Annotated in this window: 145 protein-coding genes, 2 tRNA genes, 1 pseudogene and 2 other annotated features (1 of these 150 cut by a window edge); of the genes and pseudogenes, 39 read left to right on the top strand and 109 right to left on the bottom strand. The window is 50.9% G+C overall.

Annotated elements, in window-relative coordinates:
- The 33 genes from pheA to yihA all read right to left on the bottom strand — a co-directional run bounded on the left by pheA (position 1) and on the right by yihA (position 33,754).
- Positions 1-882, bottom strand: coding sequence for a prephenate dehydratase (pheA, locus tag M1D61_RS05405; RefSeq protein ID WP_458121467.1), 882 nt, complete (start codon positions 880-882; stop codon positions 1-3).
- A complete protein-coding gene (gene thrB, locus M1D61_RS05400) occupies positions 879-1,874 on the bottom strand; it encodes a homoserine kinase (RefSeq protein ID WP_458121466.1) in 996 nt (331 codons plus the stop codon). The genes pheA and thrB overlap by 4 nt, the downstream gene beginning before the upstream one ends.
- A 15-nt stretch (positions 1,875-1,889) precedes the next feature.
- On the bottom strand, positions 1,890-3,179 hold the full coding sequence (locus tag M1D61_RS05395; protein ID WP_458121465.1) for a homoserine dehydrogenase: 1,290 nt from the start codon (positions 3,177-3,179) through the stop codon (positions 1,890-1,892).
- Between the two features lie 106 nt (positions 3,180-3,285).
- Positions 3,286-3,723, bottom strand: coding sequence for an ACT domain-containing protein (locus M1D61_RS05390; protein ID WP_458121464.1), 438 nt, complete (start codon positions 3,721-3,723; stop codon positions 3,286-3,288).
- A gap of 303 nt (positions 3,724-4,026) precedes the next feature.
- Positions 4,027-5,337, bottom strand: coding sequence for a GTPase ObgE (gene obgE, locus M1D61_RS05385; protein ID WP_458121463.1), 1,311 nt, complete (start codon positions 5,335-5,337; stop codon positions 4,027-4,029).
- Positions 5,338-5,402: 65 nt separating this feature from the next.
- A complete protein-coding gene (locus tag M1D61_RS05380; protein ID WP_458121462.1) occupies positions 5,403-6,263 on the bottom strand; it encodes a Spo0B domain-containing protein in 861 nt (286 codons plus the stop codon).
- Positions 6,264-6,479: 216 nt separating this feature from the next.
- Positions 6,480-6,791: a 50S ribosomal protein L27 gene (rpmA, locus tag M1D61_RS05375; protein ID WP_017814064.1), complete on the bottom strand. Its 312-nt coding sequence runs from the start codon at positions 6,789-6,791 to the stop codon at positions 6,480-6,482.
- A gap of 16 nt (positions 6,792-6,807) precedes the next feature.
- Positions 6,808-7,143 (bottom strand): ribosomal-processing cysteine protease Prp, encoded by a 336-nt coding sequence (locus tag M1D61_RS05370; RefSeq protein WP_458121461.1) that lies wholly within the window; start codon positions 7,141-7,143, stop codon positions 6,808-6,810.
- Positions 7,144-7,156: 13 nt separating this feature from the next.
- Positions 7,157-7,468, bottom strand: coding sequence for a 50S ribosomal protein L21 (gene rplU / locus M1D61_RS05365; protein WP_017814066.1), 312 nt, complete (start codon positions 7,466-7,468; stop codon positions 7,157-7,159).
- Between the two features lie 14 nt (positions 7,469-7,482).
- Positions 7,483-7,564 (bottom strand) — a sequence feature (ribosomal protein L21 leader region).
- Positions 7,565-7,619: 55 nt separating this feature from the next.
- The gene (locus tag M1D61_RS05360; RefSeq protein WP_458121460.1) at positions 7,620-8,867 is read right to left on the bottom strand and encodes an Rne/Rng family ribonuclease; all 1,248 of its coding nucleotides are present in this window, start codon (positions 8,865-8,867) and stop codon (positions 7,620-7,622) included.
- 227 nt (positions 8,868-9,094) lie between these two features.
- Positions 9,095-10,237, bottom strand: a complete 1,143-nt coding sequence (locus M1D61_RS05355) for an FtsW/RodA/SpoVE family cell cycle protein (RefSeq protein WP_458121459.1) — start codon at positions 10,235-10,237, stop codon at positions 9,095-9,097.
- Positions 10,238-10,243: 6 nt separating this feature from the next.
- Positions 10,244-11,038, bottom strand: a complete 795-nt coding sequence (gene minD / locus M1D61_RS05350; RefSeq protein WP_046215705.1) for a septum site-determining protein MinD — start codon at positions 11,036-11,038, stop codon at positions 10,244-10,246.
- 3 nt (positions 11,039-11,041) lie between these two features.
- Positions 11,042-11,710 (bottom strand): septum site-determining protein MinC, encoded by a 669-nt coding sequence (locus M1D61_RS05345; protein WP_458121458.1) that lies wholly within the window; start codon positions 11,708-11,710, stop codon positions 11,042-11,044.
- A 104-nt stretch (positions 11,711-11,814) separates the two neighbouring features.
- Positions 11,815-12,345, bottom strand: coding sequence for a rod shape-determining protein MreD (locus M1D61_RS05340; RefSeq protein ID WP_458121457.1), 531 nt, complete (start codon positions 12,343-12,345; stop codon positions 11,815-11,817).
- Complete coding sequence (mreC, locus tag M1D61_RS05335; protein WP_458121456.1) at positions 12,345-13,217, bottom strand: rod shape-determining protein MreC; 873 nt, start codon at positions 13,215-13,217, stop codon at positions 12,345-12,347. Before mreC ends, M1D61_RS05340 begins: the two co-directional genes overlap by 1 nt.
- A gap of 59 nt (positions 13,218-13,276) precedes the next feature.
- On the bottom strand, positions 13,277-14,311 hold the full coding sequence (locus M1D61_RS05330; protein WP_458121455.1) for a rod shape-determining protein: 1,035 nt from the start codon (positions 14,309-14,311) through the stop codon (positions 13,277-13,279).
- A 39-nt stretch (positions 14,312-14,350) separates the two neighbouring features.
- A complete protein-coding gene (gene radC / locus M1D61_RS05325) occupies positions 14,351-15,040 on the bottom strand; it encodes a RadC family protein (RefSeq protein ID WP_458121454.1) in 690 nt (229 codons plus the stop codon).
- Positions 15,041-15,066: 26 nt separating this feature from the next.
- A complete protein-coding gene (locus M1D61_RS05320; RefSeq protein ID WP_458121453.1) occupies positions 15,067-15,675 on the bottom strand; it encodes a Maf family protein in 609 nt (202 codons plus the stop codon).
- A 40-nt stretch (positions 15,676-15,715) separates the two neighbouring features.
- Positions 15,716-15,958 carry a DUF4321 domain-containing protein gene (locus M1D61_RS05315; protein WP_046215712.1) on the bottom strand — a complete coding sequence of 81 codons (243 nt, stop codon included), beginning with the start codon at positions 15,956-15,958 and terminating at the stop codon, positions 15,716-15,718.
- 172 nt (positions 15,959-16,130) lie between these two features.
- The gene (gene murC, locus M1D61_RS05310) at positions 16,131-17,516 is read right to left on the bottom strand and encodes a UDP-N-acetylmuramate--L-alanine ligase (protein WP_458121452.1); all 1,386 of its coding nucleotides are present in this window, start codon (positions 17,514-17,516) and stop codon (positions 16,131-16,133) included.
- Between the two features lie 6 nt (positions 17,517-17,522).
- The gene (locus M1D61_RS05305) at positions 17,523-18,899 is read right to left on the bottom strand and encodes a bifunctional folylpolyglutamate synthase/dihydrofolate synthase (protein ID WP_458121451.1); all 1,377 of its coding nucleotides are present in this window, start codon (positions 18,897-18,899) and stop codon (positions 17,523-17,525) included.
- A 10-nt stretch (positions 18,900-18,909) separates the two neighbouring features.
- Entirely contained in the window at positions 18,910-21,579 is a 2,670-nt protein-coding gene (locus M1D61_RS05300) for a valine--tRNA ligase (protein WP_458121450.1), read from the bottom strand.
- A 165-nt stretch (positions 21,580-21,744) separates the two neighbouring features.
- Positions 21,745-22,037 (bottom strand) — a binding site (T-box leader).
- Between the two features lie 141 nt (positions 22,038-22,178).
- Positions 22,179-23,051, bottom strand: a complete 873-nt coding sequence (locus M1D61_RS05295) for an RluA family pseudouridine synthase (protein ID WP_458122414.1) — start codon at positions 23,049-23,051, stop codon at positions 22,179-22,181.
- Positions 23,052-23,155: 104 nt separating this feature from the next.
- Positions 23,156-24,457: a glutamate-1-semialdehyde 2,1-aminomutase gene (gene hemL, locus M1D61_RS05290; RefSeq protein ID WP_458121449.1), complete on the bottom strand. Its 1,302-nt coding sequence runs from the start codon at positions 24,455-24,457 to the stop codon at positions 23,156-23,158.
- Between the two features lie 156 nt (positions 24,458-24,613).
- A complete protein-coding gene (hemB, locus tag M1D61_RS05285) occupies positions 24,614-25,615 on the bottom strand; it encodes a porphobilinogen synthase (protein WP_046215717.1) in 1,002 nt (333 codons plus the stop codon).
- 79 nt (positions 25,616-25,694) lie between these two features.
- On the bottom strand, positions 25,695-27,251 hold the full coding sequence (gene cobA / locus M1D61_RS05280) for a uroporphyrinogen-III C-methyltransferase (protein WP_458122413.1): 1,557 nt from the start codon (positions 27,249-27,251) through the stop codon (positions 25,695-25,697).
- 5 nt (positions 27,252-27,256) lie between these two features.
- Positions 27,257-28,213, bottom strand: a complete 957-nt coding sequence (gene hemC / locus M1D61_RS05275) for a hydroxymethylbilane synthase (protein ID WP_458121448.1) — start codon at positions 28,211-28,213, stop codon at positions 27,257-27,259.
- Positions 28,213-28,908, bottom strand: coding sequence for a precorrin-2 dehydrogenase/sirohydrochlorin ferrochelatase family protein (locus M1D61_RS05270; RefSeq protein WP_458121447.1), 696 nt, complete (start codon positions 28,906-28,908; stop codon positions 28,213-28,215). Before M1D61_RS05270 ends, hemC begins: the two co-directional genes overlap by 1 nt.
- Positions 28,905-29,732, bottom strand: coding sequence for a cytochrome C assembly family protein (locus M1D61_RS05265; RefSeq protein ID WP_046215721.1), 828 nt, complete (start codon positions 29,730-29,732; stop codon positions 28,905-28,907). The genes M1D61_RS05270 and M1D61_RS05265 overlap by 4 nt, the downstream gene beginning before the upstream one ends.
- A 14-nt stretch (positions 29,733-29,746) precedes the next feature.
- Positions 29,747-31,132, bottom strand: a complete 1,386-nt coding sequence (hemA, locus tag M1D61_RS05260; protein WP_458121446.1) for a glutamyl-tRNA reductase — start codon at positions 31,130-31,132, stop codon at positions 29,747-29,749.
- A 367-nt stretch (positions 31,133-31,499) separates the two neighbouring features.
- Positions 31,500-31,904: an adenosylmethionine decarboxylase gene (gene speD / locus M1D61_RS05255; protein WP_017814088.1), complete on the bottom strand. Its 405-nt coding sequence runs from the start codon at positions 31,902-31,904 to the stop codon at positions 31,500-31,502.
- Positions 31,905-32,272: 368 nt separating this feature from the next.
- Positions 32,273-32,854, bottom strand: coding sequence for a non-ribosomal peptide synthetase module (locus M1D61_RS05250; protein WP_458121445.1), 582 nt, complete (start codon positions 32,852-32,854; stop codon positions 32,273-32,275).
- Between the two features lie 207 nt (positions 32,855-33,061).
- Complete coding sequence (yihA, locus tag M1D61_RS05245; RefSeq protein ID WP_458121444.1) at positions 33,062-33,754, bottom strand: ribosome biogenesis GTP-binding protein YihA/YsxC; 693 nt, start codon at positions 33,752-33,754, stop codon at positions 33,062-33,064.
- A gap of 180 nt (positions 33,755-33,934) precedes the next feature.
- On the opposite strand from yihA, the gene M1D61_RS05240 reads away from it, so the two are divergent.
- Positions 33,935-34,057, top strand: coding sequence for a hypothetical protein (locus tag M1D61_RS05240; protein WP_458121443.1), 123 nt, complete (start codon positions 33,935-33,937; stop codon positions 34,055-34,057).
- Between the two features lie 189 nt (positions 34,058-34,246).
- On the opposite strand, the gene lon is transcribed toward M1D61_RS05240, so the two are convergent.
- From lon to M1D61_RS05210, 6 genes are all read right to left on the bottom strand, one after another.
- Positions 34,247-36,583, bottom strand: coding sequence for an endopeptidase La (gene lon, locus M1D61_RS05235; RefSeq protein WP_458121442.1), 2,337 nt, complete (start codon positions 36,581-36,583; stop codon positions 34,247-34,249).
- 310 nt (positions 36,584-36,893) lie between these two features.
- On the bottom strand, positions 36,894-38,015 hold the full coding sequence (gene ispG / locus M1D61_RS05230; protein WP_458121441.1) for a flavodoxin-dependent (E)-4-hydroxy-3-methylbut-2-enyl-diphosphate synthase: 1,122 nt from the start codon (positions 38,013-38,015) through the stop codon (positions 36,894-36,896).
- A gap of 150 nt (positions 38,016-38,165) precedes the next feature.
- Entirely contained in the window at positions 38,166-39,422 is a 1,257-nt protein-coding gene (gene clpX, locus M1D61_RS05225; RefSeq protein WP_046215728.1) for an ATP-dependent protease ATP-binding subunit ClpX, read from the bottom strand.
- 14 nt (positions 39,423-39,436) lie between these two features.
- The gene (clpP, locus tag M1D61_RS05220; RefSeq protein WP_046215729.1) at positions 39,437-40,027 is read right to left on the bottom strand and encodes an ATP-dependent Clp endopeptidase proteolytic subunit ClpP; all 591 of its coding nucleotides are present in this window, start codon (positions 40,025-40,027) and stop codon (positions 39,437-39,439) included.
- Positions 40,028-40,439: 412 nt separating this feature from the next.
- Entirely contained in the window at positions 40,440-41,750 is a 1,311-nt protein-coding gene (gene tig / locus M1D61_RS05215) for a trigger factor (protein WP_458121440.1), read from the bottom strand.
- A 152-nt stretch (positions 41,751-41,902) separates the two neighbouring features.
- Positions 41,903-42,865, bottom strand: coding sequence for a hypothetical protein (locus M1D61_RS05210; protein ID WP_458122412.1), 963 nt, complete (start codon positions 42,863-42,865; stop codon positions 41,903-41,905).
- Between the two features lie 275 nt (positions 42,866-43,140).
- On the opposite strand from M1D61_RS05210, the gene M1D61_RS05205 reads away from it, so the two are divergent.
- Positions 43,141-43,214 (top strand) — tRNA-Arg (locus tag M1D61_RS05205).
- Between the two features lie 111 nt (positions 43,215-43,325).
- On the opposite strand, the gene M1D61_RS05200 is transcribed toward M1D61_RS05205, so the two are convergent.
- Complete coding sequence (locus M1D61_RS05200; protein ID WP_458121439.1) at positions 43,326-44,330, bottom strand: Gfo/Idh/MocA family protein; 1,005 nt, start codon at positions 44,328-44,330, stop codon at positions 43,326-43,328.
- A 149-nt stretch (positions 44,331-44,479) separates the two neighbouring features.
- Positions 44,480-45,823 carry a Gfo/Idh/MocA family protein gene (locus tag M1D61_RS05195; protein WP_458121438.1) on the bottom strand — a complete coding sequence of 448 codons (1,344 nt, stop codon included), beginning with the start codon at positions 45,821-45,823 and terminating at the stop codon, positions 44,480-44,482.
- Between the two features lie 162 nt (positions 45,824-45,985).
- Here M1D61_RS05195 and M1D61_RS05190 point away from each other — a divergent pair, with 162 nt between their 5' ends.
- Positions 45,986-46,861, top strand: a complete 876-nt coding sequence (locus M1D61_RS05190; RefSeq protein WP_458121437.1) for an AraC family transcriptional regulator — start codon at positions 45,986-45,988, stop codon at positions 46,859-46,861.
- Between the two features lie 85 nt (positions 46,862-46,946).
- Here M1D61_RS05190 and M1D61_RS05185 read toward each other — a convergent pair whose 3' ends face one another.
- From M1D61_RS05185 to M1D61_RS05175, 3 genes are all read right to left on the bottom strand, one after another.
- Positions 46,947-47,408, bottom strand: coding sequence for a hypothetical protein (locus M1D61_RS05185; RefSeq protein ID WP_458121436.1), 462 nt, complete (start codon positions 47,406-47,408; stop codon positions 46,947-46,949).
- A 72-nt stretch (positions 47,409-47,480) separates the two neighbouring features.
- A complete protein-coding gene (gene psiE / locus M1D61_RS05180; RefSeq protein WP_458121435.1) occupies positions 47,481-47,897 on the bottom strand; it encodes a phosphate-starvation-inducible protein PsiE in 417 nt (138 codons plus the stop codon).
- A 245-nt stretch (positions 47,898-48,142) separates the two neighbouring features.
- Positions 48,143-48,216 (bottom strand) — tRNA-Arg (locus M1D61_RS05175).
- Positions 48,217-48,539: 323 nt separating this feature from the next.
- Between M1D61_RS05175 and M1D61_RS05170 the strand changes: the two genes are divergently transcribed.
- Positions 48,540-50,414 carry a DUF342 domain-containing protein gene (locus tag M1D61_RS05170; RefSeq protein ID WP_458121434.1) on the top strand — a complete coding sequence of 625 codons (1,875 nt, stop codon included), beginning with the start codon at positions 48,540-48,542 and terminating at the stop codon, positions 50,412-50,414.
- A gap of 271 nt (positions 50,415-50,685) precedes the next feature.
- On the opposite strand, the gene M1D61_RS05165 is transcribed toward M1D61_RS05170, so the two are convergent.
- The 16 genes from M1D61_RS05165 to rph all read right to left on the bottom strand — a co-directional run bounded on the left by M1D61_RS05165 (position 50,686) and on the right by rph (position 74,077).
- Entirely contained in the window at positions 50,686-50,901 is a 216-nt protein-coding gene (locus tag M1D61_RS05165; protein ID WP_458121433.1) for an MbtH family protein, read from the bottom strand.
- Positions 50,898-58,124, bottom strand: a complete 7,227-nt coding sequence (locus tag M1D61_RS05160; protein WP_458122411.1) for an amino acid adenylation domain-containing protein — start codon at positions 58,122-58,124, stop codon at positions 50,898-50,900. Before M1D61_RS05160 ends, M1D61_RS05165 begins: the two co-directional genes overlap by 4 nt.
- 25 nt (positions 58,125-58,149) lie before the next feature.
- Positions 58,150-59,196 (bottom strand): isochorismatase family protein, encoded by a 1,047-nt coding sequence (locus M1D61_RS05155; RefSeq protein WP_458122410.1) that lies wholly within the window; start codon positions 59,194-59,196, stop codon positions 58,150-58,152.
- A 201-nt stretch (positions 59,197-59,397) separates the two neighbouring features.
- The gene (locus M1D61_RS05150; RefSeq protein WP_458121432.1) at positions 59,398-61,041 is read right to left on the bottom strand and encodes a (2,3-dihydroxybenzoyl)adenylate synthase; all 1,644 of its coding nucleotides are present in this window, start codon (positions 61,039-61,041) and stop codon (positions 59,398-59,400) included.
- On the bottom strand, positions 61,038-62,294 hold the full coding sequence (gene dhbC, locus M1D61_RS05145; RefSeq protein ID WP_458121431.1) for an isochorismate synthase DhbC: 1,257 nt from the start codon (positions 62,292-62,294) through the stop codon (positions 61,038-61,040). Before dhbC ends, M1D61_RS05150 begins: the two co-directional genes overlap by 4 nt.
- A 78-nt stretch (positions 62,295-62,372) precedes the next feature.
- Positions 62,373-63,155, bottom strand: a complete 783-nt coding sequence (locus M1D61_RS05140; protein WP_458121430.1) for a 2,3-dihydro-2,3-dihydroxybenzoate dehydrogenase — start codon at positions 63,153-63,155, stop codon at positions 62,373-62,375.
- 155 nt (positions 63,156-63,310) lie between these two features.
- The gene (locus M1D61_RS05135) at positions 63,311-64,165 is read right to left on the bottom strand and encodes an alpha/beta hydrolase (RefSeq protein ID WP_458121429.1); all 855 of its coding nucleotides are present in this window, start codon (positions 64,163-64,165) and stop codon (positions 63,311-63,313) included.
- A 240-nt stretch (positions 64,166-64,405) separates the two neighbouring features.
- On the bottom strand, positions 64,406-65,443 hold the full coding sequence (locus M1D61_RS05130) for an ABC transporter substrate-binding protein (RefSeq protein ID WP_458121428.1): 1,038 nt from the start codon (positions 65,441-65,443) through the stop codon (positions 64,406-64,408).
- A gap of 48 nt (positions 65,444-65,491) precedes the next feature.
- The gene (locus tag M1D61_RS05125) at positions 65,492-66,709 is read right to left on the bottom strand and encodes a helix-turn-helix domain-containing protein (protein WP_458121427.1); all 1,218 of its coding nucleotides are present in this window, start codon (positions 66,707-66,709) and stop codon (positions 65,492-65,494) included.
- Between the two features lie 340 nt (positions 66,710-67,049).
- On the bottom strand, positions 67,050-67,955 hold the full coding sequence (locus M1D61_RS05120) for an STM4011 family radical SAM protein (RefSeq protein WP_458121426.1): 906 nt from the start codon (positions 67,953-67,955) through the stop codon (positions 67,050-67,052).
- A 14-nt stretch (positions 67,956-67,969) separates the two neighbouring features.
- Positions 67,970-69,427, bottom strand: a complete 1,458-nt coding sequence (locus tag M1D61_RS05115) for an STM4012 family radical SAM protein (RefSeq protein WP_458121425.1) — start codon at positions 69,425-69,427, stop codon at positions 67,970-67,972.
- A gap of 45 nt (positions 69,428-69,472) precedes the next feature.
- Positions 69,473-70,258: an STM4013/SEN3800 family hydrolase gene (locus tag M1D61_RS05110; RefSeq protein ID WP_458121424.1), complete on the bottom strand. Its 786-nt coding sequence runs from the start codon at positions 70,256-70,258 to the stop codon at positions 69,473-69,475.
- Positions 70,259-70,264: 6 nt separating this feature from the next.
- On the bottom strand, positions 70,265-71,560 hold the full coding sequence (locus M1D61_RS05105) for an STM4014 family protein (RefSeq protein WP_458121423.1): 1,296 nt from the start codon (positions 71,558-71,560) through the stop codon (positions 70,265-70,267).
- Positions 71,533-72,375 carry an STM4015 family protein gene (locus M1D61_RS05100; protein WP_458121422.1) on the bottom strand — a complete coding sequence of 281 codons (843 nt, stop codon included), beginning with the start codon at positions 72,373-72,375 and terminating at the stop codon, positions 71,533-71,535. The genes M1D61_RS05105 and M1D61_RS05100 overlap by 28 nt, the downstream gene beginning before the upstream one ends.
- Before the next feature lie 320 nt (positions 72,376-72,695).
- The gene (locus M1D61_RS05095; protein ID WP_458121421.1) at positions 72,696-73,322 is read right to left on the bottom strand and encodes an XTP/dITP diphosphatase; all 627 of its coding nucleotides are present in this window, start codon (positions 73,320-73,322) and stop codon (positions 72,696-72,698) included.
- Positions 73,319-74,077, bottom strand: a complete 759-nt coding sequence (gene rph / locus M1D61_RS05090; RefSeq protein WP_046215749.1) for a ribonuclease PH — start codon at positions 74,075-74,077, stop codon at positions 73,319-73,321. The genes M1D61_RS05095 and rph overlap by 4 nt, the downstream gene beginning before the upstream one ends.
- Before the next feature lie 281 nt (positions 74,078-74,358).
- On the opposite strand from rph, the gene M1D61_RS05085 reads away from it, so the two are divergent.
- Complete coding sequence (locus M1D61_RS05085) at positions 74,359-74,946, top strand: phosphatidylglycerophosphatase A family protein (protein ID WP_458121420.1); 588 nt, start codon at positions 74,359-74,361, stop codon at positions 74,944-74,946.
- Between the two features lie 240 nt (positions 74,947-75,186).
- Here the strand turns inward: M1D61_RS05085 and M1D61_RS05080 are convergent, their stop codons facing one another.
- Entirely contained in the window at positions 75,187-75,834 is a 648-nt protein-coding gene (locus tag M1D61_RS05080; RefSeq protein ID WP_458121419.1) for a hypothetical protein, read from the bottom strand.
- A gap of 161 nt (positions 75,835-75,995) precedes the next feature.
- On the opposite strand from M1D61_RS05080, the gene M1D61_RS05075 reads away from it, so the two are divergent.
- The 3 genes from M1D61_RS05075 to M1D61_RS05065 all read left to right on the top strand — a co-directional run bounded on the left by M1D61_RS05075 (position 75,996) and on the right by M1D61_RS05065 (position 78,200).
- Positions 75,996-76,994, top strand: coding sequence for an arsenic resistance protein (locus M1D61_RS05075; protein ID WP_458121418.1), 999 nt, complete (start codon positions 75,996-75,998; stop codon positions 76,992-76,994).
- A gap of 73 nt (positions 76,995-77,067) precedes the next feature.
- Positions 77,068-77,493: a hypothetical protein gene (locus M1D61_RS05070; protein ID WP_458121417.1), complete on the top strand. Its 426-nt coding sequence runs from the start codon at positions 77,068-77,070 to the stop codon at positions 77,491-77,493.
- A 38-nt stretch (positions 77,494-77,531) separates the two neighbouring features.
- Positions 77,532-78,200: a DUF2306 domain-containing protein gene (locus tag M1D61_RS05065; protein WP_458121416.1), complete on the top strand. Its 669-nt coding sequence runs from the start codon at positions 77,532-77,534 to the stop codon at positions 78,198-78,200.
- Positions 78,201-78,538: 338 nt separating this feature from the next.
- On the opposite strand, the gene M1D61_RS05060 is transcribed toward M1D61_RS05065, so the two are convergent.
- From M1D61_RS05060 to M1D61_RS05050, 3 genes are all read right to left on the bottom strand, one after another.
- Positions 78,539-79,516: an MBL fold metallo-hydrolase gene (locus M1D61_RS05060; RefSeq protein ID WP_458121415.1), complete on the bottom strand. Its 978-nt coding sequence runs from the start codon at positions 79,514-79,516 to the stop codon at positions 78,539-78,541.
- 322 nt (positions 79,517-79,838) lie between these two features.
- Positions 79,839-80,270 (bottom strand): hypothetical protein, encoded by a 432-nt coding sequence (locus M1D61_RS05055; protein ID WP_458121414.1) that lies wholly within the window; start codon positions 80,268-80,270, stop codon positions 79,839-79,841.
- 969 nt (positions 80,271-81,239) lie between these two features.
- Positions 81,240-82,604 (bottom strand): Nramp family divalent metal transporter, encoded by a 1,365-nt coding sequence (locus M1D61_RS05050; RefSeq protein ID WP_458121413.1) that lies wholly within the window; start codon positions 82,602-82,604, stop codon positions 81,240-81,242.
- Between the two features lie 650 nt (positions 82,605-83,254).
- Here M1D61_RS05050 and M1D61_RS05045 point away from each other — a divergent pair.
- Positions 83,255-84,610 (top strand): dipeptidase, encoded by a 1,356-nt coding sequence (locus tag M1D61_RS05045; RefSeq protein ID WP_458121412.1) that lies wholly within the window; start codon positions 83,255-83,257, stop codon positions 84,608-84,610.
- A 115-nt stretch (positions 84,611-84,725) separates the two neighbouring features.
- On the opposite strand, the gene M1D61_RS05040 is transcribed toward M1D61_RS05045, so the two are convergent.
- From M1D61_RS05040 to pgmB, 3 genes are all read right to left on the bottom strand, one after another.
- Positions 84,726-85,292 carry a hypothetical protein gene (locus M1D61_RS05040; RefSeq protein WP_458121411.1) on the bottom strand — a complete coding sequence of 189 codons (567 nt, stop codon included), beginning with the start codon at positions 85,290-85,292 and terminating at the stop codon, positions 84,726-84,728.
- 284 nt (positions 85,293-85,576) lie between these two features.
- Positions 85,577-86,809, bottom strand: coding sequence for a MalY/PatB family protein (locus tag M1D61_RS05035; RefSeq protein WP_458121410.1), 1,233 nt, complete (start codon positions 86,807-86,809; stop codon positions 85,577-85,579).
- Between the two features lie 249 nt (positions 86,810-87,058).
- Positions 87,059-87,697 (bottom strand): beta-phosphoglucomutase, encoded by a 639-nt coding sequence (pgmB, locus tag M1D61_RS05030; protein WP_458121409.1) that lies wholly within the window; start codon positions 87,695-87,697, stop codon positions 87,059-87,061.
- 355 nt (positions 87,698-88,052) lie between these two features.
- On the opposite strand from pgmB, the gene efeO reads away from it, so the two are divergent.
- From efeO to M1D61_RS04995, 7 genes are all read left to right on the top strand, one after another.
- Positions 88,053-88,955 (top strand): iron uptake system protein EfeO, encoded by a 903-nt coding sequence (gene efeO, locus M1D61_RS05025; RefSeq protein ID WP_458121408.1) that lies wholly within the window; start codon positions 88,053-88,055, stop codon positions 88,953-88,955.
- Between the two features lie 3 nt (positions 88,956-88,958).
- Positions 88,959-90,317 (top strand): iron uptake transporter deferrochelatase/peroxidase subunit, encoded by a 1,359-nt coding sequence (gene efeB / locus M1D61_RS05020; RefSeq protein WP_458121407.1) that lies wholly within the window; start codon positions 88,959-88,961, stop codon positions 90,315-90,317.
- A 37-nt stretch (positions 90,318-90,354) separates the two neighbouring features.
- The gene (locus tag M1D61_RS05015; protein WP_458121406.1) at positions 90,355-92,211 is read left to right on the top strand and encodes an FTR1 family iron permease; all 1,857 of its coding nucleotides are present in this window, start codon (positions 90,355-90,357) and stop codon (positions 92,209-92,211) included.
- Between the two features lie 437 nt (positions 92,212-92,648).
- Entirely contained in the window at positions 92,649-93,509 is an 861-nt protein-coding gene (locus tag M1D61_RS05010) for a MurR/RpiR family transcriptional regulator (protein ID WP_046215765.1), read from the top strand.
- 3 nt (positions 93,510-93,512) lie between these two features.
- Positions 93,513-94,241: a glucosamine-6-phosphate deaminase gene (nagB, locus tag M1D61_RS05005; protein ID WP_046215766.1), complete on the top strand. Its 729-nt coding sequence runs from the start codon at positions 93,513-93,515 to the stop codon at positions 94,239-94,241.
- Positions 94,241-95,503 (top strand): N-acetylglucosamine-6-phosphate deacetylase, encoded by a 1,263-nt coding sequence (gene nagA / locus M1D61_RS05000; protein ID WP_458121405.1) that lies wholly within the window; start codon positions 94,241-94,243, stop codon positions 95,501-95,503. The genes nagB and nagA overlap by 1 nt, the downstream gene beginning before the upstream one ends.
- Before the next feature lie 237 nt (positions 95,504-95,740).
- Positions 95,741-96,310, top strand: a complete 570-nt coding sequence (locus M1D61_RS04995) for a DUF2569 family protein (RefSeq protein WP_458121404.1) — start codon at positions 95,741-95,743, stop codon at positions 96,308-96,310.
- Between the two features lie 188 nt (positions 96,311-96,498).
- Here the strand turns inward: M1D61_RS04995 and M1D61_RS04990 are convergent, their stop codons facing one another.
- From M1D61_RS04990 to M1D61_RS04970, 5 genes are all read right to left on the bottom strand, one after another.
- On the bottom strand, positions 96,499-97,515 hold the full coding sequence (locus M1D61_RS04990; RefSeq protein ID WP_458121403.1) for a DUF4340 domain-containing protein: 1,017 nt from the start codon (positions 97,513-97,515) through the stop codon (positions 96,499-96,501).
- Positions 97,516-97,530: 15 nt separating this feature from the next.
- Positions 97,531-98,940, bottom strand: coding sequence for a GldG family protein (locus M1D61_RS04985; RefSeq protein ID WP_458121402.1), 1,410 nt, complete (start codon positions 98,938-98,940; stop codon positions 97,531-97,533).
- Positions 98,941-98,945: 5 nt separating this feature from the next.
- On the bottom strand, positions 98,946-99,665 hold the full coding sequence (locus tag M1D61_RS04980; RefSeq protein ID WP_046215771.1) for an ABC transporter permease: 720 nt from the start codon (positions 99,663-99,665) through the stop codon (positions 98,946-98,948).
- Positions 99,662-100,786 carry an ABC transporter ATP-binding protein gene (locus M1D61_RS04975; protein WP_458121401.1) on the bottom strand — a complete coding sequence of 375 codons (1,125 nt, stop codon included), beginning with the start codon at positions 100,784-100,786 and terminating at the stop codon, positions 99,662-99,664. Before M1D61_RS04975 ends, M1D61_RS04980 begins: the two co-directional genes overlap by 4 nt.
- Positions 100,787-101,396: 610 nt before the next feature.
- A complete protein-coding gene (locus M1D61_RS04970; RefSeq protein ID WP_458122409.1) occupies positions 101,397-102,323 on the bottom strand; it encodes a DMT family transporter in 927 nt (308 codons plus the stop codon).
- Positions 102,324-102,554: 231 nt separating this feature from the next.
- Here M1D61_RS04970 and M1D61_RS04965 point away from each other — a divergent pair, with 231 nt between their 5' ends.
- Positions 102,555-103,454, top strand: coding sequence for a LysR family transcriptional regulator (locus tag M1D61_RS04965; protein WP_458121400.1), 900 nt, complete (start codon positions 102,555-102,557; stop codon positions 103,452-103,454).
- A gap of 160 nt (positions 103,455-103,614) precedes the next feature.
- Here the strand turns inward: M1D61_RS04965 and clpB are convergent, their stop codons facing one another.
- The 5 genes from clpB to M1D61_RS04940 form a co-directional block, all read right to left on the bottom strand.
- Positions 103,615-106,266 (bottom strand): ATP-dependent chaperone ClpB, encoded by a 2,652-nt coding sequence (gene clpB, locus M1D61_RS04960; protein WP_458121399.1) that lies wholly within the window; start codon positions 106,264-106,266, stop codon positions 103,615-103,617.
- A 166-nt stretch (positions 106,267-106,432) separates the two neighbouring features.
- Entirely contained in the window at positions 106,433-107,413 is a 981-nt protein-coding gene (locus M1D61_RS04955; protein WP_458121398.1) for a DnaJ C-terminal domain-containing protein, read from the bottom strand.
- A 238-nt stretch (positions 107,414-107,651) separates the two neighbouring features.
- A complete protein-coding gene (locus M1D61_RS04950; protein WP_046215778.1) occupies positions 107,652-108,101 on the bottom strand; it encodes an Hsp20/alpha crystallin family protein in 450 nt (149 codons plus the stop codon).
- Between the two features lie 1,003 nt (positions 108,102-109,104).
- On the bottom strand, positions 109,105-110,061 hold the full coding sequence (locus M1D61_RS04945; RefSeq protein ID WP_458121397.1) for an acetylxylan esterase: 957 nt from the start codon (positions 110,059-110,061) through the stop codon (positions 109,105-109,107).
- Between the two features lie 15 nt (positions 110,062-110,076).
- On the bottom strand, positions 110,077-110,292 hold the full coding sequence (locus M1D61_RS04940; RefSeq protein WP_458121396.1) for a hypothetical protein: 216 nt from the start codon (positions 110,290-110,292) through the stop codon (positions 110,077-110,079).
- 326 nt (positions 110,293-110,618) lie between these two features.
- On the opposite strand from M1D61_RS04940, the gene M1D61_RS04935 reads away from it, so the two are divergent.
- Complete coding sequence (locus tag M1D61_RS04935; RefSeq protein ID WP_458121395.1) at positions 110,619-111,833, top strand: DUF418 domain-containing protein; 1,215 nt, start codon at positions 110,619-110,621, stop codon at positions 111,831-111,833.
- 247 nt (positions 111,834-112,080) lie between these two features.
- On the opposite strand, the gene M1D61_RS04930 is transcribed toward M1D61_RS04935, so the two are convergent.
- Entirely contained in the window at positions 112,081-112,524 is a 444-nt protein-coding gene (locus M1D61_RS04930) for a GNAT family N-acetyltransferase (RefSeq protein ID WP_458121394.1), read from the bottom strand.
- Between the two features lie 481 nt (positions 112,525-113,005).
- Between M1D61_RS04930 and M1D61_RS04925 the strand changes: the two genes are divergently transcribed.
- From M1D61_RS04925 to M1D61_RS04915, 3 genes are all read left to right on the top strand, one after another.
- Positions 113,006-114,214, top strand: a complete 1,209-nt coding sequence (locus M1D61_RS04925) for a cytochrome P450 (RefSeq protein ID WP_458121393.1) — start codon at positions 113,006-113,008, stop codon at positions 114,212-114,214.
- Positions 114,215-114,414: 200 nt separating this feature from the next.
- Positions 114,415-114,582: a hypothetical protein gene (locus M1D61_RS04920; protein WP_458121392.1), complete on the top strand. Its 168-nt coding sequence runs from the start codon at positions 114,415-114,417 to the stop codon at positions 114,580-114,582.
- Positions 114,583-114,826: 244 nt separating this feature from the next.
- A complete protein-coding gene (locus M1D61_RS04915) occupies positions 114,827-115,762 on the top strand; it encodes an AEC family transporter (protein WP_458121391.1) in 936 nt (311 codons plus the stop codon).
- A 20-nt stretch (positions 115,763-115,782) separates the two neighbouring features.
- Here M1D61_RS04915 and M1D61_RS04910 read toward each other — a convergent pair whose 3' ends face one another.
- Together M1D61_RS04910 and M1D61_RS04905 are read right to left on the bottom strand one after the other, a co-directional pair.
- Positions 115,783-116,403 carry an NUDIX hydrolase gene (locus M1D61_RS04910; protein ID WP_458121390.1) on the bottom strand — a complete coding sequence of 207 codons (621 nt, stop codon included), beginning with the start codon at positions 116,401-116,403 and terminating at the stop codon, positions 115,783-115,785.
- A gap of 35 nt (positions 116,404-116,438) precedes the next feature.
- The gene (locus M1D61_RS04905; RefSeq protein WP_458121389.1) at positions 116,439-117,038 is read right to left on the bottom strand and encodes a histidine phosphatase family protein; all 600 of its coding nucleotides are present in this window, start codon (positions 117,036-117,038) and stop codon (positions 116,439-116,441) included.
- Between the two features lie 349 nt (positions 117,039-117,387).
- Here M1D61_RS04905 and asd point away from each other — a divergent pair, with 349 nt between their 5' ends.
- Complete coding sequence (asd, locus tag M1D61_RS04900; RefSeq protein ID WP_458121388.1) at positions 117,388-118,215, top strand: archaetidylserine decarboxylase; 828 nt, start codon at positions 117,388-117,390, stop codon at positions 118,213-118,215.
- Between the two features lie 480 nt (positions 118,216-118,695).
- Here the strand turns inward: asd and M1D61_RS04895 are convergent, their stop codons facing one another.
- Both M1D61_RS04895 and pdxR read right to left on the bottom strand, forming a co-directional pair.
- Entirely contained in the window at positions 118,696-119,481 is a 786-nt protein-coding gene (locus tag M1D61_RS04895; RefSeq protein ID WP_458121387.1) for a helix-turn-helix domain-containing protein, read from the bottom strand.
- Positions 119,482-119,612: 131 nt separating this feature from the next.
- Positions 119,613-121,157: a MocR-like pyridoxine biosynthesis transcription factor PdxR gene (gene pdxR, locus M1D61_RS04890; protein WP_458121386.1), complete on the bottom strand. Its 1,545-nt coding sequence runs from the start codon at positions 121,155-121,157 to the stop codon at positions 119,613-119,615.
- Between the two features lie 224 nt (positions 121,158-121,381).
- Here pdxR and M1D61_RS04885 point away from each other — a divergent pair, with 224 nt between their 5' ends.
- The 3 genes from M1D61_RS04885 to M1D61_RS04875 all read left to right on the top strand — a co-directional run bounded on the left by M1D61_RS04885 (position 121,382) and on the right by M1D61_RS04875 (position 126,846).
- Entirely contained in the window at positions 121,382-122,008 is a 627-nt protein-coding gene (locus tag M1D61_RS04885; protein ID WP_458121385.1) for a pyridoxamine 5'-phosphate oxidase family protein, read from the top strand.
- 251 nt (positions 122,009-122,259) lie between these two features.
- Entirely contained in the window at positions 122,260-123,558 is a 1,299-nt protein-coding gene (locus M1D61_RS04880; protein WP_458121384.1) for an aminotransferase class I/II-fold pyridoxal phosphate-dependent enzyme, read from the top strand.
- A 276-nt stretch (positions 123,559-123,834) separates the two neighbouring features.
- Positions 123,835-126,846 (top strand): S-layer homology domain-containing protein, encoded by a 3,012-nt coding sequence (locus M1D61_RS04875; protein ID WP_458121383.1) that lies wholly within the window; start codon positions 123,835-123,837, stop codon positions 126,844-126,846.
- A 92-nt stretch (positions 126,847-126,938) separates the two neighbouring features.
- Here the strand turns inward: M1D61_RS04875 and M1D61_RS04870 are convergent.
- The 7 genes and pseudogenes from M1D61_RS04870 to M1D61_RS04840 form a co-directional block, all read right to left on the bottom strand.
- Positions 126,939-127,172, bottom strand: a pseudogene (locus M1D61_RS04870) (ABC transporter ATP-binding protein); the annotation flags it as partial.
- A gap of 167 nt (positions 127,173-127,339) precedes the next feature.
- Positions 127,340-128,476, bottom strand: coding sequence for an alanine dehydrogenase (gene ald, locus M1D61_RS04865; protein WP_458121382.1), 1,137 nt, complete (start codon positions 128,474-128,476; stop codon positions 127,340-127,342).
- Between the two features lie 202 nt (positions 128,477-128,678).
- On the bottom strand, positions 128,679-129,896 hold the full coding sequence (locus tag M1D61_RS04860; RefSeq protein ID WP_458121381.1) for a PucR family transcriptional regulator: 1,218 nt from the start codon (positions 129,894-129,896) through the stop codon (positions 128,679-128,681).
- A 148-nt stretch (positions 129,897-130,044) separates the two neighbouring features.
- Positions 130,045-131,268 (bottom strand): ABC transporter permease, encoded by a 1,224-nt coding sequence (locus M1D61_RS04855; RefSeq protein WP_458121380.1) that lies wholly within the window; start codon positions 131,266-131,268, stop codon positions 130,045-130,047.
- Positions 131,261-132,025 carry an ABC transporter ATP-binding protein gene (locus M1D61_RS04850; protein ID WP_458121379.1) on the bottom strand — a complete coding sequence of 255 codons (765 nt, stop codon included), beginning with the start codon at positions 132,023-132,025 and terminating at the stop codon, positions 131,261-131,263. The genes M1D61_RS04855 and M1D61_RS04850 overlap by 8 nt, the downstream gene beginning before the upstream one ends.
- 10 nt (positions 132,026-132,035) lie before the next feature.
- Positions 132,036-133,460, bottom strand: coding sequence for a DEAD/DEAH box helicase (locus tag M1D61_RS04845; RefSeq protein ID WP_458121378.1), 1,425 nt, complete (start codon positions 133,458-133,460; stop codon positions 132,036-132,038).
- A 140-nt stretch (positions 133,461-133,600) separates the two neighbouring features.
- A complete protein-coding gene (locus M1D61_RS04840) occupies positions 133,601-134,377 on the bottom strand; it encodes an SDR family NAD(P)-dependent oxidoreductase (RefSeq protein WP_458121377.1) in 777 nt (258 codons plus the stop codon).
- A 213-nt stretch (positions 134,378-134,590) separates the two neighbouring features.
- Here M1D61_RS04840 and M1D61_RS04835 point away from each other — a divergent pair, with 213 nt between their 5' ends.
- Positions 134,591-135,907: an FxLYD domain-containing protein gene (locus M1D61_RS04835; protein ID WP_458121376.1), complete on the top strand. Its 1,317-nt coding sequence runs from the start codon at positions 134,591-134,593 to the stop codon at positions 135,905-135,907.
- Entirely contained in the window at positions 135,900-137,024 is a 1,125-nt protein-coding gene (locus M1D61_RS04830; RefSeq protein WP_458121375.1) for a S1C family serine protease, read from the top strand. Before M1D61_RS04835 ends, M1D61_RS04830 begins: the two co-directional genes overlap by 8 nt.
- A gap of 153 nt (positions 137,025-137,177) precedes the next feature.
- Here M1D61_RS04830 and M1D61_RS04825 read toward each other — a convergent pair whose 3' ends face one another.
- Entirely contained in the window at positions 137,178-137,633 is a 456-nt protein-coding gene (locus M1D61_RS04825; RefSeq protein WP_458121374.1) for a chemotaxis protein CheX, read from the bottom strand.
- 419 nt (positions 137,634-138,052) lie between these two features.
- Between M1D61_RS04825 and M1D61_RS04820 the strand changes: the two genes are divergently transcribed.
- Together M1D61_RS04820 and M1D61_RS04815 are read left to right on the top strand one after the other, a co-directional pair.
- Complete coding sequence (locus tag M1D61_RS04820) at positions 138,053-138,955, top strand: LysR family transcriptional regulator (protein WP_458121373.1); 903 nt, start codon at positions 138,053-138,055, stop codon at positions 138,953-138,955.
- A gap of 23 nt (positions 138,956-138,978) precedes the next feature.
- Complete coding sequence (locus M1D61_RS04815) at positions 138,979-139,788, top strand: histidinol-phosphatase (protein WP_458121372.1); 810 nt, start codon at positions 138,979-138,981, stop codon at positions 139,786-139,788.
- A gap of 159 nt (positions 139,789-139,947) precedes the next feature.
- Here M1D61_RS04815 and M1D61_RS04810 read toward each other — a convergent pair whose 3' ends face one another.
- The 9 genes from M1D61_RS04810 to M1D61_RS04770 all read right to left on the bottom strand — a co-directional run bounded on the left by M1D61_RS04810 (position 139,948) and on the right by M1D61_RS04770 (position 148,563).
- Positions 139,948-140,889, bottom strand: coding sequence for a DMT family transporter (locus tag M1D61_RS04810; protein ID WP_458121371.1), 942 nt, complete (start codon positions 140,887-140,889; stop codon positions 139,948-139,950).
- Positions 140,886-141,530 carry a GNAT family N-acetyltransferase gene (locus M1D61_RS04805; RefSeq protein ID WP_458121370.1) on the bottom strand — a complete coding sequence of 215 codons (645 nt, stop codon included), beginning with the start codon at positions 141,528-141,530 and terminating at the stop codon, positions 140,886-140,888. Before M1D61_RS04805 ends, M1D61_RS04810 begins: the two co-directional genes overlap by 4 nt.
- A gap of 19 nt (positions 141,531-141,549) precedes the next feature.
- Complete coding sequence (locus M1D61_RS04800; protein ID WP_458121369.1) at positions 141,550-142,290, bottom strand: metallophosphoesterase family protein; 741 nt, start codon at positions 142,288-142,290, stop codon at positions 141,550-141,552.
- 25 nt (positions 142,291-142,315) lie between these two features.
- A complete protein-coding gene (locus M1D61_RS04795; RefSeq protein ID WP_458121368.1) occupies positions 142,316-143,257 on the bottom strand; it encodes a metallophosphoesterase in 942 nt (313 codons plus the stop codon).
- A gap of 126 nt (positions 143,258-143,383) precedes the next feature.
- Positions 143,384-144,163 carry a DUF3891 family protein gene (locus tag M1D61_RS04790; protein ID WP_458121367.1) on the bottom strand — a complete coding sequence of 260 codons (780 nt, stop codon included), beginning with the start codon at positions 144,161-144,163 and terminating at the stop codon, positions 143,384-143,386.
- A gap of 56 nt (positions 144,164-144,219) precedes the next feature.
- The gene (locus M1D61_RS04785; RefSeq protein ID WP_458121366.1) at positions 144,220-145,017 is read right to left on the bottom strand and encodes an aminoglycoside N(3)-acetyltransferase; all 798 of its coding nucleotides are present in this window, start codon (positions 145,015-145,017) and stop codon (positions 144,220-144,222) included.
- A 117-nt stretch (positions 145,018-145,134) separates the two neighbouring features.
- The gene (gene sdhB / locus M1D61_RS04780) at positions 145,135-145,923 is read right to left on the bottom strand and encodes a succinate dehydrogenase iron-sulfur subunit (protein ID WP_458121365.1); all 789 of its coding nucleotides are present in this window, start codon (positions 145,921-145,923) and stop codon (positions 145,135-145,137) included.
- A 99-nt stretch (positions 145,924-146,022) separates the two neighbouring features.
- Positions 146,023-147,765, bottom strand: coding sequence for a succinate dehydrogenase flavoprotein subunit (sdhA, locus tag M1D61_RS04775; RefSeq protein WP_046215811.1), 1,743 nt, complete (start codon positions 147,763-147,765; stop codon positions 146,023-146,025).
- A gap of 129 nt (positions 147,766-147,894) precedes the next feature.
- Positions 147,895-148,563: a succinate dehydrogenase cytochrome b558 subunit gene (locus M1D61_RS04770; RefSeq protein WP_046215812.1), complete on the bottom strand. Its 669-nt coding sequence runs from the start codon at positions 148,561-148,563 to the stop codon at positions 147,895-147,897.
- A 332-nt stretch (positions 148,564-148,895) separates the two neighbouring features.
- On the opposite strand from M1D61_RS04770, the gene M1D61_RS04765 reads away from it, so the two are divergent.
- Positions 148,896-149,864 (top strand): LysR family transcriptional regulator, encoded by a 969-nt coding sequence (locus M1D61_RS04765; protein ID WP_458121364.1) that lies wholly within the window; start codon positions 148,896-148,898, stop codon positions 149,862-149,864.
- A 66-nt stretch (positions 149,865-149,930) separates the two neighbouring features.
- Here M1D61_RS04765 and M1D61_RS04760 read toward each other — a convergent pair whose 3' ends face one another.
- A complete protein-coding gene (locus M1D61_RS04760; protein WP_458122408.1) occupies positions 149,931-151,277 on the bottom strand; it encodes a TrkH family potassium uptake protein in 1,347 nt (448 codons plus the stop codon).
- Between the two features lie 305 nt (positions 151,278-151,582).
- Between M1D61_RS04760 and M1D61_RS04755 the strand changes: the two genes are divergently transcribed.
- Entirely contained in the window at positions 151,583-153,706 is a 2,124-nt protein-coding gene (locus M1D61_RS04755; RefSeq protein ID WP_458121363.1) for a CPBP family intramembrane glutamate endopeptidase, read from the top strand.
- An 89-nt stretch (positions 153,707-153,795) separates the two neighbouring features.
- Here the strand turns inward: M1D61_RS04755 and uvrC are convergent, their stop codons facing one another.
- From uvrC to M1D61_RS04735, 4 genes are all read right to left on the bottom strand, one after another.
- Positions 153,796-155,874 (bottom strand): excinuclease ABC subunit UvrC, encoded by a 2,079-nt coding sequence (uvrC, locus tag M1D61_RS04750; protein ID WP_458121362.1) that lies wholly within the window; start codon positions 155,872-155,874, stop codon positions 153,796-153,798.
- A 543-nt stretch (positions 155,875-156,417) separates the two neighbouring features.
- On the bottom strand, positions 156,418-156,735 hold the full coding sequence (gene trxA / locus M1D61_RS04745; protein ID WP_046215815.1) for a thioredoxin: 318 nt from the start codon (positions 156,733-156,735) through the stop codon (positions 156,418-156,420).
- A gap of 183 nt (positions 156,736-156,918) precedes the next feature.
- The gene (gene dnaI / locus M1D61_RS04740) at positions 156,919-157,881 is read right to left on the bottom strand and encodes a primosomal protein DnaI (protein ID WP_046215816.1); all 963 of its coding nucleotides are present in this window, start codon (positions 157,879-157,881) and stop codon (positions 156,919-156,921) included.
- 105 nt (positions 157,882-157,986) lie between these two features.
- The gene (locus M1D61_RS04735) at positions 157,987-159,546 is read right to left on the bottom strand and encodes a helicase DnaB (protein ID WP_458121361.1); all 1,560 of its coding nucleotides are present in this window, start codon (positions 159,544-159,546) and stop codon (positions 157,987-157,989) included.
- Positions 159,547-159,878: 332 nt separating this feature from the next.
- On the opposite strand from M1D61_RS04735, the gene hemQ reads away from it, so the two are divergent.
- Both hemQ and M1D61_RS04725 read left to right on the top strand, forming a co-directional pair.
- On the top strand, positions 159,879-160,628 hold the full coding sequence (gene hemQ, locus M1D61_RS04730; protein ID WP_458121360.1) for a hydrogen peroxide-dependent heme synthase: 750 nt from the start codon (positions 159,879-159,881) through the stop codon (positions 160,626-160,628).
- Between the two features lie 326 nt (positions 160,629-160,954).
- Positions 160,955-162,958: a methyl-accepting chemotaxis protein gene (locus M1D61_RS04725; RefSeq protein ID WP_458121359.1), complete on the top strand. Its 2,004-nt coding sequence runs from the start codon at positions 160,955-160,957 to the stop codon at positions 162,956-162,958.
- Positions 162,959-163,195: 237 nt separating this feature from the next.
- On the opposite strand, the gene M1D61_RS04720 is transcribed toward M1D61_RS04725, so the two are convergent.
- Positions 163,196-163,444 (bottom strand): hypothetical protein, encoded by a 249-nt coding sequence (locus tag M1D61_RS04720; RefSeq protein ID WP_458121358.1) that lies wholly within the window; start codon positions 163,442-163,444, stop codon positions 163,196-163,198.
- 1 nt (position 163,445) lies between these two features.
- On the bottom strand, positions 163,446-164,639 hold the full coding sequence (locus M1D61_RS04715) for an NAD(P)/FAD-dependent oxidoreductase (protein WP_458121357.1): 1,194 nt from the start codon (positions 164,637-164,639) through the stop codon (positions 163,446-163,448).
- Positions 164,640-165,288: 649 nt separating this feature from the next.
- On the opposite strand from M1D61_RS04715, the gene M1D61_RS04710 reads away from it, so the two are divergent.
- The 4 genes from M1D61_RS04710 to M1D61_RS04695 all read left to right on the top strand — a co-directional run bounded on the left by M1D61_RS04710 (position 165,289) and on the right by M1D61_RS04695 (position 168,002).
- A complete protein-coding gene (locus M1D61_RS04710; RefSeq protein ID WP_458121356.1) occupies positions 165,289-166,287 on the top strand; it encodes an NAD(P)/FAD-dependent oxidoreductase in 999 nt (332 codons plus the stop codon).
- Between the two features lie 384 nt (positions 166,288-166,671).
- Positions 166,672-166,860, top strand: a complete 189-nt coding sequence (locus M1D61_RS04705; RefSeq protein WP_458121355.1) for a hypothetical protein — start codon at positions 166,672-166,674, stop codon at positions 166,858-166,860.
- Positions 166,861-166,906: 46 nt separating this feature from the next.
- Positions 166,907-167,560 (top strand): TraX family protein, encoded by a 654-nt coding sequence (locus M1D61_RS04700; protein ID WP_458121354.1) that lies wholly within the window; start codon positions 166,907-166,909, stop codon positions 167,558-167,560.
- A 214-nt stretch (positions 167,561-167,774) separates the two neighbouring features.
- Positions 167,775-168,002 (top strand): hypothetical protein, encoded by a 228-nt coding sequence (locus tag M1D61_RS04695; protein ID WP_017815708.1) that lies wholly within the window; start codon positions 167,775-167,777, stop codon positions 168,000-168,002.
- Positions 168,003-168,315: 313 nt separating this feature from the next.
- Here M1D61_RS04695 and M1D61_RS04690 read toward each other — a convergent pair whose 3' ends face one another.
- From M1D61_RS04690 to M1D61_RS04680, 3 genes are all read right to left on the bottom strand, one after another.
- Positions 168,316-168,888 (bottom strand): TetR/AcrR family transcriptional regulator, encoded by a 573-nt coding sequence (locus M1D61_RS04690; protein ID WP_458121353.1) that lies wholly within the window; start codon positions 168,886-168,888, stop codon positions 168,316-168,318.
- Positions 168,889-168,963: 75 nt separating this feature from the next.
- Positions 168,964-169,719 carry an SDR family NAD(P)-dependent oxidoreductase gene (locus M1D61_RS04685; RefSeq protein WP_458121352.1) on the bottom strand — a complete coding sequence of 252 codons (756 nt, stop codon included), beginning with the start codon at positions 169,717-169,719 and terminating at the stop codon, positions 168,964-168,966.
- Between the two features lie 54 nt (positions 169,720-169,773).
- Entirely contained in the window at positions 169,774-170,055 is a 282-nt protein-coding gene (locus M1D61_RS04680; protein WP_458121351.1) for an SDR family NAD(P)-dependent oxidoreductase, read from the bottom strand.
- 410 nt (positions 170,056-170,465) lie between these two features.
- On the opposite strand from M1D61_RS04680, the gene M1D61_RS04675 reads away from it, so the two are divergent.
- The gene (locus M1D61_RS04675; RefSeq protein ID WP_458121350.1) at positions 170,466-171,047 is read left to right on the top strand and encodes a hypothetical protein; all 582 of its coding nucleotides are present in this window, start codon (positions 170,466-170,468) and stop codon (positions 171,045-171,047) included.
- Positions 171,048-172,082: 1,035 nt separating this feature from the next.
- Positions 172,083-172,329, top strand: the 5' portion of a protein-coding gene (locus M1D61_RS04670) for a metallophosphoesterase (RefSeq protein WP_458122407.1). 470 nt of this gene lie beyond the right edge of the window; 247 of the gene's 717 nt are visible here — the first part of the coding sequence; it begins with the start codon at positions 172,083-172,085; the stop codon falls past the right edge of the window.

Genomic DNA, 172,329 nt, shown 5'->3' with positions numbered 1-172,329 from the left:
TTATCTCTTATCTGCCAAATTATACTCATAGCATGGATAAGAACCAAGTATTCTTACCTGGCAGCCAAGTGCACCGATTTCTTCTATGGCTGCTTTGAGGAGTACCGAGTTGCGATTATCTAATACATCAATATAGAAATAGTAGGTGCCCAGCTTTTTCTTCGTAGGCCGGGATTCGATGCGGGACAGATTCAGTTTGCGCCAGGAGAATGCGGCGAGCACCTGATGAAGCGCCCCTGCAAAGTCTTCATTTAGGGTAACCAGGATACTGGTTTTCTGGTGATCGGCATCTTTGGATACGGTTATCGGGTTGTTGCCAATCAGAACGAACCTTGTATGGTTATTATCATGATCGGTGACACGACTCGCCAGTATATCCAGATTATACTTTTGGGCACCAAGTGTAGTACCAATCGCTGCCCATCCCTTATCCGGATTTTGGCTGACCATTTGTACCGCTTCTGCTGTACTGCCTACGTGCTCCAGTTCGGCCTGCGGCATCTCGGCACGGATGAATTGAAGACACTGGGCCATCGCTACAGGATGAGACAAAACTTTAGTGACTTTGGAATAATCCAGTTCACCGCTTGCGGATACAAATTCAGCACGGCTGCCAATCAGGTTCTGAATGGACGGATATACCCATTCCAGCTGCATCGGAATATCGACTTCATGTACAAGCCAGTCCATATGAAGGGATACCGATCCTTCTATCGTATTTTCAATAGGGATTACACTATAATCCGTTTTCCCCTGAGCTGTAGACATAAAGACATCAGCAATCATTTTGTGATGGGTGATCTCAAGCGGCTGTTGTCCCATAATATGCAGCAATGCTTCATGAGAGACCGAGCCGGAAGGTAAGGCTGCTATACGGATCATAGACGTACTTCTCCTTTGACGGTGTCCATAAATGAACTTGATTCGGTATCGTAGTAATATATAACTCCCCCGGTCACCGGTTCAAGCCATAATGCCTGCGCCGTAATACCATGCGACTGCATGGTATTCAGCAAATAATTCTCCAGCTGCTGCTTTTGCCCGGAATGGCGATCTACCAGAGCAATCATGGTAGGACCAGCTCCACTCAGTGCAATACCAAGCGCTCCGTGATCAGATGCATGCGCCAGAATTGGCTCCATCCCTGGTATAAGCGCCGCGCGATAAGGCTGGTGCAGACGATCCTGCATCGCTTCCCTGATCATGTCCAGCTTGCCCGAGGTCAGTGCTGCAACCAGCAAGGAACTGCGACTGATATTATACACTGCATCTGCCATGGAGAGCTCGGTTGGCAGTACTGCGCGCGCTGCAGCTGTAGACAGCTGGAACTCCGGTATAACGACCAGTGCCTGCAGCGCTTCGGGCGGTTGAATCCCAATACATCTCGCCTGTTCTCCATCCCATGTCGCGGCTACAATTCCTCCATAGAGAGAGGCACCCACATTATCCGGATGCTTCTCAAAGGCGGTTGCCATATTAAGCAGCTCTTCATCGGACAGAAGATGGCCTGTCAGGGCATTCGCTGCTGCAAGGGCACCGATCAGAGCCGAAGCACTGCTGCCAAGTCCTCTCGTCAGCGGGATATCCGAATACATGGTAATTTCCAGTTCAGGGATGGAAATTCCGGTCTTCTCGAATACAGCCTGTGCCATTTTGTAAATGAGGTTGGTCTTGTCTGTCGGGATTCCGTCCAGCTGGTCACCAAGCAGCGTAATCGAAGTATGATCCGCTTCTCTCATTTCGATCCAGGAATACAGACTGAGCGCCATGCCAAGCGTGTCGAACCCGGGGCCCAGATTGGCAGTGCTCGCAGGTACCGCTACACGCACGGAGTTTCTCCGGTTATATACTTTTTCAGAACCCTGATTGCTCATGATCGCATTGCTCCTTTAGATATCTTCTACCCGGTATACACTCTTGATCCGCTGGATCACATCAAGCTGCTCCAGATGCTGAAGCACTCTGTCAAAGTTCGCTTTGCTGGCGCGGTGAGTAATGATCACAATCTCCGCATCCGGATTATGCTCATTCGGCTGCTGCACCACCGAAGCCAGGCTGACATCATACTGGGCAAATACCTGGGTAATCTGAGCAAGTACGCCCGCTTTGTCATCCACATGCAGCAGGATAAAGTTTTTATAGAATACCTGATCGTCACTTTGCAATTTTTTAGTCTTGTAAGGAACGATAGCTTTCAGTCCGTTTACACCGAGCTTCAGGTTTTTAACGACAGCAACCAGGTCAGCTACTACCGAAGTGGCAGTGGGCATTTCCCCTGCTCCGGCTCCATAGAACATCGTCTCACCTACGGCTTCGCCATGAACATAGACTGCATTAAATACACCATTTACAGAAGCCAGCGGATGGCTCTGCTTGATCATGGTTGGCTGTACGCTGATCGTAATATGGTCATTGGCACTCATTGCAATCCCGAGCAGTTTCATTTCATAGCCAAGATTTCTGGCATAAGTAATGTCTTCTTTGGTTACGGAAGAGATCCCCTGTACAGCCACATCATCCAATTCGACATTCGTACGGAAACCGAGTGTACCCAAAATAGCCATTTTACGGGCTGCATCCAGTCCCTCCACATCACTGGTCGGATCGGATTCGGCATAACCGAGATCTTGGGCTTCTTTCAATACATCCTCATAAGAAGCACCTTCCTGACTCATCTTGGTCAGTATGTAGTTGGTCGTTCCATTGACAATCCCCATAATTTTTACAATACGGTCGGAAGAGAAGCCTTCGATCAGGGTGCGGATGATTGGAATACCCCCGGCCACACTGGCTTCGTAAAAGACATCACACTGCTTTTCCTGGGCTTTGGCGAGAATCTCGGAGCCGTGCAGTGCCATTAGATCCTTGTTGGCCGTTACTACATGCTTGCCGCGTTCCAGCGCTTCCAGGATATACTCCTTGGTCTGATCAATGCCGCCCATTACTTCTACAATAACGTCGATCTCCGGATCGCGGATAACTTCCCATGGATCAATCGTCAGCTTGGCAGCGTCGATCTCCACGTTGCGGACTTTGTCAGCGCTGCGTACAGCGATTTTCTCAATTACAATCGAAGATCCTACCTGACTGTTCAAGTCCTGCTGGTTGCCTTCAACGATTCTCACAACCCCTGTACCTACAGTTCCTAGTCCTAATAATCCTACTTTTACCGGTTTCATACGTTGCTTCCCCTCCTGGGCTAATTTAGGTTGCAGTATATATTGCTACTCATTGTACGGATTGACTGTTACCTGTAAAGCATTGTAAACAGCATAAACTGTTAAATTAACCCTGTCCAATAATGTGAATATGACGGACACCGGTCACATTTTGCATCGCTTCTACCATTGTATCCAGGTCCTGTGTCAGACGGGATGTCTCTACCGAAAGTACAACATTGGCTCTTCCCTGCAATGGTATACTTTGATGGATCGTCAGTACATTCCCACCATATTCAGCCATTAAACCAAGCACATGGGATAAAATGCCGGAACGATGATCCAGATCAAAGGAGACGGTAATAATCTTATCCCTTTCCAGCTTGTTGAGCGGGTGTATGCCGTCCTTGTATTTATAAAAGGCGCTGCGGCTGAGTCCAACCTTCTCGACAGCTTCATTGATAGTGCGACTCTCGCCTGCAGCCAGCAGTTCTTTAACACGCATCGTTTTTAGTACGGCATCGGGCAGTATATCTTCCCGCACCAAATAATATCGTTCTTTCACAACGTCCTCTCCTCAAAGACTCATGTATTCATATAGTGGACATTATAAAGTAACTCTTTCGGTCAGGCAACCCTTTTTAATTGAAGAAGGGGGATATCCCATTAAGTACTGCGCAAAAATCCTTCATTCATCATTAATGGAGAAGGATGAATACAGCGATATCCAGATGGATGGCATTGATATAGTTGCAGCGCTGCCGGATGTTGCATTTATAAAAAAAGCCGAAAACCATAAAGGTTTCCGGCTGATTCTGTATCTGATTATAAAACAATCGCTGCTATACAAATGATAATGGCGTACAGCTTAGAAGTAGCTGCTGCCTTCAACAAATTCGAACTCGAAATCACCAATACGCACAATCGTGCCGTCTTTGGCACCACGTTTGCGAAGCTCTGCATCGACACCCATATGTCTCATGGTACGCCCCAGCTTCATGATCGCGTCTTCTGAAGTAAGCTGCATACGCTTCATTAGATTCTCGATTTTCTTGCTCTCGACTACGAACATATCGTTCTCACGATGCACGGTGAAGCCGTCGTCTTCCTTCTTCTCCAGCTTATACACTTTACGTTCGGCTACCTGCTCGACTTCTTCTACGGTCACGATCTCAGGCATCTGATCGAGCATATCGGCTGCTTTGTAGAGTAGTTCCTGAATACCCTGGCGTGTCAGTGAGGAGATTGGTACGATCTGGATATCCGGGTTCACTTCACGAATTTTCTTTGTGAATTCTTCCAGGTTTTCCTGAGCTTCAGCCATATCCATTTTGTTCGCGGCTACGATTTGAGGACGGCTTTCCAGTTCAATGTTGTAGAGCTTGAGCTCTTCATTGATTTTTTGCCAGTCTTCAAAAGGATCTCGGCCTTCTGATCCGGATACATCCACGACATGGATGATTACGCGCGTACGCTCAACGTGACGGAGAAACTCGTGCCCCAGTCCGATCCCTTCGTGAGCGCCTTCGATCAGTCCAGGCAAATCGGCCATAACAAAGCTGCGATCGTCGCCGACAGCAACTACACCAAGGTTAGGTGTGATAGTTGTGAAATGATAGGCACCAATCTTCGGTTCCGCTGCAGATACAACAGACAGCAACGTGGATTTACCAACACTCGGGAAACCAACTAGACCTACATCTGCCATAACTTTCAATTCCAGAACAATATTGCGTTCCTGACCTTCTTCGCCATTCTCCGCAAGATAAGGAGCCGGGTTGTTCGGCGTTGAGAAGCGTGTATTTCCTCGTCCGCCTCGTCCGCCTTTGGCTACAACAATCTCCTGATTATGACGGGTCAGATCTGCGAGGATTTCACCGTTATCTTCATCGATAATTACAGTACCTGGTGGAATCCGTACAATCGTATCTTCCGCACCTGCTCCGTGCTGGTTCTTGGTACGGCCTTTTTCGCCACGCTGGCCTTTAAAATGGCGCTGGTAACGAAAGTCCATTAGTGTACGCAGACCTTCATCTACACGGAAAATAACGTCGCCACCGCGTCCGCCATCGCCGCCTGCAGGTCCGCCATTCGGTACATACTTCTCACGGCGGAAAGAGATGGTACCATTACCGCCGTCGCCGCCTTTTACAAAAATCTTCGCTTTATCTACAAACATTAGTTGCACCTCAACTTTTATAGTACTCTGACCCATGATTGCTTCATGAGTATGCATCCGTTCTTTTATACGGATGTCTTTGTCTGAACCGGATAGATATGCAGTGAAATAGAAGCAGGATCATCTTCCGGGCGGGTCGCAGTAATCGTCGTTCCTTCAATCAGCTGATTGACCACTGCCCAGATTTGATCCGGTCCGGGATAGACTTCTTCGGGTTCAAATATAAACTGAACCTGATCATTGTCATTCCGGATAATAATTGATAAGGTGGGGCACTCACCCCAGGACGATCCTCCGCTCGTTTGGTAAGCAGAGATCGTCTCTTGAATGACTCGGGTCAATTCCTCACTCTGTTCCGTTCCCAGCCGGCCTTCAAGTGTGATCCCATCTTCTATCTCTACTTCTAACTGAATATCACGGTTTACCGCCTTGAAGGACTGCAAATAAAAGATGAGGGAAGGAATACCCAGTTTGGATACCCGACTGTCCGTCATCATTTGCTCTTTGATTCGCTCTATATTCTCAATAAGCTTATCTCTGTTACCCAGCTGAATATACCCATATAGCAGCTGCAGATCGTTCATCCAATCATGACGATGATGACTGAATGCCTCGATCGCTGTCACATGCGTAGCCTCATTCTGCTGCTTCATCAATGTGCGCTTTTGTTCATGGATCAGGTTTGCCCGCTTCAGGCGTTCATTCTGCTCACGCACCTCGTCTATCTGCCTCTGCAGTTCTTCATTGCGACGGGTAAGCTCCTCCTGCATACTGCTCCGTATGCTTCGAATTCCAAGCCAGTATGCGGCACCAATCCAGATTGCCAGCACAACATAAGCCACTATCGAATGAAACCGATAGGCTGCGATTAAAGGTATGATGATTGTTCCGCCCACCAGGACTGGAACACGGCTAAAATAATTCATGGTTTCTCCCCAATCTTCCGACGGCTTTTTAACCAAGAACAAGTATATCACAATTGTCCAGAAGCTAATCCATGAAAGCAAAGATTATTCTGGAAAATATTGTGTATAACCGTATTATACTTAAAAACGAAGCTATTATTCAACGATAGATAAATATAATAAGCCTCCGGCACCAACATGTACCGGAGGCTTATTGATCCTAGTCCGTAGACCGGATTATTGTTCGATTGCTGCTGCTACTGGAGCAACGTCAACCGGGTAGACGCTCACTTTTTTGCGGTCACGGCCCCAACGTTCGAATTTCACGACGCCGTCAACTTTTGCAAACAGTGTATCGTCTTTACCGATGCCCACGTTTGTTCCTGGGTGAATTTTAGTACCGCGTTGACGGAACAAAATGTTACCACCAGTTACGAACTGACCATCTGCACGTTTTGCACCAAGACGTTTGGAGTGGGAATCACGTCCGTTCTTTGTGGAACCTACACCCTTCTTGGAAGCGAACAATTGCAAATTAAGCTTCAACATGTTGTCTACCTCCTTTTTACGTTAATGTAACTTGCTTTATCTTGATATACTCTCCGTAAGACTCTTCGATACTAGCCAGCATAACCTGCATCGATTCCAACAACAATTGAATCTGATCCTTCGGGCTGTCTTCCGGCAGAACCGGCAAGCGAGCACTCAGGAAACCATCCTTCATCTTGGCCTTCATTTCTACACCGGTCAGAGCTTCAACGGAGTTCACCGTACCTACCGTAATGGCAGAAACGGCCGCACACACAATATCTTCTCCACGGTCGGCATATCCTGCATGTCCACGGGATGAAAAACCACCAATTGTACCGTCTTCATGACGCTCAATGCGTACGATAATCAATTACCGCACCTTCTTATGCTTGGATTTTCTCAATAGTCACTTTAGTATATGGTTGACGATGACCTTGTTTTACGTGGTAGTTCTTTTTAGGCTTGTATTTGTAAACTACAACCTTTTGGCCCTTAACGTGTTTTTCAACTTTCGCTGTTACACTAGCGCCTTCTACCAGCGGCAAACCAGTTACCAGACCGTCTTCTTTGGATACAGCCAGAACGCGGTCAAAAGTTACGCTGTCGCCATCAGTAGCGTCCAGCTTCTCGATGAACAATACGTCGCCCTCTTGCACTTTGTATTGCTTACCACCTGTTTCGATAATTGCGTACATTCTCCTTGCACCTCCTCATGTCTCAGACTCGCCTGATCCAGGTGCCATAGGGAATACCCATGAACTTATACCCGATCGGAGCGGTTGCAGCATGTGAAAGGAGTAATACCCGACACATACCAAATTATTGTAGCATAGCCAAATCAATAAATCAATCCTTTATCCGGGAAGCAATTTTGCCGGTTCCGTGACAAACACTGCAGGTTTTGTAGCTCATGCTGCCGGTCTCTTCACGCGCCTTTTTGCGGGTCAATTCCAACATGCCGAGCCTTGTCCAGCCCACAATATGTGTTTTGGTGCGGTCTTTGTACAGCACGTTCTCCATGACTTCCACGACCGCTTCTCGTCCCGACTCGCTGTCCATATCGATAAAGTCGATAATTATAATTCCCCCGGTATCACGCAAACGAAGCAATCTGGCAATCTCTTCCCCTGCCTGAATGTTCGTACGGGTTACCGTCTCTTCCAGTGTGGCTCCACCTGTGAATTTGCCGGTGTTCACATCAATGACAGTGAGCGCCTCGGTCTGGTCCCAGATAATATGGCTGCCATTTTCCAGCCAGATCTTGCGCTGAAAATCACGGTAGAGGCGTTCCTGCACACCCATATGCTGAAAAAGCGGCTCCTGCCCGCTATATAATTCTACAGGAACGGGGGTACCCGGCAGGACCAGTGTACGGATAAATTCCGAGGCCTGCTGGGCACTTTCAGTATGATCGGTAATAAAACGGTCTTCCTCCGGATTAAATACGTCTCGGATCATCCGCTCCACAATTCCCAGATCACGATGCAGCTCGATCGGCGGTGCAGATTGACCTGCCCGGCTGATGATCCGTTTCCAGGTCTCACGCAGCTGCCGGATATCGGCAGCAATCGCTTCAGTCGACTCGCCCTCGGACACGGTGCGCAGAATGAGTCCTTCTTCCCCTTTACGCAGCTCTTCACCGAGCCTTCTCAACCGCAGACGCTCTTCGTCGGTGCTGATTTTTTTGGAGACCGCGATATAATCCGCTTCGGGCATGTAGACGACCCAGCGGCCCGGCAGTGAATAATGGGTCGTCAGTTTGGCTCCCTTGGTACCGACAGGTTCCTTGGCTACCTGGACGATGATTTCCTGTCCTGCGCTGATCAGAGCTGCGATATTGGGTTTGATGGAAGGCTGCTTGTCCATATGAGGATGCAGCACATCATCGATATATAAAAAGCCGTTCTTTTTCTGGCCAATATCGACAAATGCAGCCTGTATACCCGGCAGTACATTCATGACTTTGCCTTTGTAAAAGTTACCGGCGATGCCTTTACCAGATGAACGTTCTGAAGCAAATTCAACCAGCTGGCCCCGATCCAGAAGTGCCATCTGTATTTCTTTGGACGAATAACTTACTATCATCTGCTTCATTATTATGTTCCACCTCTATTTTTTGAAAAAGCTATCGTCATAAATGCTTGCTTCCATATCCATTCCTCTTTTTTAGACGACATATGGTAATAAAAGGTTTCAGTTCTCTGCAAAGGCAAGGCTATCGGATACGGACACGACTATCTCACGGACCGTTATTCATTCCGATATCGGCTGGTCACTTATAGAGATAAAGAAAAATGAAAAAACCGGTACAAAGGTACCGGTTAATCGACTTCGTATTTTTCCTGATAAATCTTGATGCTAAGTACAAGGCCGATACTGAGCATATTCAGTATCAGGGACGTGCCTCCATAGCTGATAAATGGAAGTGTAATCCCCGTTATTGGCATCAGACCAATCATCATGCCCACATTCTCAAAAATCTGGAATACGAACATACTGACAATACCAACAATAATATAGGAACCCCGCCTGTCATAACACTGCAAGGCGATGAGTATCATTCGATAGATCAGTAGGAAATATACTACAAGCAGGATAGAAGATCCGACAAAACCAAATTCCTCTCCAATAACGACAAAGATTGAATCCGAGTATGGATAAGGAACAAATTTATTGTTTTTCAGTTGGCCCTGCATATATCCGTCACCGAATAATCCGCCTGAGCCTACTGCAATCTTGGCATAGCTGGATTGATGTTTGGCATCATCCGAAGCCTTATCCGGATCAATAAAGGTATTAATCCGCTCATACCAGTGAGCCTTGTTGTTCTCGTACAAATAATCATGAATCTGCTGATTAAAGGTTGTAAATAATACGACCACCAGTATCAGCCCACCGATAATTGTTGTTAGTCCCACAATGACATGTGTATATCGGGTATTGCCAATCCAGAGCATACCTACCAGGATGATCAAGTAAATGATGGCATTTCCCAGATCGGGCTGAATCAAAACAATGAAAAACGGTATACAAACGATCAGTGCGGTCGGCAGCAAATCCGAACGAAACCGAAGCGGATCACCATCCCTTTTGCCAAGTAGATAAGCGGTTGTTAAAACAACAACAATCTTGACCATCTCTGCAGGCTGGAACTGGAATCCCGGCAGGTTGTACCAGCTTTTAGCACCATTGATCTCGGAACCAAACGGGTACAGCAGCAGCAAAGATAAAATTCCGATACCATACAGATACCAATGCTTGCGCAGTAAAATCCGATAATCGAAAATGCTGACTGCAAACATGATCACAAAGCCAATACCATAAAAAAGGAGCGCACGAATGTCATAGCCTTGGAATTTGGGATCCGGAGCAATGGCACTGCGCACGAGCAATGTACTGAACACCATAAATATGCCGAGCAGGGTAATAATTCCCCAGTCCAGCTTTTTAAACTTATTAAGCAAAATCCATCAACCCATTCCAAAAAACTTCTTAAAGCGAGAAAATGCACTCTTTTTCTGATCCATCTGCATTAATGGAACCGTGTCCCCCAAAATTCTGCGAGCAATGTTCCGGTAAGCAATTGCAGCTTTGGAATCCGGGTTCATAACCGTTGGCTCTCCGGAGTTGGCTGCCTTGATCACCATTTCATCATCGGGCACGACTCCCAGCAGGTCAATATTCAGCACCTGCAGTACTTCATCAATATCCAGCATATCTCCTGATTTCACCATGCTATGGCGAATCCGGTTCACGATCAGCTTGGGCGAACTAATATGCGAGCTCTCCAGCAGACCGATTACGCGGTCAGCGTCACGAACAGAAGCATTTTCAGGTGTAGTCATCACAATGGCCTGGTCTGCTCCGGCAATCGCATTTTTGAATCCCTGCTCAATTCCGGCAGGACAATCAATCAGGACATACTCAAAATCTTTTTTCAGTTCCTCGATGATTTCTTTTACCTGTTCCGGTGAGACCGCATTCTTGTCTTTGGTCTGTGCGGCAGGCAGCATATACAGTTCGTCAAAACGTTTATCTTTGACCAGCGCCTGATTCAGACGACAGCGGCCATCGGCGACATCACACAGATCATAGATGATCCGGTTTTCCAGTCCCATCACGACATCCAGATTACGTAAACCAATATCCGTATCCACCAGACAGACTTTTTTGCCGAGGAGCGCGAGCGCGGTACCGATATTTGCGGAAGTGGTTGTCTTTCCTACTCCGCCTTTGCCTGAAGTGATGACAATAGCCTCTCCCATGTACTACACCCCTTTAAACACGTTAAAATCCCGGCCAAGCCGGGCCATATTTGCCATTTTATCAATCTTCATAATCCCACCCTGCAGATAGGCGAATTCCATATGGGATTCCCGGTTCTCCCCATCATCCGGCGGCCGGCTGATCCGGTCTGCAATTCTCAGTTGTGTCGGGGAAAAGAACGAAGCGGCAATAACAGCATCTTCGTTACCATCAATACCGGCATGCGCCATTCCGCGCAGTGCACCCAGTATATAAATATCATCTGTACTCGTCACTGTTCCGCCCGCATTCACATCCCCCAGAAACAACAGCGGACCCTCATGATGGAGCACCTGCCCCGAGCGGATCATGCCCGTGAGGATTTTCACAGCATTCCGGTCGATGACTTCAGGTTCCGGTACAGGCGGCTCTTCAAAAGAGCGGACGAGCAGGTTACCCTTCTGGCTCAGTATATCCAGCAGGGTATCCTTTTGCTCCTCCGTCATCTCTCGCTCACCTGTCCGGATATCCACATGTACCAATGGACCGGTCAGAATGTTTTGATGGGTATGTTCCAACTTAAACCGCAAATCGTTTACGAGATCTTCAAAATCACATTTATCATCAAACTGAAAGGTTAATCCGTCCTTGATTCCTTTGATCGTTACATATCTTGAGGCTCTTACAGCCATTCTTCGGTCACCCCCACCTTACTATACAGTTCGCGCCGGTGGCGGGAATTCCTGCCTGGACCGCAAATTAAGCGGCTTTTTCCACAATGACATTTTGCTCGGCTCTACTCTTCCTCTGCTGCCCGTCTGCGCAGCTTGGCGACCTTCTCCAACTGCTGGCGTACCGGCACAAATATGATCAGTGCAAAGATAAAATGCAGCAGCAGATTGGGGAACATGTAATGTCCCAGAGCCCAGGCGTAAGGTTCACGCGTCAGGCCGAAAACCAGATACAGTCCATACAGCAGATGATCCAGCAGCAGACTGCCGATCAGTACAACGGTCATCATCAGCGGATAAGGTGCACGCGGCGACTGGAAAAGCAGCCCCAGCACATACGCTGACAATCCCATTGCAAAAGCATAGGCGCCTATCATATCTCCATAAAAGACGACATCATGCAGCAGACCAAAAATCAGACCAAGTGCCAGTGCCGTATGACGATGATAATAAATGGCTACAAACAGTATTAAAATATAGGCTAGATGAGGAACAAGCCTCGTATTCAGAAAGTCCGGTATTAACCAGGGAATAATCGTACCTTCCCAAATAAAGACCAGAAATAGCAGCAGCAGCAAAATCACCCGACGCGCCATTATTCTAGAGTCTCCTTGGTATATACCACAAATACTTCTTTCCAGTTTTTAAAATCAGCGGACGGATCGATGGTAGCTGTATTGGTCAGACCAAAGTCTCCCACCTGACGGCTAACCACTGTACCAATAATCATGCCTCTCGGGAACAGACCGCCGCTGCCGGAAGATACAATCGTATCGCCTTTTTTCAGCGGATCATCTTCCTTGATCTGTGTCATGGTAAGCATGCCTGTCGCCCTGTCATAGCTTTCCACCATACCAAAAGACTGATTTTCCTTACCGACAGCCGTGGCTGCAATAGCTTTGGAATTCGGGTCCAGAGGATCAAGTGTCGTAAGCAGCTTGACTGTCGCATGGTAATTGCTCGTCTGGCTGACGATCCCGACCATTCCATCCAGGGAAATAACCGGCATATCCTTGCGGACGCCATCCTTGCTGCCGAGGTCAATTACGACGGTTCCGGTGTCCTCATCGTTATCGACACTTGTTACATTGGCTACGTGTAGATCAAACTGGTTCTGAGCCAACTGATTGGTTGTAAATTTGAGTTCTTTCTTAAGCAGCTTGTTATCCTGCACTAATTGATTATAGTTTGCCTGCTGCATCATGTACTGTGCAGCAATTAATTTAAGTTCCTGATTTTCCTCATGTAATTCACTGAGGTTACTGATATCTTCAAAGAAGCCCGCTATGTAAGAAGCGGGCTTGTAAAATACACCTTGTACAAAACCGACCGTATCCCGGGCCACTTTCTCGGGCCAGGATAACGAAGTTCGGTTGGTCAATGTATATCCCATTAATGCGATGAATAAAATCAGTCCTACCAGCAGGATAAACAGTTTCTTGTTACCCAGCAGCTTAAACAGTTTCAACACCCTCTTAATTAACGGTTATTCTTCCCTGATGGGGGTTGACCATAGATGGCCGTAAATTAACGCTTCGAACGAACGGCCGAGCTGCTGCGCGATTTGAACAGATGGATATTTTCCAGAGCTTTTCCTGTTCCGATGGCTACGCAATCCAGCGGATTTTCCGCTACGATTACCGGCATGCCTGTCTCACCAGCCAGCAGTTTGTCCAGATTACGAAGCAGTGCTCCGCCGCCTGTCAGAACGATACCGCGGTCCATAATATCCGCTGCCAGTTCAGGTGGACATTTCTCCAGCGTCACTTTGACAGCTTCTACAATTGAAGCTACCGTATCGGATAGTGCTTCAGCGATTTCGTCAGAAGTAATAGTCAGTGTTTTTGGCAGACCGGATACGAGGTCACGACCACGAATTTCCATTGTTTCGACTTTTTCGAAAGGAATCGCAGAACCGATATCCATTTTGAGCTGCTCGGATGTACGCTCACCAATCATCAGATTGTACTGACGCTTGATGTACTGGATGATCGCTTCATCCATTTCATCACCGGCTACACGCACGGAACGGCTCGTTACGATACCACCAAGAGAGATAACGGCAACTTCTGTTGTACCCCCGCCGATATCGACAACCATGCTGCCTGTTGGTTCCCATACTGGCAGATCAGCACCAATCGCTGCTGCGAATGGTTCTTCGATCGTGTAGGCTTCACGTGCCCCAGCCTGTTTGGTCGCGTCTTCAACCGCACGCTGCTCGACTGCAGTGATGCCGGAAGGTACACATACCATTACATTCGGATGCTGCGGGAACATCGAACGCTGTTTTTGTGCCTGGCGGATAAAGTATTTGATCATTGTCGCTGTAGTATCAAAATCAGCGATAACGCCATCTTTCATCGGACGGATGGCACGGATGTTGCCCGGTGTACGACCAATCATTTTTTTGGCGGATTCGCCAACAGCCTCGATCGTATTCGTATCCGTACGGATCGCGACTACGGAAGGTTCTCTAACTGCAATTCCTTTACCTCTTACATATACCAGTGTATTTGCTGTCCCAAGGTCAATCCCCAAATCTTTCGTAAAACCACCAAACATAACTTTTAACTCCCTTTCCTCTGAATCTCGACTATTATATTACATGAAGCCCTGTTCCTTCAAACTTACGAATTTCATATCTCCAATGACCAGGTGATCCAGCACTTCAATTCCGATAATTTGCCCTGCTTCGACGAGTCTCCGTGTAAGTGAAATATCCTCCGGACTTGGCGTAGGATCACCGCTCGGATGATTATGCGCACAGATGACCGATGCACTGCTGCATTTGATCGCTGCACGGAATATTTCACGCGGATGTACGATCGAAGCATTGAGGCTGCCCATCGATAACGTTTCCTGGGAAATAATATGATTCTTGGTGTTCAGAAACAAACATACAAAATGTTCTTTTTGCAAATAGCGCATCTGTTCGATCAATAAGTCAGCGGCATCGCGCGGACTGCGGATCACCATGGCATCTTCCTTGCCGGTACGGCTAATTCGTCTGCCCAGCTCGATTCCAGCCTTGATCTGGATCGCTTTGGCTGTCCCGATTCCCTTGATCTCCGTCAGTTCCTCGATACTGAGATCCACCAGCTGACGAATAGTGCCCACCTGCTGCAAAATCCGTGCTGCCAGATGAATGGCAGACTCGTCTCTTGTGCCGGTACGGAGCAAAATAGCCAGCAGTTCGGCATGACTGAGCGCCTCGGCTCCATAACTGATCATCCGCTCACGCGGACGATCTTCAAGAGGAATATCACGCAAACGATATTGTGGCGCCTCCATCAGTATTCCTCTTCTCTACGACAGAATTAAGAACCAAGAACGGATATGTCAAACTCCTCCAGCATATCGCTTAGCAGTGAAACAGGCAGACCCACTACGGTAAAATAGCAGCCTTCAATACGGTCAACCAGTGTGGAACCCAATCCCTGAATGGCATAGGCTCCGGCCTTGTCGGCAGGTTCACCGCTGCGTACGTAAGCTTGAATCCGCTCTGATGTGAGAGGCTTCATATGTACAAGCGTTTGCCGGTAATCCGTGCGGGTGCGGCCAGTTGCCGTATCGGTGCAGGTGATTCCGGTATACACGTAATGACTCCGTCCCTGTAAAGACTGCAGCATGGCTGCGGCCTCCTCCTCATTCTCCGGCTTGCCAAATACACGGTCGTCCAACACGACAATTGTGTCGCTGCTGACAATAACCGCACCGGCTACTTTGGAAGGGTACTGCTCACATACAGCATTTGCTTTACGAAGGGCCAGTTCAGTAACGATACGTTCCGGAGACCAGTCCCCGGGTACGGATTCGTCGGCTTCACTGGGCATAATTTCAAATTCCAGCTGTAAAGAGGCCATCAATTCTTTCCTCCGTGGAGAAGCGGACGCCAGTATGATACGACGCTGAGATTCTCTACTCATAAGAAAGGCCCTCTCCTTTTACATGTTATCATTGAATGATTCAGAGTCTGCGGTACAGCCATATCGCGGCCACTACCCCGAGCAGACTGAGCAGGCTCAATTTGAGATGAAGCTCAATGTTGTAGCGTATAATGTTCAAATTGGCACTGGGAGACCAGTCAATGGTCGTCGACTTGGTCAGAAAAGATAAAATTGCTACAGGCTCCAGCAGTGTAGCGATCCATTCGCCAATCAGCCAGCCCAGCAGCAAAAATAAAATTAATGTTCCTGCATTTTTTTTCATGCTGTCTTTCCCCTGCCTTTGATTTGACACCACATTATTATACGTTGATTCTTACGGCAATACAAACAAAAAAGAAAAGAGGTTTGTTTTGCTGAAAATCCCGTCAAAAAAGACTGTCCGAAGACAGTCTTTGGATAGAACTCTATCTGTCCGATATCCGGCAGCAGGCAGATCAATTGGTTTCTGGTGTCGATTCCAGCTGTTCCGCCAGCGCTTTGGATACTTTCCAGATGTCGCCTGCACCCATTGTAATGATCAGTGTACCCGGTTCCAGGCGCGAAGTCAGCATGGTAACAACTTCTTCCTTTTCCGCAATATAGCGGGCATTGCTGTTACTGTTCTCACAAATGAGCTCCACAAGTCTAGACGAGTGAACGCCTTCGATCTGCTGCTCGCCAGCCGGTGCATAAATATCCGTAATGATCACTTCATCCGCTTCAGTGAAGGCACGGCTGAATTCATCCAACAGGAAGAAAGTACGTGAATACCGCTGCGGCTGGAAGATCGCAATGATCTTTTTGCCGGTTGCGCGTGCAGCCTGCAGGGTCGCTTCGATCTCGGTCGGATGATGGGCATAATCGTCCACAACCAGCACATTATTCGCTTCACCGATCACCTGGAAGCGGCGCTTGGCTCCCTGGAAACGTACAATTGCTGCCGCTACAGCGGTAAAGGAAAGTCCCGCTTCCAGACAGGAAATGATCGTTGCCATTGCATTATAGACATTATGGATACCCGGTACGGACAGCTGGACAGTTCCCAGCTTCTCGCCCCGGTATTTCATCACGAATGAGATTTTGCGGTCATCCGGCTGAATGTCTTCTGCCGTATAGTCTGCATCCTGTTGAATACCAAAGGTAACCGTATCCCCTTTAATATTAGGCAGAAGCTCACGGACATTCTCGTCATCCGCATTGACAATCGCTTTGCCGCCGGGACGCAGCTGGCTGAGGAATTGTACATAAGCTGCTTTGATATTGGCAAAATCACCGTCATAGTTTTCCAGATGATCCGCTTCGATATTGGTTACGACTGCAATCGTCGGATGGTACTGCAGGAACGTGCCGTCGCTTTCATCGGCTTCGGCGACTACATAGTCCCCTTTGCCTGCCTTGGCATTGGTGCCGAGATTCACGATCTCTCCGCCGATAATATATGTTGGATCAGCGTCACATTCTTCCATCACCAGTGCGATCATAGAAGATGTGGTTGTCTTGCCATGTGCTCCTGCTACCGCTACCCCTTTACGTTCGTTCAGCAGACGTGCCAGCATCTCGGAGCGATGCAGGACAGGAATCTCCAGACGTCTTGCTTCTACAAGCTCCACGTCATCAGTCGCTACTGCCGAAGAATAGACGAGCAGATCGGCGCCGTGTACTTTTTGTGCATCGTGTCCGATGTGTATTTCTGCGCCCTGCTGCTGCAGTTTGGCTGCCAGTGCACTCATCGCCACATCCGAACCGGTCACCTTATAGCCCATTTCGAGTAATACTTTGGCGATGGCGCTCATGCCGTAACCGCCAATGCCTATAAAATGTATATGTTCTGTCTTATTCATTATGTCTCACCAGCCCTTTTCAGAATCGGATTGATGCAAAAGAGTCGCTCTTACATCTGAAATTAAATAGAGTGTTCCGGTAACGACCCCAAGATCTTCCCGTTCTGTACGTGACTTCAGCAGCTCCAATGCCTGCTTCCAGTCACTTTCCACTATAATCTCAACTTCCGTTTTGTTCATGTCGTGTTGTAGTTGACGAACAAGCTCGTACAGTCTGTCCGCATCCATTTTACGTCTAAAATCCGGTTCGGTCAGAATCAATGTGTCCGCAATGGACAGCAGATGACGGAATACCGGTTCATGCTGCTTGTTCTCCAGCATGCCTGCCAGCATATGAAGTTTATTGTACGTATACGTCTGCGGGATGCTCTTCACGAGTGAAGCGGCTCCCTCCGGATTATGCGCGCCATCCAGTACAATCGGCGGGTGATCCGACACCTTTTCCAGGCGTCCTGCCCAGAATGTATGACGGAAGCCGGACAGCAGCGGCTCATCATCCAGCACAAAGGCCATATACTGACGCAGCACTTCCAGCGTCATCATCGCAAGGCCGGCGTTGGCGCACTGATGCTCGCCCTGCATGCCGATCTCAATATCCATTTCACGGAAAGGTCCATGAAAATGAAAAGACTGGCTGTCCTCGTCTCCGCTCAGACGTTCTGCCGTATAATCCCGGCCTGCCAGATACATGGTCGTACGGCACTGCTCCGCTTTGCGGGCAAGTACTTCGATTACTTCCGGTTGATCAACACTGGTCACTACCGGCACGCCCGGCTTGATAATGCCTGCTTTTTCCCCAGCGATCTGCTCCAGTGTATCTCCCAGAATATCCGTATGATCATAACCCACATTCGTAATCACCGACACAATCGGATGCACGATATTGGTCACATCCATCCGTCCTCCAAGACCGGTCTCCCATACGACCACATCGGGATAGCACTCTTCGGCATAATATACAATAGCCAGTGCAGTCGATACTTCGAACATGGTAGGAGAACCCAGTTCGGTCGCTGCCATCTCCGCAACGAGCGGATACAGTCGATTGGCGACATGAAGCAGTGTCTCTTCGGGGATATCCTGACCGTTATATTGAAAACGGTTGGTGAACTTGGTGATATACGGCGAAGTAAATGTACCTACATCATAGCCCGATTCAATCAGTACCCGTGTCAGAAAGGCACATGTACTGCCTTTGCCGTTGGTGCCTGCCACATGAATGAACTTCAGCCTGCGGTGCGGATTGCCGAGCAGCTGCATCAGCTGCTCGATCCGCTCCAATCCCGGACGAATGCCAAAAGGAATCAGATTATTAATCCATTCCACAGCCTGTTCGTACGTATGTAGAGGGGCTGGCTGCCCCTCCGCAGTTTCGTATTCCATAATGTCCACCTTAACCTTTCAGTTCGGCAATACGGGCAAGAACCTTGTCGCGTTTGTCGGAATAATCAGCCTGTTTGGCACGTTCTTCCTCGATCACTTTCGCTGGCGCCTTGGATACAAAGCCCTGGTTGGACAGCTTCTTCTCCACACGTTCCACTTCGGAGTTGAGTGTAGCCACTTCTTTTTCCAGACGGGCAATTTCCTGGCTGATATCGAGCAGTCCTGCCAGCGGCAGGTACAGTTCCGCACCGGTTACGACAGCGGACATCGCCTTATCCGGCGCATTCAGTTCCAGACCTGCCTGATACTCGGAAGTATTACAGAAGCGCTGGATATAATGGGCATTGGATTCGATGATATCGAGAGATTGCCGATCATTGGCTTTAACGAGCAGTTCGATTTTTTTGCTCATCGGTACGTTTACTTCCGCACGGATATTACGTACGGAGCGGATCATATCGATCAGCAGGCTCATCTCTTCTTCAGCCGCTTTATTTTCCAGTGCAGGATCGAATTCCGGCCATGCCGCCAGTGTAATGGTCTGTCCTTCATGCGGCAGATGCTGCCAGATCTCTTCGGAAATGAACGGCATAAACGGATGAATCATCCGCATCGTGCGGTCCAGTACATAAGCGAGTACGGATTGGGTCGTCTTCTTGGCAGCTGCATCTTCTCCATACAGGGACAGCTTGGCAATCTCGATATACCAGTCACACAGATCATCCCAGATAAAGTTGTACAGCAAGCGTCCGGTTTCCCCAAATTCATAGGAATCGATCAGGCGTGTAATATCGCGCGCCGTTTCGTTCATGCGATGCAGAATCCAGCGGTCCGCTGTGCTCAGCTGGCCGGTCAGATCGATATCTTCAAAAGTGAATCCTTCCATATTCATCAGTGCAAAACGGGAAGCATTCCAGATTTTATTGGCAAAGTTGCGGGACTGCTCTACGCGCTCCCAGCGGAAACGTAAATCCTGACCCGGCGTACTGCCGGTAGAGATCATATAACGCATCGCGTCCGCGCCATATTGTTCGATAACTTCAAGCGGGTCAACCCCGTTGCCGAGCGATTTGGACATTTTCTGTCCATCCGACGCACGTACAAGACCATGCATCAGCACATCCTTGAACGGAATCTGATCGGTAAACTCAATTGCGGTGAAGATCATGCGCGCTACCCAGAAATAGATAATGTCATAGCCGGTTACAAGCAGATCGGTTGGATAATAGCGTTTGAGATCTTCTGTCTCATCCGGCCAGCCGAGTGTGGAGAACGGCCACAGCGCCGAGCTGAACCAGGTGTCCAGTACATCTTCATCCTGACGCAGCGTTTTGCCCGCGTGCTCAGGCAGATTGCTTGGATCTTCGGCGGATACGATAATCTCGCCAGTCTCTTCGCAGTACCAGGCCGGGATGCGATGACCCCACCACAGCTGACGGGAAATACACCAGTCACGTACATTTTCGATCCAGTTCAGGTATGTTTTCTCAAAACGGTCCGGTACAAAATTCGTACCTTTGCCATTACGCTGTGCTTCGATGGCTGCATCAGCCAGCGGCTTCATTTTAACGAACCACTGGGTAGACAGATACGGCTCAACTACAGCTCCGGAACGCTCACTGTGTCCTACCTGGTGAACATGATCCTCAATACGAATCAGTACACCGGCATCCTGCAGATCCTTGACGATCTGTTTGCGTGCATCACTGCGGTCCATTCCCTGGTATTTGTCGGCATTTTCATTCATAATGCCGCCTTCGTCCATCACTACGATCTGCGGCAGATCATGGCGCTGACCCATTTCAAAGTCATTCGGATCATGGGCAGGTGTGATTTTCACAGCACCGCTGCCGAATTCACGATCTACATAATCGTCTGCAATCACGGGAATTTCGCGACCGATGATTGGCAGTACGAGCATTTTGCCGATCATATCTTTGTAGCGTTCGTCTTTGGGATGAACAGCTACTGCAGTATCGCCCAACATGGTTTCCGGACGGGTTGTGGCTACAGTGATCGAGCCGCTTCCATCCTTCAGCGGATACTCCAGATGATACAGATGACCGTTTACTTCTTTGTATTCCACTTCGATATCGGACAGGGCTGTACGTGCCTGAGGGTCCCAGTTGATGATGCGTTTGCCGCGATAGATCAGGTCTTTTTCATACAATTTTACGAATACCTGGCGTACTGCCTTGGACAGTCCTTCATCCAGTGTAAAACGCTCACGGGAGTAATCGAGAGAGAAGCCCATTTTGGCCCACTGCTCGTGAATGGTCTGTGCGTATTTGTCCTTCCATTCCCACACTTTCTCCACGAACTTCTCGCGTCCCAGATCATGACGGGTAATGCCTTCGGCGCGCAGATTCTGCTCTACCTTGGTCTGGGTAGCAATACCGGCATGGTCGGAACCCGGCAGCCAGAGTGCATCATATCCCTGCATCCGTTTGGTACGAATCATAATATCCTGTAGGGTAAAGTCGAGCGCATGGCCGATATGCAGCATACCGGTTACGTTCGGCGGTGGAATAACAATCGTATATGGCTGTGCATCCGGACGCTGGCCTGCACGGAAGAAATCATTTTCCATCCAGTAGTCATACCATTTGCGCTCGGCGGATTTGGGGTCATACGTTGTCGGCATGGATGTTGATGCCGGATTAGTGTTTGGTTCTGTCATACAGATCCCTCCATCATTATCATATAAGTAAAAGTGTACACCTGATGCATGCACGGGACAGCGGATGCCATGAATACCCGTTCCTGCGTATTAAACCGTGTATGATCGTTGTTCGGCAGTTATTATCCACCAGTAAGGCCAAACCAACAAAAAAAGCCCTTCGTCTCAAAGGACGAAAGGCCTGGCTCTCGTGGTACCACCTTTGTTTCGCTACCTGTACTTCCTTGCGATTATATTGAAAATACGCATCAGATAACGACACTCTAAGACAGATAACGGCTGCTACCGGTCCATTCTATACCTGTTACCGCTGCCGATCTCAAGGATCGGACAAACCAGGTCTCAAATGAACAACTCCCGGACGACTTCGACGTATCGCATCCTACAGAACCTCTCAGCGCAGCAGTTCCGCTCTCTAAAGGCCGATCATGTCTACTATTTCCGTTCACAGTTTTTGAACTAATTTTCACTCAACATCATAACTTGTAGACGTAGCAAAGTCAATAAAAAAGCTGACATCCGGCGTATGCCTGCCGAATGCCAGCCTGTCTGTATTTACTTTAAATTAAAAGCAGCCCGCCTGTAACTGCAAGGCGTCATTACTCCTGTCCAATCAGCTTGAGGCTCTCGGCCAGCTGCAGCATATCCGATGGCCAGGGATCATCCACGACCGTCTCTTCGCCTGTCCACGGATGGACAAAAGCAAGCTGTTCGCCATGCAGTGCCTGGCGATCCAGCAGATCACTGCGTCCACCGTACAATGCATCACCGATTAGCGGATGCCCCATATAGCTCATATGGACACGAATTTGGTGCGTTCGGCCGGTTTCCAGCTTCAGCTTGACCAGACTGGCGGCTTTGGTACCGGCTACCTTTTCCACAAAAGTAACGGCAGACTGTCCACCCGGTGATACCCGGCGGCGTTGCTTGTGATGGCGATCCTTGCCAATCGGCTCATCGATTATCGTCAACTGATCACTGACATTGCCCTGCACGAGTGCAGCATAACGTCTATCGATGAGCTTCTCCCGCATCTGCTCATCCATCAGGGAAAGGGCAAATTCGTTCTTGGCGTATAGTACCGGTCCGGTTGTGTCCTCATCCAGACGATGGACATGGCGTACGGCACAATCCTGGCCGGTACTCTCATAATGCGCAGCTACAGCATGGGCCAGCGTCACCCGTGTATCCTGCTGATCCGCAGGGTGTACGGCCATACCAGCCGGCTTGTGCACCACCAGGATGTAATCATCTTCATACAGAACTTCCAGCGGATGATCATAACGCGGCTCAAAGCCGTACTCGGCCGCCGGAAACAAACGCAGTCTGATGCGGTCGCCGGTTATTTTGATTTCTCCTTTGGAATGAAGTCTGCCCAGCAGTTTGACCGGGAAAGACTGGCTTTCCAGCCACTGCATCATCCGGGTATGACGCTGCTCGGTCTGCTGCAGATCAAGCTCGCGGCCGGGCATGAGCTCCAGCCATTCACCGCGGCGCTCCGCAGCGGCTCGAATCGATTTGAAAGAAGGATTCCCGGTATTGGAACGGTTGTGGTCGTCCATGGCAGGTGTCATCATTATAGCGACTTCATGACATCGCGGTGAACTGCGATCGTCTGCTCGATATCCTCATCGCTGTGCACACCGGATACGAACATGCCTTCAAATGGAGACGGTGCCACGCTGATGCCGCGATCCAGCATCGCGCCAAAATAGCGTTTGAACATATCCATATCGCTCACTTTGGCAGTATCGTAATTGGTTACCGGTCCTTCTGTCAGGAACGGGCAGACCATGGAGCCAACACGGTTAATTGTAAGCGGAATGCCTGCTTCGCGAGCGTTGACTTCGAACCCTTCCTGCAGACGGGCAGAGATCTGCTCCAGACGTGTATACACTTCCGGCGTCAGCAGGCTCAGTGTGGTATAACCGGCTGTCATCGCGAGTGGATTACCGCTGAGTGTGCCTGCCTGATAAATAGGGCCTGTCGGCGCAATCTGCTCCATAATCTCGCGCTTGCCTCCATAAGCTCCAACCGGCAAACCGCCACCGATTACTTTACCAAGACAGGTCAGATCCGGAGTCACTCCATAACGTCCCTGGGCACAGTTCATATGCACGCGGAATCCGGTCATGACTTCATCAAAGATCAGCAGACTGCCATACTGCGATGTCACTTCACGCAGACCTTCGAGGAATCCGGCTGCCGGAGGAACTACCCCCATATTGCCGGCTACCGGCTCAACGATAATACAGGCGATATCCTCGCCAAAACGTTCAAATGCCAGACGGACCGATTCCAGATCGTTGTAAGGAACCGTTACGGTATTGGAAGCGACCGCTTCCGGTACCCCGGGGCTGTCCGGCAATCCCAGCGTAGCCACACCGGAACCGGCTTTGATCAGCAGGCTATCGCCATGTCCATGGTAGGAGCCTTCAAATTTCAGAATTTTATCGCGCTTGGTGTAACCGCGTGCCAGGCGGATCGCGCTCATCGTCGCTTCCGTACCGGAGCTTACCATACGTACAATATCAATCGACGGTACACGCTCGGCGACCAGCTTGGCCATACGCGTCTCAATCTCGGTCGGTGCGCCAAAGCTGGTGCCTTTTACCGTGGCTTCCTGCAGTGCACGAACGACGTCGGGATGCGCATGTCCCATAATGAGCGGACCCCAGGAGCCGACATAATCGATAAATACATTGCCATCGATATCATACAGACGGGAGCCTTCTCCACGATCTACATACACGGGCGTCAGACCTACCGTTTTAAAAGCGCGAACCGGACTGTTCACCCCGCCCGGAATATACTGTTTGGCTTCTTCAAAAGCTGTGCGCGAGCGTTCATCACGGCGCACGGAGTTCATATTGTTCATTGATCAAGCACCTCCATAAATGGTATCCAAATGATACAGACCGGGAGTACACCGGACAGACCGGTGCACCGCTTCAGACTGTATTCATTTTCCCTGTCCCGTATATTTACCCGTCCTGTTCATGTGCAATCCGAATGGACGGATGAAATCGTCATTCTATTCTTCGCGCAGCCAACGTGCAACATCTTTGGAGAAATAAGTGATGATCATGTCCGCGCCGGCACGTTTGAAGCCCAGCATCATCTCGGTTACAATGCCGCGCTCATCAATCCAGCCCTGCTGTGCAGCAGCTTTGACCATAGCATATTCCCCACTGACATTATAAGCTACCAGCGGCAGGTCAAAGTTCTCGCGGACCGCACGCAGTACGTCCATATATGCCAGCGACGGTTTGACCATCAGCATATCGGCGCCTTCCTGTACGTCGCTCTCCGCTTCGCGCAGCGCTTCACGTACATTGGCAGGGTCCATCTGATACGATTTGCGGTCACCGAACTGAGGAGCCGACTGGGCAGCTTCACGGAATGGACCGTAGAATGCGGAAGCATATTTCACCGCATAGGACATAATCGGAATGTCCTGGAATCCCGCATCATCCAGAGCAGCACGGATTGCATAGACGAATCCATCCATCATATTGGAAGGGGCAATAATATCCGCTCCTGCCTGTGCCTGGGAGACAGCCGTCTGGGCGAGCAATACCAGCGACTCATCATTATCCACATCCGCATGGATATGACCGTCAATCTCATGACTGTGAACTACACCACAGTGTCCGTGGTCAGTAAATTCACACAGACAGGTATCGGCAATGACAACCAGCTGCGGATAGTTTTCCTTGATATAACGGATCGCCTGCTGTACAATGCCCTGTTCCGAATAAGCACCTGTACCGACGCTGTCCTTGGTCTCAGGCACACCGAATACCATAACTGCCGGAATACCCAGCTCGACGATCTCCTGAATCTCTTCACCGATGCGGTCCATGGAGAAGTTGTACACACCCGGCATGGAAGAGATTTCCTGCTTTACATTGGTACCGTAGGTTACAAATACCGGCTGGATAAAGTCGGTTTTATGCAGACGGGTTTCGCGGACCATGCTGCGGATAGCAGCAGTTTTGCGCAGACGACGGTGACGTGTAAAAGCTTGACTCATGATTATACTTCCTCTCTTGTTTATAAAATAAAGCCGACCTGCTCAAGCGGTGGTCGGCATACGCTATGTCGATCATCAATTAGTGAGATTGAAGCGGGACATTGCCCGCATTCCAGCGGCATAAAATATCAATTAATCCATCCAGTGTGGACTGCTCCGCCATCAAGCCTACAGACAAGCCTGCCTTTTCGGCAGTCAGTGCGGTCTGCGGTCCGATGCAGGCAATGACCGAATGCTGCAACGTCTCCACCGGATTGTCAAAGCCCAGTTTGCGCATCGCTGCCAACAGATTCGTGACGGTCGATGAACTGGTAAAAGTAACCGCATGGATCGCCTGTTCTTCAAACAGCTTGCGCAGCTCGATATCGTCTTCGCCAGTCATGACCGTCTCGTACGTATCGACCTCTGTCACATCCAGCTGCATCTGTCTCAGCGTATCCGGCAGCCAGGCGCGTGCCAGATCGCCGCGAGGTAGCAGAACGCATTGTCCGGCCTCCAGCTGGCCTTCCAGGCTCTCCAGCATGCCTTCGGCGTGGAATTTCTCCGGCAGGATAACAGCAGTCAGACCACGGCTACGTAGAGCCTCCAGCGTCGCTGGACCTACGGCTGCCAGGCGGGCATGATGCAGCGAGCGGATATCCTGCTCCTGCTCTTCCAGATGACGGAAAAAGTACTCCACCCCATTTACACTCGTGAAGAACACCCAGTCATACCGCTCCAGCTGTGAAAAGGCATGCGCAATCTGCTGACGAGCCGATTCGGAGGAAGGCATGACCGTCTCGATGACCGGGTACTCATAAGGCTCCCCGCCCAGTTCATCAATCCGGTCGACCAGTTCACTCGCCTGGCTGCGTGCACGTGTAACGAGAATACGCTTGCCGAATAAAGGCAGCCGTTCAGCCCACTGCATCCGCTCTCGTTGATTCACCACTTCGCCTACAACAATAACAGCCGGCGGTTTGAAATTGGCCTCTTCCACTTTGGCTGCGATATCTTTGAGCGTACCGACAAGCGTATCCTGCTCTGCCCGTGTTCCCCAGCGAACGAGCGCTACCGGTGTATCTTCAGGTCGTCCATGGCGGATCAGCTGCTCACTGATATAACTGATTTTGGCAACACCCATCATAAAGACAAGTGTTCCCGTAGCGTTAGTCACCTTATCCCAGTGGATACTCTGATCCAGCTTATCCGGACTCTCGTGTCCGGTAATGATCGATACGGAAGAAGCATAATCCCGGTGTGTCACTGGAATCCCCGCGTAAGCCGGAACAGCGATAGAAGAACTGATGCCCGGTACAATCTCGTACTCAATTCCATGCTGACGCAGCAGATCCGCTTCCTCGGCTACTCTGCCGAAGATCGTCGGATCTCCACCTTTCAGGCGCACAACCGTTTTGCCCTGCAGTGCCAGATCGACGAGCAGCTGATTGATCTCTTCCTGCTTCATGGTATGACGATCAGGCAGCTTGCCTACATAGATCTTTTCCGCGCCCGGTTTGGCCTGCTTGAGCAGCCTCGGGCTTGCCAGTCGGTCATAGACGACCGCATCCGCCAAACCAATACATTCCCAGCCCCGAAGCGTAATCAGCTTTAGAGCTCCAGGACCTGCACCTACCAGATACACCTTGCCGGTCATTCTCTTCATCCCCCAACTTCTGCCAGAATCTTGTCCGCTCCACGAAGAATCAACTGATCTGCCACTGCAAGCCCCAGCTCTACAGGATGAGTACCCTGCAGCGTTTCTTTCAGTATTGTACTGCCATCGGGTGAAGCTACCATTCCTGTTAATGACAATTGTATAATGTTTTGGTCTGCTTGAGAATCCGATGTCAGCACACGAACCGCATAGGCACCGATCGGTACCTGACAACCGCCATTCAGCTTGGCAAGAAACGTACGCTCTGCAGCTACCGTAAAGGCGGTCAGCTCATCATTATACAGGGAGAGCAGCTGCAGCATATGCTCATCATCTGCACGGCACTCGATGCCCAGCGCCCCCTGCCCTACAGCAGGAAGACATATATCGGCAGGCAAATAAGCACTAATCCTGTCGGACCAGCCCATTCGTTCCAATCCGGCTGCTGCCAGCATGATCGCATCGAATCCTTCACTCTCCAGCTTGCGCAGCCGTGAATCGATATTGCCACGAATGGATTCAATCTGCAGGTCAGGACGGTACGCCTTGAGCTGGCTCGCCCGGCGCAGACTGCTCGTACCCAGTTTGGCACCCAGCGGCAGCTCATCCAATCCTCCACCATTGCGGGTGATCAGACAGTCACGCGGGTCTACCCGCTTCGGAATGGCTCCATTGACCAGACCATCCGGCAGCACAGACGGCATATCCTTCATACTGTGTACCGCCATATCGATCTCGCCATTCAGCAGAGCCTGTTCGATTTCTTTGACGAACAATCCTTTGCCGCCCACTTTGGAGAGGGTAACATCCAGGATCTGATCGCCTTTGGTAACAATTTTTTTAATTTCAAATTCGACTTCTATTTCATGCTGTCTGCCCAGCTCTGTCAAAGCATCAATTACATGTCCTGTCTGGGTCAGTGCAAGCGCACTCTGCCGACTGCCTACGATTATTTTGCGCATTAGGTTATCTCTCCCCGATGTTGTGCGATCCACTGTTCAATTCGGGATTCATCCCACCAGACAAACCGACCCTGCCGGATCTCTTCCAATATACTTAGATCGGAAGCCTGCTCCAGCAAATGTCTGCGTTGTTCGTGGTCCTGAATCATCTCCTTGATCCGGTGACGCAAATAATAAAGAAATTCAATATAAGTCTCATATTCCTGACCAAAATGCCGGTCCAGTTCCCCTGCCAGTCGGCGTCCTACAACAGGTCCTGCTCCCGAGGTCGTAACCGAAGCGATCAGCCGTCCCCGTCGAATAACCATCGGATTGATAAATGTGCTGGCTTCATGATGATCCGCCACATTGACCGGAATACCTTCACAGCGTGCTTCATCCGCTACCTGGCGGTTAATCTCCGTCTGCGTAGTCGCCGCGTGAACGAGAAAATAACGCCTTTTCCCATTCTCGCTGGACTCTGCACCGCAGGAGACATCTCCCCGCTCATAATCACGGGCGATCCAGCGGATTCGATCCGATTGTGCCTGCTCCTGCAATTCGAGAGTCAGCTGCGGACTAATCAAAGTAATGATCGCTCCGCCTTGCAGCAGATTACGCGCTTTGCGCTCTGCTACCTTGCCACCGCCGACGATCAGGCAGTGCTGATTTCTACAGTCCAGCATTACAGGAACGTAGGGAATAATATCACTCATACGCCCACCCACTGGTGAAATGCCGACCATGTATTGGCCACAAAATTAAGAATAAATACGATATAACCGGCAATCGCCCATCTAGCCATAACGACCGCCGAGTAATTGCGCATATGCCGAGTGGCAAAATAGGCAATATACACACACAGGGCAAGCAGGGTAAATACGACTTTCAGGTCCAGCAGCAGCACATATCGTCCTTCTGCAAAAATAGACATTAATGCCACGATCAGTGATACGATCAGCAGTGGTGTACCGATAAGCATCGAAGTGTATGTATACCGCTCCATACTCTCCAGACTCGGCAGCCGGCGTACGGTGTTATCCCATTTCTTTTGCTTGAGCTTGCGGTGTAAAAATAAATACATCGCCGCAAATACCGCAGCCACCGTATAAAAGGCAAAACTCAAATTCGCCAGTGCTACGTGCAGAATCAGCAAACCATGCACCGTGTCCCAGCCCGAGGGCAGGGCCCCTTCACCGGGAGAATGCAGACGGTTCTGAACCATAGCACAAAAGCCGATTACATTTAACAGCAATACGGCATAATCTGTCTTGAGCACCCTCTCTATAAAGAAGGAGATCAATATTAAAATAAAAGTCAGGAAAAAGAAAAAATCATACGTTGAGAACAGCGGCAGCGTCTTCTCTTCGATCGTACGAATCGTAATGCTGGCCAGCTGAATAATAAACACGAAAACAAGAAACCCTGTGCCCGTCCGCTTCGCCCTCGGATTGCGACGTATGCAATCCGAGAAATAAAACAGAAGGCTCAGGGCGTATAAATAAATGATAATATCGTATAACAGGTTAAACAGCGTCAAAGCAAATCACCTGCCTATAGAATTGCGGGAGCAAAGGATGCCATGTTTCCTTCAGCAACCGGTGAATGGGATGGCACAGACGCCCGTTCTGGAGCAGACTTGATCTCTTTGACCGGTCCTGCCAGAGATTGAGCCTGTTCTTCCAGTGCAAAAAGACGAGTAAACAGTTCGACTGTCTCTGCGCCATTTTTCTCGGCGGCCATTTCCTTAACCCGGTTAATCGGCTCGTGATTCATCTGATTGACGATACTCTTGGTCAGACGGCTAATCACTTTGCGCTGTCTTTCATCCAGCTCCGGCAGCTTGTTAAACAGGCTTTCCAGTGTCTCCTCATGAATGCGGGCACCACGCTCCTGAAGGGCGCGGATAACCGGTTTGACACCGAGTGTTTTCAGCCATTGCTGGAACACTTCCATCTCTTCTCGAATCATGCGTTCGATCTTGATCGCTTCGGCACGGCGCATTGCCATATTGCTTTCCACAATGCCTTCCAGATCATCAATATCATACAGGAACACATTGCTGATTTCACCAATCGCAGGGTCCAAGTCGCGCGGAACCGCAATATCAATCATAAAGAGCGGACGCGACTTGCGCTGTTTCATGCTCTCTTTGATTGTACCCGGGTCCAGGACGTAACCCTGTGCGCCCGTGGAACTGATCAGAATATCCACTTCATGCAGACGATGAACCGCTTCTTCCATCGTACACGGTGTACCGTTAAATTTGTGAGCCAGCTCCTGAGCCCGCCCCAGTGTGCGGTTCGCCACGATCACTTCTGCCGCCCCATTCGCATACAGATGCTTGACCGTCAGCTCACTCATTTTACCTGCGCCCAGAATCATAATTACCTTGTTATGGAAAGCACCAAAAATGCGTTTGCCCAGCTCTACGGCAGCATAGCTGACCGATACGGCACTTTCACCGATCATGGTCTCCGAATGCGCACGTTTGCCGAGCGTAACAGCTTGCTTAAACAACATATTGAACCATGTGCCCGTCGCCTTGTTTTCCTGAGCCAGCTGGAATGACCGTTTGACCTGTCCCAGAATCTGAGTCTCTCCCAGTACCATGGAATCCAATCCACAGGTTACCCGGAACAGATGGTCAATCGCCTGCTCATCTTCATATATATATAAATGCTGCGTAAATTCCTGACGGGAAATACCAAACCACTGCTCCATAAAGCTGCGGATAAAATGTCCACACATATGCAGACGGTCCAGTACAACATAGATTTCTGTACGGTTGCAAGTTGCTACAATGGTGCCTTCCAATACACTTTTGGTATCCTTAAGCTGCCGGAGAGCTTCCGGTAATTCTTCATCCGCAATGGCAAACCGTTCTCTTACTTCAACCGGTGCTGTGCGGTAGTTGAGTCCGACAACAATAATGTGCATTGCAAGTTCACCCACCTAGTCTAAAAGTTGTAACTTATCACTTTTCGTTCTTCACAATACGTTAATTATATCACAGCAAAAAGGGCAATTTCGCCGTCTTTATGAAATGTTTATGAAATCCCGACACATCTTCATGCATTATTAATCCAATATATTACCCGATCACAGTCATTCAAATAAAAGGGTTCCTACTGTACTATGTCGGCGGCGTTCTTTTATTTCTTTAACCAATTCTGCATGCCGATATACCTGAATACAGCAGATAAAGCCGCATGCATATAAAAAGGCATCCGATACACAGTACCAGATGCCTTTCTTTTAAGCGGTATTCAATTTCATTCTTTGCCCGTTTAAAGCAAAGCCTTAATTATCGATTAATCAGTTCGCTGGATTGCATCACTGGAGTCTCGACTTGCAGTTCTCCAAGACCACGAACCAGTTTTTTGGCATACGTTTTTTCAGGCTTTAGAACGGACACCAGGTAGTCGATCGCCAATTGTGGATCTACGGTCTCTCCGCAGGTATAACAGTCAATAGCCGCGAATCCTCTCTCAGGATACGTGTGAATCGAGAGGTGACTCTCCGACAACAAAACAAGCACTGTCGCCCCTTGTGGTTCAAATTGTTTGGATTGAACAGACATTACAGTTGCACCGCAAGCCTCAGCTGCTTCAACCATCTGAGCCTGCAAATATTCTGCACTGTTCAGCAAATCAAAATCTACACCCCAAGTATCAACAGCAACGTGTCTTCCGAAAGTTGAGTATTCCATCTTCCGGTTCCCCCTTCCTAGGAATAAAATGTTTGGAAATTTCATCCGCTAGGACCTACGTCATTCACTTCCCGAGGGAATAATCTCTCGCAACATTACCATGTCCTGAGTGAATCCTGGTTCCTATGTTATTTTCAACGAGATTAAAAATAACATCTATCGACACGAATTGCAAGCTTTTTTCGAATATTTTTGTGGGATGAGTAAGTCCATGAAAAAGCCCGGCTTTATGCGGTTTTACCCAATACGGCAGCCTGCCAACCACTACCGTTTTCTTATGCACTATCATGCATAAATATAACAAAAAAAAGACCATTCATCGGCATGATGAATGGTCTTTACATATGATTGGACACACAGGCAGTTAATCAGGCTTCCAGGCTAAACAACCGTTTCGCCTGAATCTGCAGCTCCCGGTCAATCTCCTCGTGAGGACCTGGGGAAGCGTTCCGCTGATCCAGCAGCTGATCCACAATCCGGCGGACCAGTTCGATGTCCGTCTCAATGGATGTGGACTGCAGTCGGGCAGTAAGCTCCAGCGACGCATTCTTCTGCCGATAGATCACTTTCTCGCCTTCTGCCGTATGCTCGGTGATCCTCTGCACAACACCCTGATCATAATCATATATCATTGTGAATCCTTTATAAATACGGTTCACAATGCCTGAGCCTTGGAAGGCGACAAACAATTTACGAATCATACTTGTTAAATGCGGGTTTACCAAGCGGAAAGACAACTCACAGACATAGCTTCCTTCTTTGAGGTCAAAAGGTAAATGAACTTCCTCACCATTTCGGGTACCGAACACCACTTCCTGACTGCCATTATCGAGTACTTTTACCCGGTGATGGACATGGGGATCTTCGGCATAGTGTATAAACTGGGACATTTGATCTTTCGACAACTGTAAACTGGCTTTGATATACTCTGTGGCTAACCGCTGAGCCATAAAAATCTCCTCAATTCTATTGGCATTCCAATATATTCATTATTATACATCAATCCTGAACAGTATTGCTTGCCGCCCGGGTCAACAATTTTCAGCATATTTTAGAGAAAAACGGATTAATTGCTCTAAAGAACGGAAAAATGCCCTTGATGCTCCATTTTTCTCGCTAAATACCTTGTTTTGCGGGTTGACCTATGAGTTTATGGCTTACTTGGAAGGAATATCATCTTCTTCGTGTTCGTAGTGGTTGTCGCTATTCTCTTCGCTCGCAGGCAGAGATTCCATCTCTTCCTCTTCCATCTCATCTTCATCGGCGGCAAAGGCATGACGTTCAATGACGGACCATAATTCTTCCTTACCCAGCCCTGTCTCCGATGAAAACATAACAAAATCGTCCTCCGGTACGAATCCCAGATCTTGCTTAACGATCTTCACATGCTTGTCCCACTTGCTGCGCGGGATTTTGTCGGCTTTGGTTGCTACGATGCAAATGTTGCAGTCATAGTACTTGAGCCAGTCATACATCATGATATCGTCTTTGGATGGCGCGTGACGCAAATCGATGACAAGCAATACCAGCTTGAGCGGTTCGCGTTCCAGCAGGTAGCGTTCAATCATTTTGCCCCAGGCTTCACGCTGGCTTTTGGATACTTTGGCATATCCGTAACCGGGGAAATCGACGAAATACAACATCTCATTGATCAGATAGTAGTTGAGATGCTGGGTCTTGCCGGGAGTGGCACTGGTACGTGCCAGATTTTTGCGGTTAATCAAACGGTTGGTCATGGAGGATTTGCCGACATTGGAACGTCCGGCCAGAGCTACCTCCGGCAGACCATCTTCCGGATACTGATCCGGACGTACGGCACTGATAATAAATTCTGCATTATTTACTTTCATAGGTTAGAAATCCCTTTCGTATATAAAATAAAATGAACGACGTGTGATGAAGCTCTGTTAGCGTTCGCTGACGGCCGTAATCACAAATGTGCCCGTTACCTTCATATCTTGCAACTTGCCTACCGAACTGATTCGCTTCTAGCCTAGTATATCATCTTTTGCCTTATTGCAGGCTTTCTTGTGCACAGTTATGGAGAGCGCCTGTGCGAACTCGGACGATATCTGGCTCAAATGGCTCCATCCAATACAAAAAGCGGCACCGCCCGCCGCTGTCTGGTGAGCGATGCCGCTATGATGAGATGATCCTGATCATCCCGCTGTATCACACATTTGCGTTGATTACCTGTCCTATCGATAGCATCCGCCCTGTGGATCGGCAGCATTTTTCGGTATCGATCCAATGATGGATCCCATTATCGATCCGGGCATACAGGTGTACAATTGCCGTTAAGCAGATACCGGCCCAGAGTACTTGTAGAGTAAGCACGCTTATTAATGCAGCGTCGTCTCGCGTACGAGCGCATGCTCCAGAACCTGATCCATCGTGGAGACCGGGACAAAGGTCAGCTCATCCTTGATGCTGTCCGGGATATCCTTAAGGTCACGTTCATTGTCCTGCGGCAGCAGAATCTTTTTGTAGCCGGCACGATGTGCGGCCAGCGTCTTTTCCTTGAGTCCGCCAATCGGCAGGACCCGACCGCGCAGGGTAATCTCGCCGGTCATGGCGACTTCCTTGGACACATAGCGTCCAGTCAGCGCAGAGATCAGTGCGGTGGCAATCGTAATACCTGCAGAAGGGCCGTCTTTGGGGATAGCTCCTTCCGGGATATGAATATGAATATCATTTTTCTCATAAAAGTCTGCCGGAATATCCAGTTCACCCGCTTTGGAGCGAGTATAGCTAAATGCCGCCTGGGCGGATTCCTTCATCACATCACCGAGCTTACCGGTGAGCATTAGCTTGCCGCTGCCGGGCACGACAGTCACTTCAATCGTCAGCGTCTCACCGCCGACTTCGGTCCAGGCCAGTCCGGTTACGCTGCCGATCTGGTCTTCTTTCTCAACCAGTCCGTAACGGAACTTCGGTACACCGAGATAATCCTTGATATCCTCCGGTGTAATCGTTACCTTTTCGAGCTTATCGGAGACGATCGCCCGGGCTGCCTTACGGCATAATGCGGCAATCTGCTGTTCCAGATTACGCACGCCTGATTCACGGGTATATTCACGAACCACTTTAAGAAGGGTATCTTCGCCGACTTCCAACTGCTCTGTGGTCAGACCATGCTCTCCGGTCTGCTTGGGCAGCAGGTACTGTCTGCCGATTTGCAGTTTCTCCAGCTCGGTATAACCCGGAATATACAGCATCTCCATACGATCCAGCAGCGGACGCGGTATGCTCTGTACACTATTGGCTGTCGTCACGAACATGACATTCGACAGATCGAACGGCACCTCGACAAAATGGTCGCTAAACGTATTGTTCTGTTCGGGATCCAGCACTTCCAGCAGCGCCGCCGACGGATCGCCGCGGAAATCGGATGCCATCTTGTCGATCTCATCCAGCAGGAATACTGGATTCATGCTGCCGGCATTGCGCATACCCTGGATAATACGGCCCGGCATCGCACCCACATACGTACGACGGTGACCGCGGATCTCCGCTTCATCACGTACACCGCCCAGCGAGATGCGTACAAACTCGCGTCCCAGTGACTTGGCGATAGAGCGTGCCAGTGAAGTTTTACCCACCCCTGGCGGACCGACGAGGCAGAGGATGGGCCCTTTGAGCTTTTTGACCAGCTTCTGCACAGCCAGATATTCCAGCACCCGTTCTTTGGGCTTATCGAGACCGTAATGGTCTTCATTCAGAATTCGCTCGGCATGATGCAGATCCAGATCATCGGTGGTACGTTTATCCCATGGCAGGCTGAGCAGCCAATCCAGATAATTGCGAATAATGCCACCTTCTGCAGAGTTGGCCGGTGTTTTTTCCAGTCGGTCGATCTCTTTCTCGATCTTCTCCTGTATTTTCTCCGGTACAGTCAGTTCAGCCAGCTGCTGACGCAGCTCTTCGGCTTCACCTGCTCGGCCTTCCTTTTCACCCAATTCCTTCTGGATCGCCTTCATTTGTTCACGCAGATAATATTCACGCTGCGTTTTTTCCATTTGCTTTTTGACACGCTGGTTGATTTTGCGTTCCAGTTCCAGCACTTCACGTTCATTATGCAAAATATCCAGCAGACGTTCCAGACGTACATGTACATCGATCGCTTCCAGGATATGCTGCTTGTCTTTGATTTTGATCACCAGATGGCTCGTAATGACGTCAGCCAGACGACCTGGTTCCTCAATATCCGACACAGCTGCCATAGTCTCCGGAGTGACTTTTTTGGACAGATTAATATAGTGTTCAAATTCGGTCAGTACCGTGCGCATGAGTGCATGAACTTCAGGATCGTTGTTCTCTTCCTCGGGCAGTTCCCTTGCCTGTACTTCGTAGTACTCTTCGTTGTCCGTATATTCAATCACTTCAGCACGTTCCAGACCTTCCACCAGCACACGCATGGTGCCGTTGGGCAGCTTGAGCATCTGCCGTACCTTGGCAATCGTACCTATTTTGAAAATCTCATCCTGACTTGGTTCTTCAATATTAACCTCCGATTGGGAGCAGAGAAGAATCAGGTTATCATCGACCATCGCCTTTTCTAAGGCCTTCACGGATTTATCCCGCCCTACATCCAGATGGAGTACCATACTTGGATATACGAGCAGTCCTCTTAAAGGCAGCAAAGGAAAACGACGTGCCTTATGTTTATGTGGTCCCATCGCTTTCATACCTCCTATAATTAGTGCGTATCATACTGCCTATATCATTCCTAAGTTTAACAAATATCCTGTCGAAACACCAATGACAGCCATCCAAACTAAAAAAAGATACTGACAGAAGCAACTCACTTCTATCAGTATCTTTACAGGACTCTGCTGACCCTATGATCAGCAGTCATCCTTTTATACATCTATCTTTGTAACATTTAAAATTGCAGATAATATACAGCTATGAACAGCATTATAGCCTCATACACCAGGTGGCCTGGAGCATTTCACTGCTGCATGATGCCAGCCTTCTTGCGGATAATTACGGCTGGACTACAGGCGCATGACGTTCTTCGCGTCCCGGAATCTTGCCTGTCGCTTCAAAAGCTTCCACGATAGCATCGATTTCCTTCTTCAATTCAACGACCATATCGGCCTCAGGCACTTTACGGATCATTTTGCCGTAACGGAACAGCAGTCCTTCACCACGGGCGCCGGCAATACCGATATCCGCTTCCTTGGCTTCACCAGGCCCGTTAACCGCGCAGCCCAGTACAGATACTTTGATCGGCACTTTGAGCTTGGAGATATACTCTTCCACTTCATTGGCAATGGAGAACAAGTCAATATCCAGACGACCACAGGTCGGGCAGGATACGAGTGTAGCTGCATTGGAAATCAGGCCGAATGTCTTCAGCAGCTCACGGGCTACTTTAACTTCCTCTACCGGGTCTGCACTCAGAGAGATACGTACTGTTGATCCGATCCCCATGGCCAGCAGTGCACCAATACCCGCCGAGCTCTTGATCGTACCGGAATGCAGTGTACCGGCTTCCGTGATCCCCAGATGCAGCGGATAAGGGATGACTTCTGCAGCTTTGGTATAGGCTGCAATTGCCATTGGCACATCCGAAGCTTTGAGGGATACGATAATATCATGGAAATCAAGCTCTTCCAGAATACCGATATGGAACAGTGCGCTCTCTACCATGGCTTCCGGTGTCGGGTAACCGTATTTCTCCAGCAGATGGTTTTCCAGTGAACCGGCATTCACGCCGATACGAATAGGTATATTTTTTTCTTTGCAGGCACGAACAACCGCTTCGACTTTTTCACGTTTACCGATATTACCCGGATTGATCCGCACTTTGTCGATGCCGTTCTCAATCGCCAGCAGAGCAAGCTTGTAGTTGAAATGGATATCGGCAACAAGTGGAATATGGATGCGCTTTTTGATCTCTTTAATCGCGGCAGCCGCTTCTTCGTTGTTAACCGTTACGCGAACCAGCTGACAGCCGGCTTCTTCCAGGCGCAGAATCTCAGCAACAGTCGCTTCCACATCTGCGGTCTTGGTCGTGCACATACTCTGGATCAGAACTTCATTGTTGCCTCCAATAGTCAGGTCGCCAACTTTGACAGGTCTAGTGTTTTCTCTCAAAAACATGGTTTCTTCTCCCTTGCATTTGGGCTTAACCGCAAACCAGCCTTTATCCTGCAAAAAAGGAAAAAGGCCGGCGCGATATGATTTATACATAATGGAAGTCAGCCGGGCAGGGTGGCATCAGACAGTTACTGATGCCATCCGCTCCCTTGATCAGGCGCTTTCTTCCTGCTTTTTATCTTTACCGGTCTGGAGCTCAGGTACAACTTTGCTCTCTACCACTTGTTCTGTAATGACGCATTTGGTCACATCGTCACGGGACGGTACTTCATACATCACATCAAGCATAATGCCTTCGATGATGGCACGCAGACCACGGGCACCTGTGTTGCGTTTGATCGCTTCACGAGCAATGGCTTGCAGGGCATCCGGTTCGAATACGAGTTCCACATTGTCCATTTCCAGCATTTTGGAATACTGTTTGATCAATGCGTTCTTCGGTTCGGACAGAATACGTACCAGTGTCTCTTCGTCCAGAGGTTCCAGAGCGGAGATAACCGGCAGACGTCCTACAAATTCCGGGATCAGACCGAATTTGAGCAGATCCTCAGGCAGTACCATACGCAGGTATTCGCCTGCTTTCAGGTCTTTTTGTCCCTGATTCTCGGAATTGAAACCAATCACTTTTTTACCGATCCGGCGTTTGATGTATTGTTCCAGACCATCAAAGGCACCACCGACGATAAACAGGATGTTGGTTGTATCGATTTGGATAAACTCCTGATGAGGATGCTTACGGCCACCCTGTGGTGGAACGGAAGCTACAGTACCTTCCAGGATTTTGAGCAGTGCCTGCTGTACGCCTTCACCGGATACGTCGCGAGTGATGGAAGGATTCTCGGATTTGCGGGCTACTTTATCGATCTCATCGATATAGATAATGCCGCGTTCCGCTTTCTCTACATCATAGTCGGCAGCCTGGATCAGTTTGAGCAGAATGTTCTCAACGTCTTCACCGACATAACCTGCTTCGGTCAGGGACGTTGCATCTGCAATCGCAAACGGCACGTTCAAAATGCGGGCCATTGTTTGCGCCAGCAGTGTTTTACCGGAACCTGTCGGTCCTACGAGCATGATGTTACTTTTTTGAAGTTCAACGTCTTCAATTTTGCTCTGCGAATTTACGCGTTTGTAGTGGTTGTATACCGCTACGGAAAGGGATTTCTTAGCTTGATCCTGACCGATTACATACTGGTCAAGAATAGAACGAATCTCCTGTGGTTTCGGGATATCCTTGAGATCCAGCTCTTCTTCGTGACCGAGCTCCTCCTCAACAATCTCCGTGCACAGTTCGATACATTCATCACATATATATACACCAGGACCTGCTACAAGTTTGCGGACCTGATCCTGTGATTTGCCGCAAAAAGAACATTTAAGCTGTCCTTTTTCATCGTTAAATTTAAACATGTCTACACCCCTTCTTAGCTTGTGAGCGGACGAGTAATAACCTGATCGATCAATCCGTATGCCTTGGCTTCCTCAGCCTCCAGGAAATAGTCACGGTCCGTATCACGCTCAATTTTATCCAGCGTCTGGCCGGTACGCTCTACATAAATCTGATTTAACTTCTGACGCGTCTTGATGATCCATTCCGCGTGAATTTTCATATCCGATGCCTGTCCGCTGATCCCGCCAAGAGGCTGGTGAATCATAACCTCACTGTTAGGCAGGGCGAAGCGTTTGCCGGGAGCACCTGCTGTTAGCAGCAGGGAGCCCATGCTGGCTGCCATACCCATACAGATCGTGGACACATCAGGCTTAACGAATTGCATTGTATCGTATATACCCATCCCTGCTGTGACAGAACCACCGGGAGAATTGATATACAAATGGATATCTTTTTCCGGATCTTCTGCAGCGAGGAATAATAATTGTGCAATAACAAGATTGGCTACGTGGTCATCAATCGCCGTATTTAAAAATATGATACGGTCCTTGAGCAATCTTGAGTAAATATCATAAGATCTTTCGCCTCTACTGGTTTGTTCAACAACCATAGGTACCAGACTCATAGAACCAACCTCTTTCTTTTCAGGGAATATGACGACAGATATATATATTAGTACGAAAATACGAATACAGATTCTATTTTAACATGTACACTGCGTCATGTCATTTTTTCAAAGATGAATATTTGGAAAACATGCATCATATAATAATACCCTGCGTTTATGGTGCCAAACACTGATGGTAAGATATTTTGCTGAAGCAAAAATCACTTTTCTATTGGAAGCAGGGTCGCGTTTATGATGCCAAACGCTGAATGTAAGATATTTTGCTAAAGCAAAAATCACTTTTTTATTGGAAGCAGGGTCGCGTTTATGGTACCAAACGCTTTAGATAAGGAAAAATAAGGCACGTCATTAATACGTGCCTTATTTGAAATGGTTGCAAAAAATGCAACGCGGTTATGAAATTGTGGAATTATGCCTGTTCAGCTGCTGCTTCTACTTCTTTACTGCCATCTACCAGCAGTTCGATTGTTTTGCGCAGTTTGATTTCTTCGGACAGACTAGCCAGAGAACCATTCGCGGACAGGATGCTGCGAACTTCTTCAGCGCTGCGTTGGAACTGAGAAGCCATTTTCTTCAGTTCAGCTGTTACTTCGTCTTCGGAAACTTCAATGTTCTCTTCTTTGGCGATTTGCTCCAGAACAAGGTTGTTACGAACACGTTTTGCAGCTTCTTCTTTCATTTGCTCTTTGAGGTCGTCTGTTGTCTGGCCGGAGAAGCTGGAGTACATGTCCAGATTCATGCCCTGTTGACGAAGACGGTTATCGAAGTCGCGAACCATGTTATCGGTCTCGGCACTAACCATAGCATCCGGGATTTCAATTTCAGCGTTTTCAGCTGCTTTTTCTACAACTGCTGCTTCTTTGGCTGCTTTTACTTCGTTTTCCTTGCGGGAAGCGATTTGTCCTTTGAGATCTGCTTTGAATTCGTCCAGTGTATCGAATTCACTAACATCTTTCGCGAACTCATCATCCAGCTCAGGCAGGTTTTTGCGTTTGATTTCATGCAGTTTTACTTTGAACACAGCTTCTTTGCCAGCCAGTTCAGTTGCATGGTAGTTCTCAGGGAAAGTAACTGTTACATCTTTGAAGTCGCCAGTCGCCATACCCACTACCTGCTCTTCAAAGCCAGGGATGAAGGAGTTGGAACCCAGCTCCAGGGAGTAACGCTCTGCTTGTCCGCCTTCAAATGGAGTACCGTCTACAGATCCTTCGAAGTCGATGGATACCGTATCGCCATTCTCGGCAGCACCTTCTTCAACTACAGACAGTTCAGCATGACGCTGTTGCAGACGCTCCAGTTCGCTGTTGATGTCTTCGTCTGTTACTTCTACTTTGGATACCGGAACTTCCAGTCCTTTGTAGTCGCCCAGTTTTACTTCTGGTTTTACAGTAACTTTGGCTTTGAATTTGAATGGTTGGCCTTTTTCGAACTGCTCGATTTCGATTTCAGGACGGTCAACCGGGAAGATGTCAGTCTCATCGATTGCTTCGGAGTATGCTTCCGGCAGCAGGATGTCGATTGCATCATTGTACAGGCTCTCTACGCCAAAACGCGCTTCGAAGATGGACCGTGGTACTTTACCTTTACGGAAACCTGGTACACTTACAGTTTTGCCTACTTTATTAAAAGCTTTATCGATTGCTGCGCTTACACGTTCAGCAGATACTTCTACTTCAAGAACGCCAAGGTTCTTTTCTGTTTTTTCCCATTTTGCTGTCATTTCAAGAATTCCCCTCCAAAAAATATTAACATGAATTGATTATTGAAATTATATACATTTCACGTGCAGAATAACCACTATAGTATATACAACAATTCATGTTTTATCAAGTTTGTTTCTGCACTGTGTTTAGATGTTCGGCCCCTGCCTGTTCAGCGGGGCATCTGGCTGGATACAAACTGGTGAATCGCGCGGTAAGCCTGTTCATAACGGAAGCGGATGCTGTCCGTTACTCCGTACATGCTGCGCGTCTCTTCTTCATTGCTGCTGCCTTCAAGTGTCTCTGCTACGGTATGATGCAGCGCAGCCGCCCAGATATCAATCTCCGCATCATCACCGCGTGTGATCCAGATATAATTCTGCGTTCCATAGATGCTCATAATGAACTGGGTCCAGAGCTCCTGGGCAAAGTAAAACAGATTCGGTGCGCTGATCTCGGCCTTGTCGGATACGCGCTCCAGAATCTGGATGATGGTCAGCGGAAACTCTGTCGGGTCCAGCGGGACAGTCTCCACCTCGATATCCACCCGTTCATGCTGATGCATAAAGGACACCGTCCCACGATAACCGCGGCGGCGCAGCGTCTGCAAAATACGGAACTGGATCAGCGGATGAATCTGGTGATCGTCTCGCAGCCATTCGATCAGGCGCTGTTCGATATCCGGCTGTTCCAGATAGGACAGTTGTTCGAGCGCCAGCAGTGTGCGTTCCGATACCGGACGCTCCATCGCTGTCTTGAGCAGCTTTTCTTCATATAAACGGTCTTCGGATTGCCTCAGACGGATGCGCTCGCGCATAATCTGCTCATTATTGGCAGCAGAATCTTCATCCTCGCCGGACACCTGACCTTCGAAATGGCCATGTGAAGACTCCGGGAACGTCGTGCGCAGCCATCCGAGCAGCGACTCCCATTCTTCCAGCTGGCGCTGATCCTGCCCCTGGCACTGCAGCAAAAACTCCAGCAGGCCCATGGCTTCATGATAGCGCTCCGTTTCAAGCATATTGGTCAATTCAACCTGATAATAGTCGAGTGTCTTGGGAAACAGGACTACATTCCGATTGCTGTCTGTATGTGAATTCGTTGAATCAGTGATAACGGCACCTCCTACATTCATCACATGGTCTGTGACTTTATGATTATAGCACAGCTTGTGCATGGCTCAAAAACGCTGCTTCCTACTATAATGTATATAAACCATATCGGCCGATACGACCAGAGAGAAGCATAATTCTTATATAAACGATCCTTTAGTGGACAAGCACACCGAGGTTTATTTCTCTCCGGCATACTGAAGATACAGGCAGGCAAGCAGCCGCTCATTAATTTTGCTTGCCTTCCAGCTTGGTTCATGATATTATATTTTTGTTGCGCTTGAAATATTGAATATTTGTCCCAGTAGCTCAGCCGGATAGAGCAACGGCCTTCTAAGCCGTCGGTCGGGGGTTCGAATCCCTCCTGGGACGTACTAAAATGAAAAGAAGCCTTTCACCTGCCTATGGTGATTGGCTTCTTTTTTAGTTTACGGGTGCGTTCGATTGTTGAAGTCATTTTCGCCATGACAGATATCCCGTAATTTACATAATCTCTTCCTGACTGGAAGATGTCGTATTTTTCTCAAGCGGGTAATACATATCCCATTTGTCCCGGATGCGGGTCATGAGCTCCATCACATCGGTAGTCAGTCTCATCGTATGCTCTTCCTGCTCTCCGCGTACACACCGGTTCATGTATTCCACTTCATAAGCAAGTGCCTGACTGGACGATCCGGCCTTAATGGTCTCTGTCCGGCCATCGGTATAATGGACAATCGCCTGATCCGCACGAGAGAATTCTTTTACCTCAATATACCCCTTTTCACAACCAATCATGCCCGATCGGGGAATAGAAGCATTCAACGCGAGCGAGACAGCAGCCAGTTCACGTTGACTCGTTTTGAGAATAGTAGTGGACTGAGTATCCACGCCGGTCGGTGCCTTTTCCACACTCGTCAAAATCTGCTCCAGTTCACCTGCCAAAAAGCAGCGTACAAATGACAGGGCATATACTCCCATATCCAATAATGCACCTCCGGCTAACTCGGGATTGTAGAAACGGTTGCCGGGATCGTACTTCTTGGGACTGCCCATGGAGACATTGATCATTTTGATGGCACCGAGACGGCCGCTTTCCATAAATCTACGTAGCTCCTGATAGAGCGGCATATGATAAATGGTCATTGCTTCCGCAAGCACCAGCTTTTTCTCCTCTGCCAGTGTCCGGATCTCCTGCAGTTCCCTGCTGTTCACTGTAATCGCTTTCTCACAAAAAACATGCTTGTTGGCATGAAGACATTTCATCACGTAGCTGTGATGGTTGCTGTGAGGAGTAGCTATATATATGATATCGATTGCCGGTTCGAGCAGCATCTGTTCAAAATCGTCATAAGCATGTTGTGCACCGCATTCGGTCGCAAATTCTCTGGCCCGTTCCATATCACGTGAGCAGACGGCGAAGACATTGCCGTTTACCTGGCGAATCGCTGCCGCAAAATCATGTGCAATTTCTCCTGTGCCGACGACCGCCCAATTTAAACTGTTCATAGGCTTGCCTCCTTGTTGCTTCAGTCTTCCTTATTATTACCCGTTCCGACAGCTCTCTTACCAGCAAACGCAAAAAGACGATCGCTCACCCTCCCGGGCAAGCGTACCGTCTATGCAAATAGAGAAATAGATGATAAATAGGCTTTTCTCTAACGGGTTATCTGGTCTGCCGCTAACCGCGCCTTTGCCGCGGAGAGTATCTCTGACGGAATATGGATAAGGCTGTCTACCTGAACAGGAAGTCCGGTGCGGATCGACTGATTGGCAGCGATGCCTGTCAGAATGGAACGTGCTCCGTCGATATGGTTGGCAGCCCGGTGGAACGGATCTTCGGCAGGCTCGCCGAACAGATCGTTCAGCAGCTCCGGGTCGCCGCCGCCATGACCGCCTGCTTTCTCCTCTACCTCCACCTCGTAAGGCTCGGCGAACATGGGGAATACAGTGATCTGTTTGCCCTCCAGTGCCCCTTCGTCGGCTTTGTCTCCGCCGGCATTGACGTAGGATTTCTCGATCACCTGCATTTCGATCCGTCCGCGGGTGCCGTTGAAGGCAATCCGGTAGCCTTCCCATGGCATATACGCATTCAGGGAATAAGTGAGCATCGCTCTGTTCTTGTAGCGGACAATGACGCTCATCGTATCTTCAATGCTGATGCCGTCGCCAAACACACTCTGGTCGCGCTGGTAGCCGTCTTCATGCTCGGCATCCAGATACATTGCTTTGAGATTGGGATTGTCGTCCAACGTAAGCGCGAACGGATCGCCCTCTGCTGCCGGATTGCCGGTTGCCCGATTATAAAAGGAAGTAATGCCGCGCTGCTCTGCATTTTCCCGGCCATAAAACAGCAAATCGCCAAAAGCAAATACCGTCTCCGGCTGGGAGCCGATCCAGAAGTTGACCAGATCAAAATGGTGGGTCGACTTGTGTACGAGCAGTCCGCCGCTGTTACGCTTGTCCCGGTGCCATCGGCGGAAATAATCCGCGCCATGCTGGGTATTGAGCAGCCATTCAAAGTGCACGGAAGTGACTTCGCCGATCGCTCCGTCACGGATCAGTTCGCGCGCCCGGGTATGATGAGGCGCATACCGATAGTTGAAAGTCACTCGCACATTACGTCCGGTACGTGCAACAGCATCCATAATCTCCTGGCATTTATGCTCGTCAACGGTCATCGGCTTCTCGGTAATAACATCACAGCCCAGTTCCATCGCCCGGATGATATAACGGTGATGGGTACGATCCACACTGGTCACGATGACGATATTGGGCTGCTTTTCCCTGATCATCTCGTCAAAGCGGTCGGCAGTATACAAATCGACCGGGGGATAATCATATTTTTGCTCCAGCAGCGTATTGGCATAGCGGGCCCGCGTCTGATTAATATCACAAAAAGCAACCAGTTCGGCCGTGTCACGAAAATCACGGGCAATCGCCCCATAAAAAAATTCCGCACGTCCACCTGTTCCTACAAGTGCGTATTTCTTTGGCTTCATCGGTGTATTCCTCCTCAGAATCGGATAAGGCTGTCTGAGACCAGATTAGCAAAGAAAGCGGTACTGTTCGCCGCAAATGATGCTTTCTTTTGGTAATACCGCTTATTTTGTTATGCTATACTTTATATGGTTAGCGCTTACAATAGAAAGGAGAAATACACGATGTTTTCGGATATGCAAAGCAATCTGACCAGTCCGCACGCGTTGGTCGCTGAATATACGGTACGCAGCGATTATTTTGCCATGGCGACCGAGCATGTACATCCTCATTATGAAATGTATATTTTGCTGTCGGGGGAACGGACTTATTTTATCCGTGATCAGATCTATGAGGTGCGTACTGGAGATATTGTATTTATAGGGAAAAATGAGCTGCATCGGACCCTCCCCGGAGAGCTGCCGGAGCACAAACGGATTGTGGTGTATTTTAATGACCGGTTTGTAGAGCAGCATTTTGGGGAACATGAACAGTGGCTGCTGCAGCCTTTTCAGCGTGATTATCCAGTCTTCCATGCCGCTGTTCGTGATCAGGCGCTGATCCAGCCGGTCATTCAGCAGCTCGTACGCGAACTGACCATGCAGGCGGAAGGATACGAGCTGCTGATCCATCATCTGGTGATGGAACTGCTCATTCACTGCGCCCGCAGCCCATTCACAATTGCAGCTGAACCCATAACCAGCCGCACCGCCGTGCAGCAGCAGATGTCGGATATTGCCCAGTACATCAAGCAGAATCATCAGCAACCGCTGTCCCTACAGGGTATTGCGAATCAATTTCATCTGAGTCCCTCGCATCTGAGCCGGATATTCAAACGGACGACCGGATTTCATCTGACCGAATATATGAATACGGTACGCATCCAGACGGCCCAGCAGCTGCTGAGAGAATCGGATCTCAAAATTATCGATATTGCGGAAACGTCAGGGTTTGGCAACTTCTCCCACTTTGGAAAAATCTTCAAGCAGATGTGCCAGGTCAGTCCCCGGGAATACCGTGCAGCTGCACGTAAAGAGAGCCGCCTGTCGGCACATCAGTAAAGATGGCTAAACCCGGCGATTGTGATGCTAAGCGCCGTTAAGTCACGTTTACGATACCAAACGCTGGTTGATTGGCATCGTTAGCCTAGAGCTGCGGAGGGGCCGATGATGTCAGAAGTGCACGCAGCAGCAGTGAGGCGGTGCCGTCTTCATGCTCCAGCAGCACCCAGTTAACTGCAATGGTGTCCTTGAGCTGCTGCGCCTGCTCCAATGTGAGTTGCAGACCGTCCAGCCGTCCTTCTTCCCCCTCGGTATAATCACGTCCCGCCTTCATATCCAGCGCGTACTTGAGCCAATTTTTCATGCCCGGTACGGTAGTAAAGGTCATACGGTATCCGTTACGTACTGCCTGCACCAGATGTTCACCATGCTCGGCGGCATAATCCATCCACTCGGCAAAATCAATATCACTGCTGCTGGCTGCCCGCAGTGTGGCATCTTCCTGCTGATCCAGTGACTGGATCAGCACTTCTTCGGCTATTCCATCCGAACGCAGACGCTCAATAAGAATGGCACTGCGCTGAGAGATTCTTACCTGTTCTGTCATCTGTTTGTCCTCCATTGCTTCATTATTAATTGTACCACTATCGTATCATATTTCTGACGGCATATGCCTCTGTCAGTTGTCACGGCGAATTGGACGGGTATTGGCGAGCAGCAGCGCACCAAGCAGTGCCAGAATCGCCAGCGACCACAGCAGTGTGTTCATCGCATCCTCATAATCGACAATGATGAGACGGATAATAGCAGTGATGCCAATATAGATGAAGTAACGCAGCGGGAAATGAAATCCGCTTTTGAAATATTTGACGATCAGCGCGATAAACTCAAAGTACAAAAAGAACACAAGCAGCTTGTCCATAAACTCATACGCGTTCATCCCTGAATTGCCGCTTATAAAGATAAAGCTGAAAATGTACCAGGTTTCTTTTAACAGGAAAAAGCATAATGTAAAAGCGATCAATCCGAGTGTAATATTCAGTACAGCCTGCAGAATAGTCGGAACTTGCTGTACATGCCGCATCCAATTCTTCATATCTGGATCCTCCTGTCTGTGATGTTATTTTATGGTATAGACTGTTTACATCCAGGAACGCTGCCAATCGGTAAGAGATGAATTGAGTATACAATTTGCCCTGATCAGCTGCAATAAATGGATGATATGCGAATTTCAATATTTGATTGTTGGTCTGTATTTCCTTAAATAGAAAAAGCCAACTCCTGTATACAAATACACGAAAAAAGCTCTCTTCATTCCAATGAATGAAGAGAGCTTTTTTACGTCCCAGGAGGGATTCGAACCCCCGACCGACGGCTTAGAAGGCCGTTGCTCTATCCAGCTGAGCTACTAGGACAAATGGTATGTAGAATTAAGCGACAAATGATATTATACCGTAATTTATAATTTTTTCAAATATATTTTTTAATCGTCATTCGCCAGCCCTTTCTATCTGGTATATACTGGCTAAACAGGTTGATATTCAATAGTGGAAACATATATTTAAAATTTTGCTGAAAATCTTAGTCCTTATTATCCGAAAATAAGTTTTAATTGGGAAAATGTGTATTATAATATAACTAGAACTATTTAACTACTACGTAAACGTTATGATTTCCCCATATATTGCAATCGTTATCATATCGGCTGATATGCAATTGAACTGAAATGGAGGTATCCATGATGTCTAACTCCCTATCCGGTCAGGAATCAGGGCATCCCATGCAGAATTCATCAAATGAACCTACCGACTCCATTGCTTCCATTACATGGGACGAAGATATTCCAGACAGCGGCAAGCACGGATGGGTCAAGATCAAAGATAATCGGATTCATGTATTCCCCCCGCGTCAGGGTGGACGTCCTGCTTCGATCCGCGGGATCGCTCCGGTCACACTTATCGTAAACAAAAATATTATCGCCGGCACCGCTCCGATCGGTGAGGAAGATATCGTCACTTGGGAACTGCAGCATGATCCGCTGTTCGAGATCAAAGTCGCTCCGAATAAAATGGAAGCCTACCTGATCCTGCATGACCGGGTCCGGTATGAATGGAATCTCGTGGATACTCCGGCAGCTGCCCAAGTTACGGCCCAGGCTGTACCCAATCATGAACGCGTGACCGAGACGCTGGAGTTCACCCATATTATGGATGCACTGGAGAGCCGCCATATCATCAAAAATATCGATAAAGCAGCCATTTTGCAGGAATTGGAATTTCCTTCTGGCAAACCGATCGTTGTCGCACGCGGACAGGAATCCATACCGGGAACCGATGCCCGGTTGGAACTATTTTTCCCGGAGCAGATCGAATCTGTCTTCCACGAAGCCGGCGGCATCATTGATCATCGCAGCTATCGCCGTATTCCTTCGGTACATGAAGGCGAAGTCATTGCCACCAAACACGCCCCGGTCACCGGAATGCCCGGTTATGATGTGTTCGGTAATGAACTGCCTCCACGGCCTGCACAGGATCTGGAAATCACTCCTGGCGAATTTACCGAAATGAATGCAGCGGGCGAGATTATTGCTCTGCGTCCGGGTCGTCCACGAATGACGGGTCGCGGTAACCGCCGGCAGGTGGACATTTCCATTGCCTTTGTCGTAAGCGGCGATGTGGATCTGCGTACCGGTAATATCGTATTTGCCGGAGACGTGATTGTCCATGGCAATGTGACCGACCACATGATTATCGAATCGCTGGGCAATGTATATATTCACGGCAATGTATACAATTCCACGATTACAGCAACCGGCAGTATTTCCATTCAGGGTACGGTGATTGGTGGACGGGTTTATTCGGGCTATTTTGGCGTCATGTTCAACCGGATGTATGCCACGTCGAAGCAGCTGAGTCACGAAATGCGCCAGCTCGGTATGGCTGCCCAGGTGCTCGCCGACGAACTGCGTACACGTAATCAACCAGTGCGATACAGTCAGATGGTCATGCTGCTGATCGAACGCAAATTCCGGAATATTCCTGAATTTGGGCGCGAACTGCTACAGGTTTTTTCCAGCATTCAATATATTCAGACCAAGGATACCGAGCAGCTCAAGCTGATGCTCGCCGATCTGATGAGCTCTGCCAGCATTCTGAAAAAGGTGGATGAGCAGACGGTCCTGAGCATGCGCGGGTATCTGGATCGGCTGTATGCCAGTGTATCCAGCATGCAGGAGATTCAGGTCAATATCGAGTTGTCCCGCTGCCAGTCCAGTGAAATCAAATCCAACGGTGATATTCTGATTACCCGTGAAGGGGTGTTGCAGAGCAATCTTTACTCCGCGGGCAGCATTGCCTTTATGAAAGATCAGTCGGTATGCCGCGGCTCTCGGCTGGAGGCCGAAGAACGCATTATTGCCGGTACGGTCGGCAGCGATGCCAATGCCCGCTGTGTGCTTCAGGCCAAGCAGCATGTATATGTGAAGCGGCTCTATAACGGCTATATTATCGTGGATCAGCATCGCTGGAATGTGATCGATATGATGCATGATCAGCTGTTCGATGCGGAATATATGCAGCTCCATGCTCCGATTCATTCCACCACCACAGTGTAGGGAATGGTTGGACGAAGATCGTATAATTGTGCAAACAGGTAAATAGATAAGTACGACAACACCAAAAAAGGCTGATGCCAGGTCAGAGGAAATGACCGGGATCAGCCTTTTTGCTGTTATTTGGTATAGGTTATCTGTCAGCAGAAATCGGCAGCTTGAGTAGACTGCTGTCTGAAAGAGAAGCTCGTTGCTTAAGCGAAAACTGCCTGAATCAGAAGCTCATCGCTTGGTCGTTTGAGCGAACTGCTGTCTAATTCAGAATCTGCTCTTTTTAGCGAACGGCTGCCTGCTGCTGACGAATACTTTGCGGTCTCAGATCCTGCCAGTGGGCAGCAATGTAAGTCATGCACGTCTGGCGATCTGATGATGACAGGGCGACAGACCAGCCTGCCGGAATGTTCATCGCTGCCGGCCAGAGTGAATGCTGGCCCTCTTCATTGATCAGAACGATATACTGCCCGTCCGTCTGCTCAAATGGATTATTCATTGTTCATCCCTCCTGCTGTTCATCTCTATCATTCGTTGATGGGACTGCTCCAGATGTCCGGACAGCACGCTGCTGATGATTTCCAGCGGTCCGGGCTGACACAGGTCCTTGTGGCGGCAGGCAATATCATGCCGCTCCAGACCGGATGCCACATAAGGCTCCCACATCTCCGGCTCAATCGGGTCAAACCAGTCCGGAATAATCGTCGACCGGAAAAACAGCATTCTGCCGTCAAAGGATTCCGGTACATAATGACTGAGCAGCCGGACCGAGTTCTCGTAGGTGGTACGCAGCTTCATAATCGTCTCTTCATCCAAACTGGCCAGTGCGCTCGTATCACTGCGCAGAATCTCCATTGCCCGCGCCATATCCAGCGGACCATCACCGATGCTATCCGGGTCATATCCGCCCAGGGCCAGCAGTGCAGTCAGCGCTTCTTCTTCCTCCTGCTCTTCACGGATCGGCAGATAATGGCTCGGGTATGCATCCAGCACAGCCAGCAGGGCGACCTGCTGTCCTTCGCGCTGCAGCTGCACCGCCATCGCCTGAGCGACATTGCCACCGAGTGACCAGCCCAGCAAATGATAAGGGCCTTCCGGTTGAACCGTACGAATATGAGCCACATAATCGGCGGTCATCTCTTCCAGGGAGGCAGGCAGGCCTTCTGCCTCACCGATCCCGCGGGCCTGCAGTCCGTAAATCGGCCGCTCTGTCTCCAGATGCTTCATGAGTCCGGCATAACACCAGCTCAGACCGCCAGCCGGGTGAATACAGAATAACGGTGCCTTGCTTCCATTGGGACGCAGCGGCAGCAGTACCTGCAGTGCATTGCTGCCTGTATCTCCATCAAGCCGGGCTGCCAGTTCGGCAACACTTGGAGCTTCGAACAGAATGCCGATTCCGGGTTCATAGCCCATCGCTTCCCTGATCCGGCTCATCAGCCGAACTGCCAGCAGCGAATGACCACCCAGTTCGAAGAAGCTGTCTTCAATCCCGACACGCTCCAGTCCAAGTACCTCGGCAAATAAATCACAGAGCATCTCTTCCTGCGGATTGCGCGGTGCCTGACTGCCTGCAGCGGCAGATCGATCCGGCGCCGGCAGCGCTTTGCGATCCAGCTTGCCATTTGGCGTGAGCGGCAGTTCATCCAGTACAACGAATGCTGCCGGAACCATATAATCCGGTAAAAATGCCGAGGCATGCTGCCGCCATGATGAAGAGGAAGCTTCCGAACCGGCTGATGGAACGATATACGCGGTCAGACGCTGATCCCCGGGCTGATCCTCCCTGACGATCACAGCGACCTGCGCAATCTCCGGATGACGCGACAGGGCAGATTCAATCTCGCCCAGCTCAATACGGAAGCCGCGGATCTTCACCTGGTGATCGACTCGTCCCAGATAATCCAGTGAACCATCCGCCAGTCGGCGTGCCAGATCACCGGTCCGGTACATCCGGCTGCCTGCCGGCCCGAACGGATCAGCCACAAACCGCTCTGCCGTGAGTTCGGGACGACGCCAGTATCCGCGCGCAAGGCCAGCTCCGGCTACATACATCTCACCCGCAACGCCAGATGGCGTATGCTGTAAATATTCATCCAGTACATATACCTGCAGATCGGGAATAGGCACACCGATCAGACTGCTGCCGCCCGATACTGCCGACTCACGGCCAAGTTCATTGTAGCTGACATGGACGGTCGTCTCGGTAATCCCGTACATGTTGATCAGACGCGGAGCATCCTCGGCATGACGTTCATACCAGTCTGTCAGTCGGCCAAGCTCCAGCGCTTCCCCGCCGAAAACAACGTATCGCAGCGTGAGCTGTTGTCCGAGTTCCTTATTTTCCAGATCGGCCTGCATCAACTGGTAAAAAGCCGATGGGGTCTGGTTCAGCACCGTTACCCGCTCTGCTGCCAGCAGCTGCAAAAACCGGTCCGGTGAACGGCTGATATCATGAGGCACAATCACCAGACGGCCTCCATACAGCAGCGCTCCCCATAGCTCCCAGACAGAAAAGTCGAACGCATAGGAATGGAACAGCGTCCATGTATCCTCCGGACCGAATCCATACCAGTGTTCGGTAGCAGTGAACAGCCGGATGACATTTTGATGCGGAATAACGACACCTTTGGGGCGTCCGGTCGAACCGGAGGTATAGATCATGTAGGCAGACCGGTTGGCATTTGTTGCTGCCGGATGGTCTGCGGCAGGACTTTTCTGTGCATCCTGTGTAGAGAGCCGGATGGCTGTGTCTGCATCGTCCAGTATGATAGCCGTCTGGGCTGCAGAGAGATCCAGCTTGTCACAGGTATCCCTGTTCATGATGACGATACCCGGCTCCGCATCTTCCAGCATATAGGCCAGACGCTCAGCCGGATAAGCCGGGTCCAGCGGCAGATAGGCAGCGCCGGATTTGAGCACGGCCAGAATACCGATCACCAGCTCTACCGAACGCGGCAGAGCAAGCGCGACAAACTGCTCCGGTCCGGCTCCATGCCCGATCAGCAGATGGGCCAGCTGATTGGCACGATCATTCAGCTGTGCATAGGTCAAGCAGTCTTCACCATAGCTGACCGCTGTCTTGTGCGGATGCAGTATACACTGCTGCTCAAACCGACCGATCAGATCCAGCAGGGGCACGGATTCATCGATAGACGTGGACAAAGAGACAGGGGCAGCTGTCAGCTCATAACGCTCTTCGTCCAGCAAAATGTCCAGCTGCCCTACCGGATAGTCCGGTAAGCTCACTACCGAAGCAAGTACCTTCTGGAAACGGCGGGCCATACGCTCGGCAGTCTCCCTGCGGAACAAATCGCGGCTGTATTCCAGAATAACGTCCAGCCCCTGCGGACGACCATCCGGTCCGTAACGCTCTGTCAGTTCAAAAGTCATATCAAATTTGGAAGTGCCGGCACCACGGATTTCCATTTGCGCCTGTATGCCTGGAAGCTCCAAGCGGACATCCGGCGTATTTTGCAGGACGAGCATGATTTGGAATAAGGGGTGTCTCGACCGGGAACGAGGCGGATTCAGCACTTCCACCAGCCGTTCAAACGGCATATCCTGATGCTCGTACGCTTCCAGATTGCGCTCACGCACCCTGGACAGCAGTTCCACAAAGCTTGGATTGCCCGATGTATCCGTACGCAGAACGAGCGTATTGATAAACATGCCGACCAGTTCGCCGACGGCATCGTCATTGCGTCCGGCAATCGGGCTGCCTATTGGAATATCATTGCCAGCTCCAAGGCGGGTCAGCATGATTGCCAGACCGGCCTGCAGCACCATGAACAGACTGGCTCCATGCGTCCTAGCCAGCTGAAGCAGCTCCTCGTGCAGCTCTGCCGTCAGAGAAAAGTGTACGCTGTCTCCCTCATAGCTGGACACCAATGGTCTTGCATGATCCATTGGAATCTCCAACTGTTCCGGAAGACGGTGCAGCGTACGTGTCCAGTATTCCAGCTGTCTGTGCATCAGGCTGTCCGGCTCACTTTCGCTGCCCAATAGACGACTCTGCCAGATCGCGTAATCGGCATACTGTACGGCAAGAGGCTTCCAGGCAAGAGCCTGCTGCTGGCAGCGGGCGGTATAGGCAGCACTCAGATCGCGGGCCAGCGGATGAAGCGACCAGCCATCTCCGGCGATATGATGCAGCAGCAGCAGCAGTGTATGCTGCTCGGGTGCTGTACGGAACAGCTGCACACGCAGCGAAGGCTCCTCGGCCAGACGGAAACTGTAACGCACAGCTTCCGACAGCAGACCAGGCAGCTGCTGAGGCTGAACATCATGGACAGTCAGTAATGAACCTGCGGACAGCCGCTCCAGAATCTGCTGATAGGAAGAACCATCCACCTGCGGGAAAATGGTCCGCAGCGTCTCATGCCGCTGGATCACATCCTGCACAGCGGCAGCCAGCGCTTCGGTATCCAGTGCTCCCTGCAAATGAAGAACCAGTGGAATATTGTACGTCGGATTCGGTCCGTCCAGACAGTACTGGAACCACAGGCGCTGCTGGGCAAAAGACAGCGGCAGCCGCTCCGGCCGGACTTCGGCACGGATCGCCGGTCTGACACTATGCGCCCGATCCAGCTGACGGGCCAATCCTGCGACAGTAGGCGACTGGAACAGACTGGAGATATTCATCTCCACTCCAAATACTTCACGTATCCGGATCATCAGATGCCCTGCCAATAGGGAATGCCCACCCAGCCGGAAAAAGTCACTGTCGACGCCTGCATGGGGCAGCTGCAATACTTCGGCAAATAAAGTGCACAGCAGTTCCTCCTGCGGTGTTCGTGGCTCGCGCACAGAGGCGGCAAGCTTCAGATCCGGGGCCGGAAGCGCGCGACGGTCAATCTTTTTGTTGGGCGTCAGAGGCAGCTGCGGCAGCTGGACAAATGCTGCCGGAACCATATACTCCGGCAGTTCTTCGGCCGCATAATCACGCAGCCGCTCCAGATCCAGCGGAGCGGCGGCTTCGGTATGGGCGACGACATAGGCGACCAGCTGCTGCATTCCCGGCTGATCTTCACGGGCAATAACCGTCACCTGGCCCATGCCCGGATAGCGGGAGATCACATGTTCAATCTCACCAAGCTCCATGCGGAACCCGCGAATCTTGACCTGGTGATCGGCACGGCCCAGGTAATCCACTTCGCCGTCGAGGGTCCATTTGGCCAGATCGCCAGTACGGTACATCCGGCTGCCCGGCGCACCAAACGGATTGGCTACGAATCGCTCTGCCGTCAGATCCGGTCTGCCCAGATATCCACGGGCGAGTCCATTGCCGGCAATATACAGCTCTCCGGCCACTCCTGGGGGTACCAATTGCAGGGAGTCGTCCAGAATATACAGCTGGGTTCCCCGAACCGGTCCCCCGATCAGCGGCTTGTCGGTATCCGAATGATTCAGCCGGGCAGCCGTGGAATAAATGGTCGTCTCTGTCGGCCCATACTGATTGTGCACCTCGCAGCCCAGCTGCTGCAGTGCAAGCTTCAGACGCAGCGAAAGCGCCTCGCCACCGGTAATAATGCGCAGTCCCCGCAGAGAGTCCTCTGGCGGATTCACCGATACAATCGACTGCCACAGCGTAGGCGTCGCCTGCATGATCGTAATGCCCTGTTCATGAATGCGCTGCAGCAGCGCTTCCGGGTTCAGAATTGTCTCCCGGCGGGCAATGTCCATCATTGCTCCCATGGTGAGCGGCAGATAGATTTCCAGAATGGATATGTCAAAAGCAATCGTCGTTACTGCCAGCAGCCGGTCATGAGATTCCAACCGAAATCGCTCCTGCATTCCGGCCAGCAGATTATCCAGTCCGCCGCGGGTAACCGCGACTCCTTTGGGCCTGCCTGTGGAACCGGAGGTATACAGAATGTATGCCGGATGCAGCGGCGAGAAGCTGTCCATTCGTTCCTGCGGCCGTATATTTTCACAGGACAATACCGACAGCCGGGAGGCCACAGCATCCTCATCCGCGATAATAACCGGCAACGAAGAATCAACAGGAATACGCGGCACTAATTCGGCCGTTGTCAGCAGACAGGCCGGTCGGGCATCTTCCAGCATGTACTCCAGGCGATCCGCCGGATAGTCGGCATCAAGCGGTACATAGGCTGCACCGGTCTTGTGTACCGCCAGAATCCCGGTGACCATGGTGATGCTTCTTGGCAGAGCAACCGCGATAATCCGGTCAGGCCCTGCTCCATGTTCCATCAGCAGTCGGGCCAGTTGATTGGCCTGTCGGTTCAGCTCGCCATAAGTAATGGTTGCCTCTTCACAGCTGACCGCGATCCGATCAGGCGTACGTGCCGCCTGCTGCTCAAACTGTTCTGCCACCGGTAGACCGGACTCCTGAAGGAAAGGCTGATTCCATTGTTCACGTACAAGCTTGGCTTCTTCCGGCAGCAGCAGGTCCATCTCTGCCACAAGCTGATCGCTGTCGGACTGTAATGCTCCGGTCAGCAGATGCATCATCCGCTGCCGGTGAGTATCCAGTTCCAACTGGGTGTACACCTGTGGATTGGCATCCAGATCCAGAGCCAGTCCTTCATCCGCACGGCGGTAAATATGAATGGACAGATCATCGACAGGTCCTGTGCCCAGATTATGTACGATCCCCGGATAACCGCCAAAGTTCAGTCTATCGTCAAACGGCTTGATATTGACCATCGGCCCGAACAGACGATTACTCTCGCCGAGCAGCCGCAGATCCCGGCGCAGATCCTGATGCCGGTAATGCTGATGACGCCGTACCTGGCGGCTCTCTTCGCTGATCTGGCGTACCAGTTCCCGCATACTTATGCCGGCACTCACTTCGCAGCGCAGCGGCAGCAGATTCATGACCATTCCCGGCACACGCATAGCCGATGTACCCAATCGGCACATGACCGGCATACCCAGTATGATATCTGCCGAGCCGGTCATACGGCTCGTATATGCTGCGATCAGCGCCATCAAGACATCGGTCCAGCTGCAGTCCATCCGGTCTGCATACTGCTGCAGATGCTCCATTTGGTCCGGTGTCCATACGGCGGACGAGCGAAGGAATGAGGAAGTGGTTCGCTGCGCCCAGCTGCCCAGACTGACCACATCCGGCTGATCCTGCCAGCGCTGCTGCCAGAACTCCCGGTCCAGACTGCGCTGTTCCGACTGCTGATAGGCAGCGTCTTCTTGCAGTACCTGTTGCAGACTCCCAAAGGAAGAAGCTGCCGGAACATTGCCGGCAGCCAGCGAAGTGTACAGCTGAGCAGTACGCCTCGCCAGCAATGAGAACCCGTAACCGTCGATGACCAGATGATGAATCCGCTGATACCAGTAAAATCGCTCCGGTGCCAGCTGAAGCAGCGCCTGAGTAAACAGCGGTCCTTCCGTCAGGTTCACCGGGCACTGCATATCCGCTGTCATCCAGTCCATTGCAGCTTGATGTGGGTCATTCTTGGCCCGCATATCGATCCAATGCATGATTTGTTCGGGTATAGGGCCGGGCATTTGCCAGATTCCTTCCCGATCTTCGCTGAATCTCATCCGCAGCGTGTCCGCTTCGGTAATCATCTGACGCAGTGCCTGTTCGAACAGCGGCGGATGAAGCGATCCTTGAATTTCGATATATTCACCGGTATTAAAAATAGGGTTGGCCGGGTCCAGCTGCTGGGCGAACCAGATGCCGGACTGGGCCGCAGACAACGGCCAGCGCTGTTGTACAAGTACGGATTCGGGCATCATTTCAAGCCTCCTCTAGTCCACGTCAAAAGTAATCTCCGTTGGGCAGCACCTGCGGGTTGCGGGAACACAGCAGTCTGGCCCATGCCGACAATACCGGCTGCTCCGCCAGTTCCATAAAGCTGACTTCCATTCCTTCCCGACGCCACTGCTCGGACAGCGTCATGATGCGTATGGAATCCAGTCCCCATAGCTGCACCAGATCGTCTTCGTCCGTCAGACGTTCCGGCCGTTCACCGAGCATGGCAGCAACCTTGTCCCGAATGCGGTTCAATTGGGCTGTATACTCCTGCTCGTGAACAGACCCGGACTGCTGCCCGGATGGATCGGATGGTTGGGATTCGGCTGATAAAGCTGCTGCTGCGGATTGCGCTGCCGTCCCGTCCGCCACTGCGGCTGTGTCGGCGGATGCAGCTGTATTCCGGCTTCCCGCCGTATCCAATTGTTCCAGCAGCTGCCCGGTCGTGATCGTAACCGCACAGCGTTCCGCTGCATATTGAAGAGCCATCCGGTGCTGCTCCTGCGAGAAATCCGCCACTGCATCACCGATCAGAAATGCCTGAATATCCTGCATAAAAGCTTCACATGACGTCATCAGACAGCCGATATGGGCATAGATGCCGCAGATCATCAGCTGATCACGTCCATGGCAACTCATCATATCCGCCAGCTCCGTTTTCTGAAAAGCGCTGTAGCGCCACTTGGTCATCAGAATATCGCGTTCATCCGGCTCCAGCTCGGGAACGATCCGCTTCTGGTCCGGTCCGCCGTCGATACCGTTGCCCCAGAAATCCAGCTGCAGTCCGCGCTGTTCCGGCGTCTGTCCGCCAGGCTGAGCCGAATAAATGACCGGAATTCCGTGCTCATGACAGTACTCGCGCAGCTGCTGAATATGACTCAGCAGCTCGGATACCGGTGACTGGTCACGACCGGCAAATGCATGGACAAAATACTGCTGCATATCATGAATAAGCAGTACGGCACGCTGCGGATCAGCCGTCCAATTTACTTTATTAACAGGAAATTCCGCCTTCACAGGCATCGGGTAGGATTGTATTTTGGGAAGAGCCATCATGTATCACTCTCTTTCATCATCAGGTTGGTAAAACGAATTGCATCGGGTATTTCAGTGTTAGCGAATAATTAGCGGGTACTGCCACCGTAGCGAATGCCGCCGCACGATAAGTTTGTTCATACGATTTTGTTCGTACGTATCAAGTTCTGCCTCAGACGATGCAGCAAATGATTTTTTTCAAGGTGTACAGTTTGCTGCTCATCTTATAACAGACTGCTGCCGAGCAATCCGCTCGCGCAGCGCTTTTTTGCTGACTTTGCCTACTCCGGTCTGGGGAAAGCTGTCCACGAATTCGATTCGATCCGGGATTTTGTAGACAGCCAGTCCGCGTTCACGCAAAAAGGCTTTGATTTCCATCGCCGAAAGCAGGGCATCCGCCGTATTCCCTGCCATGCCGGACTGGGCAATAATAAAAGCGCACGAGCGCTCACCCAGATATTCATCCGGCATGGAGACGAGCGCAGCATCAAATATCCCCGGATGGGCGAGCAGATGATTCTCCACTTCTTCGGCAGCCACCTTGTCTCCGCCGCGGTTGATCTGGTCTTTGGCACGGCCTTCGACGATCAGATAACCGCCAGGCGTCAGACGCGCCAGATCGCCGGTACGGTAAAATCCGTCGCTGGTAAAAGAGCGGGCATTATGCTCTTCCGCCTTGTAATAGCCCTGGATCGTATACGGTCCCCGTGCCAGCAGATGACCGGCCATGCCGGGCTGCACTTCGTTATCTTCATCATCGACAATCTTGATCTCGTCATAGACGGACATCGGCTTGCCCTGGGTCTCCACAATAATTTCCTCGGGATCATCCAGACGGGTATAATTGACCAATCCTTCGGCCATCCCGAATACCTGCTGCAGCTGGCATCCCAGTACGGGCTTCACCCGGCGTGCCGCTTCGGCGCCCAGCTTGGCTCCGCCGACCTGCAGCACCTGCAGGGAATCCAGCTTCACCTGCCGCGACGAGGCGGCATCCAGCCATACCAGCGCAAGCGGCGGTACAAGCGCCGTAATCGTCACCTTTTCCTGTTCAATCAGGGCAAAGGCTTCATCCGGACTGCCGCTGCGAGACAGTACAATCCGCCCTCCCGCATAAATCGTGCCGAGTACGCCCGGCGAGCTAAGCGGATAATTATGTGCAACCGGCAGTACCGCCAGATAAATGCTCTGTTCATCCAGCTCGCACACATCGACGCTGGCCTTAAGGCTGTACATATAATCATCATGTGTCCGAGGAATCAGCTTGGGCAATCCTGTACTGCCACCAGACAGCTGCAAAAAGGCCACATCACTCGCCAGCGGCCCTTCCGGCAGCTCCACCGAATCGGCATACAATTCTTCCAGCGCCATATAGTCTCCCGGTTCACCTGCGACAATAACATGCTGCAATCCCGGTGCTTCGGCCTTCACTTCGGCAGCCAGTGTGCGGTAATCATAGCCGGCTTCGATATCGGGAATAATATAAGCGACCGCTTCGCTGTAATTGGCAAAATAAATCACTTCCTGTCTGCGATGCAGCGGCAGGGAAAAGACCGGCAGCGCGCCGATCCGAAACAGCGCAAAAACAACTTCAAAAAAAGCCGTTATATTCGGCAGCTGGACGATAACCCGGTCACCGGCAGCAATACCGAGCCGATGCAGCCCGGAAGCCAGCCGATCCACCCGCTGATCCAGCTGGGCATAAGTGATACGCTGCTCTCCACTGACCACTACAATCTGCTCTCCATGCGACTGCGCCTGTCTGCGCAGCAGCTGACCGAACGTCTCGCCGCTCCAACATCCGGTCTCCCGGTAGTAACGGGCCATCTCTTCCGGCCATGGCGTAAATCCGGGCAGTCTCATGCCTGATCCCTCCCTGCCGGCTGTGCAGCCGTCTCATCGATGCGCATCGCCCGCAGCATCGTACGCAATTTGGCACTTGTCTCCGCCAGTTCGGCTTCCGCCGTCGATGCTTCCACTACACCTGCCCCGGCGTAGAGACGCAGCGTGGAGCCGCGTACTTCGGCACAGCGGATCGTAACCGCCCATTCTCCGTCTCCCTCTGCATTGCACCAGCCCACCATGCCGGTGAACAATCCCCGGTCAAATGGTTCCACCTGCCGGATCAGATCACGTGCCATCCCGGTCGGTGTACCGCAAATCGCCGGAGTCGGATGCAATGCTGCCGCCAGTTCCAGCGAAGTCACCGATGGATCATCCAGCAGTCCGGAGATTTCGGTCGACAGATGCCACATCGTCTCGGTCTGTACGAGAGAAGGCTGCTTCGGCACTTCCAGCTGGCTGCAGTAAGGGCGCAGCGCTGCAGCTACCGCTTCGATCACGACCGCGTGCTCGTGCAAATCCTTGGTCGAGACAAGCAGGGCTTCCGCCCGTCTGCGATCTTCCTGTGGATCTGCACTGCGCGCCGCCGAGCCAGCCAGCGGATTGGCGGTAAAACGAAGTCCCTGCTTGCGAATCAGCAGCTCCGGACTGGCCCCGATCCAGATCGGAATTTCCCCGGCTGCCGATGAGGAATCGGAATGCTGTTCATGAGACAACGGGATATGAACGGCAAATGTATAACCATGCGTATTGGGCACTGCCAGATTGTGCAGCAGCGCCGCTACCGGAATTTTCGCAGAGCTGGTCAGCTCCAGCGATCGGGACAGAACGACTTTTTTCAGATCGCCCTGACGCAGATGCACGAGCGCTTCCTCCACGCCCTGCTTGTAAATGTCTGCCGAAGGTACTTCTCGCAGCTCGTAACTGGACAATATCGTTTGTGCAGGACCGGACCATTCTCCGGCTGTACGCGCAGACGCCCACTGTACCTGCTGAGGAATCACCAAGCGGGCTGGAGACAGCTCCGGGTCAAAAGGAATCGCTCCGACCAGCACCGGCTGTTCCTGTCCATCTTGACGAGCCTGCTGCAGCAGTGCGGCAGCACGACGGGATAGCGAAGGCAGATCTTCCTGCTCCACCTCCGTCAGCTGCAGAGCACTTCCTTCCGCCAGCATCGTATACTGCGGGGAAGACCAGAAAAAACAATGGGTATCCGTATATTGTTCCAAAAGCTGATGGGCTGTAACTCTCGCCTCCTGCTTGGTTGTTACCATGATGTTCATCCTCTCCTTCTTGCTGTATGGGTTGTGCTATATTGATTGCGTTGTACGGAGCCAGTATGGGCTGCCTGGTTACACGCCCATCGTGGCGCCGCCGTCCACACATAATTCCTGCATCGTAATATGACCGGCCTGATCGGAAGCGAGGAACAGGACGGCATTGGCCACATCCTGTGCCACCGCTATTTTCCCCAGCGGAATGCCGAGACGGAAATGATCCGGTGATCCCTGAATGACCGCTTCGGCATTATTGCCATTAGTCCACAGCATTCGCTGCATCTCCGTATCGGTCGATCCGGGAGCCACTATATTGCAGCGGATATGCTGCCTTGCATATTCCAGCCCAAGGCATTTGGTAAACATGGTTGCCGCCGCTTTGGAAGCCGCATAGGCGGACATCTGGGCACGCGGTACACCGGCTGCATTGGAGCTGACTGTAATAATGGTGCCGGATTCCCGCGCTGCCATCGATCCGATCACCGCCCGGCACATATGGAATACACCGGATGTATTGACGGCAAAGATCGTATGCCAGTCTTCATCACTCAGTGCATCCACCGTCCCCATCCGCAGTACACCGGCCACATTGACCAAAATATCGATCGGTCCCATCTTCTGCTCGACCGTCTGTACTATCCGGCCTGCTTCCGTACTTTTACTCACATCCAGCGCATACGCACGGATGCGACCGGGATCTTTGCACTCCGCAGCCAGCGCCTGTACACCGGCTTCGTTACGATCTGTCGCTGCCACGATGGCTCCATGGTGGAGCAGTGAGCGTACGACAGCTTCTCCAATTCCCTGGGCGGCTCCGGTGACCAGAGCGACTTTACCTTCTATTCCTGTAAATGTCATCGTTATGCTCCTTACCTGTATGATGATGAACGGAATAACGCCGTTTCATAGTGAATATCCCTGATATGAGTTCTTTATCTGTATATAGATAATCTGTATCTGTATAGTCTGATCATTTACTGCCGACTGCTCATGTACCTGTTATCTGCTGTCGCTTACGGATGCAGCGCAAACCGCAGCGCCCGGCTGATCAGGATAGGGACTACGGACAGATGGTTCTCATCGGGGTACTCCCGGTACTCCATCTGCATCCCCGTCTCCCTCAGTTCCGACAGTCGCTCGATCAGCTGCTCGGAGCGGTCGTTGTTGCGGGCAGTATGCGTACGTTCCAGCTCGCCCATGCCGATCAGCAGACGTAGAGGTTCCGCTGTGACCGTACCGCTCCGGCAGTCTGCAATAAAACGCTCTGTCTCTTCATCCAGCAGCTGATGGTTCCAGTGAATCGATGGACTGCCAGCGATATAATATTGAAAGGCCTGCGGCCGAGTAAACAGCGTATGCAAAACGAACAGCCCGCCAAGAGAGTGGCCGAACACGGCCTGCCGCTTACGATTGATCGGCAGCTTGGCTTCGATAACCGGCTTCAGCTCCTTTTCCAGAAAGTGCAGGAACAGATCCGCGCCTCCCTGTTCCGGGATAGGCGTCCCATCCGGACGACGTTTGTATTCACTGGTTGCCTGCGGGGTATAGTCGTAATAGCGGCGGGCGGCAAAAGGCTCGCTCGTCTCATATCCGATTCCCACGATGACAGCCGGGATAACGCCGGTCTTGTCCGGACGACGGCTCTGCATCCGCAGCGCATCGACCATCGTGGCGAACACCGAATTGCCATCCAGCAAATAGATGACCGGATAGCCTCCGGATGGTGGAGCACCTGCAGGTGTATAGATCATAATTTTATAATTGCAGTCACCGGCTGCTGAGGGCATCCGCCACTGTCTGGCCTGCGGCACTTCGATCCTGTGATCGGCAGCTTCGGCGATCTGCTGCTTCCTGTTCTCGAGGTTCATACAGCGCCTTCTTCCTTATGCATTAATTGATATTGATTATCATTACCAATTATATAGAACGAGACCATGATCACCATGGACCAAATCCAGAATCTCTTTGTCATATATCCAGATGATAAACAAAGCCCGGCACACACCAAAAACCCCTGCAGATCGTACAGTGTCCTGGTTGGGTACCAGACCTGTAGATGATCTGCAGGGGGTAAGAATACGATATGAGTACTCTTATTTACAGCCCTCTTACTGGCCGACTGCTGCCACCACATCGTCGATCACTTTACCAAAAGCAATCAATCCGCTGCCGAGCCAGTAGGAGGAATCCGCTTCGTAGACATGACCTGCTCGAACTGCAGGCATCGATTTCCATACCTCGCTTGATGTCATCTCCTGCATGCTGTTCGTTCCGCGGCTGGATACATCCACCGTGAAAATATAATCCGCATCGATATCCGCCAGCGACTCGGTCGCGATCATTGCCGTGCTCTTCTGCTGTACGAGCGCCGGTTGGCCGAGACCCAGCTGCTTGTACACCACATAGCCGCTAAAGTAATCCGGGCTCATTAGCGTGACCCCGCGCGGAGCAAAGCGGATAATAGCTGCCTTTTTCCCTGCCTCGGTAACGGACTGGATTTTGGATTTGGCATCGGTCAGTTTGGCTTTATACTGCTGGATTGCCTGCTCTGCCTGCTGCTGTTTGCCAAGCAGTCCGGCGATAGTCTGCAGGGATTTTTCCGGATCACCGGAGGCATTGTTGAACACATACACCGGCGCTATTTTGGAATAGCTCTCGTAAACGCCTTTCTCCGCATAATGGGACGTATGTAAAATGATCAGATCCGGCTTGTAGTTCATGACCAGTTCCGGCGACGGCAGACCCGAGGAAAAGTCCAGCTTGGGCACGTCCTTGAGCTGGTCTTCCAGGTATGGCTGTCCCTCCTGTCCGCTCGACCACTGGGCGACAGGCGTTACGCCGAGTGTGAGCAGCGAATCTTCCAGATAAGGGGCAAATACGCGCTGCGGGGCAGCCGGAATCTGAAGCTGATGTCCCTGCTCGTCGGTTACCGTCTGCTCACTGCCGACTGCCGATACCGGCTGGGCAGCAGCTGCCTGATCCTTGCCCGCGTCGGCAGCCTGATTCGAATCTGCTGCCGGAGACCCGCATCCTGCCAGCATCCCTACCAGACATACTGCCAGCACCAGCATCACCAGCGAGCGTATGCTCCGGCTGTTATTTTTCTTTTCTTTTGCAGATTGTGCTGCTTTATTATAGGCGTTCATTATCGATAACCACTCCTATGATAATAGTTCTCATTTAGCAAAGTATAGTTACTTCACCTGCCCGTGACCATGGACTGTATCCTGCAGCGAGTTTGGACAATTTCCGGTAAACAGCAGTTCGGCTTCGTCCAGCATCCGCATAATCGCCAGTGCCGAATACTCACACCAGGGGTCCGAAGAGATCGACGATACCTGCAGATTGCGTACTGCATTCAGCCGTTTCCAGTCTTCGGAATGCTGAAGTGCCAGCCAGCTGGCCCGTGAATGGGCTTCCGGACAGACGGTTACGAGCATCCGCTCCGGGTTCATAACTGCCAGCTCCTGCAAAGTGATCGGCAGATGCCGGATGCCGGCTTGCGGGCAGGCAGGCTGCAGATTCAGATTTTCATACAGCACCTCATCCAGTCCGCGATTGCTGTACATGTACATATGCTCTCCATAAATACGCAGCACGAGCAGCCGGTCGCTGCCGACCTTTGAGCCGATACGCTGGCGGGCCAGGTGTACCCGTTCCTCATAGCGGCTGATCCACTGCCGGGCCTGCTCTTCCCGGCCGAGGAAGCTGCCAATCTCCAGCAGCTGCTCCCGCCAGTTCCTATTTTCAGCCGCGACGAACAGGGACGGCGCAATCTGCTGCAGACACTGCCGGTCCGCCTGATCCAGCCGGTCGGTCCCGATAATCACATCCGGACGCGTTCGTACCAATCGTTCTACATTGGCTTCAAATGACAGTGATGTATATGGATCGCACAACTTGAGCGGAGTACGGATGCCGCTGCGATATGCATTATAGTAGTAGGCTGTCCACTTCGGATCAAGCGGTGCGGCAGCCGGGATGATCCCGAGCGCCAGCAGATAGCCGGTGACCGGTGCACAGCAGGCTGCTACGGCTTTGCGTGTATGTTTGGCATATTCGGACGGGGACACACCGACTTCCTTTTTGAATTTGCGGCTGAAATAAAATTCATCGCTGTAGCCCACCTTGACTGCGATATCCCGAAGCCTTTGCCCGGTCTCCGTCAGATAGCGCTTGGCATGGGCGATTCGGATATCGGTCAGATATTCCATCGCACTTTGCTGAAATGTTTTTTTGAACAGATCGACAAAATACTTTGGACTGAGCTTCGCCATATCGGCGAGCTGTTGAATCGAGAGCGGCTCATTATAATGCAGCTCCATAAAAGAGCGAATCTCTGTTAGCGTTTTTTTGGCCGTACCTCCCTGTAGAGAATGGGAGGGGCTGCTGTGTACTTTGGCTTTGGTCATGTGTTGAACTCTCCTTTCTTCTTGGGGACGATCAATTATGCAGGACAGTCGCACACCAGGGTAGAGCGACACCGAATTCATGATAATCTGAAAATGATAATCATTATCACTAAGCTATCATACTTTTTTTCCTAAGTAAATCAAGATATGTAAATAAAAAAGCACTCCCTATCACCAGTCAGTCATCGGATAAGCGATAGCTGCTGGATACAGGAAATGCCTTTGATCAAAAATGATGTGGATTCGGACGATATGACCGTAATCTGCAGGATGCGATACAGATATGACCATAATTTGCAGTATGAAAGGCAGATATTCTACGGACTATGTTGATCTGCGGTTATCCCCGACTGCCGGATAATGCATAACCGGCAGGAATGCGTTCCAGTGTACGCTGGCCGTAAATATCCGCAAACGGCTGATCCGGCATATGGATGTAGCCAATATAACAGCCGCATATTTTCATGCCGCAGGGACGGATGCCGGAGATCTCGCGCAGGCTGCGCCGGTAAATATTGCCCAGCACCCGCTTGTCCTGATAGCAGCGCTTCACCATGCCGTTACCCTGCACATAAAATACATTTTGCCCGGCCAGGCAGGATTGTCCCAGACTGTCATAGTCGCGCAGATTGTACTCGAAATACGGATCGATCCGCTGCAGCTCGGCTATCTCTTCCGGCTGGTAATACGCCGGACGATCCTTGAACGCATTGATCCACAGATAGACATTTTCCGGCAGACGTGCACGCAGCGAGCGGATCGCCGGGAATGCTTCACGCAACCCGACGACACCCGCACTGAAGGCAATGCTTTGTTCATACAGCTGCATCCCCTGCCTGACAAAAAATTCCTCACTCGTCTGCCCGGGATGATACGTTGCCCAGAACGCCGCCTTGCTGCGGTCCAGCTCAGCGGTCCAGTCCAGCTTGACCGACAGATTTGTCTGAATCGCCACCTTGTCGATATGCGGCAGATGGGACAGCTCAATCATCGCCCGCCGGTACCAGCCATGAATCAGTCCCTCTCCATAAGGGTTGAAAAAGATGGACAACCGGTGTCCCTCCTGCTCCTGTTCACGCACCCAACCGACAAACCGCTCCAATTGCTGGCGATCCTGCTGCAGCGTCTCCCGGCTGTCTACCGTCTTGCTGAACGGACAATAGGGACAGGCATAATTGCACGAAGACAGGCTGCCCCGATAATAAAGGGAAAAGGATAGCTCCTGCTGCTCTGCATGTCTGTCCATTTCTACTGCCCCTTTCATCGTCCGACATATCCTTCCATCAGTTCGTAGACTTCCGGCGAGATCAACCAGTCGCCGATGCTGTCCGAATAAGCCAGACCTTCACGCGTCAGACGCAGCACAGCATTCACTGCATTCGCCCCGTATGGATGCTTGACATGATCTGCCTGTGCATTTACATCGATATCGGCCGAAGACGAAGAGTTGTTCATTTCAGCGAGTCCGGTCCAGATTAGATTGCGCAGCTCCGGCAGATCATCCATCGGTGAAGTGCCAAAGCGCTCGCGATAGGCTAACAGTTCCAGACCTTCGCGGTGCAGGATTGCCTTGAGTACAAAGCGGCGCTTGCGCTCCTGCTCACTCAGCACAAATCCGTAATCTGCCGTATCATACCACTCGGCATTCACATAATCAGCGATAATGCTGCGCGTCGCTGCTGTGCTCACCCCATAGCGTGAAGCATAATGTACATTTTGCGTATACGAGCGTGCGCCGCAGCCGAGTCCGGCCATGCCTTCTTCCTGGCAGCTGTAGGGCAGCAGCTCTTTGGCTGAATGGAAATCCCGGGCAAATCGGCGCATCGAATACTGGGTATATCCTGCCGCTTCCAGACGATCTACCGCCGCCCGGTACAGCTGCAGACGGATATCCTGCTCCAATCCGGTTTGCCCCGGCTTAAGAATTGTATTCTCGCGTACATACAATGGATAAATAAAGATCTCGCCCGGTTCATAGGACAGTGCCTGCTCTACCGAATACAGCCATGATTCCACCGTCTGCCCCGGCAGTCCGTAGATCAGATCCACATTCAGCAGCGGAAAGTCATGCTCGGTCAGCATATCCAGCGCTTCACGTACAAGTGCCGGCTTTTGCGGACGGTAGATCGCCGCGCTCTCGGCTTCGATAAAGCTCTGAATGCCCATACTGACCCGGTCCGTTCCGCGGCGCTTCAGAATATCGAGCCGCTCCGGAGTGACCGTATCCGGCGATGTCTCCACCGAGATGGACGCCTGCGCCGGATTCAGCCCCATCACATGCTCGGCAATATCAAATAGCCGTTCCAACTGCTCCGGCGCCAGCAACGTTGGCGTCCCTCCGCCGATCGCAAACCGCGAAAACGGCCGTCCCGACATGATCGGTGCCCACTGCCGGGCCTGGCGCTCCAGCGCATCCACATACTCCTTATGTACATCTGCCCGCTTGTCCGGCAGGGTGAACAAATTGCAGAATCCGCATCGCGCCGCACAAAACGGAATATGCATATACAGGAAATAGCTGTCCAGCTCTTCTTTTGACCATAATTGTTGGAGTGAATAAGGAGGGTCCAGTTCACGGTATGCCGTCTTGTGCGGGTAGGAATACAGATACGAGCGATAAGGTGCTTCGGTAATCTGGCGGTTCCATTTCTGCAGTTCAGGTGTCCATTCCAGAGGGGATAAGGCATGAAGCGGTAATTCGGTATGCTCCTGATTCATGATGTAACACTCCTTTTTGTACATTCTAGATCGCTGCCGTTCCTGTTACAGGAAAAATTCACGGTACGGCACATTCCAGACAACCTCATGGGCGAGCCGATGGCCTTCATATCCATCTTCACCATAGGCGGTGCCATGATCGGAGAAGACGAGGCAGAATACCGGACGCTCCCGCTGACGCAGCGCGGCAAACAGTCGACCCAGTTCACCATCCACATAACGCAGCGCCGCACGCTGGCTGTCCACCGAATCATAATGGCTGCCCGGGATAAAGTAATGATTGGGTCCATGGATCGCGGACACATTCATAAATAAAAACAGCTTTTGCTGCTCATCCGCACCATCCAGCAGCTTGAGCGCGTGATTCACCTGATTTTCCGTCGAGCGCGGATTGGTTACGCCAAAGTTCATGCGCCAGTAGCTTTCCTGGAAATAGCCCGGCAGCACTTTGGATAATTTGTTTTTCTTTGTAAAAAAGATTACCCCGCCGATACAGATTGTCCGGTAGCCCTCCTGGGCGAGACCGGATACGATATCCGGCGCATCAAACAGCCAGGTGTTCGGATTCGTGCGCAGGCCGCTGTTTTTGCCGTGAAACAGCCGGATATGTGAGGACTTGTCCGTATTCGCCGGTGTCGGCAGGAAGCCGCCAAAAAAGGCATGATGCGCCGCATAAGTAAAGCTGCCCGGCGTATGCCGCTTCTCCCATGAGCCTGTTCCGCACAGATGGGGACAGTTCGCCTCTTCCAGCTTGGCCACATCGTAACGCAGCGTATCCAGGGTAATCATCACGATATCGTGACTGCCTACCACTTCGTTCATATTGATCATGTTGTCTTACTTCCTTTCCAGCCAGCGGGCCAGCTCCCATTCATAGGCGCCCAGCCCTTCATGCTGCACATAATAGAGCAGATCGCCAAACGGATTCACATCCGCGATCAGCGGATCTCCGCCGCCCGCAGGCACCAGCACATCCATCCCGGCGCAAAAGGAACCGGGAAAGGCTACGAGTCCATCCATCGCGGTCATACGGATACTTTCCCTGACCGCTGCAGACAGATCCGTCTGCTCCAGCAGCATCCGTTTATTGCGCAGATGCAGATTCGTAATCGGTGTCCGGCTCAGTCGTACAACCGCATGACCGGCCTGCTCTCCGCAGACGAGCTGGCGTACATCATAGGCCATATCACCGATCATGTCCTTGCTGATCCAGCGCTCCACATGCATGCCTTCCTGCCCAACCCAGTCGATCATCCGGCGGATTACCTCATGATCGGTATACCGGCGCAGCCTGCCGGAATTGTAAATGATCTGCTCTCCGTTCCACTGCTCCATCCCGATCGTCGTCGAGGCAATCTCGGCTCCAGTACGCGGATGATACTGATAAGCGATGACCCCGGAAGCACCGGAGCCGCAAAATAATTTGACGAACACGCGGTACACCCGCTGCTGCTCCATCAGCTGTCGCAGTGAATCATAGCTGCCCGGCATATCCTCATACGCTGCTGCCAGCACACCGGGTACCCGGATTCCCGCCTGATCCAGCCAGCGTGAACAGCGCCGCTTGTCGAACATGATCGCCGCTTCTGCCGGATCATTCATCCAGCGTCCGTGAGACAGATCACGCTGCACCTCCAGTCGCAGCCAGGACAGCAGCCGGCAGTAGCCGCGAAACCACTGGGCCGGATAGAATACCCGCCCGTGATGAGGTTCCAGTCGTCTCGCCATGGCAGCGGTAATAGTGCTGCCATGCGTATATTCGGGCAGCGGCAGCAGATCGTCGGATATTAGACCTTCCGCATCGTCAGCACCGAGCGCGATCAATCCGCGCTCCACCGCTGTATTCTCACCCGGGGCATCCAGCCGCAGGGTCAGCGGCTGTGCCAGCAGATCGGATGGATAATGGTGTACAGCATGCTGATTGTAATGGCGCCGGATCAGACTGTCCAACAGATCGATCAGACGGTCGCCTGCGCGAATCGCCTGCAGCAGCCGGATATAAGGCACTTCCAGCGCAGCAGGCTGTTCATGATGCTCCAGTGCCTGCTGCCAGCCCGTCGTTCGTTTGTTGCCCGGATTGCCGAACAGGATGGTATGTGGCTGCATTACTCCGTCAGCGACGGATACCGCCACTCATCATCCAGATCCTGCTGTTCATCGAGGCTAACATTTACTCCACTGCTGCGCCATTGGAGCACCATTGCATCCGACATATAGTGGTAGTTCAGGTTGAGATGCTTCAGTCCGCGTACCGCTTCGCTGTTCAGCAGCGCTTCTGCACCCTTGTCCGACAGCGTACCTTCCGACAGATCCAGCTCTTCCAGCTGCTGCAGTATCGGCGCACTCGCTGCAGCGATCGCAATCTCGTCCTGCAGTTCGCTGTCCTTGAGTCCGAGGGAAGTTAACTTGGGAAATGGATTATTGTAAAGGAACGGCAAAATATCCTGTTCCAGATCACCGTCGAATCCGTAATTTTCCACACCGAGATACAGTTCCAGCTTGCGCAGTTCGGGCAGCTTGGCCTTATGAATCGATTGCAGCACCGTCGACGGCAATCCGCCGCAGATAATAATCAGCTTCTGCAACCGTGCACGCTCCAGCGGTTCCAGTTCCAGACCGGTACTGCCTTTGATCGTAAACGATTCCAATTGTGGATAGGCTGCCAGCAGCGGACCCAGATTGGTCTGATTGATCCATGACACTTCGCATTCTTCGTAGCTCATATCGCCGATAAACAGCTTGCGGAGATTTGGGAACCTTCCGCTCGCCTCAATTAGCGCCGGCAGAAATCCATCCGGTGATTCCTCATATGCTCCGCCCCAGTCACCGATCACCAGACTGGTAAGCGCCTGGCTTTTCTCCGGGTCCTGTGCCAGTTGTTCAATCAAGGGAGTGAGGGTGGCTCCATCTTCGTAAGCGTCAAAGTCCAGACTCAATTTGATCTCCATTATGTATTTCCTCCATTTCGTATACTGATCTGTCAGTAAGGCGCTGATAACAACTATTTTACATGAATACCCGGCTATAAATCAAAGACTCCGTACCGCTTGAAGCCATTTATTTTGTATGGATGAAGACCGTGCTTACGATAAAATTGCCCACCATATGGCACGAGTATTGCCTGTATTTTCCGGCTGTAAGCCGCTATGTCGTATGTATACAAAAAGCTGCACAGCCACAGGGCTGTACAGCTTAAGCTTACGATGAGGTCGGCTGCCGAAATACGAACAGACCGCCCATTTTTCTTTGCTTGAAACCGGTCATTTCCTTATTGCTCCAGCTGGGCAACCAGGCTGCGAAGGGCGGCACCACGGTGACTGATGCGGTGTTTCTGTTCCATCGTCAGATCCGCCATTGTCTTGCCTTCGGTTGGCACATAGAACAGCGGATCATAGCCAAATCCCTTGCTGCCGGAAGGCTCCGAGGTAATCCAGCCTTCGACCGTTCCTTCGGCTGTCAGCTTCTCGCCGGTCGTCGGATCATATAGCACCAGGCTGCATACGAAGCGCGCCGTGCTCAGCAGCGGCTGCTCGGTATCTTCACCCAATTGCAGCTCTTCGAGCACATTCAGCAGCTTGGCATTATTATCGGCATCGGTCGCCTGCTCCCCTGCATAGCGAGCAGAATACACACCCGGCGCTCCATCGAGACGGTCTACGCAGAGACCGGAATCGTCTGCCAGTACCGGTACGCCCAGCGCATCGGCGACGGTTTTGGCTTTTTTGAATGCATTCTCGGCAAAAGTACTGCCGTCTTCCACGATCTCCGGCAGATCCGGATAGTCGTACATACTGCGCACTTCCAGCCCATAAGGGGCGAGAGCATGCGTAAATTCCAACACTTTGCCTTTATTCCGGGTCGCAACAATAACTGTATTGCCGCTGACCTTTCTCATACCTGTGCGCCTGCCTGTCCGCTCGTAATTTTGAGAGCGATTGGGCCGAGGATTTCTTTTTGCAGCTCGATCATCTGCCGAATACCCTCTTCACCCAGTTCCAGCATCTGATCCAGTTCCTTGCGGGTAAATGGACGATCTTCACCGGTTCCCTGCAGCTCTACAAATTCACCGGTTCCGGTCATAACCACATTCATATCAACCTTGGCTTTGGAATCCTCTTCATAGTTCAGATCCAGTACGGCGCGGTCGCCCACGATGCCTACGCTGACCGAAGCCAGGTAATCGGTAATCGGGAAGCGTGCCAGCTTGTGCTGTACCGCCAGTTTGTCCATAGCCATAGCCAGGGCAACGAATGCTCCGGTAATCGAAGTGGTGCGTGTACCGCCATCCGCCTGGATGACATCACAGTCGATCGTAATGGTGCGCTCACCGAGCGCCTGCAGATCCACGATGGAGCGCAGCGCGCGTCCGATCAGACGCTGGATTTCCATCGTACGCCCGCCCAGCTTGCCTTTCGCCGCTTCACGCTGATTGCGTGTCTGTGTAGCCCGCGGCAGCATGGAGTACTCGGCGGTAACCCATCCTCTGCCCTGCCCTTTCATGAAATGCGGAACCCGTTCTTCGACCGATGCTGTGCACAGCACTTTGGTATCGCCGACCTCGATGTACACGGAACCTTCCGCATATTTATTGACATTGGGTGTTATTTTCAAAGGGCGCAATTCGTTCTGCTGCCGTCCGTTGATTCTCATGGTTGTCTGCCTCCTGCTTCTTATTTCGCATCCTTATTCTAACAAACATGTCCTCTAAAAGCACCCTTAACCGACAATTGCCCCCAATACGCCAAAAACAGACAGCACGAACAGCCTGTTTCCACAGTGCTTGGACGATCTGGTTAGCAGCAGGCATACCCAGGTTAATATACAAAATATACACGGCTGCATCCTGCCCGGCACCTGCAATTACCCTGACGGACAGGATTCATCTGGCTCCATGCAGCCGGTTACAGTTCTGTAGAGAGAGGTGTCTATCCATGGAAAATAACGAATCCGGCAAAATGCCGTACAGTCTGAACAGCCTGAATGTCGAACAGGCGACCCGGGAGTGGCTGTCCAAGCGAGGCGTCACCATACGCGAAATCGCCGAGCTGGTGCTCTTTCTCCAGCAGAGCTATTATCCTGATCTGACCATTGAGGAATGCGAACGAAGCGTCAACAAGGTACTGATGAAGCGTGAAGTGCAAAATGCACTGCTGACCGGTGTACAGCTGGACATTCTCGCCGAGAAAGGGCAGCTAATCTCGCCGCTGCAGGAAATGATCGAGAACGACGAAGGATTGTATGGCGTCGATGAGATTCTCGCCTTTGCCATCGTGAACGTATACGGCAGTATCGGCTTCACCAACTATGGTTATATCGACAAGCTGAAGCCCGGCGTACTCGGACGACTGAACGACAAAAGTCTGGGGCCGATCCATACGTTCTTTGATGATATTGTCGGTGCCATTGCCGCCGCCGCCAGCAGCCGAATCGCCCATGGCCGGCAGATGGATGATGAGCAGCACAATATCGACACGGCGAAGATGGACCTGCCAGAAGATGATGAGGCGACCGAACATTGAGCGAAAATAGACAGCGATAGCAGCAGTACACACGCTGTACCTGTCAATCCGCCTATTTGAAAAGATAACTGTGCAGTAAACTATCCTTTGATATAATCCCTGTGCACGTACAGACAACAAAATACACCTGCCTGCCGCCATAGCATGACCATAGCAGCAGACAGGTGTATTTCTGATTTTTTTGCTTTTTCATTTATTGTATAAATCATTCCCAAGGACTGAGGATATCCATTCGGACATCTAGCGGGGCAGCGGCGGGGAGTCTTCCTCGTGATCATGCTCTTCCGCCGCACGATGGGTGAGCTTGATATCCGGACTGCGCCAGCGATAGCGCTGTTCTTCGCGTTCCTTGCCTTCACTGGATATCCATTTGAGTACGAACAGCCAGATCAGACAGACGGCGGTAAATACATAAATTAGACGCATTGACAGCAGACCGGCGTAGTTGCGGGTCAGCATGCCGGACAGCAGGAGCAGTTCCAATACCGGAAACAGCAGTACGGAGAGAAAACGGGAAGGCAGCTGCTGTCCGTGACGCTTGCGGACCATCAGCGTAGGAATGATATAAGCCAGTGTAATATAAAAGGCAATCAGGGCAAATCCGTTACTGAGCCGTCCTCCATAGGTGGTGAACGGAATAAAAGCAGCCGACCAGCCCTGACGGATACCGATATTGAGCAGACTAGTGATTCCCTGCACGACGGTTACGGCAAGGCCCGTATAGACGAGTGCAGAACGCCAGCGGTACCACAGGGAACGTTTGCCGTCAGACAGCATCGACATGCTGCCAAATATTCCGATCATAGCGGCGATCAGCAGTGATAAATAAGCGAATAAGCGTAATCCCTGTACAATCAGATCGATGGCTGAGCTGTCTGCATTGTTCATGATGTATGTGCCCCTTTCGTAGCCTGGGCTATAAGAATGTATTCATTGTAAGAGCGCTAGCTTAAGATACGATGAAAAAGCAATTAATTCCAGTTAAATCCTGCCTTTGCGGCAAAACGTTGTATGATATAATCGAACAAAAACAAAAGGAGCCTACACGCTTGATCACAAAAGAAGCTCTGGAACACCGGCAAACTGGGATCTATCTGCTGCTGCTTGTACTCGGTGTCGCTATCGGGACATGGATGCCTTCCGGCGGTGCAGCTCTGGATATCCTGCTCTCTCCTTTACTGGCGGTATTATTATACAGCATGTTTGTACAGATTCCTTTTATACATATCAGAAAAAGCATGGGCAATGCAATATTTACCACTGCTCTTCTGCTCACCAATTTTGTACTGGTACCTCTGGTCGTATGGCTGCTGATCACGCTGTTCCCGCAGCCCACGCCGGCACTCATTGGCATCTGCCTCGTTCTGCTGACCCCCTGTATTGACTATGTCATCGTCTTTACCGGACTGGGACGCGGCAATGAAAAGCTGATGCTTGCCGCGACACCATTGCTCCTTATTGTACAGCTGATTGTGCTGCCATTCTACCTTCGGTTGTTTATCGGCGCTCCGGCGGCGGAATGGATGCAGGCCAGGCCTTTTATTGTTACGTTTATTATACTGATCGCCGTTCCTTTGCTGCTCGCCATGGCTACCCAGATATGGGCCCAGCGGCAGGCGGCTGGCAGGCGATGGCAGGATGGAACGGCCTGGCTGCCGGTTCCACTGATGGGACTGGTGCTCCTGGTTATTACGGCTTCACAGATGCACCGGGTCTATGAAGATGCCCGGACGGTTATCGGTGTGCTGCCGGTCTATGCAGGTTTTGCGCTGATCATGCCTGTCGCAGCGAGCCTTGTCGCACGGCTTTGTCGGCTGGATACCGGCGCAGGACGAACGCTGATCTTCAGCGCCAGCACACGCAATTCCCTCGTCGTCCTGCCGCTGGCGCTCGCGCTGCCTGCACCGTGGGCGGTCACTGCCGCAGCGGTCATCGTCGCCCAGACGATGGTGGAACTGATTGCAGAACTTATCTATATTCGGATCGTCCCTTCCCTGCTGCTGCGTTCAACGATACTTGAGCGAAACAGGCGGTCTGCGGGTAATTAAATGAAGAGAGTACGTACGGAAATACTGCATATCCCAATCATCTTAACTCATCTCAACGATAGGAGTGGCCTGCATGTCGGATGAAGTTCACCGGATACACAAGATTCCTTTCAGCAAGATTAGCGGTCTGCTGAATATCAGGCAAAAAATTGCCAACGTCTATCCCGATCATGTCAACAAAATGGTCGTCGTCGAGACGGAAAAGCTGTCCCGCAAAATGGATACTGTCGTGATCGAGGTCAGAAATAATTATCTCGATATTCGCAAAATGACGGCTGCCGAATACAACCAGCGTCCCTACGAACCCCATGTGGCGGACAAGCTCAAAGCGCTGCTCGATGATGCCGAACGTGACGCACTGCTGCACAGTCTTCAGCATACGATCCGGCATACCGAGATTCAGCTGGATCATGAATTGTCTCCGCAAGTTCGCGAACAAAGCGAGCAATTTCTGAGCCACGCACGCCGGGCGCTGTCTAAACTGACAGATGGGGTCTGAAGCACACTATACCGAATAATGACCAAACGAGGTTAACGATGAACAAATCTATCCGGCAGCTGCTGTATGTGCTGCTGCTTGCCTTTGCACTGATCTATACGCTGTATACACTATACCTGAATCTGCTGCTGGACCCTACTGCAGCTGACTTTCTGGTTCATAAAACAGAGCTGAAACGCCCTCTCAATGTCCCACTGTGGCTCAATATGATGTATATTCACGTGATCGCCGCCTGCTGGGCCATGGTGGGCGGCGCACTCAATTTTTCCCCGTATCTGCTGCGGCGCTATCGCCGCTGGCACCGAATCAACGGCTATCTGTATATTGTAGCGGTGCTGGTCGTCGATTTGACGTCCGGCTATCTCGCTCCCTATGCGACAGGCGGTAAGATTACCAGCATTCCCTTTAATCTGGTCAATATCGCCTGGCTGTGGGTAACGATTACTGCGCTGATACAGATCAAGCGGGGCAATCTGTTTCGTCACCGCCGCTGGATGGTGCGCAGTTATGTGTTCTGCTTTACGAATATATTTATCCATGGCATCAGCCTGATCGGACAGCATCTGTTCGGACTGGAATTCACACTGAGCTATATTATTGGAGTGTACGCAGCCATTGGGGTCAATATTGTATTGGCCGAGCTGATTAACCGGACCATATTCCGTCATCCGGTCGATATGGATAGACTGAACGTCCGGCACAGATGAGCGAGCAAACTGCTGGGGATACAGATATATTCAAGCGGATGTAACGCATTTGACCAGCTGGAAAGGCAGGCTGCAGCCGAGAATTTCCATTCTTGTATTTTTGCGAATATAAATATTAGGATAAATACGTGTACCTCGCTGCAACTATCCAATGGTAATGATAAAAAAAGCTCCCGGATAGGGAGCCTTTTTGTTATGTCGATAGGTTGTTGTGTCTATAGGATGTTCCTCACCAAGGATTCGGTCATCTGCAGTGTCATACGTACATCCTATATGTAATAAGCATACAGGCATTTGCCAACATGCCTAACAGGAAGACAGCCATTCCCAAACGTATTCTATGAGGAAAAGGTGATCAAACCGTCCTGTTCCTGCCGATGCGCTCGACCCAGACGTTCCAGCTCGACCAGGTGAGCGAGCGTCTCGGACATGGCGAACCGCAGCTGATGCAGGGTAAGTTCGCTGTTGAACAGACTGCTGCACACTTCGTAGCCGGTGCAGGGCGTCTCACGGATGCGATTCTCCATCGCCTGCAGCCGCTCTTCATGATGCAGCAGCAGTTTCTCCGTCCGTTCACGGAAATGGGTAAACGGACGACGATGACCCGGATAAGCCAGATCCACCTCATACTGACCAAGCTGACGCAGTCCGATCAGATAGGATTCCAGCGGGGAAGGATCACTTCCCGGCACCAGGCTAATATTGGGCGAGATCTGCGGCAGTACCGCATCGCCACACAGCATCAGGCGCTGTTCCGGCTGGTAAAAGGACATATGTCCAGCCGCATGGCCTGACGTCTCGATCGTCTTCCATGGACGACCGCCCATCTCCAACGGCTGTCCCGGCTGAATCAATGTCACGTCCGGCTGCGGGATCACCTGCGGCACAAAGCTGTCCAGATGAGCCGGCAGCCGGGAAGTGATTTCCTCCGGCATGCCATGACTGGCAAACAGATGAACCAGATCGCGGGCTGCCGTGTTGCCGGCAGCCCACGAGCGATTGGCTTCAGCCAGCGCACGTTCGGAGATCCAGACCGGCATGCCGCCCTGCTGCTGGAACCATCCGGATAATCCGTAATGATCCGGGTGATGATGGGTCAGCACAATTGAAGAGATCGATGAGAGCGGTATATCCAGCGTCTGCAGCACCTGCTGCCAGGCCTGCTCATTGTCTGCCGAGCGTGGTCCCGGGTCCACAATACTCCAGCCTGCACTACCGCCGATGAGATAACTGTTGACCCAGCGCAGCGGATAGGACATCGCTATTTTCACCTGGATAATCTCATGTTCTCCCCCGGTGATTTCAGGTAATTGCATGATGTGATAAGCCTCCATCCGGATAATAATGCAGAAACTTGTTCTGCCAAGATATTTTCATCTTAGCATAGTTGTATGGTTATTTTTCATTTTCATCATTTGTTTATCTTTTCCTTTTTTACTGATCGACCAGAATAAATCATTCGTGGCAGGATTTATCATTCTTCTCGTAGTGTAAAGGTTATGCTGCGGTATTTCGTAAGGATTGGTTAAAATGCCGGATTATCGGCCCTGAACGCACGAAAACCCTCCTGTTTTACCTGTATATATCTTCATCAGGTAAATGTCAGAAGGGTTTTTCCCGTAATCGTACTACCATTGCTCAATAGCTTTCTTCCCAAGGATTAAACATTTCGTGCTTGAAGTACGTTGTGTCTGCTGCTTTTTCTTCCCAGTTCCACATTTTTTGACTGGCTTTTTCGATCTCTTCATTTTTGATTTCACGGATTTGATCCAGGATGGTGTAGTCTTTGCCCAACTCGGTTTGATGCTCCCAGATTACGAACATGATGCTGTCCAGGCTGTCACCATAGCCAACGATGTTTACTTTGCCTGCATGATCGTTCAGTCCTACGTTGAAGAAATCATTGGTTACGATGTATTTATCGTTTTCCACGTGGTAGATCGCTGCCCATTGTTCTACTTCGTTAGCGCCTTTTGTTGTTTCTGTGTTTTCTACGAAACGGAACCAACCTCCGGATACCGGTTTTGCTTTCTCCATAATTTTCACGTCAGTCAATTGATTGTAATTCATAGGTTAGTCCCCCTTAGTTTATGGTCATCATTTAATTTGGTAGTTGAGTACGTATTAGGTAAGTCATTGCGTGTTTGTGCTTGTTAATTAGTTTATCGGAAAATTTTACAAATTATTTATAGCGTATTCCTCTAATTCGTGCTTTTACGACAATTTATTTAATGTTTTGCATTTTTATTTGTGTCTTAAGTATGCCTCAAGTACCATTAATCCTACAATAGGAAATGGTTCTTAATACTTAATAGTAATTGCTTGTGCATATCCTACCATTTTCCAGTACAGGCGCGATTGCGTGATTACTATATCTTTAACCACCCGATATCGTATAAATCCGAAAACCCTGATTTAATCAAATTTGATACAAATTTACCAGAAATAAGCTCGGTATCATGACTGCTAGACGGCTATCCATAACAATTATTCGTTAACACGACGTGTTTGGTTTACCATAAACACCAGACTATTTAAAAATAATGTAAAAAATCAAAGGCTTCCTACTTACTATTTTCCAGCCCGCTTCATTCCCATGGTCACGTAAAAACGCATTATTCTCTTAGTTCTAAAGGAAGCTGAAGCCTGTTTATTGTATTGTTTTCTGCAGTATTATGCCATCAATCCCGCTATTACTCCCTTTTTTCCTACCCATTCAGGCTAAAATGCTCTATTCCAGGCTAATTCCTACCTTAAATCGACGTTCTGCTCCTATAGACTAGGAAATCGTCCCGACAGCCAATCAAATACAGTTCGGAATTCTATACAACAGTGGGCAATTGCCGATCCATAAACATTTCATCAAAAAAAGTCTCAGCCGGAAGAAAACACTTCCAGCAGAGACTTATATTCGGGAATGCAGCGTGGATCACTACCCTCCACTTCGCTGCAGTCTGTATATATAGAAGAAAAACATGAATTGATCGTTAAAATGGTATCAAGGTTACAGCTGTGTACCATACATTATCCAATGCTCGATCATCCGAATGCATGACCGGTTACAATAATATAACCGAGCAGGAATACATTAAGTACCACGATCAGACCGGTCGCCAGCCAGGCAATACTTTGAACCAGCTTGCCATTGGCGAAATTGCCCATCTTGCGGCGGTCACTGGTGAACTTGACCAGCGGGATAACTGCAAATGGCAGCTGCAGACTGAGCACGACCTGACTCCACAGCAGCAGATCTCCGGTTCCACTTGACCCATACAGCCAGGTCACGATAAATGCCGGGATCACCGCCAGCAGGCGGGTAATAATCCGGCGCAGTACCGGCGAGATCCGCAGCCGGACGAATCCTTCCATAACGATCTGACCGGCGAGTGTACCGGTAATGGTCGAGTTCTGGCCGGAGGCCAGCAGGGCAACCGCGAACAGGGTGCTGGCAATACCTACGCCAAGTGTCGGACTGAGCAGCTCATACGCTCCTTCAATCTCGGACACCTGCAGACCATTGCCGTAGAATGCTGCCGCTCCGAGGATCAGAATCGCCGAGTTGATAACAAAGGCGATCGTCAGTGAAAATACCGAATCCAGACGGGCATAACGTACCGCTTCACGGCGTCCGGCTTCATCCCGCTTGTACTGGCGGGACTGGATAATCGAAGAGTGCAAATACAGATTATGCGGCATTACTGTAGCGCCCAGAATACCAAGCGCTACGAACAGCATGCCGGAGTTGGTCACCACTTCCAGCTTCGGCACGTAACCGCCGAATATCGCAGCCACATCCGGACGCGCAGCGATCATTTCAAATACAAACACGACAAAGATCGTCGCGATCAATACGATAACAATCGATTCGATAATGCGGAACCCCTTTTTCTGCAGCAGCAGAAGCAGCAGTACATCCAGCGTCGTAATCACAATGCCCCACAGCAGCGGGATGCCGAACAGCAGATTCAGCGCTATCGCCGAACCGATAACCTCGGCCAGATCGGTGGCGATAATCGCCAGCTCGGTCAGAATCCACAGGAACACCGCCATCTTCTTGCCGGTGGCATCCCGGGTCGCCTGAGCCAGATCCTTGCCGGTCACAATGCCCAGCTTGGCGGCCAAAGTCTGCAGCAGCATCGCAACCAGACTCGACAGCAGGACGACCGACAGCAGGGTGTATCCGAATCGCGAACCACCGGCGATCGAGGTCGCCCAGTTGCCGGGGTCCATATAACCAACCGCTACCAGCGCTCCCGGTCCGGCAAAAGCAAAAAACTTGCGCCAGAAACCGGCATTTTGCGGGATAGCGACTGTATTGTTCACTTCCTCCAGACTGATCGAGGAACTGCTGCGCAGCCAGCTCGGTTTGGCCGCGGGTTGATTTACTTCAGTATTGGTGTCCATTCTCTCTCCCTCACTTCTCTTGCGCCGTCTCCGGCTTTGTCTCTGAATATTCTTGTAAATGCTCTATGTTCGTCTTGCCAGATGTACAGTTGCAATTTATACATATGCTTTAGAATATATTTTGCACTCGTGCAAATTATTTGTCAATAGGTAAACTTTATGGGTGAGAGCAATTTAAATTCAAACCTAGCCTCTCTCTGTTTCAGCACATCCACTCTCCTGTAACTCCACTATTACATTTAACCAATCAATCCTGTATTGGTTCACTCTCTTTACGGAGGATGCGGATTTTGACCTTGAGCCGTCTCATACTCAGAAAAGATGTTCGATAACTTAACAGGCATGGTATCTACGGATACCATGCCTGTTTTATTACATCACGTTTAAAGTTGAAAAATAGGTGTTATAGGGTAATGAAGTCACAAGCACAGCTCCTGGCAGCATGTCCTTCCATCCCGCATTTCACTTTCCAACTTCTCGGCCACTTTATTACGCCGGGCAAGCACCCATGATGCCTGCTGCCTTCCAAAGTAAAATGGCAGTTTTATTGCCGCTGCCAAAAGTAGTACAATAGAACACATAACGCTTTTTAACCACTGGTTAATCGTGTATAGCAAAAGTTCCAACTATTAAAAGGAGGTTATTATCTTATGAATTATGCTACATATTTTCAGGAAAACCGCGAACAGCATCTCGCTGAACTCAAAGAGTGGTTGTCCATTCCAAGTATCTCTGCCCTGTCCGAGCACAAGCCGGATATGCTGCGTGCTGCCGAGTGGCTGGCCGCTACACTGACCCGTGCCGGTCTGGAAAACGTCAAAGTAAACGAAACTGCCGGTCACCCGATTGTAACGGCAGATCATCTGCATGCTCCGGGCAAGCCGACGATTCTGGTGTATGGTCACTATGATGTACAGCCGGTCGATCCGCTGAATCTGTGGGAGACGCCTCCATTTGAACCGACCATCCGTGGTGACAAGCTGTTCGCCCGCGGTGCTACCGATGACAAGGGTCAGGTATTCCTGCATATCAAGGCGGTAGAAGCGATTCTCAAACAGCAGGGCTCCCTGCCGGTTAATATCAAATTCTGCATCGAAGGCGAAGAGGAAATCTCCAGCGCCCATCTGCCGGGCTTCCTGGAAGCCAACAGCGAAGCACTCGCTGCCGATGCGGTACTGATCTCCGACACTTCCCTGCTGGAGCGCGGCAAGCCGGCGATCAGCACAGGTCTGCGCGGATTGTGCTCACTGGAGATTGCGATCAACACTGCCAATACGGATCTGCACTCCGGTTCCTTTGGCGGCGGCGTGCCGAATGCGCTGCATGCAATGGTCGAACTGCTCGCTACGCTGCATGACCGCGATGGCAAAGTGCTCGTAGACGGATTCTATGACGATGTACTGCCTCTCTCCGAGGAGATGCGTGCCGAGTTCGTAAAGCAGGATTTCAACGAACTGCAGCTGCAGACCGATCTGGGACTGGAAGCGCTGCATGGTGAAGAAGGTTATTCCTTTGTCGAGCGTGTAGGCGCCCGTCCGACACTGGAGCTGAACGGCGTATACGGCGGCTTCCAGGGCGAAGGCACCAAGACCGTTATCCCTAAAGAAGCCCATGCCAAAATCACCTGCCGCCTGGTCGCTGACCAGAACCCGCAGGATGTACTGGATAAAATCATCACCCACCTGGAAGCAGTGAAGCCAAACGGTGCCAAACTGACCATCACTCCGGGCGAGAAAGCGCGCGCCTTTAACATCGATCCATCCGGCGAAATGCTGCAAAAAGCAGCTGATGCATATGCAGCCGTCTATGGCACACGCGCCCTCTTCACCAAGGATGGCGGTTCGATCCCGATCGTGGAAGAATTCTCCCGCGTGATCGCGCCGACCGTTGTGCTGATGGGCTTTGGTCTGCCGGACGAGAATCTGCACGCACCGAACGAGCATTTCAACCTGGAGAACTTTGATAAAGGCATGCTGACGATCGTCGAGTTCCTGAGCAATTTGTAATCTTTATACATCAAAACACCTTCAATCGTACCGCTTTCCAATCGGAAAATGGATACTTTTGAAGGTGTTTTTTAATTTTCTACATGGCTTGTCCGTCTACTGCATATACTATAATTCAGTTGATAAAGTTAATATCAATTTCACCCTTCAGCATTCGGATAAGATACTCCACATAGAAATTTTCCCGATCCCATTTAAACAGCTCCATTACTACTTCTGCTTCCCTGACGAGCAGTGATTCGTGACTATTGGAACCTTCACGCTTCTTCACAAATAGTGCCGGCCCCGGAATTCTATGCGTCATCCCGTTCAGATAGAGATTAAAATTAAATTCATCGGTATCTGCAGGTGTGAACCCTGTGACGATACAAATATCCTGATAGCCAAGCTCAATTATATTAACTTCATACTCGCTGAATAATTGCGGGTAATAGTGATCAGAGCGGCCGATCGGTCGATATTCGGGCATATTCCAGGGCTCCGCAACAATAGCCAGAGTTGCTTCCTGTCCACGATCGGCCAAAGACGATGGAGAAACCACTCCCTGACCGATCTCTTCAATAAATTGGCAGTCAAAACAAATATAAAACCGGGCATGTTGTTCATTCTGATCATGCAGTACCTGAACCGGCTGATGACATAAAGGGCATTTTTCTTCGTTTGGCGGGAACAGCTGATACATATTTATCGCCTCTTTCTTCAAATATATGCAGACACCTGCCTGAATAAGACGGAAGAAATCCTTTTAAAGTATCCTGTGATGCCAATATATGCAAACAAGCCTTCATATCCTAAACTTCCCTGCCTGCTAAAGGAAAAGAAGTATCGAATAGTGAAGACTTGTTGGATGTATCATAAGGTAATATATTCAGCGATCAAACTTTATATCATTACAATGGTAATACTTTTTTAATGCTTCGGAGATCTGTTACTGTTCTTCATGAACTCATCTCGACAAAATGAACTCTACTGTTGCAAGGAATTTTCCCGTTCGGCTGTCTGTTGTGGAGCTTGCCGCCAATCACGGATAGCGAGTGCAAGACGATCCATCGCCTCTTCCAGCATCTTGCGGGAGCAAGCTACATTCAGTCGCATATACCCTTCTCCGGCTGTACCGAAGGCGCGGCCGTCGTTCAGGGCGATCCGTGCCTTGTGCAGCAGGAAGGAGACCAGATCAGCCTGCTCCAGACCGAGTTTACGGAAATCCAGCCACATCAGGTAGGTCGCTTCCGGCAGATACACCGATACTTCCGGTAGATGCTCGGCAATATACTGCTGTACATATTCCATATTGGCGCGCATATACCGCATGCACTGCTCCAGCCATTCTTCGCCATGCGTATACGCTGCCTCGGTCGCTACCGCACCGAACTGGCTGATATGACCGACGCCAAAATTGTTGATCTTTAGTGCGAACGCATCGCGCAGCTCCTGGTTCGGAATAATCACATTGGATGTATTCAGCCCTGCGATATTAAATGTCTTGCTCGGCGCTGTACAGATAATGCTGCGATTTTTCGCCTGCTCGGACAGCATCGGATACGGAATATGCCGATTCGGTTCAAACACCAGATCGCCGTGAATCTCGTCGGATACCACGATAATATTGTGCTTGGCACAAAGTTCGTCCACCCGTTCCAGCTCTTCGCGTGTCCATACCCGGCCGACCGGATTATGCGGGCTGCACAGAATAAGCATTTTTACATTTTCTTCGCTCAGTGCCTGTCCCAGCTGCTCCAGATCCATCACATATTCACCGTTCTCCTGCTGCTTGAGCGGATTCTCCACCACCTCGCGGCCATGACCGGTGACTACACTATAAAAAGGAGGATATACCGGCGTCTGAATGACTACCTTGTCCCCATGATCGGTAAATGTCTGCACCGCAAAATTAAGTGCGGTTACCACACCCGGCGTGAATACGACCCACTCGTCTTCAATTTCCCAGCCGTGTCTGTTTTTCATCCATTCCCGGAGTGCCCGGTAGTAGGCTTCGGACTGGAAAGAATAGCCGACAACACCGTGCTCTGCACTTTTCTTCAGTGCTTCCTGCACCGGCTGCGGTGCGGCAAAATCCATATCCGCTACCCACAGGGGCAGTACATCTTCTGTGCCAAATAACTTTTGCAGCTGATCCCATTTGGCCGAATTCGTATTCAGCCTCTCCGGGGGATTGTCAAAATGCTGTGTATAGTCCATCCGTAAACCTCCGCTTCGGCGTGTATGCAGCTTGCTGGCATACATATACGCTCGCTAATGTGATACAGGAATATCCGGGAGAGCATATATTACTTCCCCGCTTTATCCCAAAACGAATTTAAGATTACAATTATCATAACATGTTTGCAGGCAAGGGCAAACACGATCCATCGGACGGCGATCAACAAAAATAAAAGCAAAAAACCGGGCTGCTGGAAACAACCCGGTCTTATCATTTTTCACTTACAATCAAATCAATTCCAGAATCTCGTCCACACTTTCCATCCGGTAATCGGCATCCTGGGAATGCAGGCCTGCATCTCCTACAGCAGCGACATTCATACCGCCTGCAATAGCGGCCTGTACACCGGCTTCCGCATCTTCCACGACAAGGCATTCTTCCGGAGGTACACCAAGACGCTCGGCTGCCAGCAGAAATACTTCGGGATCGGGCTTGCTGCGGGTAATATCATTGCCGTCCGCCACCGCATCAAACGCATCCGCCAGGCCGATCTGCTTGAGAATGGTCGGAGTATTTTTGCTGGAGGAGCCGATAGCAATTTTGACGCCGCGCTTTTTCAGTTCCTCAATCGTATGTTTGGCTCCCGGCAGCATGTCTTCCGGTTTTACCTCATTCAGTGATTCCCTGTAGTAGGTATTTTTGCGTTCCGCGAGTGCCTGCTTTTCCTCCGGTGTGTAGGTACGCTCGGCTTTTTCCAGAATAATCTCCAGACTTTCCATCCGGCTCACGCCGCGCAGACGGTTGTTGATCGTCTCGTTGAACTTGATGCCTTCTTCATCGCTCATCTTTTTCCATGCCTGGTAGTGGTATTGGTCTGTGGATACGATAACCCCATCCAGATCGAATATTACAGCTTTGATCGTCATAATTGCATCCTCCTCTGATTCGCTTTCTGTTCGTCAGCTCATTAAATCACGGTAAATGTGTGATCCTACTGATATATGGAATATAAACAGATTCGCTGAAAAACAAGCTATCCTTTTTGTTAAATCTATTTTATCGATGATCTTCTGTGCCGATTTGCTTATCCTATATTGAATATCAGACCTCTATATTCTTTCCAATCCTGATACATTCGTCAGAGATAGATTAAGAGATTTACACAGAGGCAGGAATACATCCTGTCGTATTTTACATAAAAATATTGACGTTGCAGGGTTTCCACACTATGATATATACATTATTGAGAACGATTATCATTATTGAGGAGTGTTTGAATTTATGAAAGCACGCTATACCCTGCCTATAGTTCTGCTGTTATCGTCTGTACTGTTTGCAGCCTGCGGCAATAAAGAAGAAACAAAACCGGCTGCAAACAATGCACAGACAAGCTCATCTGCTGCCGGTACTGCTGACAGCACAGCAGCGGGTACAACTGCATCGGCTGCTTCTACAGTAGATTTCAAAGATGCGACAGAACAATACCGTACGTATGCAATCAGCGAGATCGATGCTTTTGTGACAGAGACCGAGAAATTTACGGAAGCGGTCAAAGCCGGCAAGCTGGAAGAAGCGAAAAAACGGTATGCTCCAGCCCGTATGCACTATGAACGGATCGAGCCGATCGCTGAAGCACTCGGCAATCTGGACCCGGATATTGATGCCCGTCAGGGAGATGTCGATGACAAGGACTGGCGCGGATTCCATAAGATCGAACAGGCGCTGTGGGAGCAGAAAACAACAGACGGCATGAACGAGTATGCAGACCGTCTGCTGCAGGATGCCCAGCTGCTGCGTGCCAAAGTCGAAACGGTGGATATTGATGCCGGACTGCTCGTTACTGGTGCAGTCGAGCTGCTGAACGAAGTCTCTTCCTCCAAAGTAACCGGTGAAGAGGAACGCTATTCCCACACCGATCTGTATGACTTTGTCGCCAACGTGGAAGGGGCCGAGAAAATCTATGAGATTTTGAAGCCGAATCTGGCGAAAAAAGACCCTGCCCTGGAGAAACAAATCGGTGAGAAGTTCGAAGCACTGAACAAGGAGCTGGCTCCATTTGCTACCAAAGACGGCGGTTATGTCACCTATGACAAGCTGAGCAAGCAGGATGTACGTACGCTGAGCCAGAACCTCGATGCACTGGCTGAACCACTATCCCAAATGGGAACGATTCTGGGAGTGTAAGACATGAGCAAGAACAAAAACGATAACAACCTACAACAACCGAACACCACCCCTGATGCCGGACAGGAGTCTTCCTCCCTGTTCCGCAAGCCTGTGAGCCGCCGCGATATGCTGCGGCTTGCTGGCGCTTCCGGTGTCGGACTGCTGCTCGGCGGATCGGGCGCTTACGGCATTATGGCTGCGACGGGAGCGACCAAGCAGCCGGCTTCCGACAAGCCGGGCAGTTCGGACAATGTGACGACCGGCATACCCGATGCGAACCGGTACGACTTTTACGGACAGCATCAGGCGGGGATTACAACGCCAAGCCAGAACTTTATGTGCTTTGCTTCCCTCGATCTGACGGTAAGCGATGCTGACGGATTGAAACGTTTGCTGCAAGCGTGGACCCGGGCTTCCGCTTCTCTGATGGCTGGGGAACTGCTGGACGGGCAAAATGAGAACCTGAATCTTCCACCTGCCGATACTGGTGAAGCGGCAGGTCTGACTCCTTCGCGGCTCACCGTTACATTCGGTGCAGGACCGAGTCTGTTTGATCACCGGTTTGGACTGGCGGGTAAAAAGCCTGCCGGTTTCGGCGATCTGCCTCCTTTTAATGGAGATAATCTAATGCCGGAATGGTGCGGTGGCGATCTTGGTGTGCAGATCTGCGCGGATGATATGCAGGTTGCCTTTCACGGGATGCGCAATCTGATCCGGATCGCCAGAGGCTCGGCGGTACTGCGCTGGAGTCAGGAAGGCTTCCAGCGTTCGACCGAATCCGATCCGAACAAAGCCACTCCGCGCAACCTGATGGGCTTCAAAGATGGCACAGCCAACCCGAGCGTTCAGGATGGAGCGATGATGAATGAAGTGGTCTGGGTACAGCCGGAAGACGGTGCAGGCTGGATGACCGGCGGCTCCTATATGGCCGTACGGCGCATCCGGATGCGGATCGAGGTCTGGGATCGCTCCAGTCTGGCTGATCAGGAGAATACATTTGGACGCTACCGGGTCAGCGGCGCACCGCTTGGTTCGCAGCACGAATTTGATCGCGGGGATATGGAAGCCAAAGATGCCTCCGGCAAGCCGGTGATTCCGATGAATGCCCATATGCGCGTCGCCCGCGGAGACGGCAAAATGCAGATTCTGCGTCGTCCCTACTCGTATTCAAGCGGTATGGACAATACGACCGGCCAGCTGGATGCAGGGCTCTTTTTCATCAGCTATCAGCGCAGTCTGGACAAGCAGTTCATCCCCATGCAGCAGCGGCTGGCCCAGAATGATGCGCTGAACGAATATATCCAGCATATCGGCAGTGCCGTATTTGCCTGCTTCCCCGGTGTTCGCCAGGGCGGTTATATCGGCGATACCCTGCTGTAACAGGCTTGATTTTTACGAGGAAATGAGGAATACGGTTATGCGCAATACCGCCTGGTTTATACGTTTTATCAGCTGCACCTGTCTCCTTGTGCTCATGATTGGGCTCAGTCCGGCAGCTTCCCGGCCATTCGTCTATAACTGGCTGACTGCAGCGCCGGTCATGCATATGGCCGCCGCCGATGAAGCACCCACGCCGGACACGCTGCTGCCTGTCGTTGGCAGTGCCCTCGTCGATGCCGGCCAGCAGAAGTGGACGGATGCCTCACAGGAACTGGACACATTCGCCGCCTGCTGGAAGTCGCTGGACACTTCGGCAGCCCCCCAGCAGGCGGCTGAAGTAAATACCGCACTGCAGGCAGCACAGAATGCACTGCAAAATGCCCAGTCCGACCCGGATGCCGCGGTATCGGCACTCGGTACACTCGCCCGTGCGGTCAACAGCTATGCCGAAGCGGGCACGGCTGGCAGCAAAGATGCCGCCCAGGGCAAGGGCCCTTCTGCAAAAGGAACCCAGGCTGTCCAGGTGATCCTGCCGCTCGCCGATCAGACGATTCAGCATATCAAGCAGCAGGATTGGCCTGCCGCCCAGACCAGCTACAAGCAGATCGTCGATGCCTGGCCGGATGTGGAGAGTGCCATTCGTGCAGATAACTTTACCGTCTACAGCCAGCTGGAGACGCGCATGAGCATGATCCGCGTCTCCCTGCAGGCCGATCCGCCGCGCGAGGAGCAGGCGCAGACCGAGACGCAGGCGCTGATCGATCTGCTGAATCATTATCTGTCCGGCGAAGTGGCCGATACGGCACCGGCCAGCGGCAGTATGCGTCTGACCGATGCGGTCGCGTTGCTCCAGCAGGTACAGACCGCGGCAGGCCAGCAGGATGCTGCGACCGCCACAGACCGGATGCAGCAGTTTATTACGATGTGGCCGCTCGTCGAGGGCGAAGTGCAGATTTCCTCGTCCTCCACGTACACATCCATTGAAAATGAAATGTCAGAGGTGCAGGGCTACCTCATCTCCACCCCGCCTGCCTGGGACAAAGCCAATACCGTACTGAATACGATGCTGAATGAGCTGGCACCGATCACGTCCAAATCTGCCTATACGGCATGGGATGCAGCGATTATCCTGCTGCGTGAAGGTCTGGAAGCGATCCTCGTACTCGCCGCTCTGCTCGCCTATGCCAAACGCAGCGGCAGCCGTCAGGCTGGCCGATGGATCTGGTCGGGCGCACTGTCCGGTCTGGTGCTCAGCGGTGTAATGGCTGCCATCTTTGTTTATGCCTTTGCCCAGATGGCCACCAGCGGCAGTACTCGTGAGATGATCGAAGGGATTACCGGACTCGTCGCTGTCGTACTGATGCTCGGTGTCGGCAGCTGGCTGCACCAGAAAGCCAATCTGCAAAACTGGAACAGCTATATCGCCAGCCAGGTCAGCGGCGCACTCCAGCGCGGCAGTCTCTGGTCACTGGCTGCGGTATCCGGACTCGCTATTTTGCGTGAAGGTGCGGAGACAGCGATCTTCTATATTGGAATGGCGCCGTCAATCGCCCTTTCCCAGCTGCTGCTCGGTATCGGGATGGCGATGGTCATTCTGATTATCGTCGCTGTGCTGATTATCCGCTTCAGTGTGAAACTGCCGGTTCGCCCGTTCTTCCTGACCGCGACTGTGCTAATCTATTATCTGGTGTTCCGCTTCCTCGGGGAAAGTATTCACTCGCTTCAGGTAGCCGGACAATTCCCGGCACATCATGCAGCCGGACTGCCATCGATCGGCTGGATCGGTATGTATCCGACCTGGGAGACCTTTATCCCGCAGATGATCGTGCTGATCTTCATGCTGTGGAAGCTGCTCCTGCCGGAATACCGGAACCGTCGTCAAGCGACGAACTGAACGACAGCCTGAACTATCTGCTTCTCTGCAGGATAAGCGTTATACAGAAGCATTCAGGCAGAGCAAGCCCACTATGTATTTCGTCAAAAAGCTGTTCATGCGATTGCGGCAGATAGAATTTCTGCCCTGATTGGCAGGAACAGCTTTTTTGATATGTTGGAACCGGAAAGCGGCGTTTAATATACCTTATGAACGTTGAATTCGTTCATTTTTCCTGCCCCGTATTAATCTGCTGCAAATCTATTGCAATCCCTTGACGGCTCCGCTATGATGGACTCAAAGAAAATTATTTTCTTCATTTTTATTAATATATAAAAATTATTTTCACAAATCATCGCATTTGTTTTTACATTTCATCGCTGTTTCATCATCCGAAGTATACCTTTCCATTTACAGGTTCACACAGTATCGCACCTCATCTGAAAGGAGGGATAGATATGTCTCCCATTCTGCATGTTCTGGAGCAGGGGCTGAATAAGCTGTCCCCGCAGGAACGGCGGCTGGCGCATTATATTTTGCAGCAGCCTTCCTCGGTTATTCGGCTGGGCATTACCCAGCTGGCCAACCAGTGCGGCATCAGTCCGGCGACCGTCACGCGCTTTTGCAAAACGTTCAATTTCGAGGGATTTCCCGATTTCAAAATGAAGCTGGCCGGCGAGCTGGCCCAGCAGTCGGTGCCCAGCTCCTACCAGGATATTATCGCCGGCAATCCGCTGGCCGAGATTGTCAAAGCGATCGAATCGAATCATGTCACCTCGATCAACGATACGACCCGGCTGCTCAATCTGCCCAAGCTGGAGCAGGCGATCGGTTATTTGACCCGGGCGCGCCGGATTGATCTGTATGGTATCGCTACCTCTTCCATCGTGGCACAGGACTTTTACCAGAAGCTGATCCGCATCGGCAAGAACTGTACCGCCTTTGCCGATTCGCATATGCAGATCACTTCCGCTTCCACGCTCTCGTCCGAGGATGTAGCGCTGGCCATCTCCTATTCCGGCGAGACGCGGGAGACGATTGATGCGCTCACCTGCGCCCGCGAGAACGGCGCTACCGTCATGTCGCTGACCCAGTACAGCTCCAATCCGCTGGCAGCGATGGCGGATATCTCGCTGTTCTCCTCTTCCCTGGAAAAAGGCGTCCGCCGCGGCGATATGGCTTCACGTATTGCCCAGCTTCATATTATCGATATTCTGTTCACCGGTATGATTAGTGCCCAGTTCAACGACTCCGTCAACAAACTGGAGCTGTCTTATAAAAATGTGCGGCGTTACCGCAAAGACTCAGGAGGGTTATGATCCATGGTTAATCTGGTCAAAGTAAGCAAGCAAGAAGATTTCGGTAAAGTAGCAGCGTATATCGTATCCAGTCTTGTACAGACGTCCCCGCGTGCTGTGCTCGGTCTCGCTACCGGCGGTACACCTGTCGATCTGTACAAGGAACTGATCAACATTTTCAATCAAGGGGTTATCAGCTTCTCCAAGGTAAAAACGTTCAACCTCGATGAATATGTGGGACTGCCTGCCGATCATCCGGCTTCGTACCGCGCCTTTATGAACAAGCATCTATTCGATCATATTGATATCGATATGAACAATACCCATGTGCCGAATGGCATGGCAGCCGATCCGGACAAGGAATGCAGCCGCTACGATGCCATGCTGTCCGAATCGACAATTGACCTGCAGGTGCTCGGCATCGGGCATAACGGACATATTGGCTTCAACGAACCGGCAGATCAGCTGCTGCCCGGCACCCATGTAGTCGATCTGCTGCCGGAGACCCGTGAAGCCAATGCTCGTTATTTCCAATCGATCGATGAAGTGCCTGCGCAGGCGATTACGATGGGTGTAGGTACGATTATGAAATCCCGCCAGATTCTACTGATGGTGCGCGGCGCTGACAAAGCCGAGATTATCCACCGTGCGCTCACCGGACCAATCACCACTCTCTGCCCTGCTTCACTGTTACAGCTGCATCCGAATGTAACGGTGCTGATGGACGGTGAAGCCGGGAGGTTGTTCGGATAATGTCCATACCTACATCAGGTTCAACATCAGCGACGTATCAGATTGTAAATGGACGGATTGTAACGCCGACGCAGGTCATCGATAATGGTGTGATCCAGGTGGAGAACGGCATCATCCGTTATGCCGGAGCAGCTGCAGAAGCACCGGCATTTTCTCCTGCTGTCGGCAGCGATACCCTGCAGGCAGATCATGCACAACAAGGTACAGACGCTGCAGCGACAATTACGACTTATGATGCGGCAGGCGGACTCGTTGTACCGGGATTTGTCGATATTCATGTGCATGGCGGGATGGGACAGGACTTTATGGATTCGAGTCCCGAAGTGCTGGATACCATTACTTCATTTCATGCCAGCCAGGGAACGACAGCAATTCTCGCCACGACGATGACTGCTCCTCATGAAGATATCGCCAGGGTGCTGGAGCAGGTACATGCCTACGTACAGGCTGACCGTATGCCCGGTGCACAGGTGGAAGGTGTTCATCTGGAAGGTCCTTTTATTAGTCCAAAGTGGCCGGGCGCCCAGAATCCGGGCCATATCGTACTTCCGAACGTAGAATGGCTGGAAGAGTGGCATGCCGCCTATCCCGGTCTGATCAAGCAGCTCACCCTGGCGCCCGAACGTGAAGACGCGCTGGAGCTGATCCGCTGGCTGCGTGAGCACCAGATCACTGCTGCCGCCGGTCATACCGACGCCACCTATGAACAGATTATGGATGCGGTCGATGCCGGGCTGAATCATGCCGTGCATACGTTCAATGCGATGACCCCTCTGCATCACCGCAAGCCGGGTGTTGCCGGAGCCGTACTCGGGACACCTGCTATTCATGCCGAGATTATCGCAGACGGTATTCACGTACACCCTGCTGCTGTCTCCCTGCTCGCCCAGCTCAAGCAGGATCATAACCTGATCCTGATCACCGATGCCATGTCGGCAGCCGGCCTGGGCGATGGCGACTATATGCTCGGCGATCAGCCGGTCAAAGTGATCAACGGCGTCGCTACTCTGCCGGAAGACAGCGGCACACTCGCCGGCAGCCGACTGACCATGATCGAAGGCTTCCGCTTCCTGATCGAAAAAGCAGGATTATCGATCCTTCGTGCCTCCGAAGCCGCCAGCGGCAACCCGGCACGCCAGCTCGGCATCTATGACCAGACCGGCAGCCTCGAAGCCGGCAAGCGCGCCGATATGCTGATATTGGACGAGCAGATGGAATTGAAGCACATCTTTATCAAAGGAAATGAATTCGTCTACAATTGACCACATTCATTTTCCGAAAAAGCTGTAAAAATGCGCTGCGTCTTAACCATAAAAACAAACCACTGCTGATTCTCCAAAGGGATTTTTGCTATTTTTCCAAATCCGGTTCAGCAGTTATCCGTTCCTTGCCTTCTATCTGATTTCAAATGGCAGGGAACACCTACATATCTTCCAAATCCGGGCATCGTCTGCTATTGTACATTAGAGTCATAAACCCAATGAGAAAGGAATTTGTGCATGAGTAATTACCAACCCCCGGGTCCACCGCAGGAACCGGCACAACCACCGATGCAGCCCCCTTATCCACCGATGGGAGGATCTGCCGGAGGAATGAACGGCGGATATTATACACCGCCACCGTTAACCGGTTTTGGCGGCTGGCTGGTATTGTTCCAGATCTGCATGTATTATTATTTGTTCGCCTCCCTGATTGCTACGGCAGGCGGAGCGATTCTGCTGGCTATGTCCTATGCCAAAGTGGACATTTATGACCAGCTCACCAGCATGATGCAGGTCAGCAGCGCAACCTATCAGGGGCTGCTCGTATTTACCCTGATCTATACGATCATCGCATCCATTTATCTAATCGTGATTCTGATATGGTTCTACAAAAGAAAACGTACACTGCCGAAGCTGGTGATCGGATTCTGTATACTGGATGCAGTTGCGATTCTGGCTACCTATTTCCTATCCCCGCCAGAGATCGAAGCAGGCATTATCAGCACCATTATCCATCTGCTCGTGCTGGCCGGGTGGGTCGCTTACTTCCTGCGTTCCCGTAGAGTGGAGAACACTTTCGTTCGTTAAACGGCTGTATGTCCATGGCTTCATGGACAAGAGTTTTTCCTGGACTGCTGGGCTGTACATCATTTGCTTAACCTTCATTAAAAAAGCTCCGATCACTCCTTTTTCTAAAAAGGGTGATCGGAGCTTTTGCATTTCCGGAATCGCGTCATGATCCAGATGGTACATAATGCTGATGATATTTTATTGTGTTATGGGGAGGACTTGTCTTTATCCGCCGCGTTCACTGCAGACTGTCCCGCCGATGCCAGGGCCTCCGCCGGCATATGGTATGCCCACCTGTTCTGCGGATCGGTGAGCCAGACATACTGCTTGTCATCCGGGTCCTGCCAGCCTTGATAGCGTTCGGTCGCTGCTTTACCGTCCTCTGTCAGGGATACGCTGAACGTGAGCACTTTGCGGTATGACTGAACCTGTGATGCAGGTACAGGCAGACGGTCAGTCGGCATATTTTTCACCGCGTCCGTGATGCCTGTGCCCTGATCCAGGGCAATCGACTTGCCGTTCAGTGTCCATGTATCCTGCGCCGGATCAGCCAGATTGGCCTTATGATCAAGTGTCCAGCTGACTGCCGGATCGGTGCTGCTCCATTTCAGCTGGGTCAGCTGATTATCGTCCCAGCCGACCGGTGTCGTATCGATAAAATGAAAGGCATCGGCCTGCAGATCGGTGACCGTCTGCTGGGCCAGCTGAACGATGGTGCTGCCATTAAGCTGAGCGTAAAAGTAGCCCTTGGTCGGCAGCTCGTCTCCGATTGCGACAGTCAGTTTGCTGCCCTCCTGACTGTGTACCGTGATCGCCTGCGTATCCGCACGGATGCCGTATTTGGACGTATCTGCCGGCTGCTCTTCGACCGTACCATGGACAGCAGCAGACTGCAGCGCAGTCAGCCAGTCGTCTATCGCATAAGGATTGACCGGATACGCCGCTGGTGCGGTCATCGTCCAGGTCTGTCCTTTTTTGTCCAGTTGTACCGCTTCCGGCGCAGCGGACGGAGCTGCAGCATTCTGCACAGCAGCGGTGTTTCCGCCGCCGGAAGAGGCTGGATGAATCTGAATGCTGTCGATATCCGATACATTCATCGTCAGCAGCTTCGGATCATCTGCCGGTGTATCATCCTTTTGAAAAAAGTTCTGGGAATAGGCGTAACCCACACCTGCCACCAGAATAATCAGCAAAATGATGGAAGGCATCAATTTTCGAATCATGGCATTATCCCTCCTCTATCCCCGGCGGCGTCTCCACCAGAGGAATACACCAATCGCGACAAACAGCAGCGGCAGCACGATGACGGTTACGATAAAAATGGTCCGTGCCTGTGAAAATGTCAGATTAGCCGTCTTGTACTGCTCTTCCACTCTCGGACGGATCGTCACCTGATTCTCATTGCCGATCAGATCATTCACACTGTTCAGCACAAAGTCCAGATTGCCCTGCTGACTGATCGACTGATCCATCATAAAGGTAGAACCGCCGAGAATGATCGCTTTCGGCTCGCCCTTGGTATCAGCCACGGCATAACCCAGATCAAATGGTCCCTCCAGATCATTGCTGCCGCGTTCGGTACGGGATTCCAGCAGGCCGGCTAGATCGGTCTCGCCATAGCTGTTGGAAGAAGAAGTCAGCAGCGGCGTCACCGTTAGGCCTTCCTTGCCTTCCTGCTTGAGTGCTATGGACAGCGACATGATCGTATACAGATTGCTGGCGGCCAGTTTGTCGGTAATCTCATGATTGCCATACTCCGGTACAATCGTCAGTGGATCGTACAGGGAAGTGTCTTTCGGTTCGACCGCGACGGCATGGGTATCGGTAATGCCGTACATGCTCATCAGCGAATCGATATTGGTCCAGCTGCTTTTGGCTTTTTCGTTAAATCCGAGGGACAGGAACAGCTTGCCTCCTCCATCCAGATACTTGCGAATGACCTTGGTCTCTGCGTCGCTCAAATCCGTCTGCGGCGCAACGATCATCAGTACGCTCGCATCCTTGGGTACAGCGCCCTCCTGAACCAGGGATAGCTCCGAGACTTCGATATTCTCGTTGGCCAGTTCACCGGCCAGTACGCTGATGGTGCTTGTGTTGAATTCATTGTGTCCATTCAGCAGATAGGCCTTGTACTTGTTGGACGATGTCAGTGATAGCAGGCCGGAAGTGAGCTTCTGCTCACCGCTGAATTCATAGGAGGTGCTCGCGGCTTCCTGTTCGGTTGATCCGTCAGCATTGCCAAAGGTGAACATGCTCGCTATAGGTACCAGCTTGGTCTGCTCTCCATGCTTGAACACCACCGTACTGCCAGTTACGCCGTACTGGCGGGCCAGTTCGGGATTTTGCAGAAGTCCATACTCTTTGACCTCCAGCTTGCTGTTGATTTTGTGATATTCATTCAATAGGTCGGTCACCTGGCGCGTATAGACCTGCGCATCCGAAGGATCGGTGAATATGATAGCTTCCACCGGGTCTTTGACATTTTGCAGTGTGGTTATCGTCTGATCGGACAGCGTATTCTGCTTGTCCCGGGTCAGATCCAGCTGGAACGTGCCCAGCGAATTCAGGAACAATGTCAACACGATAAAGATCCCGATCGCCGCGACTGAAATAACAATAGCATTGGTGCGATATATCCAGTTTCTCATTTTCATTACCTCCACCGCTTCCGCTCAACAACCTGAATGCTGAGGACAAGGAATAGGGCTGCTAGGGTGATGTAATACAGAATATCGGGTCCGTGCAGCACCCCTTTGACCAGATTGACGATCCGGCCGGACAGGGAGAATGGAGCCAGCCACTGCTGCAGATTGGAAGACGGTGCACCTGACAGGAATGAATCCATCAGCCACAGGACGAGCAGCAGCACAAATCCGATCACTGCCGCTACCATCTGGTGCTGGGACAGACTCGAAGCGAACAATCCGACCGCCATCATCGCCGCGCCCATCAGGAATACGCCGAGCGCAGACAGCCACAGCAGCGTCATATTGAGCGGTCCAAAAAAGGACATGACCAGCGGATAGATCAGATTGCAAAGCACAAGTACGATCAGCAGTCCCAGCGAAGCCAGGTACTTGCCGAGCACGATCTCGGTCGCTGTCACCGGTGAAGTGAGCAGCAGCTCATCCGTTCCCTGCCGCAACTCCTCGGACATGAGCCGCATCGTCAGCAGCGGAATCACGATCAGCAGCATGAACAGCGTATCACCAAGGATGAGCCGGTAATCGAGAATACTCGGCTGATACACGACAAAGCTAACGTAAAACATAACACTCGACAGCAGTACATAGACCGCTATCGCAAAATAGGAGGTCGGACTGAAAAAGTAGGATTGTAATTCTTTGGAGCAGATCGCCCACATTCGTCTCATCTGGCGTCATCCTCCTCGTTCGCTGGTGCTGCGGACTTTTCTGTATTTTTTTTACCGGCAGCGCCTGATTTTGATGTGCTGCCAGCTGCGGAGACGCTTTGGGATGCTGCTGGTTTGACCGATACGGTTTGGTCGGCTGCAGCCGACGGCATATCGCTTTCATTGGCTGCTGCCGGGTCGGCATCTCTGGTCAGTTTGACAAATACATCTTCCAGCGTGAGGCGTTCCTTGCGCAGCTCCAGAATCGGAATGCGTGCATCGGCGAGCAGCAGTGACAGCTGTTCACGAAAATCGGTCTCATCCGTTCCTTTCAGCCGCAGCTGAATAGGTTGCACATGCTGCTCTTCCTCTGTACTGCTCAAATATTCGGCTTCCGCACCCTGCCATCGTTCCAACAGCTGATGCAGTGCCGCCGGCGTGGTCTTCACTTCCAGCAGCACCTGGAATTTCTCATTCAGCGACTGATCCAGCTGATTGGCGTTACCATCCATGACGATGCGGCCATCGTTGATGATCAACACCCGGCTGCACAGTGTGCTCACCTCCGGCAGGATATGAGTGCTGAGCAGTACGGTATGCTGCTCGCCCAGCTCACGGATGAGCTGCCGGATCTCCAGAATCTGATTCGGATCAAGGCCGGAGGTCGGCTCATCGAGGATGAGCAGATCGGGCTGGTGAATAATCGCCTGGGCAAGTCCGAGGCGCTGTTTGTAACCTTTGGACAGAGAGCGGATAATTTGCCGCTCTCTGCCATGCAGACCAAGCCGGTCGATCATCTCGCTAATGCGCAGCTTCTGCTGTCTGGCCGGGACGTCCCGCAGATCAGCGACAAAGCGCAAATAAGAGTTCACCGTCATATCCGGGTAGAGCGGCGGTGTCTCCGGTAAATAGCCAATTTTGGTTCGTGCCCGGCGGGATGGCTCATGCATCGGCAGACCGTCGATCCAGATCTGACCGGATGTCGGTCTCAGATAGCCGGTGATCATGCGCATTGTCGTCGTCTTCCCGGCACCATTGGGCCCGAGGAATCCGACGATCTCTCCCCGCTGCATTTCAAAATCAATCCCGTCCACACTCCGTCGCTGGTCAAAATACTTGCTGACTTGTTGGACCTGAAGCATTGTATCATTCCCTCCTGCGTGATCATAGGCAGCGCTGCCCAGAGACAGTCCCATGGGTGCTCTGCATATACCTGTCTATGCAAAAATCCTTCTTACTATAAAGGATAAAGTATAAAATCAGCTTAAAAAAGCCTAAATGGCAGCTTAAAAAGCCATTATTCTGTGGAAATAGCATTGTAGCATGAAGGAACTGAACACAAAAGATGCATGCTGCTTCGTAATCTATGACGGAGATGCATTCATCACTCCGGAAAGGAATAAGGGCACGGGCTCCAAAGGTCGTCCTTTGCCCTTATTTCCTTTCTTGCGTTCCGTAGTTGGGACAGCATCATAACCGAGAACATAATAATAAAATTTATCCATAAAATTTTGGCATGATCCTGATCTTTCATTGCTCTAACTTTATTCAATAAGTTATAGAATAGGTGCATTCGCCCTTATTCACCTCCTGTTATGTATAAATAAATATGCTAAGCTGGATGATCTGCAATCCGAACATAACTATATTACAAAAAGAGCATATTCTGCAAATAGGCAAAATAGGCTCTTTTCTGATGATTTAACTATTCTTAGCCGTCGTGAATAAAAAGCATTACGATCACAAAAACAATCAAGAACGGTGGTCACAGGCTTGCTGCTGTTTGATCGGAACCGGAACCGGGCGCTTTCTGTTTACCAGACCAATACCAGCGGCAATCATCAAGAGGCCGATCAGCAATGGAATCGTGACGGATTCACCCAGCAGGAAAACGCTGAAAATGTTGGCGAGTACCGGAATTGCAAAGGTGTAGGAGCCTACCGTACTTGCTTCTCCGCTGTCCATCAGTTTGAAATACACCAGCCAGCCGGCGGCGATAACGAATACGGAGATGAACAGCAGAATAACAATAAATGAAGGTGTCCAGTGGATATCGCTCCAGCTCTCTGTTCCCGATCCCATCACGCTGAGTACCACGCCGCCGATCAGCAGCTGGATCGTTACCGTCCAGAGCGAGTCGAGCTGGGCACTCTTTTTCTTCATATAAATGGTGCCGATCGCCCAGCAGAGAGCGGAAGCAACTGCGAGGATAATACCGAGTGGAGACAGACTGCCTTCCAGTCCGCCCGAGCTGATTACGGCCACCCCGGCAAAGCCGAAGACCAGACCGATTACTTTGAGCAGCGACATCTGTTCGCCCAGCCATAACCAGGCAAACAGGCTGAGCAGTACCGGCTGCAGGAAGACAATGGTCGAGAACAGCCCGGCAGGCAGGTAGCCGATACCGATCGTCTGCAGTCCATAGTATCCGATAATATTAAATATAGCCAATACTACATAGACCGGCCAGTTGTGCTTCCACTGCAGCTTTTCCTTGTAGCGCATCGCGAGGACGAGCAGCAGCAGTCCTCCGATCAGTGTACGCAGTCCGGAAAACAGGATTGGCGGCACTTCCGGCAGTGCCAGCTTGGTCAGCGGCCAGTTAATGCCCCATACCGTCACGAGAAACAGTATCAGCAGCAGTGTCTTTTGGGGTGTCAGCCCTTTTGGCTTGTTCATTTTATACGATACGCTTGCTGCTGCACCCACTATTTTTTTGATATCATGCAGCGGCTGATTATGTTCCGAATGAGCCGGGTGGCTGCCTGCACCCCCGCCTGATGAATATTCATCCATCCTCTTCCTCTCCTATCCATATGTTAAAATTCATATATCTTATGTTTTTAGCTTATACCGTCTGTTATGATAAATAAAATGAATCTTTTGAATAAAGGAGATAACTGTTCTGTTATGACAATTACACAGATCATGGTCTTTGTCCGTGTCGCCGAGACGCTTAATTTTACCCAGGCTGCCCAGGAGATGCATATGACCCAGCCGGCAGTCAGTCATGCCATCGCCAGTATTGAAAATGAACTGGATGCCCAGCTGCTGCTTCGGGACCGCAAAAAAGGCGTGCTGCTCACCGAGCTGGGACAGCGGGTGCTGCTGGAATTCCGCTCCATCTTGCAAAGTATGCAAAAGGTACAGCAGCAGGTGGCTGCCGAAAAAGGACTGGATATCGGGACGGTCACCATCGGTGCTTTTCCTTCGGCATCGGCTTATTTCCTGCCGCCGATTATTCATCAGATCCGGCAGAACTATCCCAATCTGGTGTTCGATCTACAGGAAGGATCGACCAATGAAGTGAGAGACTGGGTGCACACCCGTCAGATCGAAGCGGGTATTATCCTGCTGCCCGATCCGTCGGTCGATACGATTCCACTTTATTCGGACCAGATGATTGTGCTGCTGCCGGAGCAGCATCCGCTGCAGTCCCAGGAGCGGATCTCGATCCGCCATCTGGATGGACAGGATGTGATCCTTTGCAAAGGTGGTCATGAAGTGGCGATTATGGAAGCTTTTCAGCGGGAGAAAAGCCATCTGCAGATCAAGTTCACCACCCATAATGTAAGCACGCTCGTCAATATGGTTCGGCAGGGACTGGGCATCGGTATCGTCTCGGAACTTGCGTTATCGATGTTCCCTCATGAGTTAACGGTCAAGGAAGTATCTCCGCGGATTACCCGCCAGATCGGTATTGCGGTGCCTTCGCTTGGTAATGCTTCGCTTGCGGTGCAGCTGTTTGTACGGACAGCGAAGGAGCTTTTCACAAAAGAAGTCCCAGAAATGGTGCCAGATGGTACTTAACCTCAAGAATCACCTGATTCATGGAAATCAACCGGGATTCACGGGAGCGTGCTGTCCGGACATTTCCGGGAAGTCTGAATTCATGCCAAAAAGGACTGCTGGAGATCAGCAGTCCAAAAGTTTGTTTGACCGGATACAGAGAAAAGCATCTGCAGGTCGCTTAGTTAACAACGGTAGGCTCATCCTTGGTAAGAGGTATGGCCTCCGCTTCCCGGATTACAACGGTCAGTTCTCCATTCACCGCATCGACCTGTACGACAGAACCCGGCAGGGCTTCACCGGCGATCAGTGCCCGGGCTACCCGGGTCTCCAGGGCACGCTGGATAAACCGTCTCAGCGGACGGGCGCCGTATGCCGGATCATAGCCCTCATCTGCGATCATCTGGGCGGCGGCATCGGTCAGCTCCAGCCCGATCTGACGGTCAGCCAGACGAGCACGCAGACTGTCAGCCAGTTTGAAGACGATCTGGCGAATTTCTGTACGGCTGAGCGGCTTGAAGAGTACAATATCATCTACCCGGTTCAGGAACTCCGGACGGAAGTGCATATTCAGCTCTCGCATCACAGTCGCACGTACCGACTCGCTGATTTGTCCTTCCTGCTCCATACCGCTCAGCAGATGCACCGATCCGATATTGGAGGTCATGATAATAATCGTATTTTTAAAATCAACCATACGGCCCTGGGAATCGGTCAATCGGCCGTCATCCAGCAGCTGGAGCAGCAGGTTGAACACATCCGGATGCGCCTTCTCCACTTCATCCAGCAAAATGACAGAGTATGGCTGGCGGCGTACAGCTTCGGTCAGCTGGCCGCCTTCCTCATAGCCCACATAGCCCGGAGGTGCACCGACAAGACGGGATACGCTGTGCTTTTCCATATATTCGGACATATCGATCCGGATCATATTCTCTTCCCGGTCGAACAGGGAGGCGGCAATCGCTTTGGCCAGTTCGGTCTTGCCGACACCAGTCGGGCCGAGGAACAGGAAGGAACCAATCGGACGGTTCGGGTCCTTGATGCCTGCCCGTGAACGGATGACTGCGTCCGCTACGAGCTGCACGGCTTCATCCTGTCCGACGACGCGTTCATGCAGCACTTCTTCCAGACGGAGCAGCTTTTCCCGCTCCCCTTCGACCAGGCGGCTGACCGGCACGCCGGTCCAGCGGGAGACGATATCGGCGATCTCTTCATCGGTCACCGCTTCACGCAATAGCCGTCCTTCCTGATCCTGATGAGCCGCTTCTTCCGCTTCCTTCAGTTCACGTTCCAGTCCCGGAATAATACCGTAACTCAGCTCGGCGGATTTGTTGAGGTCATATTCTTCCTGGGCTTTTTCCAGATCAAGACGGGCCTGTTCCAGTCGCTTTTTAAGCGTATTTACATTTTCGATGACTTCTTTTTCCTTTTCCCAGCGGGCACGCATCTCCAGCTGCTTTTCTTTGAGATCGGCCAGTTCGCGCTGCAATACGCCGAGACGACTGTGGCTCAGTTCATCGGTTTCTTTTTTGAGTGCGGCTTCTTCAATCTCCAGCTTCATGATGCGGCGGGTAACCTCGTCCAGTTCGCCGGGCATAGAGTCAATCTCGGTACGGATCATCGCACAGGCTTCATCAATCAGATCAATCGCTTTATCCGGCAAAAATCGGTCGGAGATGTAGCGGTCCGACAACACACCTGCCGCGACGATGGCACTGTCATGAATTTTCACCCCGTGATGCACTTCGAACCGTTCCTTGAGTCCGCGCAGGATCGCAATCGTATCCTCGACATCCGGCTCGCTCACCAGCACCTGCTGGAAACGGCGTTCCAGTGCAGGATCTTTCTCGATATAATTGCGGTATTCGTCCAGCGTCGTCGCTCCGATACAGTGCAGCTCGCCTCTGGCCAGCATCGGCTTGAGCATATTGCCCGCATCCATCGAGCCTTCCGTTTTGCCGGCGCCGACGATTGTATGCAGTTCGTCGATGAACAGGATAATCTGTCCATTGCTCTGCCGTACTTCCTTCAATACCGCCTGCAGACGTTCCTCGAATTCGCCGCGGTATTTCGCTCCGGCGACCAGTGCACTCATATCGAGAGAGAAAATTATTTTGTCCTTGAGCCCTTCCGGTACGTCTTTGCGCACGATCCGATGGGCGAGTCCTTCGACGATAGCCGTCTTGCCGACGCCCGGCTCACCGATCAGTACGGGGTTATTTTTGGTTTTTCGGGATAAAATACGGATCACCCGGCGAATCTCATCATCACGCCCGATGACCGGATCGACTTTGCCGGAACGCACTTCAGCGACCAGATCGCGGCCGTATTTCTCCAACACTTCATAGGTCGCTTCCGGGTCCTGACTCGTAATGCGCTGGTGGCCGCGAATGTCCGCCAGCACCGCCATGACCGCATCCCGCTTCAATCCATGCCGGTGCAGCAGATCGCGTACTTCACGGTTGCCGGGATCATCCACGGAAATGAGTGCCAGTACGGCATGCTCGACAGCGACAAATTCGTCTTTCATCTCCGCCGCTTCCTTTTCCGCCTGATTGAGCACCTGCAGTAGTCCTGCCGAGGCATAGCGGCTGACCGCTGCCGAACCGCTGATACTGGACTTGCGACGCAGCAGTTCATCGCTCTGCTGAATGATCATGGCTGTCGGCAGATTCATTTTGTGCAGCAGCCGCGGCAGCAGACCTTCCGGCTGTTCCAGCAGCGCCTTGATCAGATGGGCGGGAGTAATCTCCTGATGTCCCATCGAGGTGGCGAGCGACTGGGCGCTGGCAATGGCCTGCTGTAATTTATGGGTTAATCGGTTGTAATCCACAATAGGTCCCTCCTGTTGTTTGGAAATGATAGTCTGTATTTCTATGGATATAATCATCCTGCTGACATAGAGCCTCTGCTCCAGCCAGACATCGATTATCCGAAAGTAAAGCAGAGCCGGACATCAGCTGCTCCGGCCCTTGCATTGTATTTTGCTACAGCTGTATTTAACGGCGCCGTCTCATCTGCGCCTGATATCGGCTCAGCGAAGCCATCTGGCGATACAACTCACGCTCCTGTTCGCTGGTACCCGGTGGAACAACAATCTCCACATCGAGCAGCACATCCCCATAGCTGCCATCATCCCGTTTGAGACCGCGTCCCAGAATGCGGAGAATACGGCCGTTTTGAATACCGGTCGGTACTTTGACCCGGACTCTGGACTGATCCGGTAGCTGTACATGGGCATCTGTGCCGAGTGCCGCTTCCCATGGAGCGACCTCCAGTACTCCCTGCAGATTGCTGCCCTCCAGTACATACACCGCGTGAGGAAGAATGCGCAGTGTGATCAGCAGCTCCTCATCGGCATCAATGCCATTACTACCGGTGCCGCGGATACGGATCGTGCTGCCCTGCGGGATGCGCTCCGGAATCTTGACCTGTATGCGTCTGCCTCCCAGCCGGATCGGCACATGGTCACCGCGGTAAGCTTGTTCCAGCGTAATATCGAGTTTGGCCCTGGTTGTACGCTGCGGACCTGCCCCCGCCCGGCTGTCATTGCTGAAGCTGGCATTACCAGCCGTATTGGAGAAGAAATCATAATCCTTCATTCGGTCACCGAAAAACATATCAAAAAAATCTTCATCCACTCCACCTGTACCTGTGCGATATTCATAGCTGGTACGGTCCGATGTACTGTCGGCCTCAGGTCCAGGACGATTGCCCGATGGACGGCTGGAACTTCCGGAGTTGGATTGATACGTCTGGCGGGCAGATTCATACTTGAGCTGATCATCATAGCGCTGCCGCTTGGTCTCACTTCCCAGCACTTCATACGCTTCGGTGATTTCCTTGAATTTATCCTCAGCCTCCGGTGCCTTGTTAACATCCGGGTGCCATTTTTTGGCCAGCTTCTGATATGATTTCTTGATCTCCTGTCTGGAAGCACTACGTTCCACTTCCAGCGTCCGATAATAATCCCGAGGCATGCATTCTCCCTCCTTTCCCTATCGATCCAGCGAGCGGTATCGAATACAGAAAAGGTGCATTATAGCGGTTGGGAACTACAATGCACCTTTGTTATGATCGCCTGTGCAGGCGGTTGATTATCCTGTTGTCTTCATCATTCAGCCAATTTACATATCACTGTTATTCTACCTATTTTTAATCCAATTTACCAGTAGGTTAAACAGTTACACTGTCATGGATACATGCTGTCTGCAGGCTTTATTCACCCGACTGGATCTCAATCCGCCGTCCTTCGGGACGCTGCCGTTTTGGAATATCCAGCTTCAGCAGACCATCCTTGAGCGAAGCCTGGATATGATCGGCATCGATATCTTCCACATAGAAACGTCTTACATACTCACCATGACGACGCTCCTGACGCACGATCTGACCTTTGCTCTCATCCTCTGTGCTGCTTTCTTCATGATGAACCGCTTTGATGGTCAGATATGGAGCGGCATAGTCGATATTAATATTTTCTTTGGTAAAACCAGGCAGTTCGGCTTCCACCAGATACGCATTGTCGGTCTCACGAATATCGGTTTTAAAAGACAGAGTCGATGATTTCAGTGGTGCAAAAAAGTCATCATTCCACACATCATTGAAGGACTTCATCAGCTGACCCCAGGCATCTTCACGACGTTTACCAAAAGGAACCAAATCAAACATAAAGCATCCTCCTCCGTGATTATTCTTTTAATTGGTTAGTTTGGAGATGAAGCTTATTACACGAACCATAAAAACTTCATCCCGGTCAGTGAAGTGCTTGCACTTGGTGTTGTGATGTACGTCCTGCATTTGAAGTCAGGTTGTACATTTTTCATTTGACCTTCACTGACCTTATGGCATTATTATAGCTTGGGCTTTTGCTAGCTTCAAAATGGATTACAGGCGATTTGGGACGGTTATTGGTAATTATGGCGGATTAGGCGGAGTTATTTTTTGTTTTCTAAATTTTTGACCTTTTTTGACCTTTGTTTGATGTTTGAGCTTTTTTGTGGCGGATAGAGCGGAGAGTTCTATGGAGGTACCTATTCTGGGAAGACATACCCCACTTCGGAAAGGAATACTGCATTCTATAGATAAGTTTCTATCCATTCAGCTAATGTTTACTGCTGTTTCTTTTCCCTTTAGTTTATGAAGGCAACTCCAAGCAATATGAATTTCCAAACAATCACCGTAACAAGGATAATAAAATAATTCTGCACTACGTATTACCGCATATCGCTACATATTACTGCATATTTCTTCACATGATCGCACATCCATTAACCCGTTCGTCAATGCCTGCTTACAACCTGCTGCATCTCCTGCTAAGCGTCTGTAAACATGTAACTGCGAGCATCCCCGCACCTCCCTGCACGGAGCGGAGAAAAGAGAATTCTGCCAACGACCGACATTTAAGAATGGAGATCGACCGCTGCAAGCGGTTGTTCAAGATCTCCATTCTTAACCGGAGAGAGTGGCAGAATCTCTTTTCGCAGCGGCTGTTCATACGGCATGTCACGCAGCACGACAGCATGGCAGCATGACAACACAGCAGCACACGAGCATCCACAGTTCATGAACGAGGGTCGACCAGCCGCGTATGCTCATAAAAAAACAGCAGTATGCTGCACGCATACCACTGCCAAATTAATGTATTCCATGTTCCATCAGTGCAGCACAAATGTCAGCCAAAATGCTGCTGAATAAACTCCATCGTTCGGCGGTTGTGATGGGGGCTGACGTAGTGGCCGTCGAATGGATAGACGGCGATGTCCTTTTCCGAACGAATTCGGTTGTAGGCGGCGAAGATTGTTTCCGGCAGGCAGACCATGTCCTTGAGTCCGCAGGAGACGAGCACCGGGATCTTGATGCGATCCGCCAGGTTGATCATGTCAAAGTAGCTCAGCGTCTCCAGCACCTGGTTGAAATGCTGGGGATGACGGCTGACGAACTGGGCGGCTTCCTTAAGCGAACTCTCGGAATTCAAGATGCCAAAGTCCATATGACACATATTCGGAATATTCGCTACCGCGACAGTCGGGATCTCGCTGAGTGCGGCGGTGATCAGCACGAGTCCGCCGCCCTGGCTGCCGCCATAGGTGGCGATGCGGCTGGCATCGATGCCCGGCTGGGCAGCTGCCCATTCGATCGCTTTGAGCGCATCCACCGTGATCGCACGATAGTAGAAGGTGTTCTTGTCCAAAATCCCCTGTGACATCCATCCGGAGCTCATACCGAATTCGGAAGGCATACGGCTGCCGGTCTCGCCGCCTTGTCCGCGTACATCCATGGCAAATACGGCATAACCCATGGCCGCCCACTGGGCGTAATCTTCAGGATAGCCCTTGCTGCCGGCATACCCGTGGAAAATGACGACGCATGGTAATTTTTGCTCACCGGCATCGGCCGGGCGGATATACCAGCCGGACAGTGGAGTATCGTCAAATCCTTCATACGTGACACGGTAGGACTGCACCGCCTTCATCGGAGTCGGACATTCCTCCATATGGGCAGAAAGGGGTTTGTGATGGAACTGCTGCAGTGTCTGTTCCCAGAATTCATCCAGATCTACAGGCGAAGTCAGCATGGGTGCATACTGCTCCAATTCGCGGACTCTTCTGGCGATAGCGTGACTAATCATAGGACATAGACTCCTTTATTTATTCAGATTAACGATCCAGCCGGTGATCATCCGGAAGCAAAAACTGAAAATAGCTGCCGGAATAATGGCCGTAATCAGCGTAATCAATATGCTCAATACACCAACCGAATCCGGATTATTCCGGAACTCCAGAATCACCAGCAGGATCGCCAGAATAATGTACCAGGCGATAAAATCAGACTTTCTAAAATTGGATTTGATCCAGTTCATTCTCATACCCTCTTCACATGTAATAAGCCTGCATCATTCCGGCATGCCGTACAGAAGGGCTCAATACGTAAATGCTAACAATAATAGCGCTTAATTACAACCTGTTCCGCTGTTTGCCATACCACATTTTGCAAGGATATCGGCGCAAACCCAGCGATCTTTTATCCAGAATATGCAACATCTGGTAGGCCTGTACGTATACGTACCTTGAACCGGTTAGATCCAACAGCCCGAACGTTATCCCTGCATGATCGGATACCGGTACCGCACCCATGCCGTTTTGGTATTACCGACAGATTCTGATCCTACATATAAGGAGGTTGATTATGTACATATCCCAACGAAGATTGAAAATGATCGATGCCATGCGCGGCTTTTCCCTGCTCGGTATTATTCTCGCCAATATGCTGATTTTCCAGTATGGTGCCTGGGGCGCCATTGATCTAAAGGAACCCGGTTTCTCCACCGCTGATCATGTGGTGAACGGACTGCTGGAAGTGCTGGTGGTCGGCAGTTTTATGCCGATTTTTGCCTTCTTATTCGGATTCGGCATTATCAAGATGAAAGAAAGTCTGGAAAGCAGGCAGCTCTCGCCCTATCCGTATCTGAGCCGACGCTTTCTGCTGCTCATGCTGATCGGTATGGTGCATGGCTTTTTTATCTGGGAAGGTGACATTCTCACGTATTACGGCCTGTACGGGTTTGGCCTGCTGCTGTTCCTGCGCTGCCGCCCCAGAACGCTGCTGGTCTGGACGATGATCGGCTTTGGCATGATGCTGCTGTTTGGTCTGTTCGGTCTTTTCACAGGTTCCGAGGATGCCATGATCGCTATGGAGCGCAGCTATCATCTGGAGACGCTGCATGTATACAGCACCGGCAGCTATCTGGATATTCTGGTGCAGCGCAATATGACGACGCCTTTTCTGGATTTCCCGCTTGCTTTTGTGCTGATGTTTATCCTGTACGGCATGACATCGCTGCTGTATATCCCGCTGTTCTGGCTGGGCATGTATATGGCCAAAAAAGGTATCTTTAACGATCCGCAGAGCAAGTCCGCACTGTACCGCAAAGGGATGCTCATTTTCCTCCCGCTCGGTCTAATCAGCAAATTAATGATAGTCATGATGCCTGTACTGGACTGGGAGACATTCTCGCTGCTGTTCGGCGGTCCGGTGCTGGCGATCGGTTATATCTTTACATTCGCCTGGCTGTATCTCAAATGGCAGTCTGCATCGTGGATGAACGGATTCATCGCGATCGGCAAGCTGTCGCTGAGCAACTATCTGCTGCAGAGCATTCTCTGCACAACGATCTATTACGGCTACGGGCTGGGACTGTTCGGACAGCTGGGCATCGCGGTCGGTACGCTGGTTGCCCTGCTCATCTATGCGCTGCAGTTCATACTCAGCCCGCTCTATCTGCGCAAATACAATTATGGACCGGTGGAAAAATTGCTGCGGATGTGGACCAACCGGTCGCGCAGCGGCAAGCTCCCATCGAACCCTGTTTCGCCGGATCAGCCTCAGCCTGCTGTACGGTAAATATGTTTATTTCAGATAGTCCGGGATGGCAGCACCAACAAACCTGTGCAGAAAACAGGACAATAGACAGGACAAAAAAGGAAGCCCTCTATGGAGCTTCCTTTTTTGATGTGTTGATCTGCGCGAACAGCCGACTCTACTGAAGAATAATCTGCCGGAAGTATCGCTTTCTCTGCAGGGTGACACATATGCTAATCTGAAATCGCTATTTCCAAGTACAGGAACATCCATGCTGTCCTTTAATTGTTTATACAATCCGTTTTACAAATCCGGTTGACGTCGCTTCATAGCCGAGATGGCGGTAAAAGTCATGTGCACCCGTCCGCTCTTCCCGGTTGCCGCTGTTAAGCGCCACCGCCCGTGCGCCTGCACTGCCTGCCCAGCCTTCTGCTGCCAGCAGCAGCGCTTTGCCGATTCCGCCGCCTCTATGCTGTTCGCTAACAACGAGTGAACCGATCCGTACATGGACCCCGTCCCGCTCAAACCGAAGTTCCTTGATCAATCCGATCATACCGATTACTTGACCATCTGCTTCAGCGACATAGCACTGATAATCCGGATGCTCCTGCAGTGCCAGAAAGCGTGTATGCATATCCTCCTCTGATACCGGATAACCCAGCTCCTCCATAAGTACGGCCAGTGCCGCTACATCCTCCTGATGCGCTTCCCGAATAACCAGTGTCTGCTCCATTCGACTGCCTCCCTTTTCTTCGTTCGTTTCCGGCTGTGCCGGTGCAGCAGCGTATATCCTGTCCGGCTCTCTCATTAGAAAGGGCAAGTATAAGCTGCCTTTTACAATATGTATCGTACGTCTGTCTTGTATATCTGCTGATACAGCATACTTTGATGCCGGGCCCATAACTCTCTACCCATGACTTGCTCAAAGTATACCCAATCTCCCGACAGCTCGCCATGAGTGTAAAATGATGTTTTTATCAGATTTGCACATCGTTTCTTGCATAGCATGAACCTCGTGCCATATATCTGTTTCATTTCCCCATTTCACAAGCCGGTTAATCACTATGAGAATAAGGAAATCTGATTAAGCCGCGGCAAAAAGGGGAAATAAATGATGGACGAAAAATTACAAAATTTGTATATATCAAACATTCTGTTATATAATGAACAAAACTCAATATGTAAATAATGATATAATTACCAAGGAGGAACTTATGAAGAACACCAGTAATAAGTACGCCAACTACATTCCGATGCGTGAATTGAATACGGTGGAACGCCAATTGTTCCCATTTGATGCCTATAATGAACTACTGGAGCAGTCCCCTGTCCGCTACGATAAAAATCGCAGCTGCTGGGATGTATTCCGGTATGAAGACGTCCAGTATGTACTAAAAAATCCCAAGCTGTTCTCTTCCCGGCGCAATCGTGCCAACCGCGAGAGCATGCTGACCCAGGATCCGCCCAAGCACAAGCAGCTGCGCGATCTGGTGAACCAGGCTTTTACCCCGAAAAAGATCGAGGAGCTGGCGCCGCATATCCAGAATATCGCCGACGATCTGCTAGCACCCCATCTGCAGCAGGGACAGCTGCGCATGGTGCATGATCTGGCAACGCCACTGCCAGTCATCGTGATCGCCGAACTGCTCGGCGTACCTTCCTCCGACCGGGATCGGTTCAAGGAATGGTCGGATATTCTCGTCAAAGGCGCCCGTGATGACAGCGATGAAGCTTTCCAGGAGCTGATGGAAGAGAAAGACCGTACCAATACAGAGCTGGGTGCTTACTTTGGCCATATTATCCAGCAGCGTCGTCAGGAAGCGCAGGAGGATCTGATCTCTCTGCTCATCGCTGCCGAGATCGAAGGGCAGCATCTGACCGAGGATGAGATTATCAGCTTCTGCATCCTGCTGCTGGCAGCCGGTAATGAGACAACGACCAATCTGATCACCAATGCCGTACGCATTCTGGCTGAGCAGCCGGAGCTGCAGCAGCGACTGCGTGAACATCCCGAGATGGTCCCGACTGCCGTCGAAGAGACGCTGCGCTACTATCCGCCGATCGTCGCCATCGGACGCGTCGCCAAGGAGGATACCGAGCTGCGCGGTCAGCACATCCAGGCAGGTGAGCAGGTCATCTCCTGGGTCGGTGCCGCCAACCGGGATGAGCAGAAGTTTGTCAATGCTGATACCTTTATCCCGGACCGCAAACCAAATCAACATATGGGATTTGGCTTTGGCATTCACTTCTGCCTTGGTGCACCGCTCGCCCGGCTGGAAGGCCGCGTCGTGCTGAATACGCTGCTGCGTCATATGGATCGGATCGCACTAGTGGAAGGCACACAGCTGGAGCCGATCCAGAGCGCCTTTGTATTCGGGGTCAAAGAATACCCGGTAACTTTCCAGCCTGTTTTGCATCATTAAACAAACGGACTGTACTCATTGAAGCAGACTGCTTTTTCCTTTTCAGGGGAGAAAGCAGTCTTTTTATATGTCAGCCTATTATATCCAACACTTCAATCTTCCATTCTGCTAACACAAAGTTAAAACGTATACAGTTACAGGTTACAATCTAACCAATCCGCAGGCTATCCGGCTTGCTTGTAACCAAAGGAGTGATCGTAATGAAGAAGAAAAGTACATTGTGGATGAGTACGGCAATCGTCTCCGTACTGACTCTGACGACAGCAGGTATTCCGCTGGCCGATGCAGCATCTTCCGTGGGTCCACCGACTTCCCTGTCCCGGACAGCAAGCACGGCCAAGGCTGTTTCTTCCCGGCAGCGCGGATAAATGTCATAAGACGGATATCCAGGCTGCCGGGCTATATTTCTAACTACAATAAGATATAGCATAATCATAGTTTATAGCTATAAGCGTATAGGATTCGAATATTTGACGGCTGCTCTGTACGGGCTTACAGTGATAACAGCTTTACAGCGAATAAACGGAGCCGCAAATAAGGGTGCCCTGCACCCTCTTGCTGTATTCCTTTATTCCTCGTGATTACTTGCGCCTTGCAGAAAGGATGAGCATCATGCTGCTCCAGTTACTTTCCACCATGTACCAGGTCTTTCTCCCGATCTCTCTTCCTGTAGTCGGCGGTATCTTGCTACGTCGTTTCCGCGGTATGGATACCAAGCCGCTCGCACTGCTTTCGCTCTATATTCTGACTCCTTCCATCGTGTTCAACACGCTGCTGCATGCGGAGATTTCATGGCAGGATGTGAGTTCGACGATCAGCTTTTCCCTGCTGACCCTGGTTCTGCTGTGGCTGATTGCTGTACTGGTCAGCCGGATGCTGCGTCTGAACCCGCAGGAAAAGGCCGGGCTTACGCTGATCTCCACTTTTACCAACAGTGTCAATTATGGTCTGCCGCTCGTGCTGCTGGCATTCGGGCAGCTTGGTCTGGACAAGGCTTCGGTCTATGTCATCGGGCAGATGGTCATTGTGAATACGGTCGGTGTCTTTTTCGCTGCCCGCTCGCATTTCTCGGTACGGCAGGCGTTTGCTTCGATTTTCCGGCTGCCGGCGGTCTATGCTACTGTCATAGCGGTACTGCTGCGATTGTCCGGGCTGGCACTGCCTGCCACATTGGATCAGGGATTTGCCATGCTGGCTGCCGCGTATTCGCCTGTCGCGCTCGCTGTGCTGGGCGCCCAGATGATCAATGTCAGCTCCCGGGACGAAGAAACGGCAGCCCACCGACCATCTCGCCGCGCCTTCTGGGCGGGCATAATGATCCGGCTGGCTGCCGCGCCGCTGTTATCCTGGCTGCTGCTGACCCTGCTCGGTATAGAAGGGATATTGTTCCATGTGCTGCTCATTCTGACTTCCATGCCGACGGCAGTGAATGCGGTCATTCTGGCCGAGCAGTTCGGAGCGGCGCCGCAGCTCGTCTCACGCTGCATCTTATGGACGACACTGGCTTCTGTCGTTATGCTGCCGGTGCTGATTCTGTGGCTGCAATAACGCAGCATGCCGCTTCGGTATCAATCGCAAAATACCGGCAAACCCGGATTGTGCAAATAGCTGAATGCCGTACGAATCTGCTGCTCGGTATTGCGTTCGATGGAGAGCGGCGGCAGTTCATCTTCAGCGAAAAAGCCGACTTCCATCGTCTCGGTCGTATCGGTAGCGGCCGTCCCGCCAATCAGTTCGCATTCAATGAAAAATTTGTACACATGCCATGGTGAAGGCGGATGAGGATGGAACTTCTTGTCCACCACACCGAGCAGGCGTCCTGCCCGCACGTCGTAGCCGGACTCTTCCTTGACCTCTTTGACGGCAATCTCTTTGGGTGAGAGGCCGATATCCGCCCATCCTCCCGGCAGTGCCCAGGCACCGTCGAGCTTCTCCCGGACCATCAAAATCCGGTTCTCCTGAAATACAACAGCCCGGATATCCACTTTGGGTGTCGCATAACCGGTCTCCCCTGCGAACAGATCACGGATCAGCTCGGTCTCCGCTTCCGTGTACTGCTGCATAATCTCCACGCTCAGCTCACGCAGTTGCTGGAATCGTTCCAGATCGTATACATCCCTGGAATATTCCAGTCCTGCCTGACTGATCGCCTGAATCTGCTTAGCCCACTCCAGCCATTTCAATTGCACATCATCCATCTCCCCTGCGGTATCATGAATTGTCGTTATTTCTGCTGTTCTGCCTCATATGGTAACAGATGGCGAACACAGTTGTACAATTCACAATCCCAGGCATTCTGCTCATCACAGCGGACGACGGTGATCGACATATTTTCAAGAGTATGCCATTTCGGTTCTTCCTTCAGAATGGCATTGAGCACATGATTGAGCAGCACACCATGGCTGACAATCAGGATACGCTCGCCTGGATACTTGCGTCCCAGTTCCTGCAGACAGCTGATTCCGCGGGCCGCACCTGACTCGGGGGTCTCCAGTCCGAGATCCCTGGTTTTCCATTCTTCTCCCCAGCGTTCGATCCGCTCGGCGTGTGTCGTGCCCTCGATCTGGCCGCCATCCAGCTCTCGCAGGCGCGGATCATAGCTGACCGGCAGATGCGAAGCTTCCGCGATTGCCTGTGCGGTCTGGCGCGCACGAATCAGATCACTCGCATAGATACGGTCCCATGCTTCTCCGGCGACTCGTTCCCCGAGCTGGCGAGCCTGTTCCCAGCCTTCTTCATTCAGCGGAATATCCGAACTTCCCTGCGCACGGCCCTCTTTGTTCCATATCGTACTGCCATGACGGATTAAACCGAATGTAGTCATCGTTATTCCTCCTTTACGCGCGATATGACCTTAACCTGATGAGTGACATTTGCGGGTAAAAAGTATACAATAATCTCTTGTTTATATATTTTATTTTGCCTTAAACAGAGTATTTCTGAATCATCGTATGAATAGTCTGCACTCCTACCTGTATCTTACCATGTTTATTCATGGGATGTTGGACGTTCCGTCAGCTGTCGAATGATTGCATGACGGATACCGGACGGTTGCAGTGGAGCAGCTGTTCTGGAGTTGAACGTTGATTTTGGATGACATCTGTGTCAATATAACGAAACAAACAAATGATCGCATTATTTTTCCTTAATCTGGAAAGGGGTACATTACTATCATGGCCAATTCACTGTTCCGCCTGATGACCGAGCTATCCTCACGCAAATGGGTATCCCGGCTAACAGGCAGCTTTGCTAAATCACGGGCCAGCCGCGCGCTAATTCCGAAATTTATTCAGGCTTACCGCATTCCGGCAGAAGAAGCAGAGAAAAGCGTTACCGATTATCCTTCATTAAATGAATTTTTCACCCGCAGGCTCCGTCCGGGTTCACGCCCGATCGATCCGGACCCGATGTCGCTGACCAGCCCGGTCGATGCGCTGATCACGGCAATGGGCCCGCTGCAGGATGGGCTGATTCCACAGGTCAAAGGCCAGGATTATACACTGGAAGAACTGCTGAATCACTCTCCGCGGATGGAGACCTACCGGGATGGATATATGTTCGTGCTGTATTTGAGCCCAACCGATTATCACCGGATTCATGCACCGGTCACCGGCAAGCAGACCGAACGGGATCATATCCCCGGCAAAGTCTATCCGGTTAACGATAAAAGCATGCTGAATATGCGCTCTGTCCTGAGCCGCAATGAACGCCAGATTACGTATATGAAGCATCATTATGGCGAAGTCGCAGTCGTCAAGGTCGGTGCGCTCAATGTCAGCAGCATCCGTTATCCCGACGAAACGATCACTTCCTGGAACAAGGGCGACGAACTGGCTTATTTTGAGTTTGGTTCGACGATTGTGCTGCTGATCCAGCAGGGTACATTTACCCCGGATGAGATGCTGCATATCGGCAGCCGTGTCAAAATGGGCGAAAAACTCGGCACGTTGCTGGACATGGAATCGACCCGTCCGTACCGCCGCCTGACCGAACACGCCTGAGCAGCGCCGGACTTCGTCCTAACCGCTAATATACAGTATAAAGCAGCAGCCCCGTCCGAATTCATCATTCGACGGGGCTGCTGCTTGTTTTGCCGGTTTCCTATATATAAATAACAATTGCTTAAGTATAGGTTAAATTAGAACCAGGCTTCTGCTGCCTGCTGTGCTGCGGACTGCAATCGGCGCAGACGGTTCCGGAAGACTTTGCTGGTGATCTTGGATGAACTGTAATTACGCCCCCGTCTTCTCAAACGCATTCTGAAGGCCCCCTCTCTATGGCATGGCATTAAACGACTGCATGCTATAACCGCTTACAGAAGTTTTACTTCATGCTTACAATATGCATGAGCAGTATTTACCCCGCGTGTTTTGCATTGAAACAAACAACGGATCGGGGCGTTTACCGTATGCTTCCCTTTATTGTAAGGCAGTCAGCCACCATAGAGCAACTTTGCAGCAAAGAGGGTCTATCCAGCCCCTCTAGCGAATCTCGGACGGACTTTTGCCGGTATACTGCTTGAACTGCCGGCTGAAAAAGAAGATATCCCGGTAGCCCAGCGCATCCGCCACTTCGGTCACATTCATGCCCGTATAGACGAGCAGATGCTCTGCACGTTCGATCCGCATCCGAATGATATACGATTGCACAGATACGCCCATCAATTCCTTGAACTTGATCGAGAAGTAGCGGGGCGACAATCCGGCCCGTGAAGCCAGGTCCTCGACCCGGTGCGCCAGGCTCGGATGCTGACGAATATAATTGGCGACTTCCTGAATGGTCTCGTGCAGCTGATTGCTCACTTTGCGCGGAGCAGGCTTGTGCTGTTCGTCACGCAGCAGATGGATCATCAGCTGCTTCAGAATGAGACGTGCTTCCTCCTCGGCGGCAAATGCCCGTTCCAGCAGCAGACGCACATAACGAACGAGCATGTATTCAAAATCAATCGTCTCCTCCAGCACCCGGTAGCGGGCAGGCACACGACTGACCGGCTCATTCACATCAAAATGGATATAGGTCAGAACCAGCGGCTTTTGCGGATTATGGGTAGCGGTCGTCTCATCTCCCGGACGGAACAAAAAGCAGCTTCCCTTGCTAATCGCATAAGGTTCTCCGTTAAGGATCAGTTCCCCTTCTCCACTCCACACATAGAACAGGTCGTAGTTGGGCATGGGCTTCTCCCGCTTGGGCCAGCGCCACTCCGGTTCACAGAAAATTTTGGCAAAGGCGGGCTTCAGTATAAATGAAGCAGGTGATAATTCAAGCATATTGTTCCTCCTTCTCCAATTCCTCTATCTAAATTTCCTATCGGATATCCACTATACCGCTGTAACGAATCAAACGGCTATGCGCTTATATTGCGCAAAAAGTCGGGATTCGTCAATGGTAGGTTACCTAATTAATGAAATTTTGTGGATTCATACCTGCTCCAGGCCATCCGCAGACGACGAATCCCCTCACGGATCTGCTCTTCCGCTAGATGGGCAAAAATAAAGCACCCCGACGGCGGTCCATCCGTGAGTCGGTAATCAGCAGCATCCCGCCAGCTGACTCCGCAGGCATCAGCAAGCCGTCGGAACGCCTCATACGAATGCTGATCATGCTGCCAGACGCCGTATACATGCAGCCCGGAACCGGCAGACATCCACTGGAACAATCCCGGCAGCTGCTGCTCCATCTGTTCCCGGAAAATGGCATGGCGTCCTCTGTATAGACGGGTCATCCGGCGCAGATGGCGCATATAATCGCCCCGCATAATAAAACGGGCCAGCGCACGCTGCTCCAGCCTCGAGGAAGGCAGCGGATCGTACAGCCGCTTGGCGGCCACTAGCGCTTCCGCAAGTCCCGGCGGCGTGATCGCATAGCCAAGCCGCAGACTGGAGAACATGCTTTTGGAAAAGGAACCTACGTAGATAACACTCTCTCCCGTATCCAGCGCCTTGAGCGGCTCGATCGGCCGGCCTTCCCAGCGAAACTCGCTGTCATAATCATCCTCGATAATCCATGCTTTTCGGCGATCGGCCCACTGCAGCAGCTGCTGGCGTCTTGGCAGCGGCAGCACCGCTCCGGTCGGAAACTGGCGGCCCGGCGTTACAATCAGCAGTCGGGATTCCCACTCCTGCGGGATAATGCCCTGCCGATCAAGCGGCGCCGGGCAGACCTGTCCGCCGCAGGCAGCGATCGCCCGGTAGAGTCCGGTAAAACACGGATCTTCCAGAATGACCGGATCACCTTCATTCACGAGCAGCTGACAGAGCAGTACGATCACTTCCATCGAGCCGCTGCACAGTACGACCTGCTCTGGCCGGGCCGCAATGCCGCGTGTCCTGCCCAGATGGCTGCAGATCGCCTCCCGCAGCATCCGGTCACCACCGGCTTCCCCGGCTTCATCATGACCGCTGCCCTGCTGCAAATCCCTGGTTGCAAAGGCCATAGCACTGCGCCAGTCGATCAGGGAACTGCCTTCCAGCAAAATCTCCTGCGCCTGAAAATCAATTCTCTCTTTGAACGGAACATCAGCTGGCGGATACGACTTCACAGGCTGGCGGCGATCCAGCTCCAGCAGCCGTTCTCCCCAGCGGGACAGAGCGCGGGCCGGGCCGCCTGAATCAGCCGCCGCCGACCCTCCACCGGGCTCTATCTGCTGTTCATTTCGTTCTGCTGTCTGGTCCTGCAGGATTGGCAGCGTGGTGAGCTGCCGGGCTACATAAGTGCCTCTGCCTACAGCCGATTCGGTATACCCCTCGGCCAGCAGCAGATCATATGCTTCCGCCACACTCCCCCGGGAGACGCCATAGCTCGCTGCCAGTTCACGTGTCGACGGCAGCCGGGTACCCGGCTGCAGCGAACCGTTCAGAATGGATTCGCGCAATGCATAATACAGAGCGATGTATTTGTGACTGTGCTGCTGCAGAGCACGTTGATACGCGATGGTGATATCCATGTCCAGCTGTACCTCTCTTTCACACCTGTAAGCTGTATATTCTGCAAAACCGGACTTCGACAAAACAGATTCTGCCTATCTCCGATCTTACTTCAATTTATTAACGCACTAAAATTGGACCGTATCATTATACCTGAATTGGACCTTTTCACCTGACACTTTTCAGCATAAGCTGATTACCATAAATCGTCAATCCAGATAGAGACAAAGGAGAGAATATACAGATGAGAAGAAAAGAATTTACGGTAGAGGAAGAACAAGAGCTGGAGCAGTTTCTCGGAGAGGTGAGCTTCGGCTTTCTCGGTCTCGTCAGCGAGGATGGCTGGCCGCGGGTCATTCCGCTGAATTTTGCCTATCATGAAGGGGTATTTTATATGCATGGCAGCCGGGCGGGAGAGAAAATGAAGCTGCTGAAGCAGGACAACCGGGTTACCTTCTCGGCAGCCCATGAATATGCGCTGATTCCTTCATACTTTACCGATGAGGAGATGGCCTGTCCGGCGACTGCCTTTTTCAAAAGTGTGACGGTACGCGGACATGCCGAGATCGTCACCGAGCTGGAAGAAAAGGCCGTCGCACTCAGCGCCTTTATGCAGAAGCTGCAGCCGGAGGGCGGATATGATCCGATTACGCCAGATGATCCGCGGTATGTCCCCCGGCTCAAGGGAGTCGCACTGATCAAGATTATCCCGGACGAATGGACTGCCAAGTTCAAGTTCGGCCAGAATGTCCGGGGCCAGGAACGCGAACAAATCATCAGCGGCCTGCAGCAGCGAGACTCTACCAATGATCTGGCAACCCTGGAAATGATGGAAAAGTACTGTCCATATCATCCATCTTCCGGCGAATAATTAGGAACATGCCCATAGTCTGACCCCAGTCTAAACACTGGAACAAACACTTTGAGAAATGATGAGCCGCAGCTGCCCCAAATACGCTTTAAATTCACCTGCTTTTCACATCTGTGCCTTCAAAATCCTCCGGTCGCACAGTGACACCGTAATGTGAACAATGATATACTATGAGGCAGCGAAATCAGACGGAACACGCAGCAGATTCGCCTGGTTGATATCTTCTAAACAGACCCGGAAGGATGAACAAGATGAACCCACTGGCAGGACAATTGAATGATAATCTGAAAGCGGACAGTCCCTATATTTATGACATGCTGTCCAAGCTCGGCAAAGAGATCTATTTCCCCAAAGAAGGCATATTGAGCCAATCGGCAGAAGCTTCGAGCCAGGCCAAAAAATATAATGCCACGATCGGTATTGCTACCGAGAATGGCGGACCGATGCATCTAAAGGTCATTCAGGATTCCCTATCCGCTTTTCAACCGAAAGATCTGTATCCGTACGCTCCGCCGGCAGGCAAGCCCGAACTGCGCAGCGCATGGCGCGAGAAAATGATCAAGGATAATCCATCTCTTGCAAGTACAACTTTTGGCAATCCGATTGTTACCAATGCGCTGACCCACGGTCTGAGCATTGTGGCCGACCTGTTCGCCGACGAAGGCGATGCAGTTATCTATCCGGACAAAAACTGGGAGAATTACGAGTTGACCTTCGGCATCCGCCGCGGCGCACAGATCGTGAACTTCCCGCTGTTCACGGAAGATATGCGGTTCAACAGCGATGGTCTGCGCGATGCACTACTGGAACAGAAAGGTCGCGGTAAAGCAATTGTCGTGCTGAACTTCCCGAACAACCCGACCGGCTACACGCCAAGTGTCGAGGATGGTCACCAGATCGTGGCTGCGATCAACGAAGCGGCATTGGCCGGTATCAATGTGGTCGTGGTTACGGATGATGCCTACTTTGGACTGTTCTTCGAAGATTCGATGCAGGAATCCCTGTTCGGCGAGCTGAACAATCTGCATCCGCGTATTCTGCCGATCAAGATCGATGGTGCGACCAAGGAAGAATATGTATGGGGTTTCCGCGTCGGATTTATTACGTATGGCGCCCAGTCTACGACAGCACTGACCGCTTTGGAGCAGAAAACGCTCGGTATTATCCGCGCAACCATTTCCAGCGGTGCGCATCCGTCCCAGACGTTTGTCCTGAACGCGCTGCGTTCCCCGGAATTCGAAGTGCAAAAAGCCGAGAAATTCCAGGTAATGAAAGGCCGCGCCAACAAGGTTAAAGATCTGCTCGACAGCGGCAAATACGGCGATGTATGGGAATACTATCCGTTCAACTCCGGTTACTTTATGTGCCTAAAACTCAAAAATGTATCCGCCGAAGCGGTACGCCAGCGTCTGCTCACCCAGTACGAGATTGGCACCATCGCACTGGGCGAGCATGATCTGCGGATTGCTTTCTCCTGTATTGAAGAGCAGTACCTGGAAGATCTGTATGATCTGATTTACCAGGCTGTGCTGGATGTGCAGCAAAGTTGATTTTTATATTTCCTCCAGTAAAGTTTCCATTATAAATAGCAGCAGACCCTGATCATTTACGGGGGTCTGCTTTTTTGTGCTTATTTCATATCCTCCTGTCTCCTGCACTATTTATACTATTCCAAGGCTGGAAAATTCCATTCCCAAACGAAATAAATTATAGTAATATAGATCTATATGCCTATTTTTGTAAAGAAAACAGAGAAATATAGGCGATATAGACCATATCATTAGAACCAACGTTTAAATTGATAACTCATTGGGGGAACTTGGGGAATGTTAACAAAGACAATTCGGCCGTGGGCCATGCTGCTGCTCAGCACAGCTATCCTTTTGCCGGTTTCAGGACTGACAGCGACGACTCCTGTCCACGCACAGTCGGTCACAGCGACAGATATTCAAAACCACTGGGCCAAGAGTGTACTCACAGAATGGCAGAACAAAGGCTATATTAGCGGCTTTCAAGACGGCAGCCTGCAGCCGGATCAGAGCGTAACCCGTTCGCAGCTGGCTGCCCTGATCAATAAAGCATTCGGCTTCACCTCCGCTGCACCGATTCATTACCGGGATGTACAACCATCCGACTGGTACTATAACGATGTTGCCATCGCCAAAGCGCAGGGTTATATGGAAGGATACAAGGACTCTACTTTCCATCCGGATCAGCAGGTCACCCGCCAGGAGCTGGCGGTAATTCTCACTTCCATCAAAAAATTAAAATCATCCGCTTCCGCCAGCCGTATGAAAGATACGGCTAACAGCCCTGCCTGGAGCAAGGGCTCGATCGGTGCCGTTATCGATAACGGACTGATGAATGGCGACGAAAAAGGATTCCGTCCCCGGGATACCACGACACGGGCAGAGGCAGTCACTGTGCTAAATCGCTCGCTTCAATCCACCGGTTCCAACAACACAGTATACAATACGGCCGGCGTTTACGGCCCGGCATCCGGACAGCAGCAGGTATCCGGCAATGTACAGCTTCATGCTGCCGGCAGTACTCTGCGCAACATGGTCATCGAAGGTGATCTGCTGCTCGGTCAGGGGATCGGCGAAGGCGATGTGCTGCTGGATCATGTAACGATCAAAGGAACCACTACCGTTAATGGCGGCGGCAGTCACAGCATTCATATCAAGGATTCCAATCTGTCCAGCATGATCATCAACAAAAAAGACGGCGATGTTCGTATCGTAACTTCCGGTTCAACCGTCATTCAGCAGACCGTTCTTCAATCCGGCTCCATTCTGGAAGAAAAAGCTGCTTCTGCCGGAAATGGATTCACCAATGTGATCATGTCCTCCATGATGCCGACAGGTGCCCGGGTAACGATGAACGGACGATTCGATGCGGTAGATATCTCCGCTTCTTCACTGAATGTGCAGCTGGTCACCGGTTCGATCGATAATCTGGCCATAGCTGCCGGTACAACCGGCAATCGTGTGGATACGACCAGTAAATCCTCCATTCAATCAGCTACGCTGAATGCCCCGGCTACTATCGGTGGCAGTGGTACAGTCGAGAAAGTTTATATTCGCGCCGATGGGGTGACTATTACTCCTCGAGTGATGCAGACGAATGTAGATAACGGAATTACCGCACGGGTAGGCGGCAATACGGTCGGTCTTCCTCTGACCCCAACCAATACCAAGAAAAAAGATTCCAAGCATGATGAGCCGGCTGTTCCGGTCAATGATCCAGCACCGACTCCGATTGCAGATAATGATCCACAGAAGACGCAATATCTGGAAGTACAAAACGGACAAATCACCCTCCCGCTGTCGGCAGGCGAGACACTGTTCCTCAGCGATATGGATATAACGGCTGCAATAGATGGTAGACCTGTGACACTGGAAAATGTCAGTTATGATAGCATGACGCGTACTTTGCATTTTAAACCGCTGAAGCTGACCCATTATTATGGAAAAGTACTGAAGCTCACCGTAGCGCCAGCTGCCGACTCCTCCCGCCTTGCATATACATTCCAGGGCAGTGTACTAATCAGTGGAGTTCTCGGTATCATCACGGATACGAGAGACTATCCGGTAGACGAGATGAAAATTCTGTTCCGCAGAGGAATCCGTACAACAACCGGTCCGGTGGAGGCAACCGTCGTCACTGGAATGGCTGGAGATTATATGATACAACTTCCTCCGGGCATCTATACGGGAGAACTGAAAAAGGAAGGGTTCGTTACTACTTATATGACAGCCACTTCATTGGCAGACGAGTTGAATGACGCGAATGCTATTGCTATTAGACAGGGCGATGATGATCAGGTTCGTATTGTGCTCACCTGGGATGAGCTGCCCGAAGACGAAGATGCTCATCTGCTCGGCCCGACTCCGGATGGATTCAGTTTCCATACGTTTCCTTCGAACGACACATTTATCTATGACAATGAACTCTATGCCGAACTGGAATATGATGCTATAGCAGGTTATGGTCCGGAAGCGATGACTATCCGCAAACGGACAGCTGGCACCTATACGTTTTATATCGAAAACTACAGCCAGTTACACGACGGAGGTACTGCAACTCTCCGGAATTCTTCTGCCCGGGTCGAAGTCTATGATGGTGCTTCCGCGACTCCGGTCAAGACCTATCAGATTCCGGCAGGCGCAGGCAATGAACGCTACTGGCATGTATTCGATATGGACATCACCGCCGGTCAGCTCAGCTTCACCGATCGTAATCTGCTGACGAATACGGCTCCTCTCTCGGCCTATCCGTCTCCACATGATGCCAATGCAGATGCGGATCAGACAGAATTGTACAGGGAAGCAGATCGTATGCCAGACGATATTGTGCTGCCATACTCTACCGCTCCGATGCAGGAGCTAGCTTTAGCGGACGGCCCGCCCGCTGATGGTATAACCAGAACGGTATCTTCCGTCGAGCTGCTGACTTCTATCGATCAGGATACAGATACCGGTTCTTCGGTAACAGATAATGTATATCTGGCAGCTTCCGAGACGAATAAAGGTCTGCAGCTGCTCCAGTACAACGGCAGTGCCTCTACAGCCCAGTATGAAGTCATCGTCCTACTGAAAAAGGGTGATCTCAGTCTCGAGGAGACCGTGTATGTAGATGTCCCTAATCTGGACACCTGGCTGAACGAAGCGGCTCACCAGGCAGAGACAGTGATCCAGCAGCATTCTACAGATCAGGATGTGACCGGATTGCAGACAGCGCTGGATCGTAAAAATAATCTGACTTCAGCCGCTGCCGTTCAGGACAAGATTTCCGTTTTGCAGGAATTGAACACTGCCCTACAGCAAATAAAATAAGTACTTGCATTCAAAAAACCAGCACCGGGTATAATCCAGTGCTGGTTTTTTGGTTGAGGATATGGAGTAATTTCATTTTACATATCCCAGTCTTATGCCAGATACGCTTCTTTAACCTGATCGTTTTTGAGCAGTTCCACCGACTGATCCTGCAAAATAATCTCTCCGGTCTGGATCATATAGCCGCGGTGGGCAGTCTGCAGCGCCTGATAGGCATTTTGCTCGACCAACAGAATCGTCATGCCCGAGGCATTCAGCTCCTGGATAATCTCGAAGATCTGATCCACGATAACCTGGGCAAGCCCCATCGACGGCTCATCCAGCAGCGAACTTGATTAACAATCTGACGATATAGAGATCGTACTCTGATCCTGTAGAGAACTAAGAAATACGCATAGAACCACCAAAAAACTCCGGCAGGTGATCCCTGATCCAGAGTTTTTTGGTGAATACATGTGGATTGTTTATATTCTGCTGCCAAACGTCCGATTCCTCAGCTCGTTGCAGTAAAGGTCTTTTTCAGCGCATCATCTACCGATACATATTCATAGCCCAGGTCCCGGGCGACTGCCGCGTAAGTCATGGCACCGGCAGCCGTATTAACGCCCAGCTTGAGTGCCGGATTGGTCATCAGTGCTTCACGCAGTCCGCGATTGGCGATCTGCGATACATAAGGCATGGTCGCATTGGTCAGCGCCATCGTCGATGTTCTTGGTACGGCACCCGGCATATTGGCGACAGCATAATGCAGTACGCCATGCTTTTCATAAGTCGGTTCGTTATGCGTAGTGATCCGGTCTACCGTCTCCACGATACCCCCCTGATCGACAGCAACATCGACAATAACTGAATACGCTTCCATTTTTTTAACCATCTCTTCGGTAACGAGCTTGGGCGCCTTGGCTCCCGGAATCAGCACTGCACCGATTACCAGATCTGAACTGGCTACGGCTTCAGCAATATTATACGGGTTGGACATCAGCGTCTGAATGGAATGACCAAAAATATCCTCCAGCTGACGCAGACGATCTGCACTCAGGTCGATCATTGTGACATCCGCCCCCATGCCTACAGCCACTTTGGCTGCATTGGTACCCACGACCCCGCCACCAATAATGGTCACTTTTCCTTTTTTGACACCCGGTACACCGCTGAGCAGTATCCCTTTGCCGCCATGCGGACGCTCCAAGAACTGAGCACCGATCTGTACCGCCATCCGGCCAGCCACTTCACTCATTGGAGTAAGCAGCGGCAGGGTACGATTCACCTCTACCGTCTCATAGGCGATCCCGATTACTTTTTTCTCGATTAATGCGGCGGCCAGTTCGGGCGCGGCGGCCAGATGCAGATAGGTGAACAGAATAAGTCCTTCACTGAAATAGCCATACTCCGACGGCAGCGGTTCTTTGACCTTGAGAATCATCTCGGCGGTCGACCAGACTTCGGCTGCCTGCGAAATCACTGTTGCGCCTGCCTGTTCATAAGCTGCATCTGTAAATCCGCTGCCTTGGCCTGCACTGCTCTCCACGTACACCTGATGCCCTGCCATCGCCAGCGTCGTTACACCTGCCGGCGTAATCGCTACACGGTTTTCATTGTTTTTGATCTCTTTCGGGATACCAATCTTCATCGGGTTGCCTCCTTCAGATAACGTGCCTGTTCGTACCCTCATTATAGGATAGATAAAATGGCATGTAATCGTCTAGTTCCCCAAATTTTAACAATCTCAATTGTGTAAAAATACAAAAAAACTAGATATACGTCATAATTACTGACATATAATTGAGCCAAATGTCGGTTAAGCTCATCTGTGATGAATGATTGATGCAGTATTAACTTCCTTCATCAAACCAGAGCAGCTTGAGTTCCAGATACAGGGTGACTTTCTCTGCCATGCTGTCCAGATTCACCTGTCCTACCTCGGCAATCCGCCGCAGCCGGTAATTGAGCGTATTCGTATGCACATGCAGCTGGGCGGCTGCCTGCTTGGCATCACTGTCATGATCGAGGAATACCGCCAGCGTCTGCAGCAGATTGCTATTGTGTTCCTGATCATAGGCAGCCAGCCGGTCGATCGGCCCCCAGCTTACCGGGAACTGCTCGGCTTCGCGATGCATCGCATTCAGATACCGATAGAATCCCGTATCCGGGTAATAGTGAAGGACACGGGTCTCCGGCAGATGCTGATGCAGAGTGATCAGTTCCCGTGCCTGCCGGTAGCTGCGCTGAATATGCAGCACGGAGCTGAATCCTTCGCCGGCGGCATAATAGAGCCCCTCGACCGGCAGCAGCTGACGCAGCCGTGTAACGATCAGACCGATCCGTGCAGACAGTTCGGCAGAGCGATCGGATCGGAATGGACCCTTCATCCCGCAGAGCAGAACCAGCCGATTCGGCTCCGGCAGCTGCAGATGGATTTTGACCGCATATTCGGCAGAAACCTGAACGGCTCTGTCATACCAGCCGCTGGTATCCTGCTGTCCCCCCTGCTCCATCACAAGTATATATCCTGCCTCAGGAAGTTCAACGCCTGCCTCTCTCGCCTGTTCTGCCGCCTCCTGCTCGGACGGGAAGCGTCCGTTCAGCAGCCGGCGGAACAGTTCGATCTTTTGCTGGCGCTGCTGCTGCTGGATCATTTTGGAGGCGGCAATCCGGGCGCCCCGCTTGAACTGCTGCAGCTGCTCTGCCGTGTAGGAGCCGTCATTTTCCAGCAGCCAGATATAGCCGATCACCTCATCATAATGACGCACCGAGATCGCCATCCGGCTGCGCAGCCCTACCTCGCTGAGTTCCCTGATATGCTGCGGTTCCGCACTGTCCAGCAGCCGCTGCATCGCTCCCGACTCATACAGAGCACGCTGTACATGCTCCGGTACCTTGCGTCCCACAATGGTGGCAATCCGGGCCGGGTCCGTATTCGGATCATGCGTACTGTAGGCGAGCAGCCGATGACCCTCATCCTCAATCGTCACCGGACTGCCCATCACCTCACTGATCGTCTCGGCCAGCGTCTGCAGACTATCGATCTGGCTGTCAATTATATGCTCCAATGTCATACACCGCCTGTCTCTTCGGTTTGGGCCGCTGCGGCTCACTGGTTGCCCGGCGTCCGGCAGCGGATAGAAAAGACCGGATTGGACAGCATCCAATCCGGCATATTATGATGTTACATTCATTTTACTCTATCCACCCTTATGTCTACAGTTCATCCTCCGCTGCCAGATCGCGCAGCCACTTACGATTCAGGGAGCTGCGATACAGCCATACCATGACCAGACCGGCAGCCAATGTCCAGACGATCCGCACCGGATCACCGGCGGTTGCCAGCGGAATCCAGAGCAGGATAGCGATCAGCAGCTGCACCTGGGTAATCAGACCGACCGTCTCCAATCGCTGGGACGTCGGCGGCAGTGGATAAATGGACAGCCACAGGGTGTCCGTATGCTGCTTGCGCAGAGTGGTCATCTGCATACCTGCCAGCAGAATAAACAGCAGATAGACAGCGACACCAAACCATGATTCGCGGGTAAGCAGTACCAGCAGCATCCCGAACAGTACAAACCGGATCAGGGTAGGCAGCAGTTCACTGCGCACCAGCGTCTTGGAAACGAGAAAGCGGAACGCCCGCTCCTGCTTCCAGGGTACCCGGTTACCGACAAAGGACAACCAGCGGCGGCGATTGATCTTGCGCTCACCGGTCGGCACATCCACAAACCAGCCCAGCATTCGCATAACAGCGGTAGCATGATTTTTCTCGGCAGCAATCAGGCGTTCCCACGGAACCTGAGCTTTGCCCGGCAGTCGCAGCAGACCATAATACACGGCGGCTCCCATCAGCAGCACGATCATGCCTGTCCACAGCGGCAGCCACAGATAAGCGGCCAGCAGAGCGATTACTGCTACATAGCGCAGCAGCCGGTAGATGACCCGGAGAGCATCGCCATTGATCCGCAGCTCCTGCCAGCTGCCGTAATTGCTGATTATCTTGAGCAGCAGCAATAGTGCCAGCGTGAGCAGCAGCGGCTTGGGATCAGCGGCGGCCCGGATATAGAATGGCCAGGCAATCAGCGTAATCAGCAGCAGCCAGATGTACTTGCCAATTACTGCACCGCGCCAACCCGGAGCAAAGTACTCGCGCATTCTGGTCTCCATCGGCAGCATGAATACGACGTCCGCAGGACGCATATAGGTGCGCACTGTACCGTACACGGTCAGCGGTGTCAGCAGAATCAGCATGATCCAGTATACAGGCAGACCCGGCGACAGCTTTTGCAGAAAGGTCGTATACCAGGCGGCAAAGGCAATGAGCAGAAACAGGGTTACAACAGCCAGACCGCTCTGTATGACATACTGCGTATACGGAAGTATCCTGGACCAGAAGTCGGCCCTCCGCTGCTGACGCAGCCGCAGCAGATCATTCATCACTAACCGTCCATTTGGAGTCCTGGACCAGATCGTAGAAAATCTGCTCCAGCGGTACTCCCTGCTGACCCGTCTGCTCACGGATCTGTTCCAGTGTGCCCTGCACGATGACGCGGCCTTTGTGCAGCACGATAAACCGGTCACAGTAATTTTCGATCGTCGACAGGATATGCGAGCTCAGCAGGATGGAAGAACCGTTTTGCTTGGTCTCCACCATAAAGTCGAGCAGCGACCGGATACCAAGCGGGTCCAGACCGAGGAACGGCTCATCGATTACATACAGCGGCGGCGCCGCGACAAAAGCGCACATAATCATAACTTTCTGCTTCATGCCCTTGGACAGATGCATCGACAGACTGTCTTCCTTGTCTCCCATATTGAACAGCTGGATCAGCCGCCGGGAGCGCTGCTCATAATCTTCCGGACTCACATTATACGCGCGGGCGGTAAATTCCAGATGCTCGCGTACCGTCATCTCTTCATACAACTGCGGGGATTCCGGCACAAAGGCCAGCGAAGCCCGGTACTGCTGCGTATCTGCGGACAATGTAGAACCCTGGATACGCACTTCTCCACCCTGCGGCGTCATCAGACCGAGGATATGCTTCATTGTTGTACTCTTGCCTGCACCATTCAGGCCGATCAATCCGATCATCTCACCACGGCCAACCTCAAAACTGATATCGTGCAGGACAGGCTTGCCATGACTGTAACCACCGGTCAGGCGGTTAACGTTAAGTACAGATACCTGTTCCATAGTTAAGACCTCACTTTTCGTCCTGGGAAGCTTCACGTTTGGCTTTCAGCCATTTTGGCGCTCCCTTGCTTTTTTGATCGGCTTTTCTGACTTTGGTTCTGCCATCCTTTTTGGATGCGGGGCCTGTACGTCCGGCTGCAGGTTTGCCTGCGGAAGATGGTTTTCCTTTATCCTCAGCTGGCGTGACGCTTGCAGGCTGACTGGATGTCTGATCCAGTGTTCCGCTGGCAGACGCTGCTTTTGCCGGACGGGAAGGCGAGCTGGATGGCTTGCGCGCCGGACGTTTGACTACTTCATCGCTGCGCAGAACCTGACCTGCTTCCAGCACCTGTTCTTCCAGGTTAATGTTCAGCGTCTCGGCGAACTTGCGCATAATAAAACGTTCGCGATCGGTAACGATGGAAGCAGAGACACCTTTTTTGCCCATACGGCCGGTACGTCCGCTGCGATGCACATAGAATTCCGCATCAAAGGCCGGGTCCAGACTGACAACCAGATTCAGGTCTTCAATATCCAGGCCGCGTGCCGCCACATCGGTCGCTACCAGCACCTGCACCTTGCCGGAGCGGAACTGGGACAATACCGTGCTGCGGGTAACTTTATCGGCATCACCGTAGATGGCGCGTGCCTTGAAGCCCATATAGTCAAGCTTGGACTCAATTTCGGCGATCTGTTCCGTCGTATTGACGAAGACGATAGAGCGCGGAGCCTTGTAATGACGAAGCACACGGCGCAGCGTATCCATTTTGTCCCGCTCTTCGGTTACGAAATAGACATGCTCAATCGCAGAGGCCGTATGACGCTCCGGCTCGATGCCGACGGTGGCCGGATCTTTCATATCCCGGTGGGCTACGCTGCGGATCTCTTCATTGACCGTAGCGGACAGGAAGACGAGCTGACGATCGCGGCGCGCACTCTTGATGATACGCTGCACATCGGCACCGCCGCCCAGACCCAGCACCTGATCAACTTCATCGACGACGATCACGTTCACTTCGTGCATTTTCAGCTTGCGCATATTGATCAGTTCGTTGATCCGTCCCGGTGTACCGACCGCAATATGCGGATGGCGCTTCAGTTTCTCGACCTGGCGCTTGATTGCTGCGCCGCCGATCAGTCCGAGCGTCGTAATGCCGAGGTCCTCGCCGTACCGTTCGCTTTCGCGAACGATCTGCATCGCCAGCTCCTGTGTAGGTGCCAGAATCAACGCCTGCATCTGCTTGTGCTGCGGATCGATCTTCTGCAGAATCGGCAGCAGATAGGCCAGCGTCTTGCCGCTGCCGGTCTGGGACTGGGCGATAACATCCCGGCCTTCCAGCATGAGCGGAATGGTCTCCTCCTGTACCGGCGAAGGAACCGTAATACCATAACGGGCGAGTGCATCATAAAGGGGTTCTTTAATGCCCAACCCGAGAAAATTCAATTTTGATTCCATAGGTTTCATCCTTTATCGTTCAAGTTAAAGTGTATGCAAATCAACGGACACAGCCATGATCCTTACAGAGCACAATACTTTACCATTATATCAGCATTTTGCATAAATCCGAACTCTAATATGCATTTCAACCGACTCTGTCATTTACGGTCAAAAAACCGGTAGGTGAGCCGATCGGCCAGACGCGGACAGAGCGAATACAGCCGCAGCCCAAAAGCGGCGATGCCCGGCAAATCCGACTCTTCCCGCTTTTTGCGCATGACACGGACAATCTCCCGGCATACCCGTTCGGCCGGCAGCATAAATCCGCTCACATTGCGCACATATTCCCCGGAAGGATCTGCCCTTTCAAAAAAGGCCGTGCTGATCGGTCCCGGATTAATAGAAGATACGGTAATGTCGGTGCCGCGCAGCTCCTGACGCAGCGAGTTGGTGAAGCCCAGCACAGCGTGCTTGGTCGCGGTATAGGCGGTGGATTTGGCGGTGGCAAACTTGCCGGCCAGTGAAGCCACATTGACGATCTGTCCGCTGCCTGCTGCCAGCATATGCGGCAGTACGGCTTTCGTACAGCGAACGATACCGAGATAATTCACATCCATCATCTCGCTGTATTCCTCCAGCTCCATCTCCTGGATCGTTTTGAACTGCCCGTAGCCGGCGTTGTTGAGCAGAATATCGATCCGGCCGTATTTCTCCATGACCCGCTGGACGACCTGATCAATCTCCTCTGCATTCTGCACATCCATCCGCATAATCTCATGCGGCCCATTGAGCCGCTGCGACAGCTCTGACAATTTGTCCACAGAGCGTGCGGTGAGAATCGGGATTGCACCTTGTTCCAGCAGCAACGGAGCCACTCCTGCGCCCAATCCGCTGGATGCGCCTGTTATTAATATCACTTTATTTTCCAGATTCATACCGTTCCCTCCAGTCTCTTCTATTTTAAGAGATTCACCGCCAGATATCCAGCAGACAGCATTTTACTGATTATGATCGTATGGATATACACTTCCCCACTCAGGTTCAGCCTCAATCGAACATACCCATTAGAGGAAAATTACACCTGATTATCCAGTAAGTTTATGCTATATTGAATTCAATAGCTTAGCGTCTGTATAAAGGGGGATATTATGATACATTGCCATGTTTGTGGTGCACCGCAGCAGGGAGATGCGGTCTTCTGCAGCCGCTGCGGTACCCGGCTCGCTGCAGAGACAAAGCCGGATACGGCCGATATGCAAGCTGCCGCTCTACGAGATCCACTGGAACAACTGCAGCAGGACATTCGTCCGGATGATCGTCTAACAGAAGCACCTACTGCTGTTGGAATTTCGTCTGCTGCACCGAATGAGGCCAGTCTGCTTCCGCCTCCTCGTCATGGCCGCCATCCGATGATGTGGATCACGCCCGTGCTCCTGCTCTTACTGACTACAGCTGCTCTGCTGTGGACATACCATCACGAAGAACAACAGAATCGGCTGGCGATCGAATTGCAACAGCAGGCTAAAAAGCTGGCGCTGCAAAGCAAATATACCGAAGCCGCCAGCCTCATGACCGAGGCGAATCAACTGCGGCCCGAGGAACCGGCCTTTGTCACCGATCTGAATCTGATCCAAAAAGCCGACCGATTCCATACCAAGCTGACCACCGTATCGGACCGGCTGAAGAACAATGAGCTGGATGCGGCCGATCATTCCCTCACTATTCTGGAAAAGGAACTATCCGCACGTACCGAGCCGCTGTTCCAGCCGGAGAAAAAGCTCGCCAGTCGGAACCGCAACCAGTTATCCATTCTGACCATTAAAAAAGAGCTGGATAACCTGAATGACGTCGAATCGCTCGCCTACAAGCTGGACGAAGTGGACCGGCTGGACAGCAAGGATGCCAAAGAAGTTCATAATCTAATCATCAATAAAATCGTGCTGCTCACACTTAAAAAAGCCGAAGACCTGATCCAGGCCAGCAGCTTTAGCGAAGCGGCCGAAGTAGTGAAGACGGCGATCCAGTATACTGGCAGCCAGGACAAGCTCAAGGATATGCAGACCCGGATTCAATCGGAACAACGGGCCTTTGAACAGGCCGAGCTGGAACGCATCCGTGCCGCCGAGCAGATGGCCGAAGCCGAAGACCTCAAGAACCGCACCGAAGGTGTACAGGTCAGCCAGGTGACCTCCAGCGTTACCGAGTACGGAGACCTGGAGACAACCGGCATGGTGGCAAATACAGCGACCCGGCCGATCTATGGCATTACGATTCACTATTCCCTGTATGATGCCAGTGGCAGCTACCTGTCCTCTTCTTCCACTTCAACTGATCCGTATTATCTGGACCCGGGAGAGACGGCTTCCTTCAGCGCTTATGACTATGGCTACGGCTGGTATGATCAGGTGCAGGTACAGGTGGACCAGGTGACCTGGTATCTGGATGAAGGAGGCTCCTATGAATAAAGGATGGATCATTAGCATCGCATCAAGCGTACTCATTGTAGCGACTGGTGCAGGCGCATACGCCTATATCACCCAAAAAGTACCTGCACAGCTGGAAGCCCGGCCGCTGCTGGCTGCCACTGCACCGGCAGCAGCTTCCAAGCCCGATTCGCTCAAGTCGATTATTCACGAAACCCAGAAAAAAGTAGTCATGATCCAGCTGGAAGACGGCCGTCTCGGCTCAGGCTTTCTGTACAATACATCCGGCGATATTATCACCAATGCCCACGTTGTCGCTGGAGCCAAGAACGTCCAGGTCAAAACGGCGGATGCCCGAACGCTCGATGGCAAAGTGATCGGCATAGGCACCGATACCGATATTGCCGTCGTGCGTGTACCGGAGCTTGCGGATACCGAACCGCTCAAGCTCGCCAAAAATTCCACGGCGGATGTAGGCGACAATGTGCTGGCTCTGGGCAGTCCGCTCGGTCTGCAAAATACGGTGACTACCGGCATTATCAGCGGTGTGGGACGCGACCTGACACTTGAACCGTATATATACCGGAACCTGTATCAGATATCCGCTCCCGTTGCACCCGGCAACAGCGGCGGTCCGCTGGTCAATGCTTCCACCGGGGAAGTGATCGGAATCAATTCCGCCGCTGCTACCGAATCCAATTCGATCGGCTTCAGCATTCCGGTATCCGAGATCCAGGATACGGTAACGGAGTGGTCGGCCCATCCTGTACAGAATCTGCCGCAGACCTCTTCCACCGGGACAGAAGCCGAAGAAGAGCAGCTGTCACTTACCGAGGAAGCGCAGTATCTGGTGAGCTACTTTTATGACAGTGTCAGCGCTCAGGATTATGTGACGGCCTATTCGCTGCTGGGCAGCCGCTGGCAGGGCAAGCTCGCCTACGCCAAATTCCGTGAAGGCTATCTGAATACCGGTACTGTGACCGTCGACCGGATTACCGCCGAACAGAATGGCGATCAAGCTACAGTCTCCATCCGTATCACCGCCGAAGAGCGCAAGGATACAGATACGGTCTACACCTCCTATCAACTCCAATACACAGCGGGCTATGAGAATAATGTGCTGAAGATTCTGAGCGGCAAAGGCGAGAAAGTCAAATAGCCCTTCGATGATTCGCGAAGAGCCATATTGATATTTGAGATTATTGGGGTCTTGTATCCATAATAACTACTATCATCTTATTCTCTCATACAGCATTTCCCCATAAAAAAACGATGTCCTCGTGACATCGTTTTTGCTTTGCCGTTTAGCGGATCAGGATACCATAACCTGGATATCGAGTTTACCGATCCCTTCCATAATCAATGGAATGGTCAATGCTTTGGCAGAGGTAAAGGTAATTGCACTTGTTTTCATCACTTTTGGAGGTGTAATATCTACGGTTACGCCCTGATTGGACAAAATGGTGCTTGCATTACCACTGATCATATTGCCGAGTTCGGAAATGGCACTTTGACCCATCTCGTCCATCTCTGTTAATACAAATCCGCCCATCATTGCCGAGACCATCCGCAAAGCTACACTCTCATGAATACCAAAAATAATATCGCCGCTCATTTGTCCGGTCATGCCGATCTGGATCCAGATATGATTGTCTGCCATCTCAATATCCTTGATGCCCAAACTTCCGGTAGAAGGGGCCACCTGAACCACCTGTTCGATAACCAACCTTGCTGCTTCCAAAAATGGATTAATAACTTCCGCCTTCATACTTTAATACTCCCCTCTACTTATGGGTTACTATTTTAACCGAAACTTATGACCTATGAATTGTAATCCAATTATAACTTATAACCTAGGACAATTCATCCAGAAATATCGAAATATTTCAATATTAATTAAAATCTGTTTAAAAATAAGGTTTTTATCGATGTTATAATGTCTGTTTCTAGGTACAAAGAATGGTGTACATGCTGTTTTATAGGTCCAATCGACTGCCTTTTATTATTATCGGATAGTAGGAGGGATTTATGTAGATTATAGTAAGCTGAATAAATCGGTTTGGGCTAATTATTTCCCAGATTTTATAAAAGAGATCATTATTCACACATGAATGGGCGTTCCATCGCATTGCCGCATTTTCGGGAATCACCTATAATTTAATAATAGGTGTACATAAGGAGGAACTCATGAATATCAGTCAATTGGAGACACTATTGACCATTTCGCGGACGATGAGCTTCCGCAAGGCAGGTGAATTGCTTAATCTGACACAGCCTGCGGTCTCCGCTCAGATCAAAAGCCTCGAAGATGAATTCAAGACCATACTCGTCAACCGTAACCAGCCCGTTACGCTAACCGATCAGGGCACCGTATTTCTGGAGCATGCCGAACAGATTCTGACCATTGTCGAGCAGCTCAAGCAGCGGCTCGCTGATCTGGATGAGACACCCCAGGGACGCATTCTGCTCGGAACCACGACATCGATTGCGATTCAGATTCTCCCCCGGGTATTATCCTACTTTCAGAATCAGTTTCCGTTGATCAAGACAATGATTCATTCGATGTCTTCCTCCCAGGTCTATCACAGTGTGGAGAATGGGCTGGTGGATGTCGGTATCGGTTATCTGATCGAGCGCAATCCGAATCTGGAGACGTCCATCCTCTATTATGATATGTTCGAACTGGTCGTCTCTCCCCAGCATCCCCTGGCACGTACCCGCAAGGCCACGATTCATGACCTGGAGAACCTTCCCCTGATTATGCTGTCTCCGGATACGGTCGGCAGACGATTTGTCGATGAAGTATTCAAAACACACGGCATTGCACCGCAGGTCATGATGGAGCTGTCCAGCAGTGAGGAAGTGAAGCGCATGGTCGAGATTGATCTGGGCGCAGCGATCATTTCCAGACAGTCCATCACGAGTGAGCTGAAGCACGGGACGCTCGTCATGATCCCAATGCCGGAGTTTGAAGTCAGTCATCCGGTCGGTCTGATCTACAAGTCCGGCCGCTATCTCAATTCGGCGATGCGCCAGTTTCTCAATGATCTTAAGGGCATGCCGGAAGATCATTTTACGAGTCCGGAATAAATTAGCAAAGGAGCGGTTGACGTATGAGATTTGACCTGCACACCCACCATTACCGCTGCGGTCACGCAGATGGCGATATTCGTGATTATATCGAGGCTGCGATTGCCGCAGACCTTCAGGTAATCGGCATTTCCGATCATACCCCTTATTTTGGTTCCGACGAGGAACAGCCCTTTCCCAAAACAACGATGGGCAAGAGCGAACTGAAAAATTATGTACAGGAAGTACTGGATCTGCAAAAAGAATACGCCGGCAAAATTGACGTGCTGCTCGGCATCGAATCGGACTATTTCCCGGATCATGCGCAGCTGTACCAGCAGACACTGTCCCAGTACCCTTTTGACTATATTATTGGCTCTGTTCATTTCAGCGACGGCTACAGCATTTTTGACCGTACCCGCTGGGAAGGCATGGATACCGCTGCCCAGATCGCTGCCAAATCAGAATATTTCCGTCTGATCGGCGAATCGGCCAAAAGCGGAATGTTCCAGATTCTTGGCCATATCGATGCCATGAAGAGCAACTATCCCGCTTTTACGGACATTCATGCTCCTCAGGCACTGGATCAAATGCTTCAGACAATCGCCGAATCCGGTGTAGCGATTGAAGTGAACACATCCGGCAAGATCAAAGTATGCGGACTGTGGCATCCGGTAGATGATATTCTGGAACGCGCGTATCATTTTGGAGTGGAAGTGTCCTTTGGCTCGGATTCGCATATTGCCCAGCGCGTTGGAGATGATCTCGATCTGGTCGCCCGCAAGCTGCGTGAGATCGGCTATACCGAATGGGTCTATTACAAGCAGAAGCAACGTCAGGTTGTAGCGCTGTAAGCGAACAATCAGATACAACATTTATATGCAAAAAAAGAGGACCTGCCGAGTGCAGGTCCTTTTACATGTATCAAAAAGGGGGTCTTGTCATTTATCATAAAGCCCGCTTGTTAGAAATGCGTTGCATCTGTATTGCAGTTGGATGACAAACAAGTAACTTTACAATGTCTGCGATCCTCCTGCTTTGCGCTGCCGGTTCACCAGAATAATACTTGCAGCAACAAGACTGAGTGCCACAAGCGCCCATAGTGATACTTTCTCATCCAGCCATACCGCCGACAGGACAACACCGAACAATGGGGTGAGAAACAGATACATGGAGACTTTGCCGACTTCATTGTACTTCATGACCATATTCCAGAGTGTAAAAGCGCCTGCCGAGACGACAGCCAGATAGAATAGCATGCCGAGCCCTGCCAGATCCCATTCAAACGGAAAAGGCTCTCCCGAGGCACAGCCAAGCACCAGCAGGCCGAGCCCGCCCCAGAACATCTGACGGCCGGTCAGGCTAATCACCGGCTCTACCGCAGCTTCACGGCGCGCCAGCACGTTCCCTACGCTTCCGGACAGTGCCGACAGCAGCATCAGCAGTTCCGCCACTCCAAACACCAGCCGCAGTTCATTGCCCTGGGCCATGCCCATCACGGTAATGCCCGAGAAACCGAGCAGCAGACCAATCCACTTGCGTGCAGACAGCTTTTCCGTTCGTTCCATCCAGCGAACCGCCAGCAGCTGGAATAATGAAGTCGAGCCGGCAATAATGGACATCGTAATGCCCGAGCCGAGCCCCAGCGCCGCATACACCAGAATATACTGCAGCAGCGTCTGCAACAGCGCCAGCATACTCAGCCGTCCGGCCGGTATTTTGGTGATTTTCTGGCCGTGCGGCTTGAGCACATAAGATAGCAGAATCAGCAGCAGACCCGCCAGCGTAAACCGATATCCGGCAAACAGCCACTGGGCAAACAAATCATGTGAACCGATGCCCAGATGCTGATAACTCAGCTTGATAAATGGCAGTGCACTTCCCCACAAAATGACAGCGATCAGCGAGCTGACGAGTACACCGACAGGACTGGTAAACCAGCGTTGACCACTCATGAAGAGACGGAACCACCGAAATCCTCGCGTACGTGCGGATGCATGGAAGCCCGCTCTTTGCGCAGCATAAATTCGCTGTTCGCCACAGAATACACAATGATCCCCATTTCCTGCCAGTAGCTCTTGATCCCCGGATTGGAAGGCGGCTGCTGACGCATTCCATTTTTCTCCAGTACACGGATAGACAGCTGGTTTTTGACATGGCAGCGTCCGACAATACGGGACAGTCCCATATCCTCAAATCCGAAAGTGACAAGGCGGCCTACCGCCTCGGTCGCATAACCTTTACCCCAGAACTGCTGGCACAGCGCGAATCCGATCTCTGCCCGGGCCGCATGTTCATCCCAGCGCTGAAAAGAACATACGCCATATATTGTACCATTTTCCTTGGAAGTAACGGCAAAATGGATGGAAGTCATACTGCGGAACGCTTCGTCTACTCTCCGTCCCAGACGGTCCGGCTGCAGTGCCTGGTATTCTTTGATCTGAGGAGAGCCATACAGATACGTAATTACCTGCGGGTCGCTGAGATATTCCCACCAGCGTTCAATATCCCCGGCGGTCAGACGACGCAGAATCAGCCGGTCGGTCTGCAGCTCGGGAATCCCTTTTTTCAATTCCTCTTTACTCAGCATCGCCATTCCTCTTTCCTCCCTGGGTTCAAGTCTGCAGTCCCCGGTATATACCGGTACGCAGCTCCTTGATATAATAATCCAATGCCGGAATCTCCGCTGCCTGCGCATCCGCCACTGCCTGTTCAATGTCATATGGCACACGGGCAAACTGCAGATAATAGGGAGATATCGCATTAGACAGATAGTCTCCTTCCAGAATAGCATAAGATGCCTCCGACAGGTCGAGCGGATTACCCACACTGCCGGTATTAAACAGCATCCGGCCTTCCAGATACTGCAGATAGGCGTTGTGAATGTCTCCGTAGCCTACAATATCCGGGATGATCGGCGCAGAGGCCTTTTCTCCGGATACAGGAGCAAACATCGCCAGACGCTGCTCCACCGGGTCCCACGGCTGCACACGCTGGAATACACTTTCCGGCGAGGCATGCACCAGTGACACCATCCGTCCGCTCAGCATAAAGTCGTGCCGCAGCGGCAGGGAACCCAGATAGTCGAGACGCTCGGTTTCGAGGCGCTCGGCATGCCAGCCGAACAGCTCGTCATCCCCGCTCATCCGTACAATCAGCTCTTCCCAGTTGCCGCGGATCACGACTTCGCAGCGTTCCCGCACACTGTCAGTAATCCGGACCGAGTCCGGTCCTTTGCCGACAATATCGCCCAGACAAAAAATACGCCGGATTCCACGGCGTTCGATATCATCCAGCACAGCCTGCCATGCAGGATAGTTGCCGTGAATATCAGATACAAGTGCAATACATTCCATCGTTTTCCTCCATTTCCGGCGATGCTTATACCGTCTTTCTTTTCAGGGTGAAAATGGTCAATTCCGGACGGCACATCAACCGGACCGGAATTTGGGACATGCCGATTCCCCTGTTTACATACAGCGGCAGCTGTCCTGTCGGTCCGGCCTGATACCAGCCCATAATATATTTGCGTGAGCCTCTTGGCGTAATGACCGCTCCGAACATCGGCAGCCGGATCTGACCGCCATGACTATGACCGGACAGCTGCAGATGAAAGTTCAGATCCGCCGGTATCCGGTCTGCATAGTCGGGTTCATGCATAAGCAGAATCCGGCAGGCTTCTGCGGGAATACCTGCTGCTCCTTTATGTATATCCGGATTGCCGAGCAGCTGATCATCCAGACCGGCAATCGCCAGTACGCCATCTTCCCGGCGAATCTGGTGGTTTTCGTTCATCAGCAGACGGAATCCTCCTTCTTCCATCATCCTCGACACAGCCAGTGCATCCTGCAGATAATCATGATTGCCGAGCACGGCATACTGTCCGAGCGGAGCTTTCATACGCCGCAGAGCTTCTACGCCGGGTCTCAGCGCTGCAGCATCATCGTCGACCATATCCCCGGTAAAGCAGATCATATCCGGATGCTCATCCATAATTACATCCGCCAGCTGCTCCAGATCCTTCTCATTTTTGCCGAGTCCAAGATGCATATCGCTGAACTGGATCAGCTTCATACCATTCAGACTGACTGGCAGCTGTGGCAGCTCCAGTTGGATGTATACTTTCTCCAGCCAGTTCGGTTCGCCGAGCCATGTATAACCAACGCCACCTGCACCGAGTGCCGCCAGCGCAGCCGCACTGCCTTTGAGAAATTGCCTGCGGGTCATGGAATACAGATGGGACGGTATGAGAGAGCCGCTTCTGCTGTTGTGTGCACTATTTATTTTATTATGATATTTCAGACTGGGCCCCTCCTTCTCCACTCCGGCTGTCTTCAGCTCTATTCATTACAGACAGGCCTGCAGTACATGCAGGCGCTGTTATATATAATGATTATTTTGCCGAATCCTGCAGCCCTCGTCAAATTCGGAAGTTCCCGTCAGAACAAATCAGCTGTCTTTTGCCGGTTGAAACGTAATCTTCAGCTGCTGCTCTTCTGCCGCTTCATACGCTTCGGCGAGTCCGGACTTCCGGATGTCCTCCTTGGATACTTCGCGGTAGATTAGTTGAACATCAACCGATTCCCGTAAAGGAAACGGACTCAGCGTGATGATTCCCGGCTCCTGCCATTGCGGCATAATCGTCTGGTGACCGGTAACATCCAGCTTTTTGCCGACAGCAAATCCGTCTTTCCACCAGTCCTGCTCCTCGCTCTTGTTGACACCCGGCTCATTCAGGCAGGCATACAGCGACAGATCATCACACAGTTCCAGTACCGACCGGTGGTAGGCCAGCTCATCCTCTGCCGGAGAGAGCTGCTCCCGGATACGGTCCTGACGTTCCTTTTCTTCCTGCAGAAAGGCCTGGCAAAATGGATCTTCCTCGCCATAATGACTAACCAGCGCCGTATAATGCATACTCGCCAGCATCGCCCCGTAGGCAGTCATCTCTTCCAACTGGCTGATGCCATAGCGGTAAAAGACCAGCTTGGCCGGTTCCGGGAAATTCATGAAGGTGTACGGCTTCTGCTCTGCATCATTCCATACCGGAATCTGATCCAGCGGAATCCAGCCTCGATCATGCTGTTCACAACCCAGAATTACCTCATCCCATCGCTGTGCCTCCCGGGTTGGACCGGAATCCATATAACGTGAGAATTCACCGGACAATCGTGCATGATCATGCTGCCGGATCATAATAAAAGAATGTTCACGCTCTCGGCATATCATAGGATAACCCCTCTTTCTAACCGATTATGTAAAAGATTTATACCTAATATATATCCTTAACGATGGGTTTCCAACCAGCCTGCTGCGTAATCCACCAACCCACGCTGGGACATCAACCTGGCTTCCGCCCGACCAATTTTACCCTGTGTCCACAGATATGGACAATCCTCTTCAAAGTCACTGCCGATCCGGTCAAAATCATCCGAGTCAAAGTTCAGATCCTTGAACGTAATCCATTGTTTGCCGGATTCCGTCATGACCGGTGCATTCATCTCGATCTGCTTTTTGCCATTCCAGTCGGCCATGAATTCGGCCAGATGGATCGACGTATTAGTCAGATAATCCGTGCCCAGCATAAGTACATGACCATCTGCATCATACAGCTTCTGAAGCGGGGAACTACTGCCCAGTCCGTAGTCCAGACTATGATCGTTCATCCACTCGCGTGCATAGGGGCCGCGAGCGGCGAATGAGACATGAGGATGGCTGCTGCGAATGACGCCTCTTTGCTTGCGGAACGTCTCCACTATGACCCCCATCCCTGTCGGTACAGTAAAATCAGGATCGTAGGCGGGTGTGCTCTCACAGATCAGATCCCACCATTTGGGATCTGCAGGCGGATATTTCCACAGCTTAGGGTGTGTCAGCTGGGAAGTCTGCGTCGGTACCATCAATGTGCCTGATTTGCCAAGCACATGCTCCAACGCCAAAATTACGGTCTCCGCTCCACCGGGAATCCATCCTCCGATACTTTTCAAGGAGGAATGCAGCAGAATATTCATGCCTGCCGTTACGCCAAGCGCCCGGAATTCGGCAGTTAACTGGTCAAAGCTAATCGGTCTTTCACTAATCATATCGTCTTCCTCCGGTAATCATATGTATAAAAAAGCGGGCTTCCGCGTTATACGCGTCACCCGCTTGTGGGAAGAGCAGTCGCCTGCTCTTCGTATTATGCTGCTGGCTGTAGACTATTATACACTCAACCAGCGCTTGAACATACGTTTGTTGGTTTCTTTGTTCAGGTCGGCAATCGAAGTGGTGAGCGGAATTCCTTTTGGACAGGAACGCACACAGTTCTGCGAGTTACCGCAGGCTTCGATACCGCCTTCGCCCATAATGGCATCCAGACGTTCTTCGGCGTTCATCTCACCTGTCGGATGGGCATTGAACAGACGAACCTGGGACAGCGGCGCAGGGCCGATGAAGTCGGTTTTGTCATTCACATTCGGACAGGCTTCCAGGCAGACGCCGCAAGTCATGCATTTGGACAGTTCATACGCCCATTGACGTTTGTTTTCTGCCATCCGCGGACCCGGGCCCAGATCGTACGTACCATCGATTGGAATCCATGCTTTTACCTTTTTCAGTGCACCGAACATCCGGCTGCGGTCAATGACGAGGTCACGGACAACAGGGAATGTCTTCATCGGCGCTACCGTAATTGGCTGCTCCAGCTTGTCGACCAGAGACGAGCAGGCCTGACGCGGCTTGCCGTTGATGACCATGGAACAGGCACCGCACACTTCTTCCAGACAGTTCGATTCCCAGCATACCGGAGCGGTATCTTTGCCGCCGCTGTTGACCGGGTTGCGCTGAATCTCCATCAGCGCACTGATTACGTTCATGCCGGGACGATACGGTAATTCAAATTCTTCCGTATAGGATGGGCCTTCCGGCTTGTCCTGACGGGTGATGACAAACTTCACTTTGCGGCCGGTCTGCTGTGTGGTTTGATTCTCGGTTGAAACTGCTTCCGCCATGGGTAATGCCCCCTTCTATCATTCACATTAATCTGAGTGTTCATACGATATACTCACGACATGTCAATTGTATTTCAAGTGACAGCTCCGGACCGCTAATCAGCTTTTGGAGTAGTCACGCACACGAGGAGGGATCAGGGACACATCGACTTCTTCATATGAAATCTGTGGTCCATCCGGTGTCCAGGTGGCCTTGGTTGTTTTGAGGAAGTCTTCATCGTTACGGACAGGAAAGTCAGGCTTGTAGTGGGCTCCGCGGCTCTCGTCACGCAGCAGCGCACCGAGGGTCATCGCTTCAGCCAGTTCCAGCATGTTCCACAGCTGACGGGTAAAGGCTACTCCCTGGTTGGTCCAGCGGGAGGAGTCATTCACGTCAATGCTGCCGTAACGCTGTTTGAGTTCCTTAATCTTATTTATCGTCGCCTGCAGCTTATCATTGTAGCGTACAACCGTCATATTATCCGTCATCCACTCGCCAAGTTCCTTGTGGATTACATAAGCATTTTCTTTACCATTCATGCCGAGCAGACGCTCATATTTCTCTTCCTGCTGCTTGCGTGCCTGGTCGAACAGGCTTGTCGGCAGATCGGCAGAGGATTTTTTGAGGCCTTTGACATATTCGACCGCTTTGGGTCCGGCTACCATACCGCCGTAAATCGCGGACAGCAGGGAGTTGGCTCCGAGACGGTTGGCACCATGATACTGGTACTCGCACTCGCCGGCAGCGAACAGACCCGGAATATTGGTCATCTGGTTATAATCGACCCACATGCCGCCCATGGAATAATGGACTGCCGGGAAGATCTTCATTGGAATCTTGCGCGGATCATCGCCCATGAATTTCTCATAGATCTCGATAATGCCGCCCAGTTTGACGTCCAGCTCTTTTGGATCTTTGTGGGACAGATCCAGGTAGACCATATTCTCGCCGTTCACGCCGAGCTTCTGGTTGACACAGACGTCGAAGATTTCGCGGGTAGCGATATCACGCGGCACGAGGTTACCATAGGAAGGATATTTCTCCTCCAGGAAGTACCATGGCTTGCCGTCTTTGTACGTCCAGATCCGTCCACCTTCACCACGTGCCGATTCGGACATCAGGCGCAGCTTGTCGTCGCCGGGAATCGCTGTCGGGTGAATCTGGATAAATTCACCGTTGGCATAATGAACGCCCTGCTGATACACAGCGCTCGCTGCCGTACCGGTGTTGATGACCGAGTTGGTCGTTTTACCGAAAATAATACCGGGACCACCACTCGCCAGAATAACCGCATCGGCGCCAAACGTAACGATTTCCATGGAGCGCAGATTCTGAGCGGAAATACCGCGGCAGACGCCTTCATCGTCCAGTACGGCATTCAGGAACTCCCAGTTTTCGTACTTGGTCACGAGGCCGGCTGTCTCCCAGCGGCGTGCCTGCTCATCGAGTGCGTACAGCAGCTGCTGGCCGGTCGTTGCGCCGGCAAAGGCAGTACGGTGATGCTTGGTGCCGCCGAAGCGGCGGAAGTCCAGCAGACCCTCAGGGGTACGGTTGAACATAACGCCCATACGGTCCATGAGGTGAATGATACCAGGTGCGGCATCACACATTGCTTTGACCGGAGGCTGGTTGGCGAGGAAGTCACCACCGTACACGCTGTCATCGAAATGCAGCCACGGTGAGTCGCCTTCCCCTTTGGTATTAACTGCACCGTTGATGCCGCCCTGCGCACATACGGAGTGCGAACGCTTCACCGGTACGAGTGAGAATAAGTGAACGTGAACGCCGGCTTCCGCCGCTTTGACGGTGGCCATCAGACCGGCCAGGCCGCCGCCCACGATAATGATATTGGATGTTGCCATAAGAAATTACCCTCCCCTTTAACCTGCTTGCCCCTGACTGGCTGTGAATGCCATCCGCTGCATATCGGCCTGCCCTTTCAGGCACTGCAGACGATACAATGAGATGGATTAGCACAGCGGCAGGGTCATTTATGCGATAAAATGACGAATGCTTTGAAATGCAACGGTTGGGTCTTGGAATTCCATATTACGGAATGCTACCAGAGACAGAACGAACATAATCGATACGATCACAAACAGCGCCATACAGATGTATGAAGAAACGCGCTGCGATCTTGGTCCTACCGTGATCCCCCAGGTAACGAGGAACGACCAGAGTCCATTGGCAAAGTGGAACGAAGCCGCTACCACACCAATCGTATACAGCACGAATGTTGCCGGATTGGTGACGATATTGTGCATGACTCCACCCAGCTGCTCATGCGTTACATTACCAAGCGCAACCTGGAAGCGGGTATCGTATACGTGCCATGCGATGTAGATAAAAGTGATAACACCGGTCACACGCTGAAGCGTATAGCGCCAGTTGCGCTCATTTCCATAATGAGCATTGTTCGGCTTGGCCTGATATGCGATATACAGACCGTAGATGCCGTGATAGAGCAGCGGAAGGAAAATAAAAAAGGTCTCCAGAACCAGTACAAGTGGCAGACCATTTAGAAATTCCACTCCGGCATCAAAAGATTCCTTTCCTCCTTCATAGGCAGAAAAGTTGGTGATCATATGCTCCAGAAAAAATAAACCGAGCGGAATGACCCCGAGCAGCGAATGCAGCCTTCTGGCGTAAAAGCCTTTCATGAATGACGTTCCCCTTTCCTAATAAGAGCGTTTTCATATCGACAGGCATATTGAAATGCCGCCTAGACCCGGACGGACAGGCAAGTATCGGACCTCTCTCCATCCTTGCTAGGAAGTTCCCCATCTTCCGTAGCTTTACAGCTTGTTCACGACTGTAAATAAGGCGTCCGGTTATGCAATATCTTTCTTCCGTGAAAAGATATTCACATAACGTTCGTATGTGAACAAGTTGTGTCGCTTTTTATGTTACTCTAATTTGGCTTATAATGGAATTGCAATATAATTATTAAATGTTATAACTTTTTTGCATAAGAGAGGAGATTATTTCCCAGATGATAGAAGATTTAGATGTTTTTGCTGTCGTTGTCGAGCAATCGAGTCTGAATCAAGCGTCCCGGCTGCTGAATTTATCACAGCCCGCACTCTCCCGCAAAATAGCCAAATTGGAGTCACAGCTGGGGGTTGCCCTGTTTAACCGTAACGGCAAACGGCTGGAGCTGACCGCTATCGGGCGGCTGACCTATACGTTTGCCCTGGAACAGCGCCAGCAGCAGCTGCGCTTCCTCCAGAGCCTCAACCGTTACAAGTCCGAGGAACAGACGACAGTAACGTTTGGAGCCAGCCTGACCACCCTGCAGACGACCATGCCGCCGCTCGTACGCAGCTTTACCGAGAAGCATCCGTATGCCGAGGTCAAGCTCATTACAGGCAAGACGCACGAGATTGTCAATGACATTCGTGACAAACGTGCCGATATCGGCATCGTCGCCTCTTCCATCCATGAGTCGGGGCTAGTCTGTGCACCGCTATTTGACGACCATCTGGAATTGGTCTTGCCCAAAAGTCATGTTCTGGCCAGCAAAAAGCAGCCCGACATGCAGGATCTGCAGGGGCTGCCAATGATTATGTTCTCCAAAGGTACCTGGTATCGCAAACTGATCGATGATGTCTTTCACCGATATATGGTCATGCCTGATCTGCGGATGGAGATCGATTCGTTTGAAGCGATTGTAAGGCTGCTGCCGATCTGCATGGCGGCGGCGCTGCTGCCCCGCTCCTATATCGGTGAACAGCTGCTGTCGAGCAACGAGCTGGTCTCTCTGCATATTCCGGAGCTGGAGCAGACACGCCGTACGACCTGCCTGATTTATAATGAAGCAGCCGAGCTGGGATCAGCGGCGCGCCAGTGGATTGCCGATACGACCGCCCGGTTTGACGATTCCTCACAGATGATCAAGGATGCGAATATCCGGGTTGCCGATACGGCTCCACGGCTGGAAAATGAAGAGTGGTCGCCATAGGATCATTTTCATTTAGCCGAATATATTCGTACAAACATGATGCCCGGCAGATGATCAGGCAGGTAATCAGCCGATCATGATCTTGCCTTCGGCATAGCGGAAAGGCTCTTTCTCCTGCTTTGGTGCCAGTGCATAAGCAAGCGTGATCAGCCCGACCCGTCCGGCAAACATCAGCAGACAAATGAGCAGCTTACCGATCACTGTCAGGTGCGGTGTTAATCCGAGCGATAGTCCCACCGTACCAAAAGCGGATGTGACTTCAAATAATACGGTCAGGAAATCCGCCGTTTCTGTCATGCTGAGAATCATCGTTGCTGTCATCACCAGTACCAGCGCAAAGATAACAATCGTCAGCGCCTTGAAAATGCGTTCCTGACCCAGACGGAAGCGGAACAGCACGACATCCTTGCGTCCGCGCAGCATGGCAAGCACCGCGCCAAACATCAGCAGAATCGTTGTCGTCTTGACCCCGCCGGCCGTGGAACCCGGCGAACCGCCGATAAACATGAATATAATGGTCAGCAGCAGCGTAGCCTGCCGCAGTTGGGTCAGATCAACCGTATTGGCTCCGGCTGTACGGGTCGTGGTGGAGTGGAACAACGACGCCCAGAACTTGCCGCCCCAGCCTAATTTTCCGAGTGTACCCGGATTGGAGAATTCGAACAGAAACACAAGTATAAATCCGGTCGTAAGCAGAATGCCCGTCATCAGCAGTACCGATTTGGTGTGCAGGGACAGTCTGCGGTTTTTGCGGAATTCGATCAGGTCGGACAGTACCACAAATCCGAGACCGCCCAGTATAATCAGCAGAATTGCCACCAGATTCATGATTGGATCGTCAACATAGCCGGTCAGACTCCGGTAATCGCCAAACAGGTCAAATCCGGCATTGTTAAACAACGATACGGCATGAAACATTCCAAAAAACACAGCCTGTCCGGGAGGATGATCCATTATCAGCCGCAGGCTGAACAGTATCGCACCGACCAGCTCAATCGCAAAGGAATAATATAGTACCTTTTTGATCAGACGGACGATGCCCTCCATATCGCCCTGATTCATGGACTCCTGCAGAATTAGACGTTCCCGCAGGGAGATTCGGCGGCGGAATACCAGTGCAATCAGCGTCGCCATTGTCATAAAGCCCAGACCCCCGATCTGGATCAGACACATGATGACCGTCTGGCCAAATGTAGTGAAAAATGTTCCCGTATCCACTACGACCAGGCCGGTTACACAGGTAGCCGACGTAGCGGTAAAGAACGCATTCAAAAAGCTCATTCCCACGCCGTCCTGATGCGACTCGGGCAGCATCAGCAGCGCGGTTCCCAGCAAAATAATGGTCGCATAGCCCAGCGCCAGAATACGCGGCGGCGTCCATGCTCTGGCATTGACTTTTAACTTCAAATTCATCTTCAACGTATGTACACCTCTGTTCACTTTCATTCATAGTATTCATAAACATCCATATGCGTGTATATCAATGATAACTTTACCTGTCGGATATCCGTCTATCCCGCTTATCTTCAATCGGATGCTTAATGATTATACGCTCTGTCTTACCGGACTACAAAGCTATTTTGCAATAGTTAACAGATTGCGCTAAACTTGCATTATCTGCGCCTTTTGTCGTATTACACCCGATTCTTTTCCCGGATCCAAGTCGACAGGCTGGTAGGCGAACGGACAAATAACATGACTACACCAAGGAGGAACTTATGAACCCAACAGGCAAGCCTGTACAGCTTAAACCCAATTACAAGATACTGAGCATTCTGGCAGTTATCGCTCTGGTCATCTTTTTATTTACCCAGGTGATTCCGCTAACCGCTTCAGAGACACTGGAAGTGGACCAGACCAATGTGATCAGCCAGGAAAAAGCAATTGCCAGTGCTGACGCATTTAAAAATAATTTGCCGCTGGACCCGGAGATGATCAGCCGTCTGAAATCCCCTGCAGTCAGCTATCATACCGATTCGGAGCTGAGCGGATATGTAGCCAAGGAAAAGCTTAGCAAGCAGTACAGCAAACAACTGGAGAAAATCGCTCCCTATGATATTTTCCGTGTACATTACAAAGCAGAGGGCTACCTGTCTTCCGTAGATATTGATGTACATATGAATACCGGAAAAGTAGTCGCTTTTCTGATCAAAACCGATTCGGACACTCCGATGGACACCAGCAATCCGTTATCTCCCAAGCCGACTTCAGCCAATGAGGGCAATATGACCCTCACCCAAAAAGTCGAACAGGCTCGCCCTGTACTGAAAACGATGGGTTATGATCCGAATGCGCTGGAACTTCAGACCAATGGAGGTCCCGGACTGGATTATGTGATGCGTGATGGCGGCAAGCTTGACGAAGCCCAGCTGCATCTCAAATTCACCTTTGAAGAAGGCGAACTGCGCTCTTTTCAGCCGGAGCTAACGCCGCCCTCTTCCTATACAAGTTATATTGAAAAGCAAACTACACTGGCCTACTGGCTGACTTTTGCCGGTTATGGACTGTTCACATTGGTGCTCGGCGTGCTGGCGATCGTATTCGCTTCCCTGAAACGCAAGCATACTTCCTTTAAACGAGGAATTGTACTGTCGCTGATCTACTGCGCAGTATCCGTGATCAGTGTCGTTAACATGTGGCCTTATTTTGAAGCCAGCTTCGGCGGCGAAGGTTATGGTGTCTTCATGATGCTGTTCCTGGTCGCGCTGCAGCTGATCCTGAACGTCATGATGGCCGTACTGCTCTACTTCTCCCTCGTCGGCGGTGATGGCCTGTGGCGGGAACGCGGGATGAACATGTGGCCGCGCTCCAGAGAGATCGGCTATGGCAAATATGTACTGCACAGCGCTGCAGTCGGTTATCTGTTCGCTATTATTTTGCTCGGTGTGCAGTCAATTATTTATCTGTTTTTGGAAAATGCACTCGGCATATTCTCGTCCAGTGACGATTCCAGTTCTCCATACAACATGGCTATACCGGCACTGCTGCCGCTGCTCGCCTGGATGGCAGGTATTGGCGAAGAAGGCGTCTATCGCCTGTTCGGGATCGGCATGCTCAAAAAGCTGCTGCGTAATACATTTGTCGCTTCGGCGATCACTTCGATCATCTGGGCGCTCGGTCATACGCTGTATCCGATCTATCCGGTCTACGCCCGTCCGGTGGAACTGCTCATTATCGGACTGCTGTTCAGTCTGGTGTTCCTGCGTTACGGCTTTATCGCTGTCGTATTCGCCCACGTCATGTTCGATACAATTCTGATGTCCTTCAGTCTAATGACTGTAGGCGGAGCAGGCAATATCGCACTTGGTATTTTCTACATCATTATGCCGGCCCTTATTGCGTATATCATCTACCTGTTCACCCGTAATAAAGGTGTGGATAATGCGTATCCGCCATATACACCGTCACAGCAGAGCGGAATGCCGGTATATGCGCCAACCGGACAGCCGGGAATCGGCCAACCGCCGCATTCCTATTACAATCCAGGTGCTCCTGCACATCATCATGGAGAGGGACTGCCCAATGATCCGAGCCGGTTCCAGCGTTATCAGGAACCACAGGCGCCTGCCGCACCGGTACAGCCCCCTGCTCCGCAGGACAGCTATCATGACCAGCAACCTGTTCATTCGTCAGAATCATCCGGTCAGCCGACTCATACCGTTGAACATGAAGCATCGCCTGCAGTTGATCAGCAGCCGGTTAATCTTCATAAGCCCGAGACCAACCGTACCGCAGAACCGGGATCATCTGCCCCTGCTTCACCGGATACTGCCGGTCAGCAGAGCAACCCGGTAACAGAGCATCCACCGATACGAAAAGACGATGAAGGTACATCGAAATAATACTCTGGTTTATCCGTATTACAGACGACGTATCATCAACCCGCACTACTGCATGATCATAATCAAAAAAAGAAGAGTAGCCATGGTGGCTACTCTTCTTTTAATGCATCCAATATTTGCCGGGCGAGCTTGTCGCCGATCGAGAGAGGCCGGAAGTCTGCGACACTGGCTTCTCTTATTTTTTTTACGGAGCCAAAATGCTTGAGCAGCAGCTTGCGCCGCTTCTCACCGATACCCGGAATGCTGTCCAGCTGGGAGACAACCATCGATTTGCCGCGTTGCTCCCGGTGGAAAGTAATCGCAAACCGGTGAACCTCATCCTGAATCCGCTGCAGCAGATAGAATTCCTGACTGTCGCGGGCCAGCTTGACGGGTTCTGCCGGATCGCCAACCATCAGCTGGGCGGTCCGGTGCTTTGCATCCTTCACAAGCCCGCACACCGGGATAAACAGACCCAGCTCGTTCTCAAGCACATCTGCCGCTGCAGAGATCTGGCCTTTACCGCCATCGACCACAATCAGGTCGGGCATCTCCAGATTTTCCTTGAGCACCCGTTCATATCGGCGGCGGATAACTTCACGCATCGTACCATAGTCATCCGCGCCCTCTACGGTGCGGATTTTGTATTTGCGGTATTCCTTTCGGGCCGGCTTGCCATCGATAAATACGACCATCGCCGATACCGGATCGGAACCCTGAATATTCGAGTTATCAAATGCCTCTACCCGGTGCAGATTGTTCAGGCCGATCGCCTGACCCAGATTTTCTGCCGCTTTGGACGTACGCTCTTCATCGCGTTCAATCAGACGGAACTTCTCATCCAGTGAGACTCTGGCGTTGTCCTGAGCCATTGTAATCATCTGCCGTTTCAGACCGCGGCGTGGAATGAGTACTTTGATACCCAGCCACTGCTGCAGCATCTGGGCGCTGCTCGGAGCATCGAGCTGGTCGCCTCCGGCGGCTTTGACACTTTCCGGATCGCCCTGCTGCTCACCGGAGACGTTCACCGGCTCTTCAGACTCTGCTGCTTCTGCTTCCATCGCTGCAGAGCGGACGGCATATTCTTGACCCGTCTCGGCTACGTGATCAGCCAGATCATTCATTCCGGTAGAACCGTCTTTGTCATTGGTATTCAGACCCTCCTGCTCCGCTGCATCCAATGCCTTTGCATCGGCACTGTCCAGATCGGCAGACGCTTCCATTGCCGGCAGCAGAATCTCCTGCGGCATGGCCGGATTATCGCTGTAATACTGGGTGACGTAGGACATGAAGTCATTATACGGCTCTCCGTAGAATGGAAATACCGAGGCATGACGCTCGATCATTTTACCCTGACGCACGTACAGAATTTGTACACACATCCAGCCTTTATCCACCGAGAAACCGAAGATATCGCGGTCTCTGGCGTCGGCCATCGTAATTTTCTGCTTTTCCATCAGCGCATCAATGTGACGAATCTGGTCACGCAGCTCCTTGGCACGTTCAAAGTACAGATCCTCCGCCGCTTCTTCCATTTTGCGCTGCAGATCCTTTTTGATCTCCTCATGACCACCGCTCAGGAAGCGGGTGATCTCCTGGCGGATCTCATCGTAGGATTTCTCCGGCACTTCGTACTCACATGGCGCCAGACATTGGCCCATATGGTAATACAGGCATACTTCCTTGGGCATCACTTTGCATTTGCGCAGCGGATACATGCGATCCAGCAGCTTTTTGGTCTGCTGGGCGGCAAAAGCGTTTGGATAAGGGCCAAAATACTTGGCTTTATCCTTGAGCACACGCCGGGTAACTTCCAGTCGCGGGTGCGCTTCATTGGTAATTTTGATATATGGAAAAGTCTTGTCGTCCTTCAGCAGTACATTGTATTTGGGCTGATGGGTTTTGATCAGGTTACACTCCAGAATGAGTGCTTCCATATTACTGCCGGTTACAATATATTCAAAGTCGCGGATATCTGCGACCAGACGCTGGGTTTTACCATCATGGCTGCCTGTAAAATAAGACCGGACGCGGTTTTTGAGCACTTTGGCTTTACCGACGTAGATAATCGTGCCTTCCCGGTTCTTCATCAGGTAACAGCCCGGCAGATCAGGCAGCAGTGCCAGCTTGTTGCGGATATTATCCATGGCCTGTTCCTGTTCGCGAATCGTCTCCAAATGTGAATCCATAGACTTCTCCTTTCTGGGTAATCGTGGTGTGAGATGACTGCTATGCTGGGCATCAACCGCTCCGGAAAAGGATTGGGCCACGTCCTCCGGTTAAGCCATGAAATCTCAAATGACCGCTGGCGGTCGATCTTATGGCTTAAAGGTCGTCCTTTGGTCCAATTCCTTTTCCTGCGCTCTGTGCAGGCGAGCAGAACCAGCTGAGCAGACTGCATATTACAATGTATTACCCCGTTGAGGGCAACCTGTATAGTTGGGTAATAAAAGCTCTTATTATGGGTACAGCAGCATCTTTATCGTTATAGCGGGCACCACTATGGTTCAACTGAGTGGGTGACTTATTTATTATACCAGCTATTGCAGGGGAACTGGTAGCTTTATAGCAACGTATGTTCTGTATATATCCTGCCCTTTACATCACCGCCGCATCCACCTGATGACAGAAAAAAACCCCCGGTATACACCAGGGGTTGTGGAGCAGCAGGCACAGCTTCATCCGAAGGACGGGCTGCACTTGGCTGCAGTTATCTTATATGCCAGGCAAAATTATTGGTGTTTTGCCAGGATGGATTTCAGGGAATCTTTGGAGTTCAGGCCTACAACTTTATCTACCGGTTGACCGTCTTTGAAGAAGATCATTGTAGGGATACTCATTACGCCGAAACGGGAAGCAGTTTCAGGGTTTTCGTCTACGTTGACTTTAGCGATTTTCACGCTGTCGCCAACTTCAGTTGCCAGCTCATCCAGGATTGGAGCAAGCATTTTACAAGGACCGCACCATGGTGCCCAGAAGTCTACCAGCACTGTGCCTTGTCCCTCTACTTCACTTGTAAAGGATTGATCAGATACATTAACGATTGCCATGGGAATTTCCTCCTTGAATACCTTTATTTGAATTATTCATTATTTAAACAACTATAGAACCTATTACACCCCTATTATAACACAGGAATGCGAATTCCGAAACAGATAATACGAATTTATTATACTTATCTATATTTTAGTAAGCATTTATTATTTAATTACTATTATATCAAAAGTAACAAATCAAACGCCCGGGATATCTCCACGCTTGTTCTCTCCGCTTACGCTGATCACATCGACAAACGGAGCAATCCGGTTCATCAGCCGCTCGCCTTTGTACCGTTCTTCGCCATCTTTATTCGTAAAGCTCAGATGCTGCAGCAGCGCATCCAGCGAATAATTCGATGTATAAAAAGTAGGCTTGCGCTCCATCCGGTAATTGAGGATGGCACCCAGCACATGATCACGTACCCATGGGTTCAGATTCTCTGCGCCTATATCATCAAAGATCAGCAGATCCGTATTTTTCATAATCTCAATCGTTTCTTTCATCCGATTGTTATCCTGGAACATCGACTTCAGATCTTCCACAAATTCAGGCATATATACAATCACGCCGGTATATCCGGCTTTGGCCAGCTCATGCAGCATATAGGACATCAAAAAGGTCTTGCCTGTACCAAAGTGGCCAACCAGATACAGCCCCTTGGCGGACAGTCCATTTTGTTTCACTTCATTAATGTAACCAAAAATTTTCTTGACCGCCGGGACACGTTCGATATCCTTGGATACGATCTCCACGGCGTTGTAACCTTCATTCAAAGCACGGTCATCCACATAAAAGCTGTGAATCCGCTGTCTGACCTGCTGTTCATGCTGTCTGCTCAGCTGTTTCTGGCATGGTGTTTTGCGCTCATGCAGCCGGGCTCCTTCTTCGGATGACTGCACACTGAGCTTGGTATAATGCCCCTGAAAATCATTCGGGCAATTATCGAGTCCGGGACAATTATCGCAGTTGCGCTGATCCCCGACATACTGGTACAGCTTACTGAGATTGGTCATCAGCTCCTGATCGGTCAGCTCCGGATGCTGGCTGCGCAGCTCCATCACCAGCGGATCCGTGAACAGCTGCGTGGCAATCTTGTTCGATTGTTCCCGAAATCGCGTACTCTTCATCTGCCGCAGCAGATCACCGATGGATTCCATGGTGTGTTGCCCCTTCCCGTTTGTTCAACTCTTACTATTGCTGCCTGTGATAAGGCTGCAGACAGGCTTACAGCGCATCCTGCTCATCGCCGGTTCAGCGGCTGTTTAGCCGCCGTTTTTGCCGGACTGCATCTGTTCGGCCATTCTCAGCACCTCAGCCAGCTCCTCGTCGGATATGCTGGATGTTTTCCCCTGTGAACCTTCCACGATAGGAATCTCCGGCTTGGCGCGTGCCGGCGTACGTCCATAGCTGCGTCCGGTGCGCTTGGAGGTGCCTGCCGCTCCTTCTTTGCCTTTCAGCTTGGCCTGATCACTGATACGCAGATCCAGCTTGTTCTGCTCCTGTACATAACGGACAGCCTTCTCATACGTATTGACCTGCTGATTCAGCATATTCGTTACAATCCAGTCCACGAACTTGCCGCTCAGGCGCTCGCCCGGCTGGGACATCTTGACGGCCAGCAGGTAATGAATAAGCACATTCATCACTTCTTCGGGCAGCTTATAATTAATATCGATATGCTCGAAAATATCATTAATACTGTTTGGTACACTGCCCGGATAGAACATTTCCAGCATCCGGGTGTACGGTTGGTTGCGCAGCATCATATTGTACTGATGAATATCGCATTTGCCGGTAAACTGTCTGGGCACTTCCAGATAGTATTCCATCTCCACTGCGTGCTCCACCGGCAGATCCTGCGGCTCTTCGCCCGCTTCCTGCTGGTGCTGCTGGCGCAGGGATATCACTTTGGCTTCGTGGATCTGGCGCTCTTCTGTCCGTTTTTTGCCCTGACGATACTGTAGATTCGCCCGGCGCTGGATCTCTTCCTCGGCCAGTTCGCCGTCTGCGGTGAAGATCCCGTCCTCATCCAGTATTCGGCAAATATCCTGGATATCCAGCTTGTATTTATAGGCGATATAACTCAGTACATTCATCTGTTCCGGCTGAAAGCGCAGCTTTTCCACAAACTGCCGGTTGCGCGATCCCCGCGGGAAATAACGGATAATATCCGCATAGTTGATCAGATCGTCCTCACTCAGCTTCGGCTGGTTGCTGCGAGTCTGCGTACTCACTTCGGTCAGCGCCTGCTCCAGTTCATAATCGATCACATGCGTATTAAGCTCAAATATATCATAGAACGGCTGTGAAATATTTTCTTTCTGTACAGACTGGCTATCCCAGCCCTCCGGCTGCTTGGCGAAAAACTGCTCTCGCAGCGACAGCACAGCAAACTTGCCAATCTTGTCCCGCAGCAGCAGTGTCAGATGCTGTGTCCGGAAAAACTCGCCCGGTGACAGCGGCTGCTGCAGTTCGTATTCATATATATAGTCATCCTCATTCGGAAAATAAACCCGGCTCGTCTGGAGCAGACCGACTGCTTCCAGCAGGGATGCCTGTTCCATCAGCTGCTTACGTCCGCGTTCCCCCGGTTCCAGACCAAGCGTAAGAAACAGACCACGCTGCTGCTCCACTGGCGAATAGCCCACCTGCTGAGCGTTCAAATGATCACAGAGCAGCCGATACAGACTGATGGCGAACGCTCCGGTGAGCGGCTGGTAGACCAGGTTCAGCATCCGTTCGTCCAGACTGCCCAATCCAAATTCGCGGTATACGCAGTAACGATGATTCTCTGTAAAATGAAGTAAATTCTTGATGCGCATATTCCGCCCCCTTTCTGCTGCACCCATTTATACGGAATTCTATTCTACCACAAAACATTCATTTTCCACTCTGAAAATAAAGTGAAAATATGGGCGGAATAACCACTGTGCTTCAACATGATCTATTGTTTGCGGGAATGCACATCAATAACATTTTTTTAGATGAAGCAACGATGAACAGAGTGTGAAGTGAATTGCTCTGCCCCACCGGTTCGGTTACAATAATAGGGTCAGGTTTTGCAGACCGGGCGCATGGATTGAACAGCTGCGCCTTATTATATTCCCGGAAATACACGGTTGACCAACTTACACATACAGGAGTGATTTCTTTTATGAACGAAGCTGTAGCTACACTGGAAGGCTGGTACGCACTGCATGATTTCCGTACGATCAACTGGACGGCATGGAAAGCTGCCGATGATGAAGAACGTGCGGGTGCACTCGAAGAATTGAACGCGCTTATCCATCAATGGAACACGATCAGCGCAGAAGGAAGCGGCAGCACAGCGGTCTACAGCATTGTCGGACAAAAAGCCGACTTTGTAATGATGCATCTGCGCGAGACGCTCGAAGATCTGAATCAGATTGAGACCGAATTTAACAAAACGACTTTTGCCCGGTTTACGGAAAAAGCATACTCCTATGTCAGCGTAGTCGAGCTGAGCAGCTACATGGCCGGCAAGAGCGAGGAAGATCCAATGCTGAATCCGCAGGTGGTCGCCCGCCTCAAACCGGCATTGCCTGCTGCCCGCTATATCTGCTTCTATCCGATGAACAAAACGCGCAACCTGAGCGATAACTGGTACATGCTGCCAATGGAAGAACGCCGCGAGATGATTCGCAGTCACGGTCTGATCGGCCGCAGCTACGCCGGCAAGGTCAAACAGATCATTACCGGTTCTGTCGGTCTGGACGACTGGGAATGGGGCGTCACCCTATTCTCCGATGATGCCCTGCAGTTCAAAAAGCTTGTCTATGAAATGCGCTTTGACGAAGCCAGCGCACGATTTGGCGAATTCGGCGCTTTTTATGTAGGCAGTCTGCTGGACAGCGATAAATTTGAAGAAATGCTAAAATTGTAAATATTGCATATGCCCGGTAATTAATGCAGATTGATTACTATTCATCCCATAACCTGTACCGATCCCCTATATTCCGGATCATGTACAGGTTTTTTTATATAAATGGACAGACTCTGCAAGCCCATCTTTCCTACTTGCCTATTCTCTTTTTTTGTAAGTGTTTTCTTTCAAATAAAATCCCTAGCAATATATTTGGTAAAAAAGGCTCAAATTCCGAAAAGTTTGCGTCGAATAATGTAATATTTTCCAGATGTCTTGACGATATAAAATTAAAATCATTGATACTTACCATTATTTTACGGAGAAAAGAGAAAGAGGGAGATCACATGTCTTTAAAATTCAAGTTGATTCTACTCGTCATTTCAGCAGTCGTTCTTATTGCCGTACCTGTAGGTGCCATTGCTCTGTATGCGCTTAACAAGGAAGCAACGCAGTCCGTGAACAATGAATTAAAAGGTACAGTAAAAACGGCCGTAAGTCAGACAGAAGGCTGGATTAATACCAACAGCAAAGTGCTGGAGACGATAGGAACATTTATTCAAGATAATATCCCCATTGATCAGGTAACTGTCAAGCATCTGGAAGTATACAAAAGCGAGCTCAACAATGGGACCATATCCGATCTATATTTAGGTCTTGATAACGGTGCTCTCGTAGATGGGAGCGGCTGGATACCGGATGCAGGATATGATTCTCGCCAGCGTCCCTGGTATATAAATGGGTTGGCCGCCAACAAATTGAGTGTTAATGATCCTTATCTCGATATATCGACTAACAAATACTCTGTACCCATTACAATGCCCCTAAAAGATGAAAATGGAAAAGTTGCCGCCATACTTGGAGAAGATATCTATCTTTCTACCATTACTGAATATATCAATTCAATTAAAACATCGGGCGGCTTCAGCTTCCTGCTCGATCGCAACGGAAATGTTCTCGCTCATCCGAATACCGAATTTGTTAATAAACTGCTGGCCGAGCAGGCTGATTATCAAAATGTTGCCTCTTCCCTGACTGCCAACAATTCCGGGTTGGTCTCCTACAGCTACAATGGTGACCCACAGCTGATATATTATCAAAAGCTGCCAAGAACCGGCTGGACGATCGCCACTTCCATCTCCGAGAAATATGCTTTCGCTGATTATGTACAGTTACGCAATAAGATTACTCTTATTCTAATTGTACTGACTGTGGCATTGTCTGCATTCGCTTTTGTAGTCGCATCTCGTATCGTAAAGCCTCTGAATATTCTCAAAGAAAACGCACAAAAACTGGCCGAAGGCGATCTCACTGTACAGGTTCCAGTCAAAGGCAAGGATGAAATTGCCCAGCTGGGAGCAGACTTCAATACCATGTCTGCCGCTCTGCGCAATCTGATCCAGACCGTCTCTCGTTCTGCCGAGAATGTAAATGCCGCTTCACAGCAAATGAACAATAATGCCTCCAGCTCAGGAGATATCGCCCAGCAAATCTCGACCGTTATTGAAGAAATTGCCCGCGGTGCCAATGACCAGGCCGAATCGATCCAATCCGGTGCCGAGATGGTAATGACCATGACCCAGTCGCTGGAGCAGGTATCCGCTCATGCCGGACAGGCTGCCAACATGATCGAAGAAGTCAATGGAGCGATGACACGCGGTACGGATGCTATTACTCAACAGAGTGCGCTATCCCAAGCAGGTCAGGAATCGACCAAACGCGTAGAGTCCTCCAACTCCCTGCTTATCGACAAGCTGGAAGAGATCGCCAAGATTACGCAGGTTATTCGTGATATCAGCAGCCAGACCAACCTTTTGTCCCTGAACGCTTCCATTGAAGCCGCCCGTGCCGGTGAGCATGGACGCGGATTCGCCGTTGTCGCCAGTGAAGTGCAAAAGCTCGCCGAACAGGCTTCCCATTCCGCTTCCGATATTAGCGCCCTGCTGACCGAACTGCAGGATGCCGGCAGACAAAGTTCTACTGTACTCGCCTCCTTCCGGGAGACTACAGTACAGCAGCAGCAGTCCATGAGCGAGACACGCGAGTCATTCGAACAGATCCGCAGCTCGGTCGATGGGATTATCGGCAGAATCACTCAGGTATTGTCCGGTGTTAATGAAGTCCAATCCGGTGCCATTCAGGTATCCGATGTCATTACGGGCCTGGCTGCCGTAGCCGAAGAGAGTGCTGCCGCTACCCAGGAAGCTGCTTCTTCCACTATTGAACAGACCCAGTCCATTTCCAGCATCTCCACTTCGTCCAAGCGTTTAAGCGAGAGTGCCAATCATCTGCTCCAGGAGATCGGCCAGTTCAAAGTGGATGAGCCAGCCGGCGATACGTCTTCCCGGTAACATCAGGTCAATTTCACCCGCATTCCGATCATTGATTTCATCCGGAAATAGCCAAAGCTGAATCAACACTTCAACCCTAGTGCTTCAATTATCATCAATCAGTAATCGTTACCCTTATCCCTCTTGCTCTGTTCTCTCCTGAATAGACTGTTACAAATACAAAAAGAGCAGGCTCCTAAGCGGAGCCTGCTCTTTATCTGTATCTGCATATCATAGCATTATTCACGGAAAGTCGGGTTATTCAGCAGTGTCCTCATTTTTCAGAGAAGCGAGATACTCCTGCTCTTCCCGGTCACGTGCCCGGCTTTTATCCTTTAACCGCTCAATGGCCGGCTGGATCAACAGATCCACTTCCTGCTGGATCACATAAGCCAGATCATAACGGCTCTGCTCTTCCAGAAAGGAACCGGCTTCCATCAAGCCGTTGTAACGGTCCAGCTCGTCACGCGTCAGCAATCCACGTACCTGAACGCTGCAATGACGCATCTTACAGGAATTTACCTTTTTTCAGTGCCAGCGATACGCCACCGATGATGAACAGCCAGCGGATATCAATGACTTTTTTCAGCTGTGCAGCTACCCAGCCCTTAAGTTTGCGGTCGCCTACGATACCAACAGCTTCGCCTTTACCCAGGGAAGCGACAGTACCTTTGTTGCTGAATACGAATTTCTTCGGTTGTTGTCCACGGATGGCAGCCAGAATGTTCTGTGCCACGACCGGTCCCTGCTGCATGGAGATCTGTGCAGTCGGAGGATAAGGACGTCCTTCCGGGTTGAACATCAGTGCGCTGTCACCGATCATGAAGATATCATCATAACCTGGTACATGCAGATATTCGTCGATTTTGACACGGCCGCGCATGGTTTCGAAGCCAGCTTCTTCCACGACACGGTTACCACGGATACCACCTGTCCATACGACAGTGTTCGCCGGGATTTTCTCCATGTCGTCGCCGACAACTACGCCGTCCGGCTGACATTCTTTGATGGCTACGCCAATACGGAAAGTAACGCCTTTGTTTTGCAGTACTTTCATTGCGTATTCTACCAGTTCAGGATCGAAGCCTGGCAGTGCCGTTGGAGCAGCTTCCACGTTGTAGATTTTTACTGCGGAACGGTCGATACCGTGTTTTCTGCACAGATCGGCCACACGATCAGCCAGCTCGGCTACGAACTCGATACCTGTGAAGCCGGCACCGCCGACAACAAAGCTCAGGCGCTCCGGTTTTTTATCGGTTTTGTAAGCCACGAATTGGCTTTCGATATGCTCGCGGATTTTGCGAACAGAGTTGATGCTGCGGATCATCATTGCATTTTCCATCATGCCCGGGATACCGAATGTTTCCGGCTCGCCGCCCAGGGAGATAACCAGGTAATCGTAAGACAGTGTACCGTCTTCCAGGATTACTTTTTTCTCCTGTGGCAGGATTTGTTTGACATTGGATTTCACCAGATCGATTTTGAATTCGTCGATCAGTTTGGAGATTGGCACATATGCGTTTTCTTCAGCGTCCGTACCTGCTGCAGGCATATGCAGATGAGTGGTGAAGTAGTGATACTCATGACGGTTCACCAGGGTCACGTCTGCCTCATTATAGTTCAGTTCTTTTTGAAGACGTTGTGCTGTCATAATACCGCCATAACCGGCGCCCAGAATGACGATTTTTGGAATGCTACTCATGTCTGTTTTCCCCTTCCAATTGTTCAATTGAGCATTAGAAAATGCTGAATCATAATGATATTCATTACGTGCATTATCCAGCTGCCCACTTACGTTAGAAGACAGACAGTCAGACACTGCACTGAAACGATATAAATTATTTAACCAAACCTTGGATAATGGTTCTTCATTCTGGCAGAAACTTGTATATAAATTTCACGGAAGCGCTAGAGTGCAATTGTGAAAATATACACAACAGGTGGCAGAAATAAAGACGATGTCTAGTTAATGCTATACGATATGTCACATTATATTGTACCCTTTATACTCCATTTTTTCAAAAAAAATTTGCTTTTTTTTCAAAAAAATGTCCGTTTTCTGTCACAAACCATTATCGACACAACTGAAATGATAGCTATTTTCGCTGAAAAGATCAAGAGAAAATTTAATTTTCAGTATATTTCATGTAAAATTTAATCATAATTTTTCAGAAAGCGACTGAAGCGATCCTGCACTTCACAATATTGATCATTTCCTTCCTTTGAAAATCGTTCTCAACCGATTATAATGATAAAAGATTTGCATGTATGTCCTATATTGAAGCATCCGGCACTCGCTTGAGTGCTCTGCTTATAGACTGTGATTTCACTACTTATGGAGGTGTGGTACGGTGACATCTACAACCACCGGAGAAATGAGCGATATCCTTATTATTGGCGGAGGTCCTGCAGGCATGTTTGCCGCTTTTTATGGCGGTATGCGTCAGGCATCTGTCAAACTGATCGAAAGTATGCCTCAGCTGGGCGGACAGCTCGCTGCCCTTTACCCTGAGAAATATATCTATGATGTGGCCGGCTTCCCGAAAGTGACTGCACAGGAACTCGTCAACAATCTGCAGCAGCAGATGAATCTGTTCAGCACAGATATCCGTCTGGAAGAAAAAGTGCTCAACGTGGAGAAAAAAGGCGACCGCCACTTTATTGTAACGACCGATAAAGGTACGCATGAGAGCAAAGCGGTCATCATTACCGCCGGTGTGGGCGCATTCGAACCACGCCGTCTGGAACTGCCCAATGCAGCCCAGTTCGAACAGACCAACCTGCACTACTTTGTCAGCGACCTGAGCCGTTTTGCCGGTAAAAAGGTACTGATCAGCGGCGGCGGCGACTCTGCTGTCGACTGGGCACTGATGCTGGAACCTGTCGCAGCCGAAGTGACACTGATTCACCGCCGGGACAAATTCCGCGCACATGAGCACAGTGTAGAGAACCTGATGGCTTCCAACGTCAAAGTCATCACGCCGACCGAAATCACCGAGCTGCATGGTGAAGAGCGCATCGAGCGTATTACTCTGGCTCACGTGAAGTCCGGTGAGACCCAGGAGATTGAAGTGGATGATGTTATTATCAACTTTGGCTTCCTGTCCTCGCTCGGTCCGATCGCGGAATGGGGCATTGAGATCGAGAAGAATTCCATCGTCGTCGATTCCCGTATGGAAACGAATGTGGAAGGAATCTTTGCTGCCGGTGATATTACGACCTATCCGGGTAAACTGAAGCTGATTGCCGTCGGTTTTGGTGAGGCACCTACAGCGATCAACAATGCCAAAGTATATGTGGATCCGGATGCCAAACTGTCTCCGGGACACAGCAGTAACATGAAGCTGTAAGATTGATTTGCACAGCGGCATCCTGGCTACGAACGGCCCGGATGTCATTTGCAGCCTGAATAAACAGAAGCGCTGCTCCTTTCCATCATTGCGACCGGACAGGAGCAGCGCTTTTTTTCTGGATATCAGCGGCTGCTGAGAATCCAAGATGGTGTTATGTATATTTTGGAATAAGCCCGGGAATGCGCTGTTCTACCGAATAGCGGCGTGATTGCCTGCTGCTGTATATTTCTTTCTGTCAGCGCTTCCGATGTTGCCAATTTGTTCACCTTTTGCTTGGATTTGCGGCCGATTTTTATCGTATAGTAATAAGAAGTTGTTAAAATTAAGTTATCCCAAATCGATTTTAATTGCAGACTGTTTAAATAAAGGAGGTCTACCGGCTTGAGTGTTGGCGTATACTTTACCCTTCGTTTGATTATTTCACTTATGCTGCTCGTTATCGGCGGCATGATGGTAGCGCTCGGAAGCAAATTTTTCAAACAAAACAGCAAAGCTGCGGGCACAGGTTTTATTATTTTCGGAGTGCTTGTTATTTCACTGGCTGTGCGTGGTGTCATGCTTAGTTTTTGACCGATCGGTTGACTGATTACCGTTATGAATATGGAGGTGTGGCCTTGTGCAATGGTTGGCAATGATTACGATGCTGATTGATCATCTGGGCTATGCCTTTTTTTCCGATGAGCGGTATTTGCGCATTATCGGGCGGATTGCCTTTCCGATCTACTGCTATCTGCTGGTCGTCGGATACCGGCATACCCGCAATGTGAATAAGTACATGACCCGGCTGCTCATCATCGCACTGGTGTCCCAGTTCCCGTTTATGTTCGCTTTTAATATTGAGAATCTGAATGTAGTGTTCACCCTGCTGATTGGACTGCTGCTGATAATGCTGCTTGACCGCATACCAACGAAGCTGTTCCCTCTGTCGATTGTGCTGGCTGCCGGATTCAGCGCTATTGCCGAACTGCTGCATACGGATTATGGTGCTTACGGCATTTTGCTTATTCTTATTTACAGGTATGTACCGGGTTATATGATGGTACTGGCGCATTTTGCGCTTACGGTTATTTTCATACTGGCAGGACATATGAGTCTGATCCAGATCTACAGCATCTTCTCTACGCTGCTGATCACGGCCGGTACGGAACTGCGCCCGGATGTCAGACTTATAGCTCCTCCGCGCTGGTTATGGAGGGCATTCTATCCCGCACATCTGGCGATCATTGCCATTATAGTTCAGGGCAATACTTACGGTTATTTTAATCTTTGATCAGGACTTTGCGGAGAGATTTCCGTATTATCGGCAAGGAAATCCGATACGTTTCCTGCCTCCCTGCAGTAACGAAAAACCGGGATTTTCATTGTTCCCGGTTTTTTCTATTTTTATATAAAAAAGCTATCGCCATATGCACAGTCATAGAGTATAATCTTTACCGGAACAATTCCGCCGGTGAGGCGGTTTTAATATAGGAAGGGGCTCCTCCATGAAATCCAATAAAAAACATACGTTGACCGAAGACATTCACTTTTTTACCGCCGGGCTATCCGGTAGCCTGATTATTGTGTGGCAGGAAGATCCTGCTGGCGTGTATTGTGAAGTCGGCCGAGGGTATGTAGAAGCCTATACGAATAAATATGTGCGTGTACGCAATCTGCAATCCGGTACCAAGAGTCTGTACAGCCGCGATATGACCATGTTTCAGACTGATTGATCCTTATACTCTATAGATCTTTCTCCTTACCGGCAGCAGTATCTTCTGCTGGCCGTTCAGCCATCTTTTTTTCGTCTATGTATGACGGAGAGAAGATGGCTTTTTGGTTATTCGGACGATAGGCTGTCCACACTCGTGATAAAAAAGATGCAACCCATCAATCGGTATCCCCATAAAAAAAGCCTAAAGCATCATCACTTTCTTGCGATCGCGACTCGTTAGGCTATTATTATTTATTCACCCTGAAAGGATTGTCAGCATACCGCTGCTATGTCCAGATGCAGCCTGCAAATCCTTGTAGCTATACGGATGGCTAATCCAAAATACGCAGCGTGGTATCAATAATGTCGGTTATTTTATGCGGGTTCGTTGTTGTTTTAATCATGGTGCGCAGCCCCAACCAAGCATTCATAAAATAGTGAGAAAGAACCTGGGCATCCAGGTCTGCATTGATTTCACCCTTCTCTTGACCGGCAGCAAGCAAATCACGCAAATATTGTTCTGTTTGTGCGTATCCCTGCTCTACGAATGTTGATACTTCGGGATCAAGTAACCCCAGCTCCACGCCCGAGTTCGCCATAAGGCACCCTGCGGGCATCTCTTTGTTATCTATCGTTGTTTCTAGAAATATTCGCAAAGTATGCTTCACCGGTGCTTGCCTTTCAACTAACAATTGTAATCGCTGCGCCTGAAGAGATTTATACCGCTGCAGTACTTGAATAAATAAGGCATGTTTATCTCCAAACGTATCGTAGATACTTCTTCGATGAATTCCCATTGTATCTACCAATTCCTGCATGGATGTTTTCTCGTATCCCTGGGTCCAGAACAAATACATCGCTTTGTCCAGTACTTCGTTAATTTCAAATTCCTTATGCCTTGCCACTGTCTTCACCTCGCCTATTTATTTATAATAACTATAAGAGGTGCCTGATCAGAAACGATTAATATCTGAAAATAATTAACCCAACTCTGAAATAACCGGATAGATAGGCGCTCTTAAGTTGAAATTATACTCAGGATCGACAATACCTACCGTCTCGCTGCTCTCATAAAGGTCAACCATAAATCCTGCCATTTGCTTGGCTGTATGGTATTTGAGCATATTATTCTCGTAATTGTACTCTTCCATATTATTTGAGACTTTCACAAATTCTGTTTCTGTAATTGCAGGTGCCAATACTTTTGCTTTTAAGTGAGCGCCTTTTAGTGCTAACTCTTTAGCAAGTCCCTCAGTAAATGCACTTACATAATATTTGGACGCAGAGTAGGCTACGCTTCCTACGGCAATTATATATCCCAGTGCTGACGATACGTTGATTAATTGAGTCCCTTCGACATTAGCATAATCTCTGACATACAGAGTAGAAAGAATCGTTAACGATTCAATATTCACTCGTAACATCGTTTCAACTTTGGTTAGATTCTGATCAACGACCAGTGAACCTTCTCCAAGACCTGCATTGTTGATCCATGTTTCGATTTCATAATTTTTCAGACTGTTGTATAGTTCATACGCCTGCTCGGTAACTGAAAGATCACTTGCAACGACGACTACATCCAGGTCTGCATACAATTCTTTAATTTTGGCCTGAAGCTCATTCAGTTTGTCTACTCTTCTTGCCACGATAATCAGGTTTTTTCCTTTGGCAGCAAATGCCAATGCACTTTCATAACCGATTCCTGAGCTGGCTCCTGTAATTACGGTATATTTCATGATTCATGTCTCCCTTAAATTGTATTTTGATTATTCAAGAACGATCATTCTAATTTAAGCATAAAAAACCATTTCTCTTTTCTTCGCGATCCATATGTCACTACCAGACATTCCCAGAATACTCGGTACCGTAGAGAATTGAAGTCGATTAGGGGAAAATCTTTTCAGTGACGCTACATTTATAACACCTCCTTGTCCTAGTTTAACCATATCCGGCATAAACAACTTGGTCATTATTGTTAATGCTTTGATATTTACATCAATCATATTGGCTTCCTGTTCCAAATCCGTTTCTGCAAACGTTCCATACAGACCAAATCCCGTATTATTAATCATATAATCTACAACAATGCCTTTTTCTTTTCATTCCAGAAAATTAGCTTCTGGACACGCCTGTGATCAATACCGTTTTTTCATTGTTATTGCTCCTGTTTCTCTTCCTATGAACGTTCAAATATTTATTAGAACGATCGTTCTAATAATGTGAAAAAATAAACCTTTCGTTTTGCAAATGTTATTGGGTGTGGAAAGTCTTGCTATCATGCGAGTTAGCAACTTCTTATTGAGAACTTTATCATATTGAGAACGATTGGTAAAGAATTATTTATGAATGAGGTATCCACCCAAAATGCTGTTGGTTCGGCTTCTTCTATTCACAAGGAATTCATATTGTGCATCTATACTGTGAATTGTAAGCAGGTCATCCGGCTTGCCCCAACATTCATTCTCCAGGGGGAATATTATTTATGAAAATTATAAAAGTACTAGCCACTCTTACGCTTTCCGCTGCACTGCTGGCAGGATCGCTGACGGCGTTCTCTACAGCCGATGCGGCAGCAACGACCAAAACAACTACTTCTGCAGCAAAGACGGCAGTCAACAACAAGAATGTCATCATTGGCAAAATCAAGTCCATCAGCAGCGGCAAGATAACAATTTATAAATCTTCCACACAGCCAGCTATTCCTTCCGGCACCGAAGGCTCCACGGCTCCCAAGGCAGGCGAAGCTCCGCCAAGCGGTGAAGCTCCTACACCGCCGGCAGCAGGAGAAGCCAAAGCCAATGCTGGCGGTCAGCCTCCTGCCCAGACATTCAGCACAGCGGCTACTACACTTACTACGACCAGTGCAACCAGCGTCGTCAGCGTCACTCATGCGGCAGGCAGCACCAAAACAACCGAGACCCATAAATCCCTTTCTTCCCTGAAAGCCGGTGATATCGTATTTGTCACTCTGGCTTCCGGCAGTACAACCAAAGTCAGCAAAATCGAACTCATGCCTGCCCAGACGACTGCCAAAACAACAGCCAAAGCTACAACCACCAAATAAGCTATCAAAGAATATTCTATTATTCAACGATAATAAATCAGCCATCCGAATTTACGGGTGGCTATTTTTTATGTAATAATCGCTGCGTACCGTATAACGGACGACGGCAGCAATCCATCCCTGATCATTGATAATCATGAATTACTTCTTATAATAACGACTTATCAACTGATTTATATAGCAATTCTATAATCCGTTTTTCATTTCATTTTAAACTTACATTCATATTTTATTCATATTGGGCAAGTAGACTTTACTACTAGCAGCGGTCAGAAAGCCATGCTTATTGGTCCAATCCGGAGTTATCTTGGATAACCGAAATTTGCTTCCTGTATTGCGCAGCAGCTATTTCTTTACCTTTCACTATGTTACTGATCGATTGGCTCTGCCCTCTCGGCGATATTACTGGCAGGCACCATCTCGGCAGCCTCTGTCTCTGCAGCTCCATTAGATGCACCTGGCGGCGACAAACATCCTGTAAAACCAGGTGCTGATACGCTGGCAGCATCCGCTTCTGCAGATACGTATGCGGCAGCCAATCCTCACGACAAAAAGGGGAACGATCCTGCCAAAAAAGCGAAAGTCGATGCCAAACGTCCACATCCTGCACCTGCTGCCGAACCGAAAGAACAGAATGCTCCTGTTTTGCCTGAAACGGTGACTCCGTCATCTTCTGTCTGAATCTTCCGGTAGTGCTGTGTAGATATGTAGTCAAACCATATAGACGATATGCAGCATTCGATCATTCAACAAAAAGACTGTACCGCAGGCATAATGCCCGGTGCAGTCTTTTTACCGAACCGATGGATAGGGTCGATCGACAGTTGTATGCAGTAATCCATTGTTATGTCAGCGAATCGCGGGTAATAAGAAATTATAGACTCGCTCTAAAGCAGAAATCGGGAACAGTCTGTTAGTATGTTTAAGGCGATAATGCACAAGTATATGGATTGCTGGCAGCCTTTGGCTGTTTATCCTATCCTATCCTATCCTATCCTATTCTTACTATCATTTCTAGCCAAAGGAGGGCTTCTCATATCCGGACGTACGCTAGCGATTAGTGATATTCATGGTGAACTGGAACTCCTCGACCGTCTGCTGGATACGATCAATTACCAGCCCGGAGAGGATCAGCTGATTTTGCTTGGTGACTATGTGGATCGTGGCAGTAATTCCCGTGGCACGCTGGATCGTGTCATGCAGCTCACCCGGGACGGCGCGATTGCATTAAAGGGCAATCATGAAGAGCTGATGCATACTGCTCTGACCAGCGGCAGGGAAG

It is taken from the genome of Paenibacillus sp. Z6-24 (assembly GCF_054161335.1).
The sequence above is the reverse complement of the archived record's forward strand: the minus strand, read 5'-3'. Positions and strand labels throughout refer to the sequence as shown.

Excerpts from the sequence above, each read along its gene's own strand:
- M1D61_RS04820 (WP_458121373.1), top strand. The coding sequence starts at position 138,053 with ATGAATATCAGTCAATTGGAGACACTATTGACCATTTCGCGGACGATG.
- pheA (WP_458121467.1), bottom strand. The coding sequence starts at position 882 with ATGATCCGTATAGCAGCCTTACCTTCCGGCTCGGTCTCTCATGAAGCA.
- M1D61_RS04810 (WP_458121371.1), bottom strand. The coding sequence starts at position 140,889 with ATGAGTGGTCAACGCTGGTTTACCAGTCCTGTCGGTGTACTCGTCAGC.
- M1D61_RS05115 (WP_458121425.1), bottom strand. The coding sequence starts at position 69,427 with ATGAATCAGGAGCATACCGAATTACCGCTTCATGCCTTATCCCCTCTG.
- M1D61_RS05395 (WP_458121465.1), bottom strand. The coding sequence starts at position 3,179 with ATGAAACCGGTAAAAGTAGGATTATTAGGACTAGGAACTGTAGGTACA.
- obgE (WP_458121463.1), bottom strand. The coding sequence starts at position 5,337 with ATGTTTGTAGATAAAGCGAAGATTTTTGTAAAAGGCGGCGACGGCGGT.
- M1D61_RS05340 (WP_458121457.1), bottom strand. The coding sequence starts at position 12,345 with ATGGCGCGTCGGGTGATTTTGCTGCTGCTGCTATTTCTGGTCTTTATT.
- M1D61_RS04895 (WP_458121387.1), bottom strand. The coding sequence starts at position 119,481 with ATGCTTGAATTATCACCTGCTTCATTTATACTGAAGCCCGCCTTTGCC.
- sdhB (WP_458121365.1), bottom strand. The coding sequence starts at position 145,923 with ATGGCGGAAGCAGTTTCAACCGAGAATCAAACCACACAGCAGACCGGC.
- M1D61_RS04825 (WP_458121374.1), bottom strand. The coding sequence starts at position 137,633 with ATGAAGGCGGAAGTTATTAATCCATTTTTGGAAGCAGCAAGGTTGGTT.
- M1D61_RS04725 (WP_458121359.1), top strand. The coding sequence starts at position 160,955 with ATGTCTTTAAAATTCAAGTTGATTCTACTCGTCATTTCAGCAGTCGTT.
- M1D61_RS04715 (WP_458121357.1), bottom strand. The coding sequence starts at position 164,639 with ATGAGTAGCATTCCAAAAATCGTCATTCTGGGCGCCGGTTATGGCGGT.
- efeB (WP_458121407.1), top strand. The coding sequence starts at position 88,959 with ATGAGCAAGAACAAAAACGATAACAACCTACAACAACCGAACACCACC.
- asd (WP_458121388.1), top strand. The coding sequence starts at position 117,388 with ATGGCCAATTCACTGTTCCGCCTGATGACCGAGCTATCCTCACGCAAA.
- clpP (WP_046215729.1), bottom strand. The coding sequence starts at position 40,027 with ATGAGTCTGGTACCTATGGTTGTTGAACAAACCAGTAGAGGCGAAAGA.
- speD (WP_017814088.1), bottom strand. The coding sequence starts at position 31,904 with ATGGAATACTCAACTTTCGGAAGACACGTTGCTGTTGATACTTGGGGT.
- rplU (WP_017814066.1), bottom strand. The coding sequence starts at position 7,468 with ATGTACGCAATTATCGAAACAGGTGGTAAGCAATACAAAGTGCAAGAG.
- M1D61_RS05120 (WP_458121426.1), bottom strand. The coding sequence starts at position 67,955 with ATGGACAGACATGCAGAGCAGCAGGAGCTATCCTTTTCCCTTTATTAT.
- M1D61_RS04945 (WP_458121397.1), bottom strand. The coding sequence starts at position 110,061 with ATGATTAGTCACGCTATCGCCAGAAGAGTCCGCGAATTGGAGCAGTAT.
- M1D61_RS05330 (WP_458121455.1), bottom strand. The coding sequence starts at position 14,311 with ATGTTTGGTGGTTTTACGAAAGATTTGGGGATTGACCTTGGGACAGCA.
- M1D61_RS05125 (WP_458121427.1), bottom strand. The coding sequence starts at position 66,709 with ATGACCAAAGCCAAAGTACACAGCAGCCCCTCCCATTCTCTACAGGGA.
- tig (WP_458121440.1), bottom strand. The coding sequence starts at position 41,750 with ATGACAGCAAAATGGGAAAAAACAGAAAAGAACCTTGGCGTTCTTGAA.
- M1D61_RS04675 (WP_458121350.1), top strand. The coding sequence starts at position 170,466 with ATGAAAATTATAAAAGTACTAGCCACTCTTACGCTTTCCGCTGCACTG.
- M1D61_RS04965 (WP_458121400.1), top strand. The coding sequence starts at position 102,555 with ATGACAATTACACAGATCATGGTCTTTGTCCGTGTCGCCGAGACGCTT.
- M1D61_RS05380 (WP_458121462.1), bottom strand. The coding sequence starts at position 6,263 with ATGAATTATTTTAGCCGTGTTCCAGTCCTGGTGGGCGGAACAATCATC.
- M1D61_RS04880 (WP_458121384.1), top strand. The coding sequence starts at position 122,260 with ATGAACCCACTGGCAGGACAATTGAATGATAATCTGAAAGCGGACAGT.
- M1D61_RS04875 (WP_458121383.1), top strand. The coding sequence starts at position 123,835 with ATGTTAACAAAGACAATTCGGCCGTGGGCCATGCTGCTGCTCAGCACA.
- M1D61_RS05160 (WP_458122411.1), bottom strand. The coding sequence starts at position 58,124 with ATGCCCGAATCCGTACTTGTACAACAGCGCTGGCCGTTGTCTGCGGCC.
- M1D61_RS04760 (WP_458122408.1), bottom strand. The coding sequence starts at position 151,277 with ATGAATTTGAAGTTAAAAGTCAATGCCAGAGCATGGACGCCGCCGCGT.
- nagB (WP_046215766.1), top strand. The coding sequence starts at position 93,513 with ATGGTTAATCTGGTCAAAGTAAGCAAGCAAGAAGATTTCGGTAAAGTA.
- M1D61_RS04940 (WP_458121396.1), bottom strand. The coding sequence starts at position 110,292 with ATGAACTGGATCAAATCCAATTTTAGAAAGTCTGATTTTATCGCCTGG.
- clpX (WP_046215728.1), bottom strand. The coding sequence starts at position 39,422 with ATGTTTAAATTTAACGATGAAAAAGGACAGCTTAAATGTTCTTTTTGC.
- M1D61_RS05080 (WP_458121419.1), bottom strand. The coding sequence starts at position 75,834 with ATGAACAATGCAGACAGCTCAGCCATCGATCTGATTGTACAGGGATTA.
- M1D61_RS04930 (WP_458121394.1), bottom strand. The coding sequence starts at position 112,524 with ATGGAGCAGACACTGGTTATTCGGGAAGCGCATCAGGAGGATGTAGCG.
- ald (WP_458121382.1), bottom strand. The coding sequence starts at position 128,476 with ATGAAGATTGGTATCCCGAAAGAGATCAAAAACAATGAAAACCGTGTA.
- M1D61_RS05150 (WP_458121432.1), bottom strand. The coding sequence starts at position 61,041 with ATGAGACTGCCCGGATTTACGCCATGGCCGGAAGAGATGGCCCGTTAC.
- M1D61_RS05185 (WP_458121436.1), bottom strand. The coding sequence starts at position 47,408 with ATGACAGAACAGGTAAGAATCTCTCAGCGCAGTGCCATTCTTATTGAG.
- M1D61_RS04845 (WP_458121378.1), bottom strand. The coding sequence starts at position 133,460 with ATGGAATCAAAATTGAATTTTCTCGGGTTGGGCATTAAAGAACCCCTT.
- M1D61_RS05045 (WP_458121412.1), top strand. The coding sequence starts at position 83,255 with ATGAATTATGCTACATATTTTCAGGAAAACCGCGAACAGCATCTCGCT.
- M1D61_RS04785 (WP_458121366.1), bottom strand. The coding sequence starts at position 145,017 with ATGATTAGTGAAAGACCGATTAGCTTTGACCAGTTAACTGCCGAATTC.
- lon (WP_458121442.1), bottom strand. The coding sequence starts at position 36,583 with ATGGGACCACATAAACATAAGGCACGTCGTTTTCCTTTGCTGCCTTTA.
- M1D61_RS04920 (WP_458121392.1), top strand. The coding sequence starts at position 114,415 with ATGAAGAAGAAAAGTACATTGTGGATGAGTACGGCAATCGTCTCCGTA.
- M1D61_RS04765 (WP_458121364.1), top strand. The coding sequence starts at position 148,896 with ATGATAGAAGATTTAGATGTTTTTGCTGTCGTTGTCGAGCAATCGAGT.
- M1D61_RS04985 (WP_458121402.1), bottom strand. The coding sequence starts at position 98,940 with ATGAGAAACTGGATATATCGCACCAATGCTATTGTTATTTCAGTCGCG.
- M1D61_RS05165 (WP_458121433.1), bottom strand. The coding sequence starts at position 50,901 with ATGAATAATCCATTTGAGCAGACGGACGGGCAGTATATCGTTCTGATC.
- M1D61_RS04850 (WP_458121379.1), bottom strand. The coding sequence starts at position 132,025 with ATGGAACAGGTATCTGTACTTAACGTTAACCGCCTGACCGGTGGTTAC.
- M1D61_RS05040 (WP_458121411.1), bottom strand. The coding sequence starts at position 85,292 with ATGTATCAGCTGTTCCCGCCAAACGAAGAAAAATGCCCTTTATGTCAT.
- M1D61_RS05035 (WP_458121410.1), bottom strand. The coding sequence starts at position 86,809 with ATGGACTATACACAGCATTTTGACAATCCCCCGGAGAGGCTGAATACG.
- hemB (WP_046215717.1), bottom strand. The coding sequence starts at position 25,615 with ATGAGTCAAGCTTTTACACGTCACCGTCGTCTGCGCAAAACTGCTGCT.
- murC (WP_458121452.1), bottom strand. The coding sequence starts at position 17,516 with ATGAATAAGACAGAACATATACATTTTATAGGCATTGGCGGTTACGGC.
- pdxR (WP_458121386.1), bottom strand. The coding sequence starts at position 121,157 with ATGGATATCACCATCGCGTATCAACGTGCTCTGCAGCAGCACAGTCAC.
- M1D61_RS04905 (WP_458121389.1), bottom strand. The coding sequence starts at position 117,038 with ATGACTACATTCGGTTTAATCCGTCATGGCAGTACGATATGGAACAAA.
- radC (WP_458121454.1), bottom strand. The coding sequence starts at position 15,040 with ATGGAGGCGCCACAATATCGTTTGCGTGATATTCCTCTTGAAGATCGT.
- M1D61_RS04950 (WP_046215778.1), bottom strand. The coding sequence starts at position 108,101 with ATGTTTGATTTGGTTCCTTTTGGTAAACGTCGTGAAGATGCCTGGGGT.
- thrB (WP_458121466.1), bottom strand. The coding sequence starts at position 1,874 with ATGAGCAATCAGGGTTCTGAAAAAGTATATAACCGGAGAAACTCCGTG.
- M1D61_RS05345 (WP_458121458.1), bottom strand. The coding sequence starts at position 11,710 with ATGGCTGTAAGAGCCTCAAGATATGTAACGATCAAAGGAATCAAGGAC.
- M1D61_RS04915 (WP_458121391.1), top strand. The coding sequence starts at position 114,827 with ATGCTGCTCCAGTTACTTTCCACCATGTACCAGGTCTTTCTCCCGATC.
- M1D61_RS04735 (WP_458121361.1), bottom strand. The coding sequence starts at position 159,546 with ATGCGCATCAAGAATTTACTTCATTTTACAGAGAATCATCGTTACTGC.
- M1D61_RS04885 (WP_458121385.1), top strand. The coding sequence starts at position 121,382 with ATGAGAAGAAAAGAATTTACGGTAGAGGAAGAACAAGAGCTGGAGCAG.
- dnaI (WP_046215816.1), bottom strand. The coding sequence starts at position 157,881 with ATGGAATCCATCGGTGATCTGCTGCGGCAGATGAAGAGTACGCGATTT.
- M1D61_RS05360 (WP_458121460.1), bottom strand. The coding sequence starts at position 8,867 with ATGAAGCAGATGATAGTAAGTTATTCGTCCAAAGAAATACAGATGGCA.
- rpmA (WP_017814064.1), bottom strand. The coding sequence starts at position 6,791 with ATGTTGAAGCTTAATTTGCAATTGTTCGCTTCCAAGAAGGGTGTAGGT.
- M1D61_RS05295 (WP_458122414.1), bottom strand. The coding sequence starts at position 23,051 with ATGCCCGGCCGCGAGCTTGATCTGCAGCAGACCGAGCAGCGTCATACC.
- hemL (WP_458121449.1), bottom strand. The coding sequence starts at position 24,457 with ATGAACAATATGAACTCCGTGCGCCGTGATGAACGCTCGCGCACAGCT.
- minD (WP_046215705.1), bottom strand. The coding sequence starts at position 11,038 with ATGGGAGAGGCTATTGTCATCACTTCAGGCAAAGGCGGAGTAGGAAAG.
- M1D61_RS04755 (WP_458121363.1), top strand. The coding sequence starts at position 151,583 with ATGAACCCAACAGGCAAGCCTGTACAGCTTAAACCCAATTACAAGATA.
- pgmB (WP_458121409.1), bottom strand. The coding sequence starts at position 87,697 with ATGACGATCAAAGCTGTAATATTCGATCTGGATGGGGTTATCGTATCC.
- M1D61_RS04815 (WP_458121372.1), top strand. The coding sequence starts at position 138,979 with ATGAGATTTGACCTGCACACCCACCATTACCGCTGCGGTCACGCAGAT.
- M1D61_RS05100 (WP_458121422.1), bottom strand. The coding sequence starts at position 72,375 with ATGGAGATCAAATTGAGTCTGGACTTTGACGCTTACGAAGATGGAGCC.
- M1D61_RS05195 (WP_458121438.1), bottom strand. The coding sequence starts at position 45,823 with ATGAAGCCAAAGAAATACGCACTTGTAGGAACAGGTGGACGTGCGGAA.
- M1D61_RS05060 (WP_458121415.1), bottom strand. The coding sequence starts at position 79,516 with ATGCAATTACCTGAAATCACCGGGGGAGAACATGAGATTATCCAGGTG.
- rph (WP_046215749.1), bottom strand. The coding sequence starts at position 74,077 with ATGAGAATCAACGGACGGCAGCAGAACGAATTGCGCCCTTTGAAAATA.
- M1D61_RS04680 (WP_458121351.1), bottom strand. The coding sequence starts at position 170,055 with ATGATTAATAATACGGGATTTGGTCTGTATGGAACGTTTGCAGAAACG.
- M1D61_RS04935 (WP_458121395.1), top strand. The coding sequence starts at position 110,619 with ATGTACATATCCCAACGAAGATTGAAAATGATCGATGCCATGCGCGGC.
- M1D61_RS04990 (WP_458121403.1), bottom strand. The coding sequence starts at position 97,515 with ATGATTCGAAAATTGATGCCTTCCATCATTTTGCTGATTATTCTGGTG.
- trxA (WP_046215815.1), bottom strand. The coding sequence starts at position 156,735 with ATGGCAATCGTTAATGTATCTGATCAATCCTTTACAAGTGAAGTAGAG.
- M1D61_RS04830 (WP_458121375.1), top strand. The coding sequence starts at position 135,900 with ATGAATAAAGGATGGATCATTAGCATCGCATCAAGCGTACTCATTGTA.
- M1D61_RS04975 (WP_458121401.1), bottom strand. The coding sequence starts at position 100,786 with ATGCTTCAGGTCCAACAAGTCAGCAAGTATTTTGACCAGCGACGGAGT.
- M1D61_RS04805 (WP_458121370.1), bottom strand. The coding sequence starts at position 141,530 with ATGGCGATGCTGAGTAAAGAGGAATTGAAAAAAGGGATTCCCGAGCTG.
- M1D61_RS05250 (WP_458121445.1), bottom strand. The coding sequence starts at position 32,854 with ATGGCTCAGCGGTTAGCCACAGAGTATATCAAAGCCAGTTTACAGTTG.
- M1D61_RS04970 (WP_458122409.1), bottom strand. The coding sequence starts at position 102,323 with ATGAACAAGCCAAAAGGGCTGACACCCCAAAAGACACTGCTGCTGATA.
- hemC (WP_458121448.1), bottom strand. The coding sequence starts at position 28,213 with ATGCGCAAAATAATCGTAGGCAGTCGGCAGAGTGCGCTTGCACTGACC.
- M1D61_RS04995 (WP_458121404.1), top strand. The coding sequence starts at position 95,741 with ATGAGTAATTACCAACCCCCGGGTCCACCGCAGGAACCGGCACAACCA.
- M1D61_RS04840 (WP_458121377.1), bottom strand. The coding sequence starts at position 134,377 with ATGAATCTGGAAAATAAAGTGATATTAATAACAGGCGCATCCAGCGGA.
- M1D61_RS04855 (WP_458121380.1), bottom strand. The coding sequence starts at position 131,268 with ATGAATGATCTGCTGCGGCTGCGTCAGCAGCGGAGGGCCGACTTCTGG.
- M1D61_RS05130 (WP_458121428.1), bottom strand. The coding sequence starts at position 65,443 with ATGAACGCCTATAATAAAGCAGCACAATCTGCAAAAGAAAAGAAAAAT.
- M1D61_RS05055 (WP_458121414.1), bottom strand. The coding sequence starts at position 80,270 with ATGAATTACAATCAATTGACTGACGTGAAAATTATGGAGAAAGCAAAA.
- M1D61_RS04790 (WP_458121367.1), bottom strand. The coding sequence starts at position 144,163 with ATGATATGCCGAGAGCGTGAACATTCTTTTATTATGATCCGGCAGCAT.
- M1D61_RS05015 (WP_458121406.1), top strand. The coding sequence starts at position 90,355 with ATGCGCAATACCGCCTGGTTTATACGTTTTATCAGCTGCACCTGTCTC.
- M1D61_RS05270 (WP_458121447.1), bottom strand. The coding sequence starts at position 28,908 with ATGAGTGATATTATTCCCTACGTTCCTGTAATGCTGGACTGTAGAAAT.
- uvrC (WP_458121362.1), bottom strand. The coding sequence starts at position 155,874 with ATGGATTCACATTTGGAGACGATTCGCGAACAGGAACAGGCCATGGAT.
- M1D61_RS05095 (WP_458121421.1), bottom strand. The coding sequence starts at position 73,322 with ATGAGAAAGGTCAGCGGCAATACAGTTATTGTTGCGACCCGGAATAAA.
- M1D61_RS04695 (WP_017815708.1), top strand. The coding sequence starts at position 167,775 with ATGAAATCCAATAAAAAACATACGTTGACCGAAGACATTCACTTTTTT.
- M1D61_RS04720 (WP_458121358.1), bottom strand. The coding sequence starts at position 163,444 with ATGCGTCATTGCAGCGTTCAGGTACGTGGATTGCTGACGCGTGACGAG.
- M1D61_RS05190 (WP_458121437.1), top strand. The coding sequence starts at position 45,986 with ATGTTTTCGGATATGCAAAGCAATCTGACCAGTCCGCACGCGTTGGTC.
- cobA (WP_458122413.1), bottom strand. The coding sequence starts at position 27,251 with ATGACCGGCAAGGTGTATCTGGTAGGTGCAGGTCCTGGAGCTCTAAAG.
- M1D61_RS05305 (WP_458121451.1), bottom strand. The coding sequence starts at position 18,899 with ATGGAATACGAAACTGCGGAGGGGCAGCCAGCCCCTCTACATACGTAC.
- ispG (WP_458121441.1), bottom strand. The coding sequence starts at position 38,015 with ATGTTTTTGAGAGAAAACACTAGACCTGTCAAAGTTGGCGACCTGACT.
- yihA (WP_458121444.1), bottom strand. The coding sequence starts at position 33,754 with ATGAAAGTAAATAATGCAGAATTTATTATCAGTGCCGTACGTCCGGAT.
- M1D61_RS05320 (WP_458121453.1), bottom strand. The coding sequence starts at position 15,675 with ATGAGTAGAGAATCTCAGCGTCGTATCATACTGGCGTCCGCTTCTCCA.
- M1D61_RS05155 (WP_458122410.1), bottom strand. The coding sequence starts at position 59,196 with ATGGCTCTTCCCAAAATACAATCCTACCCGATGCCTGTGAAGGCGGAA.
- M1D61_RS04770 (WP_046215812.1), bottom strand. The coding sequence starts at position 148,563 with ATGAAAGGCTTTTACGCCAGAAGGCTGCATTCGCTGCTCGGGGTCATT.
- M1D61_RS05140 (WP_458121430.1), bottom strand. The coding sequence starts at position 63,155 with ATGACATTTACAGGAATAGAAGGTAAAGTCGCTCTGGTCACCGGAGCC.
- M1D61_RS05135 (WP_458121429.1), bottom strand. The coding sequence starts at position 64,165 with ATGAACCTCGAGAACAGGAAGCAGCAGATCGCCGAAGCTGCCGATCAC.
- M1D61_RS04955 (WP_458121398.1), bottom strand. The coding sequence starts at position 107,413 with ATGCCTCGGGATTATTATCGGACGCTGGAAGTGGAACGTAGTGCTTCC.
- M1D61_RS04800 (WP_458121369.1), bottom strand. The coding sequence starts at position 142,290 with ATGGAATGTATTGCACTTGTATCTGATATTCACGGCAACTATCCTGCA.
- nagA (WP_458121405.1), top strand. The coding sequence starts at position 94,241 with ATGTCCATACCTACATCAGGTTCAACATCAGCGACGTATCAGATTGTA.
- M1D61_RS05315 (WP_046215712.1), bottom strand. The coding sequence starts at position 15,958 with ATGAAAAAAAATGCAGGAACATTAATTTTATTTTTGCTGCTGGGCTGG.
- M1D61_RS05085 (WP_458121420.1), top strand. The coding sequence starts at position 74,359 with ATGGAAAATAACGAATCCGGCAAAATGCCGTACAGTCTGAACAGCCTG.
- efeO (WP_458121408.1), top strand. The coding sequence starts at position 88,053 with ATGAAAGCACGCTATACCCTGCCTATAGTTCTGCTGTTATCGTCTGTA.
- M1D61_RS05050 (WP_458121413.1), bottom strand. The coding sequence starts at position 82,604 with ATGGACACCAATACTGAAGTAAATCAACCCGCGGCCAAACCGAGCTGG.
- M1D61_RS04980 (WP_046215771.1), bottom strand. The coding sequence starts at position 99,665 with ATGAGACGAATGTGGGCGATCTGCTCCAAAGAATTACAATCCTACTTT.
- M1D61_RS05210 (WP_458122412.1), bottom strand. The coding sequence starts at position 42,865 with ATGAATGTAGGAGGTGCCGTTATCACTGATTCAACGAATTCACATACA.
- M1D61_RS04925 (WP_458121393.1), top strand. The coding sequence starts at position 113,006 with ATGAAGAACACCAGTAATAAGTACGCCAACTACATTCCGATGCGTGAA.
- M1D61_RS05010 (WP_046215765.1), top strand. The coding sequence starts at position 92,649 with ATGTCTCCCATTCTGCATGTTCTGGAGCAGGGGCTGAATAAGCTGTCC.
- M1D61_RS05065 (WP_458121416.1), top strand. The coding sequence starts at position 77,532 with ATGAACAAATCTATCCGGCAGCTGCTGTATGTGCTGCTGCTTGCCTTT.
- M1D61_RS05200 (WP_458121439.1), bottom strand. The coding sequence starts at position 44,330 with ATGAACAGTTTAAATTGGGCGGTCGTCGGCACAGGAGAAATTGCACAT.
- M1D61_RS04835 (WP_458121376.1), top strand. The coding sequence starts at position 134,591 with ATGATACATTGCCATGTTTGTGGTGCACCGCAGCAGGGAGATGCGGTC.
- dhbC (WP_458121431.1), bottom strand. The coding sequence starts at position 62,294 with ATGGTAACAACCAAGCAGGAGGCGAGAGTTACAGCCCATCAGCTTTTG.
- M1D61_RS04685 (WP_458121352.1), bottom strand. The coding sequence starts at position 169,719 with ATGAAATATACCGTAATTACAGGAGCCAGCTCAGGAATCGGTTATGAA.
- M1D61_RS05070 (WP_458121417.1), top strand. The coding sequence starts at position 77,068 with ATGTCGGATGAAGTTCACCGGATACACAAGATTCCTTTCAGCAAGATT.
- psiE (WP_458121435.1), bottom strand. The coding sequence starts at position 47,897 with ATGAAGAATTGGATGCGGCATGTACAGCAAGTTCCGACTATTCTGCAG.
- M1D61_RS05170 (WP_458121434.1), top strand. The coding sequence starts at position 48,540 with ATGATGTCTAACTCCCTATCCGGTCAGGAATCAGGGCATCCCATGCAG.
- hemA (WP_458121446.1), bottom strand. The coding sequence starts at position 31,132 with ATGCACATTATTGTTGTCGGACTCAACTACCGCACAGCACCGGTTGAA.
- M1D61_RS05110 (WP_458121424.1), bottom strand. The coding sequence starts at position 70,258 with ATGATCAATATGAACGAAGTGGTAGGCAGTCACGATATCGTGATGATT.
- sdhA (WP_046215811.1), bottom strand. The coding sequence starts at position 147,765 with ATGGCAACATCCAATATCATTATCGTGGGCGGCGGCCTGGCCGGTCTG.
- M1D61_RS05300 (WP_458121450.1), bottom strand. The coding sequence starts at position 21,579 with ATGACAGAACCAAACACTAATCCGGCATCAACATCCATGCCGACAACG.
- hemQ (WP_458121360.1), top strand. The coding sequence starts at position 159,879 with ATGAACGAAGCTGTAGCTACACTGGAAGGCTGGTACGCACTGCATGAT.